The 230,686-nt window shown below is 62.8% G+C and carries 197 protein-coding genes, 2 tRNA genes and 5 pseudogenes (2 of these 204 running past the window's edge); 137 read left to right on the top strand and 67 right to left on the bottom strand.

The window, feature by feature from the left end:
- A protein-coding gene (locus tag IC762_RS03930; protein ID WP_210338455.1) for an MFS transporter crosses the window boundary here: on the bottom strand, positions 1–1,369 show its 5' portion. 260 nt of this gene lie to the left of the window's left edge; 1,369 of the gene's 1,629 nt are visible here — the first part of the coding sequence; the start codon lies at positions 1,367–1,369; its stop codon lies beyond the left edge, outside the window.
- Between the two features lie 320 nt (positions 1,370–1,689).
- Between IC762_RS03930 and IC762_RS03935 the strand changes: the two genes are divergently transcribed.
- A complete protein-coding gene (locus IC762_RS03935; RefSeq protein WP_195787347.1) occupies positions 1,690–2,364 on the top strand; it encodes a response regulator transcription factor in 675 nt (224 codons plus the stop codon).
- Positions 2,365–2,529: 165 nt separating this feature from the next.
- Here IC762_RS03935 and IC762_RS03940 read toward each other — a convergent pair whose 3' ends face one another.
- The 6 genes from IC762_RS03940 to IC762_RS03965 all read right to left on the bottom strand — a co-directional run bounded on the left by IC762_RS03940 (position 2,530) and on the right by IC762_RS03965 (position 12,476).
- The gene (locus tag IC762_RS03940; protein ID WP_195787348.1) at positions 2,530–6,039 is read right to left on the bottom strand and encodes a PAS domain-containing hybrid sensor histidine kinase/response regulator; all 3,510 of its coding nucleotides are present in this window, start codon (positions 6,037–6,039) and stop codon (positions 2,530–2,532) included.
- Between the two features lie 158 nt (positions 6,040–6,197).
- Positions 6,198–7,427: a 5-aminolevulinate synthase gene (gene hemA, locus IC762_RS03945; protein ID WP_195787349.1), complete on the bottom strand. Its 1,230-nt coding sequence runs from the start codon at positions 7,425–7,427 to the stop codon at positions 6,198–6,200.
- Between the two features lie 173 nt (positions 7,428–7,600).
- Positions 7,601–8,665, bottom strand: coding sequence for an MBL fold metallo-hydrolase (locus IC762_RS03950; RefSeq protein ID WP_195787350.1), 1,065 nt, complete (start codon positions 8,663–8,665; stop codon positions 7,601–7,603).
- A 151-nt stretch (positions 8,666–8,816) separates the two neighbouring features.
- Complete coding sequence (locus IC762_RS03955; RefSeq protein WP_195787351.1) at positions 8,817–10,961, bottom strand: methyl-accepting chemotaxis protein; 2,145 nt, start codon at positions 10,959–10,961, stop codon at positions 8,817–8,819.
- Positions 10,962–11,175: 214 nt separating this feature from the next.
- Complete coding sequence (locus IC762_RS03960) at positions 11,176–11,916, bottom strand: outer membrane protein (RefSeq protein ID WP_195787352.1); 741 nt, start codon at positions 11,914–11,916, stop codon at positions 11,176–11,178.
- 242 nt (positions 11,917–12,158) lie between these two features.
- Entirely contained in the window at positions 12,159–12,476 is a 318-nt protein-coding gene (locus tag IC762_RS03965; RefSeq protein ID WP_195787353.1) for a hypothetical protein, read from the bottom strand.
- Between the two features lie 468 nt (positions 12,477–12,944).
- Here IC762_RS03965 and IC762_RS03970 point away from each other — a divergent pair, with 468 nt between their 5' ends.
- Positions 12,945–13,766, top strand: coding sequence for a hypothetical protein (locus tag IC762_RS03970; RefSeq protein WP_195787354.1), 822 nt, complete (start codon positions 12,945–12,947; stop codon positions 13,764–13,766).
- A 20-nt stretch (positions 13,767–13,786) separates the two neighbouring features.
- On the opposite strand, the gene IC762_RS03975 is transcribed toward IC762_RS03970, so the two are convergent.
- The 5 genes from IC762_RS03975 to IC762_RS03995 all read right to left on the bottom strand — a co-directional run bounded on the left by IC762_RS03975 (position 13,787) and on the right by IC762_RS03995 (position 17,435).
- Positions 13,787–14,392, bottom strand: coding sequence for a hypothetical protein (locus IC762_RS03975; RefSeq protein ID WP_195787355.1), 606 nt, complete (start codon positions 14,390–14,392; stop codon positions 13,787–13,789).
- 209 nt (positions 14,393–14,601) lie between these two features.
- The gene (locus IC762_RS03980; RefSeq protein ID WP_195787356.1) at positions 14,602–15,324 is read right to left on the bottom strand and encodes a hypothetical protein; all 723 of its coding nucleotides are present in this window, start codon (positions 15,322–15,324) and stop codon (positions 14,602–14,604) included.
- Between the two features lie 13 nt (positions 15,325–15,337).
- Positions 15,338–16,144 carry a hypothetical protein gene (locus IC762_RS03985; RefSeq protein ID WP_195787357.1) on the bottom strand — a complete coding sequence of 269 codons (807 nt, stop codon included), beginning with the start codon at positions 16,142–16,144 and terminating at the stop codon, positions 15,338–15,340.
- An 81-nt stretch (positions 16,145–16,225) separates the two neighbouring features.
- Positions 16,226–16,960: a hypothetical protein gene (locus IC762_RS03990; RefSeq protein ID WP_246801415.1), complete on the bottom strand. Its 735-nt coding sequence runs from the start codon at positions 16,958–16,960 to the stop codon at positions 16,226–16,228.
- Positions 16,911–17,435, bottom strand: a complete 525-nt coding sequence (locus IC762_RS03995; protein ID WP_195787358.1) for a DUF488 domain-containing protein — start codon at positions 17,433–17,435, stop codon at positions 16,911–16,913. The genes IC762_RS03990 and IC762_RS03995 overlap by 50 nt, the downstream gene beginning before the upstream one ends.
- 342 nt (positions 17,436–17,777) lie before the next feature.
- On the opposite strand from IC762_RS03995, the gene IC762_RS04000 reads away from it, so the two are divergent.
- From IC762_RS04000 to IC762_RS04045, 10 genes are all read left to right on the top strand, one after another.
- A complete protein-coding gene (locus IC762_RS04000; protein ID WP_195787359.1) occupies positions 17,778–18,632 on the top strand; it encodes a GIY-YIG nuclease family protein in 855 nt (284 codons plus the stop codon).
- 33 nt (positions 18,633–18,665) lie between these two features.
- Entirely contained in the window at positions 18,666–18,953 is a 288-nt protein-coding gene (locus tag IC762_RS04005; RefSeq protein ID WP_195787360.1) for a hypothetical protein, read from the top strand.
- A gap of 203 nt (positions 18,954–19,156) precedes the next feature.
- Complete coding sequence (locus IC762_RS04010; RefSeq protein WP_195787361.1) at positions 19,157–20,950, top strand: site-specific DNA-methyltransferase; 1,794 nt, start codon at positions 19,157–19,159, stop codon at positions 20,948–20,950.
- 5 nt (positions 20,951–20,955) lie between these two features.
- The gene (locus IC762_RS04015; protein ID WP_195787362.1) at positions 20,956–23,556 is read left to right on the top strand and encodes a DEAD/DEAH box helicase; all 2,601 of its coding nucleotides are present in this window, start codon (positions 20,956–20,958) and stop codon (positions 23,554–23,556) included.
- A 196-nt stretch (positions 23,557–23,752) separates the two neighbouring features.
- Positions 23,753–23,929, top strand: coding sequence for a ribbon-helix-helix protein, CopG family (locus IC762_RS04020; RefSeq protein WP_195787363.1), 177 nt, complete (start codon positions 23,753–23,755; stop codon positions 23,927–23,929).
- 69 nt (positions 23,930–23,998) lie between these two features.
- Positions 23,999–24,970 carry a hypothetical protein gene (locus IC762_RS04025; protein WP_195787364.1) on the top strand — a complete coding sequence of 324 codons (972 nt, stop codon included), beginning with the start codon at positions 23,999–24,001 and terminating at the stop codon, positions 24,968–24,970.
- Positions 24,971–25,131: 161 nt separating this feature from the next.
- On the top strand, positions 25,132–25,476 hold the full coding sequence (locus tag IC762_RS04030; RefSeq protein ID WP_195787365.1) for a hypothetical protein: 345 nt from the start codon (positions 25,132–25,134) through the stop codon (positions 25,474–25,476).
- 363 nt (positions 25,477–25,839) lie between these two features.
- Complete coding sequence (locus tag IC762_RS04035; RefSeq protein WP_195787366.1) at positions 25,840–26,037, top strand: hypothetical protein; 198 nt, start codon at positions 25,840–25,842, stop codon at positions 26,035–26,037.
- 1 nt (position 26,038) lies between these two features.
- Entirely contained in the window at positions 26,039–26,389 is a 351-nt protein-coding gene (locus IC762_RS04040; RefSeq protein WP_195787367.1) for a hypothetical protein, read from the top strand.
- Positions 26,386–26,655, top strand: coding sequence for a hypothetical protein (locus IC762_RS04045; RefSeq protein WP_195787368.1), 270 nt, complete (start codon positions 26,386–26,388; stop codon positions 26,653–26,655). The genes IC762_RS04040 and IC762_RS04045 overlap by 4 nt, the downstream gene beginning before the upstream one ends.
- A 320-nt stretch (positions 26,656–26,975) precedes the next feature.
- Here IC762_RS04045 and IC762_RS04050 read toward each other — a convergent pair whose 3' ends face one another.
- On the bottom strand, positions 26,976–27,671 hold the full coding sequence (locus IC762_RS04050) for a recombinase family protein (protein WP_195787369.1): 696 nt from the start codon (positions 27,669–27,671) through the stop codon (positions 26,976–26,978).
- A 624-nt stretch (positions 27,672–28,295) separates the two neighbouring features.
- Between IC762_RS04050 and IC762_RS04055 the strand changes: the two genes are divergently transcribed.
- Together IC762_RS04055 and IC762_RS04060 are read left to right on the top strand one after the other, a co-directional pair.
- Positions 28,296–31,691 (top strand): phage tail tape measure protein, encoded by a 3,396-nt coding sequence (locus tag IC762_RS04055; protein ID WP_195787370.1) that lies wholly within the window; start codon positions 28,296–28,298, stop codon positions 31,689–31,691.
- 172 nt (positions 31,692–31,863) lie between these two features.
- Positions 31,864–32,124: a hypothetical protein gene (locus IC762_RS04060; RefSeq protein WP_195787371.1), complete on the top strand. Its 261-nt coding sequence runs from the start codon at positions 31,864–31,866 to the stop codon at positions 32,122–32,124.
- A gap of 36 nt (positions 32,125–32,160) precedes the next feature.
- Here the strand turns inward: IC762_RS04060 and IC762_RS04065 are convergent, their stop codons facing one another.
- Complete coding sequence (locus tag IC762_RS04065; RefSeq protein ID WP_195787372.1) at positions 32,161–33,822, bottom strand: hypothetical protein; 1,662 nt, start codon at positions 33,820–33,822, stop codon at positions 32,161–32,163.
- Between the two features lie 94 nt (positions 33,823–33,916).
- A tRNA-Thr gene (locus tag IC762_RS04070) sits at positions 33,917–33,991 on the bottom strand.
- A gap of 296 nt (positions 33,992–34,287) precedes the next feature.
- Here IC762_RS04070 and IC762_RS04075 point away from each other — a divergent pair.
- From IC762_RS04075 to IC762_RS04135, 13 genes are all read left to right on the top strand, one after another.
- Positions 34,288–34,485, top strand: a complete 198-nt coding sequence (locus IC762_RS04075; RefSeq protein WP_210338415.1) for a hypothetical protein — start codon at positions 34,288–34,290, stop codon at positions 34,483–34,485.
- A 27-nt stretch (positions 34,486–34,512) separates the two neighbouring features.
- Positions 34,513–36,216, top strand: coding sequence for an FAD-dependent oxidoreductase (locus IC762_RS04080; protein ID WP_195787373.1), 1,704 nt, complete (start codon positions 34,513–34,515; stop codon positions 36,214–36,216).
- A 345-nt stretch (positions 36,217–36,561) separates the two neighbouring features.
- Positions 36,562–36,870, top strand: coding sequence for a UBP-type zinc finger domain-containing protein (locus IC762_RS04085; RefSeq protein WP_195787374.1), 309 nt, complete (start codon positions 36,562–36,564; stop codon positions 36,868–36,870).
- 130 nt (positions 36,871–37,000) lie between these two features.
- The gene (locus IC762_RS04090) at positions 37,001–37,501 is read left to right on the top strand and encodes a hypothetical protein (RefSeq protein WP_195787375.1); all 501 of its coding nucleotides are present in this window, start codon (positions 37,001–37,003) and stop codon (positions 37,499–37,501) included.
- Positions 37,502–37,587: 86 nt separating this feature from the next.
- Entirely contained in the window at positions 37,588–38,412 is an 825-nt protein-coding gene (locus IC762_RS04095) for an alpha/beta fold hydrolase (RefSeq protein ID WP_195787376.1), read from the top strand.
- Positions 38,413–38,414: 2 nt separating this feature from the next.
- Positions 38,415–38,549: a hypothetical protein gene (locus IC762_RS35545; RefSeq protein WP_283816351.1), complete on the top strand. Its 135-nt coding sequence runs from the start codon at positions 38,415–38,417 to the stop codon at positions 38,547–38,549.
- Positions 38,550–38,633: 84 nt separating this feature from the next.
- The gene (locus tag IC762_RS04105) at positions 38,634–39,062 is read left to right on the top strand and encodes a DUF2948 family protein (protein ID WP_195789984.1); all 429 of its coding nucleotides are present in this window, start codon (positions 38,634–38,636) and stop codon (positions 39,060–39,062) included.
- Positions 39,063–39,151: 89 nt separating this feature from the next.
- Positions 39,152–40,447 carry a histidinol dehydrogenase gene (hisD, locus tag IC762_RS04110; RefSeq protein WP_195787377.1) on the top strand — a complete coding sequence of 432 codons (1,296 nt, stop codon included), beginning with the start codon at positions 39,152–39,154 and terminating at the stop codon, positions 40,445–40,447.
- Complete coding sequence (locus tag IC762_RS04115; protein WP_195787378.1) at positions 40,444–40,950, top strand: UPF0262 family protein; 507 nt, start codon at positions 40,444–40,446, stop codon at positions 40,948–40,950. Before hisD ends, IC762_RS04115 begins: the two co-directional genes overlap by 4 nt.
- A gap of 36 nt (positions 40,951–40,986) precedes the next feature.
- Entirely contained in the window at positions 40,987–41,451 is a 465-nt protein-coding gene (locus IC762_RS04120) for a low molecular weight phosphatase family protein (RefSeq protein WP_195787379.1), read from the top strand.
- 250 nt (positions 41,452–41,701) lie between these two features.
- Positions 41,702–42,331, top strand: coding sequence for a Maf-like protein (locus tag IC762_RS04125; RefSeq protein ID WP_195787380.1), 630 nt, complete (start codon positions 41,702–41,704; stop codon positions 42,329–42,331).
- 57 nt (positions 42,332–42,388) lie between these two features.
- Positions 42,389–42,571 (top strand): DNA gyrase inhibitor YacG, encoded by a 183-nt coding sequence (yacG, locus tag IC762_RS04130; RefSeq protein WP_195787381.1) that lies wholly within the window; start codon positions 42,389–42,391, stop codon positions 42,569–42,571.
- Between the two features lie 142 nt (positions 42,572–42,713).
- Positions 42,714–42,789, top strand: a tRNA-Phe gene (locus IC762_RS04135).
- Between the two features lie 388 nt (positions 42,790–43,177).
- Here the strand turns inward: IC762_RS04135 and IC762_RS04140 are convergent.
- The 6 genes from IC762_RS04140 to IC762_RS04165 all read right to left on the bottom strand — a co-directional run bounded on the left by IC762_RS04140 (position 43,178) and on the right by IC762_RS04165 (position 49,878).
- Positions 43,178–43,666 carry a Hint domain-containing protein gene (locus tag IC762_RS04140; RefSeq protein WP_195787382.1) on the bottom strand — a complete coding sequence of 163 codons (489 nt, stop codon included), beginning with the start codon at positions 43,664–43,666 and terminating at the stop codon, positions 43,178–43,180.
- A 475-nt stretch (positions 43,667–44,141) separates the two neighbouring features.
- Positions 44,142–44,840 (bottom strand): hypothetical protein, encoded by a 699-nt coding sequence (locus IC762_RS04145; RefSeq protein WP_195787383.1) that lies wholly within the window; start codon positions 44,838–44,840, stop codon positions 44,142–44,144.
- Positions 44,841–45,330: 490 nt separating this feature from the next.
- Positions 45,331–46,314 (bottom strand): hypothetical protein, encoded by a 984-nt coding sequence (locus tag IC762_RS04150; RefSeq protein WP_195787384.1) that lies wholly within the window; start codon positions 46,312–46,314, stop codon positions 45,331–45,333.
- 242 nt (positions 46,315–46,556) lie between these two features.
- A complete protein-coding gene (locus IC762_RS04155; protein WP_195787385.1) occupies positions 46,557–46,916 on the bottom strand; it encodes a hypothetical protein in 360 nt (119 codons plus the stop codon).
- A 92-nt stretch (positions 46,917–47,008) separates the two neighbouring features.
- The gene (locus IC762_RS04160) at positions 47,009–48,316 is read right to left on the bottom strand and encodes a cyclic nucleotide-binding domain-containing protein (RefSeq protein ID WP_195787386.1); all 1,308 of its coding nucleotides are present in this window, start codon (positions 48,314–48,316) and stop codon (positions 47,009–47,011) included.
- A gap of 326 nt (positions 48,317–48,642) precedes the next feature.
- On the bottom strand, positions 48,643–49,878 hold the full coding sequence (locus IC762_RS04165) for a hypothetical protein (RefSeq protein WP_195787387.1): 1,236 nt from the start codon (positions 49,876–49,878) through the stop codon (positions 48,643–48,645).
- Positions 49,879–50,096: 218 nt separating this feature from the next.
- Here IC762_RS04165 and glf point away from each other — a divergent pair, with 218 nt between their 5' ends.
- Positions 50,097–51,302, top strand: a complete 1,206-nt coding sequence (glf, locus tag IC762_RS04170) for a UDP-galactopyranose mutase (RefSeq protein ID WP_195787388.1) — start codon at positions 50,097–50,099, stop codon at positions 51,300–51,302.
- Between the two features lie 90 nt (positions 51,303–51,392).
- On the opposite strand, the gene IC762_RS04175 is transcribed toward glf, so the two are convergent.
- Positions 51,393–52,238: an outer membrane protein gene (locus IC762_RS04175; protein ID WP_195787389.1), complete on the bottom strand. Its 846-nt coding sequence runs from the start codon at positions 52,236–52,238 to the stop codon at positions 51,393–51,395.
- Positions 52,239–52,557: 319 nt separating this feature from the next.
- On the opposite strand from IC762_RS04175, the gene IC762_RS04180 reads away from it, so the two are divergent.
- On the top strand, positions 52,558–53,820 hold the full coding sequence (locus IC762_RS04180; protein WP_195787390.1) for a serine hydrolase domain-containing protein: 1,263 nt from the start codon (positions 52,558–52,560) through the stop codon (positions 53,818–53,820).
- An 85-nt stretch (positions 53,821–53,905) separates the two neighbouring features.
- Here the strand turns inward: IC762_RS04180 and IC762_RS04185 are convergent, their stop codons facing one another.
- Positions 53,906–54,208: a hypothetical protein gene (locus tag IC762_RS04185; RefSeq protein WP_195787391.1), complete on the bottom strand. Its 303-nt coding sequence runs from the start codon at positions 54,206–54,208 to the stop codon at positions 53,906–53,908.
- A gap of 458 nt (positions 54,209–54,666) precedes the next feature.
- On the opposite strand from IC762_RS04185, the gene IC762_RS04190 reads away from it, so the two are divergent.
- The gene (locus tag IC762_RS04190) at positions 54,667–55,968 is read left to right on the top strand and encodes a PQQ-dependent sugar dehydrogenase (RefSeq protein WP_195787392.1); all 1,302 of its coding nucleotides are present in this window, start codon (positions 54,667–54,669) and stop codon (positions 55,966–55,968) included.
- Between the two features lie 9 nt (positions 55,969–55,977).
- Here the strand turns inward: IC762_RS04190 and IC762_RS04195 are convergent, their stop codons facing one another.
- Genes IC762_RS04195 through IC762_RS04205 form a run of 3 tightly spaced genes read right to left on the bottom strand, consistent with a single transcriptional unit; the run spans position 55,978 to position 58,345 of the window.
- Entirely contained in the window at positions 55,978–56,748 is a 771-nt protein-coding gene (locus IC762_RS04195; RefSeq protein WP_195787393.1) for an SDR family oxidoreductase, read from the bottom strand.
- Between the two features lie 9 nt (positions 56,749–56,757).
- A complete protein-coding gene (locus tag IC762_RS04200; protein ID WP_195787394.1) occupies positions 56,758–57,612 on the bottom strand; it encodes an alpha/beta fold hydrolase in 855 nt (284 codons plus the stop codon).
- Between the two features lie 37 nt (positions 57,613–57,649).
- The gene (locus IC762_RS04205; RefSeq protein ID WP_195787395.1) at positions 57,650–58,345 is read right to left on the bottom strand and encodes an alpha/beta fold hydrolase; all 696 of its coding nucleotides are present in this window, start codon (positions 58,343–58,345) and stop codon (positions 57,650–57,652) included.
- A 163-nt stretch (positions 58,346–58,508) separates the two neighbouring features.
- Between IC762_RS04205 and IC762_RS04210 the strand changes: the two genes are divergently transcribed.
- The 8 genes from IC762_RS04210 to IC762_RS04245 all read left to right on the top strand — a co-directional run bounded on the left by IC762_RS04210 (position 58,509) and on the right by IC762_RS04245 (position 64,537).
- Positions 58,509–59,111 carry a CGNR zinc finger domain-containing protein gene (locus IC762_RS04210; RefSeq protein ID WP_195789985.1) on the top strand — a complete coding sequence of 201 codons (603 nt, stop codon included), beginning with the start codon at positions 58,509–58,511 and terminating at the stop codon, positions 59,109–59,111.
- Positions 59,112–59,146: 35 nt separating this feature from the next.
- Positions 59,147–59,830, top strand: a complete 684-nt coding sequence (locus tag IC762_RS04215; protein WP_195787396.1) for a haloacid dehalogenase type II — start codon at positions 59,147–59,149, stop codon at positions 59,828–59,830.
- Positions 59,831–60,000: 170 nt separating this feature from the next.
- Positions 60,001–60,348, top strand: a complete 348-nt coding sequence (locus IC762_RS04220) for a hypothetical protein (RefSeq protein WP_195787397.1) — start codon at positions 60,001–60,003, stop codon at positions 60,346–60,348.
- 154 nt (positions 60,349–60,502) lie between these two features.
- Positions 60,503–60,667 carry a hypothetical protein gene (locus IC762_RS04225; protein ID WP_195787398.1) on the top strand — a complete coding sequence of 55 codons (165 nt, stop codon included), beginning with the start codon at positions 60,503–60,505 and terminating at the stop codon, positions 60,665–60,667.
- A gap of 152 nt (positions 60,668–60,819) precedes the next feature.
- Positions 60,820–62,274, top strand: coding sequence for a phenylacetate--CoA ligase family protein (locus IC762_RS04230; RefSeq protein WP_195787399.1), 1,455 nt, complete (start codon positions 60,820–60,822; stop codon positions 62,272–62,274).
- 27 nt (positions 62,275–62,301) lie between these two features.
- Entirely contained in the window at positions 62,302–63,099 is a 798-nt protein-coding gene (locus IC762_RS04235) for an ABC transporter permease (protein WP_195787400.1), read from the top strand.
- A 14-nt stretch (positions 63,100–63,113) separates the two neighbouring features.
- Complete coding sequence (locus IC762_RS04240) at positions 63,114–63,941, top strand: ABC transporter ATP-binding protein (protein WP_246801416.1); 828 nt, start codon at positions 63,114–63,116, stop codon at positions 63,939–63,941.
- A complete protein-coding gene (locus IC762_RS04245) occupies positions 63,941–64,537 on the top strand; it encodes a GNAT family N-acetyltransferase (protein WP_195787401.1) in 597 nt (198 codons plus the stop codon). The genes IC762_RS04240 and IC762_RS04245 overlap by 1 nt, the downstream gene beginning before the upstream one ends.
- A gap of 146 nt (positions 64,538–64,683) precedes the next feature.
- Here IC762_RS04245 and IC762_RS04250 read toward each other — a convergent pair whose 3' ends face one another.
- Complete coding sequence (locus tag IC762_RS04250; protein WP_195787402.1) at positions 64,684–65,643, bottom strand: hydrogen peroxide-inducible genes activator; 960 nt, start codon at positions 65,641–65,643, stop codon at positions 64,684–64,686.
- A gap of 118 nt (positions 65,644–65,761) precedes the next feature.
- Between IC762_RS04250 and katG the strand changes: the two genes are divergently transcribed.
- On the top strand, positions 65,762–67,933 hold the full coding sequence (gene katG, locus IC762_RS04255) for a catalase/peroxidase HPI (RefSeq protein WP_195787403.1): 2,172 nt from the start codon (positions 65,762–65,764) through the stop codon (positions 67,931–67,933).
- A gap of 111 nt (positions 67,934–68,044) precedes the next feature.
- Here the strand turns inward: katG and IC762_RS04260 are convergent, their stop codons facing one another.
- A complete protein-coding gene (locus IC762_RS04260; protein WP_246801417.1) occupies positions 68,045–68,275 on the bottom strand; it encodes a hypothetical protein in 231 nt (76 codons plus the stop codon).
- Between the two features lie 335 nt (positions 68,276–68,610).
- Here IC762_RS04260 and IC762_RS04265 point away from each other — a divergent pair, with 335 nt between their 5' ends.
- Positions 68,611–70,521 carry a sensor domain-containing diguanylate cyclase gene (locus IC762_RS04265; RefSeq protein ID WP_195789988.1) on the top strand — a complete coding sequence of 637 codons (1,911 nt, stop codon included), beginning with the start codon at positions 68,611–68,613 and terminating at the stop codon, positions 70,519–70,521.
- Positions 70,522–70,533: 12 nt separating this feature from the next.
- On the opposite strand, the gene IC762_RS04270 is transcribed toward IC762_RS04265, so the two are convergent.
- Together IC762_RS04270 and IC762_RS04275 are read right to left on the bottom strand one after the other, a co-directional pair.
- Complete coding sequence (locus IC762_RS04270) at positions 70,534–71,547, bottom strand: aldo/keto reductase (RefSeq protein ID WP_195787404.1); 1,014 nt, start codon at positions 71,545–71,547, stop codon at positions 70,534–70,536.
- Between the two features lie 11 nt (positions 71,548–71,558).
- Positions 71,559–71,990, bottom strand: coding sequence for a PaaI family thioesterase (locus IC762_RS04275; RefSeq protein ID WP_195787405.1), 432 nt, complete (start codon positions 71,988–71,990; stop codon positions 71,559–71,561).
- A 78-nt stretch (positions 71,991–72,068) separates the two neighbouring features.
- Here IC762_RS04275 and IC762_RS04280 point away from each other — a divergent pair, with 78 nt between their 5' ends.
- Together IC762_RS04280 and IC762_RS04285 are read left to right on the top strand one after the other, a co-directional pair.
- Entirely contained in the window at positions 72,069–72,698 is a 630-nt protein-coding gene (locus tag IC762_RS04280; RefSeq protein ID WP_195787406.1) for an NUDIX hydrolase, read from the top strand.
- A 78-nt stretch (positions 72,699–72,776) separates the two neighbouring features.
- Positions 72,777–73,970, top strand: coding sequence for a hypothetical protein (locus IC762_RS04285; protein ID WP_195787407.1), 1,194 nt, complete (start codon positions 72,777–72,779; stop codon positions 73,968–73,970).
- Between the two features lie 21 nt (positions 73,971–73,991).
- On the opposite strand, the gene IC762_RS04290 is transcribed toward IC762_RS04285, so the two are convergent.
- Positions 73,992–74,306: a hypothetical protein gene (locus IC762_RS04290; protein WP_195787408.1), complete on the bottom strand. Its 315-nt coding sequence runs from the start codon at positions 74,304–74,306 to the stop codon at positions 73,992–73,994.
- A 204-nt stretch (positions 74,307–74,510) separates the two neighbouring features.
- Here IC762_RS04290 and IC762_RS04295 point away from each other — a divergent pair, with 204 nt between their 5' ends.
- Positions 74,511–74,990, top strand: coding sequence for a hypothetical protein (locus IC762_RS04295; protein WP_195787409.1), 480 nt, complete (start codon positions 74,511–74,513; stop codon positions 74,988–74,990).
- A gap of 20 nt (positions 74,991–75,010) precedes the next feature.
- Here the strand turns inward: IC762_RS04295 and IC762_RS04300 are convergent, their stop codons facing one another.
- Both IC762_RS04300 and IC762_RS04305 read right to left on the bottom strand, forming a co-directional pair.
- A complete protein-coding gene (locus tag IC762_RS04300; protein WP_195787410.1) occupies positions 75,011–76,228 on the bottom strand; it encodes an EAL domain-containing response regulator in 1,218 nt (405 codons plus the stop codon).
- 337 nt (positions 76,229–76,565) lie between these two features.
- Complete coding sequence (locus tag IC762_RS04305) at positions 76,566–77,825, bottom strand: MFS transporter (protein WP_195787411.1); 1,260 nt, start codon at positions 77,823–77,825, stop codon at positions 76,566–76,568.
- 173 nt (positions 77,826–77,998) lie between these two features.
- On the opposite strand from IC762_RS04305, the gene IC762_RS04310 reads away from it, so the two are divergent.
- The 4 genes from IC762_RS04310 (at position 77,999) to IC762_RS04325 (ending at position 82,403) form a co-directional block, all read left to right on the top strand.
- Positions 77,999–78,946 carry a TAXI family TRAP transporter solute-binding subunit gene (locus IC762_RS04310; RefSeq protein ID WP_195787412.1) on the top strand — a complete coding sequence of 316 codons (948 nt, stop codon included), beginning with the start codon at positions 77,999–78,001 and terminating at the stop codon, positions 78,944–78,946.
- Between the two features lie 156 nt (positions 78,947–79,102).
- Complete coding sequence (locus IC762_RS04315; protein WP_195787413.1) at positions 79,103–81,211, top strand: TRAP transporter permease; 2,109 nt, start codon at positions 79,103–79,105, stop codon at positions 81,209–81,211.
- Positions 81,172–81,582 (top strand): DUF1850 domain-containing protein, encoded by a 411-nt coding sequence (locus tag IC762_RS04320; RefSeq protein ID WP_195787414.1) that lies wholly within the window; start codon positions 81,172–81,174, stop codon positions 81,580–81,582. The genes IC762_RS04315 and IC762_RS04320 overlap by 40 nt, the downstream gene beginning before the upstream one ends.
- Before the next feature lie 14 nt (positions 81,583–81,596).
- A complete protein-coding gene (locus IC762_RS04325; protein WP_195787415.1) occupies positions 81,597–82,403 on the top strand; it encodes an SDR family NAD(P)-dependent oxidoreductase in 807 nt (268 codons plus the stop codon).
- A gap of 6 nt (positions 82,404–82,409) precedes the next feature.
- Here the strand turns inward: IC762_RS04325 and IC762_RS04330 are convergent, their stop codons facing one another.
- Positions 82,410–83,954: a cation:proton antiporter gene (locus IC762_RS04330; RefSeq protein WP_195787416.1), complete on the bottom strand. Its 1,545-nt coding sequence runs from the start codon at positions 83,952–83,954 to the stop codon at positions 82,410–82,412.
- A gap of 133 nt (positions 83,955–84,087) precedes the next feature.
- On the opposite strand from IC762_RS04330, the gene IC762_RS04335 reads away from it, so the two are divergent.
- The 3 genes from IC762_RS04335 to IC762_RS04345 all read left to right on the top strand — a co-directional run bounded on the left by IC762_RS04335 (position 84,088) and on the right by IC762_RS04345 (position 87,484).
- Complete coding sequence (locus IC762_RS04335) at positions 84,088–84,858, top strand: hypothetical protein (protein ID WP_433995872.1); 771 nt, start codon at positions 84,088–84,090, stop codon at positions 84,856–84,858.
- A 128-nt stretch (positions 84,859–84,986) separates the two neighbouring features.
- Positions 84,987–86,897: a propionyl-CoA synthetase gene (locus IC762_RS04340; RefSeq protein ID WP_195787417.1), complete on the top strand. Its 1,911-nt coding sequence runs from the start codon at positions 84,987–84,989 to the stop codon at positions 86,895–86,897.
- A 314-nt stretch (positions 86,898–87,211) separates the two neighbouring features.
- Positions 87,212–87,484, top strand: a complete 273-nt coding sequence (locus IC762_RS04345; RefSeq protein WP_195789990.1) for a hypothetical protein — start codon at positions 87,212–87,214, stop codon at positions 87,482–87,484.
- Between the two features lie 79 nt (positions 87,485–87,563).
- Here IC762_RS04345 and IC762_RS04350 read toward each other — a convergent pair whose 3' ends face one another.
- The gene (locus tag IC762_RS04350) at positions 87,564–88,259 is read right to left on the bottom strand and encodes a DUF1013 domain-containing protein (protein ID WP_195787418.1); all 696 of its coding nucleotides are present in this window, start codon (positions 88,257–88,259) and stop codon (positions 87,564–87,566) included.
- 240 nt (positions 88,260–88,499) lie between these two features.
- On the opposite strand from IC762_RS04350, the gene ispH reads away from it, so the two are divergent.
- Genes ispH through rnhA form a run of 3 tightly spaced genes read left to right on the top strand, consistent with a single transcriptional unit; the run spans position 88,500 to position 90,909 of the window.
- Positions 88,500–89,474: a 4-hydroxy-3-methylbut-2-enyl diphosphate reductase gene (gene ispH, locus IC762_RS04355; protein WP_195787419.1), complete on the top strand. Its 975-nt coding sequence runs from the start codon at positions 88,500–88,502 to the stop codon at positions 89,472–89,474.
- A gap of 5 nt (positions 89,475–89,479) precedes the next feature.
- On the top strand, positions 89,480–90,460 hold the full coding sequence (locus IC762_RS04360; protein ID WP_195787420.1) for a homoserine kinase: 981 nt from the start codon (positions 89,480–89,482) through the stop codon (positions 90,458–90,460).
- Positions 90,457–90,909: a ribonuclease HI gene (gene rnhA / locus IC762_RS04365; RefSeq protein ID WP_195787421.1), complete on the top strand. Its 453-nt coding sequence runs from the start codon at positions 90,457–90,459 to the stop codon at positions 90,907–90,909. The genes IC762_RS04360 and rnhA overlap by 4 nt, the downstream gene beginning before the upstream one ends.
- A gap of 228 nt (positions 90,910–91,137) precedes the next feature.
- Here rnhA and IC762_RS04370 read toward each other — a convergent pair whose 3' ends face one another.
- The 6 genes from IC762_RS04370 to IC762_RS04395 all read right to left on the bottom strand — a co-directional run bounded on the left by IC762_RS04370 (position 91,138) and on the right by IC762_RS04395 (position 98,832).
- Entirely contained in the window at positions 91,138–91,623 is a 486-nt protein-coding gene (locus IC762_RS04370) for a peroxiredoxin (RefSeq protein ID WP_195787422.1), read from the bottom strand.
- A gap of 108 nt (positions 91,624–91,731) precedes the next feature.
- Positions 91,732–92,289: a DUF924 family protein gene (locus IC762_RS04375; protein WP_195787423.1), complete on the bottom strand. Its 558-nt coding sequence runs from the start codon at positions 92,287–92,289 to the stop codon at positions 91,732–91,734.
- A gap of 27 nt (positions 92,290–92,316) precedes the next feature.
- On the bottom strand, positions 92,317–93,999 hold the full coding sequence (locus IC762_RS04380) for a long-chain fatty acid--CoA ligase (RefSeq protein ID WP_195787424.1): 1,683 nt from the start codon (positions 93,997–93,999) through the stop codon (positions 92,317–92,319).
- 159 nt (positions 94,000–94,158) lie between these two features.
- On the bottom strand, positions 94,159–95,592 hold the full coding sequence (locus IC762_RS04385; RefSeq protein WP_195787425.1) for a D-alanyl-D-alanine carboxypeptidase family protein: 1,434 nt from the start codon (positions 95,590–95,592) through the stop codon (positions 94,159–94,161).
- A 200-nt stretch (positions 95,593–95,792) separates the two neighbouring features.
- On the bottom strand, positions 95,793–97,571 hold the full coding sequence (locus IC762_RS04390) for a glucan ABC transporter ATP-binding protein/ permease (protein WP_195787426.1): 1,779 nt from the start codon (positions 97,569–97,571) through the stop codon (positions 95,793–95,795).
- 208 nt (positions 97,572–97,779) lie between these two features.
- On the bottom strand, positions 97,780–98,832 hold the full coding sequence (locus IC762_RS04395) for an ABC transporter substrate-binding protein (protein ID WP_195787427.1): 1,053 nt from the start codon (positions 98,830–98,832) through the stop codon (positions 97,780–97,782).
- A gap of 237 nt (positions 98,833–99,069) precedes the next feature.
- Here IC762_RS04395 and IC762_RS04400 point away from each other — a divergent pair, with 237 nt between their 5' ends.
- The 7 genes and pseudogenes from IC762_RS04400 to IC762_RS04430 all read left to right on the top strand — a co-directional run bounded on the left by IC762_RS04400 (position 99,070) and on the right by IC762_RS04430 (position 105,503).
- Entirely contained in the window at positions 99,070–99,492 is a 423-nt protein-coding gene (locus tag IC762_RS04400; protein ID WP_195787428.1) for a hypothetical protein, read from the top strand.
- A gap of 122 nt (positions 99,493–99,614) precedes the next feature.
- On the top strand, positions 99,615–100,013 hold the full coding sequence (hisE, locus tag IC762_RS04405; protein WP_195787429.1) for a phosphoribosyl-ATP diphosphatase: 399 nt from the start codon (positions 99,615–99,617) through the stop codon (positions 100,011–100,013).
- A gap of 157 nt (positions 100,014–100,170) precedes the next feature.
- Complete coding sequence (locus tag IC762_RS04410) at positions 100,171–100,752, top strand: YqaA family protein (RefSeq protein ID WP_195787430.1); 582 nt, start codon at positions 100,171–100,173, stop codon at positions 100,750–100,752.
- A 96-nt stretch (positions 100,753–100,848) separates the two neighbouring features.
- Complete coding sequence (locus IC762_RS04415) at positions 100,849–101,310, top strand: hypothetical protein (RefSeq protein ID WP_195789991.1); 462 nt, start codon at positions 100,849–100,851, stop codon at positions 101,308–101,310.
- 166 nt (positions 101,311–101,476) lie between these two features.
- Positions 101,477–102,448, top strand: a complete 972-nt coding sequence (locus IC762_RS04420) for an NAD(P)H-dependent flavin oxidoreductase (protein ID WP_195787431.1) — start codon at positions 101,477–101,479, stop codon at positions 102,446–102,448.
- 6 nt (positions 102,449–102,454) lie between these two features.
- Positions 102,455–103,236, top strand: a pseudogene (locus IC762_RS04425) (thioesterase family protein).
- 65 nt (positions 103,237–103,301) lie between these two features.
- A complete protein-coding gene (locus IC762_RS04430; RefSeq protein WP_246801419.1) occupies positions 103,302–105,503 on the top strand; it encodes a hybrid sensor histidine kinase/response regulator in 2,202 nt (733 codons plus the stop codon).
- Between the two features lie 336 nt (positions 105,504–105,839).
- Here IC762_RS04430 and IC762_RS04435 read toward each other — a convergent pair whose 3' ends face one another.
- Positions 105,840–107,402, bottom strand: a complete 1,563-nt coding sequence (locus IC762_RS04435) for an AMP-binding protein (RefSeq protein ID WP_195787432.1) — start codon at positions 107,400–107,402, stop codon at positions 105,840–105,842.
- A 164-nt stretch (positions 107,403–107,566) separates the two neighbouring features.
- Here IC762_RS04435 and IC762_RS04440 point away from each other — a divergent pair, with 164 nt between their 5' ends.
- The 7 genes and pseudogenes from IC762_RS04440 to IC762_RS04470 all read left to right on the top strand — a co-directional run bounded on the left by IC762_RS04440 (position 107,567) and on the right by IC762_RS04470 (position 112,561).
- Positions 107,567–108,568: an NAD(P)H-dependent flavin oxidoreductase gene (locus tag IC762_RS04440; protein WP_195787433.1), complete on the top strand. Its 1,002-nt coding sequence runs from the start codon at positions 107,567–107,569 to the stop codon at positions 108,566–108,568.
- A 118-nt stretch (positions 108,569–108,686) separates the two neighbouring features.
- Positions 108,687–108,932 carry a hypothetical protein gene (locus tag IC762_RS04445; RefSeq protein WP_195787434.1) on the top strand — a complete coding sequence of 82 codons (246 nt, stop codon included), beginning with the start codon at positions 108,687–108,689 and terminating at the stop codon, positions 108,930–108,932.
- A 121-nt stretch (positions 108,933–109,053) separates the two neighbouring features.
- Positions 109,054–109,809, top strand: a complete 756-nt coding sequence (locus IC762_RS04450; RefSeq protein ID WP_195787435.1) for a hypothetical protein — start codon at positions 109,054–109,056, stop codon at positions 109,807–109,809.
- 169 nt (positions 109,810–109,978) lie between these two features.
- Entirely contained in the window at positions 109,979–110,563 is a 585-nt protein-coding gene (locus tag IC762_RS04455; protein WP_195787436.1) for a hypothetical protein, read from the top strand.
- 112 nt (positions 110,564–110,675) lie between these two features.
- Positions 110,676–110,965, top strand: a pseudogene (locus tag IC762_RS04460) (TetR/AcrR family transcriptional regulator); the annotation flags it as partial.
- 102 nt (positions 110,966–111,067) lie between these two features.
- On the top strand, positions 111,068–111,532 hold the full coding sequence (locus tag IC762_RS04465) for a RidA family protein (protein WP_195787437.1): 465 nt from the start codon (positions 111,068–111,070) through the stop codon (positions 111,530–111,532).
- An 86-nt stretch (positions 111,533–111,618) separates the two neighbouring features.
- A protein-coding gene (locus IC762_RS04470) for an IS630 family transposase (protein ID WP_195785264.1) occupies positions 111,619–112,561 on the top strand; the annotation gives its coding sequence in 2 pieces (ribosomal slippage) (positions 111,619–111,954 and positions 111,956–112,561; 942 coding nt in all).
- Positions 112,562–112,615: 54 nt separating this feature from the next.
- Here the strand turns inward: IC762_RS04470 and IC762_RS04475 are convergent.
- Complete coding sequence (locus tag IC762_RS04475; protein WP_195787438.1) at positions 112,616–114,403, bottom strand: chloride channel protein; 1,788 nt, start codon at positions 114,401–114,403, stop codon at positions 112,616–112,618.
- A gap of 227 nt (positions 114,404–114,630) precedes the next feature.
- On the opposite strand from IC762_RS04475, the gene IC762_RS04480 reads away from it, so the two are divergent.
- The gene (locus tag IC762_RS04480; protein WP_195787439.1) at positions 114,631–115,101 is read left to right on the top strand and encodes a YybH family protein; all 471 of its coding nucleotides are present in this window, start codon (positions 114,631–114,633) and stop codon (positions 115,099–115,101) included.
- A 30-nt stretch (positions 115,102–115,131) separates the two neighbouring features.
- Here IC762_RS04480 and IC762_RS04485 read toward each other — a convergent pair whose 3' ends face one another.
- Together IC762_RS04485 and IC762_RS04490 are read right to left on the bottom strand one after the other, a co-directional pair.
- Positions 115,132–115,347: a hypothetical protein gene (locus tag IC762_RS04485; RefSeq protein WP_195787440.1), complete on the bottom strand. Its 216-nt coding sequence runs from the start codon at positions 115,345–115,347 to the stop codon at positions 115,132–115,134.
- Between the two features lie 1,286 nt (positions 115,348–116,633).
- Positions 116,634–116,876, bottom strand: coding sequence for a hypothetical protein (locus tag IC762_RS04490; RefSeq protein WP_246801421.1), 243 nt, complete (start codon positions 116,874–116,876; stop codon positions 116,634–116,636).
- A gap of 505 nt (positions 116,877–117,381) precedes the next feature.
- On the opposite strand from IC762_RS04490, the gene IC762_RS04495 reads away from it, so the two are divergent.
- From IC762_RS04495 to IC762_RS04510, 4 genes are all read left to right on the top strand, one after another.
- Positions 117,382–118,497 (top strand): dsDNA nuclease domain-containing protein, encoded by a 1,116-nt coding sequence (locus IC762_RS04495; protein WP_195787441.1) that lies wholly within the window; start codon positions 117,382–117,384, stop codon positions 118,495–118,497.
- On the top strand, positions 118,494–120,185 hold the full coding sequence (locus IC762_RS04500; protein WP_195787442.1) for a hypothetical protein: 1,692 nt from the start codon (positions 118,494–118,496) through the stop codon (positions 120,183–120,185). Before IC762_RS04495 ends, IC762_RS04500 begins: the two co-directional genes overlap by 4 nt.
- 195 nt (positions 120,186–120,380) lie before the next feature.
- Positions 120,381–123,188: an ATP-binding domain-containing protein gene (locus tag IC762_RS04505; RefSeq protein WP_195787443.1), complete on the top strand. Its 2,808-nt coding sequence runs from the start codon at positions 120,381–120,383 to the stop codon at positions 123,186–123,188.
- A 73-nt stretch (positions 123,189–123,261) separates the two neighbouring features.
- Positions 123,262–124,062, top strand: coding sequence for a restriction endonuclease (locus IC762_RS04510; protein ID WP_195787444.1), 801 nt, complete (start codon positions 123,262–123,264; stop codon positions 124,060–124,062).
- Positions 124,063–124,083: 21 nt separating this feature from the next.
- On the opposite strand, the gene IC762_RS04515 is transcribed toward IC762_RS04510, so the two are convergent.
- The 3 genes from IC762_RS04515 to IC762_RS04525 all read right to left on the bottom strand — a co-directional run bounded on the left by IC762_RS04515 (position 124,084) and on the right by IC762_RS04525 (position 130,723).
- Positions 124,084–125,073, bottom strand: a complete 990-nt coding sequence (locus tag IC762_RS04515) for a restriction endonuclease (protein ID WP_195787445.1) — start codon at positions 125,071–125,073, stop codon at positions 124,084–124,086.
- A gap of 60 nt (positions 125,074–125,133) precedes the next feature.
- Positions 125,134–129,150, bottom strand: a complete 4,017-nt coding sequence (locus IC762_RS04520) for a hypothetical protein (protein WP_195787446.1) — start codon at positions 129,148–129,150, stop codon at positions 125,134–125,136.
- Between the two features lie 232 nt (positions 129,151–129,382).
- Positions 129,383–130,723 carry a hypothetical protein gene (locus IC762_RS04525; protein WP_195787447.1) on the bottom strand — a complete coding sequence of 447 codons (1,341 nt, stop codon included), beginning with the start codon at positions 130,721–130,723 and terminating at the stop codon, positions 129,383–129,385.
- 200 nt (positions 130,724–130,923) lie between these two features.
- Here IC762_RS04525 and IC762_RS04530 point away from each other — a divergent pair, with 200 nt between their 5' ends.
- The 3 genes from IC762_RS04530 to IC762_RS04540 are packed head-to-tail and all read left to right on the top strand — an operon-like array spanning position 130,924 to position 138,205.
- Positions 130,924–132,255, top strand: a complete 1,332-nt coding sequence (locus tag IC762_RS04530) for a hypothetical protein (protein ID WP_195787448.1) — start codon at positions 130,924–130,926, stop codon at positions 132,253–132,255.
- 17 nt (positions 132,256–132,272) lie between these two features.
- Positions 132,273–134,924, top strand: coding sequence for a PD-(D/E)XK nuclease family protein (locus IC762_RS04535; RefSeq protein ID WP_195787449.1), 2,652 nt, complete (start codon positions 132,273–132,275; stop codon positions 134,922–134,924).
- A complete protein-coding gene (locus IC762_RS04540) occupies positions 134,921–138,205 on the top strand; it encodes a UvrD-helicase domain-containing protein (protein ID WP_195787450.1) in 3,285 nt (1,094 codons plus the stop codon). Before IC762_RS04535 ends, IC762_RS04540 begins: the two co-directional genes overlap by 4 nt.
- Positions 138,206–138,217: 12 nt before the next feature.
- On the opposite strand, the gene IC762_RS04545 is transcribed toward IC762_RS04540, so the two are convergent.
- The 3 genes from IC762_RS04545 to IC762_RS04555 are packed head-to-tail and all read right to left on the bottom strand — an operon-like array spanning position 138,218 to position 145,714.
- The gene (locus IC762_RS04545) at positions 138,218–140,872 is read right to left on the bottom strand and encodes an RNaseH domain-containing protein (protein WP_195787451.1); all 2,655 of its coding nucleotides are present in this window, start codon (positions 140,870–140,872) and stop codon (positions 138,218–138,220) included.
- The gene (locus tag IC762_RS04550; protein ID WP_195787452.1) at positions 140,865–144,428 is read right to left on the bottom strand and encodes a hypothetical protein; all 3,564 of its coding nucleotides are present in this window, start codon (positions 144,426–144,428) and stop codon (positions 140,865–140,867) included. The genes IC762_RS04545 and IC762_RS04550 overlap by 8 nt, the downstream gene beginning before the upstream one ends.
- Entirely contained in the window at positions 144,425–145,714 is a 1,290-nt protein-coding gene (locus tag IC762_RS04555) for a hypothetical protein (RefSeq protein WP_195787453.1), read from the bottom strand. Before IC762_RS04555 ends, IC762_RS04550 begins: the two co-directional genes overlap by 4 nt.
- Before the next feature lie 147 nt (positions 145,715–145,861).
- Here IC762_RS04555 and IC762_RS04560 point away from each other — a divergent pair, with 147 nt between their 5' ends.
- The 5 genes from IC762_RS04560 to IC762_RS04580 are packed head-to-tail and all read left to right on the top strand — an operon-like array spanning position 145,862 to position 151,984.
- The gene (locus tag IC762_RS04560; RefSeq protein ID WP_195787454.1) at positions 145,862–146,455 is read left to right on the top strand and encodes a DUF6088 family protein; all 594 of its coding nucleotides are present in this window, start codon (positions 145,862–145,864) and stop codon (positions 146,453–146,455) included.
- Positions 146,448–147,461 carry a nucleotidyl transferase AbiEii/AbiGii toxin family protein gene (locus IC762_RS04565; protein ID WP_195787455.1) on the top strand — a complete coding sequence of 338 codons (1,014 nt, stop codon included), beginning with the start codon at positions 146,448–146,450 and terminating at the stop codon, positions 147,459–147,461. The genes IC762_RS04560 and IC762_RS04565 overlap by 8 nt, the downstream gene beginning before the upstream one ends.
- Positions 147,462–147,486: 25 nt before the next feature.
- Positions 147,487–149,271, top strand: coding sequence for an ATP-dependent nuclease (locus IC762_RS04570; RefSeq protein ID WP_195787456.1), 1,785 nt, complete (start codon positions 147,487–147,489; stop codon positions 149,269–149,271).
- Positions 149,258–151,075: an ATP-dependent helicase gene (locus IC762_RS04575; protein ID WP_195787457.1), complete on the top strand. Its 1,818-nt coding sequence runs from the start codon at positions 149,258–149,260 to the stop codon at positions 151,073–151,075. The genes IC762_RS04570 and IC762_RS04575 overlap by 14 nt, the downstream gene beginning before the upstream one ends.
- Positions 151,076–151,078: 3 nt before the next feature.
- Positions 151,079–151,984, top strand: coding sequence for a restriction endonuclease (locus tag IC762_RS04580; RefSeq protein ID WP_246801422.1), 906 nt, complete (start codon positions 151,079–151,081; stop codon positions 151,982–151,984).
- A gap of 115 nt (positions 151,985–152,099) precedes the next feature.
- On the opposite strand, the gene IC762_RS04585 is transcribed toward IC762_RS04580, so the two are convergent.
- Genes IC762_RS04585 through IC762_RS04595 form a run of 3 tightly spaced genes read right to left on the bottom strand, consistent with a single transcriptional unit; the run spans position 152,100 to position 153,721 of the window.
- Positions 152,100–152,825 (bottom strand): SOS response-associated peptidase, encoded by a 726-nt coding sequence (locus IC762_RS04585; RefSeq protein WP_195787458.1) that lies wholly within the window; start codon positions 152,823–152,825, stop codon positions 152,100–152,102.
- Between the two features lie 3 nt (positions 152,826–152,828).
- Positions 152,829–153,278 (bottom strand): hypothetical protein, encoded by a 450-nt coding sequence (locus tag IC762_RS04590; RefSeq protein WP_195787459.1) that lies wholly within the window; start codon positions 153,276–153,278, stop codon positions 152,829–152,831.
- Positions 153,279–153,325: 47 nt separating this feature from the next.
- Positions 153,326–153,721: a hypothetical protein gene (locus tag IC762_RS04595; RefSeq protein ID WP_195787460.1), complete on the bottom strand. Its 396-nt coding sequence runs from the start codon at positions 153,719–153,721 to the stop codon at positions 153,326–153,328.
- Between the two features lie 145 nt (positions 153,722–153,866).
- On the opposite strand from IC762_RS04595, the gene IC762_RS04600 reads away from it, so the two are divergent.
- On the top strand, positions 153,867–154,799 hold the full coding sequence (locus IC762_RS04600) for a Ku protein (protein WP_195787461.1): 933 nt from the start codon (positions 153,867–153,869) through the stop codon (positions 154,797–154,799).
- 170 nt (positions 154,800–154,969) lie between these two features.
- Positions 154,970–155,585 (top strand): annotated as a pseudogene (locus IC762_RS04605) (cell envelope biogenesis protein TolA).
- Positions 155,586–155,612: 27 nt separating this feature from the next.
- Here the strand turns inward: IC762_RS04605 and IC762_RS04610 are convergent.
- Positions 155,613–155,876: a hypothetical protein gene (locus IC762_RS04610; protein ID WP_195787462.1), complete on the bottom strand. Its 264-nt coding sequence runs from the start codon at positions 155,874–155,876 to the stop codon at positions 155,613–155,615.
- A 168-nt stretch (positions 155,877–156,044) separates the two neighbouring features.
- Here IC762_RS04610 and IC762_RS04615 point away from each other — a divergent pair, with 168 nt between their 5' ends.
- From IC762_RS04615 to IC762_RS04650, 8 genes and pseudogenes are all read left to right on the top strand, one after another.
- On the top strand, positions 156,045–156,227 hold the full coding sequence (locus tag IC762_RS04615) for a hypothetical protein (RefSeq protein ID WP_028153819.1): 183 nt from the start codon (positions 156,045–156,047) through the stop codon (positions 156,225–156,227).
- 437 nt (positions 156,228–156,664) lie between these two features.
- Positions 156,665–157,624 (top strand): annotated as a pseudogene (locus IC762_RS04620) (ArdC family protein); the annotation flags it as partial.
- 100 nt (positions 157,625–157,724) lie between these two features.
- Positions 157,725–159,842, top strand: coding sequence for a ParB/RepB/Spo0J family partition protein (locus tag IC762_RS04625; RefSeq protein ID WP_195787463.1), 2,118 nt, complete (start codon positions 157,725–157,727; stop codon positions 159,840–159,842).
- 180 nt (positions 159,843–160,022) lie between these two features.
- Complete coding sequence (locus IC762_RS04630) at positions 160,023–164,345, top strand: strawberry notch-like NTP hydrolase domain-containing protein (RefSeq protein WP_195787464.1); 4,323 nt, start codon at positions 160,023–160,025, stop codon at positions 164,343–164,345.
- The gene (locus IC762_RS04635; protein ID WP_195787465.1) at positions 164,345–165,406 is read left to right on the top strand and encodes a DUF7146 domain-containing protein; all 1,062 of its coding nucleotides are present in this window, start codon (positions 164,345–164,347) and stop codon (positions 165,404–165,406) included. Before IC762_RS04630 ends, IC762_RS04635 begins: the two co-directional genes overlap by 1 nt.
- Positions 165,407–165,744: 338 nt before the next feature.
- A complete protein-coding gene (locus IC762_RS04640) occupies positions 165,745–166,668 on the top strand; it encodes a DUF2493 domain-containing protein (RefSeq protein WP_195787466.1) in 924 nt (307 codons plus the stop codon).
- The gene (locus IC762_RS04645; protein WP_349629746.1) at positions 166,665–167,258 is read left to right on the top strand and encodes a hypothetical protein; all 594 of its coding nucleotides are present in this window, start codon (positions 166,665–166,667) and stop codon (positions 167,256–167,258) included. The genes IC762_RS04640 and IC762_RS04645 overlap by 4 nt, the downstream gene beginning before the upstream one ends.
- A gap of 575 nt (positions 167,259–167,833) precedes the next feature.
- Complete coding sequence (locus tag IC762_RS04650) at positions 167,834–168,154, top strand: DUF736 domain-containing protein (RefSeq protein ID WP_006018714.1); 321 nt, start codon at positions 167,834–167,836, stop codon at positions 168,152–168,154.
- A 103-nt stretch (positions 168,155–168,257) separates the two neighbouring features.
- On the opposite strand, the gene IC762_RS04655 is transcribed toward IC762_RS04650, so the two are convergent.
- Entirely contained in the window at positions 168,258–168,506 is a 249-nt protein-coding gene (locus IC762_RS04655; protein ID WP_195787467.1) for a helix-turn-helix domain-containing protein, read from the bottom strand.
- Positions 168,507–168,652: 146 nt separating this feature from the next.
- On the opposite strand from IC762_RS04655, the gene IC762_RS04660 reads away from it, so the two are divergent.
- From IC762_RS04660 to IC762_RS04710, 11 genes are all read left to right on the top strand, one after another.
- Positions 168,653–168,925, top strand: coding sequence for a DUF2285 domain-containing protein (locus IC762_RS04660; protein ID WP_195787468.1), 273 nt, complete (start codon positions 168,653–168,655; stop codon positions 168,923–168,925).
- 165 nt (positions 168,926–169,090) lie between these two features.
- Positions 169,091–169,285: a transcriptional regulator domain-containing protein gene (locus IC762_RS04665; protein WP_195787469.1), complete on the top strand. Its 195-nt coding sequence runs from the start codon at positions 169,091–169,093 to the stop codon at positions 169,283–169,285.
- 79 nt (positions 169,286–169,364) lie between these two features.
- A complete protein-coding gene (locus tag IC762_RS04670; protein WP_195787470.1) occupies positions 169,365–169,862 on the top strand; it encodes a DUF2285 domain-containing protein in 498 nt (165 codons plus the stop codon).
- 135 nt (positions 169,863–169,997) lie between these two features.
- Positions 169,998–170,279: a helix-turn-helix transcriptional regulator gene (locus IC762_RS04675; protein WP_195787471.1), complete on the top strand. Its 282-nt coding sequence runs from the start codon at positions 169,998–170,000 to the stop codon at positions 170,277–170,279.
- Between the two features lie 22 nt (positions 170,280–170,301).
- Entirely contained in the window at positions 170,302–171,183 is an 882-nt protein-coding gene (locus IC762_RS04680; RefSeq protein ID WP_195787472.1) for a replication initiator protein A, read from the top strand.
- A gap of 289 nt (positions 171,184–171,472) precedes the next feature.
- Positions 171,473–171,937: a DUF2840 domain-containing protein gene (locus IC762_RS04685; RefSeq protein WP_195787473.1), complete on the top strand. Its 465-nt coding sequence runs from the start codon at positions 171,473–171,475 to the stop codon at positions 171,935–171,937.
- On the top strand, positions 171,934–172,446 hold the full coding sequence (locus IC762_RS04690) for a S26 family signal peptidase (RefSeq protein WP_195787474.1): 513 nt from the start codon (positions 171,934–171,936) through the stop codon (positions 172,444–172,446). The genes IC762_RS04685 and IC762_RS04690 overlap by 4 nt, the downstream gene beginning before the upstream one ends.
- A gap of 2 nt (positions 172,447–172,448) precedes the next feature.
- Positions 172,449–173,279, top strand: a complete 831-nt coding sequence (locus IC762_RS04695) for a lytic transglycosylase domain-containing protein (protein ID WP_195787475.1) — start codon at positions 172,449–172,451, stop codon at positions 173,277–173,279.
- Between the two features lie 373 nt (positions 173,280–173,652).
- Positions 173,653–175,416, top strand: coding sequence for a relaxase/mobilization nuclease domain-containing protein (locus IC762_RS04700; protein ID WP_195787476.1), 1,764 nt, complete (start codon positions 173,653–173,655; stop codon positions 175,414–175,416).
- Between the two features lie 36 nt (positions 175,417–175,452).
- Positions 175,453–177,441: a conjugal transfer protein TraG gene (locus tag IC762_RS04705; protein ID WP_195787477.1), complete on the top strand. Its 1,989-nt coding sequence runs from the start codon at positions 175,453–175,455 to the stop codon at positions 177,439–177,441.
- 6 nt (positions 177,442–177,447) lie between these two features.
- Complete coding sequence (locus tag IC762_RS04710) at positions 177,448–177,873, top strand: CopG family transcriptional regulator (RefSeq protein WP_195787478.1); 426 nt, start codon at positions 177,448–177,450, stop codon at positions 177,871–177,873.
- A 46-nt stretch (positions 177,874–177,919) separates the two neighbouring features.
- Here the strand turns inward: IC762_RS04710 and IC762_RS04715 are convergent, their stop codons facing one another.
- On the bottom strand, positions 177,920–178,792 hold the full coding sequence (locus IC762_RS04715; protein ID WP_246801423.1) for a LysR substrate-binding domain-containing protein: 873 nt from the start codon (positions 178,790–178,792) through the stop codon (positions 177,920–177,922).
- Between the two features lie 97 nt (positions 178,793–178,889).
- Between IC762_RS04715 and IC762_RS04720 the strand changes: the two genes are divergently transcribed.
- The 13 genes from IC762_RS04720 (at position 178,890) to IC762_RS04780 (ending at position 191,064) form a co-directional block, all read left to right on the top strand.
- Positions 178,890–180,179, top strand: a complete 1,290-nt coding sequence (locus tag IC762_RS04720) for an MFS transporter (RefSeq protein ID WP_195787480.1) — start codon at positions 178,890–178,892, stop codon at positions 180,177–180,179.
- Positions 180,176–181,060 (top strand): oxidoreductase, encoded by an 885-nt coding sequence (locus IC762_RS04725; RefSeq protein ID WP_195787481.1) that lies wholly within the window; start codon positions 180,176–180,178, stop codon positions 181,058–181,060. Before IC762_RS04720 ends, IC762_RS04725 begins: the two co-directional genes overlap by 4 nt.
- Positions 181,061–181,534: 474 nt before the next feature.
- The gene (trbB, locus tag IC762_RS04730) at positions 181,535–182,449 is read left to right on the top strand and encodes a P-type conjugative transfer ATPase TrbB (protein WP_195789995.1); all 915 of its coding nucleotides are present in this window, start codon (positions 181,535–181,537) and stop codon (positions 182,447–182,449) included.
- A 55-nt stretch (positions 182,450–182,504) separates the two neighbouring features.
- Complete coding sequence (locus IC762_RS04735; RefSeq protein WP_244486413.1) at positions 182,505–182,777, top strand: TrbC/VirB2 family protein; 273 nt, start codon at positions 182,505–182,507, stop codon at positions 182,775–182,777.
- Complete coding sequence (locus IC762_RS04740) at positions 182,777–183,040, top strand: VirB3 family type IV secretion system protein (protein ID WP_195787483.1); 264 nt, start codon at positions 182,777–182,779, stop codon at positions 183,038–183,040. Before IC762_RS04735 ends, IC762_RS04740 begins: the two co-directional genes overlap by 1 nt.
- A gap of 10 nt (positions 183,041–183,050) precedes the next feature.
- Positions 183,051–185,492 (top strand): conjugal transfer protein TrbE, encoded by a 2,442-nt coding sequence (gene trbE, locus IC762_RS04745; protein ID WP_195787484.1) that lies wholly within the window; start codon positions 183,051–183,053, stop codon positions 185,490–185,492.
- Positions 185,489–186,217, top strand: a complete 729-nt coding sequence (trbJ, locus tag IC762_RS04750) for a P-type conjugative transfer protein TrbJ (RefSeq protein WP_195787485.1) — start codon at positions 185,489–185,491, stop codon at positions 186,215–186,217. Before trbE ends, trbJ begins: the two co-directional genes overlap by 4 nt.
- Positions 186,217–186,573 carry a putative entry exclusion protein TrbK-alt gene (trbK-alt, locus tag IC762_RS04755; protein WP_195787486.1) on the top strand — a complete coding sequence of 119 codons (357 nt, stop codon included), beginning with the start codon at positions 186,217–186,219 and terminating at the stop codon, positions 186,571–186,573. Before trbJ ends, trbK-alt begins: the two co-directional genes overlap by 1 nt.
- 7 nt (positions 186,574–186,580) lie before the next feature.
- On the top strand, positions 186,581–187,807 hold the full coding sequence (trbL, locus tag IC762_RS04760; RefSeq protein WP_195787487.1) for a P-type conjugative transfer protein TrbL: 1,227 nt from the start codon (positions 186,581–186,583) through the stop codon (positions 187,805–187,807).
- A 93-nt stretch (positions 187,808–187,900) separates the two neighbouring features.
- Entirely contained in the window at positions 187,901–188,584 is a 684-nt protein-coding gene (gene trbF / locus IC762_RS04765) for a conjugal transfer protein TrbF (protein WP_195787488.1), read from the top strand.
- A complete protein-coding gene (trbG, locus tag IC762_RS04770) occupies positions 188,581–189,606 on the top strand; it encodes a P-type conjugative transfer protein TrbG (RefSeq protein ID WP_433995873.1) in 1,026 nt (341 codons plus the stop codon). The genes trbF and trbG overlap by 4 nt, the downstream gene beginning before the upstream one ends.
- On the top strand, positions 189,603–190,814 hold the full coding sequence (locus tag IC762_RS04775) for a TrbI/VirB10 family protein (RefSeq protein WP_195787489.1): 1,212 nt from the start codon (positions 189,603–189,605) through the stop codon (positions 190,812–190,814). The genes trbG and IC762_RS04775 overlap by 4 nt, the downstream gene beginning before the upstream one ends.
- 4 nt (positions 190,815–190,818) lie before the next feature.
- A complete protein-coding gene (locus tag IC762_RS04780) occupies positions 190,819–191,064 on the top strand; it encodes a DUF2274 domain-containing protein (RefSeq protein WP_128918413.1) in 246 nt (81 codons plus the stop codon).
- Here the strand turns inward: IC762_RS04780 and IC762_RS04785 are convergent.
- The 3 genes from IC762_RS04785 to IC762_RS04795 all read right to left on the bottom strand — a co-directional run bounded on the left by IC762_RS04785 (position 191,031) and on the right by IC762_RS04795 (position 193,518).
- Positions 191,031–191,990: a LysR family transcriptional regulator gene (locus tag IC762_RS04785; protein ID WP_195787490.1), complete on the bottom strand. Its 960-nt coding sequence runs from the start codon at positions 191,988–191,990 to the stop codon at positions 191,031–191,033. The two genes, IC762_RS04780 and IC762_RS04785, sit on opposite strands and share 34 nt — an antisense overlap.
- Positions 191,991–192,072: 82 nt before the next feature.
- Positions 192,073–192,705, bottom strand: a complete 633-nt coding sequence (locus IC762_RS04790; protein WP_195787491.1) for an acyl-homoserine-lactone synthase — start codon at positions 192,703–192,705, stop codon at positions 192,073–192,075.
- Positions 192,706–192,789: 84 nt separating this feature from the next.
- The gene (locus IC762_RS04795; RefSeq protein WP_195789997.1) at positions 192,790–193,518 is read right to left on the bottom strand and encodes a LuxR family transcriptional regulator; all 729 of its coding nucleotides are present in this window, start codon (positions 193,516–193,518) and stop codon (positions 192,790–192,792) included.
- A 311-nt stretch (positions 193,519–193,829) separates the two neighbouring features.
- On the opposite strand from IC762_RS04795, the pseudogene IC762_RS35195 reads away from it, so the two are divergent.
- A pseudogene (locus tag IC762_RS35195) lies at positions 193,830–194,078 on the top strand (dihydrolipoyl dehydrogenase); the annotation flags it as partial.
- A 1,035-nt stretch (positions 194,079–195,113) separates the two neighbouring features.
- Here the strand turns inward: IC762_RS35195 and IC762_RS04800 are convergent.
- Genes IC762_RS04800 through IC762_RS04810 form a run of 3 tightly spaced genes read right to left on the bottom strand, consistent with a single transcriptional unit; the run spans position 195,114 to position 198,297 of the window.
- Complete coding sequence (locus IC762_RS04800; RefSeq protein WP_246801424.1) at positions 195,114–196,097, bottom strand: efflux RND transporter periplasmic adaptor subunit; 984 nt, start codon at positions 196,095–196,097, stop codon at positions 195,114–195,116.
- A complete protein-coding gene (locus IC762_RS04805) occupies positions 196,013–196,231 on the bottom strand; it encodes a DUF1656 domain-containing protein (protein ID WP_195787492.1) in 219 nt (72 codons plus the stop codon). The genes IC762_RS04800 and IC762_RS04805 overlap by 85 nt, the downstream gene beginning before the upstream one ends.
- The gene (locus tag IC762_RS04810; protein ID WP_195787493.1) at positions 196,228–198,297 is read right to left on the bottom strand and encodes an FUSC family protein; all 2,070 of its coding nucleotides are present in this window, start codon (positions 198,295–198,297) and stop codon (positions 196,228–196,230) included. Before IC762_RS04810 ends, IC762_RS04805 begins: the two co-directional genes overlap by 4 nt.
- Positions 198,298–198,387: 90 nt before the next feature.
- Between IC762_RS04810 and IC762_RS04815 the strand changes: the two genes are divergently transcribed.
- A complete protein-coding gene (locus IC762_RS04815) occupies positions 198,388–199,326 on the top strand; it encodes an AraC family transcriptional regulator (RefSeq protein WP_195787494.1) in 939 nt (312 codons plus the stop codon).
- Here IC762_RS04815 and ribB read toward each other — a convergent pair.
- Together ribB and IC762_RS04825 are read right to left on the bottom strand one after the other, a co-directional pair.
- The gene (gene ribB / locus IC762_RS04820; RefSeq protein ID WP_195787495.1) at positions 199,285–200,361 is read right to left on the bottom strand and encodes a 3,4-dihydroxy-2-butanone-4-phosphate synthase; all 1,077 of its coding nucleotides are present in this window, start codon (positions 200,359–200,361) and stop codon (positions 199,285–199,287) included. The genes IC762_RS04815 and ribB overlap by 42 nt on opposite strands.
- A gap of 142 nt (positions 200,362–200,503) precedes the next feature.
- Positions 200,504–201,127 carry an Lrp/AsnC family transcriptional regulator gene (locus IC762_RS04825; RefSeq protein ID WP_195787496.1) on the bottom strand — a complete coding sequence of 208 codons (624 nt, stop codon included), beginning with the start codon at positions 201,125–201,127 and terminating at the stop codon, positions 200,504–200,506.
- Between the two features lie 608 nt (positions 201,128–201,735).
- Here IC762_RS04825 and IC762_RS04830 point away from each other — a divergent pair.
- From IC762_RS04830 to IC762_RS04885, 12 genes are all read left to right on the top strand, one after another.
- Positions 201,736–202,089 carry a VOC family protein gene (locus tag IC762_RS04830; protein WP_183233617.1) on the top strand — a complete coding sequence of 118 codons (354 nt, stop codon included), beginning with the start codon at positions 201,736–201,738 and terminating at the stop codon, positions 202,087–202,089.
- Between the two features lie 90 nt (positions 202,090–202,179).
- Complete coding sequence (locus tag IC762_RS04835) at positions 202,180–202,704, top strand: flavin reductase family protein (RefSeq protein ID WP_195787497.1); 525 nt, start codon at positions 202,180–202,182, stop codon at positions 202,702–202,704.
- Positions 202,705–202,818: 114 nt separating this feature from the next.
- Positions 202,819–203,688: a branched-chain amino acid ABC transporter permease gene (locus IC762_RS04840; RefSeq protein ID WP_092215465.1), complete on the top strand. Its 870-nt coding sequence runs from the start codon at positions 202,819–202,821 to the stop codon at positions 203,686–203,688.
- A gap of 145 nt (positions 203,689–203,833) precedes the next feature.
- Positions 203,834–204,703: a branched-chain amino acid ABC transporter permease gene (locus tag IC762_RS04845; RefSeq protein WP_246801425.1), complete on the top strand. Its 870-nt coding sequence runs from the start codon at positions 203,834–203,836 to the stop codon at positions 204,701–204,703.
- Positions 204,700–205,425, top strand: a complete 726-nt coding sequence (locus IC762_RS04850; RefSeq protein ID WP_028140599.1) for an ABC transporter ATP-binding protein — start codon at positions 204,700–204,702, stop codon at positions 205,423–205,425. Before IC762_RS04845 ends, IC762_RS04850 begins: the two co-directional genes overlap by 4 nt.
- Entirely contained in the window at positions 205,418–206,137 is a 720-nt protein-coding gene (locus tag IC762_RS04855; RefSeq protein ID WP_061881451.1) for an ABC transporter ATP-binding protein, read from the top strand. Before IC762_RS04850 ends, IC762_RS04855 begins: the two co-directional genes overlap by 8 nt.
- A 105-nt stretch (positions 206,138–206,242) precedes the next feature.
- Positions 206,243–207,007 (top strand): enoyl-CoA hydratase/isomerase family protein, encoded by a 765-nt coding sequence (locus IC762_RS04860; protein WP_028140597.1) that lies wholly within the window; start codon positions 206,243–206,245, stop codon positions 207,005–207,007.
- 4 nt (positions 207,008–207,011) lie between these two features.
- Positions 207,012–207,803, top strand: a complete 792-nt coding sequence (locus IC762_RS04865; RefSeq protein ID WP_195787498.1) for a creatininase family protein — start codon at positions 207,012–207,014, stop codon at positions 207,801–207,803.
- Positions 207,804–207,970: 167 nt separating this feature from the next.
- Positions 207,971–209,104 carry an LLM class flavin-dependent oxidoreductase gene (locus IC762_RS04870; RefSeq protein ID WP_195787499.1) on the top strand — a complete coding sequence of 378 codons (1,134 nt, stop codon included), beginning with the start codon at positions 207,971–207,973 and terminating at the stop codon, positions 209,102–209,104.
- A 16-nt stretch (positions 209,105–209,120) separates the two neighbouring features.
- Positions 209,121–209,900, top strand: a complete 780-nt coding sequence (locus IC762_RS04875; protein WP_007594449.1) for an enoyl-CoA hydratase/isomerase family protein — start codon at positions 209,121–209,123, stop codon at positions 209,898–209,900.
- Position 209,901: 1 nt separating this feature from the next.
- Positions 209,902–211,767, top strand: a complete 1,866-nt coding sequence (locus IC762_RS04880; RefSeq protein WP_195787500.1) for an AMP-dependent synthetase/ligase — start codon at positions 209,902–209,904, stop codon at positions 211,765–211,767.
- 197 nt (positions 211,768–211,964) lie between these two features.
- Entirely contained in the window at positions 211,965–213,068 is a 1,104-nt protein-coding gene (locus tag IC762_RS04885; protein WP_237863298.1) for an ABC transporter substrate-binding protein, read from the top strand.
- 72 nt (positions 213,069–213,140) lie between these two features.
- Here IC762_RS04885 and IC762_RS04890 read toward each other — a convergent pair whose 3' ends face one another.
- Positions 213,141–214,001 carry an AraC family transcriptional regulator gene (locus IC762_RS04890; RefSeq protein WP_195787502.1) on the bottom strand — a complete coding sequence of 287 codons (861 nt, stop codon included), beginning with the start codon at positions 213,999–214,001 and terminating at the stop codon, positions 213,141–213,143.
- A gap of 370 nt (positions 214,002–214,371) precedes the next feature.
- Between IC762_RS04890 and mdeB the strand changes: the two genes are divergently transcribed.
- The 8 genes from mdeB (at position 214,372) to IC762_RS04930 (ending at position 228,530) form a co-directional block, all read left to right on the top strand.
- Entirely contained in the window at positions 214,372–217,050 is a 2,679-nt protein-coding gene (mdeB, locus tag IC762_RS04895; RefSeq protein ID WP_195787503.1) for an alpha-ketoglutarate dehydrogenase, read from the top strand.
- 17 nt (positions 217,051–217,067) lie between these two features.
- A complete protein-coding gene (locus IC762_RS04900) occupies positions 217,068–218,348 on the top strand; it encodes a 2-oxo acid dehydrogenase subunit E2 (protein WP_195787504.1) in 1,281 nt (426 codons plus the stop codon).
- Positions 218,349–218,353: 5 nt separating this feature from the next.
- The gene (gene lpdA, locus IC762_RS04905) at positions 218,354–220,066 is read left to right on the top strand and encodes a dihydrolipoyl dehydrogenase (protein WP_195787505.1); all 1,713 of its coding nucleotides are present in this window, start codon (positions 218,354–218,356) and stop codon (positions 220,064–220,066) included.
- 17 nt (positions 220,067–220,083) lie between these two features.
- Positions 220,084–221,613, top strand: coding sequence for an acyl-CoA carboxylase subunit beta (locus IC762_RS04910; RefSeq protein ID WP_195787506.1), 1,530 nt, complete (start codon positions 220,084–220,086; stop codon positions 221,611–221,613).
- Positions 221,614–221,621: 8 nt separating this feature from the next.
- Positions 221,622–223,637, top strand: a complete 2,016-nt coding sequence (locus IC762_RS04915) for an acetyl-CoA carboxylase biotin carboxylase subunit (protein WP_195787507.1) — start codon at positions 221,622–221,624, stop codon at positions 223,635–223,637.
- A 110-nt stretch (positions 223,638–223,747) separates the two neighbouring features.
- Entirely contained in the window at positions 223,748–225,625 is a 1,878-nt protein-coding gene (locus tag IC762_RS04920; protein WP_195787508.1) for a methylmalonyl-CoA mutase family protein, read from the top strand.
- A gap of 34 nt (positions 225,626–225,659) precedes the next feature.
- Positions 225,660–227,834: a methylmalonyl-CoA mutase gene (gene scpA / locus IC762_RS04925; RefSeq protein WP_195789999.1), complete on the top strand. Its 2,175-nt coding sequence runs from the start codon at positions 225,660–225,662 to the stop codon at positions 227,832–227,834.
- A 123-nt stretch (positions 227,835–227,957) separates the two neighbouring features.
- Positions 227,958–228,530 (top strand): FAD-dependent oxidoreductase, encoded by a 573-nt coding sequence (locus IC762_RS04930; protein ID WP_349629747.1) that lies wholly within the window; start codon positions 227,958–227,960, stop codon positions 228,528–228,530.
- 879 nt (positions 228,531–229,409) lie between these two features.
- On the opposite strand, the gene IC762_RS04935 is transcribed toward IC762_RS04930, so the two are convergent.
- Positions 229,410–230,075 carry a MarR family winged helix-turn-helix transcriptional regulator gene (locus tag IC762_RS04935; RefSeq protein WP_246801426.1) on the bottom strand — a complete coding sequence of 222 codons (666 nt, stop codon included), beginning with the start codon at positions 230,073–230,075 and terminating at the stop codon, positions 229,410–229,412.
- 224 nt (positions 230,076–230,299) lie between these two features.
- On the opposite strand from IC762_RS04935, the gene IC762_RS04940 reads away from it, so the two are divergent.
- On the top strand, positions 230,300–230,686 hold the 5' end (the start) of the coding sequence (locus IC762_RS04940) for a xanthine dehydrogenase family protein molybdopterin-binding subunit (protein ID WP_195787509.1). Its footprint extends 1,872 nt past the window's final position; the window shows 387 of its 2,259 coding nt (coding positions 1–387); its start codon is at positions 230,300–230,302; its stop codon lies off the right edge, out of view.

Genomic DNA, 230,686 nt, shown 5'->3' on the forward strand with positions numbered 1-230,686 from the left:
TCACGTAGACCACGAGGAGCCACAGCAGGACCGTGGTCATCACGTAGTTGATCTCGTTCGGATCGGCCGAGGCCGGATAGCCGTGCGCCTTGATTGCAGCCGGCAACGACTTGGCGAAGTCGGGGCTATCCGCCGCCAGCGTCTGGTCGCCGATCTTTACCTTTGCCTTGGTGCCGGCCGGAGCGACCTCATTGTTATAATTCACCGACAGGTTGACCAGCGCCGATTTGGCGACGTCGCAGCTCGTCGTGAACTTTTCCGTACCGGTCGCCTTGAACTGGAACGAGCATTCGTTCGGGTCGGCGACGACCGTCACCGGCGCGGACGCGAGCGCCTGCTCGAGCTTCGGGTTGGCGAAGTGGGTGATCCCCTTGAAGATCGGGAAGTAGGTCAGGGCCGCGAGCAGGAAGCCGGCCAGGATGATCGGCTTGCGGCCGATCTTGTCGGAGAGCCAGCCGAACAGGACAAAGCCCGGCGTGCCCAGCGCCAATGCGACCACGATCATGATTTGCGCGGGAACGCCAGGTACCTTGATGGTCTGGGTCAGGAAGAACAGCGCATAGAACTGCCCGCCATACCACACCACGGCTTCGCCGGCGGTGGCGCCGAACAGTGCCAGGATCGCAATCTTGGCGTTGGACCATTCGGCGAACGCCTCGCCCAGCGGCCGCTTCGAGGTCTTGCCTTCCTCCTTCATTTTCTGGAACACCGGCGACTCGTTCAGGCTCAACCGGATCCAGATCGACACGACCAGGAGGACGCCGGAGAGCAGGAACGGAATGCGCCAGCCCCAATCGCCGAATGACGCTTCGCCCATCCACGAGCGGATGCCGAGGATCAGCAGCAACGCGAGGAACAGACCGAGGGTCGCCGTGGTCTGGATCCAGGATGTGTAGTAGCCACGCTTGCCGGGAGGCGCGTGTTCGGCAACGTAAGTGGCCGCACCACCATACTCGCCGCCGAGCGCGAGGCCCTGAATGAGGCGAAGCAGGATGAGGACGACCGGAGCAGCGATACCCCAGGTGTCATAGCCGGGCAGCAGGCCGATGAAGAAGGTGCCGATGCCCATCAGCGTCATGGTGACGAGGAAGGTGTATTTGCGGCCGATCATGTCGCCGAGCCGCCCGAAGATCAGCGCGCCGAACGGGCGCACCGCAAAGCCCGCGGCGAACGCCAGCAACGCGAAGATGAAGCCGACATTCGGCGGCACGTTCGAGAAGAAGTATTTGGCGAGGAACGCGCCGAGAGTGCCGTAGATGTAGAAGTCGTACCACTCGAAAACCGTACCGAGTGAGGAGGCGAAAATGACCTTTCTCTCCTCGGCGGTCATTCCACCTGTGCGGACGCTTCCGCCCGCGGCTGCAGCCATCGTCATCGTGTTTCGCTCCCCGAACGTGTTTCCTCGCGCCCCAAAAGCCTCCCCGAACGGGCCGGATCGACTCTGGTCTTACGGCCAAAGGTAACATCCCGGTGAAATGCGCCCCAATAAGACTTTTGGCTTTTGCACGGAGGCAGCTTAACGTCAGGAAGCCGCGGAGGATGCGGCGTTTCCGCTAGCGCCTGTTGCGGCGCACAAGGCGTGTGAGTTAACCGCGTTGGCATCTGGCATTAGCGAGCGCTTGCGTGATCCTTCCGCGCGGGCGACAACCAAACCGCGCGGTTTCTGCAAAACCCGCTTGTGGAACTGAGATGACTGCTGCTGTCCATACTCATCTTGTCATCGCCGACGACCATCCGCTGTTCCGCGATGCGTTGCGGCAGGCGGTGGGAAGCGTGGTGAGTTCGGCCACGATCAGCGAGGCCGGATCGTTCGAGGATCTCACCGCGCTGCTGGAGCGCGACTCCGAGGTCGACCTGATCCTGCTCGACCTCTCGATGCCGGGGATCAGCGGCTTCTCCGGCCTGATCTATCTGCGCGCTCAATATCCCGCGATCCCCGTCGTCATCGTCTCCGCCAGTGACGACATCGGAACCATCCGCCGCTCGCTCGATTTCGGTGCCTCCGGTTTCATCCCAAAGCGCTTCGGCGTCGAGACGTTGCGCGATGCCATCATGAAAGTGATGGAGGGTGACGTCTGGGTTCCGCCGGACACCGATCTCTCTGCCGCCGGCGATCCCGAGATGACGCGGCTCCGCGATCGCCTGGTGACGCTGACCCCGCAGCAGGTGCGGGTGCTGATGATGCTGTCGGAGGGGCTGCTCAACAAGCAGATCGCCTACGAGCTCGGCGTCTCCGAAGCGACCATCAAGGCCCATGTCTCGGCGATCCTGCAGAAGCTCGGCGTCGAAAGCCGCACCCAAGCCGTGATCGCCGCCGCCAAGATCGCCGGCGGCCAATGGCGCCAGGGCACGCCGTCGACGTAGCCACTATCCGATCAAACTTCACACCGTCATCCTGAGGTGCTCGCCTCTTCGGCGAGCCTCGAAGGATGCACGGCCCGGCTGGTGGCCGTCGATCCTTCGAGGGCCGCTGAAGAAGCGGCCACCTCAGGATGACGGGATGAGGATCGCGCGCGCGCGTGACCGCCGCTACTCCGCCGCCACCATCTGCTGCGTCCGCCATTGTCCGAGCAGTGCGCGGAGCGAAGCCGGTTTCACCGGCTTGTTCAGCACCGCGATGTTCTCCTCGCGGGCGGCGCCGCGGACGGCGGGGCTGCGGTCGGCGGTGATCAGAATCGCGGGGATGTTGTCGCCGAAGCGGCGGCGAATCTCGCGGATCGCGGCGATGCCGTTGCCGCGGTCGAGATGGTAGTCGACCAGCACACCGGTGACGCGGCCGCCGGCTGCCTCGATCGCACTGAGCGCAGCGTCGGGATCGGTCACCGCGATCACCTCGGCGTCCCAGGCGGTCAAGAGCGTCTTCATGCCGTCGAGGATGGCCGGATCGTTCTCGATGCAGACGATCAGCGCGCCGCTCATCGGCGTCTTCGACAGCGGCGTGGCGGTCGTGACGGCCGCGGTGTGGTTGACCGCGGTCGCGACCGGCACCGTGACCGAGAATGCCGAACCGCCGCTGAGATTGGCCGAGATCGCGATGCGGTGGTTGAGCACGCGCGCCAGCCGCTCGACGATCGACAGCCCAAGGCCGAGGCCGCGCGCGATCCGGGCGCCCTGCTCGAGCCGATGAAACTCCTTGAAGATCTCGCCGCGCTTCTGCACGGGGATGCCGACGCCGGTGTCGAAGACGCTGATCTGGAGGCTGTCGCCGCGGCGGCGGCAGCCGATCAGCACGCGCCCTCGCGGGGTGTATTTGATCGCGTTGGAGATGAAGTTCTGCAACAGCCGGCGCAGCAGCGAGCGGTCGGATTCGGCCGCCAGCGAGCACGACACGAAGCGCAGATCGAGGCCCTTGTCGCGGGCGATCGGCATGAACTCGATCTCCAGCGATCGCATCAAATCGGCTATCCGGAAGCTCGTGATCGACGGCGTCATGGCGCCGGCATCGAGCCTGGAGATATCGAGCAGCGCGCCCAGGATGTCCTCGATCGCCTCCAGCGAATCGTCGATGTTCTCGACCAGGCGGGAATCCTCGCCGCCGCTCTGGCGCTCGACCAGGCTCGTGACATAGAGCCGCGCAGCATTGAGCGGCTGCAGGATGTCGTGGCTGGCGGCGGCCAGGAAGCGGGTCTTGGAGGCGTTGGCGTCTTCCGCGAGGCCCTTGGCGAGCGCGAGCTCCGAGTTCAGACGCGTCAGCTCCTCGGTGCGGTCGCGCACCCGCTTTTCCAGCGTCGCATTGGCGCGCTCCAGCGCCTCGGCGGCCTCGAAGCTCGGGGTGACGTCGGAAAAGGTGATGACGAGGCCGCCGCCCGGCATCCGGTTGGTGCGCACCTCGATCACCAAATGGCGGTCGGTGAAGCGTTCCAGATAGGGCTCGCCCTCGGTGGTGTAGGCGCGCAGGCGGAGCTGCAGCAGATTGTCGCCGTCGCCGGCCGGCGGCGGACTGACCGCGCCCATGAATTCCAGGATCTCGGGCAGAGGAATGCCGAGCTGGACCAGATGCGGCGGCAGGCTCAGCAGCTCGGAGAACTGGCGGTTGGAGCAGATCAGCTGCAGGTCGGGGTCGAACACCGCGATGCCCTGGCGCACATGGTTGAGCGCGGTCTGCAGGATCTCGCGGTTGAAATGCAGCGCGGCGTGGGAGTCGTCGAGCAGTTTTAGCGCGGCCTTGGCCGACACGGTGCGTCGCTGCAGCAGCAGCGACATCACGAGCCGCGACGACGCCGCCCCGATCGACGAGGCGATCAGGCGCTCGGCATGCTGCAGCAGCTCGAAATCGGCCGGCGCCGACAGATCGAGTGCGATGTTGCGATCGGCGGCAAACGCAACGAAGGCTTCGCGGGCGCGGTCGGGGCCGAGATACTGCGTCACCGTGCTCTGGATGTCCTGGACCGTCACGGTGGTGCGCCAGCGCCGGAAGCTCGGTGCGATCGGGGCGAGCTCGTTCGGCACGAACACATCGGCCTGCAACAGTTCGATCGATGACGGCGCGCGCGCCAGCGAGAACAGGACGTAGGTCAGGATGTTGAGCGAAAGGCTCCACAGCACGCCGTGCACCAGCGGCTGCAGATCGGCGCCAAGCAGCGCCTGCGGCCGCAGCGCCTCGATCCCGAACGGCCCGTGCTGCAACAGCATCAGGCCGGCGGTCGAGTTTTCCAGGAAGCTCGGGATGAACAGCGTGTAGAGCCACACCGCGAAGCCGACCAGCATGCCCGCCATGGCGCCGCGTGCGGTGGCGCGACGCCAGAACAGGCCGCCGAAGAACGCCGGCGCCAGCTGGGCGATCGCGGCAAACGACAACAGGCCGATCGCGACCAACTGGGTGTTGCCCAGCGCGCGGTAGTAGAAATAGGCCATCACCATGATGGCGAAGATCGAGAAGCGGCGCGCCTTCAGGAGGAAGTCGCCGAAATCCTTCTGCCCGACGCGGGCACTGTCGCTGCGCGGCAAGACCAGCGGCAGCACGATGTCGTTGGACACCATGATCGACAGCGCGACGCATTCGACGATCACCATCGCGGTCGCCGCCGACAGGCCGCCGACGAACACGGCGAGGCTGAGCAGCTGCGAATTGCCTTCCATCGGCAGTGCCAGCACGAACATGTCGGCATCGACCGCGCCGAACGGAAAGATGATGAGGCCGGCGATCGCGATCGGAATCACGAACAGATTGATGACGACGAGGTAGAGCGGGAACAGCCAGCGCGCACGGCCGACATCGGCGCTGGTCGAGTTCTCCACCACGCTGACGTGGAACTGGCGCGGCAGCAGCATGATCGCGCAGAACGACAGCAGCGTCATGATCAGGAAGTTGCCGATCGACGGCACATATTCGATCGCGCGCACCGCCTCCGGCGTCTTCAGTGCGCGCTCGTAGAGCTCGACTGGCGAGAACATCCAGAAGGTGACGAAGGCGCCGGCGGCGATGAAGGCGACCAGCTTGACGATGGATTCGGTCGCGATCGCCAGGATCATGCCGTGCTGGTGCTCGGTCGCGTCGCTGTGGCGGGTGCCGAACAGCACCGCGAACACCGCCATCGCCAGCGTCACCATCAGCGCGATGTCGCCGATGATCGGTATTTTCGAGAACGCCTGGTCCTCGCTCAGGATCGTCTCCAGCGACGATGCCATCGCCTTCAGTTGCAGCGCGATGTAGGGCACCGAGCCGATGATCGCGATCAGCGCTACCGTCGCGGCGACCGCCTGGCTCTTGCCGTAGCGCGCGGCGATGAAATCGGCGATCGAAGTGATGTTCTGGGACTTGGCGAGCGCGATCACGCGGCGCAGCAGCGGCGTGCAGAACCCCACCATCACGATCGGGCCGACATAGATCGCGAGGAAGTCGACGCTGGTGCGGGTGGCGAAGCCGACCGAGCCGAAGAAGGTCCAGGAGGTGCAGTAGATCGCGAGCGACAGCGGGTAGATCCACTGGCTGGCACGACTGCGCTCGCCCGGCGGAATCCGATCGCCGCGGCTCGCGATGAAGAACAACAATCCGATGTAGGCGAACGCCGTGGCGATCACGCCCCAGTCGTGCAGCATCGCTGCTCATCTCCCTACCCGGCCGGGGAGCATGATCCGGAAGCGGTTTTCCGAAAAGATCATGCCCTAATAAAGCGGCCGGGTGCGGGAGTATAAACGGAATGGGCCGGCCGCGCATCGCACGGCCGGCCCCTATTTCGGGTCAGAACAGGATAGGGTTACTCGGCGGCCAGCGGCTTCTTGGTCAGGGGCAGGCCGAGCTGGTCCCAGACCTGCAGCAGGGCTTCCGCCAGCGCGTCGATCAGGCCGTCCTCGTGGTAGGGCGAGGGCGTGATGCGCAGCCGCTCGGTGCCCTTGGCGACCGTCGGATAGTTGATCGGCTGGATGTAGATGCCGTGCTCCTCGAGCAGGAGGTCGGAGGCGCGCTTGCACTTCTCGGGATCGCCGACGAACAGCGGCACGATATGGGTGTCGCTCGACATCACGGGCAGGCCGGCGGCGGTCAGGATCGCCTTGGTGCGGGCGGCGCGGTCCTGGTGGCGTTCGCGCTCCCAGCTCGAGGCCTTCAGGTGCCGGATCGCGGCGGTCGCGGCCGAACAGATCGCCGGCGGCAGCGCTGTCGTGAAGATGAAACCCGGCGCATAGGAGCGCACGGCGTCGATGACCGAGGCCTTGCCGGCGATATAGCCGCCGAGGCAGCCGAACGCCTTCGCCAGCGTGCCCTCGAGGATATCGATCCGGTGCATCACGCCGTCGCGCTCGGCGATGCCGCCGCCGCGCGGGCCGTACATGCCGACCGCATGGACCTCGTCGACATAGGTCATGGCGCCGTATGTCTCGGCCAGATCGCAGATCTTGCCGAGCGGCGCGACGTCGCCATCCATCGAATAGAGGCTCTCGCAGACGATCAGCTTCGGCCGGTCGGGGCCGACGGCGATCAGGAGCTCTTCGAGATGGGCTGTGTCGTTATGGCGGAAGATCTGGCGCTCGCAGCCGGCCTGGCGGACGCCCTCGATCATCGAATTGTGGTTCAACGCGTCCGACAGGATCAGGCAGTTCGGAATCAGCTTGGCGAGCGTCGAGATGCCGGTCTGGTTCGAGACGTAGCCCGAGGTGAACAGCAGCGAGGCTTCCTTGCCGTGGAGATCGGCAAGTTCCGCCTCGAGCTGCACCAGCGGATGATGGGTGCCTGCGATGTTGCGGGTGCCGCCGGCGCCGGTGCCGACCCGGGTCGCGGTCTCGACCATGGCGCCGACCACCTTCGGGTGCTGGCCCATGCCGAGATAGTCGTTGGAGCACCAGATCACGACATTGCGCTGGCCCTTGGGCGAATGCCAGGTGGCGTGCGGGAAGCGGCCCGCGATGCGCTCGAGGTCGGCGAACACGCGGTAGCGCCTCTCGTCATGGAGGCGATTGAGGGCGGACTTGAAGAACTGGTTGTAATCCATCGGCAAACCCAACAGCGGAACCTGACCGGCATAGATCGTTCTTCTTAGAGCTTTTCCAGCTCTAATGTCTATGCATTGGCTCACATCTGGGCATGCGTCGCGGTTGGGCAAATTGCCCTAGTCCGGCGCGTTCCGGGTCGAATTCGGATCCAATCGGCGAGAAGGGCTGCTGCTCAGGTCGTCCTGAAGCGCAGCATGCCGTCGCCGCCGGTCTCGGCAGTCAGCCGGCCCTCGACCAGCATGTAGTTGACATGGGCGACCAGTTCGCCGGCGGCAAAGCCCATCTGGTGCTCGTCCAGCACGTGCTTGTGGAATACGACCGGCACCAGTTCCTTGGAGGTCTGCGGCACCTCGCGGCAGGCTTCGGCGATCAGCCGGCAGCGTTCCTCGTGGTGGTCGGCGAGCTGCTTGATCCTGGTCTTCAGGCCGTAGAACGGCACGCCGTGGCCAGGCAGCACCAGCAGATCATAGGGCAGGGTGGTGGTGAGGCTCGCGAGCGAGGCGAGATATTCGCCGAGCGAATTCTGCTCGGGCTCGACCGCCCAGACGCTGACATTGGGCGAGATCTTGCTCAGCACCTGGTCGGCCGACAAAAACAGCTTGTCGGCGGCGCAATACAGCATCACCTGGTCGAGCGCGTGGCCGCCGCCGGTGATCACCTTGAAGCGCCGCGAGCCGATCACGACCTCGTCGCCATGGGTGAGCCGGTGATAGGACGGCGGCAGCACCGACACCCGCTTCAGATAGTCCTGGCCGCGGCCGAGCAGCTTTTCGGTGAGGTCCTCGTCCATGCCGTGGCGGCGGAAGAACAGCCGCTGCGCATTGCGGCGCTCCTCGGTGCCGCGGTTCTGGTGATAGACCGATTGCAGATATTCGACCTGCGACATCAGCAGCGGGCAGTTGAAGCGCTCGGTGATCCACCCCGCAAGCCCGACATGGTCGGGATGCGAATGGGTCACGATCAGGCGGGTGACCTTGACGTGCTTCAGCGGTCCGTCGAACAGCGTGGTCCAGGCCGCAATCGATTCCTCGTTGCCGAAGCCGGAATCCACCATGGTCCAGCCGTCGCCATCGGCGAGCAGGTAGATGTTCACATGGTTGAGGCGGAACGGCAGTTTCAGCCGCGCCCACAGCACGCCCGGCATCACCTCCACGACCTCGTCGTGGCCGGGATGGTTCTCCCAGGGGTATCTCAATGCCTCCGCCGAGGAGGCGATGCTGTCGGTCTTCTTGTCCATGCTACGGGCTTAGCGGCACATCGGGCGCCGCGCCAGCCGAAAAATCGGGTGGGCTATTCCCGCCGTCATTCCGGGGCGCCTCGAAGAGGCGAACCCGGAATCTCGAGGTTCCGGGTCTGGTCCTTCGGACCATCCCGGAACGACGACACCGCTAAGCCGCCCGAATATTCGACAAGAACCCGTCGATCTCGGCGCGCAGCACGTCGGCCTCGCGGCGCAGCGCGTCGGAGGCGCTCAGCACGTCGGTCGCGGCGGCGCCGGCTTCGGCGGAGGCGGTCGAGACCCCGACGATGTTGCTCGACACTTCGCTGGTGCCCCCGGCGGCGTGCTGGATGTTGCGGGCGATCTCGCGGGTCGCAGCACCCTGTTCCTCGACGGCGGCCGCGATCGCTGTCGTGACGTCGTTGATCTCGCCGATCGTGCTGGAGATGTTGCGAATCGCTGTGACAGCGGTGGTCGTGACCTCCTGCATGCTGACGATCTGCTGGCGGATCTCTTCGGTCGCCTTGGCCGTCTGGCTCGCCAGATTCTTCACCTCGGAGGCGACCACGGCAAAGCCGCGGCCGGCCTCGCCGGCACGCGCCGCCTCGATAGTGGCATTGAGCGCCAGGAGATTGGTCTGCGAGGCAATGGTCTGGATCAGATCGACCACGACCGAGATGCGCGCGGCGTTGTCGGCAAGGCCCTGCATCGTGGTGTCGGTGGCCTTGGCCTCCTCTACCGCCTTGCGGGCGATCTCGGCCGAGGTGACGACCTGGCGGCCGATCTCCGAGATCGACGACGACAGCTCCTCGGTGCCGGCCGACACAGTCTGCACGTTGACCGAGGTCTCCTCGGCGGCGGACGCCACCGCGCTGACCAGCGCGCTGGACTGGTCGGCGGTCGCCGACATGCTCTGTGCGGTGGTCTGCATCGAATTCGCCGAGGTCTGCAGGCCGCCGAGCGCATTGCGGACGGTGGATTCGAACTCGGCGATCTGGGTCTCCATGCGCGAGGCGCGCTCGGCCTTGGCGGCGCGGTCCTGGTTCTGGCTCGCCGTGAGCTCGCGGCCCTCGAGCATGCTCTCGCGGAAGATCTGCAGCGAGTCGGCCATCACGGCGATCTCGTCGCGCTGCCGGCTCTGCGGAATCTCGGTGTCGAGGTCGCCGTCGGACAACAGCTGCATCGAGCGCTGGAGACCGCGGATGCGGCGCAGGATGTTGCGTCCGACATAGAGCCAGACGAACAGGAATGAGCCGACCAGGGTCAGCGCGCCGAGGCCGATCATCGCCATGGTCGCGACCGAGATCTGCTGCCGGGTCTGGAAGGTCGACGTATCGGTTTCCTTGCGGACGGCGTCGACCAGTTGCTGGACGCTGATGCCGAGCCCGACATTGAGCTTGCGGGTCTCTTCCAGGATGGTCTGGCCGTAGTCGATCGAGTCGAGTTCCTTCTGGCGGATCTTGAACACGCCGGTCTTGCCCTCGCCGAGCGCGAGCAGCTTCTCGGCGGTGCCGCGCACCGCGACGATCGACGGATTGTTCGGCAGGTCCTCCAGGTTGGACTTGATACGGTCGCGGCCCTTCTTGAATTCCTCCTCGATCGCATCCAGCGTCTCGCTGGAATTGGCCGACAGCGCCGCGGTCATGTCGGCCGCCATCAGGTTGCCGGCGGCGAGCACGTTGCCGATCTGGCCGACGGTGCGGGCCGCCTCGGTGGCGTCATCCGCGGACACTTCGGCCGAGCCGAGGATGGCGTTGAGCCGGGTCTGCGCGTCGAGCATCGCGGGATTGGCGGCGCCGACGAACGCGGTCTGCGCCTTGCGCAGCGCATTGTAGGTGTTGTCGCGCAGCGCGGCGATATCGAGCCGCTCGTGCGCCGCGGAGACCAGGCTCTTGGAGGCATCGTCGCTGTTCTTGATGTTGTCGGTGAGCGCCGCGACCACCGATTTGTCGGCGCCGAGCTCGATCAGCTCGCCAAGCTTGGCCGAGGTCTGCTGCTGCACCTCCATGATCTTCTTGGCGCGCTCGGCGAGTGCGTCGTCGCTCTGGGCTGCAAGCAGCGCCGGCCCCTGGGCCGCGAGCGAGGCGCTCTGCGCGGACAGTTGCAGGCTCGCGGCAAGACGCGGAATGTCGCGGCCGCTGAGATCGGTCATGGTGCCGCCGAGCTGATGCAGCACCATGCCGGCGCCGGCGCTGATCACCAGCGCCATGGCGGCGATCACGGCAAACGCCGCGAACAGGCTGCCCCTGACGCCCATCTGCGGCAGCCGTGTCCGCTTGAGATTGAGTTTGCCGAGCTTGAACCGAAACGCCATTGCCCCGTATCCCCCGCACTACCCTTGGATGTTTCCCCGGCGCGGCAGTATCGATGCGGCGGGTTAATAAAATCGGGAAAATTGTGGCAATCGGCGCGATTTTTGTGCGGTTTCAGCGGCTGCGTTTTCTGCGCAGTGGGATTGATGCGCGCATTTCAATACAAAAAGGCCGGCGTGCGCCGGCCTTTCCATTCACGGTTGTGGACTGCGCTCCTCAATAGCGCGCGGCCACCGGGGCACCGAAGCTGCCGAGGTTGAAGCGGTAGTTGATGCCCGCCTTCACGGTGTGCTCGTCGTTGTGGAAGCTGCCATAAGGCACCAGCGCGCCGGGGCCGGTGAAGCGGCTGTCGCCGAAGTCGTAGTACTGATACTCGACCTTCGCCGACCAGTTCGGGGCGAACATGTATTCGGCGCCGCCGCCGATGGTCCAGCCGTTCTGGTGGTCGTCGCTGAGCGCGAACGCCACCGGCACGCCGCCCAGCGTCACCTTCTCGTTGTTGTCGGAATAGGCGTAGCCGCCCTTCACATAGATCAGGCCCGGGCCCCAGGTGTAGCCGAGGCGGCCGGTAACCGAGGCGATGCCGCGCTGATCGTTGTTGTAGACATAGCCGCCCGGGAAGATCGCGTTGAGCTGGTGGCCGCCGACCCATGAATACTGGCCTTCGACGCCGATCACCCAGTTCGGCGACATCTGCCAGTCATAGCCGGCCTGCACGCCGCCCATGAAGCGGGAGCTGGAGTCGGTCAGCGCCAGCCCGTTGAAGGTGCTGTTGTCGGCGAACACGCCGCCGAGATGGCCGCCGAGATAGAAGCCGGTCCAGTTGTAGAGCGGCGCGGCGTAAGCGGGCGCCTTCTGGTAATAGGGGCGGGCGCCGAGGTCGGCGGCCTGGGCGGTCGCGCCAAAAGCGGCGACGGCGGTCACCGCGGCTGCGGTTGCGAGCAGATAGGTCTTCATGAGGATCAGTCTCCGGACAAGTCATGTGAAGACACCCGTCGTGTGCCGGCGCCCTCCGTGCCGCGAGTTAAACCGGATTTGAATAAAATGCTGTCACCCGAAGCCTGCGCGGGCCGTTAAGTCGCAGGCTTTGCCGGTAAACGTTTTCTTGTGCCTAACGAACGCTTAAGCCGGAATGAACCAAGGCTTAACACCGAGGCTTAACACCAAGGGCTTGGCGCGGCGCGCGCGGCGCCCGTCGCTTAACCGAGCCGCTTGCGCACGTCGTCGCACATCTGCTCGCGGAACGCGCGGCGGCGCGCGGCGCGATCCTTGACCGGGATGTCGTGACGATCGAACACGTCGAACTTCTCCAGGATCGGATAGCGCTCGCTCGCCATCGCCAGCACGCCGAGCAGCTTGGCGACCGCAGGCGTCGGGCCGGTGACGTCCCATTTGCGGACCTTGTCGGCGCTGCTGGTCGGCAGTCCGCACAGCCTGGCCATGTCCGACGTCGTCAGCTTCCGGCCGATCGCCTCGCCGAGGTCTTCGCGCAATTTCTTGAACTCTGGGCCGGTCACTCGGGTTGGGCTCCGGGGCAATCAGGTATGGAATCAAAGTCGCGTGACGTGTTTGCACGGACAGTTCGGTTGGAAATGGGTCGGCAGTGTGTTCGCGGTTGATGTTGCGGTGATGATGGGGTGGCGCTCACGCACCGCCAGCGTCGCGAAAACGATGGTGTAGATGATCGAGAAATGGTGCTGCCAGACAGGATTGAACTGTGCTGTCTATCCCATAGTCTGTTGATTTTATTAGATTTTTGGGTCCGGCGATCAATTCTTGTGTGGCACCCTTGGGTGGCGCGCGTAGCAACATTAGCACATTCGCGGCAAGGTCCCTAGGGAGAAGCCCCTTAGCTGCACCGGCTGGTGTCGCAAGACCGCAACAATTATCGGGGAGCTAGACGATCAGCTCCCGTGCGTTGCCGGCGCTTCTCTGGCTTGCCGATATGGTACCTTATGTTCCGGTGCATCCGGGGCGGGAAGCCGATGTTCTTTAGTCAGAAAGCCATCGATGAGATGGCGGGTGGTTTCCAATCGATGGACGAACGCTCGAATGCACTCGTCATCGCCTTCGCGTCATTTGCGTTCAGGAACGACCGGGCCCGCGAATTCGCGACGCACGGCTTCTCTCGACGCATCACCTTGCTGACCCATTGCATAGAGAACGTGTTCGACCGTTTGCCTCCCAACGAGGACGCCATACCGACCACCGAGGCTTGTGTCGATGCGGCGGCCTACGTTCAGGCGTTTCTATTCAACGTCTTCGGAGCGCTCGACAATCTGGCTTGGACGTGGGTCGAGGAGCGGGGCATCAAGAATCGGGAAGGTGGCCAACTCAAGGAGACGCGAGTCGGCTTGGGAAAGAAGTATAAGGAGATCCGACGGACCTTTTCCCCTCAGTTAAGGGGTTACCTGGATGCCCACCAGGACTGGTTCAAGCATCTGGCGGACTTTCGGCACGCTTTGGCGCATCGCATACCGCTGTACATTCCGCGATACGCGATCGTCGACAAGAAGTCGTACGACGATCTGCAGGCTGCGAAGGAGGCGGTCATCGGAGATCCACAGGAATTCGATCGCTTGACCGGCGAGCAGATGAAGCATGTCCAGTTTCAACCGGTAATGGTGCACTCGCTCTCCGAGAGATCGCCGAGAATTGTCTTTCACCCGCAGATGCTCTCCGACTTCGCGATGGTCGAGGAGATTGGTCGAAGGATGCTAGTCGAGTTGGCCAGGGACTTGCCGGCGGAACGCGTCGGCCTCGTACAGCGACTTTGGCGACGCTTTCGATCCGCCCTTGGTCTCTAATCGGGCTTGGGCGGCATCCGTCACTCCCGTATCGAGATGTCCCAGCGTGGTCGGCGATCGTACCAAGGGATGGCGGCCTCCGCGAATTCTCTGATCGTCTTGTGGCCGCTCTGGCCATCAGTCACCAGACGCCGTGCGCCGACCGCGAGGTGCTGCGCCCAGCGGTGATTGTGCGCGGGGAGGTTTCGAACGTTCGGCGTCATCGAGATCAGCATCGCGGCCGCGTTGTTTTTGTCCTTGTCCGATGCGGCTGGGTCTTCGCCTATTTGGTCGAGGTAATGCGCCAATTCGTGCACCATCAGCGGGTGCAGAAAGTCGCGCCCCTTGCCGAAATGTTCGACGTTCAGAAGGAAGCAATCCGCCTTCACGTCGGTGATACCGAGCGGTATGTGGGCGTCTGCCATGAAGCCCGCGTCGGTATCGTCGTAGGTCCGACGGATTTTAGAGTCGAACAGCTGCGGGTCGATCATCCCGCAGACATCTACCATCTCGCGCTTCTTCGAATCGATTCCGATGATCCAAAGCTGGCGCCCTCGCGCGGTTAGCAGCGCGTCGAGATCCCGCCCGTAGGCGTGGCTGAACAGCTCGGCAAGGTCTTTCCGTATTCGTTCGCAATCGTCCTGCATCTTCGATCTCGCGATATCTGCCGCGAAGGGCGTTCTCAGGCCTTGGTTGAAACCGCGTGAGCGCCGTCAGCCCCGGCTTCACGTTGCGAAGATAGATCTCCGTCCTAAGGATTGCTCTCGCGGTCAACGAATCTTGCCACCCTCGTTGAGGTTCTTACGGTGCCATTGCGTGTATCACTCGTGGCCGCAATGCTTCGCTGAAAGGAGCTTTACTTGTTGGCGATGAGCGCGGCTGAAAGGGCCACGTCCCAGAACTTCCTGTCCATCTTCGATTTGATTTCCTCCTCGTGGTTGAGGTCGCGGTCGTGTCCTACGACAGCAAGTACCGCTGCCCGAGCGAACCGTTTCGCGAAGTCCCCGAGAGTATCAAGGTCATCGAAGCGCGGAAGGTCAGATGGCGGATCGTCGAACAAGTGATGAGCCAGCCGACCCGTTCTGAAGCTGCGAAGCCGTGATTGGGCGTCCTGATAACTTTCCGAGTTCACGTACATTTCATGTAGGGCGAGAGCGGAAGAGAATGCGTCTTGGCAACTAGCTTCGCCCAACTCCGCTCCGTCAATTAGCTGTGGGTGCCACCCGCGAGCGTCCCTCGTAAGGCTTTCTTGGACATCCTTCCGCATGAGCAGGTGTGCGAGAACCGGAATCGAGGCCTTGTCCTGTAGCTCGATGGGGTATCGGTCAGGGTCGGACACATCAAACAGGCGAGCCAGGGCGAGCGCAACGGTCAGTGCCAGGCTATTTTGCGTCACGTTGAAGGTGTCGCCGAAAGGAGTGGGACGATTAAACCTGTCGTCGCTTACGACATCATTTGCGGCATGCAGAGTTGCCCTCGCTCGCAGCGCAAACCATGTATCGGTGGCCAGCAATGGAGCAATGAGCTTTGTGCGCCGTACAGCTTCATCGCTATCTAAGGAGGCGCGCTTCTTGGGCATCTGTGTTCCTGGGTCACGCGTCCCTTGCGGGCGCGAGAGTCGCGGGCGCGTTTAAAAGTTCTGCAACCTTGCCAATCTTCTTCTTTGAGAAGCACCAAGCGTAGAAGCCATGCCTTGTGCGTGTCCAAGATGCTCCAATCTCTTTGATCTGATCCTTCAAGGCAACGGTGTCACCGACCAGAATGAACGACTTCTCCGTATACTCCTCCATGAGCATGCCGTCTTTCGGTTGCCCTACTTGCTCCGGCTTCTTTGTATCGTCTGATTCCTTAATTGCCTTCTTCACCGCTTGTGCATCGACGGTGGAGGTGACGCTCATTTCACGCATGATAATAGTTGTCTGACGCGACAGTTTCTCGGTCAGTTCGGAAATGCTTTCGTACTGCTCCAAGAGTCCCTTGTGCTTGAGGCTTTCTCTAAACTGCTTCAGCTCCTCGAACTGCGACGTGTCTAAGTTGTCAGGGTCGACCCGTTGTTTAGAGAAATAGAGCATGACCGGCTTTTTTTGCTTCATGCACCAGTTGATTTCCTCGACGGTTCCGCTCTTCGCTTTTCCCGTCGGAGAACCAAGGCGCGTCCAAAAAGCTCCAATCAACATGTCGCACTTGCGGACCAACTGCTCATTGATCACTTCTTGCGGTCTATCGGACATAGAGGGAGCGCTATGGGACTCCCACATCATTGGCAGGAGCACCTTACCGGTATCCTTCGAGTGCAGGGCGTTCCAAGCGTACAAGCATTCAGCAATAGCCACGCGCTCTTGAGGCACATCAGACGGCGATGCGATCAGGACGTTAAAGACAGTAGCTGGGAATGGCATTGGTCCCTCAAGCTGTTCGTTTCAGTGCATTTTAGATGGCCATCGGCGCAACGGAGTCAGCAGTCGCACGACCGTTAGCCGCTATCCAAAGAGATCGTTCTGCTTGATCTCGTCCAACCGCAGGACGCCGAGCAGTTGCCACGTCTGAGGACGCTTCGCCATGTTACCCAAGGCGAATACCATTCCCTTTGCGGGGTAGTGCTCGTTGTAAACCTCTGCCATCCGCGTCAGTGCTTCAGTTTCCCCATGCATCTTCTTCCAGCGCCAAAACATGGCGTGGGTCTCCCAATCACCATTCTGGTAGTTGTGCGTACCATCGTCATCCTCAAACTGAAATCGGAAATCGAATGGAGAGGGATCCAGCTCGGCCAGCTCCTTGTCGAAGATGGATGTCTGCTGCGCCGCCAGCCTGAAGGCATCCCTCTCCTCGGCGATGTCCGCAACTGATTTCAGCTTCGCGATGAATTTGGCCTTGCGGGGGCGGACGAGCGTGAGCGACAGCCCCTTCCGCGCGGCATCTGCTGCTGATCGAGTTATGAGCGGTGAGAGGAGGCGGCTTCGCTCGTCCTCAGGAAGAGACCGGTCAACGGAGATGCTGTCTTCGTATACGTGGCAACTCTCGACGCGTCGGTCGCGGGTAGGACGCCTATAGGCGAAGTTGACCCAGTCCCATCGCTTGAATGTGCTACCCTGGAGGTGACGGAAGCGAATAGGAAAGAGCCGCTTCCACTGCCCGTCAGTGGTTACACCGGCGCAGCAAACCGTCTCACCGTAGCTCTTGCTGGGCTGCGGTAGTGCTTTGACCAGTACGACCACGCGGGAGTTTTGCTGCGTTGCGGACATAACGGCTAGGTTCGTCACCAAAGAGGTGAAAGGTGCTGATTCCCTTAGGTAGCTGACTTGCTACTATCAGTCGATGGCATTCGGACGGTTCGCGTTCAAAGCACATCAGGCAAGTAGACTTCTCCCTGACCAAGGCTGCCAACTCCTCGAGTGCCTGCTGCGGCTCCGCCTGTGCGAGACGCTTGCGGTAGATGCGGCGAAAATCCGCGTATCGCCCTGCACGGGCAGCGTCTCGGCCATCCTTGGGGTCGCCAAGTGCACCAAGATGGATGTACTGCATGCCCTCGGCTTCGATCCGTTCCCGCAACCGGCTCTTTGAGAAGCCCTTCTTGCGGGACAAGGGCAGCGCCCTAACGTCGGCCAAGAGGGTTACGCCGACTGCCTTAAGGGTCGCAACGAACCTGTCGATGTCCGTGCCTTCGTAGCCAATCGTGTAGACCGTCGTCATGGGGAAATCATCTCCATCGTCCGATGTTGCTTTGCACTCGTTAAGCTCTGGTTGCAAGTCGGACCGTTCCGGAAACAATTCTAGAGCCGCAATTTCAATCCAACGCCTCTCGGGGAGGCGAGGATCAGACTGACGCCGTCAGGAATCGATGGGAAATGTACTATTGCCGGGCTCAACCGATCGTGGCAGCGTGCCACTTTCTCGCCTACAACGACCGGGGCTTTCATGGCGCAAAGGGGCCGCTCCATAAGGATGTTTCTGACTGATGGTACACCTGCGGGGTTGATTATTGCTGAAATAGTGAATTGGACTGGGAAGGCTCTGGTCGTACCGAGACCAGCGTTGGCTGGTTTTTTGAAACGTGAAGAGGCGCAAAGCGCTGGTGTCTATATCCTAACGGGAGCAGACCCAGACGATCCATTTCGCCAACAGCTTTACATTGGTCAGAGCGAAACTGTAGGGCGACGTCTAGTTGAACACGATAGCGATCCAAAGAAGGATTTCTTTGATCGGGCCATTGTGTTCGTTAGCAAGGATGAAAATCTGACTAACGCACACGCAAGATTCTTGGAACGGCATCTTACGAACAGAATAAAAGTTGCCGGGCGTTCGACTCCAACTAATGGAAACACTCCCGGCGGCGCGGCACTACCTGAGGCAGATGTTGCCGATATGGAATACTTTCTCGATCAGATCGAAATTGTGTTGCCTGTCCTGGGATTAGACGTTCTTCGACCGATAGCCACAGCCAAAGGCCAAGCTGCTGGTGCAGCCGTTCAGAATTCATCTGCCCTAACGGCGCTCACCTTTGAATTGAAAGTGGGCCCCGCCTCCGCCAAGGCTGTCGAGTTGGAAGGCGACTTCATCGTGAAAAGTGGCTCGGTCGCACGCGATATCGAGACGGCCACGCTTGGTGCGGGCTACAAAGCGTTGCGAGCAAGCCTAAGAGCGGAGGGCGCCTTGGTCTCGGGAGACAACCAGACGCTTACATTCAAACGTGACGTTGCATTTACAAGCCCGTCCGCGGCCGCATCAGTCGTCTACGGAGCATCGATGAGTGGTCCAGCAAACTGGAAGGTCTCGGGCACGGACACGACTTATGGGGAGCTGCGGCAGGCGTCGTTAAAAGAAGCTGAGGCGCAGGGCGAGCAGTTAGCAATTTCAGCTCTCGACCAACCTACACAGCGGGATGGTTGAAGAGATTCTTGTTCTTCGCAAGGATGTATGGTGTTGAGTCGCAAACAAGTGCAGCGACTGCTCGAGGCAGAGGGCTACAGGCTGGTCGAGGACGCTTGGGTCGAGCATGGTCGTCTCACGTTCGTTCATGATGACGACGCTGATCGCTCGCACATCAGCCGACTTGCGAGGGTTCTTCAGGCTGAAGGGTGGGAGAAGTCTAAAACTCAATTGCGGACCTTCGGGAACCCGACGAGCGGCGAAATCGTGGAAGTCGAACCTGGCGGCGCAGGCACGAGCGGCCATTTCATCCACTATGTGTCAGCCTTCGCGACTTCGTGATCCCGTCAGAGCTACGAGTTGTGCATTCGCGACCTGGACCAGCGCTCCCGCAGCAAATGGACACGTCGTGGCCCGTCGAGATGCTTTTGATAGAGCGGGCTAAACGATCTTCCGATTGATGTGTGAAGTCTACAGCTGCTATCGCTGAACGAGAGCCGGTTGCGTGTGCTATGGCGCTGGAAGGAACGAGGGTGGGGGCCAGAATGACTGAGCTTAATTTCAAAGGTAAGGAGTTCGTCTACAACCACCATTTGGCGGTGCCGTTTCGTCCCTTGGTACCAAACCCCAAGAAGGGAATCGGGCCAGCCGCGCTGAACGGCAATTTGATCATCCACGGCGACAACCTGCACGCCCTTAAGGCGCTATTACCGATGTACGCCGCGAAGGTGGACTGTATCTTCATCGACCCACCCTACAACACTGGAAATGAGGGCTGGGGCTATAACGACAACGTCAACGCTCCGATGATCAAAGAATGGCTCAACGCCAATCCTGTCGGAGTCGAGGACGGCCTGCGCCACGACAAATGGTGCGCGATGATGTGGCCGCGATTGCGGCTCCTCTATGAGCTGCTGTCGGACTACGGAAGTTTATGGATGACGCTAGATGATAACGAAGTTCATCGGGCAAGAAGCATGCTGGACGAGATATTTGGATCGGAATGCTGCGTTGGCCAAATTGCCTGGCAAAAGCGGACCTCACGCGAAAACAGAGCAACGCTGTCTCCAAGCATCGACCATTTGCTAGTCTACTCAAAGCCGCTGCCTGATACGTGGAAGCGACGTCGAAACCTTTTGCTTCCAACAGAGGACGGCTATTCCAATCCAGACAATGATCCACGCGGCGTATGGGCGTCGATCCCCTTTTCTGCGCAGGGATTCCGAGAGAACCAAGTGTACACCATAATCTCACCAACCGGGATTAAGCATCAGCCTCCGAAAGGAAGATGTTGGGGTGCAACAGAGTCCGAATTCGAAAGGTTGAAAGCTGAGGGACTTGTCTACTGGCCGAAGGGAGGCGACGGAAAGCCGAGAATCAAGCAGTTCCCTGAAAATGCGAAGGGCCTGGTTCCTCTCACATTGTGGCCAAGCAGTGAGGTCGGTGACACTGAGGAGTCGAAAAAGGAGTTGATGGCTATCTTCTCTGATCACGACACCATTGACTTTCACGCACCCAAGCCACCGGCGTTGATCCAACGAGTTCTTCAGATTGCGACCAAGCCTGACAGCATTGTACTAGACTCGTTCGCGGGGACCGCTTCGACTGCGCATGCGGTCCTCAAGCAAAACCGTGCAGACGAGGGCAATCGACGTTTCATTCTCGTCGAAATGGAGGACTATGCCGACAAGCTGACGGCCGAACGAGTGCGCCGCGTTATCAATGGTTACAAGTTCAGTGGAACACAGAAGACCGAACTGCTGCGCGAGAGCCTAAACTGGCGGACGATTGAACGCGCCGACGATCTTGTTCAACGGGTCAAGGGTATCGAGAATCTGGAAGGCCCGGACTTCGACCGCGTCACGAAGCAGGTTAAGGATGGAGAACTGATAGTCACAGGTGAGAAGGACGTCACGAAGCGCGCCGAAGGCCTCGGTGGCGAATTTACCTATTGTACGCTCGGCGACTCTGTCGAACTCGACAGGGTCCTGAGCGGGGAATCGTTGCCAGCCTATGCGGCCATCGGCGCGGCGCTCTTCCACATGGCGACCAATGAGGCAATCGATCTGAAAACAATCCGCCAGAAGGATTTCTATCTCGGCGAGACCGAAAGCCAACACGTCTGGCTGATTTACAAGCCTGATCTCGATTGGCTCAAGACTCCAGAAGCAGCGTTGACACTGGCCCGCGCCAAGACGTTCGTGGACGCCAGGCCCGGCAAGCGGCACTTGGTCTTTGCGCCGGCCCGGTTCGTCAGCCAAAAAATGTTGACCGAGCAAAACATCCCATTGGAGTTCGTGCCGCTGCCGTTCGCTCTTTACCGCATTGAGCGGAGCTGACGACAATGTTCCGCGAACTTGACTATCAGGGGCGGGTGATCTCGACGCTCGACGCTTATCTGGACGAATTGAAGGCGAAGAAAAGAGGGGCTGACGAGGTGGAGGAATTTGCCGCCACCAAGCCCCACTTGAAGTTGCCGATCCCGGACTTCGCAAAGGAGGCTTGGGACGCAATGAAGTCGGATGGCAAGCTGCCAAGTTCTCGCACCGCTATCCCCTTCTCTCCCCGCATTGACGGGCGCGATAGGCCCGTACCGAACATCGTGCTCAAGGTGCCGACCGGCGGCGGCAAGACTTGGCTTGCGGTTTCGGCCGTCTCGCGGGTCATGGGCAAGTATCTCGATAGCAATACCGGCTTCGTACTCTGGATCGTGCCCAACGAGGCGATCTACACCCAGACGCTGAAGCACCTGAAGGACCGCCAGCACCCCTACCGGCAAGCGCTCGACCGCACGGCCGCCGGTCGTGTCCGGATCATGGAAAAGTCCGATCGGCTCGACGCGCGCGATGTGGAAACTAATCTCTGCGTCATGCTGCTGATGCTGCAATCCGCCAACCGCGAGACGCAAGACTCCCTGAAGATGTTTCGGGACCGCGGCGACGTCCACGGCTTTTTCCCACCAGAAGGTGAGCAACAGGCCCATCAAGCTGCTCTTGCTCGGACGCCCAACCTTGACGCCTATGAGGGCATGTTCCCGATGGTGAAGGATTCGCTTGGAAATGCCTTGCGGATCATTCGGCCCATGGTGGTGCTCGATGAGGGGCACCGCGCCATTTCCGATCTCGCGTTTCGGACGCTCTATGGTTTCAATCCCTGCTTCGTGCTGGAATTGACGGCCACTCCTTTGGACGTACAGCCACGCGGCGGCAAGAATCCGCGCGACGCCCGTTACGCCAACGTTCTCGTCGAGATCACGGGTCGAGACCTCGATCGGGAGGGCATGATCAAGATGCCGCTGAACCTCGATCCACGGCAGGGCACCGACTGGAAGGCAACACTGAACGCCGCACTGGATCGGCTGAAGAGCCTCGACCGTGAAGCGCGGAAGCTGAAGGCGAACACCGGACGGTATATCCGCCCGATCATGCTGATACAGGTCGAGCGCACCGGGACCGATCAGCGCTCCAGCAAGCACATACATGCCGAGGACGTGCAGGACTGGCTTCTCACCGCTGGCTTCGACGCCGCTGAAATTGCTATCAAGACCGCGGAGCAGAACGACCTGAACCAACCCGAAAACCAGGACCTGCTGTCCCCGACCAATCGTATCAGGGCAATCATCACCAAGCAGGCGCTCCAGGAAGGATGGGACTGTCCGTTCGCCTATGTCTTGTGTGCGCTCGCCGCCAGTTCCAATCTCAATGCGATGACGCAGTTGATCGGCCGCATCCTTCGTCAGCCCGGCGCACTCAAGACGGGTATTGTCGCGCTCGACGAATGCCACGTCATTACACACCACGCTAAGACCGCCGATGTCGTTGACGCAATCAAGGATGGGCTGGAACAGGACGGCCTTGGCGACCTCGTGCTGCAGGTATCACAGGAAGACTCGAAGAAGTCAGCCAAGGGATCGCGGAAGATCAAACGACGCCCTGCTTTTTCATCACACCAGATTTTCCTGCCTAAAGTCCTGTTGGTCGATGGCGATGGCGCTCGCGACCTCGACTACGAAACCGACGTGCTGTCCTGCATTGATTGGCGTGGATATGATCCGAAGGATATTGCTGCGCGTATTCCGGAGAACGCTCAAGCGGCTGAAAGTCAGCTCCAACGAATTCGCCTCGCGGACGACGGCGACGAATTGTTCGTCGGTGAAACTGTTGCCGCCAACTCGGAGGTGCTGGTGTTCGATCCAGCTCATGCCGTCCGGATGATCTCCGACATATTGCCAAATCCTTTCGTTGGTCGCGAGATCGTCGGTCGCCTTCTGTCCACGTTGCGCAGCCGAGGCTTTGACGAGGCCAAACTAGGGGCGGTCGCGAGTCTTATTGTCGAGGAACTGCGGAAAGGCTTGGATCAGGAGCAAACAGCGAGGGCGGAAGCCCAATTCAAGGCCGGTGTCACGGCGGGACGTATCCAGTTTCGGCTCCGTCTCGACGGCCAGAATTGGCAGATGCCATTCGAAACTGAGACGAACCAACCGGATGGAGCGCGCCAGCTTGTCGGCAAAGACGGCGGACCCCTGCAACGAAGTCTATTCGCTCCGATGTATGAGGACGACTTCAACGCTGATGAACGCGACGTCGCGGTCTACCTGGATGGTGACGTCGCTCTCAGTTGGTGGCATCGGAATGTCGCTCGCTCGCAATATGCGGTGCAGGGCTGGCGCAAGGCAAAGATCTATCCAGATTTCATCTTCGCGGTTAGCCGCAAGGATGGAGCATCCAGAATCACCGTCCTGGAGACCAAGGGCGATCAGCTCGACAATCTTGACACTGCTTATAAGCGCGAGGTGTTGACCTTCATGTCCAAGAACTTCAAATGGGACAGCGCCGTCGCCGCCGGTACGCTTGAGCTGGTAAAGAAGACTGGAGAGACTGTCGATATGACGCTGATCCTGATGAGCGAATGGAAGGCCAAGCTGCCGACTTATTTGAAGCCGTAGGGCGCCGCATCGCGCCGCAACAGCCATTTGAATGATCCCCGGTTCAAAAATTTGACGCTCGCCAATATCGATGATAAGCATTTGATCATCATCGCTACTATTTGATCAGAAAAGCCCTGCCGTAGGTGGGGCTTTTCTCGTCGACCTATTCGCGCCTCGGCAATCCCGCCGGGGCGTTTTCGTTTTTGGAGGAACCATGAACCGTCTTTTCTACGACCCCAACACCGCACGGCCTTACGTCGGCTTCAGGCTATCAGCGCACCAACTGGCTGCGCTGGATGAAGCACGCCTGAACCTACGTCAGGGCAGGTCAGAGTTCGTGCGGCAGGCCATCGATGAGCGTCTGCAACGGCTCCAGGCCGCTGCGAAGTAACCACCAACAAGAAAGCCCCAGCGTTGGCGCGCCGGGGCTGTGAGAAGTTCAAAATCTAGCAGAGTTCTTATGTCACGAAACAACGTAAAAATCAAATTTGAAGCTCCCGTCCTCACGTCACCGGAAGGTGTGAAGATACAGATCACCGCCGGCCGCAAGCTGCAAATGATCCGGTCCTACGCTGACGATCCCGAGATCACAGACGCACAGTTCCGGGCGCTGGTCTGCATCACAGATCGTCTGAATGAGGGGCGCTCCGGAGATGAGAGCCGGTGGGGAAGCGCCTATCCGAACTACAAAACCCTCGCGAAGGATATCGCGAAGGACGAACGCGCTGCAAAGCGCATCGTCAATGAGCTGGAAACCGGCCAGCGTGAGACCCGCTGTAAGGGGGAGACGAAGCTTGTCCCGTGCAAGGCAGTCCTGAACGTCAAACGCACCAAGAAAGGAAAATCTGATGAGGTCAACGAGTACCGGCTGAAGAACTGGGGAGCGTTCGCTGTCGCATGTGGGGGTGCGTTCACCGCACCCCCACAACCCGAGGAGGGTGCGGTGACCGGTGAGGAGGGGTGCGGTCACCTGTCAGAAGGGGTGCGGTCACCTGTTGACGAGGGTGCGTTCACCGCACCCAACTCTTCTCATGGACCCCGCTCAGAGACCCACCCCAAAGACCCGCCTCAATCTGCGCTCGCCTCCGGCAAGCGCAGGCCGGCTGTTGGTTCGGTTGATAATGATCATCCGCAATCCAAGCCAGCGAATGAGAATCTGCTGGTTGATTGGCCCACGGACTGGCGTGATCAGTTCTGGAACGCCTATCCGAAGCGAAAGAACACCAAGGCCGCAGAGGCCGCACTGGTTTCTGTTGCCAAGTCCGGCGTCAAATTCGAGCCAGTCCTGATCGCGGCACGGCGGCACGGTCAGGAGGTAAGTGACCGGCAATTCTGCGCAGATCCCGTGAAGTGGATCGCCGATAAACCGTGGCTGGATAACGCCAAGGCAAGGGAGCAGGCACGCCGAGCCCTGCTCTCCATGGCGATCTAGCCAGCGATCACGACCCGCAGCGGCACTCACCCCGCTGCCGGTCCCTTCGTCAGTCCTTCAGCCGGTACCCTGCGTCACGGAGGGCCGCTCCACAATCATCATCACGATCGCCCCCCATGCCGGCCGCCACACCGAGCGCGCCGGCCCCAAGGTACTGCCACATGACGACCACGACCACCGAACGATCGAACAGCAACGCTTCCACCACAGGCCGCTACCGCGTCGCCATCCGCGAGGCAGATGACCGACGCGGCCGGTTCGAGATATCACTACCAGACGGCTCGACCTTGCCGGCATCCCGCACGCCTCTCTTGTCCGTAGCTCGCTACCTTCTCAGCGAAGGTGCGAACCCCTCCGCCGTGGTCGAGATGCGTCACGCCAGCCGACCTGATACCGTCGCCGCGTTCGGCAAGATCGGTGCGCTCGCAAAGCTCGACGTTCGCGAGGATCAGACAAGCGGTCCCCGTTTCTGCAAGTGGCGACCGCCACCACAAGACCGTAGCTAGACGTAGCGGGTAACGATCGCTGAGGCATTCTTCGTGACCGAGGCTATCATCCCAGCCCTCAACTTGAGGCGCGCTCTACGGGACCGCTACACGCCATGCGACGCGATCACCGTGGGCTATGGGAATGTCTCGCCGACTCGCCAATTTACACCACATAAAAAGAGAGTGGCATTTCAGAGACAGTTTGCATTTTCCTTCTGACTCCCCTGGACAAAATCACCATATCGTGTATCTAAGTTAGCTACATTGGCACCCGATTGAACGCTAGGCCCCCGCGAGGGGCCTTTTGCATTTCTACACCACTGACAACCCAGCCCGCTCGGCATCCTGCCCGGCGGGTTTTTTGCGTTTGGAGAACCCGACATGAAAAAAGCCGACCCCTTCGCACCAGATGACCTCGTTATGTCCCCTATGGTGCACGTAGCGCTCAAGCTTCCCAAAATCCTGCTCGACAGGATTGATGCCGCAGCTGCTCAAGACGATCCGTCATGCGCGAACCGCAGTTCGAAGATGCGGCGATATCTGATCGCCGGCCTTCGCCGCGAACATGAGGCTGCCTGAGATGACCACGGACCCAATTGAGGACGCTGTCGTGTCTGCCGCACGCGCCAAGGGATATGTGCTCAACTCCACGATCATGGCGACGGTCGCGATCGACCTCGCTGGAAGTAAGTTGGACGGCGACCTGATCGCGATCCCCGGTAAGGGCGCGCTGTCCGTCCAGGATTATCTTCGCGATCTGCATGACCGGGCACCGAGCGGGTTCAGCCGGCTGCAACAGCCCGACGCGGAACGGACAATCGCCGAGATGCGCGGGAAACGACCGCTCGATGCCGCATGGCATGCACGCCACGCCAAGGCCACCGGCATCACCAAGACCATGATGGACGAAATCATGAGGAACCGCGCATGACCTATCGAAGATCACGAAGTGCAGTTGCAACCCGGGAAGCCATCGAAGCGATTCCGCCCGATGCACGGGAGCAGCGGGCTCAGCATCTCGTTGCCCGCGAACGAGGCCAGCGCCTTGCCGCCGCTCAGGCCGCTGTGGCAGCCGCGCTTGAGGCGTATGAATGCGCACTGGCCGGTGTGCCGGCGGCTGAGGCTGCTCTCAAGGCAGCCAATGCAAGGCTCGACGAAGTTGAACGGGAGGTGGCAGGGTCGCCGCCGACTGCTTAGATGTTTGGACCGTGGTTCAGCTGCTCCAGAGTCGCCGCGGTCCATCGGAGGCACAGCAGATGATATTGAGACGACTTGCAGGACTGCACGCACTCGCGTTGGCTCTCACTGTTGCGCCTCCCGCCCTTGCCGGACCCTACTGCGTACCCGTCCACGGTCGCGACCAGATCGCTAAAGCCAGCAGCGTGTGTCCTGTCGGGTATCTGGCGTCGGGACGGTGCTGCATCGCGCTCCATGCGGACACGCCACGCGCCTTTGCCCGTCTGCTAGCCCGATCGTGTCCGAGCGGGACGTTCACCAGCGCCGGCAGCTATTGCGTGTCACTGCGATAAACGTGCGAGAACGCGCTGCACTTGCACCGCCTGCCACTTTCCGTTGCCGAGCGCTGTGGGAATGCCGGCCTCGTTCAAGCGATCTGCAATCGCCCGTAGCGACGTTGCGCCGTCCGCCTGTAGCTGGCGGATCGTCGGCCCGATATCGGCCGCATGCTTAGTGGTGCGTTCCAAGAGCGCCTTCCGGGAAGCTTCCTGCATCTTCGCACCGGGGACAACGCCACGGTTGCCGCCTAGCTGCTTACCACGCCGCTTGGCCGCTGCCAGAGCCGCCTTGGTGCGAGCTGAGATCATGCCGGCTTCCAACTCCGCCACGGCCACCATCTGTTGAAGCAGGAAACGGCCTGTAGCGCCCTCGATTACTGGCAAATCGGCAAACCGAACATCAACGCCGGCCTCAAGCAGGCGGGACAGGAAGGCGACAGAGCGCGTAAGGCGGTCAACCTTGGAGACCACCAGCGCAGCCCGATGCAGTCGCGCCGCGGCCAGTGCCTGCTCCAGCGCGGGCCGGTCGGATCGCTTACCCGACTCCACCTCGGTGAACTCGGCAACGATCGTCCAGTCGCCACCGTTCAAATACGCCGCTACCGCGGCGCGTTGAGCTTCGATGCCGAGACCAGACTTACCCTGCTTGCCGGTGGAAACCCGGTAGTAGGTGACGAACTTCCCGTTGTGCTGCGCCATGGTCTTCCTGTTACGAATATGTCAACGTCAGTTGACGTATCTGTAACGAAGAAGAATCCTCACCGTCAATCGAAATCTTCGATCGACCAGCGATCGGGAGGTCCAAGGCTGCCCGGTGCCCAGATGTCTGACGGTCCCTTGACGAAGGGCCTCAGCCAAGGCGCCAGCCGCTAGGGCCTTCAGTTGAGGAGGCGGAGCTTCCTGATGATCGCCCGCAAGTCCTCTGCGTGTTCTTCGATCGTCCGCAACATCCTCTTCCGAGCGCCGCGGCTCGGGCCTCGGATGTGCTTTGGTCTGGTGTGGCTGAGATTGGCGTTCCATGGCCCAACGTCAGCGATGGCGATGTAGGTCAACGAAATCAAGTTGGCGGGGCGTCGTCACCACCAGCGTCATCATAGTCATCATCATCCGCTCGCACCGGCAGCGAAGGTTTCCCAGCGCTCGCAAGCGCGGGAGGGGTGAAGCCGAGATTTTTTGTGGCGCATGCCCCCTCGGTTGACCAACCCCTTCCTACTAGCGAGCAACAAAAGGGTCCTTTCTCGGACCCCACCCACCAAGAAAAAGACCCGTCCCCTTTCGGGTGGTCACCGTCCGCGCGATCGGCGCGCCAACAACAAGAGAAACATGTCAGAGATCATCAGCGTCCACGCATCATTGACCGCGACCGACAGCGCGAGTCCCGTCATCGCCGGACTTCTCCGGAACGTTCGCAAGCTCGAGGCCGCAGTCAAGTCCATCAACGGCGTCTCAGCATCCAAGCTGTTTCCCGACAGTGTCTCGGCCAGCCTCCGGAAGATCACCGACGACGCTCGCAAGGCCGCGTCGACCTATCGCACTGAATGGAAGTCGGCCTATGCAGACAGCCTGCGCGATGCACGGGTATTCCATCGTGAACTGGACCGCCTCGACCGGCAGACCCACAACCGCCGGCAGGCTGAGCAACGCGCCGTTGGTCGTGGTGCCAGCTCCGGCGGTCGCGGCGCGCTCCCCCGTGGCACGTCACCAACAACCGCGCTCATAGCAGGCGGCATCACCATCGCCGGGGTCGCATCCGCGTTCAAGAAGCGGATGGAAGCTGAGGCGAGCGAGACCAAGGCGCAACTCTTCGGAGGCTTGTCCGCAGCAGGCGTGAGACGACTTCGCGGCGACTGGGGTGACCAAATTGCTCTCCGATTTGGAGAGAGTGCAGCCGCCGTATTGGATAGCTACACGGAGGCATTGAAGCAGGGCTTCGACGGCACGGCCGCAAAGAAGATCACTGAGAACGCCTTGGAGGCGTCGTCTGCGCTCGAAATGAACATCGGCGAGCTGATGAAGTTGGCCGGCAAGACCGCAACGAGCCTCTACGGCAACGTTCGCAACGCTGATCCCGCTCGCGTGGCTCGGATGATGACCTCTGTTGCCGTTGCCGCCGCTGCGACCGCCGCAGACCCGAACGAAATTGTCGAATCGAACAAGCGTGCCCTGTCCGCCTTGAGCACGACGAGGATGAAGGAAACCGACCTAAGCGCCTTCACCTCGGTGGGCATCTCGGCAGGCCTCCAGCCGAACAAGGCCGGTACGTTCCTCGGCTACTTGACCTCCGAATTTGCAAACGCAGGCAACGCTCGCGGCCAGCGCGGGAAAGATCTGGACCAGGCGGCACGTATGATCGGGTACGGCGGCCGGGCGCAGATGGCTCAGAGGATGGCGTCGGCTCCAACCGAGTTCATGTTGGATATGTTTTCGAAGATGAGGAACATGTCTGAGCAGAACCGGGCGAAATTCGCGAACCTCGCCGGTATGCGGGAGTGGCGCGATGAGCTGGTGCAGATGGCCAAGGCTGCCGATCAAATCCGGGAGACCTTGAAGGAAATCGATCAGAAGAGCGACGCGGTTTCCGCGTTCTCCCGCATCAAGCTCAACTCGCTTCAGAAGCGCTGGGACCGTATCAAGACGATGTTTGGTCTTGCATGGGAAAAATTCGGAAGCGGATTCGAGCAGAGCTTCATTGAAGTGTCGGATTGGTTCGATAAGCACACCAGCATCGTCACCTCCGGCAACATCGCGGAGAAGTCGAGAGAGTTTGTCGAAAGGCTGAAGAAAGCCTTCGGCGTCGCCAACATGGGCGAGGCTCTCGACAAGATCGCCGTGAAAATATCGTCGATCGACTTAGACAGGATCATCGGGTTTGTGTCGGGCTTCGCGGGCGGGCTTAAGTCAGTCTCCGATACCGTCATCACCATGTTGAAGGGCGTTGCCACTGCCATGGGCAAAGACGGCAACAGCGCTGAGGTCCTGGGTAAGCTGGCCGGCCAGATCGTTGGATTGTCCGTTGCACTCGGACTGCTCGCCCCAGTTATCGCCGTGCTCTCTGCGTTCGCGACCATCATCAGCCGCATTGCCGGGCTTCTCGGTGGCCGCGCACTGCTTGGGGCTGCCAAAGCGAACCCTGTCGGAACTACCGCGTGGCTCGCTTGGCTGCTGGCACAGAACAGCGACATGGGCGTTTCCGACTCCGCGATCAAGCGGCCTGGAGAAACGACCAGCCAGTGGCGAGAGCGTCAGCGTCAGCATAAGAAAGACCTGTACCATAAGCAGTCTGGTGAAGGGTTCGATCCGACGAACATTCACCCGATGAACTATCTGTCAGACAAACTCGACAAGTTCGGCGGCAAGATCGAACGCGCCTCGCTCATGAGCACCGATTTCAGTTCTCGTGGCCGCCTCTACGGTGTCGGCGGTGGGCTCAGCGGCAGCACGGCCATGGGCGCCAACATGAACCGCATCGTCGGCGGTGTCGGCACTCCCGATGCCTTGTGGAAGAGCGTTACACCCGGCGCTGTGCTCCCGAACTTCGGTGTAGGCTCCGGCGGCATCATCAAGCGCAGCAACATCCCGTCCTTCAATGGATCGGGTGGTAACTTGGCTGGCGGCGGGGGCCTCAGTCGAAGCGCGTTCGAGAAGGTGTTCGCTGGAACGGCGATGGCCGGTAAGTACGATCAGGTCGTTACAGCGGCGAAAGCCAACGGGATCAGTCCGGCGCTTCTGGCGGGCGTCATGGCCCACGAGACTGGCGCGGGCAAGAATCTGAACGGGAATAACCCGGGCGGAATCATGGACCCATCGACCAACTGGTCAAGGAAAATGCGATTCGGCAGCCTCGACGCTGGCATCGACAAGACGGCGGCAACCGTGGCGAAGAACTTCCAACGGGCCGGCGGCGACCTCGGTGTCATGGGCAGGAAGTTCTACGCTCCAATCGGAGCGGCGAACGATCCGAACGGCCTGAACAGGTACTGGTCTGGCGGTGTCAGCAAGTACATGAACCAGATGTCGGATGGCGCGTCTCTCACGCCTGTCATGCCCGGAACGACGGCGACCAACATCTTCAAGGGTGTCCCTCTCAGGGGCGGTGTTGATCCTCGTATCCAAGAGATCGTGAATGCTGGAGCAACCCATCTGCCGGAAGGCTACTCGCTTAAGATGACCTCGGGATTCAGAGGCGCCGGACAGGCCAACCACAACGGAAATGCCGCCGACTACCAGATCATCGGACCGGACGGAAAGGCGCTCTCGAACCGAGGCAATGATCCGACTGGTATGTATCAGCTCCTGGCTCGCTACTCCTACGGCGAGATGCTGGCTCGGTATCCCGAGTTGAAGGGCAAATTCGCCTGGGGTGGAGCCTTCGGCACGAAGCTCGGAGGTGGCGGCCCTCGCGACCTGATGCACTTCGACATCAACGGCGAACGTGGCCGATACGATCAGTTCCAGCTCCGAAACATGGGAGCAGTTCCGGACACGAAATACGGCGTCACTAGTGGCGTACCCACGCCCGCTGAGGCCGTTCGCAACGTTCCTGCGGCACCCGCAGCAACGCTCGGCGGAGGGATGATGCGCGGTGGTTACGGCGGACCATCGGTCATCAACATCAACGGCAACAGCCATGATCCGGAAGCTCTCGCAACGCTGGTCCAGCGCCGCGTTGACGAGCAGATGAACTGGCGAACCCACGATACTGAGAGCGAGTACACCTAACGACGACTACCCGGTCCCACGGGGCCTGCAGGGAGAGGCGTCATTGTAGAGGTTGACGTACCTTCGCCTTGACGGCTCTCCCATTTGCATTCGAGCGAATGCAACAGCCTTGTAAGCAAATGCGGCCTTCAGCACAGTGGCCCCATCGATCAGTACACAAGAGGAATCTAAGATGAGAGAATATCGCGGGTACAGCACCGAACGCCACGGCGGGAAATATGTTCGCCGCCCCCTGGATGGAGACCAGTTAGAGATTCGGTCCGTTTACCTTCCCCGTCTCGATGCGGCCATCGATGCATTTCATGCCGCGTTGGAGCAAATCCCGGCTGTCCCCGCTGCCGAGATCACGGGGCCGCGTTGGCTTAGGGAATGGCTGACGCGACCTGTCGAGATCATCGATCTCGATTCGGCCTATGCGCGCGGTGCTTGCTGAGCCCGATTTTAAGCCGATGGTTTGAGCCGCCCAACATCAGCCGGCGGCTGCGTGACTCTCAGTCGCCGTGCTTGACCCCGGCACGGCAATTCGCGGAATAGCGGCGATTACACGAGCCATGGCCATTAGTGTCACGTCCCCGTAGTCTTCACCTGCTGTACGCGAAGCGTGATCCTGGATGGCGTCCACGACTCGATGATCCAGCCCAAAGGTTCGAGCAATCGTTTTGAGGCGGTGCCGCCATGCGTGATTGGGTTGAACGCGCTTGTCCGTAACAATAGTTCGAACGAAGTCCACTACGCGCTTGTAAGAGCCCTTCGCGAACAGCGGGCCATCATCGGAGTCTCCCACGAAGCGAATGAAACCTAAGTCGATCAGGTGCTGATGTACTGGCACCAGTCGATATTGACCTGACTTGATACTGCCGGCAGCCGGGTTGAAATCGAATATGTGATGCCCGGAGTCCTTACGAACGTCTTCTTTGCGAAGCTGCAATGCCTCGGCAATGCGGCAGCCGGTGTAACAAGCGATGAGCGGTGCCCATCGCTTGGCTGCAGCGGTCTTGGCGTCCTCTTTCGGCTTCTGCTCGTATGCAAGGCAAGCGGTGAAGATCGCCCTGGCTTCTTCATCCATGAAGCCCTTCGGGCGGGTCCGTTTTTTCTTCTCCGCTTTGAGCTTGATTACGTCTGCCGGATTCTTGGACAGCTTCCGATTGTCAACACCCCATCCGAATACGGACCTGATTCCCGGTAGATCACCGTCTTTCAAGGTCTTGACGGTTACGACCTCCAGACGCGCATCCTTGTACGCGAGCATGTCTGCCTCTGTCACACGGCCAGCATTGTCATGCCCCAGGTGTTTTATCAGCCGATCTATAGCTCCCTTGTAGGCGTCATGAGTGCTTTGACTCCGTCCCGTGGCCTTGGCTTCCGTCCACCAGTGATCAAAAAGGCCTGTAATTGTCTGTTTCGGCTTGACCGCTGCTACGCTTTCGAGCGGCGGGAAGCGTTGAGCTTTTGGATCAGGCGAGTAATCGCCCTCCGCGTTGCGACGGAGCTGCCAGCCGGCATCAAGGCTGGCTGTCGCGACAAGGCGAAGAAAGCGCCGCCGAACGTCGGAGTTTAGATGTATGCGGTGACGGATCAGAACCCAATCCGCAAGAAGCCCGAAACGGTCTTCCAGCGCGTCATGCTGATCGACTGGGAGTGCGTCAACAGCCGCACTCAGATCACCGCGACCAAACAGTTCGATCGCGGCGTCCGTTTCGTTCGGGATCAACGCTGCGGGCGGTGGCTTCCTGACGCGACCTTCAAGCGCTGCCCGACTGAGCGCCTTGTGATACATCCAAGCGTCAGCTTCGCCGGGGTTGTCGCGGTGGATCTCCTGATAGAGACGATACGTCTCTCCGCTCAGCGCAACCATGTCCTTGTGACTGAGGCTGATGGGGGGTGCTTCAGTCAGATCGAAGAGCCGGCGAAGATGGTCCAGAGCGTTGGCCTGCCGCGCCTCGGCAATGGTTTTATCATCGGTCCCGAGGCTAAACGACACGTCGGTTCCGATCGTCACCGTCCGGACGAACGGATAGTCGTCTGGCGGACTAATGCTGAGCAACACGCGCATGCCGCGCAGTCGATCTACGATCTTGGTGGGGACGCGAATTCGGAACTGGGGAACGGTCGAGCCGGCTCGTTTGGACATTGAAAACTTCAGAGAAACCATTGGTCTGTGTGGCACTTTTGTGTGGCACTCAGGACCGAATTTCCAATAAAATCAATGCATCCAATGGGATAAGTGGTGCTGCCAGACAGGATTGAACTGTCGACCTCTCCATTACCAATGGAGTGCTCTACCACTGAGCTACGGCAGCATGCCCGGGAAAAACTGAATCGGCCAAAGGCCCGTCCAAGCGGGCGGTTCTTGCCACAGGCCTCCCTTTGGCGCAAGCAAAACAGCATGCCTTTTGCCCGCGAAATCGGCGGAGTGGACGTTCCGCATTGGCGAATGCGCCCAATCTGGCCGATTCCGGCCTGATTTGGTTCCCGATCCGCCACGGCTGTCGAATCACGCGGTGACAGGGCAACTGGCCGACCGGGCAGGGTGCGCGGGCCGCGCGCATTGTCTATTCTCGGCAGGCGAGGCATCGGCGGTTTGAGAATGTCGAAGATGACGGGCGATCAGGGCAAGGGCAGCGGACAGGCCGGGTCCCGCGTGAAGGATTCGCGACAGGATCGGCTCAAATCGGCGCTGCGCGAAAACCTGAAGCGGCGGAAATCGCAGGCGCGCGGTCGCGAGGATACGATACCTTTCGAACCGACCGACGCCGCTCCGGATGACGCGGGCGGAAGCGAGCCGCAGCGCTAGCGCGCGTAAACGAGTGGGGCGCCGAGGATGGCTGCAGACGACACGACGATCAACCGGCTGAACGCCACCACCACCGCCTTTCCACGTCTCGAACAGACCTTTCCCACGCTGACCGCGCACGAGATCGACCGCATGCGCCGGTTCGGCGAGCCGCGGGCGTTCAGGGACGGCGAGACGCTGTTCGAGACCGGCAGGCCCGGGCCCGGCATGTTCGTGGTATTGGCAGGCCAGGTCGCGATCACCCAGCGCGACGGCCTCGGCCGCGTCGCGCCTGTGATCGACCAGGGGCCAGGCCAGTTCCTTGCCGAGATCGGCCAGCTCTCCGGCCGCCCCGCATTGGTCGACGGCCATGCCGAGGGCGAGGTCGAGACGCTGCTGCTGCCGCCGCAACAGTTGCGCGCGCTGTTGGTCGCCGAGGCCGATCTCGGCGAACGCATCATGCGCGCGCTGATCCTGCGCCGGGTCAGCCTGATCCAGGGTGGCGCCGGCGGGGCGGTGCTGATCGGGCCGGTCTCGGTCGGCAACATTGCGCGGCTGCAGAATTTTCTGACGCGCAACGGCCAGCCGCATCACGTCCTCGACCCCGATGCCGACAAGGATGCCGCCGACCTCGTCGCGCGCTATTCGGCGGCGCGCGCCGAACTGCCGCTGGTCGTCTGCCCGAACGGCACAGTGCTTCGGAATCCATCCGAGACCACGCTTGCGATGGCGCTCGGCATGATCAGCGGCAAAACCCACGACAAGCTCTACGATGTCGCCGTGGTCGGCAGCGGTCCAGCCGGGCTTGCCACCGCGGTCTACGCCGCCTCGGAAGGGCTCTCGGTCGCGGTGTTCGATTCCCGCGCCTATGGCGGGCAGGCCGGCGCCAGCATGCGGATCGAGAACTATCTGGGATTTCCGACCGGCATTTCCGGTCAGGCGCTGGCCGGGCGCGCCTTCAACCAGGCCAATAAGTTCGGTGCCGAGATGCTGATCCCGGTCTCGATCAAGTCGCTCGACTGCTCGAAGGCGTCGGGCGCGTTTTCGCTGCTCACCGAATGCGGCCACACGCTACGCGCCAAATCCGTGGTCGTCGCCAGCGGCGCGCGCTATCGCCGGCCCGAGATCGACAATCTCGATGCTTATGAGGGCCGCGGCGTCTGGTACTGGGCCTCGCCGATCGAGGCGGGGCTCTGCGCTCAGCAGGAGGTGGTGCTGGTCGGCGGTGGCAATTCCGCGGGACAAGCGGCGGTGTATCTGTCGGCGCATGCCCGCAAGGTCGTCATGATGATCCGCGGCGGCGGGTTGGGCGCCAGCATGTCGCGCTATCTGATCGAGCGCATCGAGGCGACGCCGAACATCGAATTGATGTTCAACACCGAGGTGATCGGGCTCGATGGCGCCGAGACGCTGGAACGGGTGCGCTGGAAGAGCCGGCTCGCGCCCGACGAATTCACGCTTCCCATCCGCAATCTCTTTTTGTTCGTCGGCGCCGATCCGGCCACCAGCTGGCTCGACGGCTGCGGCGTGCAGGTCGATCGCGGCGGCTTCGTGATGACCGGTGCGGCGCAGAGCGGCGGTGAGGGCGCGCCCGCCGTCCCGCTGCTGCAGACCACCGTGGCTGGCGTGTTCGCGGTCGGCGACGTCCGCTCCGGCTCGGTCAAGCGCGTCGGCGGCGCCATCGGCGAGGGCGCCCAGGTGGTCGCCGCGCTGCACGGCTATCTCGCCGATGCGGGCAGTCCGTCGTTGTGAGGATGATTTCTAACCCGTCATCCTGAGAGGATGTGAGGCTATGTCCTCATCCACCGCTGTCATCGCCCGGCCTGTGCGCAATTGCGCACATGGACCGGGCGACCCAGTACGCCGCGGCCCATCGGCTCAGGCACAGCCGCCTCTGGAATACTGGATCACCCGCATGCGCGGTGATGACACCAAATGAGACGGGTAGACCAACCCCGTCATCCTGAGGCGCGAGCCTCTTCGGCGAGCCTCGAAGGATGAATCGGCCCGGCTGGTGGCCGTCGATCCTTCGAGGCTCGCAAGGGCTCGCGCCTCAGGATGACGGGTCTAACAAACTTGCAAATTGAGAGGCAAACCATGTCAAAAGGCTGCACCCATCTCGCCGGCATCCAGGATGTCACGCCGAGCGCGCTCGGCTGCGAGGAATGCCTCAAAAGCGGCAGCCCGTGGCTGCATCTGCGGATCTGCCGGACCTGCGGCCATGTCGGCTGCTGCGACGATTCTCCGCACAAGCACGCCACCGCGCATTTCCATGCCACCGGCCATCCCATCATCGAGGGCTACGATCCGCCGGAGGGCTGGGGCTGGTGCTATGTCGACGAGGTGCTGTTCGACTTGTCGAAACGCAAGACGCCGCATAACGGGCCGATCCCGCGCTATTATTGAAACAAGTTCTCAGCGAGCGCATGTCACCGCCGCCCGCTTCATGACATGTCACCCATCCTGCCATCCAAGCATGTAGCAATTTCCGGGAACCCATCGTAACGTGGCGCGGGTTCTCAGCGGGGAGTGCGCCATGTCGACGTTAGTGCTTGTGCACGTCATCATCAGTCTCGTTGCCATCGTCGCCGGCCTGGTCGTGATGTTCGGGCTGCTCGGTTCGAAATCGATGCCCGGCCTGACCGCGATCTTCCTGGCGCTGACGATCCTGACCAACGCCACGGGACTTGTGATTCCGCCGCTGATTACGGAGAAGCTGCTGCCGTCGCAAATCATCGCGATCCTGTCGCTGGTGCTGCTGGCGATCGCCTGCATCGCGCTCTACGCCATGCATCTGAAGGGCGCTTGGCGGCCGATCTATATCGTGACCGCGATGGTCTCGCTCTATCTCAACTGCTTCGTGCTCGTGATCCAGAGCTTCCTCAAGATCCCCGCGCTGCAGGCGCTGGCACCGGCGGTGCCGCCGAACCCGCCGGGCGGCCCGGTCTTCGGCGCCGTGCAGGGCATCGTGCTGGTGTTCTTCGTGCTTGTGATCATCGGCATCTGGCGCCGTTACAGGCCGGTCACGTTCGCCTGATTCATTTGCGCCTGCTCAACGCCTTGTCATTCCAGGTTCTCGCTTCGCGAGCCCCTGAATGACGACCTATCAACGGAGTGCTTCCCATGCCCACCATCACCACCAAGGACGGCGTCGAGATCTTCTACAAGGACTGGGGCAAGGGACAGCCGATCGTGTTCAGCCACGGCTGGCCGCTGTCGTCGGATGATTGGGACACCCAGATGCTGTTCTTCCTCAGCCACGGTTTTCGCGTCGTCGCGCATGACCGCCGTGGCCATGGCCGCTCCAGCCTGGTTGCCGACGGCCACGACATGGACCACTACGCCGACGATCTTGCTGCGGTCACCGCGCATCTCGACCTCAAGGACGCCGTCCATGTCGGCCATTCCACCGGCGGCGGCGAGGTCGTGCACTACATCGCGCGCCACGGCGAGAGCCGGGTGGCGAAGGCTGCGATCCTTTCTGCCGTGCCGCCGTTGATGGTGCAGACGCCGGCCAATCCCGGCGGCCTGCCGAAATCCGTGTTCGACGGTTTGCAGGCCCAGCTTGCGGCCAACCGCTCGCAATTCTATCGCGATCTCGCGTCCGGTCCGTTCTATGGCTTCAACCGGCCCGACGCCAAACCGTCGGAAGCGGTGATCCAGAACTGGTGGCGCCAGGGCATGATGGGCGGCGCGAAGGCGCATTACGACGGCATCGTCGCCTTCTCGCAGACCGATTTCACCGAGGACCTGAAAAAGATCAGCGTCCCGGTGCTGGTGATGCATGGCGATGACGACCAGATCGTGCCCTACGCCGATTCCGCCCCGCTCTCGGCCAAGCTGTTGAAGAACGGCACGCTGAAAACCTACCAGGGCTTTCCGCACGGCATGCCGACCACGGAAGCCGAAACCATCAACGCGGATCTGCTGGCGTTCATCAAGGGTTGAGGGTGAGCGTCACGCACGTGAGGGACACGCCGGCCTATATGACGACGTCGGAACAGCTCGGCCGCGCCATGCTCAAGGTCGTCCGCGACGGTTACCCGAAGCCGGTGCTGGAGAGCGAGGACATCAACCGCCTCTGACGGCCCGGCGGGGCCGGTTCCCTCGGCCGGTTTTCCGTCGGCGGCGCGGTACTTTCTGCGCCGCGAGGCGTTATAGTGGCCGCCATGCTCTCGCCCTCTCCCCTGAAACTGATCGCGCTCGATCCCGATGACCTCGCGGTGATCTCGGCCCATGTGCAGGACGCCAAGGTTCTGGCCGCCGACATCATATGGCGGCAGAACGAGAAGCGGCTGGTGGTCGGGCTGAACCGGCTGGACTGGGAACAGACCCTGTCGGGCGGCACCTGCTCGCGGCGGCTGATCGCGGCCCTTAGGTTCGACCGGGTGCTGGCCTGCAAGTCGCGCAATATCGACCTGGAGACCCCGGAGGCGACGTTGGATCTGCTCGGGATCGAATTCCATGCCTCCGACCCGCCCGGCGGCAGCGCGCTGTTGATGTTCGGCCAGGGCGCGGCGCTGCGGCTGGATGTCGAGTGCCTGGAGTGTGAATTGACCGATCTCGGGGCGGATGAACTGGGGACGGGGCTGGGGTAGGAATGACGGACTGGCAAGGGTTGACGGCCATAATCCGCCGCGCCATTGAGCAGGGGACCTGATCCCTTGAGTCACCTTAGAAAGCCGCCATGCCCGTTCGCCTGGACCGACAGAGCGCCGATTTCGACCAGCGTTTCCGCGACTTCCTGGCGGCCAAGCGCGAGGTGTCGGCCGACGTCGAGCGCGCCACCCGTGCCATCGTCGATGACGTCATCGCCCGCGGCGACGCGGCGCTGCTGGAAGCGACCAAAAAATTCGACCGACTGGACATCGAGGCGGGCGGCCTGCGCGTCACCGCCGCCGAGATCGATGCTGCGGTCGGCGCCTGCGACCCCAAGACCGTCGACGCCCTGAAATTCGCGCGCGACCGGATCGAGACCTTCCATCGCCGCCAGATGCCGAAGGATGAACGCTTCACCGATGCCGCAGGGGTCGAGCTGGGCTGGCGCTGGAGCGCGGTCGATGCCGTCGGCCTGTACGTGCCCGGCGGCACCGCGGCCTATCCGTCCTCGGTCTTGATGAACGCGGTGCCGGCCAGGGTCGCCGGCGTGCCGCGCGTCGTGATGGTGGTGCCGGCACCGGACGGCAAGCTCAACCCGCTGGTGCTGGCGGCAGCGCAGCTCGGTGGCGTCGCGGAGATCTACCGGGTCGGCGGCGCCCAGGCGGTGGCGGCGCTGGCCTATGGCACCGCGACCATCGCGCCGGTGGCAAAGATCGTCGGTCCCGGCAATGCCTATGTAGCCGCCGCCAAGCGGCTGGTGTTCGGCAAGGTCGGCATCGACATGATCGCCGGCCCGTCCGAGGTGCTGGTCATCGCCGACGACACCGGCAATGCCGACTGGATCGCCGCCGATCTGTTGGCGCAGGCCGAGCATGACGTCAGCGCGCAGTCGATCCTGATCACGGACTCGGCGCGGCTCGCCGCCGATGTCGAGCGTGCGGTGGAAGCCCAGCTTGCGACCCTGCCGCGCGAAAAGATCGCGCGTGCCTCATGGGACGATTTCGGCGCCGTGATCAAGGTGGCGAAGCTCGACGACGCGGTCGAACTTGCGAACGCGATCGCCGCCGAGCATCTCGAGATCATGACCGCAGATGCGGAAGCGTTGTCGACAAAAGTCCGCAACGCGGGCGCGATCTTCCTCGGCGCCCATACGCCGGAGGCGATCGGCGACTATGTCGGCGGCTCCAATCATGTGCTGCCGACCGCGCGCTCGGCGCGGTTCTCCTCGGGCCTCGGGGTGCTTGACTTCATGAAGCGAACCTCGATCCTGAAGTGCGGGCCGGACCAGCTCCGTGCGCTCGGGCCCGCCGCGATGACGCTCGGCCAGGCCGAAGGTCTCGATGCCCATTCACGTTCCGTCGGATTGCGCCTCAACCTCTCATGACCAAGTCACCCGCCGACGAGGATTCCAACAATCGCATCGTCGCGGTGACGCTCGACGAGGAATCGATCGGCCGTTCCGGGCCGGACATCGAGCACGAGCGCGCGATCGCGATCTACGATTTGATCGAACAGAACCTGTTCGCGCCCGAGGGCGCGCAAGCCGGGCCGTATGCGCTGCATATCGGCATCACCGGCAACCGGCTGATGTTCGAGATCAAGAAGGAAGACGGCTCGCCGGTGGTGGCGCATCTGTTGTCGCTGACCCCGTTCCGCCGCGTCGTGAAGGACTACTTCATGATCTGCGACAGCTACTACCAGGCGATCCGCACGGCGACGCCGGACAAGATCGAGGCGATCGACATGGGCCGCCGCGGCATCCATGACGAGGGCTCGCGCACGCTGCAGGAACGGCTCAAGGGCAAGGTGCGCGTCGATTTCGAGACCGCGCGGCGGCTGTTCACGCTGATCACCGTGCTGCACTGGAAGGGTGAGGGCGCCGGATGATGTGCGTATCGCCCCCGTCGAAAAAAGCCTGATCGCATGGATGCGCCGCGCGCGCGCAATCCGCAGGCCGTGCTGTTCGCATGCGGCCACAACGCCGTGCGCTCGCCGATGGCCGAAAGCCTGCTGCAGCAGATGTTTCCGCACGGGCTCTATGTGCGCTCGGCCGGCGTCAAGAAGGGCGAGCTCGATCCGTTTGCGGTCGCCGTGATGGCCGAGCTCGGCCAGGATATTTCCCATCACAAGCCGAAGACCTTCGAGGAACTCGAGGATTGGGAAGGGCTGAACTTCGACCTCATCATCACGCTGTCGCCGGAGGCGCACCACAAGGCGCTCGACCTCACCCGTACCGTCGCCGCCGACGTCGAATACTGGCCGACGCATGATCCGACCAACACCAGCGGCAACCGCGAGCAGAAGCTCGCGGCCTACCGCGAGGTGTGCGACGGCCTGCTGCTGCGCATCCGCCGCCGCTTTGCCAGGGTCGTTGCGGCCAACGGGTAGCTTGCAGGATGGGTGGAGCGCAGCGATACCCATCACTCTTGCCGCGAAAGGATGGGTGTCGCTTGCGCTCTACCCATCCTACGGCACTGTATGATTGGCCCTTGTCGCCAGACTGACAAACATCCGTGCTTATGGGGGCACTGTCTTTCGTCGGGGAGCGCGATTCGCGGCCGGTTCCAAGGTTGTGCAACCATGCCCCATCCGATAGGTTCCGCGCGCATCCGTCCTCCGATTCCAGCCCAAAACCAGCATGCTAGGCCGTCCCAAATTCGTTCTTGCTTCCGGTTCGCCGCGGCGGCTGTCCCTGCTCAACCAGGCCGGCATCGAGCCTGATGCGCTGCGCCCGGCCGATGTCGACGAGACTCCGCGGCGGGGCGAGCTGCCGCGTGCCTGTGCCAACCGGCTGGCGCGGGCCAAGGCGGATGCGGCTCTGAAGTCGGTGCAGCTCGACGACGATCTGCGCGGCTCCTTCATCATCTCCGCCGACACCGTGGTCGCGGTCGGCCGCCGCATCCTGCCCAAGGCCAATCTGGTCGACGAGGCCGCGCAGTGCCTGCGGCTGTTGTCCGGCCGCAACCACCGCGTCTATACCGCGATCTGCGTGGTGACGCCGCGCGAGGCGTTCCGCCAGCGCCTAGTCGAAACCCGCGTGCGCTTCAAGCGGCTCAGCGAGGACGACATCCAGGCCTATATCGGCTCCGGCGAATGGCGCGGCAAAGCCGGCGGCTACGCCGTGCAGGGCATCGCCGGATCCTTCGTGGTCAAGATGGTCGGCTCCTACACCAACGTGGTCGGCCTGCCGCTCTACGAAACCGTGACGCTGCTCGGCGGCGAGGGTTTTCCGATCCGCCACGGCTGGCTCAACGCGGTCGCGGTGTGAGCCTGTTTCGGCCACCGCGCCCTTGAATTCGCGATTGGTATAAGCTCTGTCCCAGCCATGACCGACCAAGCTGGAAACCGCCCGGCCGCCCCGCGCACCTGCCCGATCTGCGGCAAGCCCGCCGAGCAGGCCTTCCGCCCGTTCTGTTCCCCGCGCTGCCGCGACGTCGACCTCAACCGCTGGCTGACCGGCCGCTACGTCGTCCCCGGCCGCGAAGACGACGTCGAGGACGAGGAATAGCGTGATTTTCCAACAAGTTGGGGAAAGCGTCAGCAGCCGGCTGTGCCCGGCGAAGCCTTTGGCGAAGCCGGGTGGACACGACGCTTCGACCTCTCTATAAACCGCCCGCTCGGCTCACGCCTTTTGAGGCTCTGTCGGGTATGCCCAGGTAGCTCAGTTGGTAGAGCATGCGACTGAAAATCGCAGTGTCGGTGGTTCGATCCCGCCCCTGGGCACCACGCTTCGCCCTGCGGGCTACGCGTGGCGCAGCCTTGCGTAGCGAGAGCGAAGACGGACTGGCGCAGCGAAGCAGGTGACGCGACGTTCCCCTTAGCCGACGCATGGGAGTTTCTTCAGAGGAAGCGACGGCGCACGGCTTCCGTGCTTCGACGAGCACGATCCTGAACGAGCGCGGGTTCAATCTGGATCCGGCGCATCTACAATCGATCGAAGGGTGAGCGGGCCAGACTCAGGGCGCGCCTGGGCCAACCCCCTAGATGGCTTTCGGGCATATAGCTTAACATGAGTCGAGAACCAATCGCCGCGACTTGCGCTTGGTCTTGGAAATTGAATTGCAAGCACACTGTAAGAGGTAGCGCCGCCGAACCCGACGCTGCTTCGCGACTATCACTTCGCAACAAAACTAAGGCGTTGTTGGAGGGAGGCAAAAAGAGCAACCAGTCCCAGGCGAGATTCGAGCCTCGAAATTGTTGTTTCTATGAATACACGCGGTGCTCTTGCAACCGTGAATGAATGCGCCACGTAGCCACCTTGCACCAAGAAAGTGAAATTCTTGTCTACGACGAGATTATAGACGGGCTCACGTTCGCATTCTGTGATCTCCAAAATCTCGTCGAAGTAAGAATCAAGATGGTCATTTCTTAGGAGCGCCTGTCCAAAGCGCAATTTTCTCACGGTTGTCCATCCGTGATCTTCGGACAACAACGAATGGGATTTGGTCACTCGAAGCGCGCGGCCAGATGCGAATCGTATGCTGACAATTTCTCCAGCATCGAAGCGTTGCACTCTCTTGACCGTGCATAATTCCAGTGAGGCCGCCGCCGACGGCTTCGTCCAGACTCTATCTCCCTTGGAAATCTGTGGAATCGTTTTCATTCCAAATTCCGTCAATATGAGTGTATCGCCAGGGAAACACCCGTGGCTCGGATGGTCACACTGGCGAACATGCCCATCCCTATACGCGCGCTGTCCAGTGCACTTGTTAGTCTTCGAATCTCGGATATACCCTTTCGGATCGGAATACTTACCCATTTCGGTTCTCCTAAAAGAAAACGCGGGAAGGTCTAATATTCGATTTTCACGCTGCGGCTCCAGTCGCTCAAGGCCGGGTGAGTTTTGAATACGGCTACTACACCCGGCATATTATGATCACTATACAAATATCATTGTTGGCATGGGGCGAGGTTCTACCTATTTGATCCTCGCGGTCACGTATTAGGTTGCGTGCCAAATAGGTGCTCTTTCCGATCCAACTAGTCGAAGAAATGTCCCCAAATGAGTGCCTGCAGACCTATTGCCGGGGTTCGTAGCAGCCCCCTAGATTGATAAATGTTCGATTGCGGTGACACTGTCACCGCAATTGCGGAGTCTTGTCACCTACAACGAAGCGGTTGTGATGCCGAAGCTTCTTTCTCCGTTTGCGTGGCGGAGCTCGACCGACTTCAATCCGGTCTCGTACAATAGCGCTACGGTCCTCGTAATCTGGCTTCGGTAACCGATCGAGCGGCGGCAGCCCTCTTGATCCCAACAATTGGTCTACTTGGTCCAGCTCTTGCTGTTCTAAATCGCGCTCAATCGCCTGGACGTCCCGCGCCACCTCATGAAGCTGCTCTTGGAGCATGCGCTTCGGAGCGTGCTTTTCTAGATGGCGTATTTCCTCCAACTTCTCGACGACACGACTGATACGTCCCGGCGTCATGGCACGTTTTGAAACACTGTCGGGCTTCTTTGCCCCTGTCACTTTCACGACTTCATTCAGAATTGCGGCTCCATACTTTTCCGCGTCGTGTACTAGCAGATCCACACCTTCTTTGAAGTCTTTGTACTTCGAAACTGCATCATACGTTCCCAACAACAGGCCGCCAATGACGGTAATTCGGACGAGCAATGACCCGGCTTCTACAACGACATCGACCTCGACCGCTGGCCCATAAATCTCCCTGGCAACTCGCGCGGCCGCCGCGTCAATCTCCATACTCAGCCGCTCGAATTCACTCGGGCCAACCTCATATTCCTTAAAACGAATGGACGTCTGCGCCAGCCTTGCCACGAGGTCCCCAATCAATGATCAAATTTGCAGATCGCAGTTTACCGGCACGCCATTGAGCCTATAGGGATTTCATATTGTGCTAGTCGGCTTGGCTCATTTGCTTTTGTGCAAGGGTCGCAAATCATTGGCGAGCTTGATAGCTTGCGAAGCCGCGAGAGTGCGAGTGTCCAATCACTCACGTATGTCTCCGATCGACTTACTGACGCAGTGGTATATCACACTGCCTTACTGCATCTCACGGGCGTAAGGGTAGGACCGCAACGAGGTCAAAACCTAATACTGTGAAAATCGCTTTATTTCAATACTTTAGAGGGAGTGCGTTGGCGCCCCTAGCGCCGTCAATCATACGGCAGTCCTGATCGGTTCTCTGCACCTATAGCAGCCGTAGCAAGATGAGCGCAGAGGCATCAGGGATTTTGAGTGTTGCCAATCCCATAGGCCGCCTCTCTCTGAGGCGCTGCTTTCTGCAATCACGCCACACAACGCACCGTCACAGCGGCGCCGGCGGGATCATCCTGGCGAACCACGGCAGCTCCTCGCGCCACAACAGGCACGCGCGCTGCTCCGGCGCCAGGCCGGTCGCGAGCGCTCTGAGTTGTGCGCGCGACAAGCCGGAGCGTTCGCAGAGGAACGGGCGCAGCGGCGGGCGGGCGAAGTAGTTGTAGAAGATGGCGGCGCGGTCGCGCGCGACGGCAGGCTTGCCGCGGTGATAGCGGGTCGCGGGATCGCTGAAGATCACGGTGCCTGCCGGTCCGGTGCAACTCGTCACATCCGCTTCGGTGAAGGCGCGGCCGAGCCGCGTCTCGAGTTCTTGCTGGGTCAGGATCGGATAGTTGAAGCCCGACAGCGACTCGCTGCCGGGAAAATCCCGATGCAGTATCTCGTAGGGACCGCCGTCCGCATCGACGTCGTGGAGATAGACCGTGACCTTGACCATGCGCCGGTCCTCGAAATCGCGATGCCACAGCCGGGTCGCGACCTGCCGGCCGTCGGCGACCGTGTAGAAGAAGTGCAGGCCGTCATAGGCGACCGGCAGGCCGAGGTAGGTTTCGACGATCCGTAGCAGCCGTCGATCGAGACCCCAGCGGAGGATGGAGGGACGCAGCATCAGTTCGTCGCCGCGCGCCAGGATAGTGTAGTGGCGGCGAAACTCACCGCGCGCCGCGCGCACTGCATAGCTCGCCATCAGCTCGCCGGCCGACGACAGCATGCCGTCGGTGCCGGCAAGCGCCAGCGTCTCGAGCGAGGTGATGAAGACGCCGTCCTGCCGCAGGCCGGCGACGATCTGCGCCTCCATGTCGGATAATGCCGGCAGCTTCGCTTTGTGTTGCGCGAGCTGCCGTTCGTAAGACAGTGACAGCCGCCGCGCCAAAGCCGGGACGTTGATGAGATGCGAGGCGATCTCGGCCGGAAGGCCGCGGGCGCGCCGCGAGAGCCTGCGGTGAAGCGGCGTTTGATCGACGGTGCGGCTCATGCGGACGGCTTTTTTGACCTCGGTCGACAGGCTCTGCCCGCGACACGCGGATCGGACGGCTGACTGCTTCAACCCAAAGCGCGATGCGATCCCGGTCGGGCCGTCATCGCGCCTTCGATGTCATGCTCGCGGATGATCATGTCGGAATGCCGCGCCGAAGTTTTCCGGATCATGTCCGAGAAGCATTCCAACCGGCCCACTCGGAAACAGAGATGTGGCGGCGGGCGTCGTTGCGCCGAACGTCAATTGCGCTGCGCGGTCCAGTAGCCCGCGCATTGCGCGCTGCCGGAGTGGCCGCGCCAGGTGCCGCGGCCGGAATTGCCGGAGAGCCGGCCCGAGCCCGCGGCGTATTTCTCATGCACGGTGACGGAAGCGCGGACCGCGCCCGACTTCGCGACATAGCCGCGGAATTTCACCAGATTGGGATGGGTGACGACGCCGTTGGAGATCTTGACGCCGAAATTGTAGGAGCGATCGCAGTCACCACTTTGGGTGACGAACACGAGGTCCCAGGATCCGTCATAGGCCGATGCCGCATCGGCCTTAGGCGCCGCGGCAACGAGGCAGCTCACGGCAAGCACGCAAAGCAAAAACCGCTTCATGGTCGTCTCCCGAAAAATGCTTATGTAATATCGTCAGGTCTTGATCGGACCAGCGTAGCACAGGTCGGGCCGTTCCGGTGTGACGAAGGATCTCACACCAGCGATTCCACCAGCGCCAGGTAGAGCGCGAACAGAAAGCCGCCGACGGTCGGCAGCACCACCAGCGAGCCGCCTTCGTCGAGCGCGACCGGAATCATCGCATGGGCGACCAGCGCGAGCACCGCGCCGCCGGCGACGGCTTGCGCGAACACGGCAGCGATCGCTTCGCTGCTGCCGATGAAGGCCTTGCCGGCCACGGCGGCGAGGAGGCCTGCCAGCAGCACCAGCGACCACAGGCCGTAGATCCGGGCCGGGCGGTAGCCCGCCTTGGTCAGCATCGCAGCCGAGGCGGCGGCTTCTGGAATGCCGCCCAGGAACATGCCGAGCATCAAGGTCAGCGACAGATTGCCGAAGCTCGTGAACTTGGCGCCGATCACGAGGCAGCCCGGAATGGTATCGAGGATATTGCCAAGCACGATCGCCATGCCGGCGCCGCTCGCGGTCTCGGTCAAGAGCTTGCCGGTCTCATGCCGATGCAGGTCGAGGCTGCGGCTCGCCACTTTCGCCCACAGCGCGGCATTGGCGCCCTTGGCGCTGAGATTGCTGATGGCGCGCTGATGGCTGATGCGCTGCGCGGCCGCGGCCAGCTGGTCGTCCCTGGCGAGCAGCTGCTCGAAATCGGCTTTCGCAATTGCAAGCAGCTTGGTGTCCTCGGCGGCGCGGATCGTCGCGGTGCGCGGCTCGCCCGAGAGCAGGGCCATCTCGCCGAACACGGCGCCCGCGCCGAGCACAGCGAGCGGTGCGCCGTCGCCGGGCGCATCGCCCTTCAGCACCTCGACGCGGCCCTTCGCAACGATGTAGAGGGCATCGCCCGGGTCGCCGGCACGAAACAGGATCTCGCCGGCCTTCATTTGGTGGTCGCCGATGACGGCGAGGATCGGCTCGATCTCCTCGGCCGGGAGGTGGCACATCAGGCCGGATTTCGACAACAGCTTGATGCGTTCGCTGTTGTCGGCGTGCTTGCGCGCCAGCGCGAACTCGCGGAACTGGGTGACATAGCGGATCGCCGCGCCCTTCTTCTCGAGGAACAGCGACGTCGACCAGTAGATGATCGCGCCGGTGGCAAAGCCCGCGCTGATGAAGGCCCAGGCGCCGTGGGCATCGAAATTCTGGTGGTGCAGCGACTGCGCGCCCTCGTAGGCGAGCTCGATCGCCAGCGCCGAGATCAGCGAGCCCGCGGCAAAGGCGAGCAGGCGCTTGGAGATCGAGAGATGCAGCCCGATCGCCGCTCCGATCAGGGAGGACGATGTCGTGACCAGGCCGAGCAGCGACGCCATGCCGAGCTGGTAGAGGGACGTCATCAACTCTTCCGCTGAAAACGAATGGCTTCGGTGTGGAGATGCCGTTTCACGGCAGCGCGCCGGCCGGCAATGTAGACGTCCGCGTGTGCACAGTTCAACGCAACAAAGTTTGTTCGCGGCGATGTGGAGGCACCGGCACGTCATAAATCCTTTGCGGGTGGCATGATGGATAGCAGGGCACGGCAATGCGAGCTGGCCGCAGCCTGTCTTGCATAGGAAAATCATAAGCGGGCCGGGCTACCGGCCTCAATCCGCGCTCCGGTGCCGATATCCCGTGCCGAGCCTGCCGGTGATGACGGCCAATCGCGGATACGGCTATGCGCCGCTCAGGCCGCCTGCCGCGGCGGCGACCAGACGCCTGATGGCACCGGCTCGGCGGGCAGCAGGGTCTTGCTGGCGACACCGGTCATCGTGGTCGTGATCTCGTGGATCTCCTGCACCGAACGCTGCATCGAGAAGCGCGGATACATCTCGGTCAGGGTCGCAGCAGTCGCTGCCTGGGCGGTGGCGGGATCGGCGAGCAGCGCCTCGACGGCGCCGGCGACGCTTGCGGTGTCCTGGCCGAACGTGAAGGGGGCGAGATGCGGCATCTCGGCGGCCGCGAAGCGGTTGGTGTCGAACACCGGCACGGTGCCGGCGCCGAGCGCGAAGAACACCCGGTCGTGCACCGACAGATCGATGTTGGGATTGAGCGAGACCGCGCCGAGATAGCTGCCGAGACCTTCGCGCATCGCATCGAACGTCATGGCGCCGAGCACGCGGGCCGGCTTGCCGGCGACGTCGAGGTCGCTCCAGCCGCCGCCGATGATATCGACCGGATAATTGGCGAGCATCTCACCCACCGCGCGGGTCCGCACCCCGCGCGTGTAATTGTCGAGCCGGGTCAGGATCACGTTGAACAGGTCGCCGCCCGGCTTCAGGTAGACCAGATGCTGCTCGGCGACATCGAGGATGATCTTCGGGAACGCGCCGCAGGTCTTGCCTTGGGCCTCAGCGATCGCGTCGAACAGGATGGTGAACAGCTTTGGCGGCATCGCCTTGCGCCAGTTGCGCTCCATCGCCACCGGATTCCAGCCCGACTTCGCGAACACCAGCCTGCCGTTGCGCTTCTCAGGCGGCAGCCCGGCGAAGAAGCCGGGATCGGGAATGCCCATATGGGTCGCGAACACGCCGCCATTGGCCCCCAGATAATCGCGGTTGAACTTGGCGTGGTCCGGAAACACGTAGCCGTGCACGGTATAGCGGCTTTCCAGCGCGTGACGCCGCGAGAAGTAGCAGGGGTGGTCGCAGAACCAGGTGAAGACCGGGATCTCCGCGACATCCCAGAACAGCCTGCCGTCGCCGGTGGTGATATCGAGCCCGATGCCGGAGAAGCCGAGCGCCATCGTCTCCGCCTTGCGCGGCAGCAGCGCGTTCATCCGGGCCGAGAAATCCGGCGCCAGCAGGTCGAGCATCTTGACCTCGTGCCCGAGGCGGTCGAGCTCGGCGGCGGCCATCGCCAAAATGCCGCGCAGCGAATCATAGGTCGTGTTGCTGGAGTACAGGACGCAGATCACGGACATGATGGATGGGCCCCCGCCGCTGGACGCTGATCATGCGCGCGGGCTAACGCCGGCGCCTTGCATGCTTCTCGTTAAACGGGCGCCGCCGCCGTTTCCGGCTCGGAATTATCCGATTGCTAACCATATTTTTCGCCGGAAGTCGGCCTCTCTCGCGTTCAAGCTTGGTCGGGATTGTCGCGGCGTCAGCTGCCCGGACCGGCGTGCAGGGCGGGGGCCAGATGCAGCTTGATGGTTTTGACGTCGTCGTGGTCGGCGCGGGCTTCTTCGGCGCCGTCATCGCCGAGCAAGTGGCTAGCCGGCTCGGCAAGAGCGTTTGCGTGCTCGACCGCCGCCTGCATATCGGCGGCAATGCCTATTCGGAGGTCGATCCCGACAGCGGCGTCGAGGTGCATCGCTACGGCACCCACATCTTCCATACCAACTCGGAAGCCGTCTGGCGCTATCTGCACCGTTTCACCGCGTTCACCGACTACCGCCACCGCGTCTTCACGGTGGCGCAGGGCCGCGTCTATTCGATGCCGATCAACCTGGCGACCGTCTCGGCGGCGTTCGGCCGGCTGATGTCGCCGGAAGCGGCGCGCGCCGCGATCGCGGCGGAGGCGGCCGCCCATGGGGCATCGGGTGCACCGAATCTCGAGGACAAGGCGATCGCCTCGGTCGGCCGCACGCTCTACGACCTCCTGATCCGTGGTTATACGCAGAAGCAATGGCAGACCGATCCGCGCGAGCTGTCGGCCGACATCATCGGCCGCCTGCCGGTTCGGCTCACCTTCGATGACCGTTACTTTGCCGATCGCTATGAGGGCATGCCGGTCGAAGGCTACACCGCGATCTTCCGTAAGATGCTCAGCCACCCGAACATCGCGGTTCGGCTCGGCGTCGACTATTTCGGCATGGCCGACCGCGTCACGCCGAAGCAGCTCGTGATCTATACCGGGGCGATCGACCGCTTCTTCGAGTATGCCTGCGGCCATCTCGGCTGGCGCACCGTCGATTTCGAGCGCGAGGTGCACGAGGTCGCCGACTTCCAGGGCGCCTCCGTCATCAACTACGCCGATGCCGAGGTGCCGTTCACGCGCATCCACGAGTTCAGGCATCTGCATCCCGAGCGCGCGCATACCCAGGCGAAGACCACGATCTACCGCGAATATTCCCGCTTCGCCGGCCGCGACGACGAGCCTTATTACCCGATCAACACCGCGGCCGACCGCGCGATGCTGGCGTCCTACCAGGCCATGACGGCCGACCATCCGAACGTCATCTTCGGCGGTCGGCTCGGCTCCTACAAATATCTCGACATGCACCAGGCGATCGGCGCGGCGCTCAAGACCTTCGAGCACGAGGTGATGCCGTTCTTCGCCGAAGGCGGCATGACCCCGCGCACCGCGGCCGAGCGCCGACGGCGGGAGACCAGCCCGGCGTAGCGCCGCGCGCCGCGGCGTCCAAAACAAAAGCCCCGGCCGGAGGCCGGGGCTTTGACGCGATCGGGTGATCTCGCAACGATCGGTGTTTGGTCAGTATCTGGCGACGATCGGACCGCCGAACTTGTAGTTGATGCCGATCTTGCCGGTGTGGATGCCCTCCACATTGTGGTTGCCGCAGAAGGCCGAGCCGGCGGCAGAGGCGCCACCCGCGCCGCAGACCGAATAATTGTTGTCGAGGCCGAGATACAGATACTCGCCCTTGACGGTCCAGTTCGCGGCGAACGCATATTCGATGCCGCCGCCCACCACCCAGAATGCGCGCGTGTCGCTGGATGTCGCGTTGAGCGTTCCGCCGCCGCACGGCGCGGTGGTGCAGGCGTCGATCACCGAGGATTTGACGTCTGCGAAGCCGACGCCGCCCTTGACGTAGAGCAGGGTCCGATCCCATGCGTAGCCGGCGCGGCCGGCGAGGACGGCGTACCAGTCGCCGACCTTGGTTGTGGCGACGGTGTCGCTGCCGAACCCGACCGAGTAGGGATCTATCGCCGAGCCTCTCAGCCTCATGTAGCCGCCCTCGGCTTCGAGACCCAGCACGAAGGGTGAGCTCGGGCCCTGCCAGTTGCAGCCCAAAGTGCCGCCGCCGATGGCGCTGCCCTGCATGTCATAGCCGAATGCGCCGCCATTGCCGGCGTTGGCAAACGGCGAGTTGTAGAAGGTGCCGGCCGGGAAAGTGCCGCCCGTCGACGACGGATCCTGGGCCTGCACGGCGCGGCTCTGCACCGCGCCACCGGCGTATCCACCGACGTAGCAGCCGGTCCAGTTGTAGGCCACAATCGGTGGTGGCGCCTTCGTGTAGGCCTTGACCGGCATGTCGGCCGCGACCGCTGAACCTGTGAGCGCCGCCAAAGCGGCGAGCGTGAAGGCAAGCTTCTTCATAGTGCCCCTCCAAATAAGCTGCGATTCAATTTCCCAATCAACTTTCCCGCGAATTCTAGCCGGATTCTTCCCGCCAAGGCTGTAGCCAGAAGGTCACATCCTACCGGTAAGTTCGCCCCTGTTTGGTACGATTGAAGGGCGCCCGGCGGACGACACCGCGATACGGATTCATCGAGTCGCGTTGCGTGCCGCCGTCGCCCGTGACGCATCATCCGGTCTGCCCTGCGGCTGGCGCGTTTGGTCTCGCATTCCGCGCGTGGTTTATTTGGCGGGGCACTGAACTGCACAACAATCGCCCGCGCGTTCTGGGGAGGCAATCATGAAGTCCATCATCGCCGCGGCCTTGGCGGCCGGCATCGCCGTCAGCATGGCGCAGGCCGCGCCGCTGCCAGAAACAAAACCCGAGCAGGCCGGGTTCTCGCCAAAGGGGCTGGCACGGCTCGATGATTTCTTCGCGCGTGAGATCGCGGCCAAGCGGGTGCCCGGCGCGGTCGTGGCAATCGCGCGCGACGGCAAGCTCGTGCACTACAAGGCCTATGGCCAGCTCGACGCCGCCAAGGGTACGCCGATGCCGCTGGACGCCATGTTCGCGCTGGCCTCGATGACCAAGCCGATGGCGGCGGTCGCCGGCCTCACGCTGATGGAGCAGGGCAGGCTGGGGCTGCAATCCAGGGTCGCCGACTACTATCCCGGCTTCGCCGACATGAAGGTCGGCGTGCAGCAGGCCGACGGCTCGCTGAAGATGGAGCCGCAGGCCTCGCCGATCTTCGTCCACGATCTCTATCGGCACACCTCCGGCCTGATGTATGGCGGCCGGCCCGACAGTTCGAGCGCGCTGGCGAAGCTCTATCCCGACGGCACCGCGCCGGCGGTCGAGGGCGACACCCAGGCCTTCATCGACCGCATCACCAAGCTGCCGCTGGTGCATCAACCGTCGACCGAGTTCGAATACGGCTTCTCGATCGACGTGCTCGGCGCGGTCGTCGAGAAGGTGTCGGGCCAGCGGCTCGGCGAGTATCTCGCGGCCAATGTCTGGCAGCCGCTCGGCATGAAGGACGCCACGTTCCATCCGACCGACGCGCAACGCCCGCGTCTCGCGCGGCCGTTACCGAACGATCCGCTCACCGGCAAGCCGCAGGCGATCAAGCTCCTGGACACGCCGACCAAGTTCGACTGCGGCGGCGCCTGTTCGTTCGCCACCGTCGGCGACTACCTGCGCTTCGGGCAGATGCTACTCAACGGCGGCGAGCTCGACGGCAAGCGGATCCTGAGCCCCAAGACCGTGCATCTGATGACCTCGAACCATCTCGGGCCGGAGATCAAGAACAACGTCGCCAATCTCGAGCCGCATCGTGGCGGCTACGGTTTCGGCCTCGCGGTCGCCGTGCGCACCAGCGACGGTCTGGCGTCGGTCCCGGGCAATCCGGGCGAGTTCACCTGGAACGGCGCCTACGGCACGCAGTTCTTCTGCGATCCGAAGGAGCGCCTCGTCGTGGTGGTCGGAACCGCCGCGCCCGGTGAGCTGCGCAAATATTATCGCGAGAACGTCCAGGACATCGTCTATGGCGCGATGGTGAAGTGAGCCGCGCGATCGCGATCGGATTCGTCGCGAGGAAGCAGCAAGAGGCCCACCGCGCGGTGGGCCTCATTTTTTGTTTTTGCGCGCGTTACCAACCGCGGTAGACGCCGGTCAGCGTGCCGTTGTTGTTCCCTTCAGGGCCAACATCGCCTTGGGTCGAACTCGGCGTCGGATGGTTGCTGCCATTATACTCGCCATACTCGCCAGACCAGCCGGGCTGCGCCGGATAGTACATCACGTGCGGCTGGGCGCGATCGAAGTTCGGACCATTGTAGTCCCAGGCATCGGAGTTCCGATATGGATTGCCGTAGTAGCCTTGGGCAAAGGCCCCCGCCGTCGATGCGATCAGGGTCGCCGCGGCCACGGACAAGATCTTGGTCTTCCGTTGCATTCACAAGTCTCCTTGCTGGTGTCACGACCAACGACCCGCGCGGAGTGGCGTTCCGAATTTTTTATTCAACTCTCTGGCGTGAATTCGCGGCCGCGCTGGATCATGTTTTGGTGAAATGCTCTTGCGCCATTGGCCGGGCAAGAGTCCCGATGGAGCGGCAATTTGCTCTGGCGGACCCGTTATGCCGTGGCGGCTATAACGAGTCATTATGGTGCAAGTGGTTCGGGCACGCAGGAAAAGAAAGGCCCGCCAATCGGGGCGGGCAAGGTCTCAGGGAGGAAACGCTCAAAGTGAGCATTGATAGTTTCCTCGATTCGATCGCGGCTGCGAAGATCGTATAACTACTGTCATCAGGGGCGGCATTATGCCAATGCTGGCAGGCGGCCCGGGGAACCGGCCGCAGCCGCGGCAGGTTGCTTGCGCGCAAATCGGATGTGGACGTCAGTAGGGGAATTCTCATGAGCATGTCTGGAGCCTTTGCGCGCGTCGTCGCGCTGATCGGCGCTGGCGCGGTGCTGTGGCGCCGGCAGCAGGGTGAAACGCCGACGCCGGCCTGGGGGACTGCGCCGCAGATTCCGACAGCGAAATCGCAAGGCGCGATCCCGACGTTGAAGATGCCGACGGCGAGGGGCTGGGACGAGGGCCAGATCCCGACCGCGGCAGCAGGGCTCAAGGTCAACGCCTTCGCCGAAGGCCTCGACCATCCGCGCTGGATCAACGTGCTGCCCAATGGCGACGTGCTGATCGCGGAATCGACCCAGATCGCCAACACGCCGCGCACCATCTTCCACTATGCGATGCAGGCGACGATGCGGCGCGCCGCGGCGCTCGGCGTCAGCGCCAACCGCATCACGCTGCTGCGCGACCGTGACGGCGATGGCGTCGCCGAGACGCGCGGCGCCTTCATGGAGGGGTTGAGCCAGCCGTTCGGCATGGCGCTGATCGGCGACACCTTCTATGTCGGCAACACCGACAGCGTCGTCGCGTTTCCCTACACGGCAGGCGCCGACAGCATCAAGGCTGCCGGCCGCAAGCTCGTCACCTTCAAGCCGTCCGGGCACTGGACCCGCAGCCTGCTGCCGAGTGCCGACGGCAAGAAGCTCTATGCCGGCGTCGGTTCGCTGACCAACATCGGCGATGAGGGTTTTGAAGCCGAGCAAGGCCGCGCCGCGATCTACGAGCTCGATCTCGTGAGCGGCAGCAGCCGCATCTTCGCGGGCGGCCTGCGCAATCCGGTCGGGCTCGCCTGGGAACCGAAGACCAACGTGCTGTGGACCGTCGTCAACGAGCGCGACGGCATCGGCGATGAAACACCGCCCGACTATCTGACCTCGGTGCGCGACGGCGGCTTCTACGGTTGGCCCTATTGCTACTGGGGCCAGATCGTCGACGACCGCGTGCCGCAGGATGCCGCGATGGTCGCGAAGGCGGTCCAGCCGGACTACGCGCTCGGCGGCCACACCGCCTCGCTCGGCCTGTGCTGGGTGCCGGCCGGCACGCTGCCGGGCTTTCCCGACGGCATGGCGATCGGCCAGCACGGCTCGTGGAATCGCTCGACGCTGTCAGGCTACAAGGTGGTGTTCGTGCCGTTCGAGAACGGCCGTCCCTCCGGCCCCGCGCGCGACATCCTGTCGGGCTTCCTCGCGCCCGACGAGAAAGCGTCCTACGGCCGCCCGGTCGGTGTCGCGCTAGGCCCCAATCGCTCGCTGCTGGTCGCCGACGATGTCGGCAACGTGATCTGGCGCGTGACGGGGGCGTAGTGCAAGCTCTCACACCGACCGGATCTCGCCGCCGTCCATTCGCAGCACGGTGCCGGTCATCCAGCGCGCGGCCGGCGACACCGCAAACGCGATCAGGTCGGCGATCTCCTCCGGCGTGCCGAACCTGACGATGCCGGCCTGCTTCAGGAAGCCGGCTTTGGTGGTTTCTAGGTCGATCTGCTTTGCGGCCGCCGCCCTCTCGAGCATCGCGAGGCGGCGTCCGGTCATGATGGCGCCCGGCGAGACGCAGTTCACCTGCACGCCGTCCGCGATGCCGCGCTCGGCGAATGCCTTTGCCAACGCCTCGATTGCGGCGTTGATCGCGCCGACCGCGGCAGCTCCCGCGCGCGGCATCACGGCGGCATTGCCCGAGGTGAAGACCACCGCGCCCTGCGACGCCTTCAGCGCATCCCAGGCGCGGATCGCAAGCCGCCTGGCGCCGTGCATCTTGAGCTGGATGCCGGAATCCCATTGCGCGTCGGTCATCTCGAACAGGTCGAGCCCGGGCACGGCGCCGGCGACATTGACCAGCGCGTCGATGCGGCCGAAGCGATCCAGCGTCGCGCTCACCACCGTCTCCGCGGCTGCAGGCGTGGCCAGGTCAAGCCCGAGCACCAGCGGCGTAGCGCCATCGGCCTCGATCTGTTGCCCGACCTCGCGCAGCTTGTCGCCGCTGCGCGCGACCACGACGACGGCGGAAAAATCGCGGGCGAGCCGCAGCGCAGTGGCGCGTCCGATGCCGGAGCTCGCTCCGGAGACGATGGCGACAGGCTTTGTCATGACGGTCCCCTAGCGGCTCAGGAATTCGCGGATGTGTTGCGCGATCTCGGCGGCATGCGTCTCCAGCGCGAAGTGGCCGGTATCGAGGAAGCGCACCACTGCGTTCGGATTGTCGCGCTTGAAAGCCTCCGCGCCCGGCGGCAGGAAGAACGGATCGTTCTTGCCCCATACCGCGAGGAACGGCGGCCGATGGCTGCGGAAATAATTCTGGAAGGCCGGGTAGAGCGCGACGTTGCTCTTGTAGTCGCCGAACAGATCGAGCTGCACGTCGTGTGCGCCGGGACGCGCCATGTAGTAATTGTCGAGGTTCTGTCCATCCGGCGACACGGCTTCCGGATCGGTCGTGCCATGGGTGTACTGCCAGCGCGTGGTCTCCGGCGCGAGGAACGCGCGCAGCGCATCGCGGTTGGCCGGCGAGGGGTCCTGCCAATAGGCGCGGATCGGCGTCCAGCCGTCGCTGAGGCCTTCCTCATAGGCGTTGCCGTTCTGCGAGATGATCGCGGTGATGCGCTCCGGATGCTTGACCGCGAGGCGGAATCCGGTCGGCGCGCCATAGTCGAACACGTAGACCGCAAAGCGGTCGAAGCCGATCACCTCGGTGAAGCGGTCGATGACTTTCGCGATGTTGTCGAAGGTGTATTTGAACGTTTCGCGCGGCGGCATGTCGGACTGGCCGAAGCCGGGGAGATCAGGCGCCACGATGTGGAAGCGGTCCGCGAGCAGCGGGATCAGATCGCGGAACATGTGGCCCGCGCTCGGGAAGCCGTGCAGCAGCAGCAGTTTTGGCGCGCCCGGCGATCCGGCCTCGCGATAGAACACCTTGAAGCCATCGACGTCGGCGCTGTGGAATTTGATCTGGGACATGTCTCACTCCTCTGATGGTGATTGATCGGAAGCTCCGTCAGGCCTGCGCGACGCTGCGGATCGCATCCTTGATGATGTCGGTGACGTGTGACGGCGCGGTCACGATCGGGGTGTGATCGACGGCGTGCGCGTGCACGTGCGCCCGCATGCGCGCAGCCATGAAGCGTTGGGTCTCGGGCGGGATCATGCGGTCCTCTTCGGCGACCAGGAACCAGGCCGGCACGTCCTTCCACAGCGGACGGCCGACCGGCACCGTGATGCAGGCCGGCGAGATCGGCCGCTGCACCGCGGCCAGCACCGCGAGATCCTCCGTCCGCGCGCCCTGCGCGAAGGCCGATGCGAAAGCGGTCTCGGGCAGCCAGATCAGTCCGTTGGCATCGGGGGCGAGCTTCGGCGCGAACGGATGCGGGGCTGCGCGATAGAACACGTCGGCGACGGTCTCGCCTTCGTCGGGCGCGAGCGCGGCGACATAGACCAATGCCTTGACCCGCGGCGCGCGGGTCGCGCCGATCACGGCGCCGGCATAGGCATGGCCGGCGACCACGATCGGTCCCTCGACCCGATCGAGCGTGCGGTTGAGCGCCGCCATGTCGTCCGCGAACGAGGTCAGCGGCAACGGCGCCGCCACCGCGGTGATGCCCTCGGCATCGAGCGCCGTGATCACCCGCGCCCAGCTCGAACCGTCCGCCCATGCGCCATGCGCAAGCACCACACTGACATCCTTGATCGACATGCTCCGCTCCTGTTTCCTGTCGTAACCAATTAAATGCCTATTGACAGGTTACGTTGCTTATGGCCTGCTGATCATAACTTGTCAACAGGCTTCAATCAGGTTATTTGCGACGAGCTTGAAAGCCGCCAGGAGGACCCGACCCGTGCAATCCCATCCGCCTGCGATGTTCCTCGCCGACAGCCTGGGTCTCGATTTCATCAATTCGATCGCGACCCCCGTCGACACGCCGGTTGACTGGATCGCCGACGGTGACGGCCTGTTGCGCTGGCTCAAGCAGGCGGAGCTGGTGGCTCCTGATGTGCTTGACGCTTTGAAGGGGCGCGCCGTTACCGGCGAGCTCGACAAAGTCGCCGCCCAGGCCCGCGATTTGCGCGAATGGTTCCGCGGCTTCGTGCGCAAGCATATGGGCCGGCCGCTCTCCGCGCGTGCGCTGAGGGAACTCGAGCCGCTGAACCGGCTGCTCGAACGCGACGAAACCTTCAGCCGGATCGTGCCGCATCGCGAGCACGATCAGAGTGGCTTTGCATTGGACCGCACGCGGCACTGGCGCTCGGCCGAGGCGCTACTGCTGCCGATCGGCGAGGCGATGGCGAAGGTCGTCTGCGAGGAGAGCTTTGTCGACATCAAGGCGTGCGAGGGTCCGGCCTGCACGCTGATGTTCGCCGATCACACCCGCGCCCGCGCGCGGCGTTGGTGCAGCATGGCGATCTGCGGCAACCGCGCCAAGCAGGCCGCGCACCGGCAGCGTTTGAAGGAAAAGGGCTGAGACCACCAAACCCAACGAAGAAGGAGTTCAGTCAAATGGCACTTCCCTTGATCGTCTTCGACGTCAACGAGACCCTGCTCGACCTCGACACCATGGAGCCGGTGTTCGCGCGCATCTTCAACGACCAGAGCGCGATGCGGCTCTGGTTCGCGAACTTCATCATGTACTCCGCATCGCTCACCGTAGCCGGCTGCTACGTGCCGTTCACCGATATCGGCGCCGCCGTGATGAAGATGCTGGCGGACACCCGCGGCATCAGGATCACCGACGCCGACAAGCAGGAGCTGACCGAAAAGTTCTCCACCATGCCGCCGCACAAGGAGGTGCCGGCGGCGCTGCGCAAGCTGCGCGGGGCCGGCTTCCGCCTGTTCACGCTGACCGACAATCTGCTGGAGGTGCAGACCCGCCAGCTCACCAATGGCGGCATCGTCGATCTGTTCGAGCGCCGCTTCTCCGCCGACGGCGTCAAGCACCACAAGCCGTCGCGCCAGGCCTATGGCTATGTCGAGAAGGAGCTCGGCGCCAAACCTGCCGACTTCTGCCTGATCGCGTGCCACACCTGGGACACGCTCGGCGCGGTCGCCGCCGGCTGGGAGGCCGCGCTGATCAAGCGCCCCGGCAACGATCTGCTCGGCGTCGGCCCGCAGCCGCAGGTCGTGGGCAGCGATCTCAACGATGTCGCGGACCAGCTGATCAGCCGCTACGGCGCGAAAACGTAACGCTTTCCGCGTGATGCATCGGGCGCCGGCGGGAACCGGGCCCGATGCATGCGAAAGCGCATAAAACCGGAATGAAATCCAGAACGGTTTTCAACCATGTCCCTTGAGTGTTCCTCAACTTCCACGTCCGATGCTCGCTGGCGCCGAACGCACACACGAGGAGCGCCAGGATGCCGGCCAAGGGACTGAAGACTGCGAGCAAGCCGCAAGCGCCCGAGCGCGAGGATGTCCTGAACGCGCACGCCATCTCGACGCTGAGCGCGGGCGCCGTCAGCGCGATGAGCGCAGTCGGAGCCGCCGTGATCAAGAAGCACAAGGCCGCGTTGGCCAGGAATGCCGACTGGTTCTGGCACATGTTCGCGAAATGCGAGGCCAAGGCCGCGCGCCTCGCCGAACAGGCTGCGCACGATCCCGCCGGCTGCGGCGACGCCACCTTCATCGAGACCTATGCCAGGCAATTGCCCAAGCTGATGACCGTGGCGCTCGACGCACACGAGAAGGCCTTGAAGCCGAAGTGACGTGACAGCGGCGATGATCTCCCCCTGATTCGTCGTCCTGGCCTTCTCCGGGACGACGATGTGGAAACGCCGGCGCGCAGGGCTGCCATGCGCGTCGCAACCAATCGCTGAACCATCCGTATCTGTCCGGCGATTTCTTGATGCGGGACGTCCGATGGTGAAGCACCTTATTTCCGATGAAGAGAAATGTGACCTGTGTAACGGGACCGGCTTTCCCAAGGTGAGCCAGCCGAGCGAGCCGGGGCGCAAGGTCTATCCGGAGCCTTGCAAGAAGTGCGGCGGCAAGGGGCGGATCAAGAAGGCCAGCTGGGGCAAATAGCTTCTCTTGCGCTGAACGCGGCGGCAAGAGGCCGGCTCCGGCGCTTTCCAGCTCTATGTGATGCGTGTGTGAGGTCAGTCACGGCCGAAGCGAACGCCGTGCGCCATTGATAGCGCCATGAACGGGATGCCCCGTCAACCATGGAGCTGACAATGACCCCCTCTGTTGCGACCCTTGTGACTGATGACAGCGACCTCGCGTTGGCGCCGGCGAGCGATCACGCTGCCGCATCCCTCGCGCCCGCAGCGCCGCAGCGCCAGTTCTGGGAGACCGAGCACACCCGCCCGGATTTCGAGCCCTCGAACGAAGCCGCGCCCGAACTCGTCGCCGCCACCAGGAATTATCTCGGCGAGTGCATGCGCCATCCCTATCTGCCGGTCGCCGAGATCCGCGCCAAGCAATTTGCCCGCATCAAGGAGCTGGTCGAGCTCGCCTACCGCGAGATCCCGGTCTATCGCAACAAATACGATGCTGCCGGCTTCAAGCCCGAGCATCTGCGCGACTATGACGACATCCAGAAGATTCCCGTCATCACCAAGCCCGAGCTGGTCGCCGCTTTTCCGGACCAGTGCGTCAACAAGAAGTACAAGCCGGAACACCTGTTCCCGACCCGCTCGTCGGGCTCCTCGGGCCAAACGCTCCTGATCCGCGTCGACTATGACGCCGTCATCACCGACACCATCCAGGGCGTCCGCCAGTTCGCGATGCAGAGCGGCGGCAACTACCGCGCCGAAGATCTCTTGACGCATGTCTACACCGTGCCGTGGTGGTTCGACTCGATCGGCGGCGACTATCCGACCGCCTTCATCTCGAACCTGATCCCGCCCTCCCGCGTCGCCCAGCATCTGCGCTATCTCGGGCCCAAGGTTCTCTCGCTCTATCCGTCGAGCCTGGATGCGCTGATGCCGCATGTCGACGAATTCCGCTCGACGCTCAATCTCGCGGTGACGCATTCGGAATATTCCTCGAAATCGGCCCGCGCAGAATGGTCGCGCCAGCTCGGCGTGCCCGTGCTCGACGAATACTCCTCGGAGGAAGCAACCCGCATCGCGCTCGAGATGCCTGATGGACAGTATTACGTCTGCGAGGACACCGTGCATCTCGACGTGCTCGATCCCATCACGATGCAGCCGCAGACAGCCGGCCAGTCCGGCATCGCCGTCATCACCAACCTCCTGAACGAAGCCATGCCGTTCATCCGCTACGTCCAGGGCGACTACATCACCCTGCCGGAGAAGCCATTGGCGTCCGACATCAACTGGTCGCAGATCGCGAGCATCGACGGCCGGCTCAACGACGCCTTCGTCAATCGCGACGGCCGCAAGGTCCCCGCCGGCAGCATCCTGGATGCGACCTATCGCTGGATGTTCGACTGCAACCTGCATCTGGCGCAGTTCGAGATCGTGCAGCTTGGCGTCGATCGGGTCGATGCGAGGGTCGTGCTCGGCCAGGATACGCCGCTGGCGCGGCTCAATGCCTCGGTTGCGCATCTGGAGGACCTGCTCGCGGCCTGCCTCGAGCATCCGGTGCAGGTGAAGGCCCACGCGCTCGACGTGTTCCCGGCTCGTGTCGGCAAGCGTCGCCCGATCCGCCGTGAGATGGCGTAAGCCGCTGAACGCGGGGAGGATAGTGCCATGACCCAGTCGTTGAACCGTATCGCTGCCATGACGGCGCGCTATTATTACATCCTGCGCTCGTCATGGCTCCGGCTGCTCGAGATCGTCTACTGGCCGGCGATGCAGATGATGGTGTGGGGTTTCCTCTACACCTACCTCTATCAAAGCAAGTCGGCGATGGCGTCCACCGCCGGCCTGCTGCTCGGCGCGGTGCTGCTCTGGGACGTGCTGTTCCGTGGCCAGCTCGGCTTCACCTTCACGTTCCTGGAGGAGATCTGGTCGCGCAACCTCGCGAACCTGATGATGTCGCCGCTCAAGCCGAGCGAGCTTGCCGCATCGCTGATGCTGATGAGCCTGTTCCGGCTGTTGATCGGCACCATCCCGGTGACCGTGCTCACGCTGCTGCTGTTCGACTTCAACATCTATGCGCTCGGACCGGGACTGATCGTGTTCTTCCTCATCCTGGTGCTGACCAGCTGGGCGATCGGCCTCGTCGTCGCCGGCCTCGTGATCCGCCAGGGTCTCGGCGCCGAAAGCCTGGCCTACTCGGTCATGATCGTGCTGCTGCCGCTGTGCTGCGTCTACTATCCCGTCGAGGCGCTGCCCGCCTGGCTGCATCCGATCGCCTGGTCGCTGACACCGACCTATGTGTTCGAGGGCATGCGCGCCGTGCTGCTCGACGGCAGCTTCCGCGTCGACCTCGCAATCGAGGGTCTCGCGCTCAACGTCGTCTATCTCGCTCTCGGCTTCACAACGTTCGTCGTCCTGCTGCAGAGTGCCCGCCATCGCGGCGGCCTGCTCACCATGGGCGAGTAAGGGAGGATACTTTCATGAGCCGCATCATGCCATTCATTCCGGGCAAGCGCCCGACTGCTGCACCGGCGAATGTCACCCCGGTGCAGGACAACGCTCCGACGCAGGTCGCAACCGATGAGGCGCCGGCCATCGCGGTGGAAGACCTCTGCAAGCAGTACCGCACCCATTGGGCGGTCGACGAGGTCAACTTCATCGTGCCGAAGGGCTGGACCGTCGGCCTGCTCGGCGGCAACGGCGCCGGCAAGACCACCACCATCTCGATGATCATGGGCCTCGTGGTGCCGACCTACGGCCGCGCCATGGTGCTCGGCCACGACATGGCGACCCAGCGCCACCAAGTGCTGAGCCGGATGAACTTTGAAAGCCCCTATGTCGCGCTGCCGGGACGGCTCACGGTGCGGCAGAATTTGATGGTGTTCGGCCGGCTCTACGGCGTACAAAACTTGAAGCAACGCATCGAGGAGCTGATCGAGGATTTCGAGCTTGGCGACGTGCTCGACCGCGCCACCGGACGTCTCTCCGCCGGCCAGAAGACCCGCGTCGCGGTGGCGAAGGCGCTGATCAACGATCCCGACGTGCTGCTGCTCGACGAGCCGACGGCATCGCTCGATCCCGATCGCGCCGAATGGGTGCGCAGCCGGCTGCGCGCCTACCAGGCGCGCCGCGACGCCACCATCCTGCTGTCGTCGCACAACATGACCGAGGTCGAGCAGCTCTGCGACTTCGTCGTCATCATGAGCCGCGGCCGCGTCGTCGCGATGGGCAAGCCGCGCGAGCTCGCCGAGCGCTTCCAGTGCCGCGATCTCGACGAGGTCTTCATCTATCTGGCGAGGGTCGCGTGATGCCGTTCTCCTTCAAGCGCCGTGCGGACCTCGCGCAAGCGGTCTACATCAAGGTCAGGCAGGAGCGCCGCACTGACGCACCCGCCCGCGAAAGTCTGCTCGACCAGGCCTTCGGCCCCGGCCGTTTCGCCAAGGCCTCGGAGCGGTTGCGCGAAGGCCGCACGCCCGCGCTGTCCCTCGTCGCACGCCGCGCCGGCCGCCTCGTCGGCACGGTGCGGCTGTGGCCGGTGACGACGGCCTCCGGTCACACCTGCCTGCTGCTCGGCCCGCTCGCGGTCGCAGCCGATGTCAGGTCCTACGGCATCGGCGCGTCGCTGATGCGGCAGGCCTTGCACGAAGCAGCCGTGCTCGGCCATCGCGCCGTCGTCCTGGTCGGCGACGCCGCCTATTACACCCGCTTCGGCTTCTCCGCCGACAAGACCGGTGCACTGCGCATGCCTGGCCCCTACGAGCGCGACCGCCTCTTGGCCTGCGAGCTGGTGCCCGATGCGCTGACCGGCGCCCGCGGGCTGATCACGGCAACGATCCCGCCACGCTCGCGGCTGTCGCAACTGATCGACCGCGTCGGCGAGGCGGCGATCGCACAGCCTGCGTGATCGCGACGAGTGAGATGGGCACAAACCATACCCAATGTCGTCCCGGCGCAGGCCGGGACGACATTGGAGAGGGCAGAGCGTAAAACCCATACTGTAGTCCTGGCTTTCGTCAGGACGACAGCTGGGGGATGTGGTGCAAGCCGGCATCACGCCGCCTTCCGCTTTCCTCGTGCCACACGCTTCACCGCGCCCTTCGTCCCATCCCCCTTCGTCCGCAGTGCCTCCGCCGCCAGCGCGACCACTTCCGCGATCTGCTGCAATTGGCCGGCGAGCGGGCTGGTCTTGCGCCAGACCATGCCGATGGTGCGCGACGGCTGCGGGTTCTTGAAGCGTGCGACGGCAACTGGGGCCGAACGCGTCTCCACCGTGACGGCCATTTCCGGAATCAACGTGACGCCGATGCCGGCACCGACCATCTGCACCAGGGTCGAGAGCGAGCTTGCGTCGAGCACCTCGCGCGGCGGGAACGATTGCATGTTGCAGAACGACAGCGCCTGGTCGCGGAAGCAGTGGCCTTCCTCGAGCAGCAAGAGTCGCATCTCGCGCAGCATCTCGGCGCTCGGCACCGGCGTGTCGGCATCCTCGCCCGGCCGCACCAGCAGAAAATTCTCCGAGAACAGCGCGACCTCGGTCAGTGACGGTTCCGACACCGGCAGCGCAACGATCGCGGTGTCGAGCCGGCCTTCTGCGACCTCCTTGATCAGCTTCGGCGTCAGCGTCTCGCGGACGTGGATATCGAGCTCCGGATGCAGCCGCGCCAGATTCTCGATCACCTTGGGCAGCAGATATGGGGCAATCGTCGGGATCATGCCGACGCGCAAGCGGCCCGCGAGCCGGTCGCGCGAGGCGCGCGCGAAGTCGCCGAGTTCGTCGACCGAGCGCAGGATGTCGCGGACGCGACGCAGCAGGTCCTCGCCGAACGTCGTCAGCCTGACCTGCCGCGCATTGCGCTCGATCAGCACGCCGCCGACCGCCTGTTCCATCTCGCGGATCTGCATCGACAGCGCGGGCTGCGACACCGAGCAGGCGTCCGCGGCACGGCCGAAATGGCCGTGGCGGGCCAGCGCATCGAAATACCTGAGTTGCCGGAGTGTGACGTTTATCATCAGATTATCTTATTGGTCCGATCATTAAAGTCAATTTCACCTGATGGATTGGCGCGCGTAGAATCGTTCTTGGAAGAGCTCCAGCCCATTCCAAAATCCATCACCTCGGAGAAGAAACATGGATGCAAAAACCGACGAAGGCGCGGGGAAATGCCCGTTTGGTGCGAGCCCTCGGGCGCGCACGAACCGTGACTGGTGGCCTGAGGGGCTCGACATCCAGTCGCTGCACAAGAACTCGAGCCTGTCCGATCCGATGGGCAAGGACTTCGACTACGCCAAGGCGTTCAAGACCCTCGATCTGACCGCCGTGATCAAGGACCTCACGGCCCTGATGACGGACTCGCAGGAGTGGTGGCCGGCCGACTACGGTCATTACGGCGGCCTGATGATCCGCATGGCCTGGCACTCGGCGGGCACCTACCGCATCACCGACGGCCGCGGCGGCGCCGGCGCAGGCCAGCAGCGTTTCGCGCCGCTCAACAGCTGGCCCGACAACGCCAGCCTCGACAAGGCACGCCGGCTGCTCTGGCCGATCAAGCAGAAGTACGGCAACAAGATCTCGTGGGCCGACCTGATCGTCCTCACCGGCAACGTCGCGCTGGAATCGATGGGCTTCAAGACGTTCGGTTTCGCGGGCGGCCGCGCCGACGTGTGGGAACCCGAAGAGCTGTATTGGGGTCCGGAAGGCACCTGGCTCGGTGACGAGCGCTACAGCGGCGAGCGTCAGCTCTCCGAGCCGCTCGGCGCAGTGCAGATGGGCCTGATCTACGTCAACCCGGAAGGTCCCAACGGCAAGCCCGACCCGGTCGCCGCGGCAAAGGACATCCGCGAGACGTTCTTCCGCATGGCGATGAACGACGAGGAGACCGTCGCCCTGATCGCCGGCGGCCACACCTTCGGCAAGACCCATGGCGCCGGCGATCCGTCGCTGGTCGGTCCGGAGCCGGAGGCGGGTGCGCTGGAAGACCAGGGCTTGGGCTGGAAGAGCGCGCATGCCTCTGGCCTCGGCGCCGACGCGATCACCTCCGGCCTGGAGGTGGTCTGGACCCAGACGCCGACCAAGTGGAGCAACTTCTTCTTCGAGAACCTGTTCAACTACGAATGGGAGCTGGAGAAGAGCCCCGGCGGTGCCAACCAATGGGTGGCCAAGGGCGCGGACGCGGTCATTCCGGATCCGTTCGATCCCAAGAAGAAGCGCAAGCCGACCATGCTGACCACCGACCTCTCGCTGCGCTTCGATCCGGCCTATGAGAAGATCTCGCGCCGCTTCCTGCAGCATCCCGATCAGTTCGCGGACGCCTTCGCCCGCGCCTGGTTCAAGCTCACCCATCGCGACATGGGCCCGATCGTGCGCTACCTCGGCCCGCTGGTGCCGAAGGAGACGCTGATCTGGCAGGACCCGGTACCGGCGCTCGATCACGAGGTGATCGGGGACGCGGATATCGAAGCGCTGAAGGCGAAGATAACAGCCTCCGGCCTGTCGGTCTCCGAGCTGGTGTCGGCGGCGTGGGCCTCGGCGTCCACCTTCCGCGGCTCCGACAAGCGCGGCGGCGCCAACGGCGCCCGCATCCGCCTCGCTCCGCAGAAGGACTGGGAGGTCAACGAGCCGGCGCAGCTCAAGGGCGTGCTGGGCAAGCTCGAAGCCATCCAGAAGGAGTTCGGCAAGAGGGTCTCGCTGGCCGACCTGATCGTGCTCGGCGGTGCCGCGGCGATCGAGAAGGCGGCGAAGGATGGCGGCACCAACGTGAAGGTTCCGTTCACGCCGGGCCGCATGGATGCCTCGCAGGACCAGACCGACGTCGACTCGTTCGCGCCGCTCGAGCCGCGGGCTGACGGCTTCCGCAACTACACCTCGGGCAAGCATCAGTTCATGATGCCCGAGGAGGCGCTGGTCGACCGTGCACACCTCCTGAAGCTGACCGGGCCGGAAATGACGGTCCTGGTCGGCGGCCTGCGCGTGCTCGGCGCCAACGCCAAGAAGTCCAAGCATGGCGTGTTCACCGCCAAGCCGGGGACGCTGACCAACGACTACTTCCTCAACCTGCTCGACATGAGCACGAAGTGGGACCATGTCGGCGAGGGCGTCTATGAGGGCCGCGACCGCAAGAGCAATGCGGCGAAGTGGACCGCGACCCGTGTCGACCTGATCTTCGGCTCGCACTCGCAGCTGCGGGCGCTCGCCGAGGTCTACGGCCAGTCGGACTCCAAGGAGAAGTTCGTGAAGGACTTCGTCGCCGCCTGGGCCAAGGTGATGAACCACGACCGCTTCGATCTGGTCGGCCACAAGTAAGGCCGATGCAACAAGCCGGAAACGGCGTCAATATCTCAGGGCGGCACTTCGGTGGCGCCCTGATTCATTTCAAGGCTTGCAGAAGGACTTTTCGGACTTTGCGCGATCACCTCAATCGTGCAGCTTCATGTCCCGGATCATCTCGTCGACCTCCGCCTGGGTCGGAGCTGGCGACGGCTGCGACGCGCTGCTCGCGCTGTACGGCGCGTCGCATTGCGTGCTCGCGTGCGGAGATTGAACGATCGCGGTCAGGCTTGCCCAGCAAACCAAAAGCGCGACCGTCCAGTCCAGTAGATTGGGTGCGGTCATCGCGGCACCTGCATCAGCGTTGTCATGCGCCAATGGTGCAGCCGGCGCAGGCCCTGCGCAATTCGGAAGGCGCGAACCGTAACTTCGGCGCTGCCGAGCGACGCCGTCGCTATTTTCCGATGCGCTCGCCGCTTCGTTTCTCCCTGCGCCAAACGATGACGTCGCCGCGGCCGCCGGCAACGGCTGTGGTTAACGGATTTCGACCCGGGACGAGTTTCCTCAAATGCCCGCAGCCGTTTTATCCTTGGTTCAGCATGATCTGCATTGTTGCGCCGGTAGTTTCCCGGTCTGTGCTTGAACAAGCCGCCTTTGGCAAGAAGGCCGTAACGCCGAGCATGGCAGCTTGCTCCCAGTTGGAGCGATGTCGGATGATTGGAACCCGCCAGGAATTGGGAAAGACCCGCCTTGCGCTGTGGGCGTCGGGGTTCGTGCTGCTGGCGTGCCTCGCCATTCTGGCGTTGAGCGGTTGGCACGAATGGCAATCGCGCCGCGTCGACCTGAAGAACGCAGAAGTCGACGTGACCAACCTCGCCCGGTCGTTGACGCAGCAAGCCGAGGACACCTTCGATCTCGCCGACACCATTCTCACCGGCATGGTCGATCGCCTTGAAACTGGCGGAACCGATGCTGCGGGGGTCGCGAAGCTGCGGACCTTCCTGCAGCAGCGGCGCTACAACCGGCAGCGCATCCACGGCATCTTCGTCTACGACGAAACCGGTCGTTGGATCGCCACCACCGAGCAGGTCGACCTCGCCGGTCTCAACAACAGCGATCGCGACTATTTTCAGCATCACCGCGCCTCGCCGGACCGCGGCGACTACTTCGGCCGTCCGGTCAAGAGCCGCTCGGGCGGCCAGTGGGTCATTACCGTCTCGCGTCGCTTCGACCATCCCGACGGCAGCTTCGCCGGCGTTGTGTTGACCACGATCGATGTCTCCTACTTCGTGCGCTTCTACGAAGAGTTCGACGTCGGTCCGCACGGCTCGATTTCGCTGCTCAGTGCCGACGGCATCATGCTGGCGCGGAGTCGAGACGTGGACGGCGTCTATGCCGGCCGCGACATGTCGGACTCGCCGCTGTTTCGTCAGCAGCACCGCCTGCCCGCCGCCAGCGTCTACTACTTCACGTCGCCGCTCGATGGCCGGGCGCGCCTGAGCTACTACCAGCGCAGCAGCCGCTTCCCCATCGTGGTGCTCGCGACCAAGGCGCGGGACGATGTTTTGGCGGACTGGCGGCGGGAGGTCGTCACCCGTACCGGGATCGTGGCCGGCTTGATCCTGCTCATCGCCGGAATCGGATTCTATCTGGTCAAGCAGCTGCTGCAGCGGCAGCGCATGGCGGCGGCCCTGATCGCCAAGGAGGCCGACTTCCGTCTGCTTGCCGAACAGTCCAGCGACATGGTGATGCGGATCGGACTCGATGAATGCATTCGCTACGTCTCGCCATCATGCGTCCGGGTGATCGGCTGGCCGGCCGACAAGTTGCTCGGGATGCCCGCGCTTGCCGGCGTGAACGCGGAAGACCGGCCGCGCGTCGAACAGACGATCGCGGCACTCAAGGCCGCCGAGGCCGACGAGGCGCGGATCGTCTATCGCAACCGCCACCGGGAGAAGAACGAGATCTGGGTCGAGACGGCGCTGCGCGTCACGCGCGCGCCCGACACCGGGGCGATCGACGGCGTCGTTGCGATATCGCGCGATGTGACCGAGCAAAGGGATCTGCAAGACAAGCTCGCCGCGCTCGCGATCTCCGATGGTTTGACCGGCCTGTTCAACCGTCGCCACTTCGATGAGCGGCTGGCGGATGAATGGGCACGCGCCCGGCGTGACGGCACCCCGCTGTCGCTTCTGTTGATCGATATCGATCATTTCAAGCGCTACAACGACCAATATGGTCATCAGGCGGGCGACGGCTGCCTGCGCGCCGTGGCGCGCGTTCTCGCCGCGCAGGCGCAGCGGCCCGCCGATCTTGCCGCCCGCTATGGTGGGGAGGAATTTGTCCTGCTTCTCCCGAACACCGACGCCGAAGGCTGCGCGCTTGTCGGCGAGCGGGTCCGCGAAGCACTGCACGAGCTCGGGATGCTGCACGGACAAAATCCACCATCTCGCATCGTGACGGCGAGCCTCGGCGGCGTGACCAGCCATCCATCGCAGACCGTGAGCGATTCCGGCCCGCTGCTGGCCGCGGCAGATCGGGCGCTCTATGCCGCCAAGGACGGTGGCCGCGACCGTCTGGTGATGTCCGGACAGGTGGTCGCGCTGTCGGCCAGGAGCGCGTAGGGTATACTGCAGCTATCCTGCCGTCCGCGCCCGCCGCCCTTCGATCGGATAGGCCGGATCGTTGAACCCGGGCGTCGAGGGATGGCCGGCGACGACGAGGCGATCGATCAGCGCCTCGTCCTCTGCGGTGAATTTGTAGTCGAGCGCGCGGATGTAGTCGTCCCATTGCGCTTCGGTGCGGGGGCCTGCGATCACGGCGCTGACGAACGACGAGTTCAGCACCCACGACACCGCGAACTGCCCCGCGGTGATGCCGCGGCTTTCGGCGTGGCGCTTGATCTCCTGCGCGAGCTGCAGTGACTCCGGCCGCCACTCGGTCTGCATCATGCGCTTGTCGTTGCGCCCCGCACGGGTGTCGGCGGGCGGTGTCGCGTCGGGCGCGTATTTGCCGGTCAAGACGCCGCGCGCCAGCGGGCTATAGGGCACGATGCCGAGGCCGTAATAGGCACAGGCCGGAAAATGCTCGACCTCGGGCATCCGGTTCATCGCGTTGTAATAGGGCTGGCTTGCGATCGGGCGGTCGATGCCGAGCCGATCGCAGATGTTGCAGATCTCGGCGACGCGCCAGGCGCGGTAGTTGGAGACGCCGAAATAGCGCAGCTTGCCGGCGCGGATCAGGTCGCCGATCGCGCGCACGGTCTCTTCGAGCGGCGTCGCATGGTCTTCCTTGTGCAGATAGTAGATGTCGATGAAGTCGGTGCCGAGCCGCTTCAGGCTGGCGTCGGCGGCCTGGAACACCCAGCGCCGCGACAGCCCGCCATGGTTCGGATCGTCGCCGATCGGATTGGCGAGCTTGGTCGCCAGGATCCAGTTCGACCGGCTGTTGGCGATGGCGCGGCCGACCACCTCCTCGGACTTGCCGCCATTATAGGCGTCGGCGCTGTCGATGAAGTTGATGCCGGCCTCGCGCGCCTTCGCGACGATCCGCGACGAGGTGGCCTCGTCGGTCGGTCCGCCGAACATCATGCTGCCGAGGCAGATCGGCGAGATCTTCAAGCCGCTGCGGCCGAGTTGACGGTATTGCATCGGGTTGCTCCCTAGCTCTCGTTCTTCAGAATCTTGAACACACCATTGGCCATCGCGATGCAGCGCTTGTCGACGGTGATTTCAGCCGTGATGAAGATCAGGCTGCGCGTCGAGCGCACCACGCGCGGCCGCGTGGTCAGGATCTCGCCGATCTTGCCGGCCTCGACGAAATGAGTATCGAGCTGCACGGTCGCGAGCGTCGGCCTGCCCGAGACGAACCGCGCGGCCATGCCGCAAGCGCGATCGGCGAAGGTCATGATCACGCCGCCCTGCACGAGGCCGCGGCGATTGTGGTGCTTGTCCTCGGTGATGAGCGCGAATTCCGGCGCATCACCGGCCATGCGCTGCCACATCGGGCCGACCAGCTGCAGGAAGCCGGTGGTGTCGACGAGCGTCCAGCCGTCGGATTTGAGCTTGGCTTCGGCCGTCGTGTGCTGGTCCATTGCTTACCGATGATTGATCGCAGGAGACATGTCTTGGGGCACATTTCATCAAACGCGGTTGTGTTGTAGTCAAGATCAATGGCCCGCACATTTGACGATGCCACCCGGCGGAATATCGCAGAGCTCTGCACGACGTTCACGCGGCTGGCGCCGGCGGACGCCGTGCCCGATCTGAAGCGCGCTGCGGTCGCGATTGCGCTGACCGAGGACGATGACGGCGTCGGCACTGCATTCCTCCTGACCCGCCGCAGCGCCAGCCTGCGCTCGCATCGCGCGCAATGGGCGCTGCCGGGAGGACGCTGCGATGCCGGCGAGACGCAAATCGCGGCCGCGCTGCGCGAGCTACACGAGGAGCTCGGGCTCGCGCTGTCCGAGCGTGACGTGCTCGGCATGCTCGACGATTATCCGACGCGCTCCGGCTATCTGATCACGCCGGTCGTGGTCTGGGCCGGCGCGCACGCCGCGATCACAGCGAATCCGGACGAGGTCGCGTCCGTGCATCGGATCGCGCTCGATGCGATCGAGGCCGATGACGCCTTCAGCTTCGTCTCGATCCCGGAGAGCATCCGGCGCGTGATTCGCTTCCGCCTCGGCAGTGCGCACATTCACGCGCCGACCGCCGCGCTGATCTATCAGTTCCGCGAGGTGCTCGCCGGACGCCATACCCGTGTCGCCGATCTGGAGCAGCCGGTGTTCGCGTGGAAATGAGCAAGGAAGCAGCCCCAGCGGCGATATGCCCGTTCAATTCCGGGCTGACTTCGCGGCCGCGCTTGCTACAAGGGAGCCATGCGCCAGCAATTGATTCGCCTCTCGCCTGGGTTCGTCGCGCTCGCGCTGGTCGCGGGCGTGCCATCTGTGTTGGCGAGCGAGACCCGCGTGTTGCCGCCCGCCACCGCCAACGCAATGGCGCAGGCGGCATCGCCGCAGGCGATCGCCGACTATCGCCGCAAGCTGCAGGAATATCAGCAGGCGCGCGCCGCCTTCGAGCAGGACGCCGGCGCCTATTGGAACGCGATCGCCGACAAGCGGCGCACCCGCAATGCCAAGCGCCGCGACCGCGTGCAGATCACGCTCGACGATTACGTGCTGGAGCAGCCGCCGGTGTATGAGGGGCCGAAGCGGCCGGTCAATCCGGAGCCGGAAGAGGAGGGCGGCAGGCCGCCGCGCAGACCGCTGCCGGTGGTAGCGGATTTCATCCGCGCCGCAGCCGAGCAATACCAGTTCACGCCGCAGCGACCGGCCAATGAGGTCGAGTTCAAGCGCGCCTACGCCCGTTATGCGCGCGCGGCAGGGCTGACGCCGGAGCAGGCGGTGCGGGTCTATTCGTTCGAGACCGGGGGCACCGGAAGTTACGACGTGCAGGCCGGCATCGAGCATGGCGGCAAGCACGCCATCTCCACCGCGATCGGCTACAACCAGCTGCTCACCACCAACACCGTCGAGCTATTGGCCGAACAGGGTCATGAATTCGTGCGCGAGCTTGCCGAGCGGGTCGCAGCGACACAGGGCCCGGCGCGCAAGGCGATGGAGCACAAGCTGGCCGTGCTGAAGAAGATGGTGGCGTTCACCCGCACCGTGCCCGACGACTGGTCGGCGCATGCCAAGCTCGCCGACACCGCGCAGGGCTGGGCCTGTCACGCCATGACGCTCGACATCGACGTCGGGCCGATGCTGCAGACCCACAAGCTCTTGACCTCGGTGATCTTCGCCCGCGCCAAGGGCTACAATCGCGCGCTCACTGCGGCCGAGCTCGAGATGATGAACCTGACCGGCGACGGTACCGGGCTCGACATGGTGACGATGCCACAGGCGACGCGCGAGCAGGTGCCGACGACGAACTTCTTCCAGCGCTCCGGCTACGAGCGCAACCCGGTCGCGATCCGCCATAACACGGTGGCGAAGCTGCTCGCGGTCACCAACGAGCGGATGGACGTCAACAGCGGCAAGCCCGGCGCCCGCGAGCTCGCTGCCGCATTCTGATCCTGCTAGAGCGCAAGGACGTCAGTTCGGGCCGAACATGAACTTGCCGCTGCCCTCGAGATAGGGGCCGGAGCGCATGTAGAGCTGGCCGTTCTGGCCGATGAAGAACAGCGTGCCCTTCGGCACCTTCTTGGCGCCCTTCAGCAGCGTGCCGGCATTGTTGGTCCCCATCTTGTAGGCGAAGGTCTTGCCTTCCTTGTCGTAGGCGTAGCCCATGTCCGGCTTCAATTCCCACGGCGCGGCCTCCTGCGCGAAGGCGGATGTGGACAGCAGCGCAACGGCAGCTGCCGCGAAAAAGGTCTTCACCAAAAAGGTCTCGGTTGAAAAATTCGTCATGGTCCACCTCCCGGCCGAAATACGGCGTCGTCCCAACCCTTTGAACAAATCACGAACGCTGCGGAGCCGTCAATACAACATTGTGGTGCGGTCGCTCACGCGCATCCGCGACTTTGTGATTTCCTGCGTCACACCTGACGACTATGTTCGCGTTACCGTTTACAACCGCTTTGATTTCCAGAAACACAGTTCGGGATGGCCAGGATGAACCACGTCATGAAGATCGGTTTGGGTGTCGCTCTCGCATGCGTGACGCTGGCTTCGGTCGCGCGGGCTGACGATTTCAAGCTCTCCAACAACCAGCGGATCTCCTGCAGCCGCGGCCTGTCGGCCGGCAAGCTCAACACCGCGACCTGCAAGTCCTACGCCTATCTGTTCAACGCCAAGACCTCGGAATACTTCCGCTGCCAGGTCTCGCTGGCGCTGACGCGGGACAACAAGGAGGTCATCAACGTCCAGGCCGATGGCGGCTGCACCAAGAAGCCGCGCATCTTCGACACCGACGGCAATTATTCGTTCGATGCCACCGAGACCGAGCCGCCGAACACCAACTCGTTCTTCGGTCCCGGCGGCTATGCGATCTGGGCGGCCGACAACAACACCCAGAAGATCCGCGGCTGCATCACCATCTCGTCCGGTCTCGGCTCCGATATCTCGAAGTGCCTGGATATGACGTTTCAGTGACGTCCGGCCGTACGCGAGCCTTACTGATCGAGCTCCGCGCCTGACGCCAGCGACACCCGGGAGCGTGCGAACTTCTTGACGCTCATCGGTCTGCCGAACAGGTATCCCTGGACCAGATCGAAATCCAGATCGTGCGCGGCGAGGAAATCGGCGCGCGTCTCGACGCCCTGCGCGACGACGCGCGCGCCGCTGTCGTGGGCGAGCTCGACGATCCGGCGGCACACCGTCTGCTTCAGCCGCTGATCCGCGCAGCCGGTGACGTACTGATGGTCGACCTTGACCTCGACGAAGGGGAAGTTCGGCAGTCCGAGCAGCGATGGCCAGTTGGCGCCGACATTGTCGATCGAGATTGCGATGTTGTGCAGGCGCGCGCGCCGGGCGACGTCGATCGCGAGATCCAGATTGTCGACCACCTCGGTGCTGTCGATCTCGATCAGGAGGCCGTTGAAGGCCGGATGATCCGGCATCCGGTAGCAGAGTTCGCGCACCGCGTCGGCATCGGCGAGGAAGGAGATCGGCAGGTTGATCGAGGGGCTGACCGGCCCGATCTGCTCCAGCAGATAGCGCCAATCCTCGATCACCCGCTCGATCACGAACTGGGACAGCGCGTGAAAATGCGGGTCGCTTTCGTCGGGGATGAAGTAGGCCGGCGGCACCACGCCCCAGGCCGGATGGCGCATCCGGATCAGCGCCTCGGCGCCGTGCGGCACCAGCGTCCGGAGATGGATCTTCTGCTGGTACCACAGCTCGAGCCAGCCGGCCTTCAGCGCTTCCGGCACATCGACGGCGGGGCTCGGCGCAGGTTCGATCGGCATCAGTGACGCAAGACTGTCACGAAGGGTTCCGGCGCTGAACGGCGTCGAGAGCGCGGGCAGCATGGCAACGCCGTACTCGTCGCCGATCTGCCTGACGGCCTTGACGACGATCGAGTCCGGTTGCCCGATCACGAGGACCTTGCCGCCGAAGTCCTTTGTCACCAAAGTCTCGAGAATTTTACTGACTTCGATGCCGTCGACGGAGACGCCGAGCACCAGAAGATCGGGCCGTTCCGCGTCCAGCACGGCGTCGAGATCGGCGGCCTGGCCGCATTCCGAGGTGATGAAGCCCAGGTCTTCCAGCGCGTCCGCCAGGAAGGTGCGAAGGTGCTTTTTGCCGTCCGCGATGCAGGCGCGCGGTGTCAGCTTGCGATGTCCGAACCAGCCGGCTCGCATGTGTCCGATGTGGCTGATGTGATTCATGCCCCGCCTTTTCTTGGAGTTACCCCGACGCAAGTCGTACATCCACGGGGGGCGGCAATCATGGAAATTTCGGGATTATACATACGTTGCCTTGCTAACCTTAAAGCCGCCAATTCGAATCAAATTGCACCCGGATCCGCGCTTTGCACTGCGGTCACACGCGCAACAAATGCGTCATCTGGCGTTCATGAGCGCGGCTGCGGCCGACTTCGCTCCGCCGGCGGAGATCGGTCCCGTGTGCCATCGGGAGACGGCGTTAATGACTATGTTGTTGCGTCGATGTCGGCGTGAAATCTGCACCATTGTCGGACACGGATCGCCGCGCGAGGACGTCGTGTCATCCGCCCTGCGTCGCCAACGCGGCTGAGCCCGAGGTCTCGGCAGGCGTCCGCAACGTTTCCGGCATCAGGGCGCAATAGCCGATCAGTCCGACAGCTGCGATCGCCGCGAGGAACAGAAACGCCGCGCTGTAGCCGGCGTGCACGATGATGAATCCGGCAACCGCGGTGCTCAGCGCGCCGCCGAGGCCGGTTGCCGTCGCGATCGCGCCCTGGCTGACGTTGAAGTGCCCGGTACCGTGCGTGAGGTCGGCGACCACGAGCGGGAACAGCGCGCCGAAGATGCCGGCGCCGATGCCGTCGAGCAGCTGCACCGACACCAGCCAATATGGATTGTCGGAGAGCGGATAGAGCGCGCCGCGTATCGCCAGCACGGCGAGCGCCACGGCGAAGATCGGCTTGCGGCCCCAGACATCGGCCTTGTGCCCGACCAGGATCGCAACCGGCACCATCACGATCTGCGCCGCGATGATGCACACCGACATCAGCGTGGTGCCGAGGTTGCGGTTGACCAGCGCCAGCTTCTGCCCGACCAGCGGCAGCATCGCCGCATTGGCAAAATGAAAGATCACGGTGGCGACCGCAAAGATCAGCAGCGGCCTGCAGGTGACGAGCACGCGAAAGCCGGATGGCTGGTCGTGCGCCGCACCGCCGCCGTCAGCGACGTCGTCGAGCCCGCGCGCCACCTGATGGTCGATCGCGGTTGATGGAATCGAGAGGGTCGCGGCGATGCTGGCAAGCGCCATCGCGGCGAGCAGCCAGAACACGACGATCGGTCCGAACCAGTAGGCGGTGCCGCCGGCGATTGCGGCGGCGGTGGCGTTGCCGGCGTGATTGAAAGCCTCGTTGCGGCCGGTCCGCGCCGTGAACGCCTTGGGGCCGACAATGCCGAGCGTCACCGCGGCGATCGCCGGCGCGAACACCGAGCCCGCGGCGGCCGCAAGCGCCTGGGTCGCCGCGACGAGGACGAAGCGATCGAGCAGCGGGAGCACGAGGCAGGCGACAGTGACGGCGATCGCCGCCGCAACCATCAGGGCGCGCTTGGCGCGGCTGCGGTCGATCAACGCGCCCGCCGGCGTCTGGGCGAGAATGGCGGCGATCGCCGCAATCGACATCACGCTGCCGATCGAGGCTTCGTCCCACTTGCGCTCGGTCAGGAGATAGATCGCGAGATACGGGCCAAGCCCGTCGCGCACGTCGGCGAGGAAGAAGTTCAGCGCATCGAGCGCGCGTCCAACGGGCGTTGCGGATGGCTGCAAGTAATACCTCGCTGCGGGCTCGCGCACCTCAACTCGCGTGCAAGCGGAGAGTTCCCGATCCGTCGCCCGTTGCTGGCATGCAGAATTCCGTGCGCATGCGTCATTTAGATGGGTTGACCCGGCGGGCGTGTCCAGCCAGTTTCCCGGGCGGGCTCATGGGGAGAATTTTTTTGATGCATTCGAAGTTGATGGCGGCTGCGATCGCGGCCGCCAGCGTTCTGTCGGCGCCATCTGCGCAGGCCGAGCAGTTCATTAACGTGCTGACGGGTGGGACCTCCGGCGTCTATTATCCGCTCGGCGTCGCGATGGGGAAGATCTTCGGCGACAAGATCCCTGATGTGAAGAGCCAGGTGCAGGCGACCAAGGCCTCGGTCGAGAACCTGGTGCTGCTGCAGCAGGGCCGCGGCGAGATCGCCTTCACGCTCGGCGACTCGCTGAAGGCCGCCTGGGAAGGCGACACCGAGGCCGGCTTCAAGACCAAGCTCGACAAGCTGCGCACGATAGGGGCGATCTATCCGAACTACATCCAGATCGTCGCGACCGCCGAGAGCGGCATCAAGACGCTCGCGGACCTCAAGGGCAAGAGCCTGTCGGTGGGCGCGCCGAAGTCCGGCACCGAGCTCAATTCGCGCGCGATCCTGGCGGCTGCCGGCATGAGCTACAAGGATCTCGGCAAGATCGAATACCTGCCGTTTGCCGAGTCGGTCGACCTGATGAAGAACCGCCAGCTCAATGCGACCCTGCAATCCGCCGGCCTCGGCGTCGCCTCGCTGAAGGACCTGTCGACCTCGACCGACATTGCGGTGGTTGCCGTGCCGAAGGAGATCGTGGACAAGATCGGTCCGCCTTTCGTCTCGGTGATGATCCCGGCCAACACCTATGCCGGCCAGGACAAGGATGTTCCGACCGCGGCGGTCGTGAACTATCTCGTCACCTCGAGCGCGGTATCGGACGATCTCGCCTATCAGATGACCAAGCTGGTCTACGAGTCGCTGCCGGAGCTCGCCAACGCGCATGCCGCGGGCAAGGAGATCAAGCTCGAGACCGCCGCAACTGGCAGCCCGGTGCCGCTGCACCCCGGCGCGATCCGCTATTACAAGGAGAAGGGCCTGATCAAGTAGGGCCGTTCACAACGACGATGTCATGGCCGGGCTTGACCCGGCCATCGATCTTTCTAAAGATTTTCTTTTTTGATGGATGCGCGGGTCGAGCCTGCGCATGACGTGCGGCGGATTCGGCCCAGTGCGGCGTCGGCGGCACGGCGGGGGACTCTTTAAATGCAACAGCAGGCCGAGGGTGTTGAGCCCGTCAAGGTCGAGTTCGACAATTTCGAGCATGGCTTTCCGGAAGGATTCGGACCCGGCGGCTGGGGCCATCTTGCCTATGCGATCGGCCTCGCCTTCGCGATCTTCCAGCTCTATGTCGCGGCGTTCAATTACCTGCCGAGCCAGGTGGTGCGCGGCGTCCATGTCGGCTTCCTGATCCTGCTGAGCTTCGGCCTGATCGGCAATTTCACCGCCAAGACCGATTTCGGCCGCGCGCTGAGCTGGATCGTCGGTAGCGCCGGCTTCCTGTGCGGGCTCTACCAGTGGATCTTCTACGCCGACCTGATCGCCCGCGACGGCGATCCGACCACCACCGATCTTGCAGTCGGCACGCTGCTCGCGGTGCTGATCTTCGAGGGCACGCGGCGGCTGATGGGCGCGGCGCTGCCGCTGATGTGCGGCGCCTGCCTGTTGTACTGGTTCTTCGGGCAGCATCTGCCGTCGCCGTTCAACCATCGCGGCTATGATTTCGATCAGATCGTCACCCATCTTTCGTTCGGCACCGAGGGCTTCTATGGCGTGCCGATCTACGTCTCGGCGACTTACATCTTCCTGTTCATCCTGTTCGGCTCGTTCCTCGAGCGCGCCGGCATGATCCAGCTGTTCACCGACGTCTCGCTCGGCCTGTTCGGCCGCACCCGCGGCGGGCCGGCCAAGGTCGCGGTGTTCGCCTCGGGCATGATGGGCACCATCTCGGGTTCGGGCGTTGCCAATGTCGTCACCGTCGGCCAGTTCACGATCCCGCTGATGATCAAGTTCGGCTATCGCCGCGCCTTCGCCGCCGGCGTCGAGGCGACGGCGTCGATGGGCGGCCAGATCATGCCGCCGGTGATGGGCGCGGTCGCCTTCATCATGGCCGAGACGCTGGGCGTGCCCTATTCGGAGATCGTCAAGGCGGCGGTGATCCCGGCGATCCTCTACTTCGCCTCGGCGTTCTGGATGGTGCATCTGGAAGCCGGCAAGCACGGCCTGGTCGGCATGAAGCGCTCGGAAACCCCGAGCGCCTGGAAGGCGCTGGTGGCGCGCTGGTACCTGGTGTTGCCGCTGGCGGCGCTGGTCTACATGCTGTTCGAGGGCTTCACGCCGCTCTACGCCGGCAGCATGGGGCTCGCGCTCACCGTGGCGCTGATCCTCGGCGCCAGCATCACGCTCGGCTTCTCCAACACGTCGATCCGTACCATCTTCTGGATCGGGCTGGGGTTGGTGGTGGCCGCGGTCTCGCACAAAGGGCTCGAGATCGTCCCGGTTGCCTGCGTCGTCGCCGGCCTGATCGCGATCGCCGCGATCACACGCGGCGGACGCGCCACGCTCGCCGCCTGCCGCGATTCGCTCGCCGACAGCGCCAAGTCGGCGCTGACCGTCGGCATGGCCTGCGCCATCGTCGGCACCATCATCGGCATGATGACGCAGACCGGCGTCGGCACCATCTTCGGCAGCTGGATCATCGGGCTCGGCGCCAAGAGCCTGTTCCTGGCCCTGATCATGACCATGCTGCTGTCGATCCTGCTCGGCACCGGCATTCCGACGATCCCGACTTACATCATCACCGCCGCACTCGCCGCGCCTGCGCTGGCGAAGCTCGGCGTGCCCCTGATCGCGAGCCACATGTTCGCGTTCTACTACGGCATCATGGCCGACCTCTCGCCGCCGGTGGCGCTGGCCGCGCTCGCGGCGGCGCCGATCGCCAGGGAGAATCCGGACAAGATCGGCTGGGAGGCAATGCGGATCGCGCTTGCCGGCTATGTCATCCCCTTCATCTTCGTCTACTCGCCGGCGCTGATGCTGCAGACCAATGATCCGATGGCCGCGCAGCTCGGCTTCTATGGCGCGGTCGCGCTGGCGAGTTTCAAGGCGCTGGTGGCGATCGCGTTGTTCGGCATCGTCGCGATCGGCTTCCTGTTCACGCGGCTGAGCTTGATCGAGTTCGCCGTCGCCTTTGCCGGCGCGCTCTGCCTGCTCGGCGATTTTCCGTTTTCCGATACGGCCGGCTTTATGCTCGCAGCAGGGCTCGTGCTGTGGCAATGGCGGCAGCGCTCGCGCAACGCGGTGGCGGCGGCTTGAGCCTCTGCCTCGCATCATCAGGCGTCGTGAAGACGCTGTCGATTGCGGTCTTCACGCTGGCCTGGACGCATTCGATCGAGAAGACCGCCTGGCAGGAGGATTGGCGGGTCACATCTGCCGGCCTCGAATTGACGCAGGCGCGCATCAAGGGGTTTGGCGCCGGCATGGAGCCGCCGCCGGAGGCGCGGCTCATCGATGGCTGGTTTCAGTGGGCGCCGCCACCAGCGCTGCGGCCGGAGGTCGTGCTCGGCAACTCCGGTGCCGCCGGCGAATGGCATCTGTGCCAGGCGGGACACTGCCAGACGCTGTCGGAGATTTTCGGGCATCCGATCGGTGCTAATGTCACCACGATGAGCGTGTGCAAAGAATAACAAGGGAGAAACCGATGGATCGGCTCAAGGGCAAGGTGGCGATGGTGGTCGGGGCGGGCTCGATCGGGCCGGGCTGGGGCAATGGCAAGGCGACCGCCGTTACCTTTGCGCGCGAGGGCGCCAGCGTGTTCTGCGTCGATCGCAACGGGGCCGCGGCCGAAGAGACGGTGAAGATCATCACAGGCGAGGGCGGCAAGGCGACCGCGTTCACCGCCGATGTCTCGCGTGCCGCCGAGGTCGAGGCGATGGTCGCGGCCTGCCTGAGGACTTATGGCCGCATCGACGTGCTCGACAACAATGTCGGCATCGCCGAGGTCGGCAGCGTCGTCGAGGTCGCGGAAACGGAATGGGACCGTGTGTTTGCCGTCAACCTCAAGAGCGCGTACCTGTCGATGAAGCACGTCATCCCCGTCATGATCGAACAGGGCGGCGGTTCGATCATCAACATCTCCTCGATCGCCTCGATCCGTCATGTCGGCATTTCCTATGTCAGCTACAACGCGAGCAAGGCCGCGATGAACCAGATGACGCGCTCGACCGCGGTCGAGTTCGCGTCCAAGCATGTCCGCGTCAACGCGATCCTGCCCGGATTGATGAAAACGCCGATGGTCGAACATTCGGCTGGCCTGGCGCAGAGCTACGCCAAGGGCGACGTCGAAGCGATGTGGCGCGCCCGCGACGCGCAAGTGCCGATGGGGCATATGGGCGAAGCCTGGGACGTCGCCAACGCCGCGCTGTTCCTGGCCTCGGACGAATCGAAATATGTCACCGGCATCGAGCTCGTGGTCGACGGCGGCATCACCTCGAAGTCGGGTGCCTGAAGTCGATCACGCTTCCACGCTGAGCTCGACGCGGTCGAGCTCTTCCTCGACCAGATGGAAGGCGTCGTCGCCGATCGCCTCGGTGCGGCGCAGATTGAGCAGCGCCTGGCGGGCCGCGGCAACGGCGCGGCGGCGCAGCGGATCGGCCGGCAGCTCGCGCGAGAACAGGCCGCCATCGGGATCGCTCTCGGCACGCATCAGCACGGCGCGGTATTCCAGTCGCAGGATCTCGGCTTCCTCCGATGGGTCGGCGTCGATCTCGTCCAGCGCGGCACGGAAGGCCATGCTGCGGGCGTGCGCGGCCTCGCGCCCGACCGGATCGTCGTCGTCGAACTTCATCGCCATGATCAGCGGCCGCAAGGTCAGGCCCTGGATCACCAGCGAGCCCAGCACCACGGCGAACGCCGTCAGCAGGATTAGGTCGCGATAGGGAAAATACTCCGGCAGCGCGAACGCGGCAGCCAGCGTGACGATGCCGCGCATCCCGCACCAGGACACGATGATGCCGCGCTTCAGGTCCGGCACCGCTGCCACGATATGCGCGGGCAGCACGCCGCGCGCCTTCAGGGCACGCAGGAACGCGCCATAAGGCATCACCCACAGGATGCGGGCGATGATCACGACGGCGAGGATGGTGCCGGCGAAGGTGCAATACTTCCAGCGCACGTCATCGTCGAGCTCGGCCCAGATCGGGCGCAGCTGCATGCCGATCAGCATGAAGGCCAGCACGTTGAGCACGAACACGACGGTTTCCCACACCGCATAGGACGATACGCGCAACCGCGCCGAGGTGCGGCCCGGCGCGGTGCGGGCGATGGTGATCGCATAGGCGATGATGGTGAGGATGCCGGACAGCCCGACATGCTCGGCTATGATCCACACCATGAAGGTGCCGCCGAATTGCGTGATGATCGCGCTCGGCGCCTCGGTGATGCGGCGGGTCACCATCATCCAGAGCTGCGCGAACAAATAGCCGGCGGCGAGGCTGCCGAGCAGCGCCACCGCAAGCGCCGGCACGAATTCGCGCACCTTCATGTGCTCGGCCGCGACCAGGCCGACGGCGACGCGATAGACCAGCAGCGAGCTTGCGTCGTTGAGCAGGCTTTCGCCCTCGAGGATCTTCTGGATCCGGTAGGGCAGCTTGACCTGGCGCAGGATCGCGGTGGCCGCGGCCGCGTCGGGCGGGGCGACGATGGCGCCGAGCGCGATCGCGACCGGCCATGGCATGTCCGGCCGCAGCCAGCGCGCGACCACTGCGACCGCCACCGTGGTGACGCCGACCGCGACCAGCACCAGGGTCGAGACCGGCAGCCAGTTGTTGCGGAGGTCACGCAGCGAGGTGTCGAAGGCGGCGTCGAGCAGCACAGGGGCCAGGAACAGCGCCAGCGCCAGTTTCGGTTCCAGCGCCCAGGACGGGCCCGACGGCAGGAACGCCAGCGCGACGCCGCCGATCGCAAGGAAGGTCGGATAGGGCACCTTGATCTTGCGTGCCAGTGCCGACAGCGCCACGGCCGCGAGCAGAAGCCCAATGATCCATTCGAATGTGAGCAAGCCTGACCCCCGTGCAACCGATCGTCGCCATTGACGTATAATCCGGTGTGTGGTTTGGCGGCAAATCGTGTGCTGCCGATGGACCGGATCGCTGGTTCGAGAGCGGGAGAATGACACCTTGGCTGCGATGCGGATGCGACGCAACTTGACAGGTCTCGCGATGGCGCTGATCTACGCTTGCCTGTCATGCGCATTCGGGATCGATGCCGCGCGCGCAACGGGCAGCGAGCCGGGCAAGGACGTCCAGGCTGACCCTGGCCCCTGCATTGCCGCCGTCGCAGCGGCCGATGACGACAAGACCGTCGACGTTTGTAGCGCGCTGATCGACAACGAGAAGGTGACCAAGGCCGATCGCATCAAGGCCTTGACGGCGCGCGCTGCCGCCTACGACCGCAAGCAGCTGATCGATCGCGCGATCGCCGATTACGACACCGTGCTCAGGCTCGATTCCTCGCTCGCCGATGCCTACAATGCGCGCGGCGAGCTGTGGCGCCGCAAGGGCGATCGGCGCAAGGCGATCATGGATTTCGGCGCGGCGGTCAAGCTCAGCCCCGATCACGCCGCCGCCAAGGCCAATTACAAATCGCTGTCGCTGGAGCTGGAGCGGATCGGCGCCATGATGGCGGTCGCCGGCAAGCCCAGCTTCGATTGTCGCAGGGCGCGCAGTGCGGTGGAGAAGGCGATCTGCGCTAATGCCGCGCTTGCCGATCTCGATCGCGAGATCGGTGCCGCGACGTTTCGCGCGGTCCGCGCCGCGCAAGACCCGCACCAGGCGCGCGAGCTGCAGCGCGTGCAGGATCAGTTCATCGCCCGCCGCAATGCCGAGTTTGGCAAACCGGGCTACGATCTGGAGAATGAGATGCGCGAGCGGCTGCAGCAGGTCAACGGAGCCGACGGCCGCTAGTGCCAAGGTCGGTGCGATTCCGGCTTGAATTATTGGGTCGTCGCATGACAATGACCCTCAAACAGAGTTGCCATCCGTCGTCGTCATGCCCGGCCATGACGAGAAGAGATGCGCTAGGGAGAAGCACGATGACCATCCAGCAGCAAAGCCGGTATCATGAGGTGTACGCCCGCTCGCTGCGGGACCCCGAGGGGTTTTGGGCGGAGGCTGCGCGCGAGATCGACTGGATCGAGCCGGCCAGGAAGGTCTACGATCCCACGATGGGCGCCTACGGGCGCTGGTTCACCGGCGCCGTGGTCAACACCTGCTACAACGCGCTCGATCGCCACGTCGCCGGCGGCAGAGCTTCCCAGGTCGCGCTGATCCACGATTCCACGCTCGCCAACACGATCACCAAATTCACCTATGCCGAGCTTTTGCGCGAGGTGCAGGCGCTGGCCGCGGTGATGCAGGATTTCGGCGTCGCCAAGGGCGACCGCGTCATCCTCTATATGCCGATGGTGCCGGAGGCCGTGGTCGCGATGCTCGCCTGCGCGCGGATCGGCGCGGTGCACAGCGTGGTGTTCGGCGGCTTCGCGGCCAAGGAATTGGCGAGCCGGATCGACGACGCGAAACCGAAGCTGATCTTCTCGGCAAGCTGTGGGCTCGAGCCCGGGCGCATCGTGCACTACAAGCCGTTGCTCGACGAGGCGATCCGGCAGGCGGGCGCGAAGCCGGACGCCTGCATCATCCTGCAGCGGCCGCAGCACGGCTGCGAGCTGACCGCCGGTCGCGACCATGACTGGGCGGCGCTGCGCCGCGCCGCGCGCGATGCCGGCAAGGCCGCGCCCTGTGTGCCGGTTCTCGCCACCGATCCGCTCTACATCCTCTACACCTCCGGCACCACGGGCATCCCGAAGGGCGTGGTGCGCGACAATGGCGGACATCTCGTCGCGCTGAAATGGTCGATGCACAATCTCTACGGCGTCAAGCCCGGCGAGGTCTGGTGGTGCGGCTCCGATATCGGCTGGGTGGTCGGCCACTCCTACATCGTCTATGGCCCGCTGCTGCATGGCGCGACCTCGATCATGTATGAGGGCAAGCCGGTCGGCACGCCCGATGCCGGCGCGTTCTGGCGCGTGATCTCGGAGCACAAGGCCGTGGCGCTGTTCACCGCGCCGACCGCGTTCCGCGCCATCAAGAAGGAAGACCCTGAAGGAAAGCTGATCGGGAAGTACGACCTGTCGCGCTTCCGCACCCTGTTCCTCGCCGGCGAGCGTGCCGATCCGCCGACGGTGGAGTGGGCGGAAGCGCAGTTGAAGGTGCCGGTGATCGATCACTGGTGGCAGACCGAGACCGGCTGGTGCATTGCCGGCAATCCGGTCGGTCTAGGCCAGCTCCCGGTCAAGCACGGCTCGCCCACGGTGCCGATGCCGGGCTACCAGGTCGACGTGGTCGACGAATCTGCCAAGCCGCTGCCCGCCGGCACCATGGGCTCGATCGTGATCAAGCTGCCGATGCCGCCGGCCTGCCTACCGACGCTGTGGCAGCAGGACGAACGCTTTCGGGAAGCCTACCTCTCGGAATTCCCCGGCTACTACAAGACCTCGGATGCCGGCTACAAGGACGCGGACGGCTATGTCTGGGTGATGGGCCGCACCGACGACATCATCAATGTCGCCGGCCACAGGCTCTCCACCGGCGGCATGGAAGAGATCCTGGCCTCGCATCCCGACGTCGCCGAATGTGCGGTGCTCGGCATCCGCGATGCGATCAAGGGCGAGGTGCCCTGCGGCTTCCTGGTGCTGAAGGCCGGCGTGACCAAGCGCCCTGACGATGTCGAGAAGGACGTCGTGGCGCTGGTGCGCGAGAAGCTCGGTCCGGTCGCCGCGTTCAAGCTCGCGATCACGGTGGCGCGGCTGCCCAAGACCCGCTCCGGCAAGATCCTGCGCGGCACCATCAAGAAGATCGCCGACGGCGAACCCTGGACCATGCCGGCGACGATCGAAGACCCGAAGGTGCTCGACGAAATCGGCGAGGCGCTGAAGGGGAAGGTGTAGCTGCTTGAGGTGGAGAGAGCGTGCCGTGTGGCACCCCTCTCCCTAACCCTCCCCCGCAAGGGGGGAGGGAACCCATCCGCCGGTGCTTTCCTCACGTCAGTGCTTCCGCCAGTCGTGCGTAAGGTGAGCACGCCGGTCGGGCTCCCTCCCCCCTTGCGGGGGGAGGGTTGGGGAGAGGGGTGGCCCCGGGCGAGATCATCGACGAGCACACGATCGCGCAACTCGGCAACGCGTCCGGAAGCAAAACGGCCTTGATTTTGATGGATTGCCGGGTCATTCCGGCCTTACGACGCCACGAGCTACGGACCCCCTTGATGCGCCCCTTTTCCGCCCGCGTGCCCCTCGCATTGCTGCTCGCGCTGCCGCTGCTGGCGGGCTGCCTCGAGCGCGGCAGCTCGCCGGTCGCCGAAAGCATGGGCGATGACGATCTGTACTGCCAGGCCAACGGCAAGGTGAAGCAGGGCTCCTCCGAATACATCGCCTGCCGCAAGGACCGCGACGTGCAGCGCTCGAACGCCGAAGCTCGCTCCGATCGCCGCCAGCGCGATCTCGGCGAGTACATGATGAACCATCCGGACGTGCACTGAGCTGCCCAACCGCTCCAAACAAAAAACGCGGCAGGTTGCCCCCGCCGCGTTTCGTCACCCTCGCGAAAGCTCGCGCGGCTTACTCCTCGTCGTCGGCCTTCTTGCCGCCGATGGTCTTCAGCTTGGCGAACACGGCATCGACGTTGAGATCGTCGTGCTTCTCGATCGGCTGATCGTCGAGCTCTTCCCGGCGCGTGGTCTCGGAGGCCGGCAGCAGCGTGGCGCCGCCGTAGACGGTGGTGGCGGGCTTCTCCTTGGCGGCGCGCTGCACCTCGAAGTCGAGCTCGATCTGCGAGCACAGGCCGAGCGTCACCGGGTCCATCGGCGTCAAGGTCGAGGCGTTCCAGTGGGTGCGGTCGCGGACGCTGGCGATCGTGGTCTTGGTGGTGCCGACCAGGCGCATGATCTGGGCGTCCTTCAGCTCGGGATGGTTGCGCACCAGCCAGAGAATGGCGCTCGGACGCTCATGGCGGCGCGACACCGGGGTGTAGCGCGGGCCCTTCTTCTTGGCGGCGGTCGGCAGCACCACCTTGCTCTCCTGCAGCCTGAGGCGGTAGTTCTGGTCGCGCTCGCCCTTTTCGATCTCCTCGCGGGTCAATTGTCCGTTCGAAATCGGGTCCATGCCCTTGATGCCCTGGGCGGCGTCGCCGTCGGCGATGGCACGGACCTCGAGGGGGTGCATTTTGGTGAAATCGGCGACCTGATCGAAAGTCAGGGCGGTATTGTCGACCAACCACACGGCAGTCGCCTTCGGCATCAGCGGTGCGTTGCTCATAGGCAAATCTCCTTTGTGCTTCGCCCACCTCGGTAGAGGCGAAGCTGGTAGTCATCGGTGATGACGGGAATTATGCGCCTATATAGACCCTCGGGGGGGAATGGCGCAATGGGCCAGCAAAATCGCCTTGACAGCGCCCGAAAGCAGTCCCAAGTCCTACCCCGTATTGGCCGTTTCCCGCCCGTCGGCGAGGGGTGATTCGGTCGCGAAATTGCCCCGAGACAGCCCCGAGACGTCCCGATGTCAGCGAAAAAACCCGATCTGAGAATCGTGCTTTGTTCCCCCCGCGGCTTCTGCGCCGGGGTGGTCCGTGCCATCGACACCGTGGAACGGGCGCTCACCATCTATGGCGCGCCGGTCTATGTCCGGCACGAGATCGTCCATAACAAGTATGTGGTCGACAGCCTGAAGACCAAGGGCGCCATTTTCGTCGAGGAACTGGCCGAAATCCCCGACGATACCAACGCGCCGGTGGTGTTCTCGGCCCACGGGGTTCCGAAATCGGTCCCGGCCGAGGCCAAATCCCGCAACTTCTTCTCGCTGGACGCGACCTGCCCGCTGGTCACGAAAGTGCACCGCGAGGCGGCGATCCATTTCAAGCGCGGCCGCGAGATCCTGCTGATCGGGCATTCCCATCACCCGGAGGTGGTCGGCACGCTGGGCCAGTTGCCGGTCGGCGCCGTCACCCTGATCGAGACCGCCGAGGATGCCAAGACCTTCATGCCGAAGGACCCCAACAACCTCGCCTTCGTGACCCAGACCACGCTGTCGATCGACGACACCGCCGAGATCGTGGCGCTGCTCAAGGAGCGCTTCCCGAACGTCAACGGGCCGCACAAGGAAGACATCTGCTACGCCACCACCAACCGCCAGCTTGCGGTGAAGAAGGTGGCGCCGGTGGTCGATGCGCTGATCGTGGTCGGCGCGCCGAACTCGTCGAACTCGCAGCGCCTGCGCGAGGTCGCCGAGCGCGAGGGCTGTCCGGTTTCGGTGCTTGCCCAGCGCGCCAGCGACATCGACTGGAGCCGCTTCGAGGGCATCAAGAGCCTCGGCATCACCGCGGGCGCCTCGGCGCCGGAGGTGATCGTCGAGGAGATCATGGGCGCCTTCGCGGAACGCTACGAGCTTCACGTGGAGACGGTCTCGGCTGCGGAAGAGAACGAGTTCTTCCCGCTGCCGCGTTCGCTGCGGCCCGACGCGGCCGCGGCGGAATAGACCATATGGCGGTCTACACCGACGTTGCCGCCGAAGACCTCGCGGAATTCCTCAAAAGCTACGACATCGGCGAACTGCTGTCCTACAAGGGCATCGCCGAGGGTGTCGAGAACTCGAACTTCCTGCTGCACACCAGCCAGGGCGCCTACATCCTCACGCTCTACGAGAAGCGCGTGGCGGAGGACGACCTGCCGTATTTCCTGTCGCTGATGGGCCATCTCGCCGCGCGCGGCGTCTCCTGCCCGCAGCCGGCGCGCAATCGCAAGGGCGAGGTCTATAGCCGGCTCGCCGGCCGGCCGGCCGCGATCATCAACTTCCTCGAAGGCATGTGGCCGCGCCGGCCGAACGTCGTGCATTGCACCGGGGTCGGCGAGGCGCTGGCGAAGATGCATCTGGCCGGCCGCGACTTTCCGCTGGCGCGGACCAATCCGCTGTCGGTGTCCGGCTGGCGGCCGCTGTTCGATCTCGCCGCCGCGCGGGCCGACAGCGTGCAGGCGGGCCTCTCCGACTTCATCGCGCGCGAACTCGGTCATCTCGAAGCCAGCTGGCCGACGGATTTGCCGGTCGGCGTGATTCACGCCGATCTCTTCCCGGATAACGTCTTCTTCCTCGGCGATCATCTGTCGGGCCTGATCGACTTTCCGTTCTCCTGCAACGATATCCTGGCTTACGACGTCGCGATCTGCCTGAACGCCTGGTGCTTCGAGCCGGATCATTCCTTCAACGTCACCAAGGCGCGGGCGCTGCTCAACGCCTATCGCCGCGAACGGCCGTTGTCTGAAGCGGAGGAGGCCGCGCTGCCGCTGCTGGCGCGTGGCGCCGCGCTGCGCTTCCTGCTGACGCGCCTGGTCGATTTCCTCAATGTCCCCGCGGGCGCGCTGGTGCAGCCGAAGGACCCGCTGGAATATGTCCGCAAGCTGCGCTTCCAGCAGAATGTCGCTGCTATCAACGACTATGGCATCACCGCGGCCGGGTGCGCGGCGTGAGCGACAAGCCGCATGTGATCGTTTTCACCGACGGTGCCTGCTCCGGAAATCCGGGACCGGGCGGCTGGGGCGCGATCTTGCGGTTCGGCGAGGTCGAGAAGGAATTGAAGGGCGGCGAGGCCCACACCACCAACAACCGCATGGAGCTGATGGCGGCGATCTCGGCGCTGGAAGCCCTGAAGAAGCCCTGCGTGGTCGATCTCACCACCGACAGCCAGTACGTTCGTCAGGGCATCACCGGCTGGATCCACGGCTGGAAGCGCAATGGCTGGCGCACCGCGGACAAGAAGCCGGTCAAGAATGTCGAGCTGTGGCAGCGCCTCGACGCCGCGCTGAAGCCGCACGAGGTGCGCTGGCACTGGATCAAGGGCCACGCCGGCCACGCCGAAAACGAACGCGCCGACGAGCTGGCGCGCGAAGGCGTGGCGATGGCGAAGCTGAAGGGGTAACCCCAAAACTGTCATCGCCCGCGAATGCGGGCGATCCAGTATTCCAGAGACAGCAGTCGTAGAGCGAGAGGCCGCGGCGTACTGGATCGCCCGGTCAAGCCGGGCGACGACAGTGTTTTTGGGCCGCCATCTCAACTCGTCATTGCGAGCGTAGCGAAGCAATCCATCTTTCCGCTTGTTGCGGCATGGATTGCTTCGTCGCTTTGCTCCTCGCAATGACGGGTGGGGTTAGAGCTGCCCGAGCAGCGTGTCGCCGCCGGAGACCTCGACCTTGCCCGGGGCGGGCTCCTTGTTGAGCTTCTTCACCACGCCGTCCTCGACCAACATCGAGTAGCGGTGGGAGCGGATGCCGAGCCCGTTGCCGGAGGCGTCGAGCTCCATGCCGATCGCCTTGGTGAAATCGGCATTGCCGTCGGCGAGGAAGGTGGCTTCGTCGCGCTCGTCGGTGTCGCGCTTCCAGGCGTTCATCACGAAGGCGTCGTTGACCGAGACGATCGCGATGGTGTCGACGCCCTTGTTCTTGATGGCATAGGCGTTGAGGAAGATGCTCGGCAGATGCATCTTGTGGCAGGTGCCGGTGTAGGCGCCGGGCACCGCGAACAGGGCGACCTTCTTGCCCTTGAAAATGTCGTCGGTGCTTTTGACCTGCGGCCCTTCGGCGGTCATCACGCGAAACTTGGTTTCCGGCAGCTTGTCGCCAACGTTGATCGTCATGTCATTCTCCCTCGGTGAAGCGGAACCTGTCTTAAACCCGGCAGCGAAACCGCACAATATGAGCTGGCGGAAGAACGGCAATGCCGGATGGTGGTCACCGTTCCGTCATCAGCCGGAAAATCCGCCGCCATCCAGGAAGGCCTGCTCCTCCGGCGTCATGTCCCGGCCCAGCACCCGGTTACGGTGCGGGAAACGGCCGAACCGGCGGATGATGTCGGCGTGGTCTTCGGCGTATTGCAGGGTCTCGGGATTGCCGCCGGCCTTCCGGAAATGCGCGACGCAGCGCTCCTGGTCGGCCAGCTCTTCGGAATGCTCGAACGGCAGATAGAGGAATTCCTGCAGCAGCGGTTCGATCCGCGCATCGACGCCACGGTCGATGGCGCGGCCCGCCACCGCGCGGGCCAGCGGATCGCTGGAAAAGGTCCGCGCGTCGCCGCGAAACATGTTGCGGGGAAACTGGTCGAGCACGATGACCAGCGCGAGCGCCCCGTCGTCGCTCGCCTCCCATGACGACAGCTCGCCCGCGGCCGCGCGCTCCCAAGTGGCGAGGAAACGGTCGCGGACCTCGGCATCGAACGCATCGTTGCGCTTGTACCAGCCGTCGCGCCCGGCCGCGCGCCAGAATGCGAGGATGTCGGCCGGCGTTGCAACGCGCGTGTCAGTCATGTCGTCCAACGCACGCGTCGCCTTGGTTCACGCCGCAGCCTTCTTCTCGTCGCGCAGCTCGCGGCGCAGGATCTTGCCGACATTGGTCTTCGGCAGATCGGTCCTGAACTCGATCTGCTTCGGCACCTTGTAGCCGGTGAGCTGCGTCGCGCTGAACTTGATGATGTCCTCGGCGGTGACGTTCGGATCCTTCTTGACCACGAACGCCTTCACCGCCTCGCCGGACTTGGCGTCGGGCACGCCGATCACGGCACATTCCAGCACGCCGGGATGGCTCGCCAGCACTTCCTCGATCTCGTTCGGATAGACGTTGAAGCCGGAGACCAGGATCATGTCCTTCTTGCGGTCGACGATCTTGGTGTAGCCCTTCTCGTCCATCACGCCGATGTCGCCGGTGCGGAAATAGCCGTCCGCCGTCATCACCTTGGCGGTCTCTTCCGGGCGGTTCCAGTAACCCGACATCACCTGCGGACCCTTGGCGCAGATCTCGCCGGCTTCGCCGAGCGGCAATTCATTGCCGTCGTCGTCGCGGATCGAGAGCCAGGTCGACGGCACCGGAAGGCCGATCGTCCCGGAGAACTCGGTGATCGTCGCGGGATTGCAGGTCAGGGTCGGCGAGGTCTCCGACAGGCCATAGCCCTCCGACAACGCGGTGCCGGTGACCTTCAGCCATTTCTCGGCGACCGGCTTCTGCGTCGCCATGCCGCCGCCATTGGCGATCTTCAGCTTGGAGAAGTCGAGCTTGTCGAAGCCGGGCGTGTTCAACAGGCCATTGTAGAGCGTGTTGACCGCCGGGAAGAAGCTGACCTGATACTTCGACAGCTCCTTGATGAAGCCGGCCATGTCGCGCGGATTCGGAATCAGGAGATTGGTGCCGCCGCACCGCATGCCCAGCAGATAGCACGCGGTCAGTGCGAAGACGTGATACAGCGGCAGCGCGCAGACGATGACCATCTGTTCGACGATCGGCGGCTTGGCCAGCGCCGGCTGCAGCCAGGCATCGTTTTGCAGCACGTTGGCCAGGATGTTGCGGTGGAGCAGGGTCGCGCCCTTGGAGACGCCGGTGGTGCCGCCGGTATATTGCAGGAAGGCGACGTCATCGAGCGTCAGCGTCGGCTTGTTGAGACCGGTGCCGCGGCCGGCCGACAGCGCATCGTTGAAGCTGACGGCGCCGGGAATCGAATACGCCGGCACCATCTTCTTGACCCGCCGTACCACCAGGTTGACGATCACGCCCTTGAGGCCGAGCAGGTCGCCCATGCTGCCGACGATGACGTGCTTGACTTGCGTGTTGGCGAGCACCTTCTGCACGGTGGTGGCGAAATTCTCCAGCACGATGATCGCTTCCGCGCCGGAATCCTTGAGCTGGTGCTCGAGCTCACGCGGCGTGTAGAGCGGATTGACGTTGACCACCGCGAAGCCGGCGCGCAGCACGGCGGCGGTCGCGATCGGATATTGCAGCACGTTGGGCATCATCAGCGCGACCCGCGCGCCCTTCTGCAGGCCCTTGCTCTGCAGATAGGCGCCGAGCGCCGTCGACATCTGGTCGAGCTCGCGATAGGTGATCGCCTTGTCCATGCAGATGAACGCCTTGCGGTCGGCGAACTTCCTGAAGCTCTCCTCCAGCAGCTCGACCAACGACGAATACTGCGTGACGTCGATATCGGCGGGCACGCCGGCCGGATAGTGCTTGAGCCAGATGCGCTCCATGTGGTGCTTCCCCTCTCTAAAGTTCTGCTGCCTGATGTCCCGGTTCGCCTCCGGGTTGTCCGGCCTTCGGCCAGCGTTATTTTCGGCAGTATTGAGCGATGCCGCGGCTGATGGCAAGCCGCTGCGCGCTATCGACGCGGAGGGGGAGTGTGAGCTGCGTTAACCGGCCGGCTTGGCGTCGGGCTTGGCTTCGGCTTTGGGCTTGTCGGCAGATTTGGGCTTCGCGGCCCGCTTGGCAGGGGTCGCCGGCTTGTCGGCGGCGCTCGGCTTGCTTGCGGCCGGCTTCGCAGCTGCGGCATCCGGCTTCGCGTTGGCATGGCGTGCGGGCTTGGCCGCGGCCGACTTGGCGTCCGATTTCGTGTCGCCTTTCGCATCCGCTGCCGCATCGGGCTTCTTTGCTGCCATGCGGCTGCGCTTGCCGGCTTTGCCGCGCTTGGCCGGCTGCGCCTCCTTGCTGTCGGCCTCGACGGCGGCGACCAGCGCCGCGCCGGTCTTGGTCGGACCGGTATAGACCACGACCGGCTCGGACGGCGCCGGCGGCAGGTCCAACAGCTCCGACGGCTTCGGCATCGCGGCCTGCAGGCCGCTCGCGAAGAAGGTCATGTTGCCGCCGCCCTCGCTGGAGCTGCCGGCGGTGTTGCTGGCGACGCTGTCTTCGTCCTCGTCGCTCGCCGGCCGCTTGTGCCTGGGACCGCACATCTCGTCGCGCAGGTTCGGCGGCGAGGCGTCGATCGGCGCCAGATTGTCCACGGTGCCGAGCGAGGGGCGCAGCCACGCCAGCCCGTTATTGGCGAAGCCGCGATCCAACAGCTGCGCGGCGCGCACCGCGCGCATGCGGCCCGACGAGGCGCCGAGCACCACCGCGATCAGCCGCTTGCCGTCGCGCGTCGCCGAGGCCACGAGATTGTAGCCGGAGGCGCAGATGAAGCCGGTCTTGAAGCCGTCGGCGCCGGGATAACGGCCGATCAGCTTGTTGAAATTCTGGGTGACGCGGCGGCCGAAGCGGATCGAGGGGATGTGGACGAAATATTCGTATTCCGGCAGGTCGCGGATGATGGCGCGGGCGAGGATCGCCATGTCGCGCGCCGAGGTGATCTGGCCGTCGGCCGGCAGGCCGTTCGGATTGACGTAGCTGGTCTGCGTCATGCCGAGCTTCTGCGCGGTCTGGTTCATCATCGCCGCGAAGCCGTCGATCGAGCCGCCGACGCCTTCCGCCAGCACCACGGCCATGTCGTTGGCCGACTTCACCAGCATCATCTTCAGCGCATTGTCGATGGTGAGCTGGGTGCCGGGCCGGAAGCCCATCTTCGAGGGCGACTGCGAGGCGGCGAGCGGCGATACCGTGACCAGCGTGTCGAGCGAGACGCGGCCGTCCTTGACCGCCTTCAGCGTCACATAGGCCGTCATCAGCTTGCTGAGCGAGGCCGGGTACCACGGCATCGTCGCATTGTCGGCCTGCAGCACCTTGCCGGTATCGGCCTCGACCACCAGCAACGCCTCGGCCGTAGCCATACGCGGCATCGCGATGGCGAGCATCGCGACGGCGAGAGTCCATTTCAACGACGGGCGCAGCAGCGGGCGAAGAAATTGCACGTGTCCGGTTCCGGTCCTTTGAGACCCGCCTGCAGCAGGAGGTCTTTGCAATACGACGTTCGGGTTTCAAGCCTGTCCGGGGCCGCTTTGCGGCGCTGCAAACCCTATACCGGCTTGCCAGTCGAGAACAGAGGCCGGGTCATTAAATCGTGGATGAAAGGGGCTGAATTTCGGCAGCGGCCTCAATTGGAAAGCCGGAATTATGGCGTCCCGTTTTTACCGCTCGCTTGTTGCTGAACCATGAATTGGGCGCGCGCCAGCTCGGCAAAACGGCCGCCTTTCGCCACCAGTTCATCGAAAGTTCCGCTTTCGATCACGCGCCCCTGATCGAACAGCAGGATGCGAGTGGCGTCACGGATGGTGGAGAGGCGGTGCGCGATCACGAAGGTGGTGCGGCCCTTCATCACTTCGTCGAGAGCGGCGTTGACCTTGGCCTCGGTGACGGCGTCGAGCGCGCTGGTCGCCTCGTCGAGGATCAGGATCGGCGGATCCTTGAGCAGCGCACGCGCGATCGACAGCCGCTGGCGTTCGCCGCCCGAGAGCATGCGGCCGCGCTCGCCGGCATGGGTGTCGAACTTCTTGTCGCTGCGCTCGATGAAATCCAGCGCCTGCGCGCGGCTCGCGGCGGTACGCAGTTCCTCATCGGTCGCATCCGGTTTGCCGACGCGCAGATTCTCGGCCAGCGAACGGTTGAACAGCAGCGCCTCCTGGAACACGACGCCGATGTTCCGCCGCAGCGCCGTCAGCTTCATCGCGCGGATGTCCATACCGTCGATCTTGATAATGCCGGATTGCGGATCGAAGGCGCGATGTAGCAGCGCGATCGCGGTGGATTTGCCGGCGCCGGTCGAGCCGACCAGCGCAATGGTCTGGCCGGGCAGCGCGGTGAAGGAGAGATCCTCGATCGCCGGCCGCTTGCCGTCATAGGAGAACGAGACGTCGTCGAACTCGATCAGGCCGGAGAGCCGGCCCGGATCGACCGCACCGGGGCGGTCGCGCACCGCCGGCACCGCGTCGAGCACGTCGAAGAACTCCTGCAACCGCGGCGCTTCCATGAACACGCTGTTGATGAAGCTCACCACCTGCTCGAGTTTCTGGATCAGCATGGTGGCGAACGAGACGAACATCACGATCTCGCCGACCGTGGTCAGGCCCTGGTCGTGCAACGCGATGCCGACGGTGAAGATCGCGAGCACCGTGATGGTGGTGGAGGCCCGGGTGATCACCGTGACCAGTGCCCACCATGACAGCACCGGCATCTGCACCGCGAGCAGCTTGTCGGCGACGAATCGCAGCCCCTGCACTTCGGAATCGATCCGCACGAAGCTCTGCACCAGCGCGACATTGCCGAGCGCGTCGGAGGCGCGCGCCGAGAGATCGCTGTAATAGTTCTCCACCTCGCTCTGCATGCCGTAGGTCTTGCGCACCACCAGGGTGGTCAGCACCGTGAAGACGACGCAGAGGATGAACAAGAGGATCGCGAGCCGCCAGTTGATGTAGAGCGCCAGCGGCAGCAGCACGACCAGCGACATGATCGCCGCGAAATGCTCGCGGAAGAAGCCGAGCCAGAGCCGCCACAGCGCGTCGGTGCCGTTCAGCATCACCTTCATCAGCCGCCCCGAATGGGTGCCGGAATGGAAGGTCAGCGGCAGTTGCAGGATGTGCTCGAAATAGCCGGTCAGCACCGCCTGGCGCTGGCGATGCGCGAGCCGGTCGGCCTGTAGCGCCACGACCGCGCTGCAGGCGATCGTGAACAGACCGAACGCCGCCCAGGCAGCGAGCAGCGGCCATGCCGAATTGGTGGCAAACACGCCGGTCACCGGCCGCCCCGACAGCACATCGACGATCTTGCCGAACAGCACCGGCTCGGCGAATTGCGCGCCGGCAAGCAGCAGATTGGCGCCGGCCAGGATCCAGCCGAGCCGCGCCTCCTTGCCGAGCAATTCGAGCACGCGGGAATAGAGGCGGAGCATGGACATTCCGGCGGGACTCTCAGGCAGCGAACGCCAGTCAGGCGGGACGCAATCTAATCAGGGTTCGCGGTGGAGGGCCAGCGGGCCGCCACCCGCCTCGCTCGTCATGGCCGGGCTTGACCCGGCCATCCACGTCTTTCTTGCGACAGTTGACCGAAGACGTGGATGCCCGGGTCAAGCCCGGGCATGACGAGCATAATGCGGAGCGAGCCCTTCAATTCACCAGCCGGCCATCGCGCGGCGGCAGGAACTGATCGTCGAAAATCTCCGACGCGTGCGGGCGTTTCTGGAATTTGAAGTCCTCGGCGAGCTGGTCGATCGCGCGCTCGAAGCGCGCCGCATCGATGCCGCCGATGCCGTTGCGCTTCACCTCTGATGTCAGGATGTTGTCGCCGATGATGGCGTTGAGCCGCTCGAGCTCCAGTTCGCGCGATCCGCCGTCCATCCGGGTCGCCACCTCGTTTGCGGCGCGCGCGGGGTCCTTGATGGCGAGGTTGGTGCCGCCGATCACCGCACGCACGAAGCCCCTCACGGCCTCCGGCTTGGTGGCGACGAGGCGCGGGCTCGCCACGACGGCAAAGCCGTAGGCCTCGCAGCCATAGTCGGCGAAGCGCAGCACCGCGAGATCGTCTGATGGCACGCCGCGATCGCGCAAATTGACCGCCGACAGATAGGAGAAGCCGGTCACGGCATCGACCTGTCCGGCCGACAGCATCGGCTCGCGCACCGCGGCGCTGATCGTGTTCTGCTTGACGCTCGAAAGCTTGATTCCGTTGTGCCGCGCGACCGCGGGCCAGAACCGGATCGACAGGTCGCCCTCGGCGACGCCGAGATTCTTGCCCTCGATGTCGGACAGCGACTTGATGCCGCGGCTCTTGCGGGCGACGATTGCGTAGGGCGCCTGGTTGAACAGCACGAACACCGCCTTCACCGGCGCTGCGCCCGGCCTGTCGCGAAACCGGATCAGCGAATTGATGTCGACGAGCGCGAAGTCGCTCGCGCCGTCGGCGACGCGTGCGATCGCATCCGCCGAGCTGGTGGCCACGTTGGTCGTGACTGCAAGGCCCGCGGCGCCGAACAGCCCGCCCGCGGCCGCCATCACGAACGGAGCGGCGGCGGCATCAAGCGGACGATCGAGCGTGAACTGGATCGCGACCGGCGGATCGCTCGCGGCGCGCACTCGTGTTGCGCCAGCCCACGCGCCGCCGCCAAGGCCGATCACGACAGCCAGCAGCAGGCGCAGCAAGGTGGTCCGACTGAACTGCATCACCACATCCGGGAGGCGAGACAAAGTGCCGCGCCGGCCGCGCCTGTTTCATGACATCGCATGCGCCATGGCAAGCGTCGATTGCAGGCATTTTGCCTCAGGCAAGGTGAATGGCGGATGACTGCCATGATTCTGCCGGAGGTTGTTCAGCTTGCATTCGGTTTGCGGAACCTAATCTACAGAGTGTGGTTAGCTAAGCAGGGCCCGTCGGGCCGACTCCACAAAAGGAAGACTGCAATGTTTGCGCGAAAGGGTGTTTCTTCGTCCATTGGCCGCGCAGCCACGCTGGCGACGGTCGCCGCCGTGGCGTTGACGGCCGTTGAGCCGACGATGGCGTTCGCAGGCTCCGCACCAGCGGGCAAGGCTGCGGCCGTGACGACGTCGCATGGCACCAGCGGTGCGACCGATATCAGTGCGCGTCGCCGTGTCTATCGTGGCGGCGGTGGTGGCGCGGCCGCAGCGGCGGTGTTCGCCGGCATCGTCGGCACCGGGCTTGCGATCGCCGCGGCCCAGAACCGCCGCGATTACTACGACTCGTACGGCTACTATGACGCGCCGGCCCCGGTTTATGGCGGCCCCGTCTATTATGGTGGCGGACCGTATTATGGTTACCACGGCTACTATGGCCGCCGCTCGGCGTTGCCCTACACGCCGTACTGAGGTCAGCGGTTCTCGCAACTGTCACAAAAGTCGCATCCACCGGCTCGCAGGCCGGTGGATTTTTTCATTGTCGCGCACGGCGTTAACACGCTGGCGATGCGTTTCGACTAGGTTCTGTAGCCATGAGTGATTCGATCGAGCGGCTTTATCAGGCGGTGATCGCGGCGAAGGATCTCGATCCGGCGACGTCGCGCACGGCTCGGCTGTTTCGGCGCGGTCCGGCGAAGATGGCCAAGAAGCTCGCCGAGGAAGCCGTCGAGGTCGTGATCGACGCCCTCAGCGGCAAGCCGGACGCCGTGGCCCGCGAAAGCGCCGATCTGCTCTATAATCTCGCCGTGGTGTGGGCCGAGGCCGGCGTCAAGCCGGAGGATGTCTGGCGCGAGATGGAGCGGCGCGAACGGCTGATGGGGATCGCCGAAAAACTGCCGAAGACATCGGTCAAGCTGCCCAAAAGCGCGCCCGTTCCGGTCGTCCGCCGTCGGATTGACGCGCTGGAAAGCCGCCTGCGCAAAAGGCAGTGATAAATCGCGATGAGATTCGGGCGAATTGTCGTCGCGCTTTAGCCCTTTGTTTGGGCATGGTCTTTTCGGAAAACCGCTTCGCACTTTTCCGGATCATGCCGCAAATCCGTCGAATCCCGGCATGGACAAATCCGCTCGATGATGGTTCATCGCGGCCATGTTGAAACGGATCTACGACTGGTGCATCGCCGCCGCCGACAAGCCCTACGCGCTGTGGATTCTCGCCGCCGTCGCGTTCGCTGAAAGCTCCTTCTTTCCGATTCCGCCCGACATCATGCTGCTGCCGATGTCGCTGGCGCAGCCGCGGCGGGCCTGGTGGTTCGCGGCCGTCTGCACGGTCGCCTCCGTGGCCGGCGGCGTGCTCGGTTATGCGATCGGCGCGCTGCTCTACGACTCGCTCGGCCAGTGGCTGATGCACCTCTATGGCCTCACCGACAAGGTCGACGCGTTCCGCGCGTCCTACGCGCAATGGGGCGCGGTGATCATCCTGCTGAAGGGGCTGACGCCGATCCCCTACAAGCTCGTGACCATCACCTCGGGCTTTGCCGGCTACAACATCTGGCTGTTCATCCTGTGCTCGATCGTCGCGCGCGGCGGCCGCTTCTTCATCGTCGCGGTCGTGCTCAATCGCTACGGCGATTTCATCCGCAAGGAGCTCGAGAAGCGGCTCGGCCTGTGGGTTGCGGTGCTCGCGATCGTTCTGGTGCTGGGGTTTGTTGTCGCATTGAAGCTGATCTAGCCCCGCGCGGCTTTGTCCGCGGCTGGCTTCGGGTTACGCTCGCAGCCAATGGTGCCTATTCCCGCTGAGATCAATCCTGCCAGGGCGCGCGTCGTGATGGCAGGGCTTGCGCTGTCGATGCTGGTGACGACGATCGACCGAGGCTACGCGCAGGCCGCGCCGCCTGCGCTCGGCGTGCAGCCGTCGGCACAGCAGCCGCTCCCTCCCGAGCCGGCGCCGGCCGAGCACGAGAATCCCGGCCTGATCAACGAGATCGGCAAGCTGTTCAAGACGCCGCTGCTGAAGAGCCCGAGCGAGACCATCAACGACCTCTCGAACATCGCCCGCCCGTCGTCGGTGGTCACCGGCCGCGCCGCCTGCGTGGTGGCATCCAACGGCGGGGCGGACTGCAAGGCCGGCGCCGACCGGCTGTGCCAGAGCAACGGGTTCAAGGAGGGCAAGAGCCTCGACACCGACGCTTCGGAGAAATGCTCGCCGGTGGTCTATTTGCCCGGCCACAAGCGCGGGCCGAACGATTGCAAGACCGAGAATTTCGTGACGCGGGCGCTCTGCCAATAAACGCGGCTGGGATGCCAGCTTCGGCTGAGAAAAATGCCGCGTTTCGATGAGCTTTTGTCATCCATCTCGCAGCGCGCAAACGCAATACTTGACAGTGGAAAGATTGCCTTGTTGGTATGGCGGCCAGCATTCCAAGCCAACCAGCCAGACTGAGGATCCGCACCCAATGTCCATGCCAGCTCTGTTCAAGGGCCGCCTGTCTCTTCCCGTGATCGGGGCGCCGCTGTTCATCATCTCCGTGCCCGATCTCGTCATCGCGCAGTGCAAGGCCGGCGTGGTCGGCTCGTTTCCGGCGCTGAATGCGCGGCCGCCGGAACTGCTCGACGAATGGCTGTACCGGATCAAGGAAGAGCTCGCCGCCTACGACAAGGCGCACCCGGAGCGGCCGTCGGCGCCGTTCGCGGTGAACCAGATCGTCCACAAGTCGAACAACCGGCTCGATCACGACATGGCGCTGTGCGAGAAGCACAAGGTGCCGATGATCATCTCGTCGCTCGGCGCGCGCGAGGAGCTCAACCAGGCCGTCCACGGCTGGGGCGGCATCGTGTTCCACGACGTGATCAACCAGAAATTCGCGCACAAGGCGATCGAGAAGGGCGCCGACGGCCTGATCCTGGTCGCGGCCGGCGCCGGGGGCCATGCCGGCACCATCTCGCCGTTCCCGTTCGTGTCGGAGACGCGGCACTGGTTCGACGGACCCATCGCACTATCGGGCACGATTGCCAACGGCCGCGCGATCCGCGCCGCGCGCATCATCGGCGCCGATTTCGCCTATATCGGCTCGGCTTTCATCGCCACCAAGGAGGCGAACGCGGTCGAGGGCTACAAGAGCATGATCACCAACTCATCCGCCGAGGACATCGTCTATTCCAATTTGTTCACCGGCGTGCATGGCAATTATCTGAAGCCGTCGATCGTCGCGGCCGGCATGGACCCGGAGAACCTGCCGACATCGGATCCCTCGAAGATGAGCTTCGGCACCGATGCTTCGGGCGAGCGCGCCAAGCCGAAGGCGTGGAAGGAGATCTGGGGGTCCGGCCAAGGCGTCGGCAGCATCTCCAAGGTGCTGCCCGCGGCCGAATTGATCGGCCGGTTCAAGCAGGAATACGACGCGGCGGTCGATCCGGCATTGCCGTAACGCGCGATGGAGCCGATCTTCCACGTCGACGGCAACCGCGCCGTGACGAGCCCGGATGCCGCGGGTCCGTGGGACCCGCGGATGCAGCACGGCTCGGCGCCGGCGGCGCTGGTGGTGTGGGCGCCGAAGCGATCCCGACGCCCGCGCCGATGCGGATCGCGCGCATCACCATCGACCTGATGCGCCCGGTGCCGGTGGCGCCGCTGACGATCGAGTGCGAGATCCTGCGCGAGGGCCGCAAGATCCAGCTCTGCGGCATCAGGCTGAAGGCCGACGGCGTCGTCGTGGTCTCCGCCAGCGTCTTGAAGATCAAGCAGCAGGCGGCCGAGCTGCCGCGGGAGGTCGCCGCGCTCCCGCTCGATCTGCCGGGACCCGACCATTGCATGGTCGAACCGGCCGATCACGCTTCCAGCCCGTTTGCGCGATGCATCTCGATGCGGGCGGCGCGCGGCCGCTTTGGGCAATTGGGGCCGGGCGCGATCTGGTTCCGCGTCGACCGCCCGTTGATCGCGGGCGCGGCCGTGTCGCAGGCGATGCGCGCGGTGGTCGCCGCGGATTTCACCAATGGCACCGCGCCGGCGCTCGACTTCAACCAATGGACCTTCATCAATGCCGATCTCACGGTGAATCTGGCGCGCGAGCCGGTCGGCGATTGGATCCTGGTCGACGGCGAATCCTGGATCGGGCCGGACGGCGCCGGGCTTGCGATGTCGCGGCTCGCCGACGTCAGGGGCACTTTCGGCCGCGCGGTCCAGAGCCTGGTGATCGAGCGGCGCCCGCAAAATTAATCCATTGCGCCGGGAACGGTTTGTGCACGAATGAGTTTCGCTCCCGTTAGGGGGTGCCATGACGCGTGTCGATCTCGCCGCCGGTATGCTGGCCATGGCCGCCCGACGGCTCTGCGATTTGGCACCGCTCCGCGTTGCAGCCGTGCAGCCGGAAGGACCATCGCGGTGAGGCCCGGGCCGTCCTCCGAACGCGCAGTCATCCTCGGCGCGAGCGAGCGGGACGCCGTGAAGACCGCTCACCTGATCACGCCAATATCTGCGGCGATCTCGCCGAGCTCGAGCGCCAGATCGCAAGCGGCGCAGGGCTCGCCATCGTTGCCGACGAGGCGATCCGGGACGCCGACCTCACCCGCCTGACGCGCTGGCTGAACGCGCAGCCGTCGTGGTCGGATTTCCCCATCGTGCTGATGAGCGAGGGCGGCGGGCTCGAGCGCAATCCGGAGGCGGCGCGGCTTGGCCGCGCGCTCGGCAATGTCACCTTCATCGAGCGCCCGTTCCATCCGACCACGCTTGAGAGCCTGGTCGCTGCGGCGGTGCGCGGCCGGCGCCGCCAGTACCAGACCCGCGCGATCCTGGAGGATCTCACCGAGAGCGAGGACCTGTTGCAGACCGCGCTCAATGCCGGCCATCTCGGCGCGCTCGAGGTGCATCTGCCCGGATTCGAGCTGGCGGCGTCGCCGACCTGCAAGCGCTTCTTCGGGCGCCGGGGCGACGATCCGTTCACCTATCAGGACCTGCTGGACGCCGTGCATCCCGACGACCGCGCACGGCGCACCGGGATCGTCGAGCAAACCTTGCAGAGCGGCGCCGATTACCGGATCGAGTATCGCAACATCTGGCCCGACGGCACCCAGCACTGGGTCGACGTCCGTGCTCGCGCGGTGCGCCAGCCGGACGGCAGCATCAAGTCGCTGGTCGGCGTCTGCTCCGACATCACCGCGCGCAAGACCGCGGAGATCGAGCGCGAGGCGCTGCTGGCGCAACTCGCCGCCGAGCGCACCGCGCTGGCCGAACTCACCGCGACCCTGGAGCATCGGGTCGAGCAGCGCACCGCCGATCTGATGAAGGAGGTCGCCGCGCGCGAGAAGGCGCAGGAGCAGCTTCGCCACGCCCAGAAGATGGAGGCGATCGGCCAGCTCACCGGCGGCGTCGCGCACGACTTCAACAACCTGCTGATGGCGGTGATGGGCAATCTCGATCTGCTGCGCAAGCGGATCCCCGACGATCCGCGGTTGCGCCGCCTGGTCGACGGCGCGCTGCAAGGCGCCGAGCGCGGCGCCTCGCTGACGCAGCGGCTCCTGGCGTTCGCACGCCAGCAGGATCTGCGCGCGGTGCCGGTCGATCTCGGCGCGCTGGTGCGCGACATGAGCAATCTGCTGGAGCGATCGCTCGGGCCGCGCATCGCGCTGCGGCTGGAGATTCCCGAGGGGTTGCCGCCGGCCTATATCGACACCAACCAGCTCGAGCTTGCGATCCTCAACCTCGCCATCAACGCCCGCGACGCGATGCCGGATGGCGGTGCGATCGAGATCCGCCTTGCAAGCTGGCAGTCCAAGGGAGATCACAAGGGTGACAAGGGCGATCCCGCGCTGCGGCCCGGCAACTACCTGAAACTGTCGGTGATCGACACCGGCACCGGCATGTCGCCCGACACCCTGAAGCGTGCGATCGAGCCGTTCTTCTCCTCGAAACCGGTCGGCAAGGGCACCGGGCTCGGCCTCTCCATGGTGCATGGTCTTGCCGTGCAGCTCGGCGGCGCCTTGCTGTTGTCGAGCGCGCTCGGCATGGGCACCACCGCCACGCTGGTGCTGCCGGTTGCGACCGCCGCCCCCGAAGTCGAAGGCCCTGCGCCGGTGGCGCAGCAGGTCAAGCGCTCGGCCGTGATCCTGCTGGTCGACGACGACGCCTTGATCGCGATGTCGACCACGGAGATGCTGGAGGATCTCGGCCATCGCGTGATCGGCGCCAATTCCGGACTCCACGCGCTCGACATCCTCAGGAGCGACCAGGCGATCGATCTGATGATGACCGACCACATGATGCCCGGCATGACCGGCATCGAGCTCGCCGCCGCCTCGCGCGAGCTGCGGCCCGAACTCCCCGTGCTGCTCGCCACCGGCTACGCCGAATTGCCCGACGGCATCCAGGTCGATCTGCCGCGGTTGGCGAAGCCCTATCACCAGGATCAACTGCGCGAGCGGCTCGATCAGTTGCTGGCGACGGACGTTCGAGCAGCCGCAGACACTGTCCTTTCCCCGTCACCCTGAGGTGCGAGCGGAGCGAGCCTCGAAGGGGCGACGGCCCGGCTGTCACCACGAATTGGTGAGGCGAGTGCGGCAGCATCTCGGCCGTGCATCCTTCGAGGCTCGCAAGAGCTCGCACCTCAGGATGACGGGGTTGGTCTACCCGCCTCATTCGGTGTCATCACCCGCGCATGCGGGTGATCCAGTATTCCAGAGGCGGCTGTGCTTGAGCCGATGGGCCGCGGCGTACTGGGTCGCCCGGTCCATGTGCGCAATTGCGCACAGGCCGGGCGATGACAGCGGTGGATGAGGACATAGCCTCACATCCTCTCAGGATGACGGGACCAGATCGGTTCGCGCTCACCCCACCATGCGGTCGCGGCCGCTCCAGAAGCGCGCCTTCAGCGCCTTCTTGTCGACCTTGCCGACGCCGGTCATCGGCAATTCCTTGACGAACTGGATCTGCTTCGGCGCGTGTGCCGAACCTTTCTTCACCCTCACCAGGCCGATCAGCTCGTCGGCGTCGGGCCTTGCACCCTCGCGGGCGACCACGATGGCGGTAACGGCTTCGCCCCATTTGTCGTCGGGGACGCCGACCACCGCGACCATCGCGACATCGGCGTGCTGCGACAGCACATCCTCGATCTCGCGCGGAAAAATATTGAAACCGCCGGAGACGATCATGTCCTTCTTGCGATCGAGGATGAACATGTAGCCGCGCTCGTCCATGCGGGCGATATCGCCGGTGTGCAGCCAGCCGCTCTTCAGCGTCTCGGCGGTGGTGTCGGGCCGTTTCCAGTATTCTGCCATCACATGGCTGGCGCGAACGCAGATCTCGCCGGCCTCGCCGGTTGCAACCTCGTGGTCGTCATTGTCCAGGATCTTCACCTGGCAAGCGGCGATCGGGAAGCCGCAGGACAGGAACAGGTCCGGCGTCTTCGGATCATGGTCGGCCTTGCGCAGCACCGAGACCGGGTAGCATTCGGTCTGGCCGTAAAGCTGCGAGAACACCGGGCCGATCCGCTCGATGCCCTCGACCAGCCGGCTCGGCGACATTGCGGATGCGCCGTACAGCAAAAGCTCGAGCGAGGAGAGATCGGTCTTGTCGAGCGCGGGATGATCCAGCAGCACGTAGATCATGGTCGGCACGAACAGCGTGAAGTTGATCTTCTCGCGCGCGATCGTGGCGAGCACGGCCTCGGGGTCGAATCCCTTGAGCATGTGGACGGTGCCGCCGCGCATCAGCGTCGGCAGCACTTTCGTGCCGGCGACATGGCTGATCGGCGCCACCGTCAGGTAGCGCGGCATCTCCGGGATTTCGAAGTCGGCGAGGATCGCCGCGGCGAACCCGCCATATTCGCGGTGATGGCGCAGCGCGCCCTTGGATTTGCCGGTCGTGCCGCCGGTGTAGTTCAGGGTCGAGATGTCGTCGTGACGCGCGAAGTTCTTCGGGCTCGCGTGGCCTGCGGTCTCGATCGTCCGCAACAGATCGGCACCGTAATCGGCCGGGCCAAGCGTGAACACGGCTTTCAAGCCTGCGGCTTTTGCCGCCAGCTCGCCGCCCCGATCGCGGAACGTGATGCCGTCGACGATGAGCATCTGCGCCTCGGAGTCCTCGATCTGGAACAGTTGATCGTCGAGCGAGCCGAGCGGATGCAGCCAGGTGATGGCAAGCCGCGCCAATTGTGCAGCGACGCCGGCGCACCAGCTGTCGGCGCGGTTGGCGGTGAGCAGGGCGACGCGGGTGCCGGGCGCGAAGCCGAGCTGCATGAACACGCCCTGCATGCGCCCGATCAGGTCGGTCGCGCCCTGATAGCTGAGCGAGCCGCCCGGCCAAGCAAAGGCGGTGCGCGACGGATAGCGCGCCAGCGCCCGCAGCGTCTGCTCGCAGACCGCAGGAAATGCGTAGAGCGGATTGCCCATCGCGTCGTCTCCCCTTTGTCTTTGGCCTCTCGCGTGCCAGTGTTGCCGTCGACGCTAGAGCTATTTCCGTTCCGATGGAATCGGAACGGAGCTCTAGATTCTAGTTTTGACGCGTTTTCTTGACGCGAACCGGTGTCCACTTCGCTGGAAAACGCTCTAACACAATGATGCAGGGAAGAAACGACTTGTCCGGCACCGATCCTCTCGCCCGCTTCCGCGATCGCCTGCGGCTGCCGCTGATCGCCGCGCCGATGTTTCTGGTCTCCGGCGTCGAGCTGGTGGTGGCGGCCTGCCGCAATGGCGTGATCGGTTCGTTTCCGACGGTAAATTGCCGTGAGACGGAACAGCTCGACGCCTGGCTCGGCGAGATCGGAGGCCGCTTGCAGGCGCGTGCGGACGCAAGCGGCCAACGTGCCGCGCCGGTCTGCCCGAACCTGATCGTGCACCGCTCCAACGCGCGGCTGTCGGAGGATCTTGCCGTGCTGCTGCGGCACGGGCCGGAGATCGTGATCACGTCGGTCGGTTCGCCCGCGCCGGTGCTGGCGCCGCTGCACGATGCCGGCGCCCTCGTCTTTGCCGACGTCGCCTCGATCCGCCACGCCGAGCGCGCGGTGGCTGCGGGCGCCGACGGGCTCGTGCTGCTCACGGCCGGCGCCGGCGGGCAGACCGGTTGGCTCAATCCGTTCGTGTTCGTGCGTGCGGTGCGCGGCTTCTTCGACGGCCCGATCGTGCTCGCGGGCGGCATCAGCGACGGCCACGCGCTGCGCGCCGCCGAGGCGCTCGGCTGCGATCTCGCTTACATGGGCACCAAATTCATTGCCACGCGCGAAAGCATGGCCGACGTCCGGTACAAGCAGATGCTGGTCGACAGCAGCGCCGACGACATTCTGCTCACGACGGCCTTCACCGGCCTGCAGACCAACATGCTGCGGCCGTCGATCGCGGCGGCCGGCCTCGATCCCGACAATCTGCCGGCGCGCGGCGCGATCGACATCGGCAAGGATATCGATATCGGCGCCCGCGAGCGCCGCCCGAAGCGCTGGCGCGATGTCTGGAGCGGCGGGCATTCCACCTCGGGGGTGACCGAGGTGCTCGCCGTCGACGATCTCGTGGCGCGGACAGCGACCGAGTACGAGGCCGCCAGCGCGCGCGTGCGGCTCGGCTAGAGCATGATCCGCCAAAACCCGGCCCGCTGCCTTAACGCGGCATTAACCATGCCGGTCCCAATCATAGCGCCACGGCTTGGTCCATCGCCGGACCAATCGCGCATAATGGGAATGCGACATGGCTTTAGAGGCGCTTCTTGCCAAGACCCCGGCCACGCTCGACGAGCTCACGACCCGGGTGTTTTATGCCCTGCAGCGGCATCCGCTATGCCGCCAGGTCGAGTTCGACATCGTCGGCACCCCGCGCACCCGCCGCACCAATTGGACGGTCAGCCTGCGCTCGATCCAGCCGGGGGCGCTCTGGACGGCGCACGAGATCGTCGCCGACATCCAGGAAGCCTATGAGCTTGACGCCGCAGCCTGATTTCGGGCCGTTTCGGCGCGATTTTCACCCAGAATGGCGGCCCATCGCCGCCCTGGTGGCACGCTAACGCCGCATTTGGCGTTCAAGCTGGTGTGATACCGGCCGGGAATGGAGACGCTTTTTGACCAGAGCCATCACGCTCGCCGCGCTGACCTGCTTTCTCCTCGCCGGGGCTGCCGTCGCAGCCATTCTGGGCCGCGACAGCCTGCCGGGCGCGCCGGCAGCGATGGCTGCCGGGCATCCCGAGGGCGGCCCCGTCGCCAACCGGGCGAGCAAGCAGGACAAGCTCGCGGTGACCGTGCTCGCGACCGCCGCCTTTGAGCCGCCCATGGCGGCAACACCCCCGGCGCCGCCGTCGCCGCTCCTGCTTCGCGCCCAGGCCAACATTCCCGGCGCCAACGTTTCTGCTCCGGCCGCGTCCGACACGCTGCGCCTGGCCTATGCCTCCGCCGAGCCGGCCGACGTCGGGCTGCCCAAGGTCACCGATCCCGTCGCGGTCGCGCCGAAGCTCAGCGAGCCCGCCGCCGTGCCGCCGAAGCCGAAGGCCGCCGCCAAGCCGGCGCCGCAGAAGAGCTACACGCTGCTCAGCGACGCGCAGATCGCCAACATCAAGGAGCGGCTCAAACTGTCGTCGGACCAGGAATATTACTGGCCGGCGGTCGAGACCGCGTTGCGCGCCGTGGCCCGCAAGATCCACGCCAAGCGCCAGGGCGATCCGCCGCCGGGCACCATGCCGATTGATCCGGACTCCGAGGAAGTCCAGCAGTTGAAGTCGGCGGCGATGCCGCTGCTGTTCCAGCTGCGCGAGGACCAGAAGAACGAGGTCCGCTCGCTGGCGCGCCTGATCGGCCTGGAAAAAGTCGCCGCGATGATCTGATGCGGCGCCGCTACCGCAAGGATTCACGTCGAAAGCAGCCTTCGGGCCGGTGACGTCCAGGCACCGGTTTGTTCGGAACATCGCATCCGCTCGCACGTTGCCCGCCCGAACGAGGAGGCGCGCGATGCGGACATCAACCGCTTATTTTGCCGGTGTGGGAACCGTCGTCGTGGCGATCGCGGCCGGTGTCGGCGGCGGTTTCATGATTGCGAACACCGCCAATCCTCACGCATCGAAGCTGGAGATCAGCCGAAGGATGTCGGCCGAGCCCGCCGCCAAGGCATCGCCGACGCCGTCGGATTCGACACCTTACCTCGCGGCCACGGAGCCGGCGGCCAAGCCGGTGTCCGTGTCGCCGGCGCCGCAGCCGCAACAGGAGCCATCACAGCCTGCGCCACAACAAGCGTCGCAACCGAACGGTCCGTCGGCCCCGCCGTCGGAGACGAGTGCAGCACGCGACGCGGACCCACCGTCATCTGCCGCACCTGCACGGTCCGCCCAGACTGCAATGCGCGAGCCGTCCGAGCCCTCAAATGCGAATGCGAAGGCCCGCGAATCCGATCTGAAGCATGCCGCTGCAAAGAAGCGCCGCGACGAGCGGCGGCAGCAATGGGCCGACCGCCGGCATATGCGTCAGGACGATGAACTGCGCGACGTCGAGCAGAAGGTGCGGGAGGTGACCGAGGGACCGGAGATTGATCCCGCGCCAATGCGCGCACCGCGCATCGGCTTGTTCGGTGCGCCCGACGACTGACGCGTGATCCGGAAGATCGCGCTGCAGGAGGTGCGGCGAGCCTCATCCACGTCCGAGCCGTGTTCAGGTTTTGAGCAAGCAAGGCGCGCAGCGCTTCACCACGGCGCGGGTGGCCGCGATGCGCGTCGCGCTCAACGCCGCCGCCCCACTCTATCGCGATGCGCCGGAAGCACGCGAGGCGCGGGCGTCAGCCGATCGCATTTTCGAGGCATTTTGCGCGAGGCGTTGCCGCAGGCGTCGAACGCCGTCCGTGCCCTGGCTGCCGAGTTGATCAAGACGACGATGAGCGCGGTGGGGAAGGATTTTTCCGAAAGCCCGCGAACGGCAGCCGAGATCGAGACCTACGCCGACGCCATGGCCGACATGTTCGGCGCGTATCTGAAAAGCCTCGCCAGGCGCTGAGGCGGCATAATTGCTCCGAGAGCAAGATACCGGGTCCCGCGTCACGCAGAATGCGGCTATGCAAAGCCATCCGAAGAAGGGCCAGTTCGCTGGCGAGCAACCGTGAATCTCGAACAACGCCTGAAAGAACTCAACATCGAACTGCCGGCATCGGCCACAGCCGGCGGCGCCTATGCGCCGGTGGTGGTCCATGGTGACACCGTCTATGTCAGCGGCCAGCTTCCGCGCGACGGCGACAGAGTGCATGTCGTTGGCCAGGTTGGCCGCGATGTCACGCTGGAAGACGCCAAGCGCGGCGCGCGGTTGGCGCTGATCCGCGGACTGGCTGCGATCAAGGCGCATCTGGGTTCGCTCGACAATGTCGCGCAGATCCTGAAGCTGACGGTGTTCGTGCACAGCGCCGCCGATTTCAGCGGCCAGACGGCGGTTGCCGACGGCGCTTCGGAGTTCATCATCGAGCTGTTCGGTCCGGAGCGGGGAATGCACGCCAGGACCAGCGTCGGTGTCGCGCAACTTCCCCGTAACGCAGCGGTCGAGGTGGAGTTGATCGCGTCGCTTGCACGCTAGAGTCTTTCCGACTTTGTCTGAATCGGGGATTCCCAAATCAGGTGAGCTCTGATTCAAGCTTCCTGCTGGGACGGAGGCCAGCAAGGATGGCGCGAGCATACTCACTGGATCTGCGTGAGCGTGTTGTTGGGTTGGTTGCAAGTGGCGAAACGTGCCGGGCGGTGGCGGAACTGTATGACGTCAGCGTTGCGAGCGTCGTGAAATGGTCGCAGCGGGCGCGAGCGACAGGCAGCGCGGCGGCCAGGCCGATGGGCGGCAGGCGGCCTTACCTGCTGGAAGGTGAGCGCGACTGGCTGCTGGCTCGGCTGACCGCGAAGCCTGATCTGACCCTGCACGCGCTGTTGGCGGAGCTTGGGGAGCGCGGCGTCGTAGTGTCCTGCGACACGCTCTGGCGATTCCTCAAGCGCCAAGGCATCAGCTTCAAAAAAAACCGTGTTCGCGACAGAGCAGGATCGTCCTGACATCGCGCGCCGCCGGGCCTGGTGGAGACGACACCAGTCGAAAATCGATCCTGCTCGTCTCGTCTTCATCGATGAGACCTGGGCAAAGACCAACATGGCCCGGACCCATGGCTGGTGGCGACGGGGCGCCCCTCTCAGGGCTCAGGTCCCGCACGGCCATTGGCGGACGATGACCTTCCTCGCAGCACTCCGGCACGACCGTATCGCGGCCCCCTGCGTCATCGACGGGCCGATCAACGGCGAGAGCTTCCGTGCCTATGTCGAGCAGTTGCTGGTGCCAACGCTCCAACCCGGCGACATTGTCGTCATGGACAATCTCGGCTCCCACAAGGGCCAAGCTATCCGCACGGCCATCCGCGCCGCGGGCGCCCGGCTCGTCTTCCTGCCGCCCTATAGCCCCGACCTCAATCCGATCGAGCAGGTCTTCGCAAAGCTCAAAATCCTGCTCCGCAAGGCTGAAGAACGCACCGTCGACGGCGTCTGGCGTCGCATTGGCAGTCTTCTCCAACACTTCACACCGCAAGAATGCGCAAACTACCTGCGCAACGCAGGATATGCTTCTGTCTAAATCGGAAAGGCTCTAGAGCATGATCCGGAAAAGTATGAAGCGACAAGCGCGAAGTTATGTCAGCGCGCCGAGCACGCCGCGGGTCGCCTTGTCGATCTCCTCGACATAGCGGCGCCGGGCAAAGGATTCCGTCAGGTAGCCGACCACCTTGCGGCTATCGATGGTCTCGACCACCGCGAGCATTTCGGCAGCCGCCTCGTCGAACACCGCCATCGCGGTCTTCACGTTCATCTCGGGCGTCAGCACGACGTCGGTGAGGCGGGCGAGCTCGATGACCTGGATATCGCTGACGATGCCGTCGAGATCGCTGGAATAGAGATCCGGCATCATGACGAGGCCGACATATTGGTCCGCATTGTTGATGAGGGCGACGCCGGGCCGCGAACCCAGCGGGAATTCGGCCCGGGTCGCTGCGATGGTGGAGGTCGACGGCACCTTGCCGATGTCGGAGCTCATCATGCGTTCGACGGTCAGGTTGCGCAGCCAGCCGACGTCGTTGGCGCTGCGGATGGTCTCGCCGCGCAGATGCAGCCGCCAGGTCGAGAACGAATGGCCGAAGATGGAGCGCACGCAGATCGAGGTGACGATGCAGCCGGCCAGCACCAGCGCGGTGACGTCGACATTGCGCGTCATCTCGAGCACCAGGAACGACATGGTCAGCGGGCCGCCGACGATGGCGACGCCGAGCGTCGCCATGCCGGTCAGCATCGCGACCAGCGGATCGATCGCAAACGCGGGGCTGATGAGCAGCAGCACCGCGGCAAAGAACTTGCCGATCAGGCTGCCGACGAACAGCGAGGCAAAAAACAGACCGCCGCGAAAGCCGGAGGCCAGCGACACCAGGCAGGCGACCACCTTCAGTCCGACGATCGTGGCGATCAGCCCGATCGCCATCTGTTGATGGAGGTCGAGAACCATCGCGCCATGGCCCGCAGCGAGCACCTGCGGCGTGACGATCGCCATGCCGCCGACCATCAGGCCGCCCAGCATCGGCCGCAGCCACACCGGGAGCCAGGCGAACAGCCGCTCGAATACCGAGGAGCTCCGCATCACCGCAATCCCGACCCCGCCGGCGATCAACGCCAGCACCAGCAGCGCCAGATACTGCTCGAGGCCCACCCCGCCGACCCGGGGGATCTCCAGCGAATAGGGCGCGCCGCCGAGCCATTGCGCGGTCAGCGCACCGGCGAGCGAGGCGGCCAGGATCGGCGCGGCGCTGCCGACCGCATAGACGCCGACGATCAGCTCGCAGGCGTAGAAAGCGCCGGTGATCGGCGCGCCGAACGCGGCCGCGATCGCCGCCGCGGCGCCGCAGCCGACGATCAGGCGCAGATCGTTACGCCGCAGATTGAGCAGGCGGCCGAGCAGCGAGGCGATCCCGGAGCCGATCTGGGTGTAGCCGGCCTCGAGCCCCACCGAGGCACCGCATCCGTTGGAAATCATGGTCTGGCCCGAGACCACGACGCTGTCACGCATCGACAGTTGGCCGCCACGTAGGGCATTGGCCTCGATCGGGTCGACGGCATTGGAAATCTTCAGCCGGCGCCGCGACCATTCCATCACGCCGAGCGCCAGCCCGCCGGCCGCCGGCGCGATCAGCGCCGCCCACGGACTGACGGAGGTATTCGCGGATAACCGGACGTCGATCGGAATGCCGTAGATCAGGACATGCGCGATCTGGGCGATCTCGGCCATCAGGGTGACCACCGCGCCGGTGATGGCGCCGAGCACCAGCGCGAGCGGGATCAAATAGAACTCGTTGCTGCGCAGAAGCGCGCGCAGGCGGGTCAGGCTTCGGCTCGATCCCTTGTGATCGACGATGTGCCTGATCCGAGCAAACACGTGCTGTTCCTTCTTGTGCGCCAACCCGCCGCCTGCGGGTCGCAGGCCTGAATTCCGATGGCTGTCCTGCACCGTGCCATACAATGCGTGCGACAGGATTTCACTACAACAAACGACGAACAATGGCGACCGGACGGTGGAAGATGGATCGGCGCGATCCGATTGACTCAGATGCGCCCGTCTGGCCCACTCGGTCGACCACCGTTGTTGTTATACCGAGGACGCCCATGCGTGAGGAAGCCGCCCTGCCGCTCGCCGATGCGGCGACGACGCGATCGGTGTTCGATTGGCTGACACGCTTCGCCGCCTGCGTGAGGGCGGTCGACTATGCCGCGGCCCGTCCGTTCTGGCATCCCGACATCATCGCGTTCGGCACCTATCAGGAGCTGATCCGCGGCCTCGCGCCCTGGACCGAGATGCAATGGGATAATGTCTGGCCGCGCACCGCGGATTTCGCCTTCGACCTCGACAACACCGCGGTGCTGGTCAGCGCCGACGGCGGCATGGCGACGGTGATCACGCCCTGGACCAGCACCGGCTTCCACCCCGACGGCAGCCGCTTCGATCGGCCGGGACGGGCGACGATCATCCTCGCGCGCCAGGCCGATGGGCATTGGCTCGGCATCCATTCCCACATGTCGCTGCAACGTGGCGTGCCGCAGGTCAGCCACGGCAACCGGCCGGTGAAGGCCAGGTAGAAGCGGGATTGCGATGCGAGGAGGATCACCTCATCGCAAGCCGCCCGGCGACTTCACGCAACGGCATTTGTTGGCGTCCAGCGTCTGGTCCGGACCGAGGCAGACCAGGCCGCAGATGCGTGGATGATCCGACGTCGTCGAGGTGCAGGTGCACTTCTCCGCGTTGAATTTGTTCGGCGGAAAGCAGACCAGGCCGCAGAACGGAGGCGAGGCCGACTGCGCCGCCGCGCCGCAAACTCCAGCCACAAGGATAGCGGATGCAAAAAGCAATGACTTGACGTATCTCAAAGCGATCTCCTTCAAAAATCAGCGGCGACAATAATCTACTTTACCGCAATATTCCGCCGGTCACAATGTGGAGTTGCGCGCGGGCCGGTTGAGAGATCGCTAGTCATCGAACGAGAGGTTCAGTGCAATGTCACCGCAATTCGCGATTGTTGGGCGGACGTTCGAATTTGCGCAAAAGGGCTGCATTCGTATTGAGAAGCTGATGGATCGAGAACTGAAGGCTTTCGATCCTTCGTTCAGCGAGGTCGATCAGTCTAAAGTTCGCTGTAACTCGACGGCTGCGCGAGAGGCGTCTGGGCTGTTTCGGAATAATGGAAGTGTACTTCTGATTTGCCCGACGTGTCAAGCGGTTTCGGAGCATGCGCAAGGCGTCGCGTCCGCACGATGCTCCTTTGCATGGGGTTGTTTTGCGAGTTTTGGGTCGCCGCCCGCGTATAGTGGCAGGGCGTGGCCGCGCCACGCGGTGCCCGAAGGGCGAAGCGTGGTGCCCCTGGCCGGCAATCGTTTAGTACCATAATTATTTGAAACTGAAGCGATTTTTATCATCGATGGCTGCTGATACCAGCAGAAATACCAGCAAGCTGACGCGCGGTACAAGCTCGCAAAATAAAAACACCAGCTCTCCTGCAGCTAGCGCGACCCATGCCGTCTCGGTCCCCACAAAGTCCCCGACCGGAATCGAACCCGCCTCTGAGTCGAAATCCGACGGGATCGACCGAACGTAGTATCGCGACGTGAAGGAGAGGTCTTGTCATGCGCGTCTCCCGACGCCGAGCGAGAGACCTACCTCGTGCTGGACGACTTCGGGGGGCGACTGGTTCGCTTGGCGCGAGACGCCGAAAGCATTAATCGCCCAACGCAATCCAGGATCTGTTGGACGTCCAGTAACGATGGCGTGCAAATGGCCAACAACACGCTGAATAGGGCGCCGCGGATCACGGCCTGCGATACTGGCGCCGGCGTAAATTACTGCGCGCGCGCCTCCGCTCGACCGCGTCGATCCTGCTCAACGAGGAGGGCGCGTTCGACGGCGATGGAGTGAAAGCTCACCTCGCCCACGACACGGAGAAAAAAGTGCTGGCGCTGCGACGAGGTGGGTGGCGCTAGCTTGGTAAAGGCGACCGAGCAAATGCGACATCTACAACCGTGCGGCCTCTTGGGCCGAAGTTGTTGAAATGCTGCATTGGTCTGATCGCCCGCGACAGCCTGCGCAGTCTCCTCCGCCCCGCTGCGCGGTCAGCAGCCTAGCTTGCTCTCGTTTCGACCCTCGGTAGCGAAGCGTGATATTCATCCACGCTGTCGAGGTCGATCAGGGTCTTGCCGCCCATCTTGTACGCCCTGATACTCTCGTGGGCGATCAGTTCATAAGCCTTGGTCTTTCCAAATTTGCCATAGCGGCAACCGTCCTTGAACTCGACGAGCCGGCGCCCCTTGTTGCTATCATTGTCAAGCATGGTTCCTGCACGAGTTTCGATGATCTCCGCCATAATCGGATCAAGCAACGCTGAGTGAGATCGGCATTTCCCTGGCACGACCCTGGTGTCTGAGCTGACTTACCAGGAAGGCGCAGCTCTTACTGCTGACTTGTTTCGACGCCATCTGCACGTAGCCCAATTGCCCATGATGCGTTTATCTACATCGCCTACGGCACCAAACAAAGGCTCCATCATGTCGCCGCTAACTCCTGCGCGCCGTAGCGTACAAATCGGAAGGATCCAAAGCGCCATTGAGACCTAGCACCACAAACTGTGGAATAGGAGCTCGGCGGTTTGAGTAACCAAATTGTTCCATTTAAATCAATCACTTATATGGTACTCGCTTCGTTCCCGCGCTCGAATTTTGCGCGTGGGGAGAGCTCTGGGGAATGACCGCTCAATCCCCGGCGAGACATCCTCACCGCCGGGTATCCTCCTAAGGACTGATCGCGTGGGCTACCCGCGATAGTTGTCTAGCGTCCACGGCCCGCTACAGTGCCGAGCATTGGGGGGACGTATGTCATTTGCAGAAAAGCTTGTTCAGACGCCGCGGCGAGAGAAGTCGGGCGAGACAGGATACGAGAGATACGATTATCAGGCGAGCTGGGGTCTCGCGCTCATCTTTGAAAGCCACAGTGACCTCGACGATTACGCAATTGCCTTTGAGTTCCACGACGACATTGTCCGGCTGAATAGCAGCTCCGCTCCAACGCGAGCCCGCTTCTATCAGGTCAAGACCAAGCTGAGCGGTCATTGGACGCTCACAAGTCTGAGCACCCAAAAGAAATCAAAGGATGGAACGTCGAAATTACCGTCCTTCATCGGGAAGATGCATGACAATTATGAGCTCTTTCCCGACGAAACCGAACGCCTGAGTTTTGTCTCAAACCTGCCATGCGAATTTATTGATGCTGCTGCGACCGTTTGTTGTTTTGGCGATTGCGATCCGGACGACTTTGCAAAATTTCTCGCGAAGCTGAAAACCGAACGCCCATCCGCGACGGAGGACACCGCGAAGCTCATGCACTTCGTTCGCGCGGACCTCAGCCTTCACGATGCGTCCGCGCACTTGAAGGGGATGATGCAGAATTTCGTGACGAGCCAGCTTGGGACCGTGATCTACAGTCCGGACACTCTGTATAAAACGATCATCGAGGAATGCCGGACCAAGTCCAAGTATACGGGGTCCGTTCAAACATTTTCCGACCTCATCAAGCACAAGGCCATCACCAAGAGCCAGGTGGATGGTTGGCTTTCTCAGATACTGACAACTCACGTGGTGCCGACGTGGGCAGATATCGCTGGTGACCTGACGTACAGCGCGCTTGAGAAGGCGGGCATCGCAAGAGAATGGAAACTCTACCGTACTCTAGCGCTGGGTGCTGGTAATGAAGCGATCAACCGAGTTCGCGCACGCATCCGGACGGAGTTGAAAAAGCTGCAGGGTTCATCGCTTGAATTGACGCCGTTGACCGAACAGGTGTTTGGTCAGGTTTGGAGCTTTGCGAAGGCGACGATCTCGGAATTGAATGCGGGCCGTGCGAAGGCGATGATCATCTACGAGGTGTTGGACTATGACGCGTCAAGAGATGTACAAAAAGCTGATCAGAAGCCTGCGGACGCGCAGCCATGAAAAACTTTCAATTAAAAAGGCTGTGTCTCTTGTCCGCACGGGAGAAAGCGGCGCGCGTAGTCGAGTTCAGTCCGACAACGACGGTCGTTCTCGGCGAAAATGACACGGGCAAATCCTGTCTCATAAAGTCTATCTATGCCGCGTTCGGCGCCGATCCGGCGAAGGTGAACCCGACGTGGCGCGATGCCAAGGTCGATATATTTGTAGATTTCACTGTCGATGGAGTGCCGCTTAGCATTCTGCGATCTGGGAACAACTACGCACTGTACGACGCCGGCGGTAAGGGCATCTGGTCCGGTACTGGCGTTACGCATGGGCTTGGTCCAGAGCTGGCACGCTTGTTGAGTTTCGAACTCACACTCGCCACTCGCCAGAATGAACTATTGATCCCGCCACCCGCATTTCTCTTCCTGCCGTTCTATATTGATCAGGATAGCAGTTGGGTGGGCAACTGGAATTCATTCTCAAATCTGCAGATGTTTCCGAACTATCGGAAGGACGTCGCAAATTTTCACGCCGGCTTGCGTCCTAATGAATATTATGAAGCCAAAGCTTTGAAAGCTGCATCCGATCGGGCACGAGAAGAATTGAAGGTTGAGCGACGGGCGCTAGATCGTGCTAGCAAGCGATTGCGATCGACGCGTACACGCGTGCACTTCGATATCTCTCCTGATCAGTTCGTTGAGCAGATTGATGCGCTGGTGACCGAATGTCGAGGGTTGCAGGTCGAACAGGACAAAGCTCAGCGTGTTCTATCGGAGTTGAATTCGAAAAGAGCTATCCTCCAAGAGCAAGCCGCCATCGCGGAGAATGCTCTGGCCGATCTTGATGCTGACTACGAATTCCTGCGACGTGAAAGCGAAGACGAGATCATTTGTCCGACGTGTGGCACCGTACATTCCAACGATTTCGCCAATAAATTCAGCCTAATATCGGATGTCGATACCTGCCGAGGGTTTCTCATTGAGGTTCGTCGAGAAATTGAAGCGGTAGACGTGCAAATATCTGACGAGAAGGAGCGACTGCGCGCGTTCTCGGACTCGATCGAGCGCATCACCAAAATTCTTGATGAGCAGAGAGGCGAGCTGAAGCTTCGCGATTTGATAGAAGGTGAAAGCGAAAAGCTAATGGATACAGCGTTCGCCGCAGAGGGGAAGGACATTGATGCGCAAATAGGTGCGCAGGACATGAAATCCGACGAAGCCGCGCAGAGCATGAAGTCCTTTGATGACAAAAAACGGCAGGACAATATCAAGGGATACTACCTACAGCAGATGAACTCGTTTGTGCAGCAGCTTCAGGTACCCAACCTAAAAGAAGCTAGCTACAATGCGATCGATAGCAAAATACAAGAAACAGGTAGTGATCTGCCACGAGCTCTCCTTGCTTACTACTACGCCTTCATCCACACGATGAAGCGCTTCTCTACGTCGGCTTTCTGTCCGATCGTGGTCGATACGCCCGTGCAGCAAGATCAAGACAAGACCAACGCCGCGCGCATGATCGGCTTTTGTCTCAATGAAGTTCCGACAGGTTCTCAATTGATCTTGGGTACGGTAAGCATGCACGGCGTCAAATATGATGGTCATGTTATCGCGACTGACACTAAGAACAAGCTGCTGAAGACCGATCAATTCGATGAGGTTAGCGCGATTCTGGCGTCCTACTACATACAACTGCTTCAGTGAACGGGGCCTCATCTCGATCCATCCGTGAGACCTGCTGGAAACCGCCAGGCGGGTCAGGTGGCGGCCGGCTGCCGGAGCTGCCTCAACGCCTTTCCGGCCGAAGTGTGCTTTTGACCCATTTTTGGACCTCCGGCAGCCCCTACCTCGGGGCTCGCACGCAAGCCGCGGCGGTTATACGATTTTCTTCGTGAGTTGATGGACATTAAGCCGTTTTACGATCAATTGCCGGCAATGACTCAAATGGGGGACGGTACCTTGGAGTCCAGTGACGAAAAACGCGAAATTGTACTCAAGGTGGGAGAAGAAATTCTCACCGCCCTCAAAAGCATTGCCGATGGAGCGCGTTCTAATCTCGAGAGTCGACCATTTGGACTTTCTATTGATGGTGTTTTGAACCGCTCGAATACGATGGTTGGCGTAGGGAATCCGGAGCGGTTCGCCCACGCTCAGAACGCAGGTTTGCGCGAGGCGCTGCGCAGACTTTTGCTTGAGCCGTGTATCGCGCGCGTCGAAGTCGAATGGAAGAACGAGGCCCGACCTCCGCAGACACTCTATTTCGCGCGTCTATCCGCAGCGGGCCTGAATGATGCGGTGAAAGGCGCGCATTTCGTGACCTCGCTAGACGATCTTGGTCACCTCGCGGAGCATGAGGCTGGCGAGACTGTGACCTTGGATGTCCGTAATCGCGAACGAACGGCCCGCATTCTGAAGAGGACGGTTTGGTCGCCGCGGGAACAATCCGCGGGTTGGGACGCGCTGGTTGACGATTTTGAGTCCGCTCCATGGGGTGCATTGCACGAGCTTCTGAAGCAAGACTCCCTACTTCAGGCGCTGAAACTCCTTCGCGAAGGTGACGTTTCGGCGGAAGACATTCTGGGGCGGATTTTGCAGCAGGCGGCCGCCGCCCAATCTGACAGCCAGCGCATCCGACGAAGAACCATCGACAGGATCGCTCTCCGGGATCGGCCGATTCTGAACAAGTTTCAGGGAGCAATCTTTCGATTGCCGCTAAACAAGCAGGTTATGCTGTTTGGCCCGCCCGGATCAGGAAAGACGACCACGCTGATCCGGCGGTTGTCACAGAAGCGGACATTGGAAGCGTTGTCGGACTCGGACAAAGCGTTGGTGACCCGTGCGGGCGTTGATGTAGCGAGCACAAACAGTTGGGCGATGTTTTCGCCTGGCGAACTGCTGAAGCAATATCTTGGCGACGCATTCAATAAGCAGGGAGTGCCGGACGCCGGCAATGTCCGCACTTGGGCTAAGGAGAGGCTCGATCTCGCGCGTAACGTGCTAAACATTCTGCGGTCGGCCAACTCCGGTCGCTTCCAACTCGCCGATATCCATCTACTTGCCGATCAATCGAGCGCCGCGCGGTCGAGCCTCCATGACGAGTTCGCGACCTTTGCGGGGGCGGATCTGATCCGAAGGTTTGACGGTGCGTTGACAAGTCTGCAAGGGTCCAATGATGAACGCGCCAGGGGTATTGCGACCAGGATTCGAGCCGAGCTTAGACAAGGTAACGAGTCCAGCATCGACGATATGCTGGCGGTCGTCATGCAGGCGACGGAACTCCACGAAGAGGTTAAGCGTCTCGGCGACCTGATCACCGCAGAGTTGAGAAAGATCAACAATCTTCTGCTAAATCAAAACAAGGGCCTGCTCCAGGAACTCGCTTCCCTCTCTTCGCCCCGGTCATCGGAGCATGACGACGATGATGAGGATGACGATGACGATGACGAAACAAGCCAGGTCCTAGCGTCCACAGGGACCTCAGAGGCGCGCTCACTGAATGTTCTCTGGAACGCCCTCCGGAATTGGGCGCGTTCCGTCGCAGAAGGCCGGCGGTCACTCGGCGGACAATCGGCCAGGGTCATCGAACTGATCGGCAAGCGGCTGCCCTCCGACAACGTTTTCGTACCGATCGGCAAGAACATCGCGACACGGTCGTGGTTGAGGTCGCTACTCCAGGCGCCGCGCTCTTCAGTACTTGGCTTGCCCGGTGCCTATTCGCGGTTTCGTCGCCAAATGATCCGGGAAGGCAGGCACTACACTTCGGATGAAGCGGTTGCCGAAGCCGCAAGCCGCAGCTTGATCTCTCCCGGTGAGGTCGACATCGTCCTGCTGGCAATGCTTCGAAACGCACGCCGCGTGATACGCAACGTGGATGCGAGACACGACGGCGCAGTCAGGTATGACTGGCTCGAAACGATACGCAGCCGTTACCTCGCTCAGGTTTTTGTTGACGAAGCTACGGATCTCTCCGCCGTCCAGCTTGCATGCACGATCGAGCTTGCCCATCCAGAACTGCGCTCGTGGTTTGCATGTGGCGATTTGCGCCAGCGGGTGACGTCGTCTGGCATTCAGAGTGAAGTCGAGATTGACTGGCTGAGTCGTGTGTCGGGAGCCCAGATTGATATCCGCAAGATTGATATCGGCTACAGACAGAGCCGGAAGCTTCGCCAATTTTCGGACGCTCTAGCAGAGCTGCTCGACCCGGGTGCACAGAAGACGCGATCTCCGTCGGAAACCGAAGAAGCGGATGTGTGGCCGGTACTCGCGGAAGGTGTTTCTGACACGGCGCTTGGAACCTGGCTTGCCGATCGCATTGATGAGGTCGAACAGTCAGTCGGGTCGCTACCTTCTATCGCCGTTTTCGTTGACGGTGACGACCTCATTGATCCGCTGGTAAATGCAACGCGGACCGCGTTGGCGGAGCGCAACATTACCATCGTCGGGTGCAAGGAAGGGCGGGTGGTTGGCGATGCAAGCGAGGTGCGTGTCTTCGATATCCAGCATATCAAAGGTCTGGAATTTGAAGCAGTCTTCTTCATTGGAGTCGACGGACTTGCCCGCCGCCTTAAAGAGCTCTTCCCGCGCTATCTTTACGTTGGCGTCACGCGAGCCGCGACCTATCTGGGAGTGACCTGCGAGGGGCGCTTGCCCGCAATCCTCGAACCATTGCGACCTCAATTCAGCGATCGTGTCGATTGGCGCTCGTGATAGGGCTGCTCATGCAGCCCCTACCGGCGGTTAAGAACGAGCGGTTTCTGACCCGAAAGAGGCGGGCGAAAAATTGTTCTGGAATTACCAAGCACAAACCCAAACAGAGCCGGTTCTTGAGAGCGTGTTTGCTTCACGGCAGTGCCCCTGCTGTAGGTCACATCCGCAATTGTGTCCCGCAGACGAGCGCCAGGACAGTGATGGTCGGCGATTTTCTGAGTCTGTTGAGGTGCTCACCTGCTCATTTTGCGGCTGGTGGTTCGCATTCAAGGATATGTGGGATAGCTCCTGCGGGTCCGTTCCGGACAGGGCGCTGCGGACCGTACAGGCCGGCGGTGCGGCCTTAGCAACGTTTTCACCAGCTCTTGATCAATCTCAAATCGGGCTTTTGGCCAGGGAGATCGAACAACATCTCTTGGGACGAGGAAGTGCTGATGAATGGGCAACTCTTGAAGACGCCAGCGCGGCAATTCTTAGAGAGTTTGGCTACGAGGCCCGCGGCACCGCGCGCTCAAAGGACGGCGGCGTCGACATAGTGGTTCAGCATCCCCGCGGCGGCCCCACCGCGATCTACGCCCAGATAAAGCACACGAGAAACAAGGTCGGAGTTCGAGTGTTGCGCGAACTTATTGGCACGATGGGCATTCATGCGACCAACAGCGGCCTGCTGGTAACATCTTCAGTATTCACAGCCGGTGTCTTTAGGGAAACCGAGATGGCCGCTCAGAGCGGCTTTTTCGTCGAATTAGTTGACGGCGCGAGGCTTCTGGCGTCATTGCGGCTCACGTATCGAACAGCTGCACCTACTGTAGCCGAGATACTCGATGTCGCGCGACCGAACGTGATCATCCTGTCCGGTGAATTCGATGTTTGAAGTCCCGCGCCTCGGCCACCCCTAAAGGACCACGCCGGCAGTAGGGCGGCGCATGGCTGTGATCCACCGTGCGACCTCGTCACGGTTCGCAACTGTGATCGGATACGCCCGAGCTTCGACAAGTTTCGCCGCTCCGGGACTAATATCATTCGTCGTAACTACGAGGCCTCCATCGGCTCCTTCTGCATGAACGTCGGCCCAGAGGGCCTTCACGACGACCTTGCCGATCTTCCGCTTCTCCCGTTTGCACTGAACGATCACAACTGGCGGAACACCGGGTTTCCTGCCGGCATTCCAAGCTCGAATGTCGACACCGCCGTCATTTCGGCCAGCTCCAAGTTCTACCTCGTAGCCGTTCCGAACGAGCCATTCTGCGGAGAGTCCCTCGAACTGCCGCCAATTTATCTCCTGCAGAAGCTCCGGCTGTTGGGATAGGTAGTTTATGAACCGCTGATCAAAGAAACCCGATCCTTCGATTGGAAGACGCTCGCTCTCGAACAAATTCGTCAGAGCCAAGTGATCCTCCGCTTTCATCTCGCGTGTAAAAAACGGGGACAAAGCTAGGTGGACGGACATCGCCTCCAGCAGATGCTCCACAATTGCCTTACGGGACCCACTGATGACGCATTTGATGTCTGAATCGAGTGCGTCCCGATCGAGCGATCCGCTCCTATTGCGTAGTTGCAGATGATGATTTCCAACGGCCTCGACTTGGAGGATCGTCTCGAAGTCCATCAGCGCGCGCCAGTCCGGCCCCAGTCTTGCGATCAACCGTTGACCCAGGCTCGGCATGCCTGGTTGGTCAGCGGCGCCGAGGGCGTAGAGTAGATCTCCTACCGTGTCCGCATACTCCTCACTTCCAACCCGCATCAATGCGTCATCTTGGGCAAATGCCACCCGAAATGGGTGATCCTCCCGGAGATGCTCGATAAGTTGTTGCCTGCTGAGTGCGAGACCCGAACGTTCGCCGGTGTCTTCGCTCAGCGAAGCCACGAACCCCGAGGTGACCATCAGAATGTGTCCCATAAAGCACCGAGTTTGAACCAGTGTTAGCGATCTCCCTCCCGCCCTTCACGCAGGCGAGATTCCGGCAATCTCCTCTAGCGTTGATCTTGCTTGTGGAACGAACCGGGTCCCCGCTGCGGGCGCGAATGTGAGAAGCAATTCGGCGGCAGACGCGATGGTTCGTTCGGACCGCGCAAGGACAGCCTCGACTGGCGGCACCGTGGTCGCCGGGAGCGATAGGCGGAATCGAGCGTTGCTGACAAGATGAGTGCACCCGGCAAAGATCCACGCCACAAGCGGCTCGGCAACACCACTGCGGAGCCGCGAGGCGTTCACATGGAACAGCAGCCATGCCGCTGCCCAGCAAAACTCGGCGGGGCGCGCCGTTAGATCCTCTCGCAGTAGCCAGATCGCGTTGGCCGCGCCATCTCGATCGGTCGCGATTGCCGTGAGGTCGCCCCCCATCCGTCGAAGCAAAGGATGTATGGATTCGATCTCGGGCGACGCCAGTCCTTCCTCGACGATCGCATCGATCGCCTGGAACTCGCGGGCGAGAGCCGCAGCCGTGGCGAAACTCAGCAGATAATCTTCGGCGGCTCGATGCAGATCCGCCTCGGCGGGCTCGCCGATCGTAGCCAAAGGAATCGTGCCGCGTCTGGGATTCTTAAGTGCGTCGCCACTTTCGAGCCCCTCGCCGGAGGAAACCATGCGTGCCACTGAAGCATGCCGTCGAACGCGCTCGACGAAATGGGCTGGATCGTGCGTTGCGATGGTCCTACGATCTTCGGCGATCGCCGTCGACAGTTCTGAAGAGACAATCGGCCCTTCGACTAGATAGTCGCGAAAATTGCGATAAAAGCCGGTAGGCTCGGTGAGTGCTTGGTCCGCATCGGCCAGCAGGTAGAACCCGAGATCGAGCGCAATGACAGGATGCTCGCGGATCACCTCGAGCGGTTCGGTGTTGCTGCCGCAGCCTGGCGGATAGACTACTTCTTCCTGACCGCCCGCTTTGGTCCCAGTGATTTCTCGATAGAGCCAGAGCAAACCATGGGGCACGACACGGCGGCAATATGCTTCAGCCAGCGTTCCCTCCGCATCGACTCCTGTCAAAGCGGAGAGGGCGTCGCGCATCTTGACGATTGAGATGCCGGGCCGGCTTGCGCAATAGGCGGCATGCGCCGTATCGGCGAGCAGCCCGATCGCCATCGCTCGTACCGATGGTATCTTGTCAAGCTTTGACGCCTCGACTTGGGCACGTTCAAACCACTGTTGCGCTGCCGCCCAGTCGCCGAGCGTCGCAGCGCTTATGCCTGCTTCGCGAGCGATATGAGCCTTCTCGATTGTGTCTTGGCCGCCAGCTTCCGCTGCGGCAGTCAGCAGCGGGAGCGCCGCTGCATGATCGCGTCTGCGCCAGTAGATCTTGGCACGCGCGCGCGAAAGCGCGATGTCGAAGCCAAATTTGTCTTCAGCTTGTATCAGACAGGCGAGTGCTTGCTCAACGTCGTCGCCGTTCTCGTCGAGGCAAATAGCCTGCGCGATTGCGCAGCGTGTCGCGAGCGTCGCATTGCCCCATCGCATAGCGAGGTCTGCGCAAGCAGCATAGTCGCGGGCAGCAGCCGCCCAATCGAATGTCTCGGCTCGCGATTCCTTGAGCCAGGCATGGTTGACCAGTATCGAAATATCGCCGCGCCCAGGTTGGAAGGACGAGAAGATCTGATCGCGTGTTATGGGCTCTTCGCCATCGAGCCGTTCTAAGATTTCCTTGAAGCGGGCAACGCTGTCGATATTGCCAAGCTGCCCTGCGAACAAAACGCCGCTTACATGCGGATCGCCGCCGGCCGGGGAATTGAAGTTGCGGTTGACCTCCGCGAGCTGGGGCGAGCTTCTCAGCAGTCGGTCGAACCGAAGTAGGATTTCCAACCAATCGGGAAAAAGCTCGCCCATGCGTGGATGGAGCAGGATCTTGGATAGCGCGAAACCCTCTATGAGTTCCGGTCCCTTCAGGTGGACGCGCTCGCGCTCGAATGCGTTCCAGGCGGCGCGGGCATTTTCGGATGTCCCATAGGGGAAGAGGACGAGCAATTGAGCCAATCGCAACATCGCCGACGCCGCGAGGTCTCGAGGGAAGATCGGCGTGTCGGTCCCGAAGATCATGAGTTCGCCCACGAACGGAGCGAGCAGGTCCAGCATGCCCACCGGGCAGGTAATCACGCTGTGCGCGAAAGCGAATACGAGGCTACCCTCCTCGCTCTCGAGCGCGTGATGCAGCGCTGCCGAGGCATCCAATACGGAGATGTCCCTGTTTCGCATCATCGAGTCCGCTACGCGGCGATGGACGCCCCGACATTCTGCGGCGGTGAGCACTTCCTCCGCGGCATCTTCCAGCAATGGCGACACTCGCAGTCGCTTCTTACGATATGTTTCGATCCACGGCCCGATGAGCTGATCGAGCAGAAGACCAGGAAGCGCTATGGTGGGATCGAGGCCAGCGATCTCTGGCGCCAGAGCTCGGTCGAACCCGCCACGGATCAGGCTGGCGCGCAAAAGCAGCGTCTGTGCATCGGTCGAGAGCGCTGTTATCAATCGTTGCCGCGTTGCGCGCCGTTCCGGCCCCAGTTCATCGGGGAGCTGCCCGCCCAATACCCCAGCAACGGATGCGCGCGACCAATTCGCCGCCTTTAGATGAAGCAGCGTCGCCATGGTGAGTTGGGGATGGCCCCGTGCCGCGGCGCGATAGACGGCGCTGGCGTATTTGGCGTCGCCGCCAGCCAGCGCCACGAGTTCAACAACTTCCTCCTCCGAGAGATATTCGACCTCGATTGCGGCAGGCGCCTCTGGTGCCAACTGGTCATATGTCGTCCTGGTAGGTGCGCGATAGCTTGTGACTATCGCGGTGCAATCGCGTCGCCGAAGACTGGCGACGACGCGTAATAGCGCATCCCGCACCGCAGGATCGTCGATCTCATTCACGTCATCTAGGATGAGATGCGTTGCGGGGGAGGCCGCCAGTTCGCCTTGCAGAAGCGACAGTCGTGCAGCGGTGTCTGAGGGCGACAGGTTGCGGAAGTCGACGATCGACCACACCCCGCCGCAGTGCTGGCCCACGAGGCGCGCAGCGAGAGACTTGCCCAGTCCGGTCGCGCCACTCGCGATAACTACCCCTGCGCTCCGGCGTGCCGTGTCGATTGCGGCGACCAAGACCGCTCGCGGAGCCCGGATCTGGGGAAGAGGCAAATCGCTCGCCGGGACAAGCAAGGTTGGACGAGTGAAGGTCGTGCCTGCGCTGCTGCTCTGGAACGCCGCGGTTAATTGCTCCAACGGAACAGGAACAATGGCCGTCTTGTCGATTAACTCGAGGAGGTCGGCTCGTCGTAATTGCCGTGTATTGTCGGAGACCACCGTCATCAGCAAGCGCTCGATCGTCGCCGGCACTACGGCCCTACCGGTATGGCTTGAGAGCCGTCTTGCTGATGCGACATACTCGATAAGTCCAGCCTCGAGCTCGGAGCGCACGTCTGCGATACCGGGTGCACCGCAATCCCAGTGAATGCGTTGGAGGAAATCGCTGCGGAACCCTTCCTCCGGCAGTGCTTCGAGATAGAGTTTCGTGGACGGCTTCAAATCGAGTCCGGCTATCAGTGCGCGCAAGGGCCCAACAGCCGCTCCTGCAGCGGCACGCCGCCAATAGTGAAGTGCGGCACCTCCAGCGATCCGATGCTCAATGCTGCGCTCCACACCGATTTCGGACGTAGTCAGATAGTGAAATGACACGACGCGCTTGGGATTGCGTTGGACAAGATCCACGAAAGAATCGATTGCGTCGCGGACATGCGCCGTCTGGAGGGTGATGCTTGTGCTGCCGCCTGTGTCTTTGACCTGGGTTCCTGCGAGCGCGCCGCGTGCCGCGACTGCGTAGTCTTCAGCCACTTCGAGATAGAGCGTCTCTCCGTCCCCCAAACCTAACCAGGCCAAGCCCGATGCATAAAGCTGATAGCCATAACCACGCAGCGAGGCGGTCGCTTGGCGCGCGACATCGCCTTTCGGTGAATCGAGGCCTGGACCCGACCCGAAAACGCCCGTCAATAGCGCTCCTCCAGCATAGGCGGGGCCGGAACTCCTCCAGCTCGCGCTTGGTCTTCAAAACAGTTCGGACCTATTTCGATCAGTCTTGGATCGCTAGTCTGCTTGATCATGACTGGAGCCCGGGTCCGAACCGCAACAGCTCGATATCGCTAATCTGCGCCATGACACTCGATCCTTGGCGCTAAGCAATAGCCAGCTAACGGTTTCCTGACCAGCGTTGATCGGGGTAGGGTCATCGCGCGACGCGATGCAGTCGGAATAGCTTTTTGAAGAAATCCGCGATCCTCGATTCGGCGTCATCGCCAACCAGCTCATTCGCTCCAAATCGGTAAATTTCATACCCGGCGAGGCGTAACTCTCGGTCTGCCGACACCATGTCTGCATAGACCTTCAAGGACGGGCGGTCCTTTTCCGAGAAATGATGCTTTCCGTCCACCTCAAGCACGATGCGTTGGCGTCCGGGGAGGAGGAGCAAAAAGTCCATCCGCTGTCGCGGAAGCGGCAGGCGATGGCGAAGAGTCTTTACGATGGCGGGGTCATAGTGAAGATAGACCTGCGGCAAGAGCGCAGGCAACGTCTCACCCAGAGCGGGGTGGAAAACCTTGAAATAGGTGGCGAAAAGCTTGTGCTCTGCATCTGACGACAGAGACTTCTGCAGGCGCGCGCCAAGATTTGCTGCATTGGCGCCTGGCATGATGTCGCTCCACCACGCGACAAGTTCGGACCAGAGCAGACCATTTGAACTGATCGGCCGATCATAAACCAAGCAGCTTTCTTCGCCAGAGAGGATGACGATGTCATTGTTTATGGCGTCGGCGAACCCGATCTCGGGCTTCGGACCTTGAGAAGCGAAGATCAGGTTTTTGGGCCGGCCGCCAACACCCCGCACGAGAGGTCGGAAAACGAAAATCGGGTGACCGGAAAGTTCGCTCTCCCGCACTAATTCGTATCCATCGCGCGCGAGTATTTTGTTGAGGGCGGCGACCGACTTCAACTGTTTCTCGCCCGACCGAGCGAGGGGGTGGACAGCTTCCTCGAGCAACGCGCCAAACCGAGCTCTGGAGCAGTCAAATGCACCGATTTCCCCGAATAGATGCTCGACCGACCAGTCGCCTGGATTGTCATCCATGTGCCGAGTGATCTTATCGCGCAAGCTTTGATGGGCACCCTTGCTTCGAGCCATGCTTCCGAAGAAGTCTTCAAAGGGCGTGGAAAGTGGGAAATAACGTTCGACCATCTCCACCGTGTCACGCTCGCCAGCGAGATCGTCTCCGAAGACCCGTGCGACATCGCGCCTAGTGATCTGGGTTATAGGCGGATCGTTGGCTTCCAGCACCTTTCGGCCGGCCTCGTCGAGAGAAACGTCGCCACGATGAACCGCTAACTTCAAAGCCAACTGCGCCAAATCCATCTCGGTGAGGTTGGCAAGCGCCGAGTCGATACGTTGGCGCTTTGAAAGACCTTCACCGGCGGGAACAACCAAGCCCGCGATTTCAAGCGGAGCCTGACTAAGCTCCGTGTGGGTCATTGCCTGCAATACATCGGCGATTAAGATGCGAAGGTTGGTGGTCATTGAAAATGTTCGAGCAAGCCGGCTTCAAGCCTTTGGAATCGCCTGCACTTGATAACGTTCAGATCGTACATTCAGCCGGAATGCGACTTTATTCAAGCCAGCTGTGGGGAGGTTTTGGAAGAGAAAGCGAGAGAAGCGGCCGAGCAGGCGGAGAAAGGAACGACGCATGAAACAGGTGCTGGTTGGTTGCGGATCTCCTGATGGGTGAGACTGGTCCGAGCATGGCGATGCTTGCGGCGATGACGGAGCTCTGGCGGCTATGTCCGCCGGGGCCTGACAATATTCTCGCGCATCCCGCTTTCGTGCGGCTGCGCGAGATTTGCCGCGACGGCTATACGAACGCCGGCAAGAAGGGGCCGAACTTCGCGCTCTCGACCGCATTGCGAAGCCTGGGCCTTCCGTGTCACCTGCAGAAGGAAACGTCCCATCTTGCGTTGCCGGTGGAGGAAGCAGCGAACGGACTGGATGCGGCGCTGTTGGCCACCCATGCCAGGCGCATTCACCTGGCGCCGCTCGATCTTGCTGCCGACCTGCCGCCGCTCGCATTCGGCCCGGTCAGGGTGTGCCGGTTGAGCGCGGACGAGCTGCGCGGCTTGATCGATGTGCACCGGCTGAAGCGGCTTTATCCGCGTCAGGACTTCGATGCTGAGCGCTTTTCCGAATTCCACTGGCTAATCGTCGAGGAGGCCGTGGCGCTCGGGCAGGAGCCTGAGATGCGCGCGGTCCCGGTCCTCTTCATGGACCTGAGTCAGGACTTGGGGCGGATCGAACCGCACAAAGGGCGCTTCCCGAGCGCCTTGGAGAAAGCATTGTTCTTCCTCCTGCTCGCTCCCTGGGAGAGCTGGTCGACCATGCAGGAAGTCGATTGGCGCGGCTTCCGCGTGCCATGGGTCTACACGATCGACAGCGACATCTTTGTTCGGCCCGTTTGGCCGCCGTCCCCCGACACCCTGAGCTGGGAGGACCGGGTCTACGACGACGGGTTTGGCAAGACATACGAGGAAGAGCGCCCGGTCGAGCTGCACTTGGAGGAGGATGCGAAAGCCGAGCTGCCTGTCTGGGACCAGAGCCGGTGGGCGACCGTCGAGCAGGCAAAGGGATCAGTCTTGTTTGAGACGCCGGTCGCCCACTTCCTCGTCCGCGCGTTCCTGGCCGACGGCGTGGACGAATTCCTTGCGCACATCACGACAATCGAGGCAGCACTCGGTTTGCGCGCGGATTATCAGAAGAGCTTCCGCGTTGCGCCTGATCGACACAAGGGGATGCGCGCCACGAATCGAATGCGGGGACGGGTCGCGGGTCTACTGGGTGATCGTCTTTATGCTAACCAGTATGAGCAGCTTTTCGATATAAGAAGCGCCTTCCTGCATGGCCGTGCCGTGGCTGCTATCTCGACGCGGGAGCGGGTGATGGCGCGGTCGCTGGCCCGCAAGGTGGTCGAGGCACTCATTCTCGTGATCCGCAGAGGGCCAATTGCGTCACGAGAGGACGTGCTCGACGATCTTCTCGACAAGGGCGCTGCGCTGTTGTGACTGGGGGAGGAACGTCGATGGCGGCCGACAGCCAGAGGCCACAAGCGCAATCGGATCTGTTCCGGACCGTTGTAGTCGACGGTCCGCTCGCCCTGCGTATGGCTCGATTGAAAGCGGCGCGCGAGGGGGCGGTTGGGCATCAGATCGTGAGTCTTCCCCAGCTGGCCGCCCGCTTGGCGGGAGGGTTCGTGCGCCCCGCGCAACGAGAGGAGCTGGAGCCTGCGCTCGCCGAAGCACTCGCCGAAGGCGGATTCGCGGAACTGACGCCGTTGCAGAGTCTTCCCGGGACGGTGCGCGCCTTGGTGCGGACCTTCGAGCGGCTGTGGTCAGCAGGGTTCGATCTGTCCTCGGTGGCGCCTACACCGCGGCTCTCGGACTTGGCCCTTATCGAGAGCCGTGTCAAGGCGCGCCTCGGACCCGGCGTCCTGACGCCGCCTGACTTGGCGGTGGCCGCCATCGCGCGGATCCGCCTTGCCCCCGATCTGCTCGGACCCGTTGCTCTTCAGCACATCGTCTGGATTCCACCGGTCTGGCGCAGCCTGCTTGCGGCTCTCGGCGAGGTGACGACTGTGACGGGGCTATCTGGTGAAGAGCCAGGCGGCGGGCCGACCACTGTGACCGCGTGGGTATGTGCCGATCCCCACGCTGAAGTCGTCGAGGCCTTGCGATGGGCACGCGAGCTGATCGCGAGTGGGACGGCTAAACCCGAAGAGATCGCGATCGCTACGGCCGCACCCGGGCCTTGGGATGAGTCCATGCAAACTCTCGTGGCGAGCGCCGAGTTGCCTGTCCATTTCTCGCACGGCACGCCGATCCTATCGACGGTCGACGGGCAGGCATGCGCGGCTTTAGCCGAACTCCTGGGGCAAGGGCTATCGCAGGAGAGGGTACGGCGCTGGTTGGCTCATAGCATGCGGCGCTGCACCGCCTTGGAAGCGCTGCCTGACAATCCGTTGGCGGGAGTTCCAGGTCACGTTCATCTCAACGACTTCGTCCATTGGCGACGGGCGCTCGACTTGGCTCAGGCGCAGCGGACCGATGGAGCCCGGCCGTCGCTGTTGCTCCTGCCGGCCCTGGAGATGATATGCCGGGGATGGGCGGCAGCTGAGGAGGCCGGCCGGCGGCTTCTGCCGGCCCCGGCGGCTCGGGTCTGGAGCGCCGCAATGCGGGCTGGGCCGGCGGAGGCGCTGGCTTTCTCGCTAGCGACGTTGCGCACACCCGATGGCGCGGATCCAGGTAACAGCATCGTCTGGTGCCCGGCTGCGCATCTGGCGGGCGCCCCGCGACGGTTCGTGCGGCTGATTGGCCTCACCGCCGGCGGTTGGCCTCGAGGCGTTTCCGCCGATCCGCTCCTGCCTGACCATATCCTCTCCTTGGACGACGATCAGGCGCCGACACGTTCACAGACCGATCGGCGGGCGTTCGCTTCGATCGCGCGCTACGCCGAGAACCTTTCCTTCTCCTACAGTCGGCGCAACGCCCGCGGAGGCCTGCAGACCCATAGCCCGCTTTTGCCTGCGCATCTGACACCGGTTCGGCTGGCCCGTCAGCGTATTCCTGAGCACGCCTTTAGCGCTGCGGACCGGCTGGCCGCTCGAGCCGAGGAGGCGCGGCAGAACCCGCGCATCGCGCGGGCCGTCGGATGCTGGCTGGCCCGCCGATCGGCCGACGTCGGGCCGCATGACGGGATTATCCAAGCCGATCATCCGGTGGTGATCCGCGCGTTGCAGCAGCCGCAATCGGCAACTTCCTTGCGGCGGCTGCTGCGCGACCCGCAGGGATTCGTCTGGCGCTACGCCCTCGGCTGGCGGGAGACCGTCGTTACTGACCCGGCGTTCGATTTGGACCCGCGAGCCTTTGGCGACCTGGTTCACCGGTTGCTGCAGCGGACCGTGAATGTTCTGGAGCAAGGACCCGGCTTCGGCCGGGCATCTGCTGACGAGCTCGAAGCGGCATTAGGTACGGCCAGCGCCGCGGTCCTTGTCGACTGGCCGCTCGAACGGTCGGCGCCGCCGCCGCTGCTGTGGCGCTACACGCTTGACCAAGCCCGGACGGTGGCATTACGCGCCTTGCAGCTCGATCCGAGCTTTGAGGCAGGTACCCGCAGCTGGACCGAAGTGCGGTTCGGGGACCCCGACGGAATCGAGGCTGACCCAAACGCTCCATGGGATCCGCGCGAGATCGTTCCGGTGCCCGGCGTGCAGCTCGCGATCCGCGGCGCCATCGATCGACTCGAGCTCGACACCGGCGATCGGCGAGCTCGCGTCACCGACTACAAGACAGGAGCGGTTCCTAAGGCGCCGAACGACCTGCGGCTGGGAGGCGGCACCGAACTGCAACGCGTGTTATACGCAGTGGCCGTCGCCCACCATCGGCCGGAGACTCGAATACAGACCCGGCTGGTGTTTCTGGCGGAGGAGAACCCGCAGCCTTATCCGCTTCGAGGTGAAGATCTGGATCAGGCGCTTGCTGACGCCGCTCAGCACCTCAAGGCCGGTGTGACTCTCATACGGGCTGGGACCAGTTTGCCGGGTCCGCACGATCCCTGGGAGGATTGGAACGACCTGCGTATCGCGCTGCCGGCTATCGGGGAGCCTTTCACCAGGATCAAGGACGCGGCGTTTCGTCGGGCATTCGGCGATTTCGCTGCAGTGTGGCGGGCGCGATGACCGAGCCTCGGGATATTGCGGCCCGGGTGCGGGCTCTGTCTGACTTCGGTTCGACGCTATTGGTGGAGGCGGCCGCCGGCACGGGCAAGACATCGCTGCTGGCCGGACGGATTGCACTGCTGTTGGCGAGCGGCGTGCCGCCCGCGTCGATTGCCGCCATCACCTTTACGCGGCTTGCGGCGGACGAGCTCGCCGGCCGGGTACGCGAGACCATCGAGGACCTCTTGGCGAAGAGGGTCCCGCGCCCGTTGCAGGCGGTTCTTCCTGTGGGGCTCGACGACAACCAGCACCGCGCCCTGGAGGCGGCGGCAGCAGGATTTGACGCCCTGACGACCGCGACCATCCACGGTTTCTGCCAAGAGATCCTGTGCCGCTATGCCGTCGAGGCCGATGTCGACCCCGGCGCGGTGGTCTTGGACAAGGACGGGGCAGAACTGGCTTTCGGACAGGTGTTCGAGGCCTGGCTCGGCCGGCGGCTTGGCGAAGGCGGGCGGCCGGACGATCCGATCGCGATCCTGGCGCAGCGCGATCCGCGCAAGTCGACGAAAACCTTGCGCGAGATGGCTGATTTCCGTCGCAAACATCGCAACGCGACGGCGCCAGTGGTGGACCTGACCAGCCGGCCGGACCTTGCGTTCAGTGACGCGGTGGATACGTTCAGACGGGCCGCGGCCGCTGCACCGGCCGACAATCGCACCACTATCGTCCTACAGAATCTGGAGGCGCTGGACCATCACTTTCGAGACGGCTTCGCTGTCGTCACTGACTTCTCCCGCCTGTGGCGATTGGCCCATCCGCCTCGGCTGAACTGCATGGCGAAGGATTCTTTCGACCTCCAGCGCCCTCGGCATCTCGGAACGTCGGCGCCAACGGCTGCAGCTGTCCACCTTGAGCTGGTGGCGGCCTACGAGTTCAGCGACGCAGCCTATCGGCGTTTAATGGGCATTATCAGCAGCGGCGTTTTCGCCACTCTGTTCCCGGAGCTGGACGAGGTGCTCGCCGACTATGACGCCTACAAGCGCCGGGCGGCGCTCCTCGATTTCGATGATCTTCTGATCCGCACCCGGCGGCTGTTGCACGGCCATGAGTCGGTCCGCCTGGCTCTCGCGGCGCGCTATCGCCACCTTCTCGTAGATGAGTTCCAGGACACCGATCCCAGCCAGTGCGACATCATCTTCCGGATCACGGCGGCCGAGCCGGCCGAGCAATGGACGGAGCTCGCGCCCCGTGCCGGCGCTCTCTTCCTGGTTGGCGATCCTAAGCAGGCGATCTTCCAGTTCCGCGGCGCTCACATCTCCAACTACGAGGTCGCCAAAGCAGTGATCGTGCGGGCTTGGCCCGACAATGTTCTCCAGATAAGCGCCAATTTCCGCTCGCGCGAGGGAGTGCTGACCTATGTCAATGGCGCTTTCCGGGCTGCTCTGAACGCGGTGTCGCAGCCAGGTTATGTCGAACTGGAAGCCACGCGAAGAGACGATCCGGCGCGCCCGAGCGCTACCCGGCTGTCCATCGCGGCGCCTCCGGGCTCCAACCGCGAGGCCCTGCAGATCGAGGAAGCCGACGCTGTCGCAGCAGTCTGCGCAAAGCTGGTGGGTGCACGGCTCCTGCGAGAAGCTGATGGCCGCATCCGGCCGGTGCTTGCGCGCGATATCGCTTTGCTTGTGCCGACCAGCAACAGCCTCTGGCTGTTCGAGCGAGCGTTGCGCAGGGTCGGACTTCCCATCGCTTCCCAGGCGGGGAAGGGACTCTATCGCCGCCAGGAGACGCTGGATGTCATTGCCCTGGTGCGGGTGTTGGCAGACGCCAAGGACACTGCCGCCTTCGGCGCTTTAATGAGGGGCCCATTGGTCGGCTTCACCGATCAGGCCCTGCTCGACATCGCCGCGGCGCTGCCTGAGCGGGACGGGCGGCCAGGTGTCTTTACGGCGGCCACCCCGCTCGACGATATCGCCGATCTGGAAGCGCGTGCGGTGATGTCCGATCTGGTGGCGCTGCGCCGTCGCGCGCGGTTCACCAGCCCGGCACAGCTGCTCGGCGAGGCGATCGAGCGGCTCAGCGTACGCGTCGCAATCTCGCTGCGCGATGATCCGCGTCACGCGGCAGCGGCCACGGCCAATATCGACGTCATCCTGGAGCGCGCGGCTCGTTACGGGGTCCGTGGACTTCGCCGGCTTGCTGCGGATCTCCACGCGGACTGGCGTGATAACCGCGAGGCGTCCGAGGGTTGGGGCGAGGTCGATGGCGACGCTGTCTCTATCGTCACCATGCACAGCGCCAAGGGGCTCGAATGGCCCATTGTGATCCCCATCAACGGCGTAGTGCGACCGCGCTCGCCTGACCGATTTGTCCGCCATCCTGATCGCGGCACGCTCCATTGGCTGGTCGGTGACATCGCTGCGCCAGAGCTTGCAGAAACGGTCCGCCAGGATGCAGAGAGTCAGCAACGTGAAAGGGTGCGGCTTTGGTATGTGGCGTGCACGCGCGCCCGGGACTTCTTGATCTTACCCCATCATCCGGATGCAAATGCACGCTCCTGGGGGCGCGTGCTTGACCTTGGCGCTGCCGGCCTGCCGGAGATCAATCTGGACGCTTTTGAGGGGGGCCCGACAGCCGCGGGCGATCCGCCTGCCAATGGCCAGGACGCTGCGACCTTCGCAGAGGAGGCGAACCGCATCGCTGCGGCGAGTCCGCCCATTACCTGGTTGCGGCCCAGCGACCACGATGCCGACCGAGCCCAGAGGGTAGAAGTCGTTTCGGACTCCATCGACGAGGAGGAGACATGGATCGCCACTGGCGGGCGCTTGCGGGGCTTGGTGCTGCACAAGCTGATGGAGGAAATCCTGGAGGAGGATTTGGTTGAAGAGGCTGGCGCGCTCGCCGGGCGGGCGCGCGAGCTGGCCGCCCAGCTCCTCGCTCCGGGCGAGACTGATGAGAGCCTCGCGGATGTTGCGGAACTTGCCCAGACTGTGCTTCGCACGCTCGCCTTACCCGATGTTGCCGGTTTGCGGCCGCGGCTGCGTGCGGAGTTGCCGATCTATGCCGTGATCGGGCCAGCGAGCGAAGCCCAGCCGATGGCGGGCCGGGTGGACGCTGCGGTTCGCGCAGAGGATGGCGCGTTCGAGGTGGTCGTGGACTGGAAGAGCGACATAGCGCCGGGCACGCAGCAACTGGCCGACCATGTAGACCAGCTTCGGCTTTATCTGGAGGCAACCGGCGCGCCGCGCGGCGCCCTGGTCTATATGAGCCTCGGACGGGTTCGGTGGGTCGAACCCGCAAACTGAGGGCGACCTGGACTAGAGGGTTACGCCGCCGCCGAGCTTGCGAAGCTCATGCAGGGGGAAAGGACGCGCGGTGTCGGTGTCATATTGGGCATGCGCACCACGCAGTCGGTGGACCAGGGTCGCAAGGGTCAGGGGATCGTCTCCATCCTGGCGAAAGGCGACGCAGATCTCGTCCATCTGTGAGCTGACCCGGCCCAGGCTCTCCTTTGGCCGGCGTACGCCTTCTTCAATTTCGGCGTGTCGCGAGATGCGGGCAGCGTAATGCTGGGCATTGGAGACCGTAACCGGCTTCTGTTTCAAGCCGTAGAAGGTGCGTGTCGCCGCGCCCCAGACGAAGAGGCCGCTCGGCCAACTGGTTTCCGTGTCGTGGTGATAATAGGGTTGCCGCTTGGGATCGGGGCTGGTGCGAACGATCCGCAGATTGGGCAGGTCATTGGGCGTCAGCGTTCTGTTGGCAATCGTCAGGTGATCGAAGACCAACCTTCCATTCGCCAATGCCGACAGCCTGTGGGTAAGGGTTTCCCCCTCGCAAATCACCAACGCCGGGCCGACCCGGTTGATATCCTCCATCGCCATGGTGAAGAAGGTCTCGAACTTGGCGAGGTTCTCCTCCTGGCGGCCTCGACCGAATTTGCCGTAATCGCCCTTCAGGATCCGCAGGTAAGTGACTGCATAGGGCGCCCATTGCGGCGTTCCGGTCTCGTCCGGAAGCGCGCACTCCAGTCGCCCTTCTTTGGTACGGGCGGCAAGCGGAAAGGCGTGGCCTTTGCGCTGCTGGCCCGCCACGAGGTCGGCGTTCCTCTGGATGATTGTGAGTGCGGCCGGCTGGAGGTCCTGCGGCAGGTCTTCCACCGGCAGGACACCGAGCATACGGAGGCAGTCGCTGAAAGCCGATCCATATTTGGCCTTCATCACGCTCTCAGACAGCGCCTCGACTGAAGTAAGCACGACTTGGGGAAGAAGATAGGCCTGCGCAAGCGCTCGTCGCGCAAGCTGGAACGGATCGCCCGTGCGTCCTTGCAACGCCTCAGGCATTTCCAGGATCGCCCAGCCGATGCCGATGGTTTGGGCGCGGACCCCGGCCACGTAGGCGACCATGGCTTTTTGTGCGTCGTCGAAAGCCTGTGAGCGGTTCATCTCGCGGATGCTGCGCAGCTGGGCAGGGTTGAGGGTTTTTGCTTCCTCCGTCGTCGCCTCGGCCCACGAAATCTCCTCGGCCAACACACCGGCGTTGACGGGATGCAACCGGATGGTGAGGCCACAGCACCACGATAACACCCCGTCCTCCTGGGCCTGCGGCGGGCCGAGTTCGTCAAGGAGCGCGCGGGTGATCCGCTCGGGCGCGTCGTCGCGACGCTGGAAGATGAACAGGTCGATCTCGGGGCTCGGTGCGCCCACCGCTGTCAAGGCCATGCGGACGGCACGCCGGCGAGCGGCGAAGGTCTCGTCGTCCGCCTTGCTGTTGAACGGCTTGTCCAACGGCATGACCTGGCGGGCGCGGGTCATCGGCTCGACTGCTTTGAAGCCGGCTTTGGCGAGGGCCTGATTCAGAGAGACACCAATGTCATGGCGGTCGGGCCAGGAAATGCCGGTGCCGCCGGGCAGCCAGTCATCGCCATGCACGGTTCCGAGGCGCGGCAGCACCCAGAGCCCGTCCTCATCGACCACCGGCTGGGCCAGCTCGGCCGGAGCGAGGGCGGCACGGCCGGTCAGGCGACGAACGAGGTCGAAGACCTTCTGATCGTCCTTGTGCGGCCAATAGCCGATCGTGGGTCCATGTTCGCCCTTGGACGGTGCCGGGCCGCTTCTGGCGCGGAAGTCGAACGAAGTGTGGCGATAGACGTCGGCAGAGGCGGACTCCATCGCCGGCATGAAGACGTCAAGCGCGCGATTGGGGTCATTGCGGCCCGTCCATCCGTCAACGGCCCCCCAATTGCGGATGGAAGGCCGGGCGAGGAGGTGCAGCTGCGGACGCTCGGGATAAGTCGGTGTGTAGAGAGTGATGACCTCGCTCCAAAGGCCCCGCTTTGTCTGACGCGGCGGGAAGGCGACCAGCTCTACTCCCGTGAAGGCATCGCTTTGTGCGGCCTTGGCCACGAGCACGCGTTGCGCACCGCTCCGGAAGCGCAGGTCTTGACCTGCCAACGCGCCCAGCGCGTGGGCGGCGATCGCATCGAACAGAAGATTGTCCGCCGGACTCGGGCAGGCGCCCTTCTGAGCCTGCAGCGCGCCATTCACTTGCAGTTTGGTCCAACTGGCCGTGTCCATCGCGGTCCCGGCAATCGCCGCGCGCGTCGGCGCCGGCTTATCGGGGTAGATCAGGGTCAGCCATAGGCCGATCGCCGCCTGGACGCGCCGACGCAGGTCTTCGTCGGTGGCGACATCGCCTGTGATGAAGAAGGAAAGAGGCCGACTCTGGGTTTCGGCGTCGAACTGGTGGCGCCGCATGAAGGCGATCTCGGGAACAAACCAGGCCAGGATCTCGGAGAGCCCATCGAGGCGCAGGGTCGACGGAGCGTCATTCGGGCGCTTGGATTTCTCGCGCGACCATGCCTGCAAGGTTTCTTGCGCGTCTGGGGACAAACGGTAGCGCGTCAGCACCAGATTATCCTGGGCGGTGAAGCCGGCTTCCCAGACATTCAGGTCGAGCGAATTGACGTTAGCCATAGGCGAGGCCCTTGGTCTTGGAGAGCGCATCGCGGAATGGCTGGTAGAGCAATTTCGCGAGTGTTCTGGCGGTGGGATCGGACGACGCCATGGCGATGTCGAGCTGGCGCAATGCCTGGACGAGGGCGCTGCTGTCTGGCGTGTCAGTTGCGCCGTCGAAGGAGAGAGGCGCGAACTGCCGGTCGACAAAGCCGATGTGCACGGGGCAGCCGTTGCGAATGCCACGGCCGATGGTCTGCCAAAGCGGGGTCAGCATGTCCCACGCGAACTGGGCCTTGTAGTCGGTCGAGAGGCCGCTGTAGCCGCCGCGAGCATAGAGGCTGTAGCGCACGATGTTGGTGGCCGCGTAACGCATGCGGCGGGCGCGCTGGGACAGGCGCTCGTCAGGCTGGCCGGGATCTGTGCCCATTCCGCGGTCGAAGCGCTCGACGCCGAAGCGGTTCAGCCGGCCGATCACCGCGGCCAGGTCGTCCGGCCGTGGGTGGGGTCGGTGCAGGAAATAGATCGAGGCGATCGCTGCGCGACTTTCGCGATTGAGGATATTGTGGCCGCGGGCGACCACTTGCATCGGCGCCACTAGGATCGATTTTTCCGGTTCCTCGCCGAAGCGTTCGATGAGGGAGCGGGGAAGCGGCCTGGCGCGTCGCAGGCGATGATCGTCCGGCGCGCCGGCGTCATCGGCTTGGTCCCGTGTCAGGCAGAACACCCGCCAGTCGGCCAAGCCGTGGGTCTCGAGGCTCTCAAGCAGCATGTCGGCGACGATTGCCGCATCCGTGTAGGAGTTGGTGACGAGAAGGGCGCGGCGTCGCCCGCGCAGATGCTCGTCGCCCCATTCACGGGCCATGCGCAGCCAGTTCTCCTCGATCAGGTTGAGGTTATCGCGACGGGCGGACAGGCGCGCGGCGACGCCACTCAAGGCCCTGCGGCGGTCTGCTTCCCGCAGGCCTGAAATCCGAACCTGCTTTCCCTCCTCGTTGCGCAAGGGCACCAGCTCGAACACGGAGCGTCCAATTGCATCGAGCTCGGCCTGGGGCTGCAATAGCACGCCTTGGGCCGGGACTTGCACGTCGAAGCTCGGCGACGCGCAGTCCATGGGCTTCCCTGTTTTGGGATTGAACTGACGTTGGGCACCGCCGGCCCAGCTCGTGCCACTGAGCATCAGCACGTGGGGACCGGCCTGACCTTCGCTGGCGAGCAGGTCGTGCAGGTGGGTGAGCAGGTGGCGGCCGACCCCGAGGTGGTTGATGAGGGTCAATTTGCCGCCCATCGTGTCGCGCCGATCCTCGCTTGGCTCGTCATACAGTAACCCGAACACCGCTCCGGCCGGGTTCGACGGGAGCAGCGTGCGGTAGTGGCGGATTAGATTGCCGGCCTGGCTCAGCAACTGGGCGTCGTCGATCCCGAGGTCGGTGGCCACGGCCGGTTGGGTCTTCACCAGCCAGTAATAATGGGACAGGACGAGGTCGGTGACGATCGCAAGCAACAGCGCAAGCGCATTGCCGTGGGGGCTCATCGCCGCCTTGCTTGCCGTGGCGCTGGTGGCGTTGAACGCCGATAGTGGACCGTCCAGGAGATCGCGGACCCGTTCGGTCAGATTTTCATAATAGTCGCTGACCACCATATCGCGGGCGATGGCCTGAAGGGCATCGCTTGCGGACTGGAAGGCGGGATTGCGGAAGGGTTGTCGCGCCTCGTCGGCTTGTTCCTCGGCCTCGTCACGGCTGACGGCCGACCCTTGCGAAAAGCGCGAGATGCTTCCGGCGACCTTGATGACCTCGAGGAAGTCTTCCTCGAAATCCGGATCGTCGAAGCTGCGACCGGGGCGGGTGAGGCCCTGCACATCCTGCCGCCGTCGCCAAATTTCATAGAGGATGCCGCCGGCGGTGAAGGGCGTGTTGCGGTAGAAGTCAGCGAGATAGGCCTGCTCGTTCTGGAGAAGAGCGTAGAGCGTTCCGATCAGGCGGTAGAATGTGTGGAAGTTGGCCTGCCAGCGAGCGTTCACCTGACGGCGAAACTGGACTCCGCTGCGCTCGCGCAACGCCTCGGACGACTTGGTGCCGATTGCCGGTGCATAGACGTCGCGCTCGTCACCCATGATCGGTGAGCGTGGCGCGAAGATATCGTCGAGGGTTTTTTGGACGGAGTCGACCTCATCGACGATCATCAAGTCCAGGGTGTGCTGAAACAGTTCCGGCAAGGTCAGATGCTGCGCCGATGTCCATTTGTCCGGCGTCATGTGGACGAAGGCCTGGGGCGTAAGGGCGATAACCTGGGCGGTGACGGCGCTACGCTGCTGCTCCTGAGCCGGGCACCGCGTCCATAACGGACATGACCTCTGGGCGCCGACGCCATCGTCGTCGTCAACCGCGTCTTCCTCGGCGAGCTCCGCGTCGCGGCGACGCTGATAGATCCTGTGGCAGGGCTTCTCCTTGAAGGTGGGGAAAGCGGGCCGCTGGCCCGCTCCGCGGACGACGGTCGGATCGCGCTGGAAGCCGTCGAGCGGACAGGCGACGCTGAAGTTTTCGGCGACGTCTCCGACAGCCGACACCGACCAACCCGAGGACGACAGGCCCTGCTGCCAGTGGATGGAGTTCAGGTGGCGGTCGCGATTGTAGAAGCTTGAGAGCACCGTGGCGCTGACGCCGTGCATCCGCAGGCGGGCGATCAGGGTCGCTCCCTGGATAGTGTCGGTGACGAGGATGCCAATGCGCTTGCCCTGACCGCCGAGAGTCAGGGCCAGCACGACAAGCCACACCAGGGTAGATTTGCCGGAGGACAGCATGCCGAGGACATGGACGGCGCCGTCCAAGGTCAGGGTTTCGCCGTCGAAGAAGCCTTCCTTAAGGCCTTCGAGCTGGAGTTTATTGAGACGCTCGCGCAGCCGAAGCGGCGGGAGGGTCGAGGGCCAGTCCGATTGAGCTTCCCGCGCGTCGACCGTTTCGGCGGCGGCCCGCAGCTGCGCCAGGGTCAATGTGATTGGCGCATGGCGGTGCCGCCGCGGGATGGCATGCTTGGCCGCGGCCGCCGCATCCGGATCGGCTACGGGGATTTGGTAGGCGAGCAGCGTCTCACCGCGGTTGGTGCGGACCAGCGCGTCGCCTGCGCTGGCCAACTGCAGGACACGGGCGATCCAGGGCGCGGGCGTTTGCAGGTGATCGGTCAGGACGGCGAGCACGCCTTCAGGCGCGCTGCGCCGCAGGGTGGGGATGCGGCCGTTGATGGCGTAGCAGCGCATCGTTTCCGGCGTGAGGCCGTGTCGACGGCAGGCGTCGAGCCAGGCCGAGGCCGACATGTAGCGGCCGGCCAGGTGTCGCAGGCTCGTCAGATCGCGCAGGAAGGCCGGATCGGCGCCGGCTGCCATGACTTTCGCATAACCAAGCAACAGATAGGGAAGGGCCGATACGTCCTCGTCGGGACAGTGGCGCGCCAGGAAATGAAGACATAGCTCGGTGAGCGCGAGTATGCGGTCCTCCGCCGCGGGGAGATCGCGCGCCGCGGGATCGGCGCTGCGCAATGCCTTGCGGTAGACCTCCAAGAAGGCGCGATCCGTCCTCATGGCGTCAGCTCTTCGAGGAGATCGGACACGGTGGCGATCGCGACGGCCGGACGGCCGTTGGCCGCGCGCAGAGCTTCAAATCGCGCCTCAAAGCGAGGATCCGTCTCGATGATGTAGTCGGGGATGACCAGATAGCAGTGGTGGTCGGCCTCGAAGGTCTTGAAGCCGTTGAAGCGGCTGGCGAGGCGAGCCGGCGAGATATAGTCCTTAACATCGATGGCCAGCCGTCGGCTACTGTCCGGGGCTATTGCCACAAGGTCCACCCGATCCAGGCTCGGCCACAGTTTCGTTGTCCACCCCAGGGAGTCGAGCCCGCGTTTGAGTTCGAGCTCCGCCAGTCCCGGAAGCGCCCAAAAGGTCCGGAAGGCGCGCTTTAAATAAAGCATTCCAGGGCGGTACTTGAGCGTTGCGTGCACGCCTTCGCGGGCTTTGCGGATGGCTTCAGGCTGGCGACATTCGGTGTGGAAGGCGCGACCGTCGCGGCGCAGGATCGTCTTGCTGACCGTGCAGATTGGCAGTTCTCCGTTGATCGCGAAGCTTTCGGGAATCCGGTCGTAGAAGGCCTCGACGATTTCGTCCGATCGTTCGAGGGTGGCGAGCAGCGGGTCCATGAGGATGGCTGTGGACCAACTCGTCATGACCACGTTTTCGATGATCGTTTTCCGCCAGGTCCGGTAGAGCGCTTCGCCATCGACACGATCGCGGCAGAGGCCCACCAGCATCTCGTAGCCGAGGTTCTCTTCGATCTCGGATTCGGGATCCCCTCCAGGCAGCGCCAAGGCACGGCACGCAGTGCTGGCCTCGCCGGACTCGACGAGCCGCACGGCGAGATAGTCGCCGCCCGCATCCCAGCTGACGTCCGGAAGCCACCGGAAAAGAGGCTCCTTGGCACGACGCATGAGCCCGTGAAGATCCGTAGGCCAGACGTTATCGCCATCGGCGAGGTTGCGCGCAGCGCCCAAGTCGAACACGCGCCGGACAGATGGTGGATAGGGCGCCCTCAGCCACCCTTCGGCGTCGAGACTGGCCTGGATTTGGACGATGGCGCTGGCGATCAGAGTGACCATCTCGCGAACGCCGTGGACGGGCGCTTGGGGGCCTTCGAGCTGCGCGAGCTTGGCAAGGACATCCGGCGCTACGCCTGCCGGGTCCTCAAGATAGCGGTAAAGAGTGGCGCGGCCGATGCCGAGTTGCTCGGCGGCGGCCGTCTTCCAGCGGCGGCCATAGCCAAGTTTCTCCGAAAAGAGCGCTTGGGCACGCTGAGGGAATGAGGCCGCATCGACCACGAATCAGTCTCCTTGAAACAAAAGAGACCATAGTGTATCAAGTGTATCACGGCAACAAAGCCTTAGTCCACCGCCGGGAATGTCCACAAACCTAACCACATTGAAAACTGTCAGAAAGGAGCATATATTTCTGACAGGAGCATGATCATGCAGCGGTTAACCGAACAGATTCTCGCGCATGCGGAGGGGTTGTCGGAAGGCACGCCCGTGGCGGCTAAGAGCTTGCTTCATCTCGGTAATCGTGCCGCGGTGGATCAGGCATTGTCGCGTCTGACCGAGCGAGGTCAACTGATCCGCGCCGGTCGCGGCGTTTATCTCCGTCCCATCACGAGCCGGTTCGGCACGAGGGCTCCCTCCGTCCAGCAGGCGGTCGAGGCGCTCGCCAACCAACGCGGCGAGGTCATCGTCCCGAGCGGGGCGGCAGCCGCCAACACCCTCGGCCTCACGACCCAAGTGCCGGTTCGGTCGGTCTATCTGACCTCCGGCCGCAGCCGAACGATGAATCTCGGCAAGCAGATCGTCGAACTTCGTCACGCTCCGCGCTGGCAACTCGCCCTGGCTCATAAGCCGGCTGGCGAGGCGGTGCGTGCGCTGGCCTGGCTTGGGCCGGAGAAGGCGGAAGCCGCACTGAAGATGTTGAAGCGGAAGCTCTCGCCGTCCACTTTCAGCGAACTTGTGGCGGCGGCGCCGCAGCTTCCAACCTGGCTCGCGCGCAGCGTGGGAAAGGCGGCGCATGGCTGACGCCTTTCTCCACCTTCCGGTCGCCGACCGCCGCGAGGCGCTGAGCGTCGCGGCCGATCAGTCGGGACGCCCAGCGCACCTTCTCGAGAAGGATGTGTGGGTGGTATGGGCGCTCGCCACGCTCTATGGATCGGCGCTCGGCGAGCATCTGGTGTTCAAGGGCGGCACGTCACTGTCAAAGGCTTATGGGGTCATCCGGCGGTTTTCCGAGGACGTCGACCTGACCTACGACATCCGGGCGATCGCGCCGGACCTGGTGGGGGCCAACGGCGAGGCGTTGCCGAAAACGCGGAGCGAGGAGAAGCGCTGGTCGAGCGAGGTGCGCAAGCGCTTGCCGCAGTGGGTGGCGGGGAACGCCCAGCCGGTGATCGCGGACGTGCTGGCCGCGGAGGCGTTGGCTGCTGCCATCCGCGTCGAGGACGAGAAGCTGTTCATCGACTATGAACCGATCGCGGCGGGCTCCGGGTACGTGACGCCGAGCGTGATGCTCGAGTTCGGCGCGCGATCGACGGGCGAGCCGGCAAGTCTGCGGGACATCGCCTGCGACGCATCCGGTCTGATCGAAGGCGTGACGTTTCCGACGGCACGACCACGCGTCATGCACGCCGAGCGAACCTTCTGGGAAAAGGCGACGGCGATCCACGTCTTCTGCCTGCAGGAGCGACTCCGCGGCGATCGCTTCGCACGACACTGGCATGATGTCGTGCGGCTGGATGAGGCCGGCCTTGCGGAAGCGGCTTTCGCGGATCGCGACCTGGCGGGCGCAGTCGCGCGCCACAAGGGCATGTTCTTCGCCGAGAAGGCGGCCGATCGCAGTCCGATCGACTACGTGGCCGCCGTGAATGGCGGTTTGCACCTCGTGCCCGGCGGCGATGCCTCCAAGGCGCTGCGAGAAGACTACCGCCGCATGGTCGATGACGGATTGTTCTTGGACGATGCCGAACCCTTCGAGGCGCTGATGGCGCGATGCGCCGACATCGCTGCGCGGGCCAATCGCGCGGCGTAATAGAAAAGAAAGCAGGGAGAGAAATGTGCGTATTTCGCGGGTAAAAATCAGCAACTTCGCGAATTTCTCGGAGATCGACGTCGAGACTGGCGAAAGCATCGTCATCGTCGGTGAGAACAAGGTTGGCAAGAGCAACTTCGTCCGTGCGCTGCAACTGATCCTCGACCCTGGTCTTTCTGAACGTGATCGGCAGCTCGGGCTTGAGCATTTCTGGGATGGCTTGGGAGAAGACAAGCTCGGGGAAACGATCGAGGTCGCGGTCGAGCTGACCGACTTCACGGGCGATCCGCGGTTGATGGCGCACCTCAACGACTGCGTGGTCGATCCGGGGCCGCCGATGGTTGCGCGTCTCACCTACCGTTTCCAACCGAAGGCCAATCTCGGGCGGGATCCGGAGAGCCTCGCCGACTATGAATACATCGTTTTTGGCGGCAACGATCCGGAGATGTCCATCGGGCCGTCGCTGCGACGGATGCTTCCGCTCGACGTGCAGGTCGCGTTGCGCGATGCCGAGAAGGATCTGTCGAGCTGGCGCAATTCGCCGCTAAGGCCTTTGATCGAGGAACTGGCGACCTCTCTCGATGAAGACGCGCGGGCCGAAATCCAGGAGCAGGTCAACAAGGCGCAAGCCGAGTTGGTCAGCCATGATGAAGTGGTCGCAACCGCCGAGCGGATCGGCCAGCGGCTGATCGCGATCGCCGGCGAGCAACATGCGGTGCCGTTGACGCTCGGCCTCGCGCCGACCCGGGTTGATGCGCTGCTGCGCAGCCTGCGTCTCCTGATCGACAATGGTGCGCGCGGCATTTCCGATGCCAGCCTTGGGACCGCCAACCTGATCTTCTTGGCGCTCAAGAGCCTGGAACTCGATCGGCTCGTGACGGATGGCGAGCGCGACCACACTTTCTTTGTCGTCGAGGAGCCGGAAGCGCACCTTCACCCGCACATCCAACGTCTGGTTTACCGCTATTTCCTCGGCCGCGGCGGGGATGACGAGGAGCAGACGCCGCCACTCACAACCATCCTGACCACGCATTCGCCGCATATCGCGAGCGTCACCCCGATCCGGTCGGTCGTGCTGCTTCGTCAAGACGCGGCGACAAATGCGACGATCGCCGTTTCGACGGCCAAGGCGCCGCTCGACGAGCGCGACGAGGCGGACCTCCAGCGCTACATCGACGTAAGCCGTGGCGAGATCTTCTTCGCTCGCGGAGTCATCCTGGTCGAGGGCGACGCGGAGCGGTTTCTCGTGCCTGCCTTCGCCGAGGCGCTGGGCATTCCGCTCGACATGCTGGGCATCACCGTATGCTCGGTCAGCGGCACGAACTTCACGCCCTACGTCAAGCTACTGGGTCCCGAGGGCCTCAACATTCCGCACGTCATTTTAACCGATCGCGACCCGAACGGAACGAAACCTCCACTGGTCCGACGTCGCCTGATCAATGTCCTGCGGTTGGTCGAAGACGGCGTGAACTATACGCCTCTGGATGCCGACGCCGTTATCGCGCGTGCGGAGGCGTTCGGGTATTTCGTGAACAGCAACACGCTCGAGCTGGAGCTGTTCGCCGGCGGCCTTGCTGAGGCGATGCAGGAGGTCATCGAACAGGAGTTATCGATCGGTCAAGCGACGCGCGACCTGATTCAGGGATGGGTCGACGACACCGACACTCTCGACGAGGAGCAACTGATCAAGATCATCGAGCGGATCGGAAAAGGGCGCTTCGCGCAGGCGCTGGCGCCGTACGTCGATGAGGATACGTGCCCGGACTATGTCCGGCAGGCGCTGGAGTATATCCGCGATGCCGTTACGTAGCGTCAGCGCTGCCTATCTTGCCGAAGCGGGCGATCTGGCCGGCAACCCGGGTCAGCAGGCGGCCTATGACTCGACGGGAAACTGTGTCGTTCTCGCGGGGCCTGGTAGCGGCAAGACCAAGACGCTGGTTCTCAAGCTCGCGCGGATCATGGCGGAGGACGTCCGCGCGCCGCGCGGTGCGGCGTGCATCACCTATAGCCAGGAATGCGCGCGCGAGCTGACACGCCGGCTCGAGCGATTGGGCCTGCGCGAGGCGCCCAATCTCTTTGTTGGTACAGTCCATGGTTTCTGCCTGAGGCATCTCCTCATGCCCTATGGACGGCTTGCCGATCTTCCGGTGCCGTTCCCGCTCGCCGTGGCCACGCAGAGGCAGAGCGACCAGGCGATGAAGCGCATCGGCGATCGACTGTTCGGCGTTGGCCACCCGAACAAGCCCATGGACCTTGGGCGGCATCGACGGTCGGTCCTCGACAGAACGTCGATCGCCTGGACCAACGAGGCGGAGCTCGCCGCATGGGCGGATGGATATGAGGCCGAGCTGCGTCGGTTGGGTCTGATCGACTTCGATGATCTCGTGATCTTCGGACAGCGACTGGTTTCGGAGCACGACTGGGTGCTCCCGCTGCTTCAGGCGAAATTTCCGGTCCTCGCGGTCGATGAATATCAGGACCTCGGCGTGGCGTTGCATCGCATCGTCAAGCGTGTGGCCTTTGATGGCGGCATTCGGCTCTTTGCGGTGGGAGACTCCGACCAGTCGATCTACGGCTTCACCGGCGCCGACGGAGCACTGCTCCAAGAGCTGGCCGAGCGGGATGATGTCGAGCGGGTTCAGCTTCAGCTCAACTATCGTTCGGCGTCGCGCATCGTCAGCGCGTCCGAAATGGCGCTTGGCGAGGCCCGCGGGTATCGGTCGAACGACCCGGACCGGCAGGCGGTCATCGAATTCGTCCAATGCTCCGATGGTCTTGAAGGACAGGCCGCGCAAGCAGTCGCCGAGATCATTCCAGCAGCTCTCGCCGCCAAGCCCGGACGCGCGCTTGGCGACATCGCCATTCTGTACAGGGATTATCGGGTCGGCGAAGTCGTTGCCGAAGCCGTCGCTGCTGCGGGCTTCGATTTCGTTCGCGTTGACACCGCGGCTCCCTATCGGAAGGTTGCGCTCACGAGCTGGATCGAGGACTGCGCCGCCTGGTGCTCCGGCGGTTGGCGCGAGGCCCGGCCACAGTTGCGTGGTCTGCTCGACCGCTGGCTCGGATTTCATCGTACCCGGATCTCCGAAGTCCAGGCGCGAGATGAATCCCAGCGTCTGACGCAGCTTCTGTGGTCCCTTCGCGTCGAGAAGGGACTCGCTCGGGATTTCGTGACCGGCATGCGAGCAGATATGCTCGATGCGCTAATGGCGGCCGAGCCCAGTCTCGCTGATCAGCGCGAACAAGTGGACCGCATGTCGGCGGCTCTCGCCGTCGGCGGACCGCTGGCCGATCTCGACCTTGCGAGCCTTGGCGGTCGCGACGGCTCTCCGCTGCACCTGAACTTGTTGACGCTGCACTCCGCGAAGGGGTGCGAATACGATGTTGTGATCATGGTTGGTCTCGATCTAGGGAGTTTGCCCTGGCGCAATGAATTGCCCGCCGCCCGCCGCGAGAGCCGGCGGCTCTTCTATGTCGGCCTGACACGCGCTCGGGACGAAATCCATATGCTCTACTCTGGCTACGTCGACACGGGCCGCGGCAGGATGCATTGGGGGCGCTCTCCTTTCCTGGATGAACTTGAAGCGCGGATGGAGGAGGCCGAAGGCGAGTAGTCAATGATGTCATTTCGAGAAGCTCAGACGGTCGAAGATCTGGCGGACCTCCTCTACGATTTCCTTCCCGGGAGCGGCAACAACCGGACTGCCTTTCCGCTCGCCGCCGCACAGGCAGGAGTCGGCGATCTGTGGATTCCTGGCAGCAAGCGACCCGCGATCGTGCAGCTCTTGAGCACGACGCTAGAACAGCGCCGGTCATGTTTTACGAAGTTGATCGTGGCGATCGTCCGCCAAGCGATGACTTACCGGCGCGGAAAGGGCAATCCACTGAGCCGAGAGGAGATCGATCGGCTCAATAGCCTTCTTCCCGGCGTGCAATTCAAGATTCCAGAGCTGCTCGATCCGAGCTTCCTCAGCAGCTTCGGCTCGCCGAAGGCGACAGAAACTGCGCCGCGGGCGTCGTCGACACTGAGCGCGGAGAAGGCGCAGGAGCTCGCCGCGCTGCTTATCGAGATCACGAAGCTCGATCCGCAAGCACGGGGCTTGCGCTTCGAGGGCTTTCTCAATGAGCTATTCGCCGGTTTCGGCCTCGCGCCACGTGGCTCTTTCCGACTCGTCGGCGAGCAGATCGACGGCAGCTTCAAACTGCACGGTCAGACCTACCTGGTTGAAGCGAAATGGCACGGGCCTCAGATCGGCTTTGGCGACCTGATGACCTTTTCGGGCAAGGTTGGTGGAAAGGCGTCCTGGTCGCGCGGCCTGTTCGTTAGCAATTCCGGATTCACGGCGGAGGGGCTGGAGGCGTTCTCGCGTGGACGGCAAACGAACCTCATATGCGCTGACGGGCTAGACCTTTATGAGGTGCTCTCGCGCAAGGTCTCGCTGATCGCGGCTTTGGAAGCCAAGGAACGCCGTGCCGCCGAGACGAACAGAGCATTCGTGGCCGTGCGGGACCTGAATCTATAGGGGAGTTGATCGGGCTTGGATCGTGATGACGGTATAAGCAACGATTGCAGGCTCCGGCGTGTCGTAGTGCGGCATACATAAGGCATCCATATCGACATGGATGCTGTCTCGTCGGTCACATTGTGGACCCTGCCGGGTCTTCCTTGACGCCGCGGGCGACGATCCGGAGCGTTCCGTCGGCAAGCGGACGCTGCAGCTTCAGGGCCTCGTCCAGAGGGGCTGTCATCCAGGTCTCGACTTCGTCCGGCGTCGTCAGGATCACCGGCATCGCCTTGGGGTGGATGGCGCCGACCTCGGCGTTTGGCTCGGTCGTGAGAAACGCGTAGAGGTCGTTGGTGGTCTCGCCTTCCTTGACCTTCCGGACAGACATCCAGTTGGTCCAGATGCCGGCGAAGCAGGTGAGGGGACGGGTCTCATCGAGCGCGAACCAGATATCGCCGCCCTCGGCCTTGTTGAACTCGCTGAAGGAGTTGAACGGCACCACGCAGCGGTTTTCGGGTCCCAGCCATCTCGTCCAGTGCTTGCTCTTCACGTTGCGGATGTTCGTCGTGCCGCCGTCCGGCTCCATCCGCAGCAGCTCCTTGAAATCGACGGCCTTGCCCTTGGTCTGCAGCTTCTCGGCTCGTTTCTTGGTGGCGTCCATCAGCGCTTTTGACGACGACGGCATTCCCCAGCGCGCCGTAGCGAGTTCACGGCCCCCGGGTCCGTTGCGAACGATTGGTGCCTTGTAATCGGGAAACACACCGGGCATCGGCGCCAGATTGCCGACGTGTCGGTTCACGACGCGGAACAGTGCGCTGATCGCGGCTTGGTTGGTCGTGATCGAGTAGAGGTTGCACATCGGTCAGGCTTCGGTCCGAGGGTGGCGCGGCTGCCAAGCCAATTGTAGCAGAGTCGCGGAAGGACGCCGGCCCGCCCTGGCGCATTTGCGGCAGCGCAGCCGGCTGGCGAGATCGTGCACGAAGGTGGTCGGCGGATGCTTCATCGCCGCGAGGTCAACGTCGCTCGGCGTCTTGCAGCGCGCGCACTGGATCTCCAGCCAGGGGAGGCCTCCATTCACCGCCTGGTCGATGGTGGGCGACGGATCAATCGGTTCTCCATCTGACCACATGCGTTCATTCCAACTCTCACATAGCAGCTTGTCCGCCTGCTGAATGAGCGCTTCCCCTTTCGCTCGCGTCTCCGCCGATCGGGTGGCCAGGATATTGGCCATTGCCCGCGCCTTGCCGAGCTCCTTCGCCAGAGCCTTGCGGTCGCCACCCGACAGGGGCGTAGGGTGATACTTCGGGGCCATCCGGACATCCAGGCGCAAAGAGGATCGGATCGGCGATCCAAAGCGGGCTACGGCGTCTCCAACATTGGCCAGCACCCGTCTTCTTCATGTCTCCCAGTGCGCTGCTGGCAGGTGTTGTCGATCAGCCGCTGCGCGACGTCCTTCCAGACCGCGTTGCCGCCATACAATCGGACTGCATCGGCAGTCTGGATTTCCACGGTTCGCTCGCAGCGGCGGCAGGAGACGCGCAAGACGTGACGCTGAATTTCCGAAAGACGTCGCTGCCGCATCTCGGCCCCGGTCGCGCCGGCGCGAGGATCTTTGAGGACCGATTCCCAGTATTCGGCCGGGAGCGGCGCATCTGGAGCCGCAGCGGGGAGAGTTGGCCTGCGAGCAGCTTCGGCGGCCAGTTTTTCCATCTGCTTTGGGGTCGGCATGCGCCAGCTCGCGGGTCGGTCGGTCATTCCGAATTAGAACATAAAGTGAACAAAAGTCGAGTCCGCTCAAGCCTGCGCCGAGAAAAAATCATCCTTTTGGTAGGGGCGCGGTGTCGGAACCAAGCCGGGCCGTTCGTCTTGAATCCAGCATCAGTATCGGAGTTCCCCCGCCATGGCCCCCCGCGCTAACTGGAAAGGCTTCCTGCGTCTTTCCCTCGTCACCTGTCCGGTCGCGCTCTATCCGGCCACGTCGGATTCCGAAAAGGTCTCCTTCAACCAGCTCAACCGGAAGACCGGCCACCGGATCAAGTACGCCAAAGTGGACGCCGACACCGGCGAGGAGGTCGCCAACGAGGACATCGTCAAGGGGTACAAGGTGGACACCGACACCTTCATCGAGGTGACGAAGGAGGAGCTGGAAAATGTCGCGCTGGAATCGACGCGAACCATCGAGATCGACGAGTTCGTCGACCGCAGCGAGATCGACCCGAGGTATCTGATCCGTCCCTACTACTTGGTGCCGGACGGAAAGGTCGGTCACGACGCCTTCGCCGTCGTCCGCGAAACGATCCGTGAGATGAACAAGGTCGCGATCGGACGGGTGGTGCTGACCAACCGTGAGCACATCATCGCCCTCGAACCCATGGACAAGGGCCTAATGGGAACGCTGCTGCGCTATCCTTATGAGGTGCGTTCTGCAGGCGAGTATTTCGACGATATTCAGGACGTCAAAGTCACCAAGGACATGCTTGATCTCGCCAAGCACATCATCAATCAAAAGGCGGGCCACTTCGAGCCGGACAAGTTCGAAGACCAGTACGAAACCGCCCTCATCGATCTCATCAACCAGAAGCGCGCCGGCAAGCCCATCACCGCGAAAGAGCGACCGCGTGGCGAGAATGTCGTCGATCTGATGGACGCGCTGCGCAAGAGCATTGGCGGCGAAAAGGCGGCAGCGACAGAGGCACCGAAGAAGCCAGCCAAGAAGGCGCGCAAGGCGACGGCCGGGCAGAAGGAAATGCTGATGCCGATTGCCGGCAAGAAACCGGCCAAGGAGGCCGTGGCAAGGAAGCCGGCGGCCAAACCGCAGCGGAAGTCGGCTTAAGGTATCCTTGCGGTGGGTTCACGGGAAGCTCGCTCCGACATGCCGGATGCGTTGAGATATTTCCCGGGCCGGCCGCTCTGTTCGCCCGCTTTGGACGTTCTCTGATCCCGAGCTAGACAGCACGGCTGATCGAATGGCAGCGTCAGGAGGTCGGTGCGGGGAAGCGTCTCATGGCGAGAAAACTGAAGACCTACCAGACCTCGCTGGGCTTCTTCGATCTGGCGATTGCTGCTCCCTCCATGAAAGCGGCTCTGGAAGCGTGGGGCGCAGACAGCAATCTCTTCCACCAGGGCGCGGCGAAGGGAGAGCCACGACCCGGACGTCATCGCCGCGACCATGGCAAAGCCCGGCGTCGTTCTCAGGCGACCGGTTGGAACCGACCGACCTTTCAGCGAACATGCCGAGCTGCCCACCGATCTTGGCGGCGGCGGACCAACGAAAGCCGCCCGCAAGTCGAAAGGCCCAAAAGCGAAGAAACCTTCCTCTCGCCCCGTCGACAAGGCTGCGGAACGAAAGGCCGCTCTCGCCTTCGAAAAGGAGGAGAAGCGGCGCCAGCTTGAACAGGCGAAGGAAGAGACTGCCAGGCAGAAGGACCGTGAACGCCGTCAGCAGGCCATCGACAAGGCGCAAGCTGCGTTGGACAAGGCCGCGCAGGAGCACGTGAAGCGGGCCGCCGTCATCGAGGCCGAGGTCGAGGCTCTCGAGAAGAGATCGCAAGCCGAAAAAGCCTGCTGGGATAAGGAGAAGGAACGATTGGAAGCGACGCTGCGGCGCGCGCGGGGTTAGCTTCCGTCATGCCCGGCGCCGGTCCTTCTAATCAGGAGGACATTCTGGGCAGGTATCACCGATCGAGTTCAGCACGTCGCGAATCTCGGCCGCCGCTGCATCAGGGGAGACGCCTGCGGGCGGGTCTACGCGGGCGATATCGATCGCTCGCTCCCATGCATGCGGATCGGCGCGGTCCTGCATCCAGCCGTGCTCCTCGCATTCGCGGATGGCACCAGCTTCCCGGAGCACGTCAATCGCCCATCCGCGCATTGTCCGTATCGCCGGTCTTCGTTCACTTGTCATCAGCATAGGAAGAGCTCCTGATACGGCGAATCGTTTTATCCGTTATTCGTTCCGGCCGATAACACATGGCTGGGATTCGCAATGGTGGGAACTCAGGGTTTGGAGTGCTAGCGCAGTGTAGGCGACTCACGCTACCCATCATTCTCAACCACCTCACTGCACAATGGGAATGATATGGTTGCTGCCACCCGTGAACTGCCGGCCTCTGGTTACGCGCTTGAAGTGGACGGCCGACTGAAAGCCGAATTTGCAACCAGAGACGGCGCCAGGGCAGGTGGAGAAGAGCTCAAGAAACGTTTTCCCATGCTTCAGATCAGGATCTATGACGCGCAGACGAATGCGCGCGAGGAAATCTAGATCCTCCGACTCAAGTCTTTGCGCTCCTTCTTGCGCGCGTGCGGCTTCCGCCGCACCGGGCTCTCGTGAACCGAGCCGCTCCGCGTCTCGGCCATCCGGCTTCGATCCCTCGCGCAAGGGCTGCGGAGCTCCTCGCCGGGGGCACTCGGGAAAGGGGCTCGCCTGCGGCGATCGCTATCACTGCCCCGTTCCCGGGTGCCGCTGTTGAACCGGTCTCGTCGCTGCACTCGGTCCCGCGTGCCGCCTTCGGCGTCGCTATGCTCACGCTCCTGCGGGTGCCGTTTCTCGAAGGCGATGCGCCGCTGGCGCACGCCTGATACGGCCTGCGGCCTAAGGCAGATTGCGAAGAGGCTGAGAGTAAGAGTGCAGGCTGGGTTTTTCCGTGACGGGTTACAAGCTGCGAGAGAGGCTCGCGGCGCCCGTCGCGGAGACCCGCGATGTCAAACCGTACTGCTTGCGCGCGCGCCGGCCAGGACCGGGCGAACCTCTATAGCGAAATTACCGACAAGATCATTGCCGAGCTTGAGGCCGGACGCGTGCCCTGGGTTCAGCCTTGGGGTACGGCCGCGGCGAAAGCGCCGCTCGCCATGCCGAAAAATGCGTCGACCAACCGGCAATACAGTGGCGTCAACATCCTCATCCTTTGAGGAGCCGTGATCGAACACGGATTTGCAGGTCAAAGTTGGCTCACCTTTCGTCAGGCCCTCTCGCTCGGCGGCCACGTGCGCAAGGGAGAGCGCGGCACCACAGTCGTCTACGCTGATCGTTTCGTGCCGGATGACGAAAAGCGACGCGCCGCTGAGACCGGCGAAGACGCGCAAGCGATTCCATTCCTCAAACGCTTTACCGTTTTCAACACCGATCAGTGCGAGGAACTGCCCGACAACATTGCCACCGCTGCGCCGCCACCGCCGGCTGGCCTCATCGAACCCACGGTCGACGCCCTGATCAAGGCCAGCGGAATTCCATTTCGGATTGGTGGAGATCGCGCATTCTATGTCACAGCCGAAGACTATGTACAGGTCCCACCGCCGCAGGCCTATTTTGAACCCATCAACTGGCACCGCACAGCGCTGCATGAACTCGGTCATGCGACTGGACATCCCTCGCGCCTCAACCGCGACCAAAGCGGATCCTACGGTACGAAGAAATATGCCTTCGAGGAGTTGGTTGCCGAATTAAGTTCCGCGTTCGGCTGCGCGTCGCTCGGGATCGCGCCGACCGTGCGCCATGCCGACTATATCGGCTCCTGGCTCGAAGTCCTGCGCGAAGACAATCGCGCCATCGTGCGGGCCGCCTCGCAGGCGAGCAAGGCCGCGGACTATTTGCTCGGCTTCGTTCCCGGGTCCATTGAGTCCGCGTCGCTGGATTCGGCTGTCGCCGATCACGAGGCGGCGGGATGCTTGGCCTCGCGCGAGAGTGAGAGGAGGGGAGGCTGTTCGCGACGGGTTGGAAGCCGAGAGAGAGTCTCACGGCCGCCCGTCGTGGAGAGCCAAAATGACGAAAGCCGTACAAAAGATCGCGCTGTCGCCTTCCCGGGATATTCCGTTCAACAAGCTCGTGCTCAGCCAGTCGAACGTTCGCCGCGTCAAGGCCGGTGTCTCGATCGAACAGCTAGCCGAGAGCATCGCGCAGCGTACGCTTCTGCAAAGTCTAAGTGTCCGGGCCGTCGTTGATGCAGATGACAACGAGACCGGCATGTTCGAGGTGCCGGCGGGCGGCAGGCGCTATCGTGCCCTCGAGCTTCTGGTGAAACAGAAACGCATGTCAAAGACGCAGGCGGTGCCGTGCGTTGTGCGCGAAGGGGGCATTGCCGCGGACGATTCGGTGGCGGAGAACGATGAGCGGGTCGGTCTGCACCCGCTCGATCAGTTTCGGGCCTTCCAGACTCTCCGCGATCTCGGCCTGACCGAGGAAGACATCGCCGCCCGGCACTTCGTGAACCCTGCGATCGTGAAGCAGCGGCTGCGGCTGGCGTCGGTGTCGCCGAAGCTGCATGAGGTCTACGCCGAAGACGGCATGACGCTCGAGCAACTCATGGCGTTCTCGGTCGTAGCCGATCACGCCCGCCAGGAGCAAGTCTGGGAGAACGTCAGCCGTTCCGGTTATGACGAGCCTTACCAGATCCGCCGACTGCTCACCGAGAACACCGTGCGCGGGTCCGATCGCCGGGCGCAGTTTGTGGGCCTCGATAAATATCAGCACGCGGGTGGCGGCGTTCTGCGGGATTTGTTCGAGCACGACGACGGCGGCTGGCTTCAGGACGTCGTGTTGCTCGACCGCCTCGTAACCGAAAAGCTCAAAGCCGAAGCTGAGACGATTGCTGCCGAAGGCTGGAAGTGGATCTCAGTCGCCGTAGACTTCTCCTACGGTCACACTCAAGGCCTACGAGAAATCGAAGGCAGACCTGTCGATCTCTCGCCTGAGGAGCAGGCCACCATCAATGCGCTGAACACCGAGCAGGCCAAGCTGGAAACCGACTACCAGGATGCCGACGAATTGCCCGAAGAGGCCGATCAGCGTCTCGGCGAAATCGAGTCGGCACTGGCGGCATTTGAAGACCGGCCGATGCTTTACGAACCGACCGAGATCGCCCGAGCTGGTGTCTTCATCAGCATCGATTCCGAAGGACGCCTCTCCGTGGACCGGGGTTACGTCCGGCCGGAGGACGATGTGCAGGAAACTGATCCTGATGTCGGGCAGAACGCCGACGTGTCGTCGACTGAAGGGCAGGAGCCTGGCACTTCAGTTCAGCGCACGATCATCGCAGTCGCAGGTGGCGCTCCTGATGCCGAAGAGGATGATGGGGACACGGCCAAACCTCTGCCGGATCGGCTGATCACCGAGCTGACGGCGCATCGTACGCTGGCATTGCGGGATGCGCTGGCAGAAAATCCTGCGATCGCGTTTCAGGCGGTGTTGCATAACTTCGTGCTGACGGCCTTTTATCGGTTCGCATCAACCGGGAACTGTCTGGAGATCGGCCTTCGTACACCGACCTTTCCTGCCCAAGCTCCCGGGCTGAGGGAAAGCGCGTCTGCGAAGGCTGTCGAGACGCGGCATGAGTCCTGGAAGGCACGGTTGCCGAAGAGCGAAAACGATCTCTGGGATGCGCTCACGGCTCTTGATGGTGGTGCACAGGCATCATTGTTCTCCCACTGTGCATCATTTGCGGTCAACGCCGTCTACGAGCCGGCCAACCGCTACAATCAGAGCCGTGTCTCCGCTCACGGTGTCCGCACGCGTCTCGACCAAGCTAATGTGCTTGCGCGCGCGGTCGGGCTCGACATGGTGCAGGTTGGCTGGCGGCCGACCGTCGACAACTATCTCGGCCGGGTCACCAAGCCGCGAATTCTGGAGGCGGTGCGGGAAGCCAAGGGCGAGTCGTCGGCACAACTGATCGACCATATGAAGAAGGCTGAGATGGCAAAGGAGGCCGAGCGTCTACTCGATGGTTCGGGCTGGTTGCCAGAACCGCTGCGATCCGTCGACTCGAGCGTGTCGTCGGTTGAACAGGAGGGTGAAACGGGCGCTCTGCCCGAATTCCTCGCCGACGATGAGGACCGAGAGAATGCCGGCGACGATCACCCGCAACAGCTCGACGCGGCTGAGTGACACAGCGCGGGATGGCTCCGGCCATCCCGCAGTTGCTTGGGGACCGGTGTGCAGCGCCGGTCCCTATTTTTGTGGGCGAGCGCCGAGAGGGAGAGCCGGGCCGGGAAGGGTTTGAGCCGTTGGGTCAAAGGAGAGCGCCTGATGGTTCGACCCGTTCCCGCTCTCCCGAGAAATCCTGCCATGACCGAATCTCTCGCCGGCGGCGCTGCCGCCGCGCCGCTCTCGATGCATGCCGCTGCCACTCTCACCTCTGCCGCCCTCAAGGCCGCCCGACAGATCTTGACTGATCTCGAACGCGGACGTCGCATCGATGCCGCCGTCCTGCGTGGCACCATGGAGGCTGCATTCGGTGCCTCGGACGCAACCGGAGCCTGGAATTGGAAGACCACCTATGACGTTTGCGAGGCGGCAACCGTTCTCTTCCTGCGCAAGTTCGGCCCGGCCATGCGCGCCAAGGCTGGCTCGACGGCTGCCATGCTGCCAATGCTCGCGAGAATCGCGAGCTGTCTGCCGACCCATACGCGGCGTTCCGAGGACAGTCAGGCGCTCCAGCAATACTCGACGCCGATCCCGCTTGGGCTGACCGCATGCGCCGCGGCCGGCATTACGCCTGCCGACTGCGTTCTGGAGCCATCCGCGGGGACCGGCTTGCTCGCCATCCTTGCCCAGCTCGCCGGTGGTTCTCTGATGTTGAACGAGTTGGCCGATAGCCGAGCGGCGTTGTTAGACCATTTGTTTGCCAACATTGAGGTTACGCGGTTCGACGGCGCGCAGATCGATGATCATCTCGACGCGAGGGTAGTACCGAGCGTCGTTCTGATGAACCCGCCGTTCTCCGCGGTGGCGAATGTCGATCGGCGGATGGCGGACGCTGCTTTCCGGCACATCGCTTCGGCACTCGCGCGTCTTTGCGATGGTGGACGCCTCGTCGCCATCGCTGGCGCAGGCCTTGCGCCGGATAACCCAGCGTGGACCGATTCCTTTGTTCGCCTCCAGGAGCGCGGACGCGTGGTGTTTTCTGCCGCGATCGACGGCGCCGTCTACGCCAAGCACGGCACCCAGACGGACACGAGGCTGCTCGTAATCGACAAGCTACCCGCTGCCGATCCGAAGGCTTTTCCTGGCTCGCAGGGCATGGCCGGCGACGTCGGCACCTTGCTCGAGTGGGTCACCCAGCATGTGCCTCCGAGGCTGCCCGTCGCCGCGCCGGTCGTGGCCGACGTGGTCAGGCGGCGTGCAATGTCTCGATCAGCGACCGCTTCCGCATCACGTCTGTCGTCCCCTTCGGAAAGTGCAGCGCCAAATGGCGTCGAACTAACGTACGAGACGGTCGAATGGTCGCCGCCGGAAGGCGCCCGGCTAACCGACGCGCTTTATGAGGAGTACGGATTACAATCGATCCGTATTCCCGGATCGTGCGCGCATCCGACCAAGCTCGTGCAATCCGCGGCGATGGCGTCCGTTGCGCCGCCGAAGCCGTCCTACCGTCCGCACCTGCCTTCGACCCTGGTGGTAGATGGAGTTCTGTCGGACGCCCAGATGGAGAGCGTCATTTATGCCGGCGAGGCGCATTCCGAATTTCTGGCGGGCTCCTGGACGGTCGACGCGACGTTTGATGTTGTAACTGCCGCGCGCGACGACGCAGAGAATGCCGTCCGCTTTCGCCGCGGCTGGTTTCTCGGCGATGGTACCGGCGCGGGCAAGGGGCGGCAGGTCGCCGGAATCCTGCTCGACAATTGGCTTAAGGATCGCCGCCGTGCGGTCTGGATCAGCAAATCCGACAAGCTGATCGAAGATGCCCAGCGCGACTGGTCCGCGCTCGCCATGGAGCGACTGCTCGTTACACCTCTGTCCCGGTTTCGCCAGGGCACCCCAATCCGCCTTTCGGAAGGCGTCCTTTTTGCCACCTACGCCACGCTACGCACCGACGAGCGTGGCGAAAAGCTTTCGCGTGTACGGCAGATCGCCGAATGGTTGGGCTCCGACTTCGACGGAGTGATCGTCTTCGACGAGAGCCATGCCATGCAGAATGCGGTCGGGGGCAAGGGCGAGCGCGGCGACCAGGCTGCCTCTCAGCAGGGGCGTGCGGGCCTGAGGCTCCAGCACGCCTTGCCCAATGCTCGCGTGGTTTATGTCTCGGCGACTGGCGCCACCACGGTCCACAACCTCGCTTATGCCCAACGCCTCGGCCTTTGGGGCGGTGCCGATTTCCCATTCGCCACACGCGCCGAGTTCGTTGAGGCAATCGAGGAGGGTGGAGTTGCGGCAATGGAGGTGCTGGCGCGCGACCTCAAGGCGCTCGGTCTCTACGCTGCCCGCTCATTGTCCTATGAGGGCGTCGAGTACGAACTCGCTGAACACCAGCTTACGCCGGAACAGGTTCGCATCTACGACGCCTATGCCGACGCGTTCAGCATCATCCATAATAATCTCGACGCGGCGATGCGGGCCGCCAACATCACCGGCGAAACCGGAACGCTGAACGGGCAGGCAAAATCCGCGGCCCGATCCGCCTTCGAGAGCGCCAAACAGCGCTTCTTCGGCCATCTGCTGACCTCGATGAAGACGCCGTCGCTCATCCGATCGATCGACCGCGATCTTGACGCCGGCCATGCCGCTGTCATCCAGATTGTCTCAACGGGCGAAGCGCTGATGGAGCGCCGGCTCGCCGAGATCCCGACCGAAGACTGGGGCGACGTCCAGGTCGATATCACCCCGCGCGAGTATGTGCTCGACTATCTCGCCCATTCCTTTCCGGTCCAGCTCTACGAGCCCTTTACCGACTCGGAGGGCAACCTCTACTCTCGGCCTGTCTATCGCCATGGCCAACCGGTTGAGAGCCGGGAAGCCGTAACACGACGCGGCCGCCTCATCGAGAAACTCGCCTCGCTGCCTCCGGTACCCGGGGCGCTGGATCAAATCGTGCAGCGCTTCGGCACCGACATGGTCGCTGAAGTGACTGGCCGCTCGCGCCGAATCATTCGTAAGGGCGACCGGTTGGTGGTCGAAAATCGCGCGGGTTCGGCCAATCTAGCTGAGACATCGGCCTTCATGGACGACATCAAGCGCATCCTCGTGTTCTCCGACGCGGGTGGCACCGGGAGGAGCTACCATGCCGAGTTGTCGGCGCGGAATCGCCGCTTGCGGGTCCACTATCTGCTCGAGCCCGGCTGGAAGGCGGATGCTGCGATCCAGGGGCTTGGCCGGACAAACCGGACCAATCAAGCTCAGCCCCCGCTGTTTCGCCCCATTGCGACGGACGTGAAGGCCGAAAAGCGTTTTCTCAGCACCATCGCCCGACGGCTAGACACCTTGGGAGCCATTACGCGCGGCCAGCGCCAGACCGGAGGACAGGGGCTGTTCCGGCCCGAGGACAACCTCGAAAGTCAGTATGGGCGTGACGCGTTGCGTCAACTCTACATGTTGCTCGTCCGAGGCAAGGTCGACGGTTGCTCGCTTGGGAGATTCGAGGATGCGACCGGTCTGAAGCTCATGGATGCCAATGGGCTCAGGGATGACCTGCCGCCGATCACGACCTTTCTGAACAGGTTATTGGCGCTCACCATTGACCTACAGAATGTGCTGTTCACCGCCTTCGAGCAGCTCTTGACCGCTCGGATCGAAGGCGCGGTTGCATCCGGCACCTACGACGTGGGGTTGGAAACCCTCCGTGCCGAGAGCTTTGTCGTCACCGACCGGCGGACGATCTATGACCATCCGGGGACCGGCGCCGTGACCCGGCTGCTCACGGTCGCTCGGCGCCAGCGCAATCATCCGGTGAGTCTGGATGATGCTCTTGCTCGTCTTTCCGATCGTCAGGCCGTCCTGCTCGTCAATGAGCGCTCGGGACGAGCCGCCGTGCAGGTCCCCGCGGCGAGCGTCGTGCTCGATGACGGCGAGATCGAGCGGCGCGTCCGTCTGATCCGGCCGATGGATCAGCACACGGTCCCCTTGACCACCATGGCCGAAAGTCATTGGGACGAAGCGGATCGTGAACGCTTTGCCCCGACCTGGCTGGCGGAGCTTGCCGAGGTGCCCGAGTTCACGGAAAGCACGATCCACGTTGTGGCGGGCTTGCTGTTACCGATCTGGAAGCGGTTGCCGAACGAGTCGACCCGCGTCTATCGGCTCCAAACCGATGCGGGCGAACGCATCATCGGACGCAAGGTCTCTGCTGTCTGGGTCGCAAGCGTCCTTGCGGCGGACGCGCCTTCGCTGACGCCGGATGCTGCCTTTGCCGCGCTGGTGGAAGGACGGACCGTCCTCGATCTAACGGAGGGGCTCCAGCTTCGTCGAGTCCGGGTGATGGGTGCATATCGCATCGAGCTGTCGGGATTCAGCGACACGATGCGCGATCGCCTCCGTGCTTACGGCCTCTTTGGAGAGATCATCTCCTGGAAGCTGCGCATGTTCGTACCCACGGACGCGAGCGGCATCGAGGTCCTGTCGAGGGTGCTCGACACCTATCCGGTTACGGGCGTCAGTGAGCGGGAGGCCGCGTGATGTCCGGCGATGTCTCCGAGCTGGCACGCCGCCTCGCGCGCGAGGCCGAGGCGGTGTGCCGACATTATCTCCCCAATGGTAAGCGGGCGGGGCGGTACTGGGTGGTTGGCGACGTCCACAACACCCCGGGCCGCTCGTTATTTGTGCGGCTCCAGGAATCGTCGAAGGGCCCCGCCGGCAAATGGACCGACGCCGCGACCGGGGGGCATGGCGATCTCCTCGACATCATCCGCGAAAGCCTTGCCTTGCGAGACTTCCGCGAGGTCGCCGAGGAGGCGAGGCGCTTTCTGAAGCTGCCTCGTTCTGAGGAGCAATCACTCCCGAGACCCGTTCGTCCAGTCGTGCCGACCGGATCGCAAGAAGCCGCCCGTCGACTTTTTGCGATATCCGGTCCGATCGAAGGGACGTTGGTGGAAACGTATTTGCAACGTCGTGGAATAAGCCAAATCCACCATGGTGGTAGCCTGCGCTTCCACCCACGTTGCTACTACCGACCGGACGAGCATTTGCCGACTGAAACCTGGCCGGCGATGATAGGCTCTGTCACGGACCTCGAGGGACGGATCACCGGCGTGCATCGCACCTGGCTAGATCCACACGGCTTTGATCGCGTGCGGCTCGGCAAGGCCCCGATCGACACGCCACGACGGGCCATGGGCGACCTGCTTGGTAACGCCGTTCGCTTCGGCGTGGTGGACGACGTGCTCGCTGCGGGCGAGGGGATCGAGACCATGCTGTCGCTGCGTTATGTACTGCCGACCTTGCCCATGACCGCTGCTCTCTCGGCCAATCACCTCTCAGCCATGTTGCTGCCGTCTGGCCTACGCCGACTCTATATCGCCCGTGACGCAGATGCCGCCGGAGATGCCGTACAGGCTATTCTCACCCAGCGCGCAGAAGCCGCCGGCATTGAAGCGATCGCATTGTCGCCCCGGCTGGGCGACTTCAACGAAGATCTGCACATCTTCGGCCTCGAGGCCCTCCGAGCAGCGTTGCTACTTCAACTCGTACCGGAGGACGTCGTCCGTTTCCTGCATTCGTCGATGGCAACCGCGGAATAGCCCCGGCAATTCGATGGGCGTCGACAGGTCGGTCGCGGTGCGGCCACTGCCGGAAGAGGACGCGACCACAGCCTTCTAGAGGGCGATCGGACGGCAAGCGGCTCGGGCCGGCAATGGCTGCGTCCGGCTATTTTCCGCCGCGCGCCGGCGACGAGAAGACACATTAGCCATCTGGCGAGCGCGCTTTGCATCGCGAAGCAAAATAGCCGGCCTCCGCCATCCTCCGCTGCGCTTCGGCCCTCCGCTCCGCTCCGGGTTCTGGCCCGCTCCGCCTGTCGTCTGAGTGATCGCCACGAAGGCCGCGATGGTCGCGGCCGATCCGGCAAAGGATCACCTCCATGACCGATCACGATGACATCGAGCCGCCGCACGCCGCATCTCCGACCGAACGCGTTCTTACCGAATTGCAGCTCTTCGGTTACCGCCCCTTCGACGACCAGCCCGATCCACGGCCGCTTCCCGAGGGCACGAGCATCACCGGTGCCGTCGCTGACATCTTCGATGCTCTGGTCGCGACGTTGAGTGATACTCGGCTCGAGCCGGACCTTGACGATCTGCTCTGGTCGACCGTCAACCTGTTTCACCGAGCCGTCGACCGCGTCGGTCGTCAGCTCGACGATAACGAACAGGCGCAGCAGAAGAGCCAGCGCGAACAGGACGGCTCCGAAATTCGATCGGTCGAACTCGAGCGCGTGACGGCGGAAGGCATCACATTGATCGAGCGGCGCGACTGCCTGGAGCTCTTCCGCGACCAGGCCATCGAGCGCTTTGAGACACACACCGGCTCATTCTGGCGCCCTCGATCGGGATCGCTGGTCAACCACCGTACGCTGACGGCAGCGATGATCGACTCCCGCGACTTCATCGCCGCCAAGCGCCGCGCCGAGACCGAGGTCATGTTGCCACCAGGACCGAAGATCGCACTCACCGGAGGGCTCGACTTCAACGACCATCATTTGATCTGGGATCGCCTCGACAAGGTTCACGCCAAGCATCCCGACATGGTCCTGCTCCACGGCGGCTCACCCAAGGGGGCTGAATTGATCGCCTCCAAATGGGCGACCACCCGCAAGGTGCCCCAGATCGCCTTCAAGCCCGACTGGACGAAACATGCCAAGGCAGCACCTTTCAAGCGCAACGATGCCATACTCGAAATCCTACCGATCGGGGTCATGCACTTCCCGGGCACTGGAATCCAGGACAACCTGGCCGATAAGGCGAAGCGGCTCGGCATCCCGGTCTGGATGTTCGGCGGCGCGTGAGCGCCGTCTGCTCGACTGAAGTCTTTGAGGCGAAATTGCTCACGCCGCAACTCCGCCTCGTTTCGGTCTCATATCCAGAGTTGCGCCGTGGTGGTGGTGGAAGGCGCAGCTGGTACATCTATGCACATGGAGCCACCACCATGCTCGCTATTGGGCTTGTTCTCAACACACTCGGCATAGGCCTGTTCTGCTGGGCGATTTTCGCGCTCGCAGTGTATGCCCTGCCGTTTTTCGTCGCGCTGAGTATCGGGATGACTGCGTTGCAGACCGGCACTGGTGTCGTCGCCGCGCTTCTTATCGGGACGGCCGGTGGCGCGCTGACGCTCGTCCTCGGCCAGATCGCCGTCGCTGTTACTCGGTCCTTGGCCTTGCGCATCGCGATCGCGACAACATTTGCTGTTCCCGCCGCGGTCGCCGGCTATCATGTGGTCTTCGCCCTGTCCCCGATCGGGGTGCCTTCGCTGGCTTGGCGAGAGGTCTTCGCTTGCCTGGGCGCGGTTTGCATTGGCCTCACGTCGTGGATGCGCTTGTTCGTTTTGGCGGAGACCCGCCCCTTCGAGCCGGGTGGTGTGGTGGAGAGTCCGTCCTAATCAGTTCTTACGGCCGAAAGGCCGAGAGCTGACCGTCTACCGCCTTCATCGTCGAACAGGTTCGCATAGTTCGGCGCGCTGAATGGGCGATGATCGAGATCTGAGCGCGGGAGAGCCAGTCCTGCTCGGAACTCCTCGATCAAGCTGCCGGCATTCGGTCTGGCCCACGCAGCCGCGGCAGAGCGATCTTACCTCGATCGGTTCTTTGGAGACGATGCCGCCCTTTGCAGGAGATTGTTTCTCTTTCCGCGCTGAATCGTTCCGATCTCTTGTTCATCAAAACCGAGATAGCCACGCTTCTCCAGAGTTGTGGTTCAGCACGCGGACGCACGTGGCCTCGTTGATGGCTTGATCTGGCCGAAGACTGGCTTTGCCTCGATCGTCTGAGCCGCAACGCCGTTGATGCGACTTTCTTCCCCTGGGCTTCGCCCATTCCTCGCGAGACAAGAAAGTCGCCGCAACGACGTCCTCCGCTACGCTCCGGCCCGAGCGGGTGCGTCGCCGATCGTCCTCGGCCCTAGATCGCCATCGAGGCCGCGGTGGTCGCGGGCTCGAAACACAACAGGAGAAGTGACATGGCTAACATCGGTTCTTTCAAGAAGGTCGGTAACGAATTCCAGGGCGAGATCGTGACCCTGAGCCTGAAGGCCAAGGGCGTCCGCATCGTCGCCGAGACCAACCGATCCAACGACAACGCTCCCAGCCACCGCATCTATGTGGGTCGCGCGGAGATTGGCGCAGCTTGGTCGAAGCGTTCCGAGGAAGGCCGCGACTACCTCTCGCTCAAGCTCGACGACCCCTCGTTCAACGCGCCGATCTACGCGAACCTGTTCGATGACGAAGGCGGTGAAGGCTACACCCTGCTCTGGTCGCGGCCGCGCAAGACCGGCGAGTAGGGCCACTCCACCAAGCCCCGTCCGGTCCGCCGGGCGGGGCTTCTCATCCTTCCAGGCGTCAGTGAGCGCGAACCGGCCGCCGGATCGAGCGGCTCGGCATCAATCACTCGGCCTGCCCCCGAGTCCTTTTCTTGGTGCTTGTGGGCGGGCGAGTGAGCAGGTCGGCGGCCTCGACACCGAGGCTGCGCGCGAGCCGATCGACAACGTCGATACCCGCCGCATAAATGCTTCGCTCGAGTGCGCTGATATACGTGCGGTCAATTTCAGCACGATGAGCCAATTCCTCCTGTGACAAGCCACGGGCCTGCCGGAGCTTCCGCAAATTGATTGCAAGTATCTCGCGTATATCCATACGCGAGAGGGCATGTCCTTGAAGAGTATTTCACCACGGAGTATTCTCGACAAAACACCCTCCGGACGGCTCCCGCGACAGTTTTAGCGCTTCTGCTCCTTCCGGCCCGCGTGTTAGAAATTGTCTAATCTAAGGCGTGGAGTCTTATGAGGAAGCCACCGCTCGACCCAGACGTCGCCGATGCTGCGCCTGCAGATCAAATTCTTACTGCCTACGATGAGCGGCATGTGGTGACCTACATGCGCCTTCTGCAGGCCGAAAGCGAAGGAGCTGACTGGATGGAAGTCGCTCGAATCGTGCTGCATATCGATCCGGTGCGGGAGCCGGACCGTGCGCGAAGCGCATATCAGAGTCATCTTGCCCGCGCCAAATGGGTGACGGAGCAAGGGCGCCTCTTGCGCGGCACTGGCTTGAAATAGAACAAAATTGCCGGCCGGTATGTTGCGGGCAGAATTGTTTTCTTTTGCTAATCGGTGGTCATTCCGGTGCACCACGTGGTGCCAAACTAGGGTCTTCCTACAACCGCCTCGTTCATACCTATTGCGGCGCAATCGTTGTTAGCAGCGTGCAAAGGGGCGGAAGCAATGCCTGAATTCGACTGGCGGTCGCCGGAATCCTACAAGAGCCTACAAGACGCGGAAGTCACCGACATCGCCTGGGAATGTCTCCGCCGCAATGCCGACTATCGGCGTGAGTACGACGTGATGATTGCCCACAGTCCGAACGGCGAAGTGACTGCCGAATTCAGGAGGAAGTGGGGCATCTGCTTTCGCCCATGACCCGCAGAGGTCGTTCGACGAGCAGACGATCTTTTGGGCGCCTGAGGTTTTAGCCGCGGTCGTTCCGGTCAAGGTCGCAGTGGCCGATGACGGCCGGGCGCCGCCTCAGCCACTGCTCGACCTTACGGCTGGCCAGGTGCGCCGCGCTGTCGACGGCTGGCATGCCGTGCTGCGCATCGGCTCGGTAGATCACCGCATTTGGTCCAAAGACGCGCCGGTGCCCGGCGCATCATATGCGGCCGAACTACCGTTTGACGCCGATTTGGAGGCGCGCGCCTATGCAGCCCGGCGGTTGTGGCGCGCGATGAATGGACGCGCGCCAGGTCCTGCCTTTCATCAACTGTCGAAGCAGCGGCGCGAGCGCTTGAGGGCCGCGATCCGTGCGCTCGACGCGCACGGCGCGGGCGCAAGCTATCGCGTCGTCGCAGAAGTACTGTTCGGCAAGAAGCGCATCCCCGATCGCGCCTGGAAGACGCATGATCTGCGCAATCGAACGATCCGCTTGGTGCAAGGCGGCCTCGCGTTGATGCGCGGTGGTTACCGCAAACTTCTGCGGCCCGGCCGCAGGGACGAGTAGCGCAGCCCCCGAAGGGGTACCGAAAATCATACCCCCAAACATTCGGCATCCCCCTCCGAGGTCTTGCTCCTCCATGATGACCGCAGACACGCCGGCCTAGCCAAGCGTAGTGCGCTGTCCTCTTGGAGTTCTCAAATGCCCGATCCGATGGCCGGTCTTCTCCCGCGATTCCTGCGCACGCCTGAGGCCGCGCGCTATCTTGGCCTGTCCGGTCGCACCCTCGAGAAGCACCGCACGTACGGTACTGGACCGACGTATCGGAAGATCGGCGGACGTGTTGTCTACGCCGTCGATGACCTGAAAGCGTGGGCTGACCGCGGCGCCAAGACGTCGACATCGGATCCCGGCAAGGGGACCGTGCTGCCCGCCAAGAAGCATCCGGCCCTGCGTCCCTATGCAGGCCAGGAACGTCGCTGATAGCCGCGTGAGAGCAGTGACTATGCGGCGCAAACACCATTCCGAGCGCGACCAGCTTGAGCTCTTTCGGGCGCTACCCGGCGATCTTGCGCCGCGCGACGCGCAGGATCTGATGGCATATCCGTTCTTCTCTCTCGCAAAGACCAAGCGGATCGTGCCGATCGACTTTCGTGCAGGTGCGATCTCAATTCGTGTCGAAACCGTGCCGGAACACGGGATGGCGACCATCTGGGATGCAGACGTTCTGATCTGGGCCGCGTCCCAGATCGTCGAAGCCCGTGATTCCGGCCTGAAGACGTCGCGTCTTATGGCTGCAACACCTTACGAGATTCTGACGTTTGTCGGCCGCGGCACCAGCGCCCGCGACTATGACCGGCTGAAGGCTGGTCTCGACAGACTTCAGTCAACGAGCGTGCTGACTTCGATCCGCCAGCCGACGGAACGGCGGCGGCATCGCTTCTCCTGGATCAACGAGTGGAAGGAGACGGCGGATGCACATGGTCGCCCATTCGGGCTCGAGCTGATCCTGCCGGATTGGTTCTACGCTGGCGTCATCGATGACGCGCTCGTGCTGACGATCGACCGCGCCTATTTCGGGCTCACGGGCGGGCTTGAGCGATGGCTCTATCGTCTCGTGCGCAAGCATGGCGGCCGCCAGAACAGCGGCTGGAGCTTTGATCTTCTGCACCTCCATGCCAAGTCCGGCATCCTCTCGCCGCTTAAGCATTTTGCTTACGACATCCGCCAGATCGTCCAGCGCCAGACATTGCCGGGCTATCAGCTCGTGCTCACGCGCGATCCGAATGGCACCGAGCGGCTGAACTTCGCTCCGACGCCTGTTGCTCCCTTAGCGGCACGCCTGCGCCGGCGCGGTCTCATTCCAAATTCGGAGGACAACCTGTGAATCAGCTCGTGCTATCGGGGACCGCAGCCCTCGTGCTATCGGGGACCCGATCCTCGTGCTATCGGGGACCGGAATCGAGCTTAAGAGCTTGTTTCTCCGCGCTTTCCAGCCGCTCTAACTTTACTAACCAGAAATCCTTCGGATTTCTTCTAACGGACCAGACCACAAGCCGCATCGGAGGTAACTGGCAGCGGCGGCCCGTCAATCCTGCTTGTCCGCAGAAGCCGTGCAGGTGCTTCGCCACCCGCAAAGCTTACGGCACCCTTTTTCAGTCTCGGGGAGCGGCGGCATGAGCGATCTCACCGAAGTGGAAGTGGTGTGGCTCGAGAAGCGCATCGAAAACCGGATTCGGTTCGGTCGTATCGTCAACGACCGCAAGCTTGATCGTCATCGGCGCGTCCTGTCATTTGCGCCCGGCAGCATCTTTGCCTTCGTCCGATGGACCTCCAACGACTTTGGGACAATCATTTCGCGGATCGACATCTTGCGCGCGGTCGCACCGGGACAGCGCTGCTCGACCGTCCCTTATGTGACACCGGGCGGAGAGATTTTGCTGCGGCTCTCCGGGTGGCCGAAGGTCGAGCGAGTGCTGCAAATGACCGATGCCGTTGAGGCACTCGGCATCGATCCCGCTGATGTCGCGCCTGATCATTGGCATCACGTCCATAACCGCCTATCCGTCAACGAAAACCCGCGCCCGTATACGAAAGCGCGCCATCAGGCCTGGCTTCATCGTCAAAAGGTGATGCGATGACGGGCCGCCTAATGATGCTGGCCGGGACGATTGGGGTCGCTGCCGCGCTCATCGCGACGATCGTCCTGGAGCCGCTTCCGCTCTACGTCTGGAACGCATCCGCGAGCGTGCCGATTGGTCTCTACCGCCTCCGACCGGCGGACCAATTCCAAGTCACTGAATTGGTCGCCGTGCAGCCGCCGGAGCCGCTTGCTACCTTCCTCGACCTTAACGGCTATTTGCCCATTGGCGTCCCGATGCTGAAGCGCGTGCTCGCCCTTCCGGGGCAGAGTGTTTGCAGAACCGGCCTCACGATTTCGGTCGACGACGTCGCGGTGGGCGAGGCGAAGGATCACGACAGACGAGGCAGGCCGCTGCCGAAATGGCAGGGCTGCCGCGTCGTCGGCGACGGCGATCTGTTTCTGATGAACTGGCAGTCGGACGACTCTCTTGACGGCCGGTATTTTGGATTTCTTCCGGCATCTAGCGTGATCGGCCATGCAATTCCGGTGTGGACGTGGGAGGAGTGATCGTGCGTATTCGACGTGTTCTCCTCGCCATTCCCTTGTTCGATCGATTGCGGGATCATTCCTCGTTCTCAAGCGATGTCTGCAAAGCTGGCGCGAGCCCGACCGCGTGCTTGGGTCGATTGGGCACGCGCGTTTGTGCTGTCGTGCCCGTGATGGTTCTTCTGACCGGGTTCGGCAGTGCTGCTTTGGCCCAGAGCGGATCAGCCGACAAACCGGCGATCAACCAGACCGCTCACGCATTTGCCGGTTTCATCAACGAAGCCTCACAACGCTTTGCGATTGCGCCGAACTGGATCCGATCAGTCCAAAGCATCGAGAGTGCCGGTGACGTGCATGCCAGATCGCCAAAAGGCGCAATGGGCCTGATGCAAATCATGCCGGCGACTTGGGCGGAACTTCGCGAGCGCTACAAACTCGGGAACGACCCATACGACCCGCACGACAACATTCTGGCCGGCACGGCCTACCTGCGCGAACTGCTCGATCGGTATGGCTCGCCTGGCGTGTTTGCCGCGTACAACGCGGGACCATCTCGCTATGAAGAGCATCTCGCAGGCGGCTCTCTGCCAGACGAGACGCGAGCATACGTCGCAAAGCTTGCAAATCTGCTTGCCATCGAACTGCCGCCGAGGTGGACGTCCAGCGGACAGTCATCAGCAGTTGCGACGCTATTCGTCGCACGATCCGATCTCACGAAAACGCGCGATCGGTTGCTTACGCTCATGCCGTCGGGCGGTGTCACAAAGGCAATCTCGGCGCCCGATGTTTCGCGCATGGTTCCCCGGCCTGTTGGCGTGTTCGTCCCTCGATCGGATTCGGAAGTATCGCGATGACCAAGTGTGCGGGTTCGCAAGCCTTGGCGTGTTTCACAAAGCAAGTGGCACGTGCTGATGGCGTATGGGCGATGCCTTCGGCCCGCGCTCTACTCGTCGCTTCGCTCCTCACCGAGCCACCCTACGGGTGTCTCGGCCCTTCGGGTAACGATCGCTATCGCAAGCGCTCGCAAACAGTCGGGGGCGGCCGGGGGACCACGACGGCAGGACGGCGAGATAAAAGGGGCTCGCCGGTCGAACCGCAAGCCATTGGCATGGCTTGGGTTCTGGCGTGCCGGCCGGTCGGGACGCGTGCCGCGCCTTGCGTTTTGACCAATGCAATCAAGGACAATTTCGGCACTGCAGGTGCTCTTGCGCTCTTTGAGGGCCGGCCATGACAGTGGGCGACAGCGACCTGCGCATTCGGCCTGGGCGCATCCGCAGCACTCGCCCGCCGAAGCCGAAGAGCTTCATCAACCAGGTGCTGCGGGCGGCGAAGAAAGCAGGACACACCTCGGGGCACGCTGCGGCTGGCAGGCGTTCCGCGGCCTATGGACGCTCGACGTTTGGCCGAGGCCGGCTAGCCTTTAGTCGCGCCAGATTGTTCAGCCCGACGCGGCGCGTTGTGGTGAAGGCGCGCGTGGTTCGTCACAAAGGGCGAGCCTTCCGTTCAGCACCACTGACCGCCCACCTCTCATATCTGAAACGCGACGGCGTGACCCGGAGTGGTGAGCGCGCCGAGATGTTCGAAGCCGGCAGCGACCGCGCCGATAGCGCGGCTTTCGCGGAACGGTGCAAGGACGACCGGCATCATTTCAGGTTCATCGTTTCACCGGAGGATGCGGGCGACATGACCGATCTCAGGGCCTTCACCCGCGATCTCGCCAAGCAGATGGAGGCCGATCTCGGCACGCGGCTCGATTGGGTGGCTGTCGATCATTGGAACACCGACAACCCTCACGTCCATCTTCTCGTTCGGGGAGTAGATGAGGAAGGGGCGGATCTCGTGATCTCCCGCGACTACATCAGCCAAGGCCTGCGCTCACGCGCCGAGGAACTGGTCGCTATCGAGCTGGGGCCAAAGCCGGAGCACGAGATCCGTAATTCGCTGGAGAGGGAAGTCGCAGCTGAACGATGGACGCGACTCGACCGAGAAATCCGGCTGGCGGCTGATGAGACCGGCTACATCGATCTTCGGCCGGAGAATTCCGGCGGCTCTGACCCCGAGATTCGCCGCCTGATGATCGGTCGCCTTCAATATCTGGAAAGGATGGGTCTTGCCGCATCCGCCACGCCAGGGGAATGGATGGTCGGGCTCGAGGCTGAGCGCAGCCTGCGCGACCTCGGCATGCGCGGCGACGTCATCAAGACCATGCACCGCGTCTTTACCGAGCGTGGGGAAGAGCGCGGCGTGGCCGACTTCGTTATCGAAGGCGGACAGCCGACGTCCCAGATTGTCGGACGGCTGGTCGACCGTGGATTGCATGACGAACTGAACGGCGAGGCGTACGCCCTGATCGACGGAACCGACGGACGCGCTCACCATGTGCGCTTCCGAGGGCTCGAGGCCTTCGACCAGGCACCACCGATCGGAGGAATTGTCGAAGTCCGACGTTTCGGCCAACCCGGTGATGCGCATCCCACCTTGGTTCTCGCCACCCGTTCCGATCTCGATCTCGGTGGGCAGGTCACTGCCAGGGGAGCAACTTGGCTCGACCACAGGCTGGCCGAACGCGATCCCATGCCGCTCGCCATGGGCGGATTTGGCCGTGAGACCCGCGCCGCCATGGAAGCGCGTACCGAGCGTCTGATCGAGGAGGGCCTGGCGCGGCGGCAAGGCCAACGCATCGTCTTGCAGCGCGATCTCCTGAACACGTTGCGCCGGCGCGAACTGAACGAGGTGGCTGCAAAACACTCGGCCGATACCGGCCTGTCTCACTTGAAGGCCGCGTCCGGGGAGCATGTGGCGGGCACCTATCGCCAGCGGCTGACGCTCGCCTCGGGGCGCTTCGCCATGATCGATAATGGGCTCGGCTTCCAGCTCGTGCCCTGGTCGAGCGAACTCGAGAAGAGACTCGGCCAACACGTCACCGGCGTCGTGAAGGACGGCGGTGGAATCGAATGGGGCTTTGGTCGCAAGCGCGACCTTAGCCTCTAGCAATCTTTCCAAATCAGTTGCGAAAAGGCACTCGGAATGTCCGGAACCAAAATCCTGTGGGGACAGGTGGTCGTTGTCGGCCTGATCGTTTTGCTGGCCATCTGGGGAGCAACCGAGTGGACGGCTTGGCGGCTCGCCTATCAACCGGAGCTTGGGCGGCCCTGGTTCGAACTGTTGGGCTTCAAGGTCTATTACCCGCCGGTCTTCTTCTGGTGGTGGTTCGTCTACGATGCCTATGCGCCCCAGGTTTTTGTCGAGGGAGCTTTCATCGCGGCGTCGGGCACCGTCGTCTCGATCGCGGCGGCGGTCGGCATGTCGGTTTGGCGGGCGCGAGAGGCAAAGAATGTCGAGACTTATGGTTCGGCGCGCTGGGCGGATGCCGAAGAGGTCCGGGCTGCCGGACTTCTTGGTCCGGATGGCGTGGTGCTCGGCAAGCTCGACCGTGACTACCTCCGGCATGATGGACCGGAGCACGTCTTGTGTTTCGCACCCACCCGATCGGGAAAGGGTGTCGGTCTCGTCGTGCCCTCGTTGTTAGCCTGGCCGGGATCGGCCATCGTGCACGACATCAAGGGTGAGAACTGGCAGCTGACCGCGGGCTTCCGCTCGCGGCATGGCCGCGTCCTGTTGTTCGATCCGACCAACCCGAAGTCTTCAGCCTACAACCCGCTGCTCGAGGTCCGGCGTGGGGAATGGGAGGTTCGGGACGTCCAGAACGTTGCCGACGTCCTGGTCGACCCCGAAGGCTCGCTCGACAAGCGGAATCATTGGGAGAAGACCAGTCATTCGCTCCTGGTCGGCGCCATCCTCCATGTCCTCTATGCCGAGGTGGACAAGACCCTGGCCGGTGTCGCCGCCTTCCTGTCCGATCCGAAGCGGCCGATCGAGGCGACGCTGAAGGCAATGATGACCACGCCGCACCTTGGCGAGCAGGGGGCCCATCCCGTGGTCGCCTCGACCGCACGCGAACTCCTGAACAAGTCAGAGAATGAGCGCTCTGGCGTTCTGTCCACCGCGATGTCGTTCCTTGGGCTGTACCGTGATCCCGTCGTGGCTCAGGTGACGCACCGCTGCGATTGGCGGATCGCCGATCTGATCGAAGATCGCCGCCCGACGACGCTTTACCTCGTGGTGCCGCCGTCGGATATCTCGCGGACCAAGCCGTTGATCCGCCTGGTGCTGAACCAGATCGGTCGTCGCCTGACCGAGGACTTGCACGCCCGCGACCGCCGACACCGTGTCCTGATGATGCTCGACGAGTTCCCGGCGTTGGGCCGGCTTGATTTCTTCGAGTCCGCGCTCGCCTTCATGGCGGGGTATGGCATCAAGAGCTTTTTGATCGCGCAATCGCTCAATCAGATCGAGAAGGCCTACGGGCCCAACAACGCCATCCTCGACAACTGTCACGTCCGGGTCAGCTTCGCGACCAATGACGAGCGGACCGCCAAGCGGGTGTCCGACGCGCTCGGTACGGCAACCGAGATGAGGGCGATGAAGAACTACGCCGGTCATAGGTTGAACCCCTGGCTGGGGCACCTGATGGTCTCGCGGCAGGAGACAGCGAGGCCGCTGCTGACCCCGGGCGAGGTCATGCAGCTTCCGCCAATGGACGAGATCGTCATGGTGGCAGGGACGGCGCCGATCAGGGCGAAGAAGGTCCGCTATTACGAGGATCGCCGGTTCACCGAGCGGGTTTTGTCACCGCCCGATCCGGCGAGCGCCGGCCCATCGCCGCGAACGGATGGATGGTCAGCGCTCGGACCGTTGAAGCCGACGGCAGGTCCAACTGACAGAGCCACGGAGGCCGAGCAAGACACGGCGAACAGCGGGCTCCGTCGTGAGCCCGAACTCCCCGAACACGTCGCGATCGCCAGGGAGACGACCGAATCGACGCCGGCGGAGGAATTTGCCGCCGTTCTTGACGATGACGAGGATGCGGTCCGGCAGACTCGGCTCATACGCCAACAGATGCGTGGCGTCGCGCGTCAAGTCGTCATGGACCCGAATGACGGCATGGAGCTTTGAGGCGATATGCGCGACCGGATGAACGTCTATTTCCCGCCTGAGCTTCTGAAACAGATCACGGAGCTCGCCGATCGCAAGAAGCTGTCCCGGTCCGCGATCGTGGAAGCGGCTGTCGCTTCGTTTCTGTCACCGGACGGCGCGGACAGGCGGGAGGCGGCGTTTACCCGCCGCTTGGATCGGTTGTCGCGTCAGATGCAGAGGCTGGAGCGCGACGTTGGTTTGACGGCCGAAAGCTTGGCGCTCTTCATTCGCTTCTGGCTAACGATCACGCCGCCGCTACCCAATGACGCGCAGGGGGCCGCGCAGGCAAAGGGTCGGGAGCGGTTTGAAGGATTTGTCGAGGCGCTCGGGCGTCGTCTGCAAAAGGGGCAAAGCTTTCTGCGCGAGATTCCAAATGACTTCCTCCGCCCGGAAACCGCGGAAGAAGCCTAACAGAGCTTCTCTGAACCTGTCGTTATAAGGTCCGCTTCCGGGAGGCTCAAATAGATCCTTTCATGTTCCCTCGTTGTTCAAGCCAAGAGCAGAAGGCGAGCGTTCGGGTGTCTGTTTGAAGCGTCTTCGGCACGTACGTGCAATATTCACGCGCACGTAGCGCTGGACCAGAAAATGGCGTCACGAGTCGCCCCGCCGCCAGGTCCTCCGCCACCAAGGCCGTTGGTCCCATCGCGACCCCAACCCCATCCAGCGCAGCTTGGAGTGTGAGATAAAAGTGGTCGAGAACAAGATCTGCTGTGGCTTCCAGATCAGGCGTGCCCGCTTCGGATAGCCAGTCGTGCCATAGTCTCGGCAAACTGAGCGTGTGGAGCAGCGTGTGTCGCCTTAAGTCGACGGTGTGGCCTAGAGGCAACCTGTTTAGCAGTTCTGGACTGCAAACAGGTAATCTCGTTTCCGAGAGGAATGGACGAACCCGATAATCATGGAACGCGTCGGGGCCTCCTCGGATGACGATATCGGCGCGTTCCGCCAAAGCATCGATCGGTATATTCGATGTTTCGATCCGAACCCTTATCTGCGGGTGCTGGGTTTGGAAGTCCGCAATCTTAGGTACGAGCCAGCGCAAGGAAAAAGTAGCCGGAGCGTTAACGCGCAATATCGTCGCGTCGATTTCGCCGTATCTCGCGGTCGCCGACACTACACGAGCCAACGCTTCCCCTATTTCGTGAAGATAGACTTGGCCGGCCGGTGTGAGCACAACACGACGATTTTGTCGCTCAAAGAGCGGCGCACGCAACCAGCGCTCCAGAAGACGGATCTGCTGGCTGATTGCTCCCTGTGTCACCCCGAGTTCTCCAGCCGCGGATTTGAAGCTGCCGAGGCGCCCAGCGGCCTCGAAAGCACGGATGGCATTCATGGGAGGAAGCAAACGAGGCATCAAGATAGCTCAGCTAAAGTCATTTGCCAGAATTACTGGTTTGCTCGGGCGGTACGCAAGAGCCAAACTCTCCCGAATGACGAAATCGTTCATCGCCTGGAAGAAATCGGCAGGCTCAAGTTCATTGGCGCCAAGCAGGCGGCGTGGCTTATTGGCCGCCTGTCTCACCCACGCACTGCATGACGGTTATACAGACGGGCTATATGCCTTCCTCCCGGTCTGGCAGGCTCAGTTCGGCCTCTCCTATGCGACACTTGCCGTCGTGCGCGCCCTCTATTTCGGGACAATGGGGATCGCTCAGATTCCGGCCGACCGAGCGCTTCGGTGTTTATCTCCGCGCACGTCATTGATCCTGTCGACCCTTTTCGCTTCGATCGGACTGATCGTCGCAGCGCTTCCGTTCGGTTTTTCGGGACTTTGCATTGGCCTGGTCGTGGCAGGCATAGGATCGAGCATTCAGCATCCTCGCGGCTCTGCGCTGATTACGGACAGTTCTGGAGAGAATCCTCGCCGCTCCCTGAGCATCTATAATTTCTCAGGTGATTTCGGAAAAGCGGTGCTGCCCGCTCTTGTCGCACTACTCTTACCCATCATCGCCTGGCGCTCAGTCCTGGGCTTGATGGCCGCACTTGGCTTCTGTTTGTCGATCGTCTTGTTAGCGCTGATACCCGCAGTCGTTCAATCAGATCGTGCGACAAAAAGGACAGCGACCGGTGGTCGACGCGGTGGCTTCAGTATTCTGACAACGATTGGCGCGCTCGATACAGCGATCCGCATGGGTTACCTCCTGTTCCTTCCATTTCTGATCCACGGACAGCACGGCGGTTCATCGGAAGTCGGTCTTGCGCTTGCGCTACTTTTTATTGGGGGCGCCTTCGGAAAGGCAACGTGTGGATGGCTCGCTGAACGACTAGGAGTGGTCGGCAGCGTCGTGACCACAGAAGTTGCCACAGCTTTGCTCATCGGGGTGACGCTGGGCACGTCGCTGACACTTACGCTTGTCTTGCTGCCATTGCTTGGCGTTGTCCTCAATGGGACGTCTTCGGTGCTCTATGGTACGGTGCCTGAACTTTCCGAGGGTGACACCGGGCGAACCTTTGCCATCTTCTACACTAGCGTCATTGGCTCTGGGGGTGTCGCGCCGATCCTCTATGGCGTAATCGCCGATCACAGCACCCAGACAATTGGCGTGCTTGCCTCAGCGGCAACGGCGGCACTGATCGTGCCGCTCGTGTTGGCTTTGAGGCCGTACTTGGCAACTCCCGCTCCAACCCTCCCGGAGAATAAATCAGTTCTCAGTCCCACTCCCTCCGATGCAGGAGCATTCACGAAAATGAATCCACAGGAAGAGCGACATCAGGCATGAATACAAGGATCGCCATTGTTGGCCCGGGAGCGATCGGCACCACCATCGCCGCTGCGCTACAGCAGGTTGGTCAAGCGCCCATGCTATGCGGTCGCTCGGCTCGCGAGCGCTTAGAGTTACAAGACACGAACGGTTTGGTGCAAATACCCGGTCCAGTGCAGATTGATCCGAGCCAGGTCAAGAGCCCGGCCGATCTCGTCTTCTTCGCGGTGAAGGCAACACAAATCGGATCTGCCGCGCCGTGGTTGGCGGCGCTATGCCATCAGGATACGGTCGTCTGCGTGTTGCAGAATGGCGTCGAGCAAGTATCGGCAATCTCGCCTTTAGCGCCTTGTCGCTCAGTCGTTCCTTCGATCGTTTGGTTTCCGGCGCAAGCCCAACCAGACGGTTCCATTTGGTTGCGTGGTGGAGCTCGCCTAACATTGCCGGAGGACTCCGGATCCCGCATTGTGCTTGAGGCGCTCCGCGGCTCTTTTTGCTCCGTAGAGCTAGATCCAAATTTTGTGTCTCTTGCCTGGCGCAAACTTCTACAGAACGCGGCAGCAGGATTGATGGTGCTTAGCGGCCGTCGCTCGGGCATGTTCCGGCGCGCCGACATCGCTCACCTGGCTACGCAATATCTCCGAGAATGCCTCGAAGTGGCGAGAGCGGAGGGCGCGATCTTGGGAGATGAGGTGCCAGACGAAATCGTTGACAGTTTCCAAGCCAATCCACCTGACATGGGAACATCCATTCTCGCCGATCGCAACGCCAACCGCCCACTTGAGTGGCAAACTCGAAACGGCGTTATACTCCGTCGAGGCAAAGCTCACGGCATCGCCACTCCTGTTAGCGATGTAGTCGTGGCGCTTTTGGCAGCAGCAAGTGACGGACCAGGATGATTCAATTGCAGTCTCAGTCATCAATTCTGCTGTTACGCGGGAAAATCGGCGCTACGTAATGTGGATTTCGAGAGCGCTGGTGTCCAAGTCCATTAGCCCCGACCGGCTCGAGAATAAAAATCTGGCACTACTGCAGACGATCGCCAACGGTGAACGGAATGTCTAGGGGCTTTGAGGTATAGATTGCAATCAGTCCGTGCCGCTACCAATCCGTCACTCCGTCTTGCCTGGGGATGATGGTAAGCAACTATTGTCGGACGGATACGACTAAGCGGCTGTCGTCAAATTCCAGTTCTCAATCTTTTCTTTTTCTACGCTTGCCTACGATTGCCGAAAGAGCTTGTTGCGCTAAGTCTATCGGTGCTTTTTCTAATCATCCCCATATGAGGACGCCCGTTGGACGTCTTCATTCGGTGGGGGCGAACAGTGGCAATCCATTCCATTCAATCGGAAGCGAGTTCGCGCGGTGCGCGAATGCTGCGCAGCGCGCTTGGCTCCGCGATTGCCGGCTACCTTGATGACGAGGCGGTCATCGAGGTGATGCTCAACCCGGATGGGCGATTGTGGATCGACCGATTGTCGAATGGTCTGATCGACACAGGCGAAACTCTGTCCGCAGAGGATGGCGAGCGCATTGTTCGCCTGGTCGCGCATCACGTAGGCGCCGAGGTGCATGCCGGCGCGCCACGGGTTTCGGCAGAACTGCCTGGAACTGGTGAGCGATTCGAAGGCCTTTTGCCTCCGGTCGTTGCGGCACCGGCCTTTGCTATCCGCAAACCGGCCGTCGCCGTGTTTACGCTCGACGACTACGTCGCCAGGGGGATCATGACCTCGGAGCAGGCCAGGACCCTGAAGGACGCGGTCGCAGCACGGAAGAACATCCTCGTCGCCGGTGGGACATCGACCGGCAAGACAACCTTGACGAACGCGCTCCTGGCCGAGGTGGCAAAGACTGCTGATCGGGTCGTGCTGATCGAAGATACCCGCGAGCTTCAGTGCAAAGCGCCCAATCTTGTAGCTTTGCGGACCAAAGATGGTGTGGCCACGCTGTCGGACCTCGTTCGCTCCTCGCTGCGCCTGCGTCCTGACCGCATCCCGGTTGGCGAAGTCCGCGGCGCCGAAGCGCTTGATTTACTCAAGGCTTGGGGTACCGGCCATCCCGGTGGCATCGGGACCATTCATGCAGGCACCGCGCTCGGTGCGCTGAGGCGGCTCGAGCAGCTCATTCAGGAAGCCGTCATCACGGTTCCGCGTGCCCTCATCGCCGAGACCATCAACCTCGTTGCTGTGCTTGCGGGGCGCGGCGTTGACCGTCGCCTCGCTGAGCTCGCCCTCGTCACGGGGCTTGGGGCCGCCGGCGACTACAGCCTTTCATCAGCAGGAGACTGACATGCGTCAGCAATTTTGTTTTCGTCGAGATGCCGCATCACTAGCCATATCCGGGATGGTTCTTTTGGCGTCGGCACCGGCCTGGGCGGCCGGCTCGAACATGCCGTGGGAACAGCCACTCAATCAGATCTTGCAGTCGGTTGAAGGTCCGGTCGCCAAGATCATCGCCGTCATCATCATCGTGGTGACCGGGCTCACGCTCGCGTTCGGGGACTCGTCAGGTGGTTTCCGCAGGCTGATCCAGATCGTGTTCGGTCTGTCGATCGCGTTCGCAGCCTCGAGCTTCTTCCTGTCGTTCTTCTCCTTCGGCGGCGGCGTGGTGATCTGATGGATGACCCGGTCACAGGCCTTTTCGTGCCCGTTCATCGCGCACTCACCGAGCCAATCCTGATGGGCGGCGCGCCGCGGTCGGTCGCAATCGTGAACGGCACGCTTGCAGCAGCCCTGGGTCTCGGACTTCGGCTCTGGATCGCCGGTCTTGTCCTCTGGTTCATCGGCCACATGGCCGCCGTCTGGGCCGCCAAGCGCGATCCAGCCTTCGTCGATGTGGTGCGCCGACATCTGCGCATTCCCGGTCATCTCAACCTCTGAGTTCTCGGTCATGATGAATCTCGCCGAATATCGCCATTCCAGCGCGCGCCTGGCGGACTTCCTGCCTTGGGCAGCCCTTGTCGACGAAGGAATCATCCTGAACAAGGACGGCTCGTTCCAGCGGACAGCAAAGTTCCGCGGACCCGACCTGGATAGCGCAGTGCCGGCTGAACTCGTCGCCGTTGCGGGTCGCTTGAATAACGCCTTGCGTCGCTTGGGATCAGGCTGGGCCGTATTCGTCGAGGCGCAGCGTCATTTTGCTGGGACCTACCCGCCTAACTCCTTTCCGGATGTCGCGTCTGCGCTGGTTGACGCGGAACGCAGGGCGCAGTTCGAGGAGGCGGGTGCCCATTATGAGTCCAGCTACTTCCTGACCTTACTCTATCTGCCTCCAGAGGAGGGGGCCGCCAGGGCAGAGCAACTACTTTACGAAGGTCGCGACCGCACCGTCGGAGCCGGCTCGCGCGAGGTGCTTCGCGGGTTTATCGATCAAACAAACCGTGTGCTTCAACTCGTCGAAGGGTTCATGCCGGAATGCACCTGGCTCGATGATCAGGACACGCTGACTTATCTGCACTCGACGATCTCGACCAAGCGTCATCGCGTTCGGGTGCCCGAAGTTCCCATGTACATCGACGCACTCTTGGCCGACCAGCCGTTGACCGGAGGGCTCGAGCCGATGTTGGGTTCAGCGAACGTGCGGGTTCTGACGATCGTCGGCTTTCCGGGCGCGACGACCCCGGGAATTCTGGACGACCTGAATCGCCTGGCGTTTTCGTATCGCTGGTCGACCCGCGCGATCATGCTCGACAAGGCCGACGCCACCAAGCTGCTGACCAAAATCCGCCGCCAGTGGTTCGCCAAGAGAAAGTCCATCGGCGCCATCCTCAAGGAAGTCGTGACCAACGAGGCATCGACGCTGCTCGATACCGACGCTCACAACAAGGCGATAGATGCCGACGCGGCTTTGCAGGAACTGGGGTCGGATCAGATCGGACAGGCCTTTGTCACGGCGACCATCACCGTGTGGGACGGCGATCCCGGTGCAGCCGACGAAAAGCTGCGGCTGGTCGAGAAGGTCATTGAGGGCCGCGATTTCACCTGTATGATCGAAACGGTGAACGCCGTCGAAGCCTGGCTCGGCAGTCTGCCCGGGCACGTCTACGCCAACGTGCGGCAGCCACCAGTTTCGACCCTCAACCTCGCCCATATGATTCCGATGTCGGCCGTGTGGGCCGGCGAGGCGAGGGATCTGCACTTCAAGGGTCCGCCGCTCCTGTTTGGGAAGACCGAGGGATCGACCCCATTTCGATTCTCGCTCCACGTCGGCGACGTCGGCCATACCCTCGTGGTGGGGCCGACCGGTGCCGGCAAATCGGTGTTGCTCGCGCTAATGGCGTTGCAATTCCGTCGTTACCCGAACTCGCAGGTCTTTGCGTTCGATTTCGGTGGTTCGATCCGGGCGGCCGCGCTCGCCATGGGCGGCGACTGGCACGATCTCGGCGGTGCGTTGTCTGACGGGGACGAAAACCCCGTCGCGCTGCAACCTTTGGCCTGGATCGACGATTCCGCCGAGCGCGGATGGGCGACGGAATGGACTAGCGCAATCCTGGCGCGGGAAAAGGTCGAGATCACGCCGGAGGTCAAGGATCATCTGTGGTCGGCGCTGACCTCTCTCGCCTCGGCGCCGAGGGAGGAACGTACCCTCACGGGCCTGTCAGTTCTGCTGCAATCGAATTCCCTGAAGCGAGCACTGCAACCCTATTGCCTCGGCGGTCCCTCCGGGCGCCTGCTTGATGCTGAATTCGAGCGCCTTGGCGAGGCCTCGGTCCAAGCGTTTGAGACTGAAGGTCTGATCGGAACGAGCGCTGCGCCGGCCGTGCTGGAGTACCTCTTCCATCGTATTGGGAATCATCTCGATGGCCGGCCGACGCTCCTCATTGTCGATGAGGGGTGGTTGGCCCTCGACGACGAGGATTTTGCTGGCCAAATCCGGGAATGGCTGAAGACGCTACGGAAAAAAAACGCATCCGTCATCTTCGCCACCCAGTCGCTTTCGGACATTGATGGCTCCGCGATTGCGCCGGCTATCATCGAAAGCTGCCCAACGCGATTGTTGCTGCCGAACGAACGGGCGATCGAACCGCAGATCACTGCCATCTACCGCCGTTTCGGCCTCAATGACCGCCAGATCGAGCTTCTGAGCCGGGCAACGCCAAAGCGCGACTACTATTGCCAGTCTCGTCGCGGCAACCGGATGTTCGAGCTTGGCCTTGGTGAGGTTGCGCTCGCATTCACCGCAGCCTCTTCCAAGACAGACCAGGCCGCCATCTCGCAACTCTTCGCCGAACATGGACCCGATGGCTTCGTGCCTGCCTGGCTTCAGCACCGTGGCGTCGCCTGGGCGACAGATCTGATCCCCAATCTCGTCAATCTGAAGAAATCGCTATGAGACCTCTTGGCCTATTGGCGACCACGGCCGCCTTCGCGCTGCTGCTTGGTGTTACGCTGCCCGCACGAGCGCTGATCGTCTTCGATCCCACCAACTACGTCCAGAATGTCCTGACGGCCGCGCGGGAACTCCAGCAGATTAACAATCAGATCACCTCGTTGCAGAACGAGGCGCAGATGCTGATTAATCAGGCAAGGAATCTGGCAAACCTGCCGTATTCATCGTTGCAGCAACTTCAATCATCGATCCAGCGCACCCAGCAATTGCTGGCCCAGGCCCAGCGCATTGCCTACGACGTGCAGCAGATCGATCATGCCTTCTCGACAAGCTACGCGCCAGCGACCAGCAGCCAATCGAACCAGTTGCTGATCTCCAACGCTCAATCGCGATGGCAGAATTCCTATGCCGCAACGCAAGACGCACTGCGCGTTCAAGCGGGCATTGTTGGCAACCTCGACACCAATCGCATCCAGGCGTCCGCGCTTGTAACGTCTAGCCAAGGCGCAAGCGGCGCGCTGCAGGCAACGCAGGCTGGCAATCAGATTCTCGCACTGAACGCGCAGCAACTCGCCGACCTCACCGCTGTCGTGACGGCGCAGGGCAGGGCGCAGAGCCTTGAAGCCGCGCAACGCGCAGCGGCCCAGGACCAGGGCCGCGAACAGCTTCGGCGGTTTCTTATGCCAGGGCGGGGCTATCAGTCATCCAACGTGCAGATGTTCCACTGATGACCGACATCCGGGCATTCAAAGCATTGTCGTTGCTTACGACAATTGGCGTGTTGGTCGTCACCGCCTGCACGATCCAGCTTCGCGGCGGAGACGGTCCTCTGCCGCCGAAAGCGGAGCAGACGACAGATGCAAGCAGCTCAGACCTCGCGCGCTGCCGCAGCGTCACGTCGGAGCAAGCAGAGAGTTATGAGCGTTGCAAGCAAGTCTGGGCCGAAAGCCGCCGTCGCTTCTTTGGCAAGAAAGACGGTGTCGCAGTTCCAGGCCACGCCGATTCCACCGCAGGCGTGGTGCTCGGTCCAAAGGATCAAAGCCGGATACCGCAGGGATATCCGAATCTGGCGCCCCTGAGGTGAGCAAGCCATGACTGGTACGGGGATCATTGACCAGTTCCTTGAAACGTTCACGCGTTATATCGATAACGGATTCGGATTGCTGGGGAGCGAGGTCGGATACCTCGCAACGACCCTTGCTGCGATCGACATTACGCTCGCAGCGTTGTTCTGGAGTTGGGGAACGGACGAGGACATCATCGCGCGCCTCGTCAAGAAAACGCTCTTCGTAGCGGTCTTTGCCTACCTCATCGGCAACTGGAACAGCCTGGCGCGCATCGTTTTCGAAAGCTTTGCCGGTCTTGGGCTGAAAGCATCAGGCACGAGCCTCTCCGCATCGGATTTCCTGCGGCCGGGAAAGATCGCCCAAGTCGGACTTGATGCCGGCCGACCGTTGCTCGATTCGATCTCAAACCTGATGGGGTACATCAGTTTCTTTGAGAACTTCGTCCAAATCGTCGTTCTCCTGTTCGCGTGGGTCGTGGTGCTGCTCGCCTTCTTCATTCTGGCGATCCAGCTCTTCGTCACCCTGATCGAGTTCAAGCTCACGACACTGGCCGGCTTCGTGCTGATTCCCTTTGGCTTGTTTGGCAAGACCGCCTTCGCGGCGGAGCGCGTTCTGGGCAACGTCATTTCCTCGGGAATCAAGGTCCTGGTCCTTGCTGTCATTGTCGGCATCGGCTCCACCTTGTTCTCGCAGTTCACAACTGGTTTCGGCGGTGGACAGCCGACCATCGAAGACGCGATGACTCTGATGCTCGCGGCGCTCTCCTTGTTGGGCCTCGGCATCTTCGGTCCGGGTATCGCAAACGGCCTGGTGTCAGGCGGACCTCAACTCGGTGCCGGCGCCGCGATTGGAACAGGCCTTGCTGCTGGCGGCATTGTTGCGGCGGGCGCAGGTCTTGCCGCCGGCGGTGCTGGTCTCGCTGGCGGTGCGGTTGCAGGCGCCGCGCGCGGTGGCGGCGCCGTCATAAGCGGAGCATCGGCCGCCTATCGAAGCGGCGGCCTTGCCGGCGTGGCAGAGGCGGGCGCTTCGGCTGCAACGAGTCCATTGCGTCGAGCAGCTACTGCCTTCGGACGTAGCCAAGCGGGCGATCAAGGCGCGAGCGCCGCGGCCGAAGGACAGCCTGATTGGGCTCGCCGCATGAAGCGCGCTGAGACCATTCGGCATGGTGCCTCGGCCGCTGGCAATGCCGTCCGCTCGGGCGATCATGGTGGCAGCGGCTCCTCCGTCGATTTGTCCGAAGGAGAACACTGAGATGCACCTCTGCATCTCCGCCGCACAACAGCGCCTCAAATCCACCCATCGCAAGACTTGAAACCGATCACTCGATATCAGGGGCAATCATCGATGTTCAAACGACCATCAGTTCACTACGGGCGCATGCCCGAGCCGATTACGCCTTATCAAAAGGCCGCGCAGGTTTGGGACGAACGCATTGGATCGGCGCGGGTGCAAGCCAAGAACTGGCGTCTAATGGCGTTCGGCTGTTTGATGCTGTCGTCCGGTCTCGTTGGCAGCCTTGTCTGGCAATCGAGCCAAGGATCGATCACGCCTTGGGTAGTTGAAGTCGATCATCTCGGCCAGGCCCAGAGGGTCGCGCCTGCCAACATCGACTATCAGCCCACTGATGCGCAGATCGCCTACCATCTGGCTCGCTTTATCGAGGATGTCAGAGGTCTGCCGGCCGATGGTATCGTTTTGCGCCAAAATTGGCTCCGGGCCTATGATTTTACAACCGATCGCGGCGCCGCTGGGCTCAACGACTATGCGCGCAACAACGACCCTTTCGCCAAGTTGGGCAAGCTCCAAATCTCCGTCGATGTATCGAGCGTCATTCGTGCGTCTTCGGAAAGCTTTCGGGTCGCGTGGACCCAGCGTGTCTACGACAATGGCTCGCTGAGTTCGACCGAGCGCTGGACCGCGATTCTCACGATCGTGATCGAGACGCCACGCGATGCCGAACGCCTACGTAAGAATCCGCTTGGCGTTTACGTCCGCGCCATCAACTGGTCAAAGGAGTTGAGTCAGTGACCAAGACGACGTTTGACGATCATTCCACCCTGCAAAGCAGGCTCGATTCGGCTTGGCCCGAGTTCGTGAGCTCGAAGCGTGCATTTCTGTCCGCTCTTCTGCTTTGTTCGTCGGCGCTCGGCGGGTGCGCGACGTACATCCCGCCGGAGATCAGTTATGACGCTGACGTTCCTCCCTTACCGGCGACGCCAGTGGCTCTCGACGACGGATCGCGACCGCTTCACGTTCCACCCCTCTGGAAGCCCGCTCTCGGCGGCAAGTCGGGAGGGAAGGAAGACCCTGAACCCGTGAGCCGGGTTGAGACCGCGAACAGCGCAGCCCGGGTCGAACCGCGCAAGCGGGGGTATTTCAACGCGGCGCAAGTCTACGCCTACAGTCCCGGGGCGCTCTATCAGATTTACGCCGCGCCGGGGCAGATCACGGATATCGCGCTCGAGGAGGGAGAACAGTTGACGGGATCAGGGCCGATCGCGGCCGGAGATACCGTCCGCTGGGTCGTCGGCGACACCGAAAGCGGAAGCGGCGACACACGGCGGGTCCATATCCTGGTCAAGCCGACCCGAGCCTCGATCGAGACCAACCTGGTGGTCAATACCGATCGGCGTACCTACCTGATCGAGCTCCGCTCCCGCGAACGGCCATACATGCCGTCTGTTGCCTGGTACTATCCAGAAACTACACGGGAACGATCGCGCTCGGTCGCTCTGAAGCCCGTTCTTCCGGATCCGGCGCAGCGCATCTCCCGCTATGCCATCGAAGGGGACAGTCCTCCTTGGCGGCCGCTCGCCGCATATGATGATGGCCGCAAGGTCTACATCGAATTCCCGGCGGGGATCGTGCAAGGCGAGATGCCTCCGCTTTTCGTCATTGGTCCAGACGGCAAGACCGAACTCGTCAACTATCGCGCCTACGGCAACGTGTTGATCGTCGATCGGCTGTTTGCGGCCGCCGAACTGCGGCTTGGTCGTGAACACCAGCAGAAGGTTAGGATTGTCAGGACCGACGGGAGGCCGTCGTCATGAATACCCGGAACGAAGCCGATCACCAGCAAGGTACTCCGCCGGCTACACCGGAGGAACAGTCCAGGAGCTTCCGCTTGAGAGCAGAGCATCCGCGCGTGACACGGCTGTCGCGGAAGGTCTTGGCCGGCGGGAGCGCGGTTGCCCTGCTTGTCATCGGCGGAGCGGTCTTGTGGTCGCTGCAGGGCAATCGTTCCCGAAGCCAGGCGGCCGATGAGCTTTACAGCACTGACCATCACAATGTCGCCGATGGCATTACGACGCTGCCGAAGGACTACGCTGGCGTTCCGCGCCAGCCGATTCCGCAGCTTGGTCCGCCGCTCCCCGGGGACCTCGGTCGACCGATCCTAGCTGCTCAGGGGCAGTTGCCGACGAGCGGAGCTGATCCGGACCAGCAGCGGCGGGATCAAGAGACCGAAGCAGCCCGCATCAGCCATCTGTTCGCTTCGACCAATGGACGAGAAGTGCGTCCGTCCTCCGCTGCGGCTGTTGGCAGCGAGCGCGTCGTGTCGCCGAGCGCAACGAGCACTAGCGACGATGGATCTGCGCAAAGCGGTCAGGACCACAAGCTTGCCTTCGTAAACGCCTCCGTGGACCGTCGCACGGTAAGCCCTGACCGCGTCACCAAGCCCGCTTCACCCTACATCGTGCAGGCTGGAACGGTCATTCCAGGGGCGCTGATCACTGGGATCCGATCGGACCTGCCAGGCCAAATTACCGCGCAAGTTACCGAGAATGTTTTCGATACGCCGACCGGCCGCTTCCTGCTTGTGCCTCAGGGAGCGCGTCTGGTTGGCATCTACGACAGCCAGGTCGCTTTCGGGCAGTCCCGAGTCCTGCTCGTCTGGACCCGGGTGATCATGCCGAACGGACGTTCAATCGTTCTCGAGCGGCAGCCTGGCGCCGACACTGCCGGGTATGCCGGTCTTGAGGACCAAGTCGACAATCACTGGGGCGAGCTGTTCAAGGCTGCGGCGCTATCGACGTTCTTGGCAGTCGGGACGGAACTAGGAGCAGGTTCCGACACCAATAGCAACGACAGCACCATCATCCAGGCATTGCGACACGGCGCCTCGGACTCGCTGAATCAAACCGGACAACAGGCGGTTCGGCGCAGTCTCAACGTCCAGCCTACTCTGACCGTGCGACCTGGTTTTCCAGTTCGCGTTCTCGTCAATCGTGACCTCATACTTGTGCCATACGGAGGGTAACGCCATGCCCAAGCTTAGAATAGGAGCGCTGCCCGACGACAAGCCGGTCAAGGTCGCCACTGAGCTTCCAGCGTCAGTGCATCGAGATCTCGTCGCCTATGCAGAGGCCTTGGCGCGCGAAAGTGGGCAGCGTATCGACCCGGCAAAGCTGATCGCGCCCATGCTGGCGCGCTTTATGGCCACGGACCGTGGATTTGCAAAAGCGAGACGATCTGGTCATTCCCCAAGAGCCGGCGAGGGTGAGGGATAGCGTTCTGCCAACAGATTGAGGAAACGCTTCAGAGCCGGATTCTCATTGTCGTCGCGCCAATGCGCATAGAAGTCCACCCGGCTTGGTCCCGCTCCGTCCTGCAACTCCCGGTACACAAGGCCAGCGAAGCTTGCACCAATATCCGATTCCATAGCCAGACTAAGTCCCATGCCCATACTCGTCAGACTCTTGATAATGCCACGGCTTACGTCATGGCGTTCTACCTTGGGCCGATCGTCGGCCAATACCAGCTTCGAAATCAAGAGATCCTCGAGCTCTCGTCCTGGATCATATTCACTTAGAAGGATCTTTTCGTTACGCAAATCGGTCCAATAGATGATCTCGCGTGTTGCAAGGCAGTGATCCTGCGGCAACGAGATCAGGATGCGTTCGCTCCAGAGCAATAGTGATCTTGTGTCCTTTGAAGGTAAACGTCCAGGGCTAACGACAACGTCGACGGTTCCGCTACGGAGGGCAGTCATCAGACGGAAGTGTGAGCGTTCCATCGTTGCCAGTTCAAGCCCGGGGAACAGCTTCTTAAACTCACCTATCGTCGCTCGCAAATTGCCGGTGGACATGGATGTGAAGAAGCCTACGACAAGATGCCCAGTATCGCCGCGACCACCGGACCTTCCGGTGTCAACGAGCATATCGACCTGCTCCAGAATCAGTCGTGCAATGCGCAAAACTGCGCGGCCGGTCAACGTAGGCTTGATTCCCCCACTTGAACGCTCAAACAGTGAAGCTCCCACGAGGTGCTCAAGTTGGACGATAGCACGGCTGAACGCGGTATGTTTGATTGAAAGCGCCTCTGCGGCTCGTCGAAAACTTCCATGGTCAGAAGCGGCAACCGCAAGTCGAAGCTGTTGCAGGTCAACAGCTCTCGCCGCGTTCCGCTGACCGTTCCTAGTTTCAATTTCCGTCATGTTTATAGCTCGGTAGCGAACCGCAAGACGCGGCGTCCCCGCTCTAGGCGGGAACGGGCATATCGTACTGGCCTGCATTGTTCTACGCGGCCGCGAAAATTACTGGCGTCCAAAGGGCCGGTGCCGAAAGCCCGCCGGCTCTACGAAGGGTGACCAGAGTATCGCGCGAGATCTCGAGGTAACCCGCCACGGCTAAGGTGTTGCCAATTGCGGAAGGATTGCCAATGCGCCGCAGGGGCCAACCCGCTCGTCTAAGGATTCGCTCCATACGGACGTCTGTGACGGTAACGATGTCAGTGAGTTGTCTTGAGAGCCCGAACTCTACCATTCCCGCAAATAGCTCGTAAACAGCACGAGTAAGACCGTGATCCCCCTTCGGGGCATCGGCAGCAACATCGATCGCGAATCTACTACTTTCCCAAACGAGAGGAGTTGACGGCGCAGGTTGACCTTCGAGAAGCGTAGGGAAGGTGTCGCAAAGCATGGTCGGGCCAAGTGTCGGGAGGAGGCGTACGGAGCCTTGCACCTGCCCGTTGTCACATAGCTGGACTAGGTAAGCGGGATGCAGTGCATCGAAATCGTCGATCTCCATGTCGCCGCTGGTTTGAACGTCCCATGCCATGCGAAGTTTGAAAACGCGATACCGTAACCGATGCATTTCGGCAAGTGTCTCGGCGAACTGTCCATATAAGGACGGTGTGATTAGCTGAATCATAGTCCCTCCAACGGTGTACATCGTCACCTTTGGAGCGGATCACGCGTCTTAAGTCAGTACCTGTAGTTGTAGGGGGCTGCGCCCCTAATTTTGCTGTTTTCTTTTCACAGCGGCTAAGCGGGCTACCGCTTGCACAATCGTCCGAACACCAAGCTTTTTCTTCGCGCCTTCTAGGTAGAAGGCAACTGTGTTGCGCGAGATGCCGAGAATGCAACCAATCTCCCAAGCGCTCTTGCCCCGAGCTGCCCACTCCAAGCATTCGAACTCACGCGGTGATAGGCGTGCCCCCTCTATATCGTCTACGTTCACCAGCTTTCGGCGGGTATGAGCATGGAAATACATCGCCATAAGCTGAAGAACGCGTTCATGCGATTCAATGAACCGTTCGAATTGCGGGCGGTTCTGGTCCACGGCAAAGGTCAATGCAGCGATGGGGCCGTGGCCGTCGTGAATGGGCACCGTAAAGCCAAATCGGATTCCGAATTCCGCGGCCTCTTCGAAAAGCCGATGCTGTGCTTTCGATGTGAACTTCGAGTTGAAATTAACCCCCCACCGAAAGGGCTCGGGGTTTCGAAGAGCTTCTCCGATGACGGGATCAAGCACTTGATAATTATTTCGTAGATAGTGTGCTACCCACCGCGATGGATATGTAGAGATTAGGCGCGGTTTGACTTTGCTTGAGTGCTGGAGGGCTAGATAGGCAAAACACGATAGGTCCAAAGCGGTCGCTGTGTCCGCCATGGCTTTGGAGAAGTCTTGGAGATCTTCTGCGGTCGCTAGGAGATCAATGAAATTTTGAAAGATGCGGTGCATCGCTGCCAAGCAAGCCGTGCATGGTGCGAGAGCAGAGATCTCGCCCAATTCGTTGATTGTGCCCACAACAAGTGACCAAAGAGCCGCGCTTCGAGGCCGGTGAAGTCAAGGCAAAACCCTCTTGTACGAAACACCACAACGTCGTGCCTCGTACATTTTGTCTTTGCCTATTCTCATAACGCCCCCGGCATTTTGTGCCGAAATCGCAGCCGTCACCCCCAAAGCGCCGAATGTGATGCGGCTATGCAACTGGCCAGGAGCCTGCATCTGCCGGGACACTGCGTTGACCGGCCAGAAAGGCCAGTTTGCCGACCAAGCCAATCATCGACCAAGAGACTCACCGGATCATCGGCGGTGTGATTGTTGGCCCGCAGGCTGGCGACATGATCGGAGAACCTGTCCGGCGATCGAGATGGGCGCCGATGCAATTGATATCAGCAAAACCATTCATCCGCATCCGACGTTCGGAGAAACAATAGGCCTAGCTGCCGAAGTACGAAGGTGTTTGCACGGATGTGTTGCCGGGTGCGAAGAGGTTGACCAAGCGCGCGAGCCACTAGAAATTCAAAACATGAACTGCATCAGGTGTCTCGCTGCCGATCGTTCATATGGGACCCGAATATGGCGGGAACTCCTCGGAGGGAGGTCAAGGTACCTTTGAGCGTTCAGGAGGAGGAATTTGCCGCGGCATGTCGATACGTCGTTCTGGAGAGAAGACCTGATCTAGCAGCATCCATCGTCATTGTAGACAGCCAGCTCAGGATTGGGAATGACCGCATGTTCGGTCGCATTTGTAGAACTCGGTCTTGCCAGATTGGTGCGAGTTCTACATCTCGCAATCGAAGGCAAGGCGATGGCGCTGGAAAAAGTGCCTAGGCTCCTGTTCGACCTGTCGAGTTTCAGAAGAAAGACGCTCCGCGCGCTAAGTAGAGACGATCGAGGACAGCACCTCGGGAAATAGGCGCGATTTCGTCAGCGCGCGATTTAAAGGAATGGACACTCATCATCGCAACGCGAACCCAGGCAGTAATCCTCGGCAGAACCCTCGGCGATTGGGAACTCTGAATTGCAAAAGCAGGTATGGCGGCGCGGGCATTGCGAGATCTGAGCCGGGCGATGAAATGAGCTGTTCTGGACGTGCGGAGCCTGGTGATCGGGACCCTTCAAGTTTCGCGCGCGCTTTTTGGTGCAGTCGAAATCGTACCTCGCGTCAAATGCCGAAAATGGCGCTGAGAGCTGCGGACTTCAGCACAAAATGCGGTCTGATGTGCACGACAGTATTGCTGCTGGATGTCGCTCGTTAGATTTCCGCGATCGAATTCCGCACTCGGCGTTTGCGAAAGATATCCGATCTTCGTTTCCTCCCTCTACTTGGCTCGGCGCGATCGGCGGGCCCTTTATCAAGGTCTGGCTACATCTGGTGCCGCGGCGAAACGGCGTTATTTCGCGATTCTTGCTTGCGCTTACGGTAACAAACGCTAGTTGTTTCAATGCTCCGGACCAGACTACGAATCTGAGGGTCGGATGTTCGAATCGTTCCGGGCGCGCCATTCGGCTTTATTTTCATTAGATTTTCTCGGCGCCGGCTGAGCGCGTTACCGTAAAACGCCCATGGTGTTTGGCGGTGCGTTGCGGTTTCCAACATTGACTTGCACCGTCGCAGTCGTTCCGACGATCAGGCGATCGACATCATTGCGCGGGATGCGGATCCGAACCGGAATGCGCTGGGCGAGCCTGACCCAGGAGAACGATGGATTGACGCTGGCGAGCAGGCTGGACCCTAAACTTCGATCGCGGTCCTCGATTCCGCCAGCGATACTCTCGACCCGACCGCTCAGCGTCGTTCCGCTCATCAGTTTCACGTCAACGGCGTCACCGAGGTGGATCCGCGGGATCTTGGTCTCCTCGAAATAGCCTTCGACACGCACGGTGTCGATGTCGATCAGCGCCATGATGCCGCGCCCCGCGGCGAGATAGGTGCCGGGCCGTAAATCGAAATTGGTCACGCGGCCGTTCGCGGGTGCCCGGATTTCGGATCGATCGAGATCGAGCCGCGCGATCTGAAGGTCGGCCACGGCCTGACCATAAAGCGCCTTGGCTTGCAAATCCGTAGCGCGGATCGTCTCGCGCTGTTGCTGCGACACGACACCTTCGCTCAGCTTCTCGTATCGTGCGCGGTCGCTCGCTGCCTTCTCCGCGGCGGCTTCGCGGTTGGCCAGAGACGCCTCTGCTTGTTGGACGGCGAGGCGGAAACGGTCGGGATTCAGCCGCAGCAAGATATCACCCTTGCGGACGACCTGATTGTCCCGGACCAGCACCTCGTCGATCAGCCCGGAGACATCGGCGGCAACGGCGATGATGTCGGCGCGGACGCGGCCGTCCCGTGTCCATGGCGCCGCCTCATAATGCTCCCACATGCCGATGCCGACCGGTGCCGCGACGCTCACCATCAGGACAGTGAGCATCATGCGGGGAAACATCGAACTCATCGTTGTCATAGCGGCAGCTTTCCCAGAACAGCGTAGAAGATCTTGGTCAGAATGACGAAGACGGCGAAGTCGAACAGCGCGGGGTGCCACGCATACCTTCGAATATGGACGCCGATGAATTTGCGGTTGGCCGCGGAGGCGATAAAGCAGGCCGCGAGCGCACAAGCACAGGCCAGCGCTAACGTCGGAACGTAGACGCCGGCAATGGCGATTTCCTCGTTCATGGCATGGCCTTGATGGACAAAGCATGAGCATCCGGAAACATCGTCCGACGCAGGCCGATCAGCGCGAGCGTTCGCTGCTGGCGGGCGGTCGTGTCTTTGCGCGTGTCGCACAGCGCGTTGTCGATCGCGGCCAGAAGGGCGCGCGCATCGTCAGGCTTCAGTTTCGCGTTGCCGCGGGCCAGCCAGCGGAATGCCTGCGACAGCATCGGCAGAAGCTGCTGGAGGCCAGGGTCGCTGCGCGCGTCCTCGTGCACTGCGGCTTGCCTGAGCGCGAGCAGATCGAGTCCGATTTGCAGCGCGGCCAAGGGACGGGCTTCCACCGCGATGTCCGTCGTCGCGCCAGCCAGCCGAGGGATCACCAGGCCGAATCGATCAAGCATGATGCTGGTCCATCTGGCGCGGCTCATCGGCCGCCGTGCAGCAGCCAGCCTCGCCAGATCGGACCAGCCGTGGCGCAGCAGACGCTGCGCCGCTCCCGATGCCGACAGTGAACGCAGCAATCGAATTGCGATGAACGCTGTGAGAAGTCCGATCATCGCAGCCGCATTGCTATTGATGAACAGAGCGAAGTCGGCGCTGAATTTGTTCTGGAGGTCGAGCGCGCTGATCAGTCCGAGACCGAGCGCCAGCGCCTTGATGAAATGCCGGGGATTGGCCTGCAGATAGCCGATCACCAGAAAGGTCGGCGCCAGCGAGAACACCAGCATCGGAAAGCCGGTGATGGCCGGGAAGATCACGAACAGGTAGATCGCGGCGATCGGTAGGCAGGCCAGCGTCCAGAGCGCGTAGGAAATCAGCGTTGGCGCGGGATCGTCGAGGCTGCTGTAGAGCGCCGCGGCGATGGCGGCGATTTGCGTGGCGACGCCGCCTTCCGGCCAGGCCGTCGTGATCCAGACCGTGCAGCAGCCGAGCACGGCGACGCCAAGAGCCACGACCGACAGAACGGCAAGGCCGGGATCGCTGTGCAGGCGTCGCCTCACGTGTCGATCCCGCAGGCCAGCTTGGCTCCAAGTGGCAGGGTGAGCACCGCTGTGCAATGCGCGCGACAGGTTTCGCGCGGCAGCCAGCGCTTCGATCAGCGTGGCCAATCTGGCCGCGGTTCCGGCCTCGATCAGCCGATCCCATTCGCTGCGATCGTCGCAACAGGTCGCTTCGAACGATGTGCACTTTCTGATCAGTTCGTCGGAAGTGGCCGGTGATCGCTCCGGCGCACGTGTCCAGTCGGCGAGTTCAGACAGCAGTTGGTTCAACTCGGCCGAGCGCCGCTCTCCCAAGGCGGCGAGTCCGTCCTCCACCGACAGCAGCATCGGCAAGACCAATGCGAGCTGGTCCTGCACGGCACCGATGGCGCGCAGGTCCGGCTTGCTCGCGGCGGTGTCGTAGCGCAGGTGCGTCGACAGGATCTCGATTTGCGTGATGTCCGCAGCGAGCTTCCAGCGTCCCGTATTCGGTGCCTTGTCGACGCGCGCGCAGAGCACATCGGTGGTCCGGGCGAAGGCGTCCGACAATGCGGCGCAGAGGGATTTCAGCACAGGAGTAGTGACGTCGCTCGGGAACAGCAGGGTGTGCACCAGGGTCGCACAGCCGATGCCGAGCAGGATCTCCTCGACACGCGACAGCGCGGTCACAAATACCATCGCCGGAACGTTGACGCTCGAGAACGCGATTGTCGTCGCGGTGTAGCCTGCCAGCAGGAAAGCATAGCTGCGCGGCGTGCGGTCCTGCAAGGAGATATAGAGGCAGAGTCCGGCCCATGCGGTAACGGCAACCGACAATAACGCGGGTTGATCGACCAGGATCGGGACCAGCGCCAGCGCCACGCAGGCGCCCAGCAATGTCCCGACAAAGCGGTAGACGGCTCGTGACCGAACCGCGCCGGCGAACGGCTGTGCGGTCAGATAGACCGTGAGCATCGCCCAATACGGCCGCTCCAATCCGAGCCGGAAGGCAAAATAGATCGCGAGCATTGCCGCGATGAAGGAGTTCGCCGAGAACAGCGCCCATTTCGGATCGAGCTGGCCGGGTGCTGCTGTTGCGAGAAGCCGAGACAGAAATGGTGAAGGCATGATGTGATCGTCCGTGAGGCACGGAGACCATAGGCGTTGCTGCGTCGAGAGAATTTCGTTATTCTGCCAATTAATTGCTAAAGGATGACAATGCGCGGCACGCTCTATCAGCACTATCGGCGGTTCGATCCTGACATTTTGGACCGTCCGATCGTGGCCGGCATGGTGGATACCCGGGAGCAGGAGGACGAACTGCCGGTTCACATCCATCGCAAGGGACAGCTCGTCCTCGCCCAGCGCGGCGGCGTGACGTGCGAAGTGCCGAGCGGCCTGTGGATGGTCCCGCCGCGCTGCGGCGTCTGGATTCCCGGCGGTATGCCCCACAGCAATCGCGTCAGCGGCAACGCCAGCCTGCTGTTTCTCTATGTGGACATGGATGCGGCGAGCGTGCCGCAGGAATGCTGCACGCTGTCGATCTCACCGCTGTTGCACGAGCTGATCCATCGGATGGCGACGCTGCCCCCGCTCTACGATCCCGACGGCCCGCCCGCGCAGATCGCCGCGGTGCTCCTCAACGAGTTGATCGCCATGCCGACCGAACGGCTGCATCTTCCGATCACGCGGAGTTCGAAACTGCGTATGATCGCCGATGCCTTGATGGACAATCCGGCCGACCGTAGGACCGTGGCGGAGTGGGCGCAAGCCGTCGCGCTCGGCGAGCGGACGCTGATGCGCATTGTGCTCGCCGAGACCGGCATGACCTTCAGTCGCTGGCGTCAGCAGCTTCAGATCATCGTCGCCATCCAGAAATTGTCTGCTGGCAACACGGTTCAGTCCGTGTCCGAGGCGCTCGGCTACGAGTCGGTGAGCGCGTTCATCACCATGTTCAAGAAGGCGCTTGGCAAATCGCCGGCGCGCTACTTCTCCGAGCGGGAGGCCGGCCAGACTGGCCCGGGGGAGACCTGCCGCGAGACGAACTGCAAGCTTCGCCGGATGCCTGAGGTGCGGGACGCGCTCAATGGACTTTCGAAACGCGGATGGCTGGAGTTAGAGCGCTTCGTTTCGGACGATCTCGATGCCGAAGCCTGACAGTCCCTTGAAGTGATGCGTCGACGACGTGAGGTGACGGATGGAGCTGATCTTGAGATCCCGCAGGATCTGGGCGCCGACGCCGATCTCGCGCCATTGCCGATTACGGTCGTCTTCGCGCGAACTGATCGGGCCTAGCGGCGCAGGCGGAACGCCCGCCGCGCCGTCGCGCAGATAGACGAGCACGCCGCTGCCATTATCCTTGAAGCGTTGCAGAATGACGTCCATCTTGGCCTGTTCCTGACCCGAGAACAAATCGCGCAGGATGTTGGGTTTGTAGAAGCGCGTGAGGACGTTGGTGCCGTCGCCCAGTTCTCCGTAGATATAGGCGACGTGATGAATGGGGTCGAACGGCGAGCGATACGAATAGCCCTGGAGCGGGCCGATCGAGCTCTCCGCCGTGACGCTCGAGACGCGCTCGATCAGCGTCTCGCGGGCCTGCCGGAAGCTGATGAGGTCTGCGATGGTGACCTGTTTCAGCTTATGCTTGTCGGCGAACGCCGCGACTTGCGGACCCTTCATCACCGAGCCATCGTCGTTCATCAGTTCGCTGATGACACCGACCGGCTCGAGACCTGCCAGTCTGCACAGGTCGACGGCGGCCTCGGTGTGACCCGAGCGCATGAGTACGCCCCCTTCTTTTGCGATCAGCGGGAAAACGTGTCCCGGCCGGCAAAAATCGCCGGCGCCGACGTTGGGGTTGGCGAGTGCACGGCAGCACGAGGCCCGCTCTTCGGCCGAGATGCCCGTACCGTTATCCGGCCGGTAGTCCACTGACACGGTGAACGCCGTGGTGTGAGCCGAGTCGTTGTTGACAACCATCGGGTCAAGCCGCAGGCGTCTCGCGTCTTCGAGGGTAATCGGAGCGCAGACGATTCCCGATGTATGGCGAATGATGAAGGCCATCTTCTCAGCCGTACACCGCGAGGCGGCAACGACGAGGTCCCCTTCGCCCTCGCGATCGTCGTCGTCGGTGACCACGACGATTTCGCCGTCGGCGAGCGCCTGCAGGGCCGCTTCGATCGATCCCGTCATCTCGGTCGCTCTCCTCGCTGGAACCGACGGGTGCTCGCGTTGGGTCGTGTGCAGATTGTCAGGCTCGCAGCGCCGCTCGAGCACTCTGCCGATCTTAACTTCACCATTATTGCCAACTGGCCGGAGCCCATGGCGGGGCGCCTCATAGCCTTTCCACGCTGTAGCTGGGACGATTGGTGTCGAGCCCGATCGGCGCATCGGACAGCAAAGGACTGGTTGGGTCGTATCGGGGTCTTGGTGAGCGCTCCAGAGGGCGCGAGGGGGTGGCGCAAGCCTTGACGGTGACCGGCCGATTGGCGTCGATCGGCAGCACGGTCTTGTGCGAAATGCGCTTGAGGGCCAGATTTGATCGAATGCTGCTGACGCCGGGAATGCGGGATAGTTTGTTGACAATCAGGTCTTCGAGATCTTCGATGTCGGCCGCCATGACGCGGAGCATGTAGTCGCTCTCACCGGTCATGAGATAGCATTCCATTACCTGGGCCAACCGGTCGATGGATCGGGTGAAATTCTCGAGGGACGTCTGGACCTGCTTTTCCAGCTTGATCTGGATGAAAGCCGTTACACCAATGCCGAGCACGGCGGGATCGAGAAGGGCGATCCGTCGATCGATCACGCCGAGCTTTTCCAGTGTTCTGACGCGTGCCAGACACGGCGACGGCGAGAGATTGACGCGTGATGCGAGCTCGACATTGGTCAAGCTCGCATTCTGCTGGAGCTCGTTGAGGATCTTGATATCTATTCTGTCGAGAGAGGTTGTCGACATCGCGTATCTCCCAAGTATGGCAGTCTTCTGCGGCGCGTATCACCGTCGTTTGCGGGGTGATGACAATCGCGTGGTAAAAGCTAACCGCAATTGCGCTTGTGGGATTTCGACAAATCGTCGATTTGTATCGAAAAACCGTCAACCTTCGCGTTGTGCATTGCGATCAAAAGGTTAGTTGCCTACTTCCGATACATTTTTTGCCTATGCGATATGCAGGCCGACGTTGATCCACGGATTCGGTCAAGATGTAATGCCCGCCGCTCCATCGATTGGCTCCCCGTGTCACTTGACGGGACGTGCAGCAGAGCTGGATGTCGAGAGCTGCCCTATTTCGTACAACCGCCTGTCGTCGCTGTGGCTTCGGTCCCACGTCGCTGACCACGCCGCGGGCGTTGCGCGAGACAAAAGGTTCGGCAGCAACGACGCCCACCTCGTCAATCAGAAAATGGCAAAGATCGGCCGGATGCAGAGTTGGATCTAGCGACTCGACGAGTCGTTACAGCATAAAATGCTGATGAAGCTTCTGTGACAGGCGTTGTTCAAGCAGTAATGCTGAGAGGCTCGGGCGACTATCCACCCACGATCGCACTTGGGTAGCGACGGTTTGGATGTCGAGCGTGAAACTGAAGCAAGTCTATTTGACAGCGAACGATCCTGGACGCCTGGCCGAGTTCTACGAAGGCCTGGGTCTGAAGGTGCGCTTCGCTGATCCCGGCAAGTGGATCCAGTTCGTGAGCGATGCGGCTGCGTTCTGCGTCGCCGGACCGACGGAGTCGGTCTCGGACCAGCTGCAAGATGCTGTTCTTGTCTTCGATGTCGATGACCTCGATGCCGCCATGGAGCGTGCCGCAGCCATGGGGGCGCAAGTCGGCGCTGTCCGGGACATGGAAAGTCACGGCCGTGCGGTGAAGGTGCGGGATCCGGGCGGTAACGTCATCCAGTTCTATCAAGCAGCCGGATAGCTCAGACGTTCACCGGGGCAGCGCTGCATGCCCGGACTCACAACCAGACAAAGAGGGCGCATCCATCCCATGAATCCAAGGGTCGTAGCCATGCCGTCCGCAACACCGCCGCTGTCCGAAACGAGCCCACTCGATGCCGCAGCATTCCGTGCTGCGATGCGCAGCGTGCCGGGCACCGTGTCGATCGTCACGACAGGCCGGGCGCCGAACCGCCATGGTCTGACACTGACGGCGGGCTGCTCACTGTCGGCGGCTCCGCCCAGCGTGCTGGTTTGCGTCAATCGATCTGCCGGTGCGCACGACACCATTCTCAGCAGTGGGTCGTTCTGCTGGAATATTCTAGGGGTCGAGCATCGCGATCTGGCGCTCAAGTTTTCCGGGCAGGACGGCAGCAAGGGCGATATCCGCTTCGGTGACGGTGTGTGGTGCGATCTCAAAACCGGAGCACCAAGTCTGGTCGGCGCGGTCTGCAGCTTCGATTGCCGCGTGGTGAATGCTTACAGCGAGAGTAGTCACACCATTTTCACTGGAGAGGTGGTGGCTCAGACCACGAGGGCCGGATGTGAGTCGCTCGTCTACATCGACGGATGTTTCGCCGCGCCAAAGGCGGTCTGAAACACAGGACGACGTCAGGCGCCGCTACGTTTCCGCTACAGCCAAGATGGAACCGATCAGAATGCAAGGAAGACGAAGACTTTCTATCGCGCATCCATCGGCGGCCGGTCGCTGATGCTGTCGCTCTGGCTCAATGTCATCGCCGGCGGGGTGCTCATCGGGCTGGTTTACGGGCTCGTCGCGCTCGGTCTCACCATCATCTTCGGCGTCATGCGCGTGGTCAATTTCGCTCATGGCGAGATGGTCGTGTTCGGGATCTACATCGGATACTGGACCGTTCGAATCTGGGACATCCCGATCGTTTTAGCCGCCGCGATCGCCGCGGTCGTCATGTTCGTGTTCGGCTATCTGCTAGAGACGCTCGTCGTGAAGCGGTTCGTCAATCGGCCGCATCATTATCAGTTCATCGTCTTCATCGGCCTCTCACTGCTTTTCAGCGGCGTATTGCTGATGTCGTTCGGTCCGGATCCGCGGCCGACGGCGTCTCAGTTGTCCTTCCAGACCGTGAGCGTGGGACCGCTCACCTTGGATTGGGCCCGCATCCAGGCGGCCGCTACGGCCGGACTGCTGATCGCCGCACTGGGAGCCTATCTGAAGTACTCCGCATTCGGCCGATCGCTGCGGGGCGCCGCCAATAATCGACTGGGCGGACTGGTGGTCGGGCTGAATATCCCTCGGGTCTATGCGGTGACCTTCGGCATCGGAGCCGCCTGCGCTGGCGTCGCCGGCGCATTGATCTCGCCGCTGTTCGATGCGCAGCCCTATCTCGCCGTCGACTTCACGCTGCTGGCCTTCGTGACGGTGATCGTCGGCGGTCTCGGCAGCTTCGGCGGCGCTCTTCTGGGCGGCCTGACGATCGGGGTCGCCGAAGCGATCGCGGCCTTGATGTTCACGCCGTCGATGAAAACAGCACTCCCTTACGCGCTCCTGATCATCATCCTGATTTTCCGTCCGAGGGGGTTTTTCGGTGCAAAGGACATCTGATCAAGCCAGCGACACCAAGCGTTGGGGTGCCGGCGCTCTGGTCTTCGCCGCCCTGGCCGTGGTGGGTGGCATATCCAACGCCTACGTCATCTCACTTCTGACGATCGTCCTGTTGTTCACCTTCATGGGACAATCGTGGAACCTGATGCTCGGGATCGGCGGGCAGCTATCCATCGGTCACGCGCTGTTCGTTGGAATCGGTGCGTATGCGGTGGCGATCCTAAACATCAAATACGGCGTCACCCCGTGGATCGGTCTGCTGCTGGGCGCGGTGATTGCGGGCTTCGTCGGCGCGGTGCTGGCGTGGCTGAGCTTCCGCTTCGAGGTCCGTGGCATCTATTTCGCGCTGCTCACGATCGCGGCCGCCGAATTCGCCCGGATCATGTTCGGCGGGTGGGACTATGTCGGCGGCATGCAGGGCCTGTTCTATCAGGCGCCGAGCGGCACGATGGACCTCGGGATGCTGCGCGGTGACGCGCGGTTCTACTACTTCGTCGCGCTCGCGCTTGCGGCCATCGGCGTCGCAGGAACGGAGCTGATCTCGCGATCGTATTGGGGCTATGTCTGGCGGGCGATGCGGGACGACGAAGAGGCCGCCCGCGCACTGGGGGTGCGGACGTTTCGCCACAAGGTGCTGGTGGTCTCGATATCGGCCGCGACGGCCGCGGTCGGCGGCGGCGTGCTGGGCTTGGTGCAGGGTGCGATCTTTCCGGATTCGATCATGGGTATGGCGATCTCGGTCGACGTACTGATCGGCCCTGTGGTGGGCGGATTGGGCACTGCGTTCGGCCCGCTGGTCGGCTCGATGGCCGCGATCCCGCTGCATCACGCCATGGGGGCGCTCGGCGACAGCCTGGGGCTCCCCGGACTGAACAGCGTCGCCTACGGGGCGGTGCTGATCCTGGTCGTGTGGTTTCTGCCCGACGGCATCTGGCCGGCGATCGTCCGGCTCTACGAGGCGATCCAACTGCCGGCGCGCGGCCGGATCTCACAATTGCGGAAGGTCGAGGAATGACCGCGCTGCTCGAAGTGAAGAACCTGACCAAAGCGTTCGTTGGATTGGTCGCGGTCAATGACGTCAGCTTCTCACTGCAGGCAGGCCGCATCACCGCCCTGATCGGGCCAAACGGCGCCGGCAAGACCACCTGCTTCAATCTCGTCGCCGGGGCGCTGAGACCGACCGCCGGGCGGGTGCTATTCGAGAGGCGTTCGCTCGAGCGCGAGCCGCCCGAAGCGGTGTGCCGCATGGGCATTGCGCGCACCTTCCAGATCGTCCGACCGATGAAAGATATGTCGGTGCTCGAGAATGCCATGGTGGGCGCCTTCAGCTGGACGACGAACGTCAAGGAGGCGCGGGACAAGGCGTATGAGTCGCTCGAAAATGTCGGGCTCGCCGGCAAGGCGAATGCCCGGACGGATCAGTTGACGTTGCCCGATCGCAAGATGCTCGAGATGGCGAAGGCGCTCTCGACTCGCCCCAAGTTGCTGCTGCTCGACGAAGTGATGGCGGGGCTGCGTCCGACCGAAGCGGCAGGCGTCGTCGGCGTGCTGCACCGGCTCGCCGAGGGTGGACTGACGATCCTACTGGTCGAGCACGTGATGCGGATCGTGATGGAAGTGGCGTCGACCGTGGTGGTGCTACACCACGGCGCCAAGATCGCCGAGGGCAAGCCGTCAGAGGTGGTAGCGGATCCTGCGGTGCTGGAAAGTTATCTGGGAGCCGGTTTCCATGCCTGACGACGCGCTTCTCGAAATCGACGACCTGTGCGTGGCCTATGACGGCTCCAATGCGCTGAACGGCGTGTCGCTCCGCATCGGCAAGGGTGAACTGATCTGCGTGGTCGGCGCCAACGGCGCCGGCAAGACCTCTCTGATCCGATCAATCGCGGGGATCGTGCCGTCGTCGCGCGGTTCCGTCAGGATCAACGGAGTCGAAATCTCGCGGCGACCGCCGTGGGACATATGCGAAATGGGCATCGCTCAGGTCGCCGAGGGCCGCCAGATCTTCAGTGCGCTCTCCGTCGAGGACAATCTGCTGATCGGCGGCTCGCTGAAGCGGGCCAGGCACGACCTGGCAAATACGCTTGATTCCGTCTATCAGCTGTTCGGGCGACTTCGCGAGCGCCGCGACCAACTCGCCGGCACGCTGTCCGGCGGCGAGCAACAGATGCTGGCGATCGGTCGGGCGATCATGTCGAAGCCAGAAATCGTGATGTTCGACGAGCCGTCGATCGGACTGTCGCCGGCGCTGACCGATGTGATGTTCGGCGTCGTCAAATCCCTCAACGAGCAGGGCATCACGGTCCTTCTCGTCGAGCAGAATGTCGCCAAGTCGCTCGCGCTGAGCAGCCGCGGCTATGTGCTCGAGAACGGCTCCGTGGTGTTGCATGGATCTAGCCGCGATCTGCTCGAGAACCCCGATGTCCAGCGCGCCTATCTGGGATTGTGAGGCGCGCCGTCTCGGCGAGGCGTCGGGCGCTGCGGCTCTCGTCGCGCTGCCGTTCGGTCCACCGCTCCCCGGCTGTTGCAGCCGCCTCTCGCTTGGGTCTCATTGATGAACACTGCCACTTCTCTCCTGATCGAGCGTGATCAAGACCTGGTCACGATCACGATGAACCGGCCGCCGGCCAATGCGCTGAATGCGCAACTCATCGTCGAGTTGCTGGAGGCGATCCGGCGCCTTGCCGACGACGAGAATCCGCCCGGCATCGTGCTCACCGGAAGCGGCGACCGCTTCTTCAGCGCAGGCGGCGACATCAAGGAAGTCGTCGGGATCGACGTCGCGAGGCCGCGCATTCGGTTCTTCCACGAACTCCTCGTGGCGATGGAGAACTATCCGGGCCCGATCGTCTGCGCCGTCCGCGGCTATGCGGTCGGAGGCGCCCTGGAGTTTCTGCTGCATGCGGACTATGTTGTGGCCGATGCGGCGTGCAAGATTGGATTTCCGGAAATCAACCATGGCCTGCTGCCGGTGACCAAAGGCATGCGCCGGGCCGTCGAAAAGCTCGGCGTGCGGGCGGCGCAAGAGCTGCTGTACTGGGGCGAGCTCGTCGGCGCGGAGCGCGCCGTGGCGATCGGCGCCGTGAACGAGATCGTCCCGACCGAGGAGGTCGCATCCCGTGCGCGAGACGTGTGCGGCGTGTTGCGGCAGAAAGACCGCAAGCTGTTCCATGCCATCAAGCGATCGCTCAATCTCACCGCGCAAATGAGCGATCAGGCGCTCGAAAAAATGACCGTGGCCGACCTCGACGCCTACGTCACAGCCGAGAGCTCAACCAAAGCGCGTGCGAGATTTTTGTCAAAGAACAGTAAGGGCTGAGCCGATGACGCGCGGATATCCCGATCAGATCTATCTGGAGCAGATGAGCCACGAGGAAGTCGCCGCGGCGCTGGCCGATGGGTGCACGACGGTAGTGATCCCGCTGGGGGCCGTCGAGCAGCATGGGCCGCATTTGTCTTTGGGCATGGATGCGGATCATGCCGATGCTCTGGCCGAGCGGATCGCGCGCAGCCGCGGCAACACGCTGGTGGCGCCGACCATCACGGTCGGCTGCTCGTCTCACCATCTGCCATTCGCGGGTACGATCTCGCTGCGGCCGGAGACGCTGGAAGCGATTTGTGTCGATTATTGCACAAGCCTGGCGCGGCACGGCTTCAAGCGTATCCTGATTCACTCGGGTCACATCGGCAATTTTCCGGTCCTGAAGGACGTGCTCGGTCGCTTGCGCGAGGTCGTCCCCTCGGATGTCGAGATCCTGGCGTTCTTCGACTCGACGAAATGGATCGACACGTGGCGCGATGCGGTGCGCGAAGCCGGAGGAGACGTGTTGGCCGTCGGCGGCCACGCCGACATCGCCGAGACGTCGCTGATGATGGTCATTAGGCCCGACAGCGTCAGACCGGACCGCTTCGAGGTGGGCCATCTTGGCGGCTTGTCGGAGGCTGATCTCGAACTGATGTGGAAGAACGGCATCCGATCGGTTTCGCAGAACGGCGTGATCGGAAGTCCGATCGGCTCGAGCTACGCCATCGGCGAAGCGTGCCTCGCGGCGGTCGCCGAGTTGCTGATCAAGACCTTCGATAGCGAGGCCGGAGCCGCCAGCGCCCGCCGTTGACGGTCAGCCCGTCCGCTGCGTGGCGAAGCTTCCCGGGGCGTCTGCCATGTTGCGAATGCTGACAGCATAAAATTCGGAAAGCGTTACTACGCAACGCGGCTTTCGGGCGAAAATATCGCCACGCCTATGAAACCCTGTGCCATCTCGCAAGCTAAGAGGATTGAGACATGGCACTTACGTTTGGGTTCTGGTCTGAACAGGAAACCCAGGTCGGCCACAGTTACTCGCGCAGGCTTCACGAACTAGTCGACGAAGTCCGTCTGGCCGAGAAGGTCGGCTTCGACTGCGTCGCGCTCTCCGAGCAGCACGTGGCACTGGGCGGGATCTCGAGCTCGGCGCCCGAAGTGGTGTTCGGCTATCTGGCCGCGGTGACGTCGCGCGTCAAGCTGCGCGCGGCGGTGACGCTGATGCCGCAGCGCATCAACCACGCCTTGCGTTCGGCCGAGCGGCTTGCCGTGACCGACATCCTGTCCAACGGCCGCATGGAATTCTACGGCGGCCGCGCCAACACCACCATCGCGATGCGGGCGTTCAACGTCGATCCGAACGAAACGCTGGCGCAGATGGAGGAAGGGCTGGCGCTGCTGAAAGCGGCGATGCGCCAGGACATTTTCACGTTTGACGGCAAGTACTACCAGATCCCTCCGCGCCAGCTGGTTCCGAAGCCGCTGCAGAAGCCGCATCCGGTGATCGGGATCGCGGCGACCAGCGAGCGCAGTCATCTCTGGGCGGCCTCGCAGGGCTTCGCCGTGATGAGCAGCAACATCTATCAGGGCTGGGAAGCTCAGCAGAAGCTGATCGACGCCTATCAAAAAAACTGGAAGTGCGACGCGGAGGGACCGCTGCAGCGTCCGCGTATCGGCATTCCGCTGTTCATCGGCATCGGGAAAACGGACGAGCAGGCCAAGGCGGATTATGCCGGCCCGCTAATGCACTATGCCAAGATCTCGACCGATGCCTATCCGCGTCTCGCGGCGATTGCCGACGACTACAAATACATGGGGGAGAGCGTGCCGTCGATGGAGCGCGCCGCCAACGACTGGGACTATCTGGTCAACGAGTCGGCCACGACGGTGTGCGGCAGCCCCGATACGGTCATTCGTCAGATCGAGAAGTTCGAGGCCATGGGTATCGACGAGGTGCTGCTGCACATGGACTCCGTCCCGCACGAAAAGATCATGGAGGCGATCGACATGGTCGGTCGCTACGTCATCCCGCATTTCAACGACGGAAACAACGTCGTGCGGCCGACCGAGGAGATCCTCGGGCAGATCCGGCTGATGCGGACCCAGAAGCAGTAATCGAACGGTGAAATCAATGTCGCAATACGGCTACAAGTACCTGATCGTCGAGCAGCGCGCCACTGGCGTCGCGATCGTCACGATGAACCGCCCGGAGATCCTCAACGCGATCAACTGGGAGATGCACGAGGAGCTCGAAGACGTCTTCGTCAAGCTGGATCACGACAGTTCTGTCAACGCGATCGTTCTCACCGGTGCGGGCCGCGGATTTTGCTCTGGTGGCGATCAGAAGTCGCTGGATAAGGGAACGCTGCCGTCCCCGACGCGCAGCGGTCGCCACCTCATCCGCAACATGCTGGAAGTCGAAGTGCCGATCGTCGCGGCCGTCAACGGTGTCGCGGTCGGCCTGGGTGCCACGCTCGCGCTGTTCTGCGACGTGATCTATGCGAGCTCGACAGCCCGTTTCGCCGACACGCATGTCAATGCCGGCGTCGTCGCGGGCGATGGCGGCGCGGTGATCTGGCCGCTGCTGATGGGGCCGGTACGCGCGAAGCACTATCTGATGACCGGCGAATTCATCTCCGCTGAGAAAGCGGCTGCTATCGGTATGATCAACGAGGTGGTCGCAGACGGCAACGTTCTCGATGCCGCGATCGAATACGCCGAACTGCTGGCAAGCGGGCCGAAGGAATCGATCGTGTGGACCAAGTACAGCGTCAACAAGATCATCAAGCAGTACGCCCACCTGCTGCTCGACACCTCTGCGGCGCTGGAGATGTTGACGTTCAAGTCGCCCGAGCGGGCCGAGGCGGTTGCCGCATTCGCGGCCAAGCGCAAGCGTTTCGCGGAGCGCTGAGATGAACGTCGCTGAGATGACATCCGGCGCCCAGTTGGCGGATACGACCGTCGTGCAGCTTTTGGCCGCGCGACTCGCGGAGCGGCCCGACAAGATCGCCTTGCAACAAAAGCGTCACGGCGCCTGGACCGCCATGACGTGGGGCGCCTATGCGCAGCGTGTCGTGAACCTGGCCAGCGCGCTGCGGCGTGCTGGTCTCGAGCGCGGCGATCGGGTCGCGATCATGGGCGATTCGTCCGAGGAATGGCTGATCGCCGACATGGCCACGATGTGCGCTGGCGGCGTCATGGTGGGCGTTTACTTCACCTCGTCACCCGAAGAAGTGGCTTACTGCTTCACGGATTCAGGCGCGAAGTTCGCGTTCGTCGGCGGGGAGCCGCAGCTTCGCATCGTGCTCGCCTCCGGTCGGGCCGAGCAGCTCCGCGGCATCATCGTGCTCGACCCGGATTGGACCGGCGAGGCCTCGGCGTCGATCAAGTCGCTGGCCGTCTTTGTTGGAGCACACGATGTCGATGCGCATGACTATCTGCAGAACGAGAGCGCGACAGCAAAGGCGTCCGATGTCGTCAGCATCGGCTATACGTCCGGGACGACCGGAAACCCCAAAGGGGCCATGCTGACGCACCTTTCCATTCTCGCCGGCGTTCATTGCATCACCCTGTTCGGCCCCAGCATGCGCGAAGAGGAACACCGGGTGGTCGTGCATTTGCCGATGTCGCACACTGTGGCGCGCGGGCAGGCGACCACGTTGCCGCTGATCGCCGACGCAGTTCCATATTTCGGCGAGACGACCGCGGACTTCGCCCAGACGATCAAAGAGGTGAAGCCGACCTACTATATGGCGCCGCCGCGGTTCTACCAGCGCTTTGCGACACAGATCCTCAGCAAGGTGCATCCCGCCGGGGAAGCGGGAGATCAGAACTACACGCTTGCCGTGACGATCGCGCGCAGGGCGCTCGAAGACCGTCAGCGCGGCCACGAGGATGCCTTCGTCTCGAAACTGTTCGCGGCCTGCCGCGAGCAAGTGTTCCTGCCGCTGCTCGCGGAGGTCGGTTTCGACGAACTGAAGGTCGCGTTCACCTCGTCGGCGGCGATGCCGTCCGAGCTGATGTCGCTGTGGCAGTTGTGGGGCTTGCAGCTCAAGGAGTGCTACGGCCAGACCGAACTGGTCGGTGCCAATCTGGTGCAGATGGCGGAGTGGCCGAAGGCCGGCAACGTCGGGGTCCCGCTGCCGGATCCGGCCTGGGAAACCGCCGTGCTCCAGGACGGCGAGATGATCGTCCGTGGACCGGGATTGTTCGCGGGCTATTGGAACAAGCCGGACGAGACGAAAGCGGCGCTTCGCGACGGCTGGCTCTACACCGGCGACATCGTCGAAGTGTCGCCGGAAGGAACCTTCAAGCTTGTCGACCGGAAGAAGGAGATCATCAACACGTCGAACGGCAAATCGATCAGCCCGACTCAGATCGAAAACGAGCTGAGGCACAGCCCGTTCATCTCCGAGGCGGCTGTGATCGGCGAGGGGCGAAAATATCTCACCGCCCTGATCGAAGTGGATGCCACCGCCACAATGGACTGGGCGAAGTCGCGCGACGACAAGATCGCGAGTTACGCGGACCTGGCAGGCTCCGAGATCGTCAACCGGCTGATCGAGGCGGAGATCGGCAAGGCCAACGGAAGGCTGGCGCGAGCCGAGCAGATCAAGGCGTTCCGCATTCTGCCGGAGGAGCTGTCGCTCGAGAACGGCGTGATGACGCCGACGCGGAAGAAGCGTCGCAAGCAGATCAACGAGCGCTATCAGTCGCTGATCGCGTCGCTCTACGACGAAACCGAGGAAGAATTGATCAAGGCCGAGATGGGCCTTTGAGGTCGGCGGTCGGTCCCAAAACGTACGAAGCTACCAGTCGAGATAAGATTTCACTCCTTCAGCAACAGGACATCGAGATGACCAAGCGAAGCGGAATCACGCGGCGGACGATTGTCGGAAGCGGATTGGGAATTGCGGTAGGCCTGGTATCAAGGCCATCGTTTGCGGCGAACACGAAAGTGAAAGTCGGAGCGATCATGCCCAGCAGCGGCGTGCTGGCGTTTCCCGGTCAGGCCTGCGTGCGCGGCATCGATCTCGGCGCCAAATTCGCGCGTGAGAAGTTCGGCCTCGACATCGAGATCGTTCACGCCGATACGCAAAGCCGTCCGGAGAACGGTCGGATTGCCGCCGAGAGCCTGATCCGGCAGGGCTGCACCGTGCTGATCGGCGCGTGGGATTCCGGTGCCACCATTTCGGCGCTGCAGGCCTGCGAGGCCGCCAAGGTGCCGATGGTGGTCCACATCGCGAGCGCCACCCAGGTAACTTCACAGGGCTTCACCCAGGTGTTCCGCTATTACCCCACGTCGCTGACCATCGTGCGGCAATCGTTGGCCGAACTGAAGTCCGTGCTCGGCACGCTGAAGGATCCGCCGAGCAGCGCCGTCGTTCTCCATCTCAACAACACGATGGGGCAGTCGACGGCGGCCAGCATCGATCAGGCGTGGAAGGAAGTGGATGTTCCGCTCAAGATCGCGCAGCACGTTGCCTATGACGAGAAGGCCAAGGATCTGTCGGTGGAAGTTGCCAAGGCGAAAGCGTCAGGTGCCGATGCTTTGATCTCAGTCACGCGCGTCAATGACGCGATCATGATCGCGCGCGAATGCATCAAGCAGGGCTGGGACCCGAAGATGGTGTTTTCGCCCAACTCCAACGGCGTGTCCGACAAGGCGTATCACGACGCGCTCGGAAAGTATGGTGACGGTCCGGTTCTGTCGGCGTTGTGGCTCAATCCCAAGGGCGCCGAGACCGACAAGATCATGAAGATGTTCGCGGCCGACTACCCGAACGACTGGTTCGATGCCAATGCGGGCTGCGCGTTCGAGGCGGTGCAGATCGTCGCAGACGCCGTGACGCGGGCGGCTTCGCCGGAGTCCGCGGCGATTCACGGCGCGCTCAAGAAGACCGACATGAAGCCGATCCTGATGTACGGCGACAACACCTCGTTCGACGAGACCGGCCAGAACATCCACTGTTCGATGGTGATGCTGCAGGGTTTGAAAGGCAGGCCTCGGGTGGTGGCTCCAAAGGCCATTGCGGAAGCGTCGCTCGAGTATCCGCTTGCGCCTTACAGCAAACGCTGACGTCGTTACGGGCGGCCCCGCGAAAGCGTCGCGGGGTCGCGGTCGTCAAGTGCCCAGGCAGGGACGTGCGAGCTAGGGCAAACTGTCCGAATTAATCAGGCGCGACCGCTCGGCAAGGAAGCGGCGAGGGCTCTTTCCCATCGTCTTCTTGAACATCGTGATGAACGCGCTGGGGGTTTCGTACCCCAGTTCCAGCGACACGGCTTGGACCGAAGTGCCCGCCGTGAGGCGTTGCATGGCGATCAGAATGTGGAGACGCTGGCGCCAGCGCCCGAAGGTCATCCCCGTTTCCTTGGCTATGAAGCGTGCGAAGGTACTCTCGCTCATCGCGTAGCGCGAGGCGACTTCGTCCATCGTGCTGCGGTCGCCCGGATTATTCAACAAGGAGGTCGCGAGGTGTTGAAGACGGGCGTCGGGGGAGATCGGCAAATACATTTCATCCGTCGTCGGCATCTGCACGAGTTCGTCGAGCAAAACCCGGCCGAGACGGCTGGTCGGTCCTTCCAGCGGATAGAGCGGTGGGAACACCGAGAGGCGGTGGATTAATTCCCGCACCAGCGACGTGATCATCAGCGTGCAGCAGGTCCGCGGCAGCATGCTGACCTGCGGATCGATGAACACTGTGTAGAGTTTGCCGAAATCGGCCACGCAATTGCTGTGCTGCACGCCGGCCGGGATCCATACCGCGCCTTGCGGAGGCACGATCCACAAGCCGCCGGGCGCCCGGCACATCACCGAGCCGTGAGATGCGACGACCAATTGGCCTTTGCGGTGTGAGTGCAGCGGCAGGTCGTCGTTGTCTTTGCTGGTTTCGAGACAGAATGAAGTGACGGGACGATCGAACTGATCCGGATCGACAGGATCATAGTTGATCCGAAGATCGGGCAGATCCATTCGCGCAAAATCGCGATCGAACTCGGTCTCGGGCGGCATTTCAATCCTGCCAATTCGTCAAGTCAGTCAAGCCTTGATGCAGATCCTGCTGCTAGCCGAGGTTAGCTGTTTTGAAAGGTCAGGTCACTAGTCGCGGCGAGCCGTCGAGTTCGCTGATCTGCGACAAGATGCCCGCTACTGCGGCGTGAGCGCGAGCGATGCGGCATGCTGCGCCGTGACCAAGCGGGAGCACCTGTCAGGCGGCCGACGGCTCGATCACTCGCCCGATTAAACCAACAGCAGAGAATGCTGCGATGCGAGCCTCCGCGTCCCGCCGGAGCCGGGCAATCCGTCGGAACGCGGCCGAATTCAGCAGCACGTGCCATAGCACCCGATGCTACCAAGTGCGGGCTTTCTCGGAGCCCGACGCATGACTGCACACATCGATCCGCCACGCAAGGTCGTCAACGCCGATCAGGATGCGGTCGAAACCGCCGATTGGCTCGCCTCGCTTGGATCGCTCCACCACAGCGCCGGTGCCGAGCGCGTGCGTTACATCCTGGCTTCGCTCGATCGGCGCGCGAAGGAGTTCGGCGTTCTGCCGGAATCTCCGCCGTTTTCGCCCTATCGCAATTCTATTCCGCTCGAGCAGCAGAAGCCCTACCCCGGCGACATCGCGATCGAGACCCGCCTGACGGCGATCATTCGCTGGAACGCGCTCGCGATGGTGGTCCGCGCCAACAAGGCCTATGGGGAACTCGGCGGGCACGTTGCCAGCTACGCCTCGGCCGCGGAGATTTTCGAAGTCGGTTTCAATCATTTCTTTCGCGCGTCAAGCTCCGAGTCGGAGGGCGACTTGGTGTATTTCCAGCCGCATTCGTCCCCCGGAGTCTATGCACGAGCGTATCTCGAAGGCCGACTGTCGGACGAAAATCTGAAGCTGTATCGCCAGGAACTGAGCGGCCCCGGTCTGTCGTCCTATCCGCATCCCTGGCTGATGCCGGAGTTCTGGCAGGTGCCGTCGGCGTCGATGGGCCTTGGGCCAATCAGCGCGATCTACCAGGCGCGGTTCATGAAGTATCTGCAGCATCGCGGCCTGGTGCAGACGGCTGGTCGTCACGTCTGGGGTGTGTTCGGCGACGGCGAGATGGACGAGCCGGAATCTATCGCCGGGCTCGCCCTGGCGGCGCGGGAAAATCTCGACAACCTCACCTTCGTCGTCAATTGCAACCTGCAGCGCCTGGATGGGCCGGTCCGCGGCAACGGGCAGGTGATTCAGGAACTCGAATCACTTTTCCGGGGCGCCGGCTGGAACGTAATCAAGGTGCTGTGGGGATCGGACTGGGACGATATCTTCGCGCGCGATAGCAAGCATGCGCTGCTGCGCAAATTCGCCGACACCGTCGATGGCAAATATCAGACGCTCGGCGCCAAGGATGGGGCCTACAACCTCGCCCACTTCTTCAGCGAGGATCCCGAGGTCCGGGCGCTAGTTGCGCACATGTCGGACGCGGATATCGACGGCCTGAAGCGCGGTGGCCACGACTTCAAGAAGCTGTTCGCGGCCTTTGCCGCAGCGAAAGACATTAAGGGTCGGCCGACCGTCATTCTGGCGAAGACCAAGAAGGGCTACGGCATGGGCGGCGCCGGCGAATCGCGCATGACGTCGCACCAGGCCAAGAAGCTCGATGTCGACGCGCTGTATGCGTTCCGCGACCGGTTCGCCCTGCCGCTCAGCAACGAGCAAGTCGAGGATCTGGAATTCTTCAGGCCTGCGGAAGACAGCGCGGAAATTCAGTACCTGCGCGCCCGTCGCGCGGCACTCGGTGGCTACATGCCGGCGCGGCGACGCGCTTCGGCGGCGCTGCCGGTGCCGCCGCTGCAATCCTACGCGGAGTTCGCGCTGCGCGGCGACGGCAAGGAGACGTCGACCACGATGGCGATCGTGCGGCTGTTCACCAATTTGCTCAAGGACAAAACGCTCGGCCCGCGCATCGTCCCGATCGTCGCCGACGAAGCCCGCACCTTCGGAATGGCGAACCTGTTCAGACAGGTCGGCATCTACTCGCCGGCGGGACAGCTCTACGAGCCGGAAGATGCCGGTTCGATGCTGTACTACAAGGAAGCGATCGACGGTCAATTGCTGGAGGAGGGGATCACCGAGGCGGGGGCGATTTCGTCATGGACCGCGGCGGCGACCTCCTATAGCATCCATAACTTCCCGTTGCTGCCGTTCTATATCTACTATTCGATGTTCGGCTTTCAGCGGATCGGCGATCTGATCTGGGCGGCGGCGGACCAGCGCGCGCGTGGCTTTTTGATCGGGGCGACGGCCGGCCGGACGACGCTCGGCGGCGAAGGCTTGCAGCATCAGGACGGGTCCAGCCATCTGATGGCGGCGACCGTTCCGAACTGCCGGGCCTACGATCCGGCATTCTCCTACGAGGTGGCCGTCATCGTCGATCACGGCATGCGGTCGATGCTCGAGCAGGGCAACGACGAGTTCTATTACCTCACGGCGATGAACGAGAACTATGCGCAGCCCTCGATGCCCGACGATACACGCGACGGCATCATCAAGGGTCTCTATCGGGTTCTGCCGAGCGCTGACGGGCCGGCGAAGATTAGGCTGGTCGGCTCGGGCGCTATTCTCCCGGAGGCGCTCGCCGCCGCAGCGATGCTGCAAAGCGAATGGAAAGTGGCCTGTGAAGTCTGGTCGGCAACGAGCTTTTCCGAGCTGGCGCGGGAGGCGCGCGATGTGGAGCGAACTAATCGGCTCTCGCCACTGTCGACCCCGGTCGAGAGCCACGTCGTACAATGCCTCGGCGGCAAGGTGCCGATCGTCGCGGCATCGGATTATGTCCGGGCGTATCCGCAACTGATCGGTTCTTACATCGAGGCGCCCTATACGGTCCTAGGCACCGACGGCTTCGGGCGCAGCGATACACGCGCCGCGCTGAGATCGTTCTTCGAGGTCGATCGCAAGCAGATCGTCGTTGCGGCGCTGTCGGCGCTGGCAAAATTGGGTCAAGTGGCGCGTGAGCAGGTCGCCGAAGCCATCGCCAGCTACGAATTGCCGACCGGCGTTGCATCGCCTTGGTCGCGCTAAGAGAGGGCGGAGCGCGCATGTCTCGTTCAATTGAAGTCGTTCTGCCAGATATTGGGGACTACAAGGATGTTCCGGTAGTCGAAATCAATGTGTCGGTCGGCGACGAGGTCACGATCGACATGCCGTTGCTGTCGATCGAGTCCGACAAGGCGACGATGGAGGTGCCATCCCCGGCCGCAGGCACGGTGGCCAAACTGATGATCGACGTCGGGGTGCGGGTTTCTCAAGGTTCGGTTCTGATGGTCCTCGAAGGGCGCGGCGAATCCACCGCGCCTCCGCCGGCGACTGCGTCGGCACCGCAGGTGGAGCAACGGATCTCGCAGCAGGAGACGCTGTTACGGCCGGCGCCCGTGGCTCCAGTCGATGACTCGCGAGCACGTGCACAGCAGCCGCAGCTTAGCGGGGCGGCGCATGCATCGCCGTCGGTCCGCGCTTTGGCGCGTGAGCTCGGCGTGACGCTGGATTCTGTCGTGCCCACAGGCCCCAAGGGCCGGATTTTGCGCGAGGATGTGGCGGCCTTCGTCAACGGACTGGTGCGATCGAGACCGGCGACGGCGCCTGAGCCCGGCGCCCCGGTCGATTGGCCCAAGGTGGATTTCGAGAGGTACGGCGCGGTCGAGCGCCTGCCGCTGACACGGATCCAGAAGCTGACCGGTACGAACCTCTCGCGCAACTGGAGCGTCATTCCCCATGTAACGAATTTCGACAGAGCGGATGTGACCGACGCCGAAGCCTTTCGTCAACTCGCCAATGCCGAGGCCGCGAAGGACACGGCGAAGCTCACCATGGTGTCGCTGCTGATCAAGGCCGCGGCCTTGGCGCTGCAGAAATACCCGCGCTTCAATTCGTCGCTCGATGGCGATGAGTTGATCCTCAAGCACTATGTCCACATCGGCGTCGCTGTCGACACGCCGAGAGGTCTGGTCGTGCCGGTGATCCGGGACTGCGATAAGAAGGGCTTTCGGCAAATTGCCGCGGAGATGCGCTCGCTCGCCGACAAGGCGCGCGCGGGGCAGCTCGCGTCGGGCGACATGCAGGGCGGCTGTTTCTCGGTGTCGTCTCTCGGAGGCATCGGCGGTCAGGGATTTACGCCCATCATCAACGCGCCCGAGGTGGCGATCCTCGGCGCCGGGCGGGCCGCCACCGAGGCGGTCTGGAACGGCCGCGAGTTTGAACCGCGCCTCATCCTTCCGATGAGTCTGTCGTGGGATCACCGGGTCGTCGACGGCGTGGCTGGGGCCCGGTTCCTGGGCTTCGTCGCGTCGGTGCTCTCCGATCTGCGGCGCTTCGCGTTGTGACGCAGATGCGGACAGAGGAAATCCGGGTCCCCGACATCGGGGATTTTCGAGACGTCGAGGTCGTCGAGGTCCACGTCAGGGCGGACGACGTCGTCGTGCGAGAGCAGGCGTTGATCACAGTGGAATCCGACAAGGCCACGCTGGAGATTCCGTCGCCGATCGCAGGGGTGATCACGAGCATGTCGCTGCGTGTTGGAGACAAGGTGTCTCAAGGCTCCATGATTGGCACGGCGTCGGCGTCGGACGAAGCGGGCGCGCAAGGCGAGACGATCTCAGCGGATCAGGATGTTGGCCAGCGCGCAACAGATTATACGCGCTACGATCTTGTCGTGATCGGAGGCGGGCCGGGCGGCTATTCAGCAGCGTTTCGGGCCGCAGACCTTGGACTGAACACCGCGATCATCGAACGCTACGGCACCTTGGGCGGAGTTTGCCTGAACGTTGGATGTATCCCGTCGAAGGCGCTGCTTCATGTTGCGGCCGTCAAGGAGGAAGCCGAACGGATCGCGGACAAGGGCATTCGCTTCGCCGCGCCGCAGATCGATCTGCAGGAGCTGCGCGCCTTCAAGCACGGCACTGTCAAGAAGCTGACGGATGGGCTGAGCCAGATGGCAGCAGCGCGCCGCGTCACGGTGATCCGCGGCATCGCGAAATTCGCCTCCGCCACGCGGCTCGAGATTGTCGGTGAGGGGGCAGGCTCGCAGCAAATTGAATTTGGTCAATGCATCATCGCCACGGGCTCGCGCGCGGTGCAGCTAGCGGTGCTTCCCAAGCATGAGCGGGTCGTGACCTCGACCGGCGCGCTCGCGCTGCGAAGCATTCCGGGCCGCATGCTCGTGATCGGAGCGGGGATCATCGGGTTGGAGATGGCGACCGTCTACAACTCGCTCGGCACCAAGATCGATCTTGTCGAAAGGCTTCCCGATATCCTGGCGGGCGTGGATGCCGACGCGGTGAAGATCTGGCGTTCGTGCAACGCGCATCGCTTCGAGCATATCGACGTCGCAAGCAGCGTATCAACCGCCGAAATCACGCCGGACGGCGTGAGGGTCGGTACCACAGGCGCATCGGTACGGACACGATCGTACGATTTGGTGTTGCAATCAGCCGGCCGTGTTCCTAACAGTAGCGAACTCGGCCTCGAACGGATCGACGTTGCCATCGATTCGAACGGCTTCATTCAGGTCGACGAGCAGATGAGAACGACGGCGCGCAACGTCTTCGCCATCGGCGACGTCGTCGGCGGTTCGATGCTGGCGCACAAGGCCGTTCACGAGGGGCACGTCGCCGCGGAAGTAGCTGCCGGGAAGCCGGCGGCCTTTACCGCGAAGATCGTCCCCAATGTCGCCTACACCGATCCTGAGATCGCCTGGGTCGGCAAGTCCGAGCGTGATGTCGCCGAATCCGGACGGAAGATCCGTTCGACAAAATTCCCATGGGCCGCGTCCGGCCGGGCCATCGCGTCGGGCGCATCCTATGGCATGACGAAGCTGCTGTTCGACGCCGAAACCGGTCGCATCGTCGGGGGCGTGATCGTCGGACCGCATGCCGGCGATATGATCGGGGAAATCTGTCTCGCTATCGAAATGGGGGCTGACGCGATCGATATCGGAAAGACCATTCACCCGCATCCGACCCTCGGCGAGACGATCGGCATGGCTGCCGAAGTCCATGAGGGCATTTGCACCGACCTGCCTCCAATCGCCAGAAAGCGGTAGATCAGTTGGCCCAATCGATGTCCGTTATCGAAGCCCTTGAACAACGTCGCGCCGGTGCCAAACTCGGCGGCGGCGAGAAGCGCATCGACGCGCAGCATGCGCGCGGCCGCCTCACCGCGCGGGAGCGGATCGACCTGCTGCTCGACAAGCATTCGTTCGAGGAGATGGACATGTTCGTCCAGCACCGCTCGACCGAATTCGGGATGGAGAAGACCAAGATTCCGGGAGACGGCGTGGTCACCGGCTGGGGTACCGTCAACGGCCGCAAAACGTTTGTCTTCGCCAAGGATTTTACGGTGTTCGGCGGCTCGCTGTCCGAGACCCACGCGCTGAAGATCACAAAGCTCCAGGACTTGGCGATGAAGGCGCGGGCGCCCATCATCGGCCTCTATGATGCCGGCGGCGCGCGCATCCAGGAGGGCGTCGCCGCGCTCGCCGGCTATTCCTACGTGTTCCGCCGCAACGTGCTCGCCTCCGGCGTGATCCCGCAGATCTCGGTCATCATGGGCCCCTGCGCCGGTGGCGACGTCTACTCGCCGGCCATGACCGACTTCATCTTCATGGTGAAGAACACCAGCTACATGTTCGTCACCGGCCCCGACGTCGTGAAGACGGTCACCAACGAGGTCGTCACCGCCGAAGAGCTCGGCGGCGCCTCGGTGCACGCCACGCGCTCCTCGATTGCGGACGGCGCCTTCGAGAACGATGTCGAGACGATTTTGCAGATGCGCCGTCTCATCGACTTCCTGCCGGCGAACAACACCGACGGCGTGCCGGAATGGCCGAGCTTCGATTCCATCGAGCGGGTCGACATGTCGCTGGACACGCTGATCCCCGACAATCCGAACAAGCCCTACGACATGAAAGAACTGATCCTGAAAGTCGTGGACGAGGGCGACTTCTTCGAGATCGCCGAGGGTTTTGCCAAGAACATCGTCACCGGCTTCGGCCGTATCGCGGGCCGTACTGTCGGTTTCGTCGCCAACCAGCCGATGGTGCTGGCGGGCGTGCTCGACAGCGACGCCTCGCGCAAGGCCGCGCGCTTCGTCCGCTTCTGCGACGCCTTCAACATCCCGATCGTCACCTTCGTCGACGTGCCGGGCTTCCTGCCGGGCACCGCGCAGGAATATGGCGGCCTGATCAAGCACGGCGCGAAACTGCTGTTCGCCTATTCGCAGTGCACCGTGTCGCTCGTCACCATCATCACCCGCAAGGCCTATGGCGGCGCCTTCGACGTCATGGCCTCCAAGGAGATCGGCGCCGACCTCAACTACGCCTGGCCGACCGCCCAGATCGCGGTGATGGGCGCCAAGGGCGCGGTCGAGATCATCTTCCGCTCCGACATCGGCGACCCCGACAAGATCGCGGCGCGCACCAAGGAATACGAAGACCGCTTCCTGTCGCCGTTCATCGCGGCGGAACGCGGCTACATCGACGACGTCATCATGCCGCACTCGACCCGCAAGCGCATCGCCCGCGCGCTGGAGATGCTTAGGGACAAGAAGGTCGAGATGCCGGCCAAGAAGCACGACCACATTCCGTTGTAGGAAGAGCTGTGTTCAGGAAGATTCTGATCGCCAACCGCGGCGAAATCGCCTGCCGGGTCATCAAGACTGCCCGCCGGATGGGAGTTGAAACGGTCGCGGTCTATTCCGAGGCCGACCGCGATGCCCTCCATGTCGAGATGGCCGACGAGGCCGTGCTGATCGGCCCCCCCGCCGCCGCCGAGAGCTACCTAGTGATCGAGAAGATCGTCGAGGCCTGCCGCAAGACGGGCGCCGAGGCCGTGCATCCCGGCTACGGCTTCCTCTCCGAGCGTGAGGCATTTCCGCGTGCGCTGGAAGCCGCCGGCATCGTCTTCATCGGTCCGAACCCGGGCGCGATCGCCGCGATGGGCGACAAGATCGAATCCAAGAAGGCGGCCGCCAAGGCCAAGGTCTCGACCGTGCCGGGCTATCTCGGCGTCATCGAGGACGACAAGCACGCGGTCCGCATCTCCGACGAGATCGGCTATCCCGTGATGATCAAGGCCTCTGCCGGTGGCGGCGGCAAGGGCATGCGCATCGCGCATTCGAAGTCCGAAGTCGCAGAAGGCTTCAACCTCGCCAAAGCCGAGGCCAAGGCCTCGTTCGGCGATGACCGCGTCTTCGTCGAAAAGTTCATTGTCGATCCCCGCCACATCGAGATCCAGGTGCTGGGTGACAAGCATGGCAATGTCATCTATCTCGGCGAGCGCGAATGCTCGATTCAGCGCCGCAACCAGAAGGTCATCGAGGAGGCGCCGTCGCCGCTGCTCGATGAGGCCACCCGCCGCAAGATGGGCGAGCAGGCGGTCGCGTTGGCAAAGGCGGTGAACTACGATTCCGCCGGCACCGTCGAGTTCGTCGCAGGCCAGGACAAGAGCTTCTACTTCCTGGAGATGAACACGCGCCTGCAGGTCGAGCATCCTGTCACTGAACTCGTCACCGGCGTCGACCTCGTCGAGCAGATGCTCCGTGTCGCCGCGGGCGAGAAGCTCGCGATCACCCAGAAGGACGTCACGCTGACGGGCTGGGCTGTGGAGTCGCGGCTCTACGCCGAAGACCCGTTCCGCAACTTCCTGCCCTCGATCGGGCGTCTGGTGAAATACCGCCCGCCGGCGGAAGCCAGCAAGGACGGCATCACCGTGCGCAACGACACCGGCGTCCAGGAGGGCGGTGAGATCTCGATCCATTACGATCCGATGATCGCCAAGCTCGTGACGCACGCGCCTTCACGCGCGGCCGCGATCGAGGCGCAGGCCACCGCACTAGACTCGTTCTATGTCGACGGCATCAGGCACAACATCCCGTTCCTGTCGGCGCTGATGCATCATCCGCGCTGGCGCGAGGGCCGGCTCTCGACCGGCTTCATCGCCGAGGAATTCCCCAAGGGCTTTGCGGTGCGCGTGCCCGAAGGCGAGGTCGCCCGGCGGATCGCAGCAGTCGGCGCCGCCATCGATCACGTGCTGGGTGAGCGGAAGCGACAGATCTCGGGCCAGATGGGCGGCCGCGTCGTGCAGCGCGAGCGCCGCCGCGCGGTGTGGCTCGATCGGCAGGAGATTTTGCTCGAGGTCGCACGCGAGGGAGCCGCCATCGCGATCCGCTTCGTCGACGCCGAGGGCAAGGCCGGCAATTCGCATCTGCTGGTCTCGTCGTGGAAGCCGGGCGATCCGGTTTGGCGGGGCACCATCGACGGCCACCTCGCCGCGGTGCAGGTGCGGCCGATTGCCAACGGCATCCGCCTCGCGCATCAGGGCGTCGAAGTCCCGGTCTATGTCTGGACCGAAGCGGAAGCGACCTCGGCGCGGCTGATGCCGGTGACGACGGCCGCCGATACCGGCAAGAAGCTGCTGTGTCCGATGCCCGGGCTGATCGTCTCGATCGCGGTAACGGAGGGGCAGGAGGTCAAGGCCGGCGAGACGCTCGCGGTCGTCGAAGCCATGAAGATGCAGAACGTGCTGCGCGCCGAGCAGGACGGCGCCGTGAAGAAGATCCACGCCAGTGCCGGTACGACGCTCGCGGTCGACGCGCTGATTTTGGAGTTTTCCTGAAAACCGCAAGAGGCGACCTGAGATGGGCAGCCTGTCTGCAGGAATTCCGGTTACTTCCAGGCAGAAGTCATGTTGGGCAACTCGGCGTCACTTGGGATTAGGTGGACTTGATGAAAACCGAACGGTTGGCATTGGCATCGGGCTTTGCGCCTGCTTCACGCCAGGACTGGCGCAAGCTGGTTGATGGCGTGCTAAAGGGAGCGCCGTTCGAAAAGCTGATTGGTAGGACGTACGACGACTTGAGAATCGAGCCGATTTATCTCCGCGCGAAAGACATTGCACTAGTCGACGGGCGGGCACCCGCGGCGCCTTGGCAGATCATACAGCGCATCGATCATCCAGACGCGGTGACGGCCAATAGGCAGGCCCTTCACGATCTGGAGAATGGGGCGACGGGCCTGGCGCTCGTCTTTGCCGGCGCCAACTGCAGCCGCGGGTTCGGTCTCGATCAAACGGCAGGTGCCGTCGCCAAAGCTTTAAAGGACGTCCACCTTGATGCCGGCATCGGGATTGAACTTCAAATTGGTACAGACGGGCGTAAGACCGCGATCCATGTTGCGGAATATGTGAAGTCGGTCGGTCTCGATCCTGCCGTCTGCGACATTCGATTTGGGCTCGATCCGCTGGGCGCGTGCGCCCTAAGCGGACGCAGTCCATACACTTGGGAAGAAATCGCACGGAACGTTGCCAGCACGATCAAAGGGCTTGTAACGCTGGGGTTCAAGGGGCCGTTTGCCGCGAGCGACGGGCGTATCGTTCATGACGCCGGCGGCTCAGAAGTGCAGGAGCTTGCCTTTGTGCTCGCCTGCGGCGTGGCATATCTGCACGCTATGGAGGCGGCGCGCATTCCGCTGGATCAAGCGCGAAGTATGATCTATGCGCGACTCACTGCTGACGCCGACCAGTTTTTGACTATGGCTAAATTCCGCGCGTTGCGGCTCCTCTGGGCGCGCATCGAATCGGCGTGCGGTGTGGCGCCGAGGCCGCTGTTCATTGCGGCTGACACGTCCTGGCGCATGTTGACCCGGCGCGATCCCTACGTAAACATGTTGCGCGCTACCTTGGCGACATTCTCTGCGGGAATCGCCGGTGCCAATGCGATCACAGTTCTGCCGCACACGTTGGCGCTCGGCCTTCCAGACTCGTTTGCCCGGCGCGTGGCCCGCAACACGCAGCTTCTGCTGCTGGAGGAAAGCAATCTTGCCAAGGTTAGCGATCCTGCCGCAGGTGCTGGCGGCATTGAGGCGCTAACAACGGAGCTTTGCGACGCGGCCTGGAGGAGTTTTCAAGAGACTGAAAATGCGGGCGGCATTTTTGCCGCTCTACAGCAAGGAACGCTTCAGGCGAAGATCACAGCTACACGCACAGCGCGCAGTGCAAATCTCGCGAAACGCAGCGACCCGCTGACCGGAGTGAGCGAGTTCGCAAACCTTGGCGAAGGCGCAGCGGAGGTACTAAGCGTAAGACCGATGGCTCTTCCGCCTAGCTTTGATCAGAAATTCGTATTCGACGCACTGCCGCCGATCCGGCTTGCGGAACCCTTCGAATCGCTCCGCGATAAGTCCGATGCGATATTGAAGCTACTCGGCGCGCGGCCGCGAGTGTTTCTTGCTAATCTCGGCACACCGACCGACTTTACGGCCCGCGCGACATTCGCCAAGAGCTTCTTCGAAGCGGGAGGAATTGAGGCTATCGACGGCGCCGGCTTCGCCGACCCAGCCGAGCTTGCCCTCGCATTCACGGGATCTGGTGCCGAACTTGCCTGCCTTTGCTCCAGCGATAAGATCTATGCGGAGCGCGCCGAAATCTCCGCCCACGCGCTTCAGCAAGTCGGAGCTAGGCACATCTATTTGGCGGGACTTCCCTCTCAATCCGAGGCCGCGTTTCGGCGGGCTGGCATCTGCAGCTTTATTCACGTCAGTTGCGACGCCTTGGCAACGCTAAATGCCGCTTACAACCGGATCCAAAACCCGAAGGTTTCCGGATAATCGACAATCGAACGCGAACACTCAGATGTCATCCATCAGCGTTATCCCGAATTTTGCAAGTATTGCTTTCGAAAGGTGCTCGGTCGCCGCTTCTTCTGTTTCCGTCGATCCGTGGGTGACTCCGGAGGGCATTCCGGTCAAGTCAGCATACGGAGAAGCAGATATCGCCGGGCTCGATTTCCTTGAGACCTGGCCAGGCATCGCGCCGTTCCTGCGCGGTCCCTACCCGACCATGTATGTCAACCAGCCCTGGACGGTCAGGCAATATGCCGGCTTCTCCACGGCGGAGGATTCCAACGCGTTCTACCGCCGCAACCTCGCCGCCGGGCAGAAGGGTCTCTCGGTCGCCTTCGACCTCGCCACCCATCGCGGCTATGACTCAGATCATCCGCGGGTCGGCGGCGATGTCGGCATGGCCGGCGTTGCGATCGATTCCATCTACGACATGCGCACGCTGTTCGCGGGGATCCCGCTCGACCAGATGAGCGTATCCATGACTATGAACGGCGCTGTGCTGCCGATCCTCGCGCTCTACGTCGCCGCCGCCGAGGAACAGGGCGTGCCGCCGGAGAAGCTTTCAGGGACGATTCAGAACGACATTCTGAAAGAGTTCATGGTGCGCAATACCTACATCTATCCGCCTGCGCCCTCGATGCGAATCATCTCGGACATCTTTGCCTACACCTCGCAGAAGATGCCGAAATACAATTCGATCTCGATCTCCGGCTATCACATGCAGGAGGCCGGCGCGACGCAGGACCTGGAGCTCGCCTATACGCTCGCCGACGGCGTCGAATATCTGCGCGCCGGGCTTGCCGCCGGACTCGACGTCGACCGCTTCGCGCCGCGGCTGTCGTTCTTCTGGGCGATCGGCATGAACTTCTTCATGGAAGTCGCCAAGCTGCGCGCCGCGCGCTTGCTGTGGGCGAAGCTGCTCAAGCCGTTCAATCCGAAGGACCCGCGCTCGCTGTCGCTGCGCACGCACAGCCAGACCTCGGGCTGGTCGCTGACCGCGCAGGACGTCTTCAACAACGTGATGCGCACGACAGTGGAGGCGATGGCGGCGACGCAAGGCCACACCCAGTCGCTGCACACCAACGCGCTCGACGAGGCGCTGGCGCTGCCGACCGATTTCTCGGCGCGCATCGCCCGCAACACCCAGCTGTTCCTGCAGCAGGAGAGCGGCACCACCCGCATCATCGATCCCTGGGGCGGCTCGTATTACGTCGAGCGGCTCACGCGCGACCTCGCCGCCAAGGCATGGGGCCATATCCAGGAGGTCGAGGAACTCGGCGGCATGGCAAAGGCGATCGAAGCCGGCGTGCCGAAGCTGCGCATCGAGGAAGCCTCGGCCAAGACCCAGGCCCGCATCGATGCCGGCCGGCAGGCGGTGATCGGCGTCAACAAGTACAAGCCGACGGATGAGACCCCCATCGACATCCTCAAGGTCGACAATACCAATGTCCGGCGGCTTCAGATCGACAAGCTGAAGCGGCTGAAATCCGAGCGGAACCGGAAGGACGTCGATGCCGCGCTGGCCGCGATCACGCGCTCTGCCGGTGAAGGCAATGGCAATCTGCTCGCGCTCGCGATCGACGCCGCACGGGCGAAGGCGACCGTCGGCGAAATCTCGGACGCGATGGAGAAGGTGTTCGGCCGGCACCGCGCCGAGATCAAGTCCATCACCGGCGTCTACAAGCGTGAGGCCTCCAGCATGGGCGACCGGGTCGAGAAGGTTCAGGCGATGATCGATGCCTTCGAGGAAGCGGAAGGGCGCCGTCCGCGCATCCTGGTCGCCAAGATCGGCCAGGACGGCCACGACCGCGGTCAGAAGGTGATCGCGTCCGCCTTCGCCGACATCGGCTTCGACGTCGACATCGGACCGCTGTTCGCCACCGCCGACGAAGCGGCGCGGCAGGCCGTCGAGAACGACGTGCACATTCTCGGCGTCTCCTCGCTCGCCGCCGCGCATCTGACCGCCGTGCCGGAGCTGAAAGCCGCGCTGAAGAAGCAGGGCCGCGACGACATCATGATCATTGTCGGTGGCGTGGTGCCGCCGCAGGATTACGATGCGCTCTACGCGGCCGGTGCCGAGGCGATCTTCCCGCCCGGGACGGTGATCGCCGATGCCGCGGATCAACTGATCCAGAAGCTCAATGCTCGGCTCGGGCACAGTGAGGCGGCAAATAGTAAGCGCCACGGCAGATAGTAACGGCGTATCGGTCCAGATTGAAAGCTCAAAGCCGGGGCGTCGAACTTACGAATTGATCCAGCAGTCCGCAGGCAGAGTGCCGAACAGCGCATATCTGGGCTTGGAGAAGATTGGTGTAAGATGCGACGCAAAGGTTTCGTTGCAGTCAATAGGCAAATGCGGACGAATTTGCCTCATATTTTCGCGATCGGCGATGTCGCGGGTAACCCGATGCTCGCCCGTAAGGCGGTTCACGAGGGGCATGTCGCGGCAGAGGCGGCTGCCGGGCTCAAGAGCTTATTTGACGAGATGATCGTCCCGAACGTCGCCTACACTGATCCTGTGGCCTGGGTTGGCATCATGGAACATGAAGCGGCCTCCTCAGGCAGGCACGTTAGATCCGCGAAGTTTCCGTGGGCTGCCTCGGGCAGAGCGATCGCCTCGGGCGCGTCTTATGGCATGACCAAGCTGATCATCGACCAAGAGACGCACCGCATCATCGGCGGTGTGATCGTTGGCCCGCACGCTGGCGACATGATTGGAGAAATCTGCCCAGCGATCGAGATGGGCGCCGATGCAATTGATCTCAGCAAGACCATCCATCCGCATCCGACGTTCGGAGAGACAATAGGCCTGGCTGGCGAAGTGTATGAAGGTGTTTGCACGGATGTGTTGCCGGGTCCGAAGAGACCGACCAAGCGGGCGAGCCACTAGAAATCCAAAAACCTGAGCCGGCTCAGGTGCCTCGCTGCCGATTGTTCATAGGGGACCCGAATATGGCGGGAAGTTCTCGCAGGGAAGTAAAGGTACCTTTGAGCGTTCAAGAGGAGGAATTTGCCGCGGCATGTCGAGACTTCGTTCTGGAGAGGAAACCTGATCTCGCGGCATCCATCGTCATTGTACACAACCAGCTCAGGATTGTGAACGATCCGCATGTTCGGCTCGCGTTTGTAGAACTTGGTCTTGCCAGATTGGTACGAGTTCTACATCTCGCAATCGAGGGCAAGGCGATTGCGCTCAAAAGAGTGCCAAGACTCCTGTTCGACCTGGCGAGCTATAGAAGGAAGATACTCCGCGCGCTAGGTAGGGACGATTGAGGACGGCCCCTCGGGTTACTAGCACGATTCATTCAACGCGCAGATTAGAGGAATAGATACTCATCGACGCAACGAGGACCGGCAGTCATCCCTTGGCAGGAGATTCGGATCTCTGAATTGCAAAGGCGGGTACGGCGGTGCGGGCAATGCGAGATCGGAGCCGGGCGATGAAATGAACTACCGGACGCGCGGAGCCTGGTGATCGGGACCTTCCAAGTCTCGCGCGCGCTCTTTGTCGTGCTGTCGAAATCGTACGACCCGTCAAATGCCGGAAACGGTGCGGAGAGGTGCCGACTTCAGCACAAAATGCGGTCTGACATGTACGATAGTATTGCTGCTGGAGGTCGTTCGTTGGGTTTCTGCGATCGAATTCCGCATTCGGCGTCTGCGAAAGATTTGCGATCTTTCGTTTTCCTCCCTCTACTCGGCCCGGCGCGATCGCCGGGCCCTTTTTCTCGGCTGCTGACGATATCTAGTGCCGCTCGAAGCCGGTTGATCAGCGTCGTATGATCTTCTTCAAGATTTCGGTGAGCGCTCGAAATTCATCTTGGGTCAGCGGAGCGAATGTCTCGCCGGAAATCTCGCCAATAGTTTCAATCGCTGCGTCCGCTATCCGTCTTCCCTTCTCGGTCAAATCTATCTCGCGTCGCCGCGGATCCAGAGGGTCTTTGGAACTCTTGATGAGGCCGCGAGATTTCAGGCGATTGATAACGCCGGTGATGGTCGCCGAATCATAATGAATTAGCCGTCCTAAGTGGTTTTGCGAGCAAGGACCTACCTCCTTCAATTTCGCTAGCGTCGAGAATTGGGGCCCCGTTAATTCTTCAATCATCTTAGCGGCAAAGATGGACGTGTGAGTACGGAGCGCGACTCGCAACAAAAAGCCCGGTGCGTCATCCAGCCGGTACGAATCTATAGCTTCTTTCACTTTCCCGGCCGCGCGCGGCTTTGTCTTGGGTTGCACCACTTTTTGCTTCCTTGCCGTAGGTTGCCTCAGTTCAAGAAATCCAGGCTTTTCGCTCCGAAGGTCTTCGGTGCCGGCCGATTGTCTACATTTCCCGACCTGGGAAATCCATCTTTGTTCGACTTCGTCCTGTTTAATGCGATTTGCTTCGTTGAGAGCCCCGGCAGTGGCCGCCTTCGTTGCGTCCGTCGTTGGCATTTGGAAATCCGCTCCGCCTAAGAGGCAAACCATTCTCGCAAGCGCTCGGTTAGACCGATTCGCTCGGCTTGCCTCGGATCACGGGAAGAAACCAACTCAGCGCTTGTAGACGAGTGTAGCGCTTGCATACGAGTGGTAAATGTCGTAGTGTCCTGAGATTGCTCCCGGGGCCTTTTGCTTCTCGCCTTACGGAGCGGCGCACCAAAGTACTGTCGGATTTGCGTATGTCGGCGATTGACAACATGAGTTCCGTTCGACCCGACCTGATTGAAAAGGTCACGGGACGCGCTGAGTACGTTACCGACCTGACGGTTCCGGGGATGCTGCACGGCTTTGTGGTTCGCTCGCCGGCCATTCATGCCCGCATCGTTTCGATTGATACGAGCGCCGCACGATCGATGGGCGGCGTCGTGGACGTGCTCATCGGCGAAGATGTCGCTTCGTTCGGTTGCTGGGGTGTTGTGCTCAAGGACCGGCCGATTATTGCTACCGACCGTGTGCGATATGTGGGCGAACCCGTCGCCGTGGTGATCGCGGAGACAATCGAGATTGCGGAAAACGCCGCAGAACTAGTCGATGTCGAATACGACGAGCTTCCGCGCGCAACGACC

This window comes from Bradyrhizobium genosp. L (genome assembly GCF_015624485.1).
GTDB lineage: Bacteria > Pseudomonadota > Alphaproteobacteria > Rhizobiales > Xanthobacteraceae > Bradyrhizobium.

Excerpts from the sequence above, each read along its gene's own strand:
- IC762_RS04515 (WP_195787445.1), bottom strand. The coding sequence starts at position 125,073 with ATGGTCACCTCGGGGTTCGTGGCTTCGCTGAGCGAAGACACCGGCGAA.
- IC762_RS04250 (WP_195787402.1), bottom strand. The coding sequence starts at position 65,643 with ATGATAAACGTCACACTCCGGCAACTCAGGTATTTCGATGCGCTGGCC.
- IC762_RS04580 (WP_246801422.1), top strand. The coding sequence starts at position 151,079 with ATGATGTCATTTCGAGAAGCTCAGACGGTCGAAGATCTGGCGGACCTC.
- IC762_RS04105 (WP_195789984.1), top strand. The coding sequence starts at position 38,634 with ATGCTCTCGCCCTCTCCCCTGAAACTGATCGCGCTCGATCCCGATGAC.
- IC762_RS04815 (WP_195787494.1), top strand. The coding sequence starts at position 198,388 with ATGCGCGGCACGCTCTATCAGCACTATCGGCGGTTCGATCCTGACATT.
- IC762_RS04440 (WP_195787433.1), top strand. The coding sequence starts at position 107,567 with ATGATGCAGGGAAGAAACGACTTGTCCGGCACCGATCCTCTCGCCCGC.
- IC762_RS04095 (WP_195787376.1), top strand. The coding sequence starts at position 37,588 with ATGCCCACCATCACCACCAAGGACGGCGTCGAGATCTTCTACAAGGAC.
- IC762_RS04190 (WP_195787392.1), top strand. The coding sequence starts at position 54,667 with ATGAGCATGTCTGGAGCCTTTGCGCGCGTCGTCGCGCTGATCGGCGCT.
- IC762_RS04085 (WP_195787374.1), top strand. The coding sequence starts at position 36,562 with ATGTCAAAAGGCTGCACCCATCTCGCCGGCATCCAGGATGTCACGCCG.
- IC762_RS04325 (WP_195787415.1), top strand. The coding sequence starts at position 81,597 with ATGGATCGGCTCAAGGGCAAGGTGGCGATGGTGGTCGGGGCGGGCTCG.
- IC762_RS04175 (WP_195787389.1), bottom strand. The coding sequence starts at position 52,238 with ATGAAGAAGCTTGCCTTCACGCTCGCCGCTTTGGCGGCGCTCACAGGT.
- IC762_RS04340 (WP_195787417.1), top strand. The coding sequence starts at position 84,987 with ATGACCATCCAGCAGCAAAGCCGGTATCATGAGGTGTACGCCCGCTCG.
- IC762_RS04380 (WP_195787424.1), bottom strand. The coding sequence starts at position 93,999 with ATGGAGCGCATCTGGCTCAAGCACTATCCGGCCGGCGTGCCCGCCGAT.
- IC762_RS04140 (WP_195787382.1), bottom strand. The coding sequence starts at position 43,666 with ATGAAAACGATTCCACAGATTTCCAAGGGAGATAGAGTCTGGACGAAG.
- IC762_RS04435 (WP_195787432.1), bottom strand. The coding sequence starts at position 107,402 with ATGGGCAATCCGCTCTACGCATTTCCTGCGGTCTGCGAGCAGACGCTG.
- IC762_RS04125 (WP_195787380.1), top strand. The coding sequence starts at position 41,702 with ATGCTAGGCCGTCCCAAATTCGTTCTTGCTTCCGGTTCGCCGCGGCGG.
- glf (WP_195787388.1), top strand. The coding sequence starts at position 50,097 with ATGCAGCTTGATGGTTTTGACGTCGTCGTGGTCGGCGCGGGCTTCTTC.
- IC762_RS04865 (WP_195787498.1), top strand. The coding sequence starts at position 207,012 with ATGACGCGCGGATATCCCGATCAGATCTATCTGGAGCAGATGAGCCAC.
- IC762_RS04700 (WP_195787476.1), top strand. The coding sequence starts at position 173,653 with ATGACAGTGGGCGACAGCGACCTGCGCATTCGGCCTGGGCGCATCCGC.
- IC762_RS04805 (WP_195787492.1), bottom strand. The coding sequence starts at position 196,231 with ATGAACGAGGAAATCGCCATTGCCGGCGTCTACGTTCCGACGTTAGCG.
- IC762_RS04120 (WP_195787379.1), top strand. The coding sequence starts at position 40,987 with ATGGATGCGCCGCGCGCGCGCAATCCGCAGGCCGTGCTGTTCGCATGC.
- IC762_RS04740 (WP_195787483.1), top strand. The coding sequence starts at position 182,777 with ATGGATGACCCGGTCACAGGCCTTTTCGTGCCCGTTCATCGCGCACTC.
- IC762_RS03975 (WP_195787355.1), bottom strand. The coding sequence starts at position 14,392 with ATGCAGGACGATTGCGAACGAATACGGAAAGACCTTGCCGAGCTGTTC.
- IC762_RS03985 (WP_195787357.1), bottom strand. The coding sequence starts at position 16,144 with ATGCCATTCCCAGCTACTGTCTTTAACGTCCTGATCGCATCGCCGTCT.
- IC762_RS04315 (WP_195787413.1), top strand. The coding sequence starts at position 79,103 with ATGCAACAGCAGGCCGAGGGTGTTGAGCCCGTCAAGGTCGAGTTCGAC.
- IC762_RS04825 (WP_195787496.1), bottom strand. The coding sequence starts at position 201,127 with ATGTCGACAACCTCTCTCGACAGAATAGATATCAAGATCCTCAACGAG.
- IC762_RS04045 (WP_195787368.1), top strand. The coding sequence starts at position 26,386 with ATGACCTATCGAAGATCACGAAGTGCAGTTGCAACCCGGGAAGCCATC.
- IC762_RS04200 (WP_195787394.1), bottom strand. The coding sequence starts at position 57,612 with ATGTCCCAGATCAAATTCCACAGCGCCGACGTCGATGGCTTCAAGGTG.
- IC762_RS04235 (WP_195787400.1), top strand. The coding sequence starts at position 62,302 with ATGACCCAGTCGTTGAACCGTATCGCTGCCATGACGGCGCGCTATTAT.
- IC762_RS04680 (WP_195787472.1), top strand. The coding sequence starts at position 170,302 with ATGCGGCGCAAACACCATTCCGAGCGCGACCAGCTTGAGCTCTTTCGG.
- IC762_RS04025 (WP_195787364.1), top strand. The coding sequence starts at position 23,999 with ATGTCACGAAACAACGTAAAAATCAAATTTGAAGCTCCCGTCCTCACG.
- IC762_RS04360 (WP_195787420.1), top strand. The coding sequence starts at position 89,480 with ATGGCGGTCTACACCGACGTTGCCGCCGAAGACCTCGCGGAATTCCTC.
- IC762_RS04500 (WP_195787442.1), top strand. The coding sequence starts at position 118,494 with ATGAAAAACTTTCAATTAAAAAGGCTGTGTCTCTTGTCCGCACGGGAG.
- IC762_RS04015 (WP_195787362.1), top strand. The coding sequence starts at position 20,956 with ATGTTCCGCGAACTTGACTATCAGGGGCGGGTGATCTCGACGCTCGAC.
- IC762_RS04935 (WP_246801426.1), bottom strand. The coding sequence starts at position 230,075 with ATGCCAACGACGGACGCAACGAAGGCGGCCACTGCCGGGGCTCTCAAC.
- IC762_RS04155 (WP_195787385.1), bottom strand. The coding sequence starts at position 46,916 with ATGAAGCGGTTTTTGCTTTGCGTGCTTGCCGTGAGCTGCCTCGTTGCC.
- IC762_RS04690 (WP_195787474.1), top strand. The coding sequence starts at position 171,934 with ATGACGGGCCGCCTAATGATGCTGGCCGGGACGATTGGGGTCGCTGCC.
- IC762_RS04910 (WP_195787506.1), top strand. The coding sequence starts at position 220,084 with ATGTCCGTTATCGAAGCCCTTGAACAACGTCGCGCCGGTGCCAAACTC.
- IC762_RS04675 (WP_195787471.1), top strand. The coding sequence starts at position 169,998 with ATGCCCGATCCGATGGCCGGTCTTCTCCCGCGATTCCTGCGCACGCCT.
- IC762_RS03995 (WP_195787358.1), bottom strand. The coding sequence starts at position 17,435 with ATGACGACGGTCTACACGATTGGCTACGAAGGCACGGACATCGACAGG.
- IC762_RS04610 (WP_195787462.1), bottom strand. The coding sequence starts at position 155,876 with ATGCTGATGACAAGTGAACGAAGACCGGCGATACGGACAATGCGCGGA.
- IC762_RS04860 (WP_028140597.1), top strand. The coding sequence starts at position 206,243 with ATGAACACTGCCACTTCTCTCCTGATCGAGCGTGATCAAGACCTGGTC.
- IC762_RS04600 (WP_195787461.1), top strand. The coding sequence starts at position 153,867 with ATGGCCCCCCGCGCTAACTGGAAAGGCTTCCTGCGTCTTTCCCTCGTC.
- IC762_RS04830 (WP_183233617.1), top strand. The coding sequence starts at position 201,736 with ATGTCGAGCGTGAAACTGAAGCAAGTCTATTTGACAGCGAACGATCCT.
- IC762_RS04920 (WP_195787508.1), top strand. The coding sequence starts at position 223,748 with ATGAAAACCGAACGGTTGGCATTGGCATCGGGCTTTGCGCCTGCTTCA.
- IC762_RS04550 (WP_195787452.1), bottom strand. The coding sequence starts at position 144,428 with ATGAGGACGGATCGCGCCTTCTTGGAGGTCTACCGCAAGGCATTGCGC.
- IC762_RS04420 (WP_195787431.1), top strand. The coding sequence starts at position 101,477 with ATGTCCATGCCAGCTCTGTTCAAGGGCCGCCTGTCTCTTCCCGTGATC.
- IC762_RS03980 (WP_195787356.1), bottom strand. The coding sequence starts at position 15,324 with ATGCCCAAGAAGCGCGCCTCCTTAGATAGCGATGAAGCTGTACGGCGC.
- IC762_RS04150 (WP_195787384.1), bottom strand. The coding sequence starts at position 46,314 with ATGAGCCGCACCGTCGATCAAACGCCGCTTCACCGCAGGCTCTCGCGG.
- IC762_RS04230 (WP_195787399.1), top strand. The coding sequence starts at position 60,820 with ATGACCCCCTCTGTTGCGACCCTTGTGACTGATGACAGCGACCTCGCG.
- IC762_RS04335 (WP_433995872.1), top strand. The coding sequence starts at position 84,088 with ATGCGACGCAACTTGACAGGTCTCGCGATGGCGCTGATCTACGCTTGC.
- IC762_RS04030 (WP_195787365.1), top strand. The coding sequence starts at position 25,132 with ATGACGACCACGACCACCGAACGATCGAACAGCAACGCTTCCACCACA.
- IC762_RS04540 (WP_195787450.1), top strand. The coding sequence starts at position 134,921 with ATGACCGAGCCTCGGGATATTGCGGCCCGGGTGCGGGCTCTGTCTGAC.
- mdeB (WP_195787503.1), top strand. The coding sequence starts at position 214,372 with ATGACTGCACACATCGATCCGCCACGCAAGGTCGTCAACGCCGATCAG.
- IC762_RS04890 (WP_195787502.1), bottom strand. The coding sequence starts at position 214,001 with ATGCCGCCCGAGACCGAGTTCGATCGCGATTTTGCGCGAATGGATCTG.
- IC762_RS04345 (WP_195789990.1), top strand. The coding sequence starts at position 87,212 with ATGCGCCCCTTTTCCGCCCGCGTGCCCCTCGCATTGCTGCTCGCGCTG.
- IC762_RS04240 (WP_246801416.1), top strand. The coding sequence starts at position 63,114 with ATGAGCCGCATCATGCCATTCATTCCGGGCAAGCGCCCGACTGCTGCA.
- IC762_RS04195 (WP_195787393.1), bottom strand. The coding sequence starts at position 56,748 with ATGACAAAGCCTGTCGCCATCGTCTCCGGAGCGAGCTCCGGCATCGGA.
- IC762_RS04655 (WP_195787467.1), bottom strand. The coding sequence starts at position 168,506 with ATGGATATACGCGAGATACTTGCAATCAATTTGCGGAAGCTCCGGCAG.
- IC762_RS04735 (WP_244486413.1), top strand. The coding sequence starts at position 182,505 with ATGGTTCTTTTGGCGTCGGCACCGGCCTGGGCGGCCGGCTCGAACATG.
- IC762_RS04415 (WP_195789991.1), top strand. The coding sequence starts at position 100,849 with ATGGCAGGGCTTGCGCTGTCGATGCTGGTGACGACGATCGACCGAGGC.
- IC762_RS04205 (WP_195787395.1), bottom strand. The coding sequence starts at position 58,345 with ATGTCGATCAAGGATGTCAGTGTGGTGCTTGCGCATGGCGCATGGGCG.
- hisE (WP_195787429.1), top strand. The coding sequence starts at position 99,615 with ATGAGTGATTCGATCGAGCGGCTTTATCAGGCGGTGATCGCGGCGAAG.
- IC762_RS04710 (WP_195787478.1), top strand. The coding sequence starts at position 177,448 with ATGCGCGACCGGATGAACGTCTATTTCCCGCCTGAGCTTCTGAAACAG.
- IC762_RS04180 (WP_195787390.1), top strand. The coding sequence starts at position 52,558 with ATGAAGTCCATCATCGCCGCGGCCTTGGCGGCCGGCATCGCCGTCAGC.
- IC762_RS04290 (WP_195787408.1), bottom strand. The coding sequence starts at position 74,306 with ATGACGAATTTTTCAACCGAGACCTTTTTGGTGAAGACCTTTTTCGCG.
- IC762_RS04225 (WP_195787398.1), top strand. The coding sequence starts at position 60,503 with ATGGTGAAGCACCTTATTTCCGATGAAGAGAAATGTGACCTGTGTAAC.
- IC762_RS04900 (WP_195787504.1), top strand. The coding sequence starts at position 217,068 with ATGTCTCGTTCAATTGAAGTCGTTCTGCCAGATATTGGGGACTACAAG.
- IC762_RS04270 (WP_195787404.1), bottom strand. The coding sequence starts at position 71,547 with ATGCAATACCGTCAACTCGGCCGCAGCGGCTTGAAGATCTCGCCGATC.
- trbL (WP_195787487.1), top strand. The coding sequence starts at position 186,581 with ATGACTGGTACGGGGATCATTGACCAGTTCCTTGAAACGTTCACGCGT.
- IC762_RS04160 (WP_195787386.1), bottom strand. The coding sequence starts at position 48,316 with ATGACGTCCCTCTACCAGCTCGGCATGGCGTCGCTGCTCGGCCTGGTC.
- IC762_RS04410 (WP_195787430.1), top strand. The coding sequence starts at position 100,171 with ATGTTGAAACGGATCTACGACTGGTGCATCGCCGCCGCCGACAAGCCC.
- IC762_RS04535 (WP_195787449.1), top strand. The coding sequence starts at position 132,273 with ATGGCGGCCGACAGCCAGAGGCCACAAGCGCAATCGGATCTGTTCCGG.
- IC762_RS04445 (WP_195787434.1), top strand. The coding sequence starts at position 108,687 with ATGGCTTTAGAGGCGCTTCTTGCCAAGACCCCGGCCACGCTCGACGAG.
- IC762_RS03960 (WP_195787352.1), bottom strand. The coding sequence starts at position 11,916 with ATGAAGACCTATCTGCTCGCAACCGCAGCCGCGGTGACCGCCGTCGCC.
- IC762_RS04035 (WP_195787366.1), top strand. The coding sequence starts at position 25,840 with ATGAAAAAAGCCGACCCCTTCGCACCAGATGACCTCGTTATGTCCCCT.
- IC762_RS04300 (WP_195787410.1), bottom strand. The coding sequence starts at position 76,228 with ATGAATCACATCAGCCACATCGGACACATGCGAGCCGGCTGGTTCGGA.
- IC762_RS04785 (WP_195787490.1), bottom strand. The coding sequence starts at position 191,990 with ATGACGGAAATTGAAACTAGGAACGGTCAGCGGAACGCGGCGAGAGCT.
- IC762_RS04495 (WP_195787441.1), top strand. The coding sequence starts at position 117,382 with ATGTCATTTGCAGAAAAGCTTGTTCAGACGCCGCGGCGAGAGAAGTCG.
- IC762_RS04090 (WP_195787375.1), top strand. The coding sequence starts at position 37,001 with ATGTCGACGTTAGTGCTTGTGCACGTCATCATCAGTCTCGTTGCCATC.
- hemA (WP_195787349.1), bottom strand. The coding sequence starts at position 7,427 with ATGGATTACAACCAGTTCTTCAAGTCCGCCCTCAATCGCCTCCATGAC.
- IC762_RS04010 (WP_195787361.1), top strand. The coding sequence starts at position 19,157 with ATGACTGAGCTTAATTTCAAAGGTAAGGAGTTCGTCTACAACCACCAT.
- IC762_RS04640 (WP_195787466.1), top strand. The coding sequence starts at position 165,745 with ATGACCGATCACGATGACATCGAGCCGCCGCACGCCGCATCTCCGACC.
- IC762_RS04370 (WP_195787422.1), bottom strand. The coding sequence starts at position 91,623 with ATGACGATCAACGTTGGCGACAAGCTGCCGGAAACCAAGTTTCGCGTG.
- IC762_RS04650 (WP_006018714.1), top strand. The coding sequence starts at position 167,834 with ATGGCTAACATCGGTTCTTTCAAGAAGGTCGGTAACGAATTCCAGGGC.
- IC762_RS04215 (WP_195787396.1), top strand. The coding sequence starts at position 59,147 with ATGGCACTTCCCTTGATCGTCTTCGACGTCAACGAGACCCTGCTCGAC.
- IC762_RS04585 (WP_195787458.1), bottom strand. The coding sequence starts at position 152,825 with ATGTGCAACCTCTACTCGATCACGACCAACCAAGCCGCGATCAGCGCA.
- IC762_RS04245 (WP_195787401.1), top strand. The coding sequence starts at position 63,941 with ATGCCGTTCTCCTTCAAGCGCCGTGCGGACCTCGCGCAAGCGGTCTAC.
- trbB (WP_195789995.1), top strand. The coding sequence starts at position 181,535 with ATGCTGCGCAGCGCGCTTGGCTCCGCGATTGCCGGCTACCTTGATGAC.
- katG (WP_195787403.1), top strand. The coding sequence starts at position 65,762 with ATGGATGCAAAAACCGACGAAGGCGCGGGGAAATGCCCGTTTGGTGCG.
- IC762_RS04400 (WP_195787428.1), top strand. The coding sequence starts at position 99,070 with ATGTTTGCGCGAAAGGGTGTTTCTTCGTCCATTGGCCGCGCAGCCACG.
- IC762_RS04040 (WP_195787367.1), top strand. The coding sequence starts at position 26,039 with ATGACCACGGACCCAATTGAGGACGCTGTCGTGTCTGCCGCACGCGCC.
- IC762_RS04790 (WP_195787491.1), bottom strand. The coding sequence starts at position 192,705 with ATGATTCAGCTAATCACACCGTCCTTATATGGACAGTTCGCCGAGACA.
- IC762_RS03940 (WP_195787348.1), bottom strand. The coding sequence starts at position 6,039 with ATGCTGCACGACTGGGGCGTGATCGCCACGGCGTTCGCCTACATCGGA.
- IC762_RS04630 (WP_195787464.1), top strand. The coding sequence starts at position 160,023 with ATGACCGAATCTCTCGCCGGCGGCGCTGCCGCCGCGCCGCTCTCGATG.
- IC762_RS04615 (WP_028153819.1), top strand. The coding sequence starts at position 156,045 with ATGGTTGCTGCCACCCGTGAACTGCCGGCCTCTGGTTACGCGCTTGAA.
- IC762_RS04115 (WP_195787378.1), top strand. The coding sequence starts at position 40,444 with ATGACCAAGTCACCCGCCGACGAGGATTCCAACAATCGCATCGTCGCG.
- IC762_RS04595 (WP_195787460.1), bottom strand. The coding sequence starts at position 153,721 with ATGACCGACCGACCCGCGAGCTGGCGCATGCCGACCCCAAAGCAGATG.
- ribB (WP_195787495.1), bottom strand. The coding sequence starts at position 200,361 with ATGACGGGATCGATCGAAGCGGCCCTGCAGGCGCTCGCCGACGGCGAA.
- IC762_RS04055 (WP_195787370.1), top strand. The coding sequence starts at position 28,296 with ATGTCAGAGATCATCAGCGTCCACGCATCATTGACCGCGACCGACAGC.
- IC762_RS04930 (WP_349629747.1), top strand. The coding sequence starts at position 227,958 with ATGCGACGCAAAGGTTTCGTTGCAGTCAATAGGCAAATGCGGACGAAT.
- IC762_RS04835 (WP_195787497.1), top strand. The coding sequence starts at position 202,180 with ATGCCGTCCGCAACACCGCCGCTGTCCGAAACGAGCCCACTCGATGCC.
- IC762_RS04165 (WP_195787387.1), bottom strand. The coding sequence starts at position 49,878 with ATGTCCGTGATCTGCGTCCTGTACTCCAGCAACACGACCTATGATTCG.
- IC762_RS04505 (WP_195787443.1), top strand. The coding sequence starts at position 120,381 with ATGGACATTAAGCCGTTTTACGATCAATTGCCGGCAATGACTCAAATG.
- IC762_RS04855 (WP_061881451.1), top strand. The coding sequence starts at position 205,418 with ATGCCTGACGACGCGCTTCTCGAAATCGACGACCTGTGCGTGGCCTAT.
- IC762_RS04870 (WP_195787499.1), top strand. The coding sequence starts at position 207,971 with ATGGCACTTACGTTTGGGTTCTGGTCTGAACAGGAAACCCAGGTCGGC.
- IC762_RS04530 (WP_195787448.1), top strand. The coding sequence starts at position 130,924 with ATGGGTGAGACTGGTCCGAGCATGGCGATGCTTGCGGCGATGACGGAG.
- trbK-alt (WP_195787486.1), top strand. The coding sequence starts at position 186,217 with ATGACCGACATCCGGGCATTCAAAGCATTGTCGTTGCTTACGACAATT.
- IC762_RS04390 (WP_195787426.1), bottom strand. The coding sequence starts at position 97,571 with ATGTCCATGCTCCGCCTCTATTCCCGCGTGCTCGAATTGCTCGGCAAG.
- trbJ (WP_195787485.1), top strand. The coding sequence starts at position 185,489 with ATGAGACCTCTTGGCCTATTGGCGACCACGGCCGCCTTCGCGCTGCTG.
- IC762_RS04590 (WP_195787459.1), bottom strand. The coding sequence starts at position 153,278 with ATGGCCCCGAAGTATCACCCTACGCCCCTGTCGGGTGGCGACCGCAAG.
- IC762_RS04185 (WP_195787391.1), bottom strand. The coding sequence starts at position 54,208 with ATGCAACGGAAGACCAAGATCTTGTCCGTGGCCGCGGCGACCCTGATC.
- trbE (WP_195787484.1), top strand. The coding sequence starts at position 183,051 with ATGATGAATCTCGCCGAATATCGCCATTCCAGCGCGCGCCTGGCGGAC.
- hisD (WP_195787377.1), top strand. The coding sequence starts at position 39,152 with ATGCCCGTTCGCCTGGACCGACAGAGCGCCGATTTCGACCAGCGTTTC.
- IC762_RS04795 (WP_195789997.1), bottom strand. The coding sequence starts at position 193,518 with ATGCACCGCATCTTTCAAAATTTCATTGATCTCCTAGCGACCGCAGAA.
- IC762_RS04705 (WP_195787477.1), top strand. The coding sequence starts at position 175,453 with ATGTCCGGAACCAAAATCCTGTGGGGACAGGTGGTCGTTGTCGGCCTG.
- IC762_RS04780 (WP_128918413.1), top strand. The coding sequence starts at position 190,819 with ATGCCCAAGCTTAGAATAGGAGCGCTGCCCGACGACAAGCCGGTCAAG.
- IC762_RS04665 (WP_195787469.1), top strand. The coding sequence starts at position 169,091 with ATGCCTGAATTCGACTGGCGGTCGCCGGAATCCTACAAGAGCCTACAA.
- IC762_RS04080 (WP_195787373.1), top strand. The coding sequence starts at position 34,513 with ATGGCTGCAGACGACACGACGATCAACCGGCTGAACGCCACCACCACC.
- IC762_RS04320 (WP_195787414.1), top strand. The coding sequence starts at position 81,172 with ATGGCGGCAGCGCTCGCGCAACGCGGTGGCGGCGGCTTGAGCCTCTGC.
- IC762_RS04635 (WP_195787465.1), top strand. The coding sequence starts at position 164,345 with ATGTCCGGCGATGTCTCCGAGCTGGCACGCCGCCTCGCGCGCGAGGCC.
- IC762_RS04885 (WP_237863298.1), top strand. The coding sequence starts at position 211,965 with ATGCCCAGCAGCGGCGTGCTGGCGTTTCCCGGTCAGGCCTGCGTGCGC.
- IC762_RS04840 (WP_092215465.1), top strand. The coding sequence starts at position 202,819 with ATGCTGTCGCTCTGGCTCAATGTCATCGCCGGCGGGGTGCTCATCGGG.
- IC762_RS04210 (WP_195789985.1), top strand. The coding sequence starts at position 58,509 with ATGTTCCTCGCCGACAGCCTGGGTCTCGATTTCATCAATTCGATCGCG.
- IC762_RS04285 (WP_195787407.1), top strand. The coding sequence starts at position 72,777 with ATGCGCCAGCAATTGATTCGCCTCTCGCCTGGGTTCGTCGCGCTCGCG.
- IC762_RS04625 (WP_195787463.1), top strand. The coding sequence starts at position 157,725 with ATGACGAAAGCCGTACAAAAGATCGCGCTGTCGCCTTCCCGGGATATT.
- IC762_RS04490 (WP_246801421.1), bottom strand. The coding sequence starts at position 116,876 with ATGGCGGAGATCATCGAAACTCGTGCAGGAACCATGCTTGACAATGAT.
- IC762_RS04560 (WP_195787454.1), top strand. The coding sequence starts at position 145,862 with ATGCAGCGGTTAACCGAACAGATTCTCGCGCATGCGGAGGGGTTGTCG.
- IC762_RS04375 (WP_195787423.1), bottom strand. The coding sequence starts at position 92,289 with ATGACTGACACGCGCGTTGCAACGCCGGCCGACATCCTCGCATTCTGG.
- ispH (WP_195787419.1), top strand. The coding sequence starts at position 88,500 with ATGTCAGCGAAAAAACCCGATCTGAGAATCGTGCTTTGTTCCCCCCGC.
- IC762_RS03950 (WP_195787350.1), bottom strand. The coding sequence starts at position 8,665 with ATGGACAAGAAGACCGACAGCATCGCCTCCTCGGCGGAGGCATTGAGA.
- IC762_RS04725 (WP_195787481.1), top strand. The coding sequence starts at position 180,176 with ATGAATACAAGGATCGCCATTGTTGGCCCGGGAGCGATCGGCACCACC.
- IC762_RS04295 (WP_195787409.1), top strand. The coding sequence starts at position 74,511 with ATGAACCACGTCATGAAGATCGGTTTGGGTGTCGCTCTCGCATGCGTG.
- IC762_RS04050 (WP_195787369.1), bottom strand. The coding sequence starts at position 27,671 with ATGGCGCAGCACAACGGGAAGTTCGTCACCTACTACCGGGTTTCCACC.
- IC762_RS04565 (WP_195787455.1), top strand. The coding sequence starts at position 146,448 with ATGGCTGACGCCTTTCTCCACCTTCCGGTCGCCGACCGCCGCGAGGCG.
- trbF (WP_195787488.1), top strand. The coding sequence starts at position 187,901 with ATGTTCAAACGACCATCAGTTCACTACGGGCGCATGCCCGAGCCGATT.
- yacG (WP_195787381.1), top strand. The coding sequence starts at position 42,389 with ATGACCGACCAAGCTGGAAACCGCCCGGCCGCCCCGCGCACCTGCCCG.
- IC762_RS04850 (WP_028140599.1), top strand. The coding sequence starts at position 204,700 with ATGACCGCGCTGCTCGAAGTGAAGAACCTGACCAAAGCGTTCGTTGGA.
- IC762_RS04845 (WP_246801425.1), top strand. The coding sequence starts at position 203,834 with ATGCTCGGGATCGGCGGGCAGCTATCCATCGGTCACGCGCTGTTCGTT.
- IC762_RS04220 (WP_195787397.1), top strand. The coding sequence starts at position 60,001 with ATGCCGGCCAAGGGACTGAAGACTGCGAGCAAGCCGCAAGCGCCCGAG.
- IC762_RS04720 (WP_195787480.1), top strand. The coding sequence starts at position 178,890 with ATGACGAAATCGTTCATCGCCTGGAAGAAATCGGCAGGCTCAAGTTCA.
- IC762_RS04020 (WP_195787363.1), top strand. The coding sequence starts at position 23,753 with ATGAACCGTCTTTTCTACGACCCCAACACCGCACGGCCTTACGTCGGC.
- IC762_RS04810 (WP_195787493.1), bottom strand. The coding sequence starts at position 198,297 with ATGCCTTCACCATTTCTGTCTCGGCTTCTCGCAACAGCAGCACCCGGC.
- IC762_RS04685 (WP_195787473.1), top strand. The coding sequence starts at position 171,473 with ATGAGCGATCTCACCGAAGTGGAAGTGGTGTGGCTCGAGAAGCGCATC.
- IC762_RS04280 (WP_195787406.1), top strand. The coding sequence starts at position 72,069 with ATGGCCCGCACATTTGACGATGCCACCCGGCGGAATATCGCAGAGCTC.
- IC762_RS04775 (WP_195787489.1), top strand. The coding sequence starts at position 189,603 with ATGAATACCCGGAACGAAGCCGATCACCAGCAAGGTACTCCGCCGGCT.
- lpdA (WP_195787505.1), top strand. The coding sequence starts at position 218,354 with ATGCGGACAGAGGAAATCCGGGTCCCCGACATCGGGGATTTTCGAGAC.
- IC762_RS04265 (WP_195789988.1), top strand. The coding sequence starts at position 68,611 with ATGATTGGAACCCGCCAGGAATTGGGAAAGACCCGCCTTGCGCTGTGG.
- IC762_RS04545 (WP_195787451.1), bottom strand. The coding sequence starts at position 140,872 with ATGGCTAACGTCAATTCGCTCGACCTGAATGTCTGGGAAGCCGGCTTC.
- IC762_RS04875 (WP_007594449.1), top strand. The coding sequence starts at position 209,121 with ATGTCGCAATACGGCTACAAGTACCTGATCGTCGAGCAGCGCGCCACT.
- IC762_RS03970 (WP_195787354.1), top strand. The coding sequence starts at position 12,945 with ATGTTCTTTAGTCAGAAAGCCATCGATGAGATGGCGGGTGGTTTCCAA.
- IC762_RS04075 (WP_210338415.1), top strand. The coding sequence starts at position 34,288 with ATGACGGGCGATCAGGGCAAGGGCAGCGGACAGGCCGGGTCCCGCGTG.
- IC762_RS04660 (WP_195787468.1), top strand. The coding sequence starts at position 168,653 with ATGAGGAAGCCACCGCTCGACCCAGACGTCGCCGATGCTGCGCCTGCA.
- IC762_RS04880 (WP_195787500.1), top strand. The coding sequence starts at position 209,902 with ATGAACGTCGCTGAGATGACATCCGGCGCCCAGTTGGCGGATACGACC.
- IC762_RS03935 (WP_195787347.1), top strand. The coding sequence starts at position 1,690 with ATGACTGCTGCTGTCCATACTCATCTTGTCATCGCCGACGACCATCCG.
- IC762_RS03955 (WP_195787351.1), bottom strand. The coding sequence starts at position 10,961 with ATGGCGTTTCGGTTCAAGCTCGGCAAACTCAATCTCAAGCGGACACGG.
- IC762_RS04310 (WP_195787412.1), top strand. The coding sequence starts at position 77,999 with ATGCATTCGAAGTTGATGGCGGCTGCGATCGCGGCCGCCAGCGTTCTG.
- IC762_RS04525 (WP_195787447.1), bottom strand. The coding sequence starts at position 130,723 with ATGACCACCAACCTTCGCATCTTAATCGCCGATGTATTGCAGGCAATG.
- IC762_RS04480 (WP_195787439.1), top strand. The coding sequence starts at position 114,631 with ATGCGTGAGGAAGCCGCCCTGCCGCTCGCCGATGCGGCGACGACGCGA.
- IC762_RS04060 (WP_195787371.1), top strand. The coding sequence starts at position 31,864 with ATGAGAGAATATCGCGGGTACAGCACCGAACGCCACGGCGGGAAATAT.
- IC762_RS04275 (WP_195787405.1), bottom strand. The coding sequence starts at position 71,990 with ATGGACCAGCACACGACGGCCGAAGCCAAGCTCAAATCCGACGGCTGG.
- IC762_RS04350 (WP_195787418.1), bottom strand. The coding sequence starts at position 88,259 with ATGAGCAACGCACCGCTGATGCCGAAGGCGACTGCCGTGTGGTTGGTC.
- IC762_RS04715 (WP_246801423.1), bottom strand. The coding sequence starts at position 178,792 with ATGAATGCCATCCGTGCTTTCGAGGCCGCTGGGCGCCTCGGCAGCTTC.
- IC762_RS04065 (WP_195787372.1), bottom strand. The coding sequence starts at position 33,822 with ATGTCCAAACGAGCCGGCTCGACCGTTCCCCAGTTCCGAATTCGCGTC.
- IC762_RS04395 (WP_195787427.1), bottom strand. The coding sequence starts at position 98,832 with ATGCAGTTCAGTCGGACCACCTTGCTGCGCCTGCTGCTGGCTGTCGTG.
- IC762_RS04575 (WP_195787457.1), top strand. The coding sequence starts at position 149,258 with ATGCCGTTACGTAGCGTCAGCGCTGCCTATCTTGCCGAAGCGGGCGAT.